At 54.5% G+C, this 230,686-nt stretch carries 182 protein-coding genes, 1 pseudogene, 2 riboswitches and 1 other annotated feature (1 of these 186 only partly in view); of the genes and pseudogenes, 48 read left to right on the plus strand and 135 right to left on the minus strand.

What is annotated here, in order from left to right; genetic code table 11:
* Window positions 1-169: 169 nt before the first annotated feature.
* Window positions 170-844: a TorD/DmsD family molecular chaperone gene (locus FLT43_RS15070; protein ID WP_087444402.1), complete on the minus strand. Its 675-nt coding sequence runs from the start codon at window positions 842-844 to the stop codon at window positions 170-172.
* Window positions 845-1,363: 519 nt separating this feature from the next.
* On the opposite strand from FLT43_RS15070, the gene FLT43_RS15075 reads away from it, so the two are divergent.
* On the plus strand, window positions 1,364-2,455 hold the full coding sequence (locus FLT43_RS15075; RefSeq protein ID WP_087444403.1) for a M24 family metallopeptidase: 1,092 nt from the start codon (window positions 1,364-1,366) through the stop codon (window positions 2,453-2,455).
* A gap of 811 nt (window positions 2,456-3,266) precedes the next feature.
* On the opposite strand, the gene FLT43_RS15080 is transcribed toward FLT43_RS15075, so the two are convergent.
* The 6 genes from FLT43_RS15080 to FLT43_RS15105 all read right to left on the minus strand — a co-directional run bounded on the left by FLT43_RS15080 (window position 3,267) and on the right by FLT43_RS15105 (window position 12,770).
* Window positions 3,267-5,984 (minus strand): alpha-mannosidase, encoded by a 2,718-nt coding sequence (locus FLT43_RS15080; protein WP_087444406.1) that lies wholly within the window; start codon window positions 5,982-5,984, stop codon window positions 3,267-3,269.
* A gap of 25 nt (window positions 5,985-6,009) precedes the next feature.
* Window positions 6,010-7,293 (minus strand): glycoside hydrolase family 125 protein, encoded by a 1,284-nt coding sequence (locus tag FLT43_RS15085; RefSeq protein ID WP_087444407.1) that lies wholly within the window; start codon window positions 7,291-7,293, stop codon window positions 6,010-6,012.
* Window positions 7,294-7,586: 293 nt separating this feature from the next.
* Window positions 7,587-9,068, minus strand: coding sequence for an ABC transporter substrate-binding protein (locus FLT43_RS15090; protein ID WP_087444408.1), 1,482 nt, complete (start codon window positions 9,066-9,068; stop codon window positions 7,587-7,589).
* Window positions 9,069-9,170: 102 nt separating this feature from the next.
* Complete coding sequence (locus FLT43_RS15095; protein WP_087444409.1) at window positions 9,171-10,085, minus strand: carbohydrate ABC transporter permease; 915 nt, start codon at window positions 10,083-10,085, stop codon at window positions 9,171-9,173.
* Between the two features lie 13 nt (window positions 10,086-10,098).
* Entirely contained in the window at window positions 10,099-11,037 is a 939-nt protein-coding gene (locus FLT43_RS15100) for an ABC transporter permease (protein WP_006679055.1), read from the minus strand.
* 161 nt (window positions 11,038-11,198) lie between these two features.
* Entirely contained in the window at window positions 11,199-12,770 is a 1,572-nt protein-coding gene (locus FLT43_RS15105; protein WP_087444410.1) for a response regulator transcription factor, read from the minus strand.
* A gap of 416 nt (window positions 12,771-13,186) precedes the next feature.
* Between FLT43_RS15105 and FLT43_RS15110 the strand changes: the two genes are divergently transcribed.
* Window positions 13,187-14,572: a YjiH family protein gene (locus FLT43_RS15110; RefSeq protein WP_087444411.1), complete on the plus strand. Its 1,386-nt coding sequence runs from the start codon at window positions 13,187-13,189 to the stop codon at window positions 14,570-14,572.
* Between the two features lie 93 nt (window positions 14,573-14,665).
* On the opposite strand, the gene FLT43_RS15115 is transcribed toward FLT43_RS15110, so the two are convergent.
* A complete protein-coding gene (locus FLT43_RS15115) occupies window positions 14,666-16,570 on the minus strand; it encodes a sensor histidine kinase (protein WP_087444412.1) in 1,905 nt (634 codons plus the stop codon).
* 377 nt (window positions 16,571-16,947) lie between these two features.
* Here FLT43_RS15115 and FLT43_RS15120 point away from each other — a divergent pair, with 377 nt between their 5' ends.
* Window positions 16,948-18,270, plus strand: a complete 1,323-nt coding sequence (locus FLT43_RS15120; RefSeq protein ID WP_087444413.1) for a helix-turn-helix domain-containing protein — start codon at window positions 16,948-16,950, stop codon at window positions 18,268-18,270.
* A gap of 279 nt (window positions 18,271-18,549) precedes the next feature.
* On the opposite strand, the gene FLT43_RS15125 is transcribed toward FLT43_RS15120, so the two are convergent.
* The 11 genes from FLT43_RS15125 to FLT43_RS15175 all read right to left on the minus strand — a co-directional run bounded on the left by FLT43_RS15125 (window position 18,550) and on the right by FLT43_RS15175 (window position 33,646).
* On the minus strand, window positions 18,550-18,963 hold the full coding sequence (locus FLT43_RS15125) for a type III toxin-antitoxin system ToxN/AbiQ family toxin (RefSeq protein WP_087444414.1): 414 nt from the start codon (window positions 18,961-18,963) through the stop codon (window positions 18,550-18,552).
* Window positions 18,964-19,219: 256 nt separating this feature from the next.
* Window positions 19,220-20,056 carry a carbohydrate ABC transporter permease gene (locus FLT43_RS15130; protein WP_087444415.1) on the minus strand — a complete coding sequence of 279 codons (837 nt, stop codon included), beginning with the start codon at window positions 20,054-20,056 and terminating at the stop codon, window positions 19,220-19,222.
* The gene (locus FLT43_RS15135; RefSeq protein ID WP_087444416.1) at window positions 20,056-20,931 is read right to left on the minus strand and encodes a carbohydrate ABC transporter permease; all 876 of its coding nucleotides are present in this window, start codon (window positions 20,929-20,931) and stop codon (window positions 20,056-20,058) included. Before FLT43_RS15135 ends, FLT43_RS15130 begins: the two co-directional genes overlap by 1 nt.
* Window positions 20,932-21,078: 147 nt before the next feature.
* The gene (locus tag FLT43_RS15140) at window positions 21,079-22,353 is read right to left on the minus strand and encodes an ABC transporter substrate-binding protein (protein ID WP_087444417.1); all 1,275 of its coding nucleotides are present in this window, start codon (window positions 22,351-22,353) and stop codon (window positions 21,079-21,081) included.
* A gap of 171 nt (window positions 22,354-22,524) precedes the next feature.
* Window positions 22,525-23,487 (minus strand): LacI family DNA-binding transcriptional regulator, encoded by a 963-nt coding sequence (locus tag FLT43_RS15145; protein WP_087444418.1) that lies wholly within the window; start codon window positions 23,485-23,487, stop codon window positions 22,525-22,527.
* 259 nt (window positions 23,488-23,746) lie between these two features.
* Window positions 23,747-25,603, minus strand: a complete 1,857-nt coding sequence (locus FLT43_RS15150) for a hypothetical protein (protein ID WP_087444419.1) — start codon at window positions 25,601-25,603, stop codon at window positions 23,747-23,749.
* A complete protein-coding gene (locus FLT43_RS15155) occupies window positions 25,600-26,901 on the minus strand; it encodes an efflux RND transporter periplasmic adaptor subunit (protein ID WP_087444420.1) in 1,302 nt (433 codons plus the stop codon). Before FLT43_RS15155 ends, FLT43_RS15150 begins: the two co-directional genes overlap by 4 nt.
* A 3-nt stretch (window positions 26,902-26,904) precedes the next feature.
* Window positions 26,905-29,997: an efflux RND transporter permease subunit gene (locus FLT43_RS15160; protein WP_087444421.1), complete on the minus strand. Its 3,093-nt coding sequence runs from the start codon at window positions 29,995-29,997 to the stop codon at window positions 26,905-26,907.
* A 953-nt stretch (window positions 29,998-30,950) separates the two neighbouring features.
* The gene (locus FLT43_RS15165) at window positions 30,951-32,312 is read right to left on the minus strand and encodes a sensor histidine kinase (RefSeq protein WP_244194334.1); all 1,362 of its coding nucleotides are present in this window, start codon (window positions 32,310-32,312) and stop codon (window positions 30,951-30,953) included.
* On the minus strand, window positions 32,309-32,992 hold the full coding sequence (locus FLT43_RS15170; protein ID WP_087444422.1) for a response regulator transcription factor: 684 nt from the start codon (window positions 32,990-32,992) through the stop codon (window positions 32,309-32,311). Before FLT43_RS15170 ends, FLT43_RS15165 begins: the two co-directional genes overlap by 4 nt.
* A gap of 264 nt (window positions 32,993-33,256) precedes the next feature.
* A complete protein-coding gene (locus FLT43_RS15175) occupies window positions 33,257-33,646 on the minus strand; it encodes an OsmC family protein (RefSeq protein WP_087444423.1) in 390 nt (129 codons plus the stop codon).
* A 332-nt stretch (window positions 33,647-33,978) separates the two neighbouring features.
* Here FLT43_RS15175 and FLT43_RS15180 point away from each other — a divergent pair, with 332 nt between their 5' ends.
* The 7 genes from FLT43_RS15180 (at window position 33,979) to FLT43_RS15210 (ending at window position 43,605) form a co-directional block, all read left to right on the plus strand.
* Window positions 33,979-34,866 (plus strand): C40 family peptidase, encoded by an 888-nt coding sequence (locus tag FLT43_RS15180; RefSeq protein ID WP_087444424.1) that lies wholly within the window; start codon window positions 33,979-33,981, stop codon window positions 34,864-34,866.
* 340 nt (window positions 34,867-35,206) lie between these two features.
* The gene (locus tag FLT43_RS15185; RefSeq protein ID WP_087444425.1) at window positions 35,207-36,070 is read left to right on the plus strand and encodes a sugar phosphate isomerase/epimerase family protein; all 864 of its coding nucleotides are present in this window, start codon (window positions 35,207-35,209) and stop codon (window positions 36,068-36,070) included.
* Window positions 36,071-36,158: 88 nt separating this feature from the next.
* Window positions 36,159-37,283: a Gfo/Idh/MocA family protein gene (locus FLT43_RS15190; protein WP_087444426.1), complete on the plus strand. Its 1,125-nt coding sequence runs from the start codon at window positions 36,159-36,161 to the stop codon at window positions 37,281-37,283.
* A 267-nt stretch (window positions 37,284-37,550) separates the two neighbouring features.
* The gene (locus FLT43_RS15195; protein WP_087444427.1) at window positions 37,551-38,609 is read left to right on the plus strand and encodes a tyrosine-protein phosphatase; all 1,059 of its coding nucleotides are present in this window, start codon (window positions 37,551-37,553) and stop codon (window positions 38,607-38,609) included.
* Window positions 38,610-38,826: 217 nt separating this feature from the next.
* On the plus strand, window positions 38,827-41,427 hold the full coding sequence (locus FLT43_RS15200; RefSeq protein WP_087444428.1) for a sensor histidine kinase: 2,601 nt from the start codon (window positions 38,827-38,829) through the stop codon (window positions 41,425-41,427).
* Between the two features lies 1 nt (window position 41,428).
* Window positions 41,429-42,145 (plus strand): response regulator transcription factor, encoded by a 717-nt coding sequence (locus FLT43_RS15205; RefSeq protein WP_087444429.1) that lies wholly within the window; start codon window positions 41,429-41,431, stop codon window positions 42,143-42,145.
* A gap of 221 nt (window positions 42,146-42,366) precedes the next feature.
* Complete coding sequence (locus FLT43_RS15210) at window positions 42,367-43,605, plus strand: MFS transporter (RefSeq protein WP_087444430.1); 1,239 nt, start codon at window positions 42,367-42,369, stop codon at window positions 43,603-43,605.
* Window positions 43,606-43,785: 180 nt separating this feature from the next.
* On the opposite strand, the gene FLT43_RS15215 is transcribed toward FLT43_RS15210, so the two are convergent.
* The 6 genes from FLT43_RS15215 to FLT43_RS15240 form a co-directional block, all read right to left on the minus strand.
* On the minus strand, window positions 43,786-44,154 hold the full coding sequence (locus FLT43_RS15215) for a cytochrome-c oxidase (RefSeq protein ID WP_087444431.1): 369 nt from the start codon (window positions 44,152-44,154) through the stop codon (window positions 43,786-43,788).
* A gap of 485 nt (window positions 44,155-44,639) precedes the next feature.
* Window positions 44,640-44,978, minus strand: coding sequence for a DsrE family protein (locus FLT43_RS15220; RefSeq protein ID WP_087444432.1), 339 nt, complete (start codon window positions 44,976-44,978; stop codon window positions 44,640-44,642).
* 285 nt (window positions 44,979-45,263) lie between these two features.
* On the minus strand, window positions 45,264-46,928 hold the full coding sequence (locus FLT43_RS15225; protein WP_087444433.1) for a glutamine--tRNA ligase/YqeY domain fusion protein: 1,665 nt from the start codon (window positions 46,926-46,928) through the stop codon (window positions 45,264-45,266).
* A gap of 63 nt (window positions 46,929-46,991) precedes the next feature.
* Window positions 46,992-47,960, minus strand: a complete 969-nt coding sequence (locus FLT43_RS15230) for a hypothetical protein (RefSeq protein ID WP_087444434.1) — start codon at window positions 47,958-47,960, stop codon at window positions 46,992-46,994.
* 121 nt (window positions 47,961-48,081) lie between these two features.
* Entirely contained in the window at window positions 48,082-49,347 is a 1,266-nt protein-coding gene (gene ilvA, locus FLT43_RS15235) for a threonine ammonia-lyase IlvA (protein WP_087444435.1), read from the minus strand.
* A 76-nt stretch (window positions 49,348-49,423) separates the two neighbouring features.
* Window positions 49,424-49,695: a binding site (T-box leader), on the minus strand.
* 103 nt (window positions 49,696-49,798) lie between these two features.
* On the minus strand, window positions 49,799-51,073 hold the full coding sequence (locus FLT43_RS15240; protein ID WP_087444436.1) for an MFS transporter: 1,275 nt from the start codon (window positions 51,071-51,073) through the stop codon (window positions 49,799-49,801).
* Window positions 51,074-51,669: 596 nt separating this feature from the next.
* Here FLT43_RS15240 and FLT43_RS15245 point away from each other — a divergent pair.
* On the plus strand, window positions 51,670-53,010 hold the full coding sequence (locus tag FLT43_RS15245) for a Na+/H+ antiporter family protein (protein ID WP_087444437.1): 1,341 nt from the start codon (window positions 51,670-51,672) through the stop codon (window positions 53,008-53,010).
* 141 nt (window positions 53,011-53,151) lie between these two features.
* On the opposite strand, the gene FLT43_RS15250 is transcribed toward FLT43_RS15245, so the two are convergent.
* From FLT43_RS15250 to FLT43_RS15270, 5 genes are all read right to left on the minus strand, one after another.
* The gene (locus FLT43_RS15250) at window positions 53,152-53,982 is read right to left on the minus strand and encodes a TatD family hydrolase (RefSeq protein ID WP_087444438.1); all 831 of its coding nucleotides are present in this window, start codon (window positions 53,980-53,982) and stop codon (window positions 53,152-53,154) included.
* Between the two features lie 769 nt (window positions 53,983-54,751).
* Window positions 54,752-56,284 (minus strand): MDR family MFS transporter, encoded by a 1,533-nt coding sequence (locus FLT43_RS15255; RefSeq protein WP_087444439.1) that lies wholly within the window; start codon window positions 56,282-56,284, stop codon window positions 54,752-54,754.
* Window positions 56,285-56,541: 257 nt separating this feature from the next.
* Window positions 56,542-57,405, minus strand: a complete 864-nt coding sequence (locus FLT43_RS15260) for an ABC transporter ATP-binding protein (RefSeq protein WP_087444476.1) — start codon at window positions 57,403-57,405, stop codon at window positions 56,542-56,544.
* Between the two features lie 14 nt (window positions 57,406-57,419).
* Window positions 57,420-58,184, minus strand: a complete 765-nt coding sequence (locus FLT43_RS15265) for an ABC transporter permease (RefSeq protein WP_087444440.1) — start codon at window positions 58,182-58,184, stop codon at window positions 57,420-57,422.
* Between the two features lie 215 nt (window positions 58,185-58,399).
* Window positions 58,400-59,431 carry an ABC transporter substrate-binding protein gene (locus FLT43_RS15270; RefSeq protein WP_087444477.1) on the minus strand — a complete coding sequence of 344 codons (1,032 nt, stop codon included), beginning with the start codon at window positions 59,429-59,431 and terminating at the stop codon, window positions 58,400-58,402.
* A gap of 343 nt (window positions 59,432-59,774) precedes the next feature.
* Window positions 59,775-59,887: riboswitch (TPP riboswitch) on the minus strand.
* 157 nt (window positions 59,888-60,044) lie between these two features.
* On the opposite strand from FLT43_RS15270, the gene FLT43_RS15275 reads away from it, so the two are divergent.
* Window positions 60,045-60,314 carry an FAD/FMN-containing dehydrogenase gene (locus FLT43_RS15275; protein WP_115057805.1) on the plus strand — a complete coding sequence of 90 codons (270 nt, stop codon included), beginning with the start codon at window positions 60,045-60,047 and terminating at the stop codon, window positions 60,312-60,314.
* Window positions 60,315-60,586: 272 nt separating this feature from the next.
* On the opposite strand, the gene FLT43_RS15280 is transcribed toward FLT43_RS15275, so the two are convergent.
* The 4 genes from FLT43_RS15280 to FLT43_RS15295 all read right to left on the minus strand — a co-directional run bounded on the left by FLT43_RS15280 (window position 60,587) and on the right by FLT43_RS15295 (window position 64,763).
* Window positions 60,587-61,312: a queuosine precursor transporter gene (locus tag FLT43_RS15280; RefSeq protein WP_087444442.1), complete on the minus strand. Its 726-nt coding sequence runs from the start codon at window positions 61,310-61,312 to the stop codon at window positions 60,587-60,589.
* 153 nt (window positions 61,313-61,465) lie between these two features.
* Window positions 61,466-62,839, minus strand: a complete 1,374-nt coding sequence (locus FLT43_RS15285) for an ABC transporter substrate-binding protein (protein WP_087444443.1) — start codon at window positions 62,837-62,839, stop codon at window positions 61,466-61,468.
* Window positions 62,840-62,939: 100 nt separating this feature from the next.
* Window positions 62,940-63,770, minus strand: coding sequence for a carbohydrate ABC transporter permease (locus FLT43_RS15290; protein ID WP_087444444.1), 831 nt, complete (start codon window positions 63,768-63,770; stop codon window positions 62,940-62,942).
* Window positions 63,771-63,794: 24 nt separating this feature from the next.
* Window positions 63,795-64,763, minus strand: a complete 969-nt coding sequence (locus FLT43_RS15295; RefSeq protein ID WP_244194335.1) for a carbohydrate ABC transporter permease — start codon at window positions 64,761-64,763, stop codon at window positions 63,795-63,797.
* A 527-nt stretch (window positions 64,764-65,290) separates the two neighbouring features.
* Here FLT43_RS15295 and FLT43_RS15300 point away from each other — a divergent pair.
* From FLT43_RS15300 to FLT43_RS15320, 5 genes are all read left to right on the plus strand, one after another.
* On the plus strand, window positions 65,291-65,785 hold the full coding sequence (locus FLT43_RS15300) for an FMN-binding protein (protein ID WP_087444445.1): 495 nt from the start codon (window positions 65,291-65,293) through the stop codon (window positions 65,783-65,785).
* Between the two features lie 179 nt (window positions 65,786-65,964).
* Window positions 65,965-67,839 (plus strand): FAD-dependent oxidoreductase, encoded by a 1,875-nt coding sequence (locus FLT43_RS15305; RefSeq protein ID WP_087444446.1) that lies wholly within the window; start codon window positions 65,965-65,967, stop codon window positions 67,837-67,839.
* A gap of 99 nt (window positions 67,840-67,938) precedes the next feature.
* Window positions 67,939-68,388, plus strand: coding sequence for an adenylate kinase and related kinase (locus FLT43_RS15310; RefSeq protein WP_087444447.1), 450 nt, complete (start codon window positions 67,939-67,941; stop codon window positions 68,386-68,388).
* The gene (locus FLT43_RS15315; protein ID WP_087444448.1) at window positions 68,375-69,373 is read left to right on the plus strand and encodes a polyprenyl synthetase family protein; all 999 of its coding nucleotides are present in this window, start codon (window positions 68,375-68,377) and stop codon (window positions 69,371-69,373) included. The genes FLT43_RS15310 and FLT43_RS15315 overlap by 14 nt, the downstream gene beginning before the upstream one ends.
* Before the next feature lie 174 nt (window positions 69,374-69,547).
* Entirely contained in the window at window positions 69,548-70,075 is a 528-nt protein-coding gene (locus FLT43_RS15320; protein WP_244194336.1) for an ADP-heptose synthase, read from the plus strand.
* 53 nt (window positions 70,076-70,128) lie between these two features.
* Here the strand turns inward: FLT43_RS15320 and FLT43_RS15325 are convergent, their stop codons facing one another.
* Complete coding sequence (locus FLT43_RS15325; protein ID WP_087444449.1) at window positions 70,129-70,689, minus strand: hypothetical protein; 561 nt, start codon at window positions 70,687-70,689, stop codon at window positions 70,129-70,131.
* Window positions 70,690-70,859: 170 nt separating this feature from the next.
* Between FLT43_RS15325 and FLT43_RS30515 the strand changes: the two genes are divergently transcribed.
* A complete protein-coding gene (locus FLT43_RS30515; protein WP_255321577.1) occupies window positions 70,860-70,988 on the plus strand; it encodes a hypothetical protein in 129 nt (42 codons plus the stop codon).
* A 52-nt stretch (window positions 70,989-71,040) separates the two neighbouring features.
* On the opposite strand, the gene FLT43_RS15335 is transcribed toward FLT43_RS30515, so the two are convergent.
* Both FLT43_RS15335 and FLT43_RS15340 read right to left on the minus strand, forming a co-directional pair.
* The gene (locus FLT43_RS15335) at window positions 71,041-71,598 is read right to left on the minus strand and encodes a hypothetical protein (RefSeq protein WP_087444450.1); all 558 of its coding nucleotides are present in this window, start codon (window positions 71,596-71,598) and stop codon (window positions 71,041-71,043) included.
* Between the two features lie 49 nt (window positions 71,599-71,647).
* Window positions 71,648-72,595, minus strand: coding sequence for a hypothetical protein (locus FLT43_RS15340; protein ID WP_127510914.1), 948 nt, complete (start codon window positions 72,593-72,595; stop codon window positions 71,648-71,650).
* Window positions 72,596-72,939: 344 nt separating this feature from the next.
* Here FLT43_RS15340 and FLT43_RS29355 point away from each other — a divergent pair, with 344 nt between their 5' ends.
* Together FLT43_RS29355 and FLT43_RS15345 are read left to right on the plus strand one after the other, a co-directional pair.
* Window positions 72,940-73,077, plus strand: coding sequence for a hypothetical protein (locus FLT43_RS29355; RefSeq protein ID WP_164776361.1), 138 nt, complete (start codon window positions 72,940-72,942; stop codon window positions 73,075-73,077).
* Between the two features lie 46 nt (window positions 73,078-73,123).
* Window positions 73,124-73,507 (plus strand): DUF5367 family protein, encoded by a 384-nt coding sequence (locus FLT43_RS15345; protein WP_087444452.1) that lies wholly within the window; start codon window positions 73,124-73,126, stop codon window positions 73,505-73,507.
* Here FLT43_RS15345 and FLT43_RS15350 read toward each other — a convergent pair.
* The 8 genes from FLT43_RS15350 to FLT43_RS15385 all read right to left on the minus strand — a co-directional run bounded on the left by FLT43_RS15350 (window position 73,501) and on the right by FLT43_RS15385 (window position 82,777).
* Entirely contained in the window at window positions 73,501-74,340 is an 840-nt protein-coding gene (locus tag FLT43_RS15350; protein WP_087444453.1) for an arylamine N-acetyltransferase, read from the minus strand. The two genes, FLT43_RS15345 and FLT43_RS15350, sit on opposite strands and share 7 nt — an antisense overlap.
* A 156-nt stretch (window positions 74,341-74,496) precedes the next feature.
* Window positions 74,497-75,369, minus strand: a complete 873-nt coding sequence (locus tag FLT43_RS15355) for a UbiA-like polyprenyltransferase (RefSeq protein ID WP_087444454.1) — start codon at window positions 75,367-75,369, stop codon at window positions 74,497-74,499.
* Window positions 75,370-75,599: 230 nt separating this feature from the next.
* On the minus strand, window positions 75,600-76,940 hold the full coding sequence (locus FLT43_RS15360; RefSeq protein ID WP_244194337.1) for an aspartate aminotransferase family protein: 1,341 nt from the start codon (window positions 76,938-76,940) through the stop codon (window positions 75,600-75,602).
* Window positions 76,937-79,015, minus strand: coding sequence for a peptidase U32 family protein (locus tag FLT43_RS15365; RefSeq protein WP_087444455.1), 2,079 nt, complete (start codon window positions 79,013-79,015; stop codon window positions 76,937-76,939). Before FLT43_RS15365 ends, FLT43_RS15360 begins: the two co-directional genes overlap by 4 nt.
* Before the next feature lie 152 nt (window positions 79,016-79,167).
* Window positions 79,168-79,959: an energy-coupling factor transporter transmembrane component T family protein gene (locus tag FLT43_RS15370; protein WP_087444456.1), complete on the minus strand. Its 792-nt coding sequence runs from the start codon at window positions 79,957-79,959 to the stop codon at window positions 79,168-79,170.
* 4 nt (window positions 79,960-79,963) lie between these two features.
* The gene (locus FLT43_RS15375) at window positions 79,964-80,863 is read right to left on the minus strand and encodes an ATP-binding cassette domain-containing protein (RefSeq protein WP_087444457.1); all 900 of its coding nucleotides are present in this window, start codon (window positions 80,861-80,863) and stop codon (window positions 79,964-79,966) included.
* Entirely contained in the window at window positions 80,836-82,398 is a 1,563-nt protein-coding gene (locus FLT43_RS15380) for a Gx transporter family protein (RefSeq protein ID WP_087444458.1), read from the minus strand. The genes FLT43_RS15375 and FLT43_RS15380 overlap by 28 nt, the downstream gene beginning before the upstream one ends.
* Entirely contained in the window at window positions 82,382-82,777 is a 396-nt protein-coding gene (locus FLT43_RS15385) for a NusG domain II-containing protein (RefSeq protein WP_087444459.1), read from the minus strand. Before FLT43_RS15385 ends, FLT43_RS15380 begins: the two co-directional genes overlap by 17 nt.
* A 282-nt stretch (window positions 82,778-83,059) precedes the next feature.
* Between FLT43_RS15385 and FLT43_RS15390 the strand changes: the two genes are divergently transcribed.
* Window positions 83,060-84,139: an FAD:protein FMN transferase gene (locus FLT43_RS15390; RefSeq protein ID WP_087444460.1), complete on the plus strand. Its 1,080-nt coding sequence runs from the start codon at window positions 83,060-83,062 to the stop codon at window positions 84,137-84,139.
* A 168-nt stretch (window positions 84,140-84,307) separates the two neighbouring features.
* Here FLT43_RS15390 and FLT43_RS15395 read toward each other — a convergent pair whose 3' ends face one another.
* Complete coding sequence (locus FLT43_RS15395) at window positions 84,308-86,236, minus strand: beta-N-acetylhexosaminidase (protein WP_087444461.1); 1,929 nt, start codon at window positions 86,234-86,236, stop codon at window positions 84,308-84,310.
* A gap of 806 nt (window positions 86,237-87,042) precedes the next feature.
* On the opposite strand from FLT43_RS15395, the gene FLT43_RS15400 reads away from it, so the two are divergent.
* Window positions 87,043-87,198, plus strand: a complete 156-nt coding sequence (locus FLT43_RS15400) for a DUF1540 domain-containing protein (RefSeq protein ID WP_087444462.1) — start codon at window positions 87,043-87,045, stop codon at window positions 87,196-87,198.
* Between the two features lie 213 nt (window positions 87,199-87,411).
* Here the strand turns inward: FLT43_RS15400 and FLT43_RS15405 are convergent, their stop codons facing one another.
* Together FLT43_RS15405 and FLT43_RS15410 are read right to left on the minus strand one after the other, a co-directional pair.
* Window positions 87,412-88,329, minus strand: coding sequence for a formate/nitrite transporter family protein (locus FLT43_RS15405; protein ID WP_087444463.1), 918 nt, complete (start codon window positions 88,327-88,329; stop codon window positions 87,412-87,414).
* Window positions 88,330-88,607: 278 nt separating this feature from the next.
* The gene (locus FLT43_RS15410) at window positions 88,608-90,038 is read right to left on the minus strand and encodes an NAD(P)/FAD-dependent oxidoreductase (RefSeq protein ID WP_087444464.1); all 1,431 of its coding nucleotides are present in this window, start codon (window positions 90,036-90,038) and stop codon (window positions 88,608-88,610) included.
* A 108-nt stretch (window positions 90,039-90,146) separates the two neighbouring features.
* Window positions 90,147-90,246: riboswitch (purine riboswitch) on the minus strand.
* A gap of 331 nt (window positions 90,247-90,577) precedes the next feature.
* Between FLT43_RS15410 and FLT43_RS15415 the strand changes: the two genes are divergently transcribed.
* The 5 genes from FLT43_RS15415 (at window position 90,578) to FLT43_RS15435 (ending at window position 96,597) form a co-directional block, all read left to right on the plus strand.
* Window positions 90,578-91,798, plus strand: coding sequence for a LytTR family transcriptional regulator DNA-binding domain-containing protein (locus FLT43_RS15415; protein WP_087444465.1), 1,221 nt, complete (start codon window positions 90,578-90,580; stop codon window positions 91,796-91,798).
* A 191-nt stretch (window positions 91,799-91,989) separates the two neighbouring features.
* Complete coding sequence (locus FLT43_RS15420; protein WP_087444466.1) at window positions 91,990-92,844, plus strand: ABC transporter ATP-binding protein; 855 nt, start codon at window positions 91,990-91,992, stop codon at window positions 92,842-92,844.
* Window positions 92,841-93,551 carry an ABC transporter permease gene (locus FLT43_RS15425; RefSeq protein WP_087444467.1) on the plus strand — a complete coding sequence of 237 codons (711 nt, stop codon included), beginning with the start codon at window positions 92,841-92,843 and terminating at the stop codon, window positions 93,549-93,551. Before FLT43_RS15420 ends, FLT43_RS15425 begins: the two co-directional genes overlap by 4 nt.
* Before the next feature lie 438 nt (window positions 93,552-93,989).
* Window positions 93,990-95,252, plus strand: coding sequence for an MFS transporter (locus FLT43_RS15430; protein WP_115057811.1), 1,263 nt, complete (start codon window positions 93,990-93,992; stop codon window positions 95,250-95,252).
* A gap of 349 nt (window positions 95,253-95,601) precedes the next feature.
* The gene (locus FLT43_RS15435) at window positions 95,602-96,597 is read left to right on the plus strand and encodes a tetratricopeptide repeat protein (protein ID WP_087444469.1); all 996 of its coding nucleotides are present in this window, start codon (window positions 95,602-95,604) and stop codon (window positions 96,595-96,597) included.
* Window positions 96,598-96,654: 57 nt separating this feature from the next.
* On the opposite strand, the gene FLT43_RS15440 is transcribed toward FLT43_RS15435, so the two are convergent.
* Complete coding sequence (locus FLT43_RS15440; protein WP_174818174.1) at window positions 96,655-96,840, minus strand: EamA family transporter; 186 nt, start codon at window positions 96,838-96,840, stop codon at window positions 96,655-96,657.
* A gap of 181 nt (window positions 96,841-97,021) precedes the next feature.
* Between FLT43_RS15440 and FLT43_RS15445 the strand changes: the two genes are divergently transcribed.
* The gene (locus FLT43_RS15445; protein ID WP_087444470.1) at window positions 97,022-98,359 is read left to right on the plus strand and encodes a TrkH family potassium uptake protein; all 1,338 of its coding nucleotides are present in this window, start codon (window positions 97,022-97,024) and stop codon (window positions 98,357-98,359) included.
* Window positions 98,360-98,424: 65 nt separating this feature from the next.
* Here the strand turns inward: FLT43_RS15445 and FLT43_RS15450 are convergent, their stop codons facing one another.
* A complete protein-coding gene (locus tag FLT43_RS15450) occupies window positions 98,425-99,771 on the minus strand; it encodes a solute carrier family 23 protein (protein WP_087444471.1) in 1,347 nt (448 codons plus the stop codon).
* A 264-nt stretch (window positions 99,772-100,035) separates the two neighbouring features.
* Between FLT43_RS15450 and FLT43_RS15455 the strand changes: the two genes are divergently transcribed.
* A complete protein-coding gene (locus tag FLT43_RS15455) occupies window positions 100,036-101,013 on the plus strand; it encodes an aromatic ring-hydroxylating oxygenase subunit alpha (protein ID WP_087444472.1) in 978 nt (325 codons plus the stop codon).
* 369 nt (window positions 101,014-101,382) lie between these two features.
* Here the strand turns inward: FLT43_RS15455 and FLT43_RS15460 are convergent, their stop codons facing one another.
* Complete coding sequence (locus FLT43_RS15460; RefSeq protein WP_174818175.1) at window positions 101,383-101,892, minus strand: CcdC family protein; 510 nt, start codon at window positions 101,890-101,892, stop codon at window positions 101,383-101,385.
* A gap of 1,122 nt (window positions 101,893-103,014) precedes the next feature.
* On the opposite strand from FLT43_RS15460, the pseudogene FLT43_RS15465 reads away from it, so the two are divergent.
* Window positions 103,015-104,220, plus strand: a pseudogene (locus FLT43_RS15465) (IS256 family transposase).
* Between the two features lie 297 nt (window positions 104,221-104,517).
* On the opposite strand, the gene FLT43_RS15470 reads toward FLT43_RS15465, so the two are convergent.
* From FLT43_RS15470 to FLT43_RS15480, 3 genes are all read right to left on the minus strand, one after another.
* Complete coding sequence (locus FLT43_RS15470; RefSeq protein ID WP_087444313.1) at window positions 104,518-105,729, minus strand: macrolide family glycosyltransferase; 1,212 nt, start codon at window positions 105,727-105,729, stop codon at window positions 104,518-104,520.
* 528 nt (window positions 105,730-106,257) lie between these two features.
* On the minus strand, window positions 106,258-108,819 hold the full coding sequence (gene hrpB / locus FLT43_RS15475; RefSeq protein ID WP_087444312.1) for an ATP-dependent helicase HrpB: 2,562 nt from the start codon (window positions 108,817-108,819) through the stop codon (window positions 106,258-106,260).
* A 351-nt stretch (window positions 108,820-109,170) separates the two neighbouring features.
* Window positions 109,171-109,359 carry a hypothetical protein gene (locus tag FLT43_RS15480; protein ID WP_127510952.1) on the minus strand — a complete coding sequence of 63 codons (189 nt, stop codon included), beginning with the start codon at window positions 109,357-109,359 and terminating at the stop codon, window positions 109,171-109,173.
* Window positions 109,360-109,387: 28 nt separating this feature from the next.
* Here FLT43_RS15480 and FLT43_RS15485 point away from each other — a divergent pair, with 28 nt between their 5' ends.
* Entirely contained in the window at window positions 109,388-110,062 is a 675-nt protein-coding gene (locus tag FLT43_RS15485; RefSeq protein WP_087444310.1) for a YidC/Oxa1 family membrane protein insertase, read from the plus strand.
* A 124-nt stretch (window positions 110,063-110,186) separates the two neighbouring features.
* Here FLT43_RS15485 and FLT43_RS15490 read toward each other — a convergent pair whose 3' ends face one another.
* Window positions 110,187-110,696, minus strand: coding sequence for a GNAT family N-acetyltransferase (locus FLT43_RS15490; RefSeq protein WP_087444309.1), 510 nt, complete (start codon window positions 110,694-110,696; stop codon window positions 110,187-110,189).
* Window positions 110,697-110,701: 5 nt separating this feature from the next.
* Window positions 110,702-112,117 carry a MocR-like pyridoxine biosynthesis transcription factor PdxR gene (gene pdxR / locus FLT43_RS15495; protein ID WP_307719716.1) on the minus strand — a complete coding sequence of 472 codons (1,416 nt, stop codon included), beginning with the start codon at window positions 112,115-112,117 and terminating at the stop codon, window positions 110,702-110,704.
* A 130-nt stretch (window positions 112,118-112,247) separates the two neighbouring features.
* Here pdxR and FLT43_RS15500 point away from each other — a divergent pair, with 130 nt between their 5' ends.
* A complete protein-coding gene (locus tag FLT43_RS15500) occupies window positions 112,248-112,892 on the plus strand; it encodes a LysE family translocator (protein WP_087444315.1) in 645 nt (214 codons plus the stop codon).
* A gap of 114 nt (window positions 112,893-113,006) precedes the next feature.
* On the opposite strand, the gene FLT43_RS15505 is transcribed toward FLT43_RS15500, so the two are convergent.
* From FLT43_RS15505 to FLT43_RS15515, 3 genes are all read right to left on the minus strand, one after another.
* Window positions 113,007-114,800 carry a S9 family peptidase gene (locus FLT43_RS15505; protein ID WP_087444308.1) on the minus strand — a complete coding sequence of 598 codons (1,794 nt, stop codon included), beginning with the start codon at window positions 114,798-114,800 and terminating at the stop codon, window positions 113,007-113,009.
* A 352-nt stretch (window positions 114,801-115,152) separates the two neighbouring features.
* On the minus strand, window positions 115,153-116,145 hold the full coding sequence (locus FLT43_RS15510) for a hypothetical protein (protein ID WP_087444307.1): 993 nt from the start codon (window positions 116,143-116,145) through the stop codon (window positions 115,153-115,155).
* Window positions 116,146-116,339: 194 nt separating this feature from the next.
* On the minus strand, window positions 116,340-117,632 hold the full coding sequence (locus tag FLT43_RS15515; protein ID WP_087444306.1) for an NCS2 family permease: 1,293 nt from the start codon (window positions 117,630-117,632) through the stop codon (window positions 116,340-116,342).
* A 535-nt stretch (window positions 117,633-118,167) separates the two neighbouring features.
* Between FLT43_RS15515 and FLT43_RS15520 the strand changes: the two genes are divergently transcribed.
* Together FLT43_RS15520 and FLT43_RS15525 are read left to right on the plus strand one after the other, a co-directional pair.
* Window positions 118,168-119,595: an erythromycin esterase family protein gene (locus FLT43_RS15520; RefSeq protein ID WP_087444305.1), complete on the plus strand. Its 1,428-nt coding sequence runs from the start codon at window positions 118,168-118,170 to the stop codon at window positions 119,593-119,595.
* A 64-nt stretch (window positions 119,596-119,659) separates the two neighbouring features.
* The gene (locus tag FLT43_RS15525; protein WP_244194332.1) at window positions 119,660-121,120 is read left to right on the plus strand and encodes an erythromycin esterase family protein; all 1,461 of its coding nucleotides are present in this window, start codon (window positions 119,660-119,662) and stop codon (window positions 121,118-121,120) included.
* Window positions 121,121-121,193: 73 nt separating this feature from the next.
* On the opposite strand, the gene FLT43_RS15530 is transcribed toward FLT43_RS15525, so the two are convergent.
* The 5 genes from FLT43_RS15530 to FLT43_RS15550 form a co-directional block, all read right to left on the minus strand.
* On the minus strand, window positions 121,194-121,640 hold the full coding sequence (locus FLT43_RS15530; protein WP_127510951.1) for a hypothetical protein: 447 nt from the start codon (window positions 121,638-121,640) through the stop codon (window positions 121,194-121,196).
* Window positions 121,641-122,009: 369 nt separating this feature from the next.
* Window positions 122,010-122,756: a hypothetical protein gene (locus FLT43_RS15535; protein ID WP_087444302.1), complete on the minus strand. Its 747-nt coding sequence runs from the start codon at window positions 122,754-122,756 to the stop codon at window positions 122,010-122,012.
* 12 nt (window positions 122,757-122,768) lie between these two features.
* On the minus strand, window positions 122,769-124,070 hold the full coding sequence (locus FLT43_RS15540; protein WP_087444301.1) for an SPFH domain-containing protein: 1,302 nt from the start codon (window positions 124,068-124,070) through the stop codon (window positions 122,769-122,771).
* A 224-nt stretch (window positions 124,071-124,294) separates the two neighbouring features.
* Window positions 124,295-124,558: a hypothetical protein gene (locus FLT43_RS15545; RefSeq protein WP_087444300.1), complete on the minus strand. Its 264-nt coding sequence runs from the start codon at window positions 124,556-124,558 to the stop codon at window positions 124,295-124,297.
* Window positions 124,559-124,676: 118 nt separating this feature from the next.
* Complete coding sequence (locus FLT43_RS15550; protein WP_115057759.1) at window positions 124,677-125,474, minus strand: hypothetical protein; 798 nt, start codon at window positions 125,472-125,474, stop codon at window positions 124,677-124,679.
* Window positions 125,475-125,910: 436 nt separating this feature from the next.
* Here FLT43_RS15550 and FLT43_RS15555 point away from each other — a divergent pair, with 436 nt between their 5' ends.
* Window positions 125,911-126,894: a S66 family peptidase gene (locus FLT43_RS15555; protein WP_087444297.1), complete on the plus strand. Its 984-nt coding sequence runs from the start codon at window positions 125,911-125,913 to the stop codon at window positions 126,892-126,894.
* A gap of 270 nt (window positions 126,895-127,164) precedes the next feature.
* Here FLT43_RS15555 and FLT43_RS15560 read toward each other — a convergent pair whose 3' ends face one another.
* The 24 genes from FLT43_RS15560 to FLT43_RS15680 all read right to left on the minus strand — a co-directional run bounded on the left by FLT43_RS15560 (window position 127,165) and on the right by FLT43_RS15680 (window position 154,594).
* The gene (locus tag FLT43_RS15560) at window positions 127,165-127,569 is read right to left on the minus strand and encodes an SMI1/KNR4 family protein (protein WP_087444295.1); all 405 of its coding nucleotides are present in this window, start codon (window positions 127,567-127,569) and stop codon (window positions 127,165-127,167) included.
* Entirely contained in the window at window positions 127,536-128,111 is a 576-nt protein-coding gene (locus FLT43_RS15565; protein WP_127510950.1) for a hypothetical protein, read from the minus strand. The genes FLT43_RS15560 and FLT43_RS15565 overlap by 34 nt, the downstream gene beginning before the upstream one ends.
* A gap of 74 nt (window positions 128,112-128,185) precedes the next feature.
* Entirely contained in the window at window positions 128,186-128,692 is a 507-nt protein-coding gene (locus tag FLT43_RS15570) for a hypothetical protein (RefSeq protein ID WP_127510949.1), read from the minus strand.
* Window positions 128,693-128,848: 156 nt separating this feature from the next.
* Complete coding sequence (locus FLT43_RS15575) at window positions 128,849-129,367, minus strand: hypothetical protein (protein ID WP_087444292.1); 519 nt, start codon at window positions 129,365-129,367, stop codon at window positions 128,849-128,851.
* An 11-nt stretch (window positions 129,368-129,378) separates the two neighbouring features.
* The gene (locus FLT43_RS15580; RefSeq protein ID WP_174818207.1) at window positions 129,379-129,729 is read right to left on the minus strand and encodes a hypothetical protein; all 351 of its coding nucleotides are present in this window, start codon (window positions 129,727-129,729) and stop codon (window positions 129,379-129,381) included.
* A gap of 613 nt (window positions 129,730-130,342) precedes the next feature.
* On the minus strand, window positions 130,343-130,720 hold the full coding sequence (locus FLT43_RS15585; RefSeq protein ID WP_087444291.1) for a hypothetical protein: 378 nt from the start codon (window positions 130,718-130,720) through the stop codon (window positions 130,343-130,345).
* A 1,779-nt stretch (window positions 130,721-132,499) separates the two neighbouring features.
* A complete protein-coding gene (locus FLT43_RS15595; protein ID WP_087444289.1) occupies window positions 132,500-132,838 on the minus strand; it encodes an Imm8 family immunity protein in 339 nt (112 codons plus the stop codon).
* Between the two features lie 11 nt (window positions 132,839-132,849).
* Window positions 132,850-135,825: a hypothetical protein gene (locus FLT43_RS15600; protein WP_087444288.1), complete on the minus strand. Its 2,976-nt coding sequence runs from the start codon at window positions 135,823-135,825 to the stop codon at window positions 132,850-132,852.
* Window positions 135,826-135,900: 75 nt separating this feature from the next.
* Window positions 135,901-136,326: a DUF4280 domain-containing protein gene (locus FLT43_RS15605; RefSeq protein WP_087444287.1), complete on the minus strand. Its 426-nt coding sequence runs from the start codon at window positions 136,324-136,326 to the stop codon at window positions 135,901-135,903.
* 25 nt (window positions 136,327-136,351) lie between these two features.
* On the minus strand, window positions 136,352-136,870 hold the full coding sequence (locus tag FLT43_RS15610) for a hypothetical protein (RefSeq protein WP_087444286.1): 519 nt from the start codon (window positions 136,868-136,870) through the stop codon (window positions 136,352-136,354).
* Window positions 136,867-138,075 (minus strand): pentapeptide repeat-containing protein, encoded by a 1,209-nt coding sequence (locus FLT43_RS15615; protein ID WP_087444285.1) that lies wholly within the window; start codon window positions 138,073-138,075, stop codon window positions 136,867-136,869. The genes FLT43_RS15610 and FLT43_RS15615 overlap by 4 nt, the downstream gene beginning before the upstream one ends.
* A gap of 22 nt (window positions 138,076-138,097) precedes the next feature.
* The gene (locus FLT43_RS15620; RefSeq protein WP_087444284.1) at window positions 138,098-139,513 is read right to left on the minus strand and encodes a contractile injection system protein, VgrG/Pvc8 family; all 1,416 of its coding nucleotides are present in this window, start codon (window positions 139,511-139,513) and stop codon (window positions 138,098-138,100) included.
* A 4-nt stretch (window positions 139,514-139,517) separates the two neighbouring features.
* Window positions 139,518-140,177, minus strand: coding sequence for a hypothetical protein (locus FLT43_RS15625; protein WP_087444283.1), 660 nt, complete (start codon window positions 140,175-140,177; stop codon window positions 139,518-139,520).
* Between the two features lie 37 nt (window positions 140,178-140,214).
* Window positions 140,215-140,994: a DNA and RNA helicase gene (locus tag FLT43_RS15630; RefSeq protein ID WP_087444282.1), complete on the minus strand. Its 780-nt coding sequence runs from the start codon at window positions 140,992-140,994 to the stop codon at window positions 140,215-140,217.
* 30 nt (window positions 140,995-141,024) lie between these two features.
* A complete protein-coding gene (locus FLT43_RS15635) occupies window positions 141,025-143,691 on the minus strand; it encodes an Hsp70 family protein (protein WP_087444281.1) in 2,667 nt (888 codons plus the stop codon).
* A 403-nt stretch (window positions 143,692-144,094) separates the two neighbouring features.
* The gene (locus FLT43_RS15640; RefSeq protein ID WP_087444280.1) at window positions 144,095-144,796 is read right to left on the minus strand and encodes an iron-dependent peroxidase; all 702 of its coding nucleotides are present in this window, start codon (window positions 144,794-144,796) and stop codon (window positions 144,095-144,097) included.
* Window positions 144,787-146,073, minus strand: a complete 1,287-nt coding sequence (locus FLT43_RS15645; protein WP_087444279.1) for a normocyte-binding protein — start codon at window positions 146,071-146,073, stop codon at window positions 144,787-144,789. The genes FLT43_RS15640 and FLT43_RS15645 overlap by 10 nt, the downstream gene beginning before the upstream one ends.
* Before the next feature lie 590 nt (window positions 146,074-146,663).
* Window positions 146,664-148,661 carry a serine/threonine protein phosphatase gene (locus FLT43_RS15650; RefSeq protein WP_087444278.1) on the minus strand — a complete coding sequence of 666 codons (1,998 nt, stop codon included), beginning with the start codon at window positions 148,659-148,661 and terminating at the stop codon, window positions 146,664-146,666.
* A 353-nt stretch (window positions 148,662-149,014) separates the two neighbouring features.
* A complete protein-coding gene (locus FLT43_RS15655; RefSeq protein WP_174818245.1) occupies window positions 149,015-149,857 on the minus strand; it encodes a PP2C family protein-serine/threonine phosphatase in 843 nt (280 codons plus the stop codon).
* Window positions 149,858-149,870: 13 nt separating this feature from the next.
* Window positions 149,871-150,398, minus strand: coding sequence for an FHA domain-containing protein (locus FLT43_RS15660; RefSeq protein ID WP_006677005.1), 528 nt, complete (start codon window positions 150,396-150,398; stop codon window positions 149,871-149,873).
* A gap of 68 nt (window positions 150,399-150,466) precedes the next feature.
* Complete coding sequence (locus FLT43_RS15665; protein WP_087444275.1) at window positions 150,467-151,042, minus strand: FHA domain-containing protein; 576 nt, start codon at window positions 151,040-151,042, stop codon at window positions 150,467-150,469.
* A 252-nt stretch (window positions 151,043-151,294) separates the two neighbouring features.
* Complete coding sequence (locus FLT43_RS15670) at window positions 151,295-151,762, minus strand: J domain-containing protein (RefSeq protein WP_087444274.1); 468 nt, start codon at window positions 151,760-151,762, stop codon at window positions 151,295-151,297.
* A gap of 109 nt (window positions 151,763-151,871) precedes the next feature.
* Window positions 151,872-152,297, minus strand: coding sequence for a membrane-associated protease 1 (locus FLT43_RS15675; RefSeq protein WP_087444273.1), 426 nt, complete (start codon window positions 152,295-152,297; stop codon window positions 151,872-151,874).
* A 128-nt stretch (window positions 152,298-152,425) separates the two neighbouring features.
* Entirely contained in the window at window positions 152,426-154,594 is a 2,169-nt protein-coding gene (locus FLT43_RS15680) for a transcriptional regulator (protein ID WP_087444314.1), read from the minus strand.
* A gap of 568 nt (window positions 154,595-155,162) precedes the next feature.
* Here FLT43_RS15680 and FLT43_RS15685 point away from each other — a divergent pair.
* Window positions 155,163-157,238: a vWA domain-containing protein gene (locus tag FLT43_RS15685; protein WP_087444272.1), complete on the plus strand. Its 2,076-nt coding sequence runs from the start codon at window positions 155,163-155,165 to the stop codon at window positions 157,236-157,238.
* A 76-nt stretch (window positions 157,239-157,314) separates the two neighbouring features.
* Here the strand turns inward: FLT43_RS15685 and FLT43_RS15690 are convergent, their stop codons facing one another.
* From FLT43_RS15690 to FLT43_RS15750, 13 genes are all read right to left on the minus strand, one after another.
* A complete protein-coding gene (locus FLT43_RS15690) occupies window positions 157,315-158,376 on the minus strand; it encodes a serine/threonine protein kinase (protein ID WP_087444271.1) in 1,062 nt (353 codons plus the stop codon).
* Window positions 158,377-158,482: 106 nt separating this feature from the next.
* Window positions 158,483-160,285 (minus strand): MASE4 domain-containing protein, encoded by a 1,803-nt coding sequence (locus tag FLT43_RS15695; RefSeq protein WP_087444270.1) that lies wholly within the window; start codon window positions 160,283-160,285, stop codon window positions 158,483-158,485.
* A 178-nt stretch (window positions 160,286-160,463) separates the two neighbouring features.
* A complete protein-coding gene (locus FLT43_RS15700; protein ID WP_087444269.1) occupies window positions 160,464-161,972 on the minus strand; it encodes a DEAD/DEAH box helicase in 1,509 nt (502 codons plus the stop codon).
* A 141-nt stretch (window positions 161,973-162,113) separates the two neighbouring features.
* Window positions 162,114-162,332 carry a YwbE family protein gene (locus FLT43_RS15705; protein ID WP_087444268.1) on the minus strand — a complete coding sequence of 73 codons (219 nt, stop codon included), beginning with the start codon at window positions 162,330-162,332 and terminating at the stop codon, window positions 162,114-162,116.
* A 96-nt stretch (window positions 162,333-162,428) separates the two neighbouring features.
* Window positions 162,429-163,040, minus strand: coding sequence for a class I SAM-dependent methyltransferase (locus tag FLT43_RS15710; protein WP_087444267.1), 612 nt, complete (start codon window positions 163,038-163,040; stop codon window positions 162,429-162,431).
* A 1,215-nt stretch (window positions 163,041-164,255) separates the two neighbouring features.
* Window positions 164,256-164,864 carry a TVP38/TMEM64 family protein gene (locus tag FLT43_RS15715; protein ID WP_087444266.1) on the minus strand — a complete coding sequence of 203 codons (609 nt, stop codon included), beginning with the start codon at window positions 164,862-164,864 and terminating at the stop codon, window positions 164,256-164,258.
* A gap of 20 nt (window positions 164,865-164,884) precedes the next feature.
* Complete coding sequence (locus FLT43_RS15720; RefSeq protein WP_087444265.1) at window positions 164,885-165,445, minus strand: C40 family peptidase; 561 nt, start codon at window positions 165,443-165,445, stop codon at window positions 164,885-164,887.
* A 467-nt stretch (window positions 165,446-165,912) separates the two neighbouring features.
* Complete coding sequence (locus tag FLT43_RS15725) at window positions 165,913-166,938, minus strand: LacI family DNA-binding transcriptional regulator (RefSeq protein WP_087444264.1); 1,026 nt, start codon at window positions 166,936-166,938, stop codon at window positions 165,913-165,915.
* A 153-nt stretch (window positions 166,939-167,091) separates the two neighbouring features.
* On the minus strand, window positions 167,092-170,169 hold the full coding sequence (gene ebgA / locus FLT43_RS15730) for a beta-galactosidase subunit alpha (protein ID WP_087444263.1): 3,078 nt from the start codon (window positions 170,167-170,169) through the stop codon (window positions 167,092-167,094).
* Window positions 170,170-170,567: 398 nt separating this feature from the next.
* A complete protein-coding gene (locus tag FLT43_RS15735; protein WP_087444262.1) occupies window positions 170,568-170,927 on the minus strand; it encodes a DUF1634 domain-containing protein in 360 nt (119 codons plus the stop codon).
* Entirely contained in the window at window positions 170,924-171,760 is an 837-nt protein-coding gene (locus tag FLT43_RS15740) for a sulfite exporter TauE/SafE family protein (RefSeq protein WP_087444261.1), read from the minus strand. Before FLT43_RS15740 ends, FLT43_RS15735 begins: the two co-directional genes overlap by 4 nt.
* A 749-nt stretch (window positions 171,761-172,509) precedes the next feature.
* On the minus strand, window positions 172,510-173,280 hold the full coding sequence (locus FLT43_RS15745; protein WP_087444259.1) for an AAC(3) family N-acetyltransferase: 771 nt from the start codon (window positions 173,278-173,280) through the stop codon (window positions 172,510-172,512).
* 34 nt (window positions 173,281-173,314) lie between these two features.
* Window positions 173,315-174,106, minus strand: coding sequence for an alpha/beta hydrolase (locus tag FLT43_RS15750; RefSeq protein WP_087444258.1), 792 nt, complete (start codon window positions 174,104-174,106; stop codon window positions 173,315-173,317).
* A gap of 582 nt (window positions 174,107-174,688) precedes the next feature.
* Between FLT43_RS15750 and FLT43_RS15755 the strand changes: the two genes are divergently transcribed.
* Entirely contained in the window at window positions 174,689-176,011 is a 1,323-nt protein-coding gene (locus FLT43_RS15755) for an IS4 family transposase (protein ID WP_115057776.1), read from the plus strand.
* Between the two features lie 195 nt (window positions 176,012-176,206).
* On the opposite strand, the gene FLT43_RS15760 is transcribed toward FLT43_RS15755, so the two are convergent.
* From FLT43_RS15760 to FLT43_RS15785, 6 genes are all read right to left on the minus strand, one after another.
* Window positions 176,207-178,057, minus strand: a complete 1,851-nt coding sequence (locus FLT43_RS15760; RefSeq protein ID WP_087440465.1) for an ABC transporter ATP-binding protein — start codon at window positions 178,055-178,057, stop codon at window positions 176,207-176,209.
* A complete protein-coding gene (locus FLT43_RS15765; protein WP_087440464.1) occupies window positions 178,054-179,781 on the minus strand; it encodes an ABC transporter ATP-binding protein in 1,728 nt (575 codons plus the stop codon). Before FLT43_RS15765 ends, FLT43_RS15760 begins: the two co-directional genes overlap by 4 nt.
* Complete coding sequence (locus FLT43_RS15770; protein ID WP_087440463.1) at window positions 179,778-180,272, minus strand: MarR family winged helix-turn-helix transcriptional regulator; 495 nt, start codon at window positions 180,270-180,272, stop codon at window positions 179,778-179,780. The genes FLT43_RS15765 and FLT43_RS15770 overlap by 4 nt, the downstream gene beginning before the upstream one ends.
* A gap of 140 nt (window positions 180,273-180,412) precedes the next feature.
* Window positions 180,413-180,937 carry a hypothetical protein gene (locus tag FLT43_RS15775; RefSeq protein WP_087440462.1) on the minus strand — a complete coding sequence of 175 codons (525 nt, stop codon included), beginning with the start codon at window positions 180,935-180,937 and terminating at the stop codon, window positions 180,413-180,415.
* 99 nt (window positions 180,938-181,036) lie between these two features.
* Complete coding sequence (locus FLT43_RS15780) at window positions 181,037-182,137, minus strand: AI-2E family transporter (RefSeq protein ID WP_087440461.1); 1,101 nt, start codon at window positions 182,135-182,137, stop codon at window positions 181,037-181,039.
* A 71-nt stretch (window positions 182,138-182,208) separates the two neighbouring features.
* Entirely contained in the window at window positions 182,209-182,820 is a 612-nt protein-coding gene (locus tag FLT43_RS15785; protein WP_087440460.1) for a DUF1836 domain-containing protein, read from the minus strand.
* Window positions 182,821-183,089: 269 nt separating this feature from the next.
* Between FLT43_RS15785 and FLT43_RS15790 the strand changes: the two genes are divergently transcribed.
* Window positions 183,090-183,797: an SGNH/GDSL hydrolase family protein gene (locus FLT43_RS15790; protein WP_087440459.1), complete on the plus strand. Its 708-nt coding sequence runs from the start codon at window positions 183,090-183,092 to the stop codon at window positions 183,795-183,797.
* A gap of 70 nt (window positions 183,798-183,867) precedes the next feature.
* Here the strand turns inward: FLT43_RS15790 and FLT43_RS15795 are convergent, their stop codons facing one another.
* From FLT43_RS15795 to FLT43_RS15825, 8 genes are all read right to left on the minus strand, one after another.
* A complete protein-coding gene (locus FLT43_RS15795; RefSeq protein WP_087440458.1) occupies window positions 183,868-186,180 on the minus strand; it encodes an ATP-dependent DNA helicase in 2,313 nt (770 codons plus the stop codon).
* 150 nt (window positions 186,181-186,330) lie between these two features.
* Complete coding sequence (locus FLT43_RS29360; RefSeq protein WP_164776417.1) at window positions 186,331-186,504, minus strand: hypothetical protein; 174 nt, start codon at window positions 186,502-186,504, stop codon at window positions 186,331-186,333.
* Window positions 186,501-187,076 (minus strand): TetR/AcrR family transcriptional regulator, encoded by a 576-nt coding sequence (locus tag FLT43_RS15800; RefSeq protein WP_087440457.1) that lies wholly within the window; start codon window positions 187,074-187,076, stop codon window positions 186,501-186,503. The genes FLT43_RS29360 and FLT43_RS15800 overlap by 4 nt, the downstream gene beginning before the upstream one ends.
* Window positions 187,057-187,791, minus strand: coding sequence for an MBL fold metallo-hydrolase (locus tag FLT43_RS15805; protein ID WP_087440456.1), 735 nt, complete (start codon window positions 187,789-187,791; stop codon window positions 187,057-187,059). Before FLT43_RS15805 ends, FLT43_RS15800 begins: the two co-directional genes overlap by 20 nt.
* A 1,128-nt stretch (window positions 187,792-188,919) precedes the next feature.
* Window positions 188,920-190,602 (minus strand): glycerol-3-phosphate dehydrogenase/oxidase, encoded by a 1,683-nt coding sequence (locus FLT43_RS15810; protein ID WP_087440455.1) that lies wholly within the window; start codon window positions 190,600-190,602, stop codon window positions 188,920-188,922.
* A 272-nt stretch (window positions 190,603-190,874) separates the two neighbouring features.
* Window positions 190,875-192,365, minus strand: a complete 1,491-nt coding sequence (gene glpK, locus FLT43_RS15815; RefSeq protein ID WP_087440454.1) for a glycerol kinase GlpK — start codon at window positions 192,363-192,365, stop codon at window positions 190,875-190,877.
* A gap of 57 nt (window positions 192,366-192,422) precedes the next feature.
* A complete protein-coding gene (locus tag FLT43_RS15820) occupies window positions 192,423-193,238 on the minus strand; it encodes an MIP/aquaporin family protein (RefSeq protein ID WP_087440453.1) in 816 nt (271 codons plus the stop codon).
* Window positions 193,239-193,480: 242 nt separating this feature from the next.
* Entirely contained in the window at window positions 193,481-194,824 is a 1,344-nt protein-coding gene (locus FLT43_RS15825) for an aminotransferase-like domain-containing protein (RefSeq protein WP_087440452.1), read from the minus strand.
* Window positions 194,825-194,925: 101 nt separating this feature from the next.
* On the opposite strand from FLT43_RS15825, the gene FLT43_RS15830 reads away from it, so the two are divergent.
* The gene (locus tag FLT43_RS15830) at window positions 194,926-195,861 is read left to right on the plus strand and encodes a DMT family transporter (protein WP_087440451.1); all 936 of its coding nucleotides are present in this window, start codon (window positions 194,926-194,928) and stop codon (window positions 195,859-195,861) included.
* 112 nt (window positions 195,862-195,973) lie between these two features.
* Here FLT43_RS15830 and FLT43_RS15835 read toward each other — a convergent pair whose 3' ends face one another.
* Window positions 195,974-197,620, minus strand: coding sequence for a helix-turn-helix transcriptional regulator (locus FLT43_RS15835; RefSeq protein WP_244194015.1), 1,647 nt, complete (start codon window positions 197,618-197,620; stop codon window positions 195,974-195,976).
* A gap of 481 nt (window positions 197,621-198,101) precedes the next feature.
* On the opposite strand from FLT43_RS15835, the gene FLT43_RS15840 reads away from it, so the two are divergent.
* The 6 genes from FLT43_RS15840 to FLT43_RS15865 all read left to right on the plus strand — a co-directional run bounded on the left by FLT43_RS15840 (window position 198,102) and on the right by FLT43_RS15865 (window position 206,579).
* Window positions 198,102-199,274 carry an extracellular solute-binding protein gene (locus FLT43_RS15840; protein WP_244951384.1) on the plus strand — a complete coding sequence of 391 codons (1,173 nt, stop codon included), beginning with the start codon at window positions 198,102-198,104 and terminating at the stop codon, window positions 199,272-199,274.
* Window positions 199,275-199,278: 4 nt separating this feature from the next.
* Window positions 199,279-200,682 (plus strand): ABC transporter substrate-binding protein, encoded by a 1,404-nt coding sequence (locus FLT43_RS15845; RefSeq protein ID WP_115057791.1) that lies wholly within the window; start codon window positions 199,279-199,281, stop codon window positions 200,680-200,682.
* Window positions 200,683-200,876: 194 nt separating this feature from the next.
* Window positions 200,877-202,136 (plus strand): ABC transporter substrate-binding protein, encoded by a 1,260-nt coding sequence (locus tag FLT43_RS15850; protein WP_244194013.1) that lies wholly within the window; start codon window positions 200,877-200,879, stop codon window positions 202,134-202,136.
* Between the two features lie 3 nt (window positions 202,137-202,139).
* Window positions 202,140-203,555 carry an ABC transporter substrate-binding protein gene (locus FLT43_RS15855; protein WP_087440449.1) on the plus strand — a complete coding sequence of 472 codons (1,416 nt, stop codon included), beginning with the start codon at window positions 202,140-202,142 and terminating at the stop codon, window positions 203,553-203,555.
* A 329-nt stretch (window positions 203,556-203,884) separates the two neighbouring features.
* Window positions 203,885-205,150: an ABC transporter substrate-binding protein gene (locus FLT43_RS15860; RefSeq protein WP_244194012.1), complete on the plus strand. Its 1,266-nt coding sequence runs from the start codon at window positions 203,885-203,887 to the stop codon at window positions 205,148-205,150.
* Between the two features lie 4 nt (window positions 205,151-205,154).
* Window positions 205,155-206,579 (plus strand): ABC transporter substrate-binding protein, encoded by a 1,425-nt coding sequence (locus tag FLT43_RS15865; protein WP_087440448.1) that lies wholly within the window; start codon window positions 205,155-205,157, stop codon window positions 206,577-206,579.
* Window positions 206,580-206,744: 165 nt separating this feature from the next.
* Here the strand turns inward: FLT43_RS15865 and FLT43_RS15870 are convergent, their stop codons facing one another.
* From FLT43_RS15870 to FLT43_RS29365, 6 genes are all read right to left on the minus strand, one after another.
* Window positions 206,745-207,470, minus strand: a complete 726-nt coding sequence (locus FLT43_RS15870; RefSeq protein ID WP_087440447.1) for a hypothetical protein — start codon at window positions 207,468-207,470, stop codon at window positions 206,745-206,747.
* A 26-nt stretch (window positions 207,471-207,496) separates the two neighbouring features.
* Window positions 207,497-208,462 (minus strand): hypothetical protein, encoded by a 966-nt coding sequence (locus FLT43_RS15875; protein WP_087440446.1) that lies wholly within the window; start codon window positions 208,460-208,462, stop codon window positions 207,497-207,499.
* Window positions 208,463-208,476: 14 nt separating this feature from the next.
* Window positions 208,477-209,019, minus strand: a complete 543-nt coding sequence (locus FLT43_RS15880; RefSeq protein ID WP_087440445.1) for a hypothetical protein — start codon at window positions 209,017-209,019, stop codon at window positions 208,477-208,479.
* A 246-nt stretch (window positions 209,020-209,265) separates the two neighbouring features.
* Window positions 209,266-211,107, minus strand: a complete 1,842-nt coding sequence (locus FLT43_RS15885; RefSeq protein WP_087440444.1) for an ABC transporter ATP-binding protein — start codon at window positions 211,105-211,107, stop codon at window positions 209,266-209,268.
* Window positions 211,101-212,831, minus strand: a complete 1,731-nt coding sequence (locus tag FLT43_RS15890) for an ABC transporter ATP-binding protein (protein ID WP_087440443.1) — start codon at window positions 212,829-212,831, stop codon at window positions 211,101-211,103. Before FLT43_RS15890 ends, FLT43_RS15885 begins: the two co-directional genes overlap by 7 nt.
* 95 nt (window positions 212,832-212,926) lie before the next feature.
* Window positions 212,927-213,088 carry a hypothetical protein gene (locus FLT43_RS29365; RefSeq protein WP_164776415.1) on the minus strand — a complete coding sequence of 54 codons (162 nt, stop codon included), beginning with the start codon at window positions 213,086-213,088 and terminating at the stop codon, window positions 212,927-212,929.
* Between the two features lie 129 nt (window positions 213,089-213,217).
* On the opposite strand from FLT43_RS29365, the gene FLT43_RS29370 reads away from it, so the two are divergent.
* Complete coding sequence (locus FLT43_RS29370; protein ID WP_087440441.1) at window positions 213,218-213,541, plus strand: hypothetical protein; 324 nt, start codon at window positions 213,218-213,220, stop codon at window positions 213,539-213,541.
* 277 nt (window positions 213,542-213,818) lie between these two features.
* Window positions 213,819-215,207, plus strand: coding sequence for an amidase (locus FLT43_RS15895; protein WP_087440440.1), 1,389 nt, complete (start codon window positions 213,819-213,821; stop codon window positions 215,205-215,207).
* 55 nt (window positions 215,208-215,262) lie between these two features.
* Here FLT43_RS15895 and FLT43_RS15900 read toward each other — a convergent pair whose 3' ends face one another.
* Window positions 215,263-216,480, minus strand: a complete 1,218-nt coding sequence (locus FLT43_RS15900) for a multidrug effflux MFS transporter (protein WP_087440439.1) — start codon at window positions 216,478-216,480, stop codon at window positions 215,263-215,265.
* 251 nt (window positions 216,481-216,731) lie between these two features.
* Here FLT43_RS15900 and FLT43_RS15905 point away from each other — a divergent pair, with 251 nt between their 5' ends.
* Entirely contained in the window at window positions 216,732-217,292 is a 561-nt protein-coding gene (locus FLT43_RS15905) for a GNAT family N-acetyltransferase (protein WP_087440438.1), read from the plus strand.
* Between the two features lie 571 nt (window positions 217,293-217,863).
* Here FLT43_RS15905 and FLT43_RS29375 read toward each other — a convergent pair.
* The 12 genes from FLT43_RS29375 to FLT43_RS15960 all read right to left on the minus strand — a co-directional run.
* The gene (locus tag FLT43_RS29375) at window positions 217,864-218,016 is read right to left on the minus strand and encodes a hypothetical protein (RefSeq protein ID WP_164776413.1); all 153 of its coding nucleotides are present in this window, start codon (window positions 218,014-218,016) and stop codon (window positions 217,864-217,866) included.
* 129 nt (window positions 218,017-218,145) lie between these two features.
* Entirely contained in the window at window positions 218,146-219,903 is a 1,758-nt protein-coding gene (gene cydC / locus FLT43_RS15910) for a thiol reductant ABC exporter subunit CydC (protein ID WP_087440437.1), read from the minus strand.
* The gene (gene cydD, locus FLT43_RS15915) at window positions 219,900-221,627 is read right to left on the minus strand and encodes a thiol reductant ABC exporter subunit CydD (protein WP_087440436.1); all 1,728 of its coding nucleotides are present in this window, start codon (window positions 221,625-221,627) and stop codon (window positions 219,900-219,902) included. Before cydD ends, cydC begins: the two co-directional genes overlap by 4 nt.
* Window positions 221,627-222,643: a cytochrome d ubiquinol oxidase subunit II gene (gene cydB, locus FLT43_RS15920; RefSeq protein WP_087440435.1), complete on the minus strand. Its 1,017-nt coding sequence runs from the start codon at window positions 222,641-222,643 to the stop codon at window positions 221,627-221,629. Before cydB ends, cydD begins: the two co-directional genes overlap by 1 nt.
* On the minus strand, window positions 222,627-224,030 hold the full coding sequence (locus FLT43_RS15925; RefSeq protein ID WP_087440434.1) for a cytochrome ubiquinol oxidase subunit I: 1,404 nt from the start codon (window positions 224,028-224,030) through the stop codon (window positions 222,627-222,629). Before FLT43_RS15925 ends, cydB begins: the two co-directional genes overlap by 17 nt.
* Window positions 224,031-224,565: 535 nt before the next feature.
* A complete protein-coding gene (locus tag FLT43_RS15930; RefSeq protein WP_087440433.1) occupies window positions 224,566-224,802 on the minus strand; it encodes a hypothetical protein in 237 nt (78 codons plus the stop codon).
* Between the two features lie 136 nt (window positions 224,803-224,938).
* Entirely contained in the window at window positions 224,939-226,441 is a 1,503-nt protein-coding gene (locus FLT43_RS15935; RefSeq protein WP_087440432.1) for an N-acyl-D-glucosamine 2-epimerase, read from the minus strand.
* Between the two features lie 47 nt (window positions 226,442-226,488).
* Entirely contained in the window at window positions 226,489-227,325 is an 837-nt protein-coding gene (locus FLT43_RS15940; protein ID WP_087440431.1) for a Gfo/Idh/MocA family oxidoreductase, read from the minus strand.
* On the minus strand, window positions 227,322-228,401 hold the full coding sequence (locus FLT43_RS15945) for a Gfo/Idh/MocA family protein (RefSeq protein WP_087440430.1): 1,080 nt from the start codon (window positions 228,399-228,401) through the stop codon (window positions 227,322-227,324). The genes FLT43_RS15940 and FLT43_RS15945 overlap by 4 nt, the downstream gene beginning before the upstream one ends.
* A 16-nt stretch (window positions 228,402-228,417) precedes the next feature.
* Window positions 228,418-229,245, minus strand: a complete 828-nt coding sequence (locus tag FLT43_RS15950; RefSeq protein ID WP_087440429.1) for a carbohydrate ABC transporter permease — start codon at window positions 229,243-229,245, stop codon at window positions 228,418-228,420.
* Window position 229,246: 1 nt separating this feature from the next.
* Window positions 229,247-230,200, minus strand: coding sequence for a carbohydrate ABC transporter permease (locus tag FLT43_RS15955; RefSeq protein WP_087440473.1), 954 nt, complete (start codon window positions 230,198-230,200; stop codon window positions 229,247-229,249).
* Between the two features lie 172 nt (window positions 230,201-230,372).
* On the minus strand, window positions 230,373-230,686 hold the 3' end of the coding sequence (locus FLT43_RS15960) for an ABC transporter substrate-binding protein (protein WP_373994932.1). The gene runs 997 nt beyond the window's last position; only the last 314 of its 1,311 coding nucleotides appear in the window; the start codon falls outside the window, past its right edge; it ends in the stop codon at window positions 230,373-230,375.

Genomic DNA, 230,686 nt, shown 5'->3' on the forward strand with positions numbered 1-230,686 from the left:
TCAGTTTCTTCTTTTTCCTATTATATTCGACAAGCGCTCCCTTGAATATGGGAATGAAATCCCTGAAAAACATATAAAAAAGACCTTTCCGCAGAAAGGTCCTGTATATCTGAATCGATTCCTTGACCGGTGTTCTGTATCTATGGCGGTACTTCCTGCGCGCCGCCGCTTACGCCGCCTGCCCGGCCCGCTCAGCCTCGCTGGCCATGAACTCCACCAGCAGACGCCCGATCGCGCGGTAGAGCGGATGATCCGCATGCCGCGCCAAGTCTTCGCCGAAGCGCGGAGCCCAGCGTGTCAGATGATCCAGCACGAAGCGCCGCTGTCCGTCCATGTAACGGTGGTAACGCTCTTCGGTCATGACATTGCCGAGCATTTTGCCAATCAGGACCGCCATGAACTCCAGCTCGATGGCGATATGATCATCCGGCTCGCCGTTCATCTTCTTGAAGTAGAGGCTGAATTCGGCGTAATGCTGCCGTACAATCTGAGCGTAGCTCTTCGGCAGCTTCTGTTCGTTGGCACGGTACATCGTCTCGCAAGGCGTGACAGGCAGCTGTCCCGAGCTTCCGAATAAGCGGTAATAGTCATCGCGCAAGGAAGAGAATACGGCGTACAATTCGCTTACCGACAAAGTATCCAACAACGAGCACAGGTCGCGGGCAGCCTCGGAATGGCGGCATAACCGCTTCATCCCTTCATGATTCCGCCAAGACATCAAGACATCGAGCGTTGGCATGTGACCCAGGAAATCGGCCAGCAATTGATATGCCGCCATCCGCGTCTCCAGCCGTTCAACAGTCTCTTCATTCCACTGTGCCGGTCGATCTGCCGCTAACAACATTGTCCGTCCCCTCCATATGATGATGAATTCCCTTACTTAACCATATTGTCCCATATCCGGTTGTGGAAAGCTGTGACGAAACACAAACATTCCCGCGCTTGAAAGCGCTGCATGTGAATCTTGTGTGAACAGCAGGGAATCTCAAGATTTTGCGTCACCGATTGGACAAACTTCCGTTCGATCACACGGCTATCTATTTTACCAGATTCAGGACATTGCGCCTACATGTAAAAAGTGGAACAAGGCCTTTCAGATGAAGCAATCAATATAGCCGATATAGCATTTTACCATATGAACGTTCTGATGAACATTCAGCAAGGGCAGTCCGGGATGCACCCGGGCTGTCCTCTTCGTTGCTGCCCTCTTTTTCCCGTCACGTCATGCCCTGTTAGCCAGGCCCCTAATAAACCTGCAATCTTCAGACGCGGATGATGCAAATGTACTCGCACGGGAAGCCATACTTATGATATGGTCAATGAAGAATAATGACTCGCCGCACTACGGAAAGGATGAAAAGCTATGAACGAGTCCTGGAACAGATTACGCACGGCAATGGATCAGGAGGGCCATGACGCCCTGCTCATTACCGATCCGAAGCATGTCTATTACTTGACCGGTTTCGCCTGCGATCCGCATGAGCGCTTCCTCGGCCTCGTCATCCAGCGGGATGCCGAGCCGACGCTGATCGTACCGGCCCTGGATGCGGACAAGGCTGCGTCCGCCTCCTCCGTCAAGAACATCGTTACCCATACGGATACGGACAATCCTTACGATGTGTTGAAGCCTTGCCTACCCGCCGGGCTGATGCAGCTGGCCTTCGAGAAGAATCATATCTCTGTCGCCCGGTTCGAGGCATTGGCCGCAGCGCTGGACGCCAAGCGCTATGCCGATGCGGGACCGATTCTGCAGGAGCTGCGCGTCATCAAATCCCCGGAGGAAGTGGAGCGGCTGCTGGAAGCGATCCGGGTGATTGAAGCGGTGCTGCTGGAAGGCGTAAGCCGCGTGCGTCCCGGCATCACCGAGCTGGATGTCGTCGCGGAGCTGGAATATTTGATGAAGAAAAAGGGCGCGGAACGGCCATCGTTCGACACGATGGTGCTGGCGGGCGAGAGGGCCGCGCTGCCGCATGGCGTTCCGGGCAATCGCGTCATCCGCGAAGGCGAGCTGCTTCTGTTCGATCTGGGCGTCTACGTGAACGGATACGCTTCCGACATTACCCGTACCTTCGCCGTCGGTGAAGTGAACGAAGAGAGCCGCCGCATCTACGATACCGTATTGGCGGCGAATGAAGCGGCCATTGCCGCCGTCAAGCCCGGCGTCACCTTCGGCTCACTGGATCGCACGGCGCGGCAGACAATCGAAGATCGGGGCTATGGCCCTTACTTCACCCACCGGCTCGGACACGGGCTCGGCATGGATGTGCACGAGTATCCATCCGTGCATGGCCGGAACGAGGATGTGCTGAAGACGGGCATGGTCTTCACGATCGAGCCGGGCGTCTATGTGCCGAACGTGGCGGGTGTGCGCATCGAGGATGACGTCATCGTCACGGAGGATGGCGTGCGCGTGCTCACGTCCTATCCGAAGGAACTGACCGTCATCGGGGGATAGCGGCTTCTCTTGCCAATGCTGCAGAAATACAGTTTTTCCACGGGCGCCGGAGTGAGTAAAGGGGATTCCTGCAAATGTACATTAATTTCCGCCGTTACCGCTTCGATAGGAGAGAAAATAGGCGAAAAGATGCAGATTTCAGGCTGTTGGAAAACCCCTGTTTTTTTCGGAGGGGTGATTACCTAATCGAGACTTGGCATTCAGAGCGTCATCGCCTTCTGGAGACATCATTGCCTTCAGGAAGCATCGTTGCCTCGTGGGGCTTGAACGTGTGGAGGGAATTGCTGCTATTTTACAGGAATTTCGGCTCAATGAGTCCACATTTCGAGGAATTGCTGCACAGCTACATCATTTTAGGCCCTTTTGAGCTAAGTCGAAGAGAAACGGGTGAAATTGCTGCAGTTTTACAGGATTCCCTTTCTGGTGAAGTCGTCCCTATCGAATTGCTGTATTTGAGCAGGATTTTGCCTACTGAATCAACGTATCTTGAGAAACCGTGCAGTTTTGAGGACTTCGCCTATCGGATAGACATTTCATTGTGCAGTTTTCAGGCACTTCGATTCAGATAAAATTTTTCTACTGAGAGACAAGTCCTGATGAAGTGCCCAAAAATCCTTGGACTTTCTCAACAGCCTGAGATTTTCAGGATTTTCACAGCATTTCGCTTCGTTAGAGCCAAAATACTGCATAAACGCAGGATTGAGCAATTCAGCCGCTATATTCAGTTAGTTAAAGCCTTCTTCTCCTTTACCGCCGCTATATGGCGCAAACAAGCCCTCCCAAAGCCAATGCTTCGGGAGGGCTTGGTCATTTAATTCTTCATGCCGAGCGTGAAGATTTCCGCTGCGCCGAGCTCAACGCTGACGCTGCGCTTGTCGCCGGAGGCGAGGTCTTCGCCCTTCACTTCCATGATGCTGCTGCGGTAGAAGCCGCTGCCTGCCTGCGGAAGAGAGACATTCAGCGTGTTCGCTTCATGCGCGAAGTTGACCCAGCGGCCAACCATGTCGCCGGTCTGCTCCGCCATCTTAATCGAGGAGAACGCGATGCCTTCGCCGTCCCATGCCAGGAACGCATGGTTCGCTGGCAGCTTGCCGGCATGCACCTCAGCCTGGCGGACAATCCACGGCACCTGGAACGCGTGCGCTTCCTTGTATGCGCCGGAGGCCACGACATCACCCGCATGCGGAATAATCGCATATTCTGCGGTGTACGTGCCCAGGCATTGCGCTTCCGGCGTAGGGAAGACGCCCCAGTCGCCGAGCTCGCCGGAGGAGCGGAGCAAGGTGACCGCCATCGTGTTGCGGCCGTCGCGCAGCACTTCATATTCGTACAGCCCTCGGTTGGCAATGGTCAAGCCGAGTTGGCCGTCGCTTACGCTGGCGAACGTATGCTGATGCTGATCGTTGCTCGGATTCTCCCATTCCGGAGCCGGCTGTGTATTGCGGCGGGCCACCTCGAAGATGGATTCCGCCTGGTGCGTCTCCGTCTGCAAGGCCGTCGGGAACAGCGCGCGCAACCGGTGATCCTTCGCTTCGTTATGAATGGTCACCTGCACTTCGACGCGCTTCGCACCGCGATCGAGCGTGTAGCGGGTCACAAGCCGGAACGGCACCATTGCTGTGGAACGCTGTGCCGTACGTCTTGGGAAGTCTACCAGCTCATTCATCTCTTCCTGCAGCTTCTCGTCGGCGGAAGCCGGAATCTCCCATTGGTGAGCCGCTTCGATGACGGCGCGGTACGGCGCGTCTTCGACGACGCGGATATCGGCCGCCAGACCTGCCGTCGTGAGCGGCACCTCGCCGTTCGGCTTGCGGAACATGTACTCGTTCCCGATGTCTCCGCTATCTTCGTACACATTCAGCCCGCTGAACGTATGTCCCGTCGCTTTGTCAGTCAGCGTCAATGAACCGTCCGCCTCGACGACCGCCTTCAGATGTTCGTTCTCGAGCGTATTCAGCCCGTTCGACAAGCTGGCCGCTTGCGGAGCTTCTCCGCCCGCCACCCAGGCGAAGGTCTGATACGCGAAGGCCGGCATGCCGCTTGCCTGCAGGCGAACCTTCACGCAGCGCGCCACATAAGGCTGGCGGAACTTGTCCTTCGGCAGGTCGTAGCCGAACTGAACGCCGGCGTCTTCCCATTCGCAGACGACCGCATTGCCATTCGCATCGATAACCGTGCCCGGCACAATCGGCTCCTGCTTCAGCTCCCGCGCCAGCTTCGTCGGATGCCCTTCGCGGAAGTAGCGGCGCTTCAGCTCCAGCGTCACTTCGACGACGCCGCTGCGCTCATAGCCGGCCGTGTTGAATACGACGAACGGCACGCCTTCCTTGGCCCCATAGGCCGAGGTATCGATCTGCTTCACGAGGCTGTCAACGGTCTCGTTAATAATCATCTCGGTCATATGCTTCGATTTCTCGAAGCGCGTCACCATCTCGCGGTGGACTTCATCGACGCTGCACCCGCAGATGCTGTCATGCGGATGGTTCTGCATCAATGTCTTCCAGGCATAGACGAACAGGTGATGCGGATATGGCTTGCCCGCCTGGTCAGCGAATGCCGCCAGCGGCTCTGCCACCTTCTCCAGGAGCGTCTGGTTCTCCGCGTTCATCTGCTTGAGGTAGACGCGGGAAGACGCGGTATTGACCAGCGTATACCATCCGTCGGTGCGCTGGCTGCGCAGTTCGCCTTTGACCGTCTGCAGATTCTCAGGCAATTCCTGTCTCAGCACATCCACATAGTAATTGAAGTTGGAGTGTACGAAGTCCACATCCGGGAACAGCTTCTTCGCCACTTCAATCGCTTTGGACAGATCCGTCTGAATCGGCTGATGGTCGCAGCCGTTCATGAACAACAGATGCGGGGTGGAAGCGAATTTCTCCGCATTGTCGATATTCTTCTCCCAATAAGCAATCGCTTGCTGCTCGTCGACCGGCACTTCCATGCCGTTGCAGTACCAGTTCGCGAACAGAATGCCGATGACGCGCGAGCCGTCCGGCGATTCCCAGATCATTTCCGAGAACGGGGACTCGTATGCGGCATCTTCGGATACCTGATTGTTGAAGCCGGTCGGCTTCACGCCGCGTCCGAACACGGCGACATCGATATTGGCCTGCTGGAGCATCTGCGGTGCCTGGCCCATATTGCCGAACGAATCGGGGAAATACCCGATCTTGGAGATGGTGCCGCCGTAATGATTGGCATCGCGATGTCCGATCTGCAGGTTGCGCACGTTCGCCTCGCTGCTCGTCAGGAACTCATCCTGCAGAATGTACCAAGGACCGATATGAATGCGGCCTTCGCGGATATATTTCTCCAGCTTGTCCTTCATTTCCGGACGGACCTGGAGGTAATCTTCCAGCATAATCGTCTGGCCGTCGAGATGGAAGCTCTTGAAGCCCGGATCGTTATCGAGCGTATCCAGCAGCGTGTCCATCAATTCGATCAGCAGCGCATGGTGATACTCGTAAGGCATATACCACTCGCGATCCCAGTGCGTATGAGAGATGATGTGGGCCGTTTTTTTCGTCATGTTCTGTCCCTCTCTTCTTGTCGGATTAGGCTTTCAACCAATATTCACGGTAGATTAGTTCAGAGAACAAGCTGTTCGACCAGGCGAACCATTCACGAGTGAATTGGGCCGGATCGTCCACATGGAAGCCTTCATGCATATAACCGGTTCCGGCATCCGTCGCCGTCAGCAGTTGAATCAAGCTGTCGATCTCTTCCTGCGAGCCGGCGGTCAATCCCTGCATCGACAAGGCGATATGCCAGATGTATTGGTCAGGGGTATGCGGGCTGCCGATGCCCTGAGCGGCCTTGCCGGAATAATAGTAAGGATTGTCCTCGCTCAGAATGAAGCGGCGCGTATTCTGGTAGATCGGATCGTCCTCCGTCGTATAACCGAGATAAGGAATGGCCAGCAAGCTAGGCACGTTCGCATCATCCATCAGATTATAGTTGCCGAAGCCGTCGGTTTCATAGGCATAGATTTTTCCGTATTTCGGGTGATGAAAGATGCCGTAATTGCGAATGCCGTCTTCGATCTCTTCACACAGCGCGCGGGCCTTGGCCGCGAATGGCGCATCCTCGTAGACAACCGTCGCGATCTCCTCCAAATAACGAAGCACGACAACGGCGAACATATTCGAAGGAATCAGGTAACCGAAGGTGCACGCATCGTCGCTTGGCCGGAAGCCGGACCACGTCATGCCCGTGTAGTTGACCGGCATGCCTTGCCCGTTGTTCTTGAGCGTGTCCGTCTTACGGCAGTCCATGCGCGAGAAGCGGTAAGGCGATTGCTCGAAATGACGCTGCTCTGTCGTCCACAGGTTCATGATGATATGCGCTACCGTCTTGTACTCGCCATCGAAGAGCGACGTATCGCCCGTCTCCTTCCAGTACAAATAGCTCAATTGGATGGGGTAGCACAGTGAATCGATCTCATATTTCCGTTCCCAGACCCAGCCGTTCAATTCCGTCTGATCCCGGTGATGAATCTGATCGAGCGGAATTTCTTTTTCATTGAATGCATTGGCGTACGGGTCGATTTGAATATATTTCATCTGCTTGCGCACCAGCCCGGCAATGATGCGGCGAATATCCGCATCCTCCTTGGCAAGCGGCATATATTGGCGCACTTGGGCGCTGGAGTCGCGCAACCACATGGCGGGAATATCTCCGGTGAAGACATAGGACGTGCCGTCTTCATGCAATTTGGTTGTCGTCTGCAGCGTATTCGGGAAACAGTTCAAGAACAGCTGCTGCAATTTCGGGTTGTCCGCTAATCGGGTCTTGGCTTCTTCCATCACGCGAAGCACGGCTTGCGGTAGGCGTTCCATGTCAGTTCTCTCCTTCTCCATCCATCAAATATAAGTAATCGTGTAAGCCTTCAAAGCAGTCGGGTAAGCCGTCTTTTCCGGGTATTACATTATTTATTACATTAGATATGTCCATCATATTGTATATAAGGCTTGTGCAAAATTCAACCAACAATCGTACCTATTCCGAAGTCTTAAGCGCGAATAGCAGACAGTCAGGTGAAGCCTACGCTCCACCTGACTGCACAGTTGCGGCGATTCATTGCTGGCGGCAGCAAGCTGCCTTCATCCAGCGAATGGAACGATGCCGTTATTTATTTTCTGGATGCTTTCCACTCTTCCAGTTGTTTTTCCATTTCGGCTTGCACTTTGTCCAATCCAGCCGCTTTGAACTTCTCGACTGCCTTCGGCACGTATACTTTCGGATCTACCGAGCCGGTGAACAGGGACGCATAGAACTCGTCTTTTACGTTCGTCAGCGCAGTCATTTCCGTTTTTACGCTGTCTGCATTGAAGTGGAAGCCAAGCAGCGGCGCATTTTTCGCATTGTCATTGAATTGAGCGAACTGCTCCCATTTATCTTTCGGGTCGGCAGGAAGCTTATCCAAGATGAAGAAGTTACCCAGTGTAAAGGTTGCCATGTCATACGCTTCCGTTTTTGCTGGCAAATACTCCACCGTTTCGTCATCAATGCGTTTGTAATGAACGTCTTCGATACCGTTGTTCACCAGGTTGCGCAGGTAACGATCCGAGTTCAGCAGGTTCAGGAATTGCATGGCTTTCTCCGGATGCGGGCTGTTCGCGGAGATCGCGTGCATGGAGCCCATTACGGACCAGTTATAGACGTATGGCTCGGTATAAGGAACCGATTCAACCGGATAGCCCAAAGATTGAGACCACAGGTTGTCGGCGAACGGCTGCGTATCCGGCATATCTACGAGCCATTTTCCGGTTTTCATTTCATCCCCGCCGGAAGCGGTCGCGGCATCCTTCTTCAAGTAGCCTTTTTTGTAATAGTCATGCATCGTCTCGAAGCTTTTCATAATGTCCGGCTGTTCGAGAATGTTGACGATTTTGAGATCGTTCGTGTCTGTCAATGCGACGCCCAATGGCAGGTTCTCGTTCACCAGGTCGTAAGGAACGGCAAATTTGAATTGCTTATCCGCCGACAATGGGTACAGTCCTGACTCGCCCTCTTTGACCTTCGCAAGCAGCGGCTCCAGATCTTCCAATGTCTTCACGCTGTTGATGTCCAGATCGTATTTGTCAACCAGCCCTTTGTTGAAGCGGAATACCTTTTGCGCTGGCAATTCTTTGTTAACTGGAATCGCATACGTTTTCCCGTCGATCTTAGCGCCTTCGAGGAACGAAGGGTGAACCAGCTTTTTAATGTCTTGACCATACTGATCCATCAAGTCATCAAGCTCGTAGAATGCGCCTTTCTTCGCATTGGCAACGTATTCAAAAGCCCACGAAGAAGTAAATGCGATATCAAACGGTTCGCCGGAAGCGGCGATAACGCCCATCTTTTGGTTGTAATCGCCCCAGTCGAACATCTTCATTTTGACGGTAACACCGATTTTTTCCTTGGTGTACTCGCTAACCTTTTCCATGACCTTGTCCAAATCTTTTTGCGGCGGTCCGATGGAATACCAGACCAGCTCAACCGGCTTCTCGCTCGTGCCTGCTTCTGCTCCGCCCGCTTCCTCCTTCTTGCTGCCGCAGCCAGCCAGCGCCAGCGAAGCGACCAGGACAAGACAGAAGGTCATGAGCAACAATTTTTTTGCCTTAGCCATGTTTTTCCTCCCCTTTTTGTGACCAAGTTGTTGTGTATATTATTTCCGGAGCGGCGGCCTGCTTATATACCGCCGCCCGGGAATAATCGAAGGTTGACTTGCTTATTCTTTGACAGCACCAATCGTCAAGCCTTGAACGAAGTAGCGCTGGAAGAACGGATACGCACATGCGATCGGCAGCGTGGCCAGGACGACGAGCGCCATCCGTGTCGATTCTTGCGGCAGCGTCCGCATCAATTCAAGCGTCTGACCCGATGCATTGAGCTGCGCATTGTTGAGCAAGAATTGCATACTGTTCTCGATCCGCATCAACATCGATTGCAGCGGAACGAGTGCAGGGTTGTCGATGTACAGCAAGGCGTTGAACCAGTCATTCCAGAAACCAAGCGTGGCGAACAATCCAATCGTGGCAATCCCCGGCAAGGAGATGGGCAGCACAATCGTAATGAATGCCCGCAATTCCCCGGCTCCGTCAATCTTGGCCGATTCGATGATCGCATCCGGTACCGTAGTATTATAGAACGTTCTCATGATAAGGACATAGAACGCATTCATGATAAGCGGCAATATGAGCGCCCAGATCGTGTCCTTCAAATGCAACACTTGCGTTAGAACCATATATGTCGGTACTAATCCGCCATTGAACAGCATCGTAAAGAAGGCGATAAAGGAGAAAAATCCCCGATATTGGAAGTTCTTGCGCGAAATCGCGTAAGCGTATAGACAAATTACCGCCAAGCTGATAAGCGTCCCCACAACCGTAATCAGGATGGTGACTCCATAGGAGCGAAGAAGCTGATCGCCGGCCTTGAAAATGTATTCATAAGCGGAAAAGCTCCATTTCTCCGGGAATATGGAATACCCGTTCTGTGCGAGCGCCTCCTCATTCGTCAATGAAATCACAATGACGAACAAGAACGGGTAGACGCACAGGAAAGCAAACACACCGGCAATCAGGTTGAAAATCAGGTTGGTGCCTCTCGATAAATTGTGGAAATCTCGTGTTTTTTTTCTCAATGTCGTCCCCCCCTTAGAACAGCGCGTTGTCCTTGTCCACTTTACGCACAATCCAGTTCGATGTCATAACGAGAATGAATCCGACCAGCGACTGATACAGGCCTGCGGCCGTACTCATCGAGATTTCTCCTGTTGCCTTCAGTCCCCGGTATACATACGTATCGATAACGTTCGTTACGCTGTATAACGGACCGGAGTCCCGTGGAATCTGATAGAACAACCCGAAATCCGCGTAAAAGATTCTGCCGATGGCCAGCAATGTCAGAATGGTCATCAAAGGCGTAATCGCAGGTATCGTAATATGGCGAATCTGCTGCCACTTGTTGGCCCCGTCAATCATTGCAGCCTCATAATAAGTCTTGTCAATCCCGACAATGGCGGCCAAATAGACGACGCTGGAATATCCGATTCCTTTCCATAGATTGAGGAATACGAGAATATAAGGCCAATACGTGGTATCGGAATACCAGGAGACCGGATCTTTTCCTAACCAAGTCAGGAATTGGTTCAGCACCCCTTTGTCGACGCTCAGGAAGCTGAACGTGAAATAACCGACGATGACCCACGACAAGAAGTGAGGAAGGAACATCCCGGTCTGATATATCTTCGCCAGCCGCTTGTTCACAATCTCGCTCAAAATGATAGCCATCGCCACGGCCCCGACCAGACCCAGCACGATAAACACCATGTTGTACAAAATTGTGTTGCGCGTAATGACATATGCGTCATTGGTACCGAAAAGATATTCGAAATTTTTAAAACCTACCCATTCACTTTGCTGCAAGCTGGCAAGGAAGCCGTCTCTGCTAAAACGATAATCCTTGAAAGCGATAACAGTCCCGAACATCGGCAGGTAGGAGAAGAACAAAAACCACAAGGCTCCCGGAAGAACCATGATGAGAAAAATCCAGTTGCGGTTTAAGCTCCGAAAAACGTTCTTGATGGATTGCATCAGATTCATCCCCCGTTGCTATGTTGTAACTATAGCGTAACCCAATTGATGCGCTTCCAATAGTCAACAAACTTTAGATTTGGTGTACAAAATAAAGGAAGGGCTTTCACAGTTGCCACATTTTCATGTGACACCGTGGAACCCCTTCCCAGTAATGTATTTCATACGATTTCATTTCGGTTTGCATGGAATTCTCTGTATTCTTTGGGGGAGACGCCGACATACTTCCGGAACTGCTTATAGAAATAACTTTTATCCCAGTAACCTACATTAGAAGCAATATCGGTCATGCGCTGATTCGTATTGACGAGCATTTCCTTCGCCATTTTGATGCGGGTCTTGTTCAAATAATCGGAGAAGGTGGACTGAACCTCCTTCTGGAACAATTGTCCTAAATAAACCGGGTTAATATTATACACCTGGCTCAATGTCTTCAGCGACAGTTCCTCCGCATACCGGCCTTGAATATCATGCAGCACCTGCTTGATGACCGGGCTCATATGCTCCGGCTCCGCGAGCTGCCCCATGATTCTATAGCCGACTTGAAGCACATGATCCTTCAGCACTTCCAGCGTCTGAATATGGTAGACCTCGTCGAACCAGTCCCGCTCCTCCTCCAACAAATAGTGGGCAGTATCCTTGACCGACTGCTTCCAGGCGATAAGCAATTCGACGGCGAAGTTGCGAATATCCCGCGGCGTAACGCCTATCGTCGCCGAGAGCTGTTCGAAATCGGCCTCCAGCTGCTTCCGCAGCTGTTCCTTGTCCCGGTCGTACAGCAGCTTCACGTAAGGCTCGGTCTCCGGCTGCACGTCTGCCGGGCGGGACGAGCGATAGTCGGCGATCTCATCGGCGTCGACCCATTCGTCATCTGCACGGACAAGATGGTAGGGCTGGACCCGCTTCGCGTGCAAGTAGCTTGCCGAAGCATGGGCATATCCTTCCTGGACACTCCCCAGCGTAATCTGCAGGGAGGTGCTCAGCATTCCCTCTACCTCCCGCTTCCACTCTCGCAGCCGGCCCATCAGCTCTTCCTTGTCCCCGCTCCGGTACAGACCGAAAATGATCGCGGTCTCTCCATCCCATTCCGGGACGCAAAATCCGCCGTTCGCCTGCTTCAACAGGCGTCTTGCGTGACTAACGACCTCTTCCTGCTTATCATAATCTGCCTCATGATCCATTTGCGGCTCGGGGCGAACCAGGACAACCATATAATAAGGATGGATAAAATGGATATCAAGCAGATCTGCCCGTTGCTGCAATTCTTCCAGATGGATGAGATCACGCAGCCAACGGTACAGCACATTGTCACGCAAAATATCCCGATTGTGCTGCTCCGCCATCCGATGAACCCGGGACTGGTCGATCTTCTGCACGGTCGTCTCCAGCGTGGAGCGGAACTCTTCAATATTGATCGGCTTCAGCAAGTAGTTCTCGACACCCAGCTTGATGCCTTCCTTCACATACATGAACTCGTTATAGCCGCTCAATATAATGAACCGGGTCTGAGGATGAGCCTCCTTTACTTTCTCAATCAGCTGGAGGCCGGTCATGCGCGGCATCATAATGTCGGTAATAATCAAATCAACCGGCTGCTGCTGCAGCTTCTCCCACGCATCCTCCCCATTCTCTGCCGTTCCCGCCACGCTTAGCCCGTAATCGTTCCATTCCAGAATCGTCTGCAAGCCTTCTATAATAAATGGTTCGTCATCTACTAAAAATACTCTGTACATCGTATCCTCCCTTAAGCACTTCCCAGCGTCAATTCAAAGGCACACGAATGGTGACCGTGTTGCCGGCACCGAGAACGCTTTCCAACGTTCGGGTCAGTTCCAGATAACGGGGGCAAGATGGCCTGCGCTATCTCATGCCCCCGGATGTAATCGGTTTACGCATCTATTATCATACCATAACTCGATGGACCCGTTTGATAGCGCCCAAGAGTCCGCATCATATTATAAAATCCAAAAATAACCTTGTAATGAATGATTTGGAGGATATAATGAAGAATATAGGAGCTTTGAAAAGGCTCTCATTACATTCCAATACCACTTTTTGTTACCAATCTGCTCTTGGATTTCGACTCTATTTGTAATAAAGTAAAGAATGTTGCATAATTATACCGTAATCCAAGGAGAATTATTCATATATGGCAGCGAAGAACGATAATACGCAACGAAAACTTGCGCACACACCGCAATTGAATCTCAGAGGGCTGCTGCATTTTTCCATTCCCTCTTTACTTGGGCTGCTTCTCTTCGTCATTCCCGTTCCGAGGAACGGAGAAGTGACCGTGCCCATTGCATTCCTGACCAACGCGCTCACCCAAGGGCTTGCGCCCTGGCTCCCGGCAGCGGTTACGATTATCATCGTGCTCGCCTGGCTGGGAACCGCTTATACCCGCTGGTTCAGACCGGACAAGCTGCTGGATATGCCGCTATGGAATGCGCTGTTCAACATTTCTCCCTTCTGGTTCGCCGCACGGACGTTGGGGGTCATATTTGCGATACTTGCCTTTTTCCGGGCCGGCCCAGAATGGATATGGTCAGAAGACACGGGAGGCATGCTGCTCTCCGGTCTTATCCCAGGCTTGTTCGTTGTCTTCTTGCTGGCGGGACTTCTGCTGCCGCTGTTGGTCGATTTTGGCCTGCTTGAGTTTTTCGGCACACTCATGACCCGGATTATGCGCCCCATCTTTACTTTGCCGGGACGCTCCGCTATCAATTGCATGGCATCCTGGCTTGGAGACGGCACCATTGGCGTCATGATGACGAGCAAGCAATATGAATCCGGATACTACACGAAGCGCGAAGCCGCCGTCATCGGCACGACATTTACGGCAGTATCCATTACGTTCAGTTTCATCGTGCTGAGCAATGTCGGGCTGGGGCATATGTTTCTTCCTTTTTATGCGACGGTAACCTTTGCCGGGATGGCGGCAGCCGTCATCATGCCGCGGATTCCGCCGCTGTCGCGCAAGCCGGACACATATTCACCGGGCGCCACGCCTGCGGAAGAAGAGGTCATCCCAGCCGCATGGAGCCCTTGGCGTTGGGGGCTGCACCAAGCCGTCGGCAAGGCGCGCCAGCACGGGGGAGTAAGCTCCTTCCTTCGGGACGGCTGCAAAAACATTGTCGACCTGTGGATCGGCGTTATTCCTGTTGTTATGGCCATCGGCACACTGGCTGTGGCCATCGCCACATACACGCCAATCTTCAAATGGCTCGGCTTGCCATTCATTCCGCTGCTGCAGCTGCTCGGTATTCCTGAAGCGGAAGCGGCTTCCCAGACCATTCTTGTCGGATTCGCGGACATGTTCCTGCCTACGGTGCTGGCCTCCGGCATTACAAGCGACATGACCCGCTTCGTCATTGCGGCATTGTCCGTCACCCAACTCATCTATATGTCTGAGGTCGGCGGATTGCTGCTAGGCTCGAAGCTGCCTGTAAGCTTCAAGGATCTGGTTGTCATTTTCCTGCTCCGTACCTTGCTTACATTGCCGATTATCGCGATGATCGCGCATCTTCTATTTTAAATCATACTCACATGCGATATGGCCCTATCTTGCGAGATTCCCCCAAGCTTCTCCATGATTAGGGCCTTTGTCTTGGAACCGGGTAACCCTTCGTCAATTCAAAGGCACCCGAATGGTGACCGTCGTGCCGGCACCAAGAATACTTTCCAACGTAATCCCGTACTCGTCTCCATACAATATCCGCAGGCGGTCATGGACATTTTTGAGCCCCAATGAACCGTGCTCCTGAATGGCCGACTGTCTTAGTTCCTTTTGAATCTGCTGCAGCCGCTCAGGCTCGATCCCTTTCCCGTTGTCGGCAATCCGAATCACCAAGTCCTCTTCAACAGACTCTACTTCGATGATGATATGGTTGTCCGTCCGGTCCAGCCCGAGCCCATGCACCAGGTAGTTCTCGATTATAGGCTGTACCGAGAGCTTCATTATATTATACCCGCCCAGACGCTCATCCATATAGATGGAGTACTGCAGCTTGTCCCGGTAACGGATTCGGGTCAGCTCCAAGTAACGGCGGCAATTTTCTATCTCTTCATTTAAGGTAATCGTTGTCTTGTCCTTCACCATATGCCGGAACATGGACGCCAGATTATAGATCATATCGCCGACATCGTTCGCGCCCTGCGAGATGGCCCGCATCCGAATAACCTCCAGCGTATTGTACAGAAAATGAGGCTTAATTTGAGACTGAAGCGCTACCAGCTCCGCATTTTTCTGCTTGAGCTCCGATTTATAGACTTTATTGATATACTGCTGCAAATCTTCGCACATTTGGTTGAAGCTGAGCGCGATAAGCCCAAGCTCGTCTTCCCGATCCACCGGAAGCTTCGTATTGAGGTAACCCTCTCTTACCTTCTTCATCCCTTTGATGACCGTCTGCGTGCGGCGCGATAGATGAAGAACGGAGAAGTAGGTTACCACAAGTACCGTTATAATGCATAGCAAAGTAATAATGCCAATCGTATTGCGAATTCCCGACAGCCGGTCGGTAATCGCTTTCTCCGGAATGGCGTTGACGACCACAAGTCCCAATTTATTCGTCTCCGATACCATGACATATGACTTCTGTCCGTTCAGGTTCACTTGTTCCGACTTGTTGCGCGGCATAGACAGCAATTCACTGTAATATTGCGCGGTGACCGGAAGCGACGAACGTTCCGAATGGTATACCGTGTGGCGGTTGGAATCAAGCACGAGCCATTGCTCACCCGGCATTTGCTCGCCAATCTGCCGTGATATTCCGGCGGCGTTGAAGTCAATTGTAATATCTCCGGCCGTCGCCAGCGTCTCGGGATTACTGATCCGATTAGTTACGCTCAGCAGAGAGAGCGGCTCAGCCGTCTGATCGGGCTCAAAGGGCGGCACATTCACGATCTCCTCAATAGGCTTCGTAGATATGTCGTGATCCGTACCGGCCGACTGATGGGAGTCCCCCATCTCCGGCGAGTATCGCTTGTTCGGAATGGCATAACGGTTATTCAACCATAGCTGCTGCGCCTGGCTGTTCTCGTTCCAGTCATAGTAGCCGCGATAGAATCCGCCTTTATAGTAGATGTAGGCAAATTTCTTCTTCATGCTAATCAGGCTAATATTTTGCAGATCTTGATCCTTGACGAACTGCGTAGAGAAGAAATCGTGCATATTTCGGATATAGAAGCCGTTGCTCGAACTGAAGCTGTCCAGCCGATAGCGGATGAAATTCTCCAGCCCTTCATTGAGTAAATAAACCGTCTCCTTCACGAGAATGGTGTCCTGGTATACTTGCTGAATGATAGCCTGGGCCGTATCATACTTCTGATCAAGAAAGCGGTTGATCGAATCCACATTTCGCTGCTGATCGAACAACGCATTGTTGACGTTGTTATATACAAAAAATTGATACGCCGAGACAGACAACGTAACCAGAGAAGCGACGGCAATAAGCGAGTAGACGACAATCAGCTTAATGAACAGCTTTTTCTTGAAGTGCTTCATATATATCTGTTTGATTGCCTTGAGCATCCTGATGCCTCTCCTTTATTCGACTGCGTGATCCGCAGCCCATCCACCATGTAATCGGTTTACGCATTTCTATCATACCATAATCGATATATCCGGTTGATGAGGCCCATTAATTAGCATAGAAGCGAGTTCCCTAGTTGAGGACTGGCTGCTGTAGGCGTGTAAAGTGAGGGGATATGCCGCTGAAATTTCAACAGTTTTCGCTAAAATATGATATATACTGCATTAAAATTAAACCAAATATCAATTCAATATTCTATACATCTTGGCTTATACTAAAAGAAACCACCTCAAAAAATATCCATTAATTGAAAATTAACCAAACATTATTTCACCTATACATATGATGAACTATAGGAACAAGGGGGATCTATAAAATGGTATTCGATTATCATTTGGCACCAAAGATACTCCGACAATATTTACAAGAGGAACTTATCAAGAAGGGATGGAAGCAAAAAGAGTTGGCGGAAGCCACGGGAATCGATTGTTCTACCATTAGCAACATTTTCAACCACAAGCAATCCCTTATGCTTCCCCAGCTTCACGCTATCAATCAAGCTTTCGGATTGCCGAACGATGCCTTCTATGAACTGTTTATCGGGGAATGCTGCGGTGAGAGCGGACGGTTCAAGCCAGAGAAGACGAGCGATTTCCTCCTTCATTGCATCCCGGTCGAAAAATACGAAATTGTTAAACAGGTTGTTCAGCTTCTTCATGAAGAATCAAGCCGTTCCAAAATGATCGACACTACCTTCAAGATTGCGGAGTATATTTTTCAATCGGGAAAACGCAACTACTCCCTCCCCTTCTACGATATCATCACCCAGAACGGATACAGTCGAAGCGAGAAATTGGCGATCTCTTATTACAGAAGATTTCTTATCCTCAGAGACCTGGATACTTGCGAGGCCGGTAACGAAGCCTTATGCCAGTTGATTGAATATTTGCCATTACTGCCGGATGACATCAGACTTGATGCCTACTACCGTATCCTAACTTTTTATAATGTAGTAGAGAACTGGCCAAAGTTGCACCTGTATGCCCAAGAACTAAGGAGCATTGCGCTGGCCGAAGGACATAATGACTATTTGGCTGAAAGCTGGTTGTATGAATCATTTGCCTTAAAAGGCATGAAAAATTTCGAAAGCGCCTTAAAAGCAACGGTAGCATATAGGGGATATGGGGAGCATTACGCGTGGTTATCCAAATGCAACGAACTTTATATTTCTATTGAAATGAAGCAAATCAAACCAATAGAAGAACTTATGGGCATGCTGAAGGGCCCTCAAGCGCTTCTTGTGCTCCCGGTTGCCTTGGACACTTACCTCGACAACAATGCGCTCATCGAAGCGAGAGGATACCTGGAACAGTATAAAAGCTATGTGGACGACCTGTTATCCCGAGAAGATCCGTTTCATTTGAAGCATAAACTGCGGCTGACGCAAGCTTTGAGTCAGTACTATTTCAGATGCGGACAATATGATACCGGGTTCGATTATAACGCTGATTCTTTGAAAATGGCGTTGAATCTTAAAAATATGCATCGTGTAGGAATGGCCGTCGTTTCATTTCAAGAACATGAAAAGCAGGCTTCAGCAGAACATAAGGAACGTTTCATAAGTATCCTATTGAGTATGAATCACAATATCCATGGCTCTTTTCTTGTTCAGTATTACAGGAGTGTCGTCGCTGGGTGATATTGGAGGTGGTTGGCTCGTCCACGATATTGGAGGTGGTTGGTAAGCAGAGAGCTGCTCCAGTTGCTTAGCATTTCAGTTACACATACTTTATTCGATAGCATAAAGTAATATGAGCCGTGAAACGATTTCGACGGCTCATTTTTATTGTTGGTTACTATTATTTTCGCTGCTGGCAGGTGCTGCTTCTTCGGCAGTGACAGGTGATATGGTGCCGAATTGCAAGGCCATTTGTTCTAATAAGAGAAAATCGCAGCAGCGGGCATTTAATTTGGGTTGTTACCGGCTCTTCACGATTTGATACAATCGTTTTGCTTTTTTCTTGATTGCTTCTTCATTTTTCCGAACATACAACATTTGTTTCATCAATAATTGCCGATACCGATGATCGGGTTCACGCGCAATATGAATCGGAATGATGACAGGCGGAAGGACGGGAATCATATTATTCAAATTAATAATCCCCAATCTTCCACGCTCTATTTTAATGACATCAGGTGCGGTGTCAGCTATAAACTCGTGTTTTGGTTTAGGAGAAGACAAGGGAGCATAATAAGAAAAATTATTTACCTCAAGCAGGATTCCAACAAACTTCCGATTTTGAGCCGGATCCTTACTGACAACTCTATCGAATTCTCGAAGATAATCTAAATACACAGATTGAACTCCACAAATTTTTATTGTTGTCCTCATTTCAATTCTCCTAAAAAAATAAGGGTAGCATAAGCTACCCATTCTACCTTTTTTCGTCCCTCACTTATACGGCAGAGGATCTCCGGCTTCTTTCGTTCCTCACTTATACGGTAGAGGATCTCCGGCTTTTTCAGGAACAATCATGCCCCTTAAGCTTCACTTTAAGGGATACATTGGAAGTTGTCAAGGTGCTGAATTGCAATTGTGTTATTGAAAGGTACCCAAGGCAAGGGAACTATTATCCAAGTCCGTCCTTCTATTTCACCGCACCCGCGGCAATGCCCTTAATAATATACTTCTGCGCGAAAATATAGAAGATGACAATCGGGATGATCGTGAGCGTCAGCCCGGCCATCGCTTGGTTCCATACGATCGTGAACTCGCCGAAGAAGTAGAAGGTGGACAGCGGAATCGTTCTCAGCCCCTTGTCCGCCAAGGTCAGAGATGGAAGCAAGTAATCGTTCCACAGGGCAATTACGTTAAGAATGGCTACGGTAATTGTAATATTTTTGAGCATCGGGAAGACGATTCTCCAAAATACCCCGAACTTGCTGCAGCCATCGATGGTCGCCGCTTCCTCCAGATCGATCGGGATCGACTTGATGAACCCGTGATAGAGAAAGACCGCCATCCCCGAGGCGAAGCCTACGTTCATGTAGATTAAGCCTTCATGGGTATTCAGCATCGGAATATGAAGATGGGTGCGAATCCAGTCCATCACCTGCATCAACGGCATCATCAGCGTCTGGAACGGAATGAGCATGGTGGCGACCAAGGTCATGAAAATGATTTTGCTCAGCTTATTGTCGGTGCGAACCAGCATCCATGCTGTCATCGATGCCAGCACAATGACAAGGATGACGGAGACGAGCGTGACATACAGCGAATTGCCGAAGGCGTTGAAGAAATTCATTTTCTCCATAGCCTCTTTATAGTATTGGAAGCTGAATGAAGTCGGCAAAGCGAGCGCGTTCTCATACAGCTCCGCACGGTTTTTGAATGAATTGACCAGCATCAAATAGATCGGCGACAAAAAGAGGACAGCCAGCAGAAGAAGCAATAGTTCAAGCAGCCATTTGCTCGTTTTCTTCATTAGTACTGCACCTCTCTTTTCTTCGTCAGGAATACCTGAGTCAGGGTAAATACCGCCACGACAAGGAAAAAGAGCACGGCCTTCGCTTGTCCGAGACCGTAATTGCCGTAGGCAAAGATCTCATTGAAAATATTCATCGCGAACATCTCGGTCGCATTGTTCGGACCGCCGCGCGTTAAGCTCAAGTTCACGTCATAAATCTTGAACGCGCCGGACAACGTCAGGAAGAGACAGATGGTGAACGCCGGCATAAGGAGCGGAAGCGTGATTTTGGTGAGACGATGCCACCAATTCGCTCCATCTACCTTCGAGGCTTCAATCAGCTCATCCGGCACGCCTTGAAGTCCGGCCACATAGATAATCATCGTATATCCGGCAAATTGCCACGTGAACACGACAACCAGGGCGAACAAAGCGAATTGAGAGTCGAGGAGCCAGTTAAAGAATACGTTGGCAAGCCCCGTGCTCTCGCCGATATAGCCCATCGCATCGGTAAAGATAAACTGCCAAATATAACCTAGAATAAGGCCGCCGATCAGATTCGGCATAAAGAACATCGTACGGGCGAGATTGCGCACTCGCAGCTTCGTGGTAACAAAGAGAGAGAAAGCAAGGCCGAACACGTTGACGATCAGCACGGCCAGAATCGTGAATTTCAGCGTGTGCCATGCCGATGCCAGGAATCGTTCATCCTGGAACAGTTGAATATAGTTGTCGAGCCCGACGAACACTTTGGGATTGGCCGGAATGCCATCCCATTGCACGAACGAATAAGCAATACCGAACAGGAACGGTATGACGACGACGGTGGTAAAGATAAAAAGCAGGGGAAGCGTAAATAAGGCAAACCATAGCCGGTCTTTCCGCTTCTTCATGGTTTATCCCTTCTTTCCGGTAAAGTTGGAGCCAGCCGCCCTATCACGCTGGAACATGATGACGAGAGTTCGAATAACAAAAAGCCTAACACGGTCATGTATGTGAACCCATGGGTTAGGCTTTTTGTCTTCAAGCTGTGTATCCGGTTATTTGGCCGCCTTGGCCCAGACCTCATCCAGCTTCTTAAGGAACTGCTCTCCTGTCATCTCCTTGCTCAAGAAGAATTCCTGGGCTACCGGCGTGAGGTCATTGGTGATGATGCCTGCCGGGAAGTAGTTGTTCGCCGTCATTAACGTCTCCCCGCTCTGGGTGGCTTCATATACCGCTTGAGACAATGGGTCCATGTCTCCTGCTTCGATATTCGTCATGGCCGGAATGAACTGGAACTCATCTACAATCGTTTTCTTGCCTGTCTCGCTATTGAACAACCAATCCAGGAAAGCGTTTGCAGCTTTGATTTCATCTGCATCGGCTGTCCCGTTGACAACCCAGTAGCTGGCGACGCCTACCGTCAGCTTCTTGTTGCCGTCAATTGGGAGCGGCATCATTCCGATGTTGGAGCCGAAGTCGCCGAAGTCCTTCAGCATCGAGAAGCTCCAGTTGCCTTGGTGCACCATCGCCGTCTTGCCGGTTGCGAAGTCACCCATTTGCGTATCGTATTTGATCTCCATCGGATTTTTCGCATAGGCCTTGATGGCATCCATGAACTTCGCGAATTCCTGGAACTCCTTCGTGTCAGCCATCTTCACTTCGCCCTTGTTCAGCTTATTGATGTAGTCGACAGGATCGGCTTGCAAAGCGAACGGCGTATTGATGATATGGCCAATGAGGAAATACGCCTCTTGAGAAAGAGCAAGACCGTTAATATTTTCGTTTTTGAACTTTTCCAGCGTCTTGGTGAAGGAATCCAGGTCTGTCACCTCGGAAGGATTGACGAGATCCTTGTTGTACACCAGACCGTAGCCTTCGACGCCATACGGAATGCCCGTCACTTTGCCGTCCACTTCCAGCGCCATATTCGGCGCAACATTTTTCGCATACCCTTCATTGCTCATATCATAGAAGTAAGACTTGAACTTCTCTGCTTCCGTACCCGGTCCAATGCTGAAGATGGACGGCCCTTGGTTGCTCGTCAGCTTCGCCTGCAGCTGCGTTGTATAGTTATCGCCGGCAGCGCCCCATACTTCCGCTTCATTCCCGGTTTCCTCTGTATATTTCTGAGCCAATTTCTCTAATTGCTCCGCGATCTCAACCTTGGATTGGAAAATCGTAATCTTCTTCAGCTTCTCCTGCCCCGATGAATCCGTGGAAGGATTCGCATTTTTGCTATCCGTTCCCCCGCCGCAACCTACAAGCGCCGTAATCACGGCCAGCACGGTCAGCAAGCTAAGTGTGCGCGTAATGTATTTTCTCTTACTCATTTTTTACGCCTCCCCGATTAAGATGAATACTTCGTAGTTAAGCGCTTACAAACTCATCTTAACGGATATTTTGTGTGAATGCAATAAAAAATAAGTGAAATAATCTGATGTTTTTATATTCATTAGATAAACTTTAACTACTAATTAGATAAAATAATTATACATTTTTACTTATTTCGTTGTTTTTCTCCATTGAATTGTTGCATTGAGCTTCACCGGCTCCCGATTCGCCTGGCCGCGTATCATCGTAAGCAGCTCCTTCGCCGCCAAGTAACCGCATTCATACCGCGGAATCGCAATTGTCGTCAGCCCCGCCATCATCGCTGCGTCGGTGTTGTCGAAGCCCGTCACCGCAATGTCTTCGGGAACCTTGATCTTATTTTCCTCGAATGCCTTGAACGCGCCGAGCGCCATATGGTCATTCGCGCAGACGAGCACTTCCGGCAGTTCATTGCTGAGAATGATAAGCTTCGCCGCCTGGTACCCGCTCGTCTCGCTGTAATCGCCATGGAAATAATGACGCGAATCGAAGCTCAGGCCATTGTGGTGAAGCGTATCCGTAAAGGCCGCAAAGCGTTCCTTGTGGTCCAGCGTGAAGTCGACCCCGCCGATATAGCCGAACCGCCTGTATCCCTTGTCCACCAGCCCTTGAACCATCTCGCCCATGACGGGATAATTATCGACGACGACACTTTTCGTATTCGCGTAACCGTGGGCAATCATCCGATCCATCAAGACGACCGGGAAATGGGGCTTCGCGTACTCGATCAGGGCTTCATCGCTCATATGGCGATCCAGGCAAATCATCCCGCAGGCGAAGTTATTGCGCATAAATTTTTGACTGGACTTATTCGTGCAAATAACCAAATCATAGCCATTCTCCGTCAGACAATGGTTAATTCCTTTAATAATCTGCAGGTAATATTCCCGATCAAAATCACTGAAAATGAACATTACGGTGCTGCTGCTCACCGCCTTGTTCGAAGAGCTTGAATAGTATCCCTTCTCCATGCATATTTTCAGCACTCGCTCCCGGGTCGCTTGTCCTACATTTTTACGGCCATTCAATACGTTGGACACCGTGGCGACCGATACATCCGCAAGCTCCGCAATCTCCTTCAATCTGCTCTTCAAGCCGCTTTCCCTCCTACAGCACTTGTTTTATCCATGAACCCGATTTTTTGGCGAACCCCTCCCCCTCCTGGCTGCATGGTTAACATTTATGGATTGCATTATTAACTATTTTACTAAACCATTTTACTAGAATACACACTTTTTTTCATGCCGCTAACATGGATAGAGATGATCGCTCCCTCTCTTCATTCAAAAAGGCTGCAAAACCCTCTCAGGTTCTGCAGCCTCGGTGATGCTCTATCGTATTGTGTACTCTTTGTTAACTCCGAATTACCCTGCCCAGGAACCGTTTGACCGGACCGTACGGGGTGTCGAGCGTCTCGTAGAAATTGACCATCACCGGATATCTGACGCTCGCCATGTCGATATTCTCGAAGTAGATATGCTGCTCTCCGTCCGTCAGGCGCGGCTCGTCGACGAGCGAGAACTGCTTCGTTCCCAGCACGCGGCCGCCATGATCCGTCAGCTCCAGCCGGATCTGGGACAAGCTCGCATCGGCCATTACCTGCCGCGCCCGGTCGATATTGAGCTTCAGCTTCAACGCGTAGGAGCTGCTATCCGATTGCGTCATCGGATTGACGTCCCGGATCCATTTGCCATCCCAATTATCGATCTTTAGTCGGAACGGATACATGTCGTACATGAGATCGGATGTGTTATCCAGCGTCGTCGAGAAGCGGAAGGTGTCCATGACGACCGGGTATCCTCTCTCTTCCCGGTTATCGACGAGATGCAGCAGCAGATCCTTGCCCGTCTCGCCTTCCGGCAAAATGAACAGATGCGACTCGACGATGGCGGCATTCGGGATGAGCGCCTTCGGTTCGGCCACCGGCGTGCCGATTCGCTCCCCGCCATACCGCGTCCCGTCTCCGCCCTCCAGTTCAGCATGGAACGGCGGCGGAATGATGGAGGATCCGCTCTTGTTCTCCAGCTTGAACCGGAGAAGCAGCGCAGTGAAGCCGGCCTCCTTGTTCACCAGCATCGTATCTTCCTCGATGGACATCTTCAGCCCTTCCGGGAACAGATCCGAACCGGAAGAGAACTTCATAGCCGTTCGCAGCTTATAGTCGGTCGGCGGCACAGAGGCCTCCGCCTGCCTTGGCACGGCAATCTGAATGCGTCCGACCTGGTACGTGACCGCCTGAGCCGGATCTGACGCATCGGAGAGCAGGAACGTCTCCGGCATCAGCACCCGCAGCATCGTAAGCTGCCGGTTCGCTCCCGTCTCGACGGCATAGCGGAGCTGAACCGCTTCGCCCGGCTTCAGGGCGGGGGGAGCCGGCTGGCCCAGCCGCTTGGCATCATAGATGGCGGTGTCTGACCATGCGGTCAAGGCGAACTCGGGGAGCTTCTCGCTTATATTATTGCGATTCTCCACCCGCAGCGTCACGATGTGCACCGTATCCAGCTTCTCTCGCGCCCGCTCCGTCGTCTGTTCCGGCTTGCCCGAGCTCTTCACGATGCTTAACGGGGTGAAGATGAGCATCGAAGCTCCGGCAGGACCATCCAATTGAAAAGGCTGCCCCCACGGCTTCACCATCTCCGGATCGGTCATCGGGCTGTAATCGTTCTCCCATACGTCCCGGATAGGCATTCCGCCGAGAACGGTCACCTTCGCCGGATAGACCTCCCGGTCCGTCTCCTTCCAGATGAACCGGACCGGAGCGGATTCCTCCGCCAGCGTCCGGCTCATCCAGCGCCACTCCGCGGTCTGGCCCGGCATGAGGAAGCGCGGGCTGCCGGCGCTCGGCTCCATGGCGGCTTCCGCCCCGGACGCCATCCGGACGGCCAGCTCATAGTCGGGGATGCGAACCCGCTTGCCGGAGATATTTTTCAACTGGAATACGGCGGCCACCTGGCGCCCGTTGTCCCGCTGTCCGTAGATGACCCGCTTCACCGTGATCTCGATGCCGTGGACGGACTTCATGAAGGCGGCCCCGTCCGTCTGGATCGGAGCGAACGAGGGGGGGGCGTTCCCGCTCTTCTGCCCCTTCGCTTCCGCCATACCGGACAGCCCCGGCACCGGCACTGCCCCCGTCATCGCCATGGCAAGCAAGCTGACCGCCCATGCTATGACCGTGATTCGCTTCAAGCTCCGCTTCGTCTTCGGCTTCATTGGTTCTCCCCCTTCTCTGGCTGCTGCGGCTTGGCGGATGGCGGCTCCACCGATACCGGCTCATTTTCCTTCAGGCGATGCTGCCCCGTCACGATGACGGTATCTCCTTCCTTCAGCCCGCCCGTCACGGCATAGAGCGTCCCCTGCAGCGGGCCGAGCTCGACTTCCTGCCGGACCGCCTTGCCGTCCTGATAGACAAAGACGAACGTCTTGCTCTCGTCGCGGATGACCGCACTTGCCGGAACGGCCGGCACGAGGCGCTCCGCTTCTGTCTCCAGCCGGATGCGGACCTTCATGCCGGGCTTCAGGGCCCCTGTGCCGTTCGCGGCCCGCAGCTCCACATCATAGGTTCGGGTGCGCGTGTCCATCACCTCGGACAGATAAGCGAGAGAACCTTTATAGGTCTGTTCCGGGCTGCCGGATACATAAAAGGCAAGCGAGCTCTTCCCTTCCGCCAGCGGCAGCAGGTCTTCCGGAAGCTTGGCCCGGACAAGGACCGGATCAAGCTGCACTATCCGGCCAATCGTCCCTCCCTGGCTTAGCATCATGCCAGGCTGCGGCGTCCATTCAGTCAAGATCCCATCTGTCGGCGCTGCAATCCGGGCCTCATCGATAGCCATCCCCGCCTCCAGAAGCTCCAGCCTCGCCGTCTCGAGCTGTTCGCGGGCAGTCGCCTTCGAATCGCTATGCTCCGCCGCTTCCAGCTTCATCTTCCATACAGCGAGATCGATCGACGAATTTTTCAGCTGCAGCTCGGCCTGATCGACGGCTGCCTTCTCTACCGTGCCTTCATCATATCCGTTTTTGAGCCGATTCAATTCCTTCGTCTGCTGCTCAATCTCCCGCTCCAGCTTCGCCATGCTCTGCTTCACCTCTTCTTGGCCTAACCGATCCTTCTCCTCTGTCTGTTCCAATAGACTCTCGGCGCTGCGGATGGCAAGCTCCGCCCGCTTCTTCTTCATGCGGGCGGCGGAGTCATCCAGCCGGGCGATGACCTCTCCGCGCTTCACGCGATCGCCGCGCTTCTTCAGGACGGCGGTAACCTCGCCGCCTCCCTTCGGCATCACATCCATGGAGACGGAAGGCGCGATCTCCGCAATCAGTTCGGCCGGCAAGCCGATCTTCTCGCGCTTCACGACGGCTGTCTTCACGAGCGGAGCCGCTTCCTTCGCATCATCCGCAGGCGCCGCCCCATTCTCCGGCTGGCTGGCGCAGGCCGCCAGCAGCACGGCGCAGGCGGCGATGCCGGCCATCATGCCGAACCAGCGCTTGCGCCGGATCTTCTTACTCTGTCTCATTCGTTACATCCCCTTTCCTTCGGCTTGCTCCGGTGCGGCGGCCGGGAGGACATTAACTTGTCTGCGCTTCCCCCGTCCGATCAGGTCGTACATGACAGGCACGACCAAGAGGGTCAACAGCGTGGATACGGTCAGTCCGCCGATGACGACGACGGCGAGGCCTCTCGAGATCAGCGTGCCATGTCCGAAGCCAAAAGCGAGCGGCAGCAGCGCCACGATGGTGGCTCCGGCCGTCATGATAATCGGCCGCAGGCGCGACACGCCAGCCTCCACCAGCGCCTCCCGCACCGCGAAGCCCGCCTTGCGCAGCTGCTGCGCCTTGTCGATAAAGACAATGGCATTGGTGACGACAATCCCGATCAGCATCATGAACCCGATCAGCGAGGTAATATTCAGCGATTCGTTCGTCACGAACAAGCCGAACACGCCGCCGATTGCGGCGAACGGGAGCGAGAACAGAATCGAGAACGGCGCGCTGGCATTGCCGAATGTCAAGACCATGATGAGATAGACGACGCCGATGGCCGCGCCCATCGCGACGAACAGCTGGCCGAAGCTGTCCCCGATGTTCTCGCTGATGCCGCCCACGGATCGGCTTACGCCTTCCGGCAGTTCCATCCGATCCAGTTCAGCGGCGATATCGGCGCTGATGCCCCCCTTGTTTTTACCGATAATTTTGGCCGTTACCGTCACGACCTGCTCTTCATTCAACCGCTTGATCGACGCCGGAGCCAATTCCCGGCTTACATCCGCGACGTCGGCGACGCGAATCATGCCGCCGTTCCCCGTGTCCATCGGGATATTGCTGACCGCCTCAAGATCCTGCCTGCCGTTCTCTCCCGTCTGGACGGTCAGCGCTCGCAGGCCTTCATCGAATCGATATTCGCCCAGCTTCTGCTCGAACAGCCAGGTGCGAAGCGAATGCTGGACGGCAGCCGGGGATACTCCCGCCTGAAGCGCCTTCTGCGGGTCCAGCCGGATCGTAACCTCGGAGGAAGCTTCGCTTAACGAGTCCTTGACCTCCGTCAAGTCCGGGTAGCGCAGCACGGCTTCCTTGACGATGCCCGCGGCCTGCCGCAGCTTGCCGCTGTCCTCTCCCTTCAGCATGTAGGAGAAATCCTCGCCTCCTCCCGAATCGCCCGACAAGGTTCGCGTGTCAATCTCGCCGCCGGCCGGAACAAGGGACAGAAGCGATTCTTTATAGTCCCGCTTCACCCGCTCGACGTCGGCGTCTTCATTCACTTCGGTATAGATCTGAGCCATATACGGAATCGCATTCGGATCGCCCCCATAGCCGACCAAAGCCTCGACGAAGGTGAACAAGGGACGACCCGCCTTGTCCGATGCGGACCGGAGCTTCGCCTCCATGTCCTTGACGACGGCATCCGTCGTCTTGAGCGATGTCTCGTAAGGCAGCTTCACCGTAAAATAAAACTGGCGCGGCGGATTTCCTTCCGGCATGAATGTGAAGGACAGCTGCGGCACGAGCACGACCATCGTCACGACAAAGAGCAGCGCCGATGCCGCCAGGGTCTTCCAGCGATGCCGCAGCGACCATTCGAGGATACGGCGATACCCCTCTGTAAAGGCGGACGGCCCCGGCTCCACATGGGCCTTGGCATTGGCGCTGCGGAGCACCAGCAATTTGGCCAGCATCGGAATGACGGTCAGCGCGACGACCAGCGAGGCCAGGATGGCGCAGGAAAGTGTCACTGCGAACGGGCGGAACAATTGCCCGGCCGGCCCGCTAATCAGGCCAATTGGGGCGAAGACCCCTACCGTCGTCAGGGTGGACGACGTGATGGCAGTCGCTACTTCCTTCGTCGCGAGCAGGATGACCGACTCGTCCTTGCGGGCCGCCCGCTCCAGCTTGCTGTATATATTTTCGATAACGACGATGCTGTCGTCGACGACGCGGCCGATAGCGATGAACATGCCGCCCAGCGTCATGATGTTCAATGAAATATCGAGCCATTTCATCATCAGCAGCGCGATCAGGACGGATAACGGAATCGACACGAGCACAATCAGCGTCATCCGCATGTTGCGAAGGAACACCAGGATCATAAGCGAAGCCAGTACGGCGCCGACCATGCCTTCGCGCAGCAGCCCTCCGATGGACTGCTTGACTTCATCCGCGTAGTTGTACACCTGCTTGAACGTAATCCCCGGCAATTCGGAGGTCCACCGCTCCATTAACCGTTCGGCCTGGTCCGTGAATTGGACGGCGTTCGCTCCCCCGGACTTATACAGCAATATTCCGATGGCCGGCCGTTCATCCATACGGGCCGCGAACGCGGATTCCCGAATCTCCGCCACGCTTCCCAGTCCGCCGACCGCCAACTGGCTCCCGTCCGGCGCCGTCAGCGGAATCGCCTCCAGCTGCGAGATGCTGCGAAGGCCATTGTCCATCCGGGCGAGCAGCGTGTTCCCGTCCACTTCCACGGTGCCCGCCGGACCAGCAGCCATCGCGCTCTGGACCGCCTCGGACACTTGCGCAGGCGTGAGACCGTTCATGCGCAGCAGCTCCGGGGACAGCCGGATCGCCACCTCCGTCTTGCGCTCGCCGATGACATCCATATGATCGAGTCCCGGCATCGCCTGGAATCCGGGCCGGATCACATGCTCGAAATGATGCTCCAGCTCCGTCTGCTCCATCCCTTCCCCCGCCTGAATGGCGAGGTAGTAGGTAGGAATGGACGCGACGCCGAATGTGGATACTTTGGGGCGTCCCGCCTCCGACGGCAGCTCCGTCTCCTGGAACAGGCTCTCCATGTCCGCCTTTTTCCGATCCGGATCCGCTCCTTCCTCGAACGTCACGACGATCGTCGCCATCTGATCGCTCGAAGTGGAATCAATCGTTTTGACGTGCTCCATCCCGCTAATTTTTTTCTCCAGCGGCTTGGTGACGTCTTCCATGACATCCTGCGGCGATGCCGGATAGTGAACGGTGACCATGACGAGCGGCAGCGAAATATCAGGCATGTTGTCCACCTTGAGGCTGGTCGCGGCATAGATCCCTCCCCCGAACAGCATGCAGCACAGGATGATGACGGCCGCCACCTGTTTCATCGAAAATCGAATAAGCGAATTCATCGTTGTATCTCTCTCCCCTCCTTGTCATTCCCTGCACTACCGCAACGAACGAATTCAAGATAGCAACGAAATATGAACGGAGTATGAACTAGAAAGAAAAAAGGGAGTGGCTCATAGGCATTGCAAAATGAGTGAGGTGAGGAGTCGATAGAGAATGTGGATGCGGGAAAAACGAAAACGCTCGCATAGCTCGCATAGAGGACTGTACAGAGCGAAAAATGGCGGCGCGCAAAACGGTGGCAGCTTGGAGGCTGGGTGAACCAGTGAAATGCTGCATGGATCAGGCTGTGAGAAAGTCCAAAGGATTTTTGGGCACTTCATCAGGACTTGTCTCTCAGTAGAAAAATTTAATCTGATCGAAGTGCCTGAAAACTGCACCATGAAATGTCTATCCGATAGGCGAAGTCCTCAAAACTGCACGGTTTCTCAAGACACGTTGACTCAGTAGGCAAAATCCTGCACCAATACAGCAATTCAGTAGGACGACTTCACTAGAAAGGGAATCCTGTAAAACTGCAGCAATTTCACCCGTTTCTCTTCGACTTAGCTCAAAAGGACCTAAAATGATGTAGCTGTGCAGCAATTCCTGGAAATGTGGACTCATTGAGCCGAAATTCCTGTAAAATAGCAGCAATTCCCTCCACACGTCAAAACCCCAGGAGATGATGATGTCTCCAGAAGGCGATGACGCTCTGAATGCCAAGTTTCGATTAGGTAATCACCCCTCCGAAAAAACAGGGGTTTTCCAACAGCCTGAGTATTGCAGGATTCCCTGTAACGGAGTACACATCATAAAGGAAAGGTGCATTTTAGCAGTTTTTCGGAGTGTCGAGCTTTGAGAATCAAGCTTTGAGAATCAAGCTTTGAGAGTCAAGCTTTGAGTGTCGAGCTTTGAGAATCAGGGGGCCGTCTCACTATAGTTACATACTACTTGTGGGAACCCCCCTGTGGAACTACGAATTACGCCGGATCGGGAGCATCACGCTTACCGTCGTCCCCTGGCCGGGTTCGCTATCCAGCCGGATCGTCCCGTGATGCAAGATCACGATCTTCTTCACGATGGCCAAGCCGAGGCCGCTGCCGCCCGCGTTCCGCCTGCGGGCCTTATCCGCCTTGAAGAAGCGCTCGAATACACGCGCCCGGTCCTCCTCTGCCATGCCAATCCCGGTGTCGGCAATGGTGACGAGGGCTCTGCCGTCCTGACGCGCAAGGCTGACGGTGATCCTGCCGTTCTCCGGCGTGAACTTGATGGCATTGCCGATGAGATTCGTCCAGACGAGGCTCATCAGATCCTCATCGGCTTCGATCGTGACGTCTTCGAGCCGGTCCTCCAAGCGCAGCGCCTTGTCGGCCCTTTGCGGCTCGGCGGCGACGATGACTTGGCGGATCTGTCCATCCAGCCGGTATATGCGCGGCGCGAACGGATGATGCTCCGAATCAAGCGAAGCCAGCTGCAGCAGATTGTCGCTGAGGCGGGACAAGCGTTCGCATTCTGTCATCATAATCTCCAAGTAGCGATCCTGATCCGCTTCGGAGATGACGCGATTGCGGAGCGCCTTGGAGAAGCCGTAAATCGAAGTAAGCGGCGACTGAATCTCATGCGATACGCTGGAGACGAAATCTTGCCGCATCTGCTCCATCTGGCCGAGCTCCTGCGCCATATGGTTGAAGCTGGCTGCGAGGACGCCGATCTCGTCCTTCCGCCGGAAGCTCAGCTTCGTGCTGAAATCCCCCCTCGCCATGCGCTTCGTCGCCTCGGTCATCTTCTTGATCGGCCGCACGACATAGCGGGCGGCGACGAGGAAGCAGAGGCTCCCGGCCGCCAGCACGACGGCAAGGGTGAACAGAATCAGCCGACTGATAAGGTTATCGTCGTTATACTTCATTCGCAAGAAGAGAGCATACGGCTCTCCTTCCTTCAGAAAAGAGATGCCGATGATGGGCTCGGAGTTCTCCGGCTCCGTGCTGTGATACGGCCTCCCGGACAGCACATCCTTCACCACTTGTGCCTCAATCGACTCCGGCGGCCGTCCGGCGAGGACATGCTGCACAGTTGGATCGCCCTTGCTGTCGAATACATGTACCTGCGTCCATTCGAATGATTTCAATGAATCCAGATAATCGCGGAACTCCGCTTCGGGCACCTGCTGATACAGCCGGACCATATCATTGCCGAGCTGGGTCAGGTCTCGAAAGACAATCTCTCTCATCTCTCTCTCGAAAAAAAAGCCGGAAGCGGTAAAAGCAACGATAATGCCTGCGATTACGGCGAATAAAAAAGTGAGCACAACCCGGACGTACAGCGTCCTCATCATGAGAAGACCTCCAGCCGGTACCCGAGACTGCGGGCGGTCTCGATGCGGAACTCATGCGCATGGCCGGCGAAGCGCTCGCGCAGACGCTTAATATGGACATCGACGGTCCGTTCCTCCCCTTCATAATCGATGCCCCAAATGTCGCGTATCAACTGTTCCCGGGTCAAAATCTGTCCGGGATGGCCCGCGAGCTTGAACAGCAGCTCGAACTCCTTGAGCGGCAGCGCCGTCCCCGCGGACTGGTCATCCGCATAGACTTTGTAGCCGTTCCGGTCCAGCTTCAAGCTGCCGAGGCGGATAATCTGCTCGTACACGATCTTGTAGCGGCGCAGCAGCGCCTTTACCCGCATTACGAGTTCCATCGGATCGAACGGCTTCGTTATGTAATCGTCGGTGCCGAGACGGAAGCCCTTTACCTTTTGGCCGGACTCGCCCTTGGCGGTAACCATGAACAACGGAAGATCCGGGTACTGCGACCGCAGCTCGCTGCAGAGCTGCCAGCCGTCCATTACGGGCATCATAATATCTAGGATGACCAGATCGGCCGGATCCGCCTCCATCCGTTGGAGCGCCTGCTCCCCGTCTTCTGCCTCCAGCACCCGGAAGCCTTCATTGCGCAAAAACAAACCTATCATCTCGCGGATATGCTCGTCATCATCAGCGACCAATATCGTTCTCATCGTCGGTTCGACACTCCATTCCCCTCGTTCTCCCTTATATTCCTGTATCTTTTTCTAAATGGATGGCACGATGCCTATATGACAACGAATTTATTGTAATATAACTCACTTGCAGATTCCATGATTTCCCTGACGATTGCGAGTCATCTGGCTCTTCATCGAACCTATCCTTCCTAACCTGAATCATGAATAAGACGATCGCCAACAGGCCGCTCCCGCTCTCGGAAGCAGCCTGCCGATGCCTATCCATGCCAGCCGCATAGTTCAGTCCTGCACCAAGCGGTCCGCGAAATAAATCTCCAGATTCGGATGGACGGCCCGAAGCAGCCTGCAGCGCGGCCGGACCGCGCCGAACATCTCCCCTCGCTGCGGGGCGGTCAGGCCTTCAGCCGTCACATACAGCTTAATGTCCATGACGGTGCCTTCGTCATTCCGTTCATCCTGCGCTTCAATCTGCAGGTCGGATAACGGCCATCCCTGCTCCTCGGCATAGCGCTCCATCTCCGCGCCAACACCGGATGCTAGCGCCATCAACCATAGTTCCTCAGACCTAACGCCCAGCTCTTGCTCGTCCTCCTGCACAATCGAAATGTGTTGGGAACGAACGTTCCCGACCTGACGATGAGGCTCCATTCGTTTGACTACGACTTGCAAATTCAATGCCTCCTTTTCAATACGGCCTGACCTGGCCGCAAGACTTATCCTGTCGAGCCTTCCCTCCGGATTCTCATCATGCCGTACGGAAATTATTCCCTATTATTCGACGTCCCTTTCATTTCCATAGCAACTTCTAATAACACGACTGCAGCGCTGATCTGCTCCAAAATGGCTCTGTACCGCGAAATAAAGCGTCTCTCCGGAAAGGTTACATTTTTGTAATTATGATTCCCGCAGACTATTGTAATCATTTTGTAACCTATGTTAGTCTAGTTTTGTCGAATTTTTAGTAATCCATTTACAGTTTTAACAATGAAGGAGGAGATGCCGTGAAGACCGCCATCCGCTTTGCCCTTGTGGCTGGCGCCGTATTCGGATGCATGCTGTTGGCAGACAGCGCATTAACTCATGCGACTGCCCAAGCCGCCGCAGCTCCGAAGCAGATTACGTTTCAAGTCAACGGTGAAGATTTGCAATTTACGAATAATATTATTCCCATTATAGATGAAGCGCAGAACATGCATGTTCCGCTGCGCCCCGCAGCCGAGCAGTTGGGCTATGAACTGAACTGGCAGGCCGATGGCAAAGGCGTGCAGACCATTGAAATGTCGAATGGCACGAACACGATCCGGATGAAGTCCAACAGCTCCAAGGCCGAGGTGAACGGCAATACGGTGAGCATGGGCAGCGCCCCGATGTCCTATAAGGATAGTACATACGTGCCATTCCGCTTCCTGTTGGATCAGCTTCAATTGAGCTTTACATGGGATGCGGAACAGATGAAGGACATCCCCCGCGTCAATCGGAGCCGGGGAGAGGTACAAACCGCTTCGGCCCGAGCGTCCGAGGATAAGGCCGCCGCGATCTTGAACACGGCCCGCAGCTATCTGGGCGTTCCTTATGTATGGGGCGGAACGTCGCCTAGCGGCTTCGACTGCTCCGGCTATGTGAGCTACGTCTTCCGCAAGCATGGGATTGAGCTTCCTCGCACGTCCCGCGCCATGTACAGCTCCTCAGGCTCGAAGGTGAGCAGCCTGCAGCCTGGCGATCTCGTCTTTTTCGCCAGCAACGGCAAGACGATTTCGCATGTCGGCATTTACATCGGCGACAATAAATATATCAATGCTTCTTCCGGCTCCGCCGGCAGCGTTACGATAACCAGCTTGTCCTCCGCCTGGTCCAGCCGCACTTACGTCGGCGCCAAGCGGGTGCTCTAATTCGATCACGAGACCCTATTCCCTTCTCTGCAACACCTGCCCTGCGATGATGCGTCCGGGCGGGTGTTTTCTTGTTCCCCTCCCCTGAATCGAATCCCGCGTAAATGAACACCGTGCGCCGAATAACCCGGCCAACCGATAGCACCGCTGAATCAGATGTGATTTCCGTCATTGACAAACTCGCCCAGATTTCAAGCAAACCTTCAGAATCGGGCGTTAGCGCGAGCAGGATGGGCAATCCATTCTGTAAACGGTATCAATATGACGGTATAGCCGAATTGTTCCCTTTTTCATAATCTGCTACGCTCGGATTGGAACACCCATTTGAAGGAGGAGAGCAATGAAATTATCCATTGGAGGCTTCTCATTCAACACGATGCGCGTGGAAGGAAAAATGGATATCTTCACTTATATCCGCACGGTGCATGAACGCTTTGGGCTCCACGCTATTGATTTCTGGAATGCTTTCTTTGCCGATACATCCCGGCCAGTCTGGAAGGTGGCGGATGACGGCCATCTGCGCCGTATTCGCCAGGCGCTGGACGAACGGGAGATGACGCTGGTCAACATCGCCGTCGATACGGCGCATCTCTGGGATCCGGACCCGGAGATTCGCGAGGCGCTGCATCAGAATGCGCTCGCCCATCTGCATGCGGCCGAGATTCTGGGCGCGCAGTCGGTCCGGATCGATGCGGTTCTGCATGGCGGCGATCAGGTAAGCGACGAGGCCCTGGAATATATCGCCGGCCGCTACCGTTCGTATGCGGATCGAGCCGCTAAGGGCGGTTATTGGGTCGGCCCGGAGAATCATTCCGGGTTCGCCCTGCACCCAGAAGCGATCGCGCGCATCTCCGAGGCTGTCAATCACCCCCATTACGGCATCCTGCTTCATCTGGGACGCTGGCAGGCGAAAAACAAGCCGATCGTGAACGCCAAGCTGATGGCGGATGAGAATGAGCCCTTCATCTGGGAAGGAGATAGCGAGGTTGCGCGCTGGGTGCGCCATACGCATGTCGATTGGCGGACGCTCCAGGCCCCGAATGCCGCGCTGCGGCTATCGAATCTGATGAAGGCCGGGTACGACGGCTACTGGGCTGTCGAGTACAATGCGCCGCGCGATCAGCTGGCTGCCATAGAAGAGGCGCTGGCACGGCTTCGGGCGCTTCTGGAGGAGACCGGGCCGGACAGCCAGCCGGAAGCATAACGGCCTTGGAAGGCACGCAAGCTCCGCGCCGACAGACAGCACACCCATTCTATTCGCATGAATTCAGGAACGCCAGGAGGCAGATTCGATGGAATCAAGACGTATCGCGATCATTGGAGCAGGCCAGATTGGGAAGCATCACCTGAACGAATATAAGCGAGTGGGCGGCGCCGACATCGTCGCCATTTGCGATATTAATGAAGCCGAGGCGTGCCGGGTCGCAGAGGCGAATCACATTCCCCATGTGTACAGCGATTTCCGCGAGCTGCTGAAGCGCGATGACATCGAAGCGGTCGATGTGTGCCTCCACAACAACTTCCACGCCCCGGTGTCGATCGCGGCCATGGAAGCAGGCAAGCATGTCTATTGCGAGAAGCCGATTGCCGGCTCCTACCGGGATGGCGCCGCGATGCTGGAAGCGGCGCGGGCCACAGGCAAGATGCTTCATATCCAGCTGTCCACCCTGTACACCCAAGAGACGAAGGCCGCCAAAATCCTGATCGACGGAGGCAAGCTCGGCAAGCTGTATCATGCACGCTCGACCGGCTTCCGCCGCCGCGGCCGCCCGTTCGTCGACGGATACGGCACGACGGCGTTCACGCAGAAGGATACCGCCTCGGGAGGCGCTCTCTACGATATGGGAGTCTACCACATCTCGCAGATGCTCTATCTGCTCGGTCTGCCGGCGGTGACCCGCATTAGCGGCCAGACCTATCAGGAGATGGATATGCTGCCGGACCGGAGAGAGATAAGCAAGTTCGATGTGGAAGAGCTAGGCGTTGGCTTGATCAAGTTCGAGGGCGGCCTCACGCTCGATATTATCGAAGCCTGGGCGATCCATCTTGGCGGATTCGAAGGCAGCTGCATCGCCGGCTCCGAAGGCGGCATCCGCATGCCAGCCCGCACGGGGGATCATATTCAACCGTTCACGTACCACAGCACGGCGCTCGACCTGGACCTCGACACGGTGATCGACCTGAATGCGATGGACAGACGCCGCCATCGGCTGAACCCGAACGAGTGGGCGTATGATTCCTCGCAGGGCCACTGGGTTGCCGCGCTGGCCGGTATCGTTCCGCTCCTGCCGACGGCCGAATTGGCCTTGAGCACGATGCTAATCAGCGAGGGCATCTATATGTCCAGCGCACTCGGCCGGGAAGTGACCGCGGAGGAGGTCGCCGCTTCGTCCGTATCGAGCGCGATCCGGTTGTAGAGAGAGGAGCGGTTCATCTGAGGCCGCAGCATACGGCAGGAACAGGCGGATCGGCTTTGCCGGCCAGCTCCTGTTCCTTTTTTTGTTGTACTGCGGGCTTCGGTATCTTGACGCTCATGGCTGCGCGCGGGCGAAGCGAACGGCAGGAGACCGTCTCCATGCAGCCGGGCGCCCTGTCTCGATATGGGCGGTCGCTTGATCCCTGCATATCGTATATGATGGAGTAGTAAGCTTCATCACGAATGGAACGGGAGAGATGACTAGACAATGCCGACATCATTCAACGCCATGAACCATACTCCGCTGGAGACCGCCGCTATCCACCGGTCCAGAGCAGACGACCGGCTCTGCTTCCTGCTTGCCGATGAAGGAGGATGGGGGACGGGCCCCCTGACCTTGTACTCCAGTCCGCGCCCCGAATATGACCCGGAGCAGTCCGCCTTCGCGGCGACGATCGTTCCGGGACAGGAGATTTCATTCCCCGACCCGGCCCCTGGGCGCAGAAGCTACTATCATCTATGCCAAAATGGACAATATCTGCTGACGATCGCCGAGCGCGTGCTTCCGCTCGCGGGCGTCTCCAATTTCCGCGATCTCGGGGGATACCGGACGGCAGAAGGACGTTATGTCCAGTGGGGCAAGCTGTACCGCTCTCCGGAATTATCGGATCTGACTCCGGACGATCTCCACTATCTGGATTCGCTGCACCTGCGCCAGATCTGCGACCTGCGTGACAGCGACGAGGTGACAGCGATGCCGTCGCCGCCGCTTGCGCCTGCCGTCCATTCCCATATCCCGCTCGTCGAGATACTGGGCAAGGACGTCATGCGCCAGCCCGGGGATGTGACGGGCGAGGGCGGCCTGCCGGCAAGCGAGCCGGGGCAGCTGCTCATCGATATGAACCGCTCGCTCGTCCACTCGACGGCGGGAATACGCCGCATCTTCGATCATTTGCTGGCTGAGAATGGCGCTCCTCTGCTGTTCCACTGTACGGCAGGCAAGGATCGGACCGGTCTGGTAGCCGCGCTGCTGCTCCTGACGCTGGGGGTTCCGAAGGACACGGTCATGACCGACTACTTACTGACGAACCGCTATCTCAACACCGGGGTGCTGCGTGCAAAGACGGCTGCCAAGCTGGGCACAGGCAAGATCAGCAATGAAGCGCTCGACGCCGTCTGGGAGGCAAGGTCACAGTATTTGGAAGCCGCCTTCGCGGAGATTGAACGTGAATCCGGCGATGTCAGCCGCTTCGTAACCGAATCGCTCGGCTTGTCCGCAGACGAGATCGCCGGGCTGAAGGATAAGCTGCTGACTGCGCAGCCGTAATCTTGCCGGCCGCCTAATGCCTATCGGCGCTGCATCTCTTCCGCAGGGAGACACAGCGCCGATTTTCCCATTACTTTTTTATTTTTTTGCAATGTAACCCCTTTCAATTTTATACAAATGTAATGCCTCATTACTTATAATTCAAGTCAAGATAAACACATTGGCTTCTCTATTATGATGCCACACACACATCCCATTTTAGACGGGACGGGGGATAATGAAAAAGGCTCGCTCCTTTAAAAAGGAACTCATTTATTCTTTTTTAATCATTACATTTTTTTCGACTGTTCTGCTTGGAAGCTTTCAAATCTACCAATTAATTTCATTGATAAAAGAAAATGAAAAAAGCCAGGCTCAAACGGCGAAGTATCTGTCCGACTATATTAGCAGCTACATTGTAGAGCATAAAAAGGCGATCCAAACACAGGCTGTAAATTTAAAGGAGCTTTTTGCCACTGGGGATGTTCAACGAATTCAAGATCATCTCAAACATATCAAAACGATTTACCCTGGCTTTGTCAATTTCTATGTAGGCGATCAAAATGGCCAATCCATCGTGTTCTATCCCACAGTCAATACCGATGGGACAAAAGGTGACGATCTTAATTTTAGTGATCGTTCTTATTATAAAGAACTGCTTCGAAAGAAAAGCACCGTCATCTCCCCGGTATTTCAAGGCAGAGGCGGAACCGATAATTTATTAGTAACCATTGTGTCTCCCATTATGAACGATGCCGGAGAGATGATAGGATATGTGCTTGGGGCTCTCGATCTGGATGCGTTGAGAGTGCATATACAGAATTGGAGCTTGAGCGAAGAAGGATATGCCGTAGTCCTTGATCATGAAAAAAACGTCATCGTCCATCCTTATGTCGATACGAGGAAAGAACTTGTTAACCTGTCGCACTCTCAGATTGTTCAGCATATTGAAGAACAACATCAGGCTGAAGGAAGCGGTTTTTTCAGTCTGGAAGACCCGCCCGAGGATGTCTATATTACGTATGAAAAAATCAAACCTCTTGATTGGGTGGTATGGGTAGGAAAATCGACGGATGTACTCACGAGTATGTATAGAAATTCGATTTTGACCATCATCATCATTCTTTTTCTTACGACCGTCACCATGGTTGGCGCAAGTCTTTTCTTAACCAACCGGTTGGAAAAAACGATTCGGCAGTTGCTTAACTATATTAAAGAATATACGGTAGATTTTAAAGTAAATCATATTCGAACAAAGAAAATACAAGGTCCAAAAGAACTGGAAGAGCTGTTTTTTTATTTCAATCATATGATTGACGAGGTGGAGAAAAACAGAAAGGAATTAATAGAGTTAAATAAAGAGCTTGAAGGAAGAGTTCAAGAAAGAACCGCGATTTTAAAACATAAAAATTCAGAGCTGAAAGCGGTCAATAAATTAATCACTTCCGTATCTTCCAATAAGGATTTAGCTCAATTTATTCAACACTGTTTGCAAGAAATGACACCGTTTATTAACTATTCGATTCATGTTCTCTTCCATGATCTCGTTGTAACAAATGAGAAGATTCATACGAAGCAAAATTTACTTGACTATCTTAATAATAATATAGCAGGCAAGCTCCAATATATTAAAATCATTCAACTCGAAGAAAAACATAACGGATTTCTCGTCGTTGATCTGGCATCTCAGCAATCCATTTCGGCCAGCGAGCAAGAATTTCTGGATACGTTCTCCAGTTCTATGGCAGTCATGCTGCAAAATAAGTTTTTATTTGAACAAATCCGCAGTAAGAATGCAGTATGGCTAGCTGTTCTGGAAAGTATGTCAGAGGGCTTAATGCTCGTAAACAATCAAAAAGAAGTTGAGTATGTTAATGAATTTTTCCTTAATGTCGTTGCTAACGGAGAAGAGCATAAGGTAAAAAATCTAAATGATGTTTACGAAAGATTTCTAGCCTTATTTGATGTCGACAAAGAGGAGTTAGCCGCCTTCTTCACCGATGAAAATGGAGAACTCAAAATGAAGCATAGGCTTAAATCAGAGTACTACAGGCTTCATAAATTTTTGGTCATGTTAGATGACGATACGATTGGTGAAGGCCTATTGCTGCGTGATATCACGAAGGAAGAGGAAATCGACGCATTAAAAAATAATCTAATCTCGCTTACTTCCCATGAATTCAAAACCCCGATTACAAATATTAAGGGAAGCATTGAAACCTTGCTCCGGCAAGAGGTAGAATGGGGGCCGGAATTCCAGCAAGAGCTTCTGGAGGGGGTCCACGAAGATATTGACAGAATTCTGTGTTTGGTCAACGATTGGATGGATATTTCGAAGATCGAATCCGGAACCATGTACGTGGAAATGAATAAGATCCGTCCCGATCAAGTGATTGCAAAATCGATGGAGCAAATTCCGCTGCCGCTTCGGCGAGATGCGGCCTTCCATTTCCATAATCATCTGGGGAATGACTTTGTATTATATGCGGACAAGCTCCGTGTTCAACAAGTCCTTGTGAATTTATATACAAATGCGCTTCGTTACAACGATGCCGCATTGAAAAAAATCGATGTCTCATTAAATATAGAACAGGATTACATTACAATCTCGGTGTCTGATAATGGAATTGGAATCGCTGAAGATCAACTTGACAAAATTTTCAACCACTTTTACCAAGTAGATGCCACAGCGGCCAGACGTACGGGGGGAACAGGCTTGGGACTTGCGATATGCGTTGGCATTATGGAAGCCCATGGAGGGAAAATCGAGGTAACCAGCAAGCCGGAGGCAGGAAGCACCTTTACACTCTATTTTCCGATCAAGAAAGGGGAAGAATAGGATGAAAAAGCAAAAGATTTGCATTGTTGATGATGAACCGAAAATTCTGCGCTTTGTGTCTGCCAACCTCAAATCAATCGGATATGAAGTAACGACAGCAGGCTCAGGGGAAGAGTTGTTTGCCAATTTCGATCTCATATCGCCTGATTTAATTTTGCTTGATATTATGATGCCGGGACAAGACGGATTCCAAGTGTTAGAAAATATACGCAAATTCTCTAATGTTCCTGTCATTATGCTAACGGCAAGAGGCAATGCCCAAGATAAAGTGCAAGGATTGAATTTTGGTGCAGATGACTATTTAACAAAGCCGTTTTCATTGGATGAACTGTTCGCCAGAGTGAACGCCGTGCTAAGAAGAAGCCAATTTAATGGCGCCAAAGCCTATATGGTGAATACGCCAATCATTCGCACCGGAGAACTTGTCATCGACCTGGGCAGCAGAAGATGCTGGATTCAACAGGAAGAGCTTAACCTGACGCACACGGAATACTCCGTAATGGAAATCTTAGCGCTTAATCTTGATAAAGTCGTTCAGCATGAGACCTTGTTATCAGAGGTATGGGGAGCCCAGTACCGGGATGAGGTGGAATATTTACGTGTTGGAATCGCCAGAATCCGCCGCAAATTAAAAAATCTCTTACACCAGAAAGAAGAATATATTGTCACTTATTCCGGCATTGGCTATATGCTGAAAAGCGTTCCGATTTCGGAATAAACGAATTTTTATCGATTTTCCTGTATTGCACATGTGGCAATACGGGATTTTTTTTGTTATGAACCTCATTTCCCCTCTTCTTATTTATTTTTTCTTTATCATTTTTAATGTTTATGCAATGAAAGTGCTTTCATTTTTATTCGACTGTTATGCCTTTTATCTTATAGTTTTATTGAACGGACACCGAGATAGTACAAATCTACATTCAGGAGGAAATCAAGATGGACAATCATGATGCCGCACCAAAGGGCCTGATTCCATACTGGGTCAAAATCACAATTGTTTTCTTTTTGGGCTGGATTGCCATTTACGCCACCCGCTCCGTGCTTAATCCGGTTATGGACAATATCCAAGCGGAATTTGGCTTATCGGCTTCTCAATTAGGTTTAATTAGCAGTATTTTCTTCATTGGTTACGCAGGACTCAACGTGCCGTCCGGCATATTAGGCGATAAAATCGGCAAGAAAAAAGTGCTTGTTCCCGGTGTTATAATATTCGGAATTTTCGCTGCCATAACAGGCATGATGCCCACATTTGCGCTTTTCATGACAACATGGCTGTTTGTCGGCATATTTCAAGGCTTTTACTACGGGCCTCAGTACGGACTATCCTCAGAAGCGATTCCCAAAAAACATATTACCGTAGGCAGCGCAATTATTAATAGCGGGATGGCATTCGGGCTTTCCCTTGGCTACTTCATTTCCAGCTATACGGTCGGTACGCTAGGGATGAGTTGGAGAGCCCCCTTCTATATTATTGCCGTTCCGGTTGTTCTGATCGGTATCGCAATGTGGATCGTGATTAAAGACAAACCAAAAGCAAAAGGACAAGGAACAGACGAAAAAGCTCCTCAAAAGCTAAAAGTAAAAGAACTATTCAGCAAAAACCTGATTTTTGCGTACATTACGATTTTTTGTGCGATATATGCCTTCTTCGTCGTCGTCACCTGGATCCCGTATTATTTACAGCATGCCCGCGGCATTGAAGGTACCGAAGTCGCCGTTGTCTCTTCACTCGTTCCATGGGCTGCCATTCCCGGTTCCCTCTTGTTCAGTTGGATTGCGGATAAAATGGGTACACGCCGTCCCGTCTTGCTAGTCATGCTGCCTCTGTCCATTATCGCGATTATTTCCATCGTCGCCTTCGATAATATGTGGGTTTTGTATATGGCCTTGATCGGTTACGGCATTTTCGGAAAAATTAGTACAAACCCTGTTCTTGTCGCCGTTGTAGCCGATAATGCACCTAAGCATGCATTAAGCACCGCATTTGGTCTCTACAACTTCATCGGTATGTGCGGCTCGATTTTGGCGCCTTATATTACCGGCTTCCTTACCGACGTAACCGGCTCGCTGAATGCCGGATTCTATTTCGCTGGTTTCCTTCTCGTTATCGGCACCATTTCGGTACTCTTTATCAAGGAAGATAAAAAACGGAATCTGGAAGCTCTCTCGAATTAAGAGAACCGTAATCTTCGTGTGAATGCCGGATCTGGACTGCGTTTCCTCTACGCTGAGATGCAGCCCAGATTCGGTTATGCGGGCAAGCTAAGCGAAAAGGCGAAAAGGTGGCGAGACGGGTACACGTGCCCAATTTCACGCCCACACATCAGCCGTTCCACCCGCTTTGCGCCATGGAGACTACCTGACATTCTTCCAAACATTGATTGCAAACGCCAGGACCGCCAGCACGGAAATGATTCCCCCGCCAATCAGCAGTGCCGTCGCCGCGTCTACGCCATTCGCCGCCATGGCCAGGCCGGCCAGAAAAATCGGCAAGCCGATATTGTGCAGCCAAAAATGCACCGTCCCGAGCGTACTGTCGCCGGCTTGCGGGAAGCGCGCATAGATCAAGCCGCTGATCGCCAACGATACCCAGCCCAGCAGATTCAGATGGGCATGCAGCGACGTATATTGGAACTGGTTGGTCGCTCCGGCGATCAGCCCGGCCACTACCCCCGCCACAAAGTAAAATGCCGCGACCTTAATGAAGCGGACTCCGACCATCATCCTATTCCCCCATCCTGCATCAAATTGGTTATACATATGAACGGCTGGATTTGTTTATTACGAGCGTCGGACCAATCCTGCAAGAGTGCAGGATTGGTCCCGGTTTTCGCTCGTTGGGGAGGGAATTGCTGCATTCATACAGCAATTTCGTCCGTTATGGCTTCGACTAGGGATAATATGAGGAAAATGATGCAGTTGTGCAGGAATGATCTGGAACGGGCCTCTCAAGGAAAGCAAAGCTGCATATTTGCAGGATTTATTGCTGTTAACCATCAACCTTATTAACTAATATACCAAGTAAAGGAATTATAGCCCAGTCTGCCCTATGCGCCACCCACTGCACGGGGCCGCTTCGCGCCAACGGCAAAAAACCGGGTCCCTCAGGAACCCGGTTCATGCAACGGCGCAGCGAACGATACGCTGTATGGTACAGCATCGTCGGCTTATTTTTACGAGTCACAGCATGTCGACGCTCGCGGCAATCATTACCCCAGCGTCAGCACCTCATGCCGGGAGGCCAGCTGGACGAACTCGCCCATGCTTGAAATCTCTCCCGCCTCCAGCTCGTCCGCAATGCCGTAATGATCGACGCATGTTTTGCAGGCGAGCACAGGCACGCCCGCTTTGGCCAGATCAGCCAGCTGCAGCGAGGACATGGACCGGGAAGTCAGAGCTAGCACCCCCCGATTCATGCAGAAAATCGCGGCCGGAAGCTCTTCCTGCTGCTTCAGCAGCGTCAGGAAGGTCTCCAGCACGGACGGGCCAAGCCCGTTCTCTTCGGCGCCGATACGATCCGACGTCAATAGAATGACTTTATTTTTCATGACAGCCACCCTTTCCTCAGCGTGTATCCTTCGACTCTCTTCGACTCTGTTGGCAGGCACCGCCTAGCGCTCCTGCCCTTCCGCATCCGCAGCGGAGTTGCGCGGTTCAGGGGCATGGCTTCAGCAGTCCCCGACCCTGACTTGGCAGTACGGAGTCACTGTACCAGCAACCCGAACAGCCGTAACAGCTCGGGATCACTATCTCAGCAATCCCGAACCACCCCAGCGGCCCGAGTCACTGCATCGACAGTTCCAATGACTCTTCGGAGCATCATCCGTCAGACGTTACTTTTTCGGCAGCTCGAACGAGCTCTTCAACGAGACGATGAGGTTGAATACGATACGTCCATTATTCGTATACTTCGGATCCGCATTGAAATACCCGTGGCGGAAAAATTGATACTTGTCATGGCCGGCGACATCCTTCATATTCGGCTCCACGAAGCCCTGCTCCACGACTAGAGAAGACGGGTTGATCCGATCCAGGAACGTGGTGTCGCCTTCGTCCTCCGTCTCGTCCAGAATGAGCGGCTCATACAGCCGGAATTCAGCCGGAACCGCCTGAGAAGCCTCGACCCAGTGAATCGTTCCCTTCACCTTGCGGCCAGTGAAGCCGCTGCCGCTCTTCGTCTCCGGATCATACGTGCAGCGCACCTCGACGACCTGGCCGTCGCTGTCCTTGATCACTTCGTTGCACTTGATGAAGTACGCGTGCTTCAGGCGGACTTCATTGCCCGGGAACAGGCGGAAATATTTGCTCGGCGGATTCTCCATGAAGTCGTCCTGCTCGATGTAAATCTCGCGCGAGAACGGAATTTGGCGGATCCCCATCTCCGGATTTTCCGGATTCACTTCCGCGTCCAGCCATTCGATCTGGCCTTCCGGATAGTTCGTAATGACGACCTTCAGCGGCTTGAGCACGCCCATCGTGCGCGGCGCCTTCAGCTTCAAGTCTTCACGGATGAAATGATCGAGATACTTCGAATCGACCATGCTGTTCCCCTTCGTCACGCCGATCTCCCGGCAGAACGTCCGAATCGATTCCGGCGTGAAGCCGCGGCGGCGCAGGCCGGAAATCGTCGGCATCCGCGGATCGTCCCAGCCATCCACGACCCCTTCGTCCACGAGCAGCTTCAGCTTCCGCTTGCTCATAACCGTATTTGTTATATTGAGGCGTGCGAATTCATATTGATGCGGCGTCGCCTCCATCTCGCATTCCTGCACGACCCAATCGTACAGCGGACGCTGATCCTCGAATTCCAGCGTACAGATGGAATGGGTAATACCTTCGATCGCATCCTCCAGCGGATGGGCGAATGCGTACATCGGGTAAATGCACCATTTGTCGCCAGTGTTATGATGCGTCGCATGCGCAATGCGGTAAATGACCGGGTCGCGCAAATTGATATTCGGGGAGGCCATGTCGATCTTGGCGCGCAGCACCTTCTCCCCATTTTGGAATTCACCGTTCTTCATGCGTTCGAATAAGTCCAGATTCTCCTCGATCGAGCGGTCGCGGTACGGGCTGTTCTTCCCCGGTTCGGTCAGCGTGCCCCGCATCTCCCGCATCTCGTCAGCGCTTAGATCGCAGACGAAGGCTTTGCCCTTCTTGATCAGCAGCACGGCGCGATCATACATCTCGTCGAAATAATCGGAGGCGAAATAGAGTCCGTCCCAGTCGAAGCCGAGCCAGCGGACATCCTCTTTGATCGATTCGACGAATTCGGTATCCTCCTTGAGCGGATTCGTGTCATCGAAGCGGAGATGCGCGCGGCCCTTGAACTCCTTGGCCAGCTCGAAATTCAGGCAAATCGACTTCGCATGCCCGATATGCAAATATCCGTTCGGCTCGGGCGGGAACCGGGTCACGATCTTCTTCACCCGGCCTTCTTCCAGATCATTCACAATAATATTGCGAATAAAATTCGATGTAGTATTGGGGTTCTCCACCAGCAATCAACCTTTCTATGTCTTCCGCTTTGTCTATTAATATACCCATATCATGGGGGGAGTTCAACTCTGATTGGCCGGGAACCAATTCTCGATAAGCGTGGCATACTCCCGTTCCGAATCGGCCTGCCGCCGCTCCACGCTTACAGCCTCCTGCTCCAGGCGCCGAAGCGTCGCCTGAACATGCCGGATTGCCTCTTCCATCCGTTCCAGCGAACGGTTAATCCGGCCCTGCACCATCCAATCGGTCAGGAATCCGTCGAATACATAGTCGGCGAAGGTAAGACCCGCGCCGATATCAACGGCCTGCGCCGTCTGCCGCAGCTTCTGCACGTCTTCCAGTTCCCGTCCGAAGCGGCGCAATCGGTGATTGGCATTGTGCAGCTCAGCCTTGGCATCGTCATAGCGGTTATGCTTGAGGTAGGTCGCAATCGTGCCGCCGCCGAGCATATCGTACCTTCCCCAATTGCGGGCGGAACGGAACTGTTCCTCGGCCCGCTTCAGGGCGCGCAGCGCGTCGCGGCCCGCCTGGATGGCCTCGTCCAGCTCGCGCTTCTCTGTCTGCAGCCGCGCCCGCCCCGAGATAATCGCGTCCAGCTCACCTGCTACGGCGCGGTCGCAGGCGCGGAGCTGGCGCTCCTTCTCCTCGATGGCCCGCTGCAGCTCCTCATCCGCCCCGCTGACGCCGATCAACTGGCGGCGCCATTCCGCCTCATCGGCCTCGGCCTGGCGGTAAGCATCCTGCGCCAGCTCATATTGCTCCTTGGCACGAACAGCCTCTTCCTCTTCCCGCTCGAGCTTGCGCTCCTTCTGTCCGAATAGCGTGAAGAAAAAATTCGCCATCGACCAGGAGCGCAGCCGTTCGACATCCTGTTCTTCCTCACGCCACCACTTTTCCAGCCGCTCCAGCTCCGCCTTGCACCGCTGACGCTCCCGCTTGGCCTCCTGCAGGCGCGTCTCGTACTTGTCCTGCAGCCTTCCGTTCAGCCGCGCCCGCTCAATGCGGCGCTGCAGTTCATGCCATGTCTGCATGCTGCCATCTCCTCCTCTTCCTGCATTCCTTACCTAATTTATACGAGAGGAACGCCGCACGGGATGCGGCCAAATCGCGCGAGGCAGGAGACAGGGGCAGGAGATAGCGCAGGCGACATGATTAGACGAGCATATTATACAGCGTCGCGTTTTTGTTCACTTCCACGTACTGGATGCCCCGCTTCTTCATCCGTTCGATAAGCGGCTTATAATCTTCGGTATGCTCCAGCTCAATGCCGACCAGGGCGAAGCCGTCATCCTTGTTATGCTTCTTGTTATATTCGAACCGGGTAATGTCATCATTCGGTCCGAGCACATCCTCCAGGAATTCGCGCAAAGCGCCGGCACGCTGCGGGAAGTTCACGATGAAGTAATGCTTCAGGCCTTCATACATGAGCGACCGTTCCTTAATCTCCTGCATCCGGTCAATATCGTTGTTGCCGCCGCTGATGACGCAGACGACATTTTTGCCGCGAATCTGATCCCGGTACAGATCGAGTGCCGCAACAGGCAACGATCCGGCTGGCTCCACGACAATCGCGCTCTCGTTGTAGAGCTGCAGGATGGTCGTGCAGGCTTTGCCTTCCGGCACGAGAATGACATCATCAAGCACCTGCGAGCAGATCTCGTAAGGAAGCTGCCCTACCCGCTTCACGGCGGCGCCGTCGACGAACTTGTCGATCGTCTCCAGCGTGAGCACTTCACGGCGTTCCAGCGCTGCCGTCATCGAGGCCGCCCCTTCCGGCTCCACGCCAATCACCCGGGTAGAGGGACTCACGGTCTTCACATACGTGCCCACGCCGGCCGCCAAGCCGCCGCCGCCAATCGTTACGAAGACATAGTCGGCCGGCACATCAAGCGACTCCATAATCTCCATGCCTACCGTGCCGCTGCCTGCAACGATATACGGATCATCGAAAGGATGAATGAAGGTGCTGCCGCTCTCTTCGCAAATGTTCATGGCCGCTTCATAGGCATCATCGAAAGTGTCCCCCGTCAAGACGACCTTGACGAACGATCCGCCGAAGCGCTTCACCTGGGTCACCTTTTGGCTCGGCGTCGTGGTTGGCATCACAATCGTGCCCTGAATCTGCAGCGCTTGGCACGAATAAGCGACTCCCTGAGCGTGGTTGCCCGCGCTGGCGCAGACGATTCCCTTCTGCAGCTCCTCTGCCGACAGATGGCGGATCATATTATAAGCGCCCCGGATTTTGAATGACCGGACGATCTGCAGATCCTCCCGCTTCAAATAGACATTGCATTGATATCTGGCGGATAAAATCGGGTCGCGCTGTAAAGGCGTCCGCACAATGACTTCCTTCAACACATGGTGGGCACGGACGATATGCTCCATCGTCACGGCCGGTGCAGGATGAGTCGTCTCCATGTCACATTCCTCACTTTCGGTCGGTATACAGTCTAGTGTTGGGCAATTGCCGGAAAAATAAAAAAACTCGCCCCTAAAAAGGGACGAGAGTTACCGTGGTACCACCCTTGTTCCGCCGAAGTCCGGATTCACTCCCGAATCCGCTTCTGCGGCGCTTGGCCGCGGCATTGCCGCGCATCCGGATAACGGCGGATGACCCGTCCGCGCTTACTGTCGGCCGCCAGGCGGCACAAGGTTCAGCACGGCATCTCGGAGAGGATATTCAGCTAGTCCAGACATCGACTCGCACCGGCCGTCGACTCTCTGCGGTCCGTATCCCAGCTTACTTGTTCTCGTCATCGATTCCAATACGGTTCATGAATTATATCCTATTATTATGAACATGCGTCCGGCTTCATGTCAATGGGCACGGTCATAATTTGTTCACCGTCCGTAAGATGCGGACATTCGGTTAGTCCTGGCCGACGGCAGCCTTAGCCGGCTGTGCGGGCTCCGCTGTCTTCCTCATCCGCAGAATCGGCAGCATGACGGCAATCCCGAACAGGAACAGAACGGCAGAGATCTCATACATGGTCGTAATGGAAGTCAAATTTTTGATCCATCCAGAGATCGACATCATGATAACCATCGCCCCCATGAACAGCGGCGTCAATATGCCGTTGACCCGGCCGATGAAGGACCCTTCCGTATTTTGCAGAATCATCGTGTTGATGCCGATCTGAATCGACGGCAGCATCAAGCCGCTGATGAACTGCGCTACGAGCGTAAGCCACAATTGAGTCGACATGCCGGCCATCAGAATGCCGATACTGCTGAACAGCATGCCGATCGCCAGCATATGCTGCGGCAGCAGCCGCTTCGATATGCCCATCGCGATGGCGCCGCCGATCATCATCGCCACGCCGTTCGTCATCATCAGATAACTCAAATTCTCCTTCGGCAGGCCAAGACGCTCCGTCACGAGAAAAGCCCCCATAGGCTGAATCATCCCGATCGCCAGCCCCGCGAAGGCGAAGCAGCCGCCAAGCGACTTCAGCAGCTTGCTTTTCATCACATAGCGCAAGCCGGCTCCAAGCTCATCCCATACCCGGGAATCCTGCTTCTTCGCTCCATCCTCCTGATTATCGCCAGGCAGGAACGTCAAGGCGATCGCCGACAACACGAAGGCCACTCCGGTCAGGACGAGCGATGTCGTAATGCCGTAATGCTGGAAGATCATCGTTCCGATAGCCGGACCGAGCACCATGAACAGCGCCACCATCGTCTGGAAGATGGACATCCCCGCCTGCATCATCTCGGCCGGAACATGCTGCTTGAACAGCTTCATGGATGAAGGCTGCGAGAACTGCGACAGAATGGCCGATACAAAGGTCGTGAAAAAAACGGCCTGCCACGATCCAAGCAGGATGGTCACCAGGACGGCGAATACGGATAAGGCGCTTAATATATCACACCATATCATGGTGCGCTTCGGGCGCCAACGGTCGGCGAAGGTTCCCCCGATGAACGAAAAGACGAAGATCGGAGCGAACTCTGCTACCGATATCATCGAGACCGCAAAGGCATCCCCGTTCGTCATCTCCATGACGAACAACAGCACCGCGAAGTTGCGGATCCAGATGCCGACTTGCATGAACAATCCCGCCATCATGATGGCTTGTACGAATCGGTTCCGGAACAGACTGAATACCGACTCGTTCTTCTTGTCAGTTGGTGCAGAATTCATGTTCATTTCCTCCCACTCTATCCTCAATGTGGATGGCTCCACTTTGGAATTTCTCTGAAAATGCCTGGTTTCTTCTCTCTGAACTCAAATAGTGTACTGTATCATCACCGCTTTTCGCAATCTTTTTGTTTCAAAAATTTTGTGTAGATGTTGGGTGCGGGACCAGCGATGTGATCCACTCCCGTTAAGGCGTTCCGGAGCGAGGAATCCAGCCGCGGCTTCTCGCTGCAGCATCGCTTCCGGACGGCCTTCAGCCATAATTCAGTGTACCGGAAAAGCGGGCATGGCTGCATCCGCAACCAGCAGGAACTTATGCTGCTTCCCTGAAATGAATATAGGCTTGGCCTACAGATGGATAGCCTCTCCGTCTCCGGACTGATCCGTTCGACTCGAGGAACGGCCCTGCCATCGCGATGTCGTTGGTTGCTGTGTGTGAGCATGCCCGCAGAACGCTATATTTAAGGAAGAGAGGCGATCCGAGAACAAGATCAAGACCTGACTGTCATAAAATGGATTACGGGAAACGTTATACATTACTCTGGTAACGTGGTAATGTTTTAATTAATTATTATCATCAAGTGAGGTTGATCTTTTACATGAATGCGGTTCTTCTCTCTCTCGCGGTATTATTCGGATTAAGCCTGCTGCGAGTCCATGTCGTCCTCGCCCTGCTCGTGTCCGCCATCATCGGCGGCTGGTCCGGAGGGATGCCGATCTCGGACACGATCGCTGCCTTCTCCGAAGGGCTGAAGGACAACGCCGGCATTGCGCTAAGCTATGCCTTGCTCGGCGCATTCGCCGCCGGGCTGGCCGAGACGGGGCTGCCTGAACGTCTGGTGCGCCGCGCGGTGCGGCTCGTCCGGGCCCGATCGGACAGCGGCCCGGTTCGCGCCTCCGTCCGGTACGGCGTATTGGCCGCGATCGCAGGCATCGCCTGCCTGTCGCAAAATGCGGTGCCCGTTCATATCGCCTTCATTCCCGTCCTTATCCCGCCGCTCCTCATGCTGTTCAATGCGGCGCGGCTGGACCGGCGGGCCGTCGCGTGCGCGCTCACATTCGGGCTGATCACGCCCTATATGCTTCTGCCGGTCGGCTTCGGTGCCATCTTCCACGATATCGTGGCAAGCAATATGACGCAGAACGGCCTGGCCGTCGATGCTTCCCTGCTGCCGAAGGCGATGCTGCTTCCGGCGCTCGGGATGATTGCGGGCCTGCTGTTCGCTATGATGATCAGCTACCGCAAGCCGCGGGACTATGCCGAGGGGGCTGCGCCCCAGCCCCAGCCGACTGCCGCACCCGATGGGGCCCCCCCTGCCGCCCGCAGCTTCGCTGCCGGAGCCGGCATCGCGGCCATCGCGGCCATGCTCGCCGTGCAATTAAGCACGGGCTCGATGATCTACGGCGCGGCCGCCGGGCTGGCCGTGCTGCTGCTCTCGCGCGTCATGCCGCGCGGCCGGGCCGATCGCGTCCTCTCCGACGGCATGCGGTCGATGGCCTACATCGGCTTCGTCATGATGTCGGCGGCCGGCCTCGGCGCGGTGCTGCGCGAGACCGGCCACATCGAGTCGCTCGTGAAGGAGGCCGTCAGCATGGTCGGCGACAACCGGGCGCTGGCAGCCATCCTGATGCTTGCCATCGGGCTGCTCGTCACGCTCGGCATCGGCTCGTCGTTCTCGACGATTCCGCTGATCGCGACCGTCTTCGTGCCGCTGTGCGTCGAGCTCGGCTTCAGCCCGCTGGCGACGATATCGCTCATCGGCACGGCTGCCGCACTGGGCGATGCCGGGTCTCCGGCTTCGGACAGCACCCTGGGCCCGACCGCCGGCCTGAACGCCGACGGACAGCATGATCATATATGGGACACTTGCGTGCCGACCTTCCTGCACTACAACGTGCCCCTCCTGCTGTTCGGCTTCCTCGCAGCCATGATGCTGTAGGCTGGATGGAGCCCCCGGGTCGCACGGAAGAGCCTGCTGCGCAAGGTCCTGGCTCGCAGCGCAGGCGCCTGGCAAGGCAGGCTCCTAGCTCCCGGGGCAGCTCCTCGCTGGCAAGCTCTCGCTTAGCTTGCGCAGCCAGGGCTATACGCCGTAGCAGCGCTTCGCGTTGGCTCGCAGCAGCGCCGCGGCCTCGCCGAACTCCAGGCGCTGGAGCGCGGCCCATGACGCGGCGACGTCGCGTACCATCAGCGGGAGCGTGATCTGCCCCGCAAATGGCCCTTCGAACGGCCAGGGGCCGTCCGTCTCCGTCATGACGCGGTCGGCCGGGTAGCGAAGCGCCAGCTCCCGGATCTCGGCCTCATAGGCAAGGTCCGGCGTGAACGAGATATAGTAACCGTTCCCGGCCATCCGCTCCGTCGTCTTCACGTCTCCCTTGAACCAATGGAAGTGGGCCATGCGCACACTGTACCGTTCCAGCAGATCGATGACGAGCGGCGCGTCGTCGTAGACCGCGTGCAGCACGAGCGGCTTATCCCACGCGGCAGCCCGCTGCACGAAGGCCTCCAGCAGCTCCAGATAAGCGCCGCCGGGGAAGGCTGCCTCGCTGTCCCCGGCGCGTAGGGCTTCCTGCCGCATATAATAGGGCAGGCCGACCTCGCCGATGGCGATCATCGCATCGCGGCGCTCGTCCATCCATTGCAGGAGCGCGCTCCGCTCCTGTTCCGAAGGCAGCGGCTGCTCCGGGTGGAAGCCGTACGCGGGGTGAACCCGCCCCGGATACCGCTCCGCCCAGCGCTGCACCTCGCGGCACGAGGCCGCATCCATCGACACGGCGATGACGCCGTCCAGTTCTTTCGCCTCCAGCGATTGCTCCAGCAGCGGCCGCTGCTCAGGGCCATATCCGTCGAGATGGATATGGGCATCCATGAAGCGGAGCCGCTCCGTGTTCATGGCAGTGTATCTTCCTTCCATTGTCCGCACATCTCCTCTTCCTAGTATGCATAGATGCCGGAAAACGGGGTTATCGTACGGGGAGGCAGTACGTGATTACCGTGCGTGAATGCCGTGCGCAGCTGCCAAAAGCAGCCGCCGAACGTACCTGCCGTACGTGATTACCGTCCGAGCAGCGAACCCCGCCCCCTTATGTTCCGGCTGATTCTAACTGAGTAGATTCATTTTAAACAGTTCGACTTATCTAATACTGCAAGAACGCAGTATTTTACACCGAAAACACTTCTAAATAAAGAAACTCCTGCAAAACTACATCAATTCCGTCGAATATAGGTCATTTGGGGCTGCACCTGGGAAAAATCATGTAATTTTGCAGGAATGCCATTGCAGCGATATTACCTCAAAAATAATGCTGCAATATTGCAGGATTGCTGCGGGTTGGCACGTTATGGGGGCGGATGAGACAGTATACGATCCAGACAGGCCAGCATGCGGTAGGTACATGACAGTAACTGATGCAGACAACGCAGCACGCCGCACAGGCAAAACAGTCACGCTCCAGACAGCGCAGCATACCGCACAGGTAAAACAGTCACGCTCCAGACAGCGCAGCACGCCGCACTGGCAAAACAGTCATGATCCAGACAGCGCAGCAGGCCGCATAGGCAAGACACAGTATGCGGTACTAGCCAACCTTCATCACCCGATACTCCCGATACTAAAAAAAACGCTGCGCTCCCATTCAGGCAGCGCAGCGATCAACGGCTGCAGCGATAAGCACCGGTCCTGCTCAGGACACCGCTTCTTCCGATTTGGCGCCGGAGCCCTTGCCGGCGGCATCGTCCATCATGCGCGCCTTGCCCATCAAGGCGATGCAGATGAGCGCCAGGCCGACCGGAATCAAGGCCCAGGTGAAGATGCCGCCGATCGAGTCGGCCAACGCCGCTGCCATGCTCTCCTTGACCTCCGGAGGCAGGTTGGCGCTGCCTCCGCCGCGCAGCAGCTCCTCCGGCATGATGTCGGCTGGCATCGCTCCGCCCGGCATCATGTCCTTCAGCCGTCCGCTGAACAAGGAAGATTGCAGCGAGCCGAAGACCGTAATCCCGATCGTCATGCCGAGCGAACGGCAGAAGGACGAAGTCGAGTTCGCCGTTCCGCGCTGGTGGTAGCTCATCCCATGCATGGAAGCCATCCCGAGCAAGGAAAAGGAGAAGCCGACCCCGAGTCCGGTCAGCACCATGTACAAGGTGATCAATGCGCGCGGCGTATCCGCAGACAATGTGCTAAGCGACACGATGCCTGCCGTGAACAGAATGCCCGAGACGATCATCAGCTTGCGGAAGCTCGTCTTCGCGGCCAGAATTCCGCCGATCGAGCTCGTCACGACGGAACCGATCATCATCGGCGTCAGCACGAGACCGCTATTCGTGGCCGACCCGCCGTACACGCCCTGCACGAACATCGGAATATAGACCGTCGCGATGACGAACGTGACGCCGTAGAAAAAAGCGACCCCTTGGCTGGAGGCGAACAGCCGACGCCGGAAGAGAGCGAAGGAGATAATCGGCTCCTTCGCATTCAGTTCGAACAAAATGAACGCGATCAGGAAGATGGCGAAGGAGGCAAATAACCCGATGATGAATAAAGAGTTCCATTCATATCCCTCCTTGCCGCCCAACTCCAGCGCGAACATCAGGCTGACGACGGCGACCACCAACGTAACCGCGCCGCCCCAGTCAATGCGCTGCTTCGACTTCGCCGCACTCTCCCGATAGAACTGGGCAATCAGCCACAAAGATACAATGCCGAGAGGCAGGTTGATGTAGAACACCCACTCCCAGCCGATATATTCGGTAATATAAGCGCCGAGCAGCGGCCCCGCCACACTGGAAATGCCGAACACCGCTCCGAACATGCCGGTCATTTTGCCGCGTTGCTCTAACGGAAAGACATCATAAATAATCGTAAAAGCGATAGGCATCAGGGCGCCGCCGCCAATTCCCTGGATGGCGCGGTAGATCGCCAGCATCATGATGCTGTCTGCCGTCCCGCACAGCATGCTGCCGGCCAGGAAGACGATCAGGCCGAAAATGTAAAACCGCTTGCGGCCGTACATATCGGACAGCTTCCCGAAGATCGGCATACCCGCCATGGTCGCGACCATATACGCCGAGGTGACCCAGACATACAGCTCGAAGCCTCCCAACTGGCCGACGATCGTCGGCATCGCTGTCGCGACGATCGTATTGTCCATCGCTGCCATCAGAATCCCGAGCAGGAGTGCTGCCACCACCAAGCTCAAGTTGCTCTTGTGAGCCACTATATCTCATTTCCCTCCTTGTATGTACCGCACCGGCTTCGGAAGCCGGTCCTGATTCACCCGCTATCACTTCGCTGCCGAAGCCGGGATAACTTATTATATAGCGTCAACTTTCCATTTACCAGTAAAAGTTATTCGCCTGAATTTGCCACAAAAGATGGAAATTCCTTAACGAGAGAATCTGAGAAAATCTGCGAGAATCAGGTTTATGTTCCCCCTTCCCAAGCCAAAGAGGGACGGCTCTCGCCGTCCCTCTGCCCTTATTGAAGATTCCCTCCGCCTGTCCCCTGCCGCTGCGCCTCCTGGAGCAGCCCGGCAAGCTCCCGCTTCAAGCGGAGAAAAGAATCCTCCCCCGTAAGCGCCTCGCGCCGCGGACGCGGGAACGGTACAGCCACCTCCCGCAGCACGCGCGCGGGCCGGCTTGAGAATACAAAGATCGTATCGGAGAGCAGCAGCGCTTCCTCGATACTGTGCGTAATGAACAGCACGGAGCGCCGGTGCTGCTCCCACAGGCCGATGAGCCAGCGCTGCATCTCGCTGCGGGTTAAGGCGTCGAGCGCGCTGAACGGCTCGTCGAGCAGCATCAGCTCATGCGGGCTCATCAGAGCGCGCAGGAACGCGACGCGCTGCTGCATGCCGCCGGACAGCTCGTGCGGATACGCCCGCTCATAGCCGGACAAGCCGATATTCGCCAGCCATTGCCGCGCCTCCGCGCGGGCCTCCTTCTTCGGCCGGCCGCCAATTTCCTGGGCCAGCATGACGTTCTGCTCCACTGTCCGCCATGGGAAGAGCGCCGGCTGCTGAGGCATGTAGCCGACATGTCCCGTCCGGCCCGCTACCTCTTGCCCGTTCATCCGGATATGGCCGCCATCCGGTCGCAGCAACCCTCCGATCAGATGGAACAAGGTGCTTTTGCCGGAGCCGGAGGGGCCGATGATGGAGACGAATTGGCCCTGCTTCACCTGCAGCGACACGTGGTCCAGCACCTGCAGCCGTCCTTCGCCGCGGCCGTTCGTCCCCGGATAGGACATGTCGACCTCGTCCAGCTCCAGAGCAGGCGGCGGCGCGGAAGCCAGCCCGGCAGCTTCTCCGAGTGGTTCGGCCAAGTTGGCCATTGCCTTCATAGCGCTTCCCTCCCTCATTTCTCGTACTCCTCGGGCCGCCAGCGGATGACCATCCGCTCCAGCAGGCGAATCGCTCCGAACATCGCCAGACTGAGCAGAATGATGACGACGATGCCGAGGAACATCCGGTCGACGCGGTAGGCCGCTTTTTGCAGCATCATATAATAGCCGATGCCCCGATCCGTTCCGAGCCATTCCGCGATCACCGCTCCCATCACGCTGTAGGTGGCGGCGATCTTCAAGCCCGAGAAGACGGAGGGCAGCGCGTGCGGCAGCTCCAGCTTCCAGAACAGCTGCGCCCGGGTCGCCCCCGTCATGCGCATATAATGAAGCATCGTCCGATCCGTCTGGGTCAGGCCGTCCAGGGCGGCGACACAGACCGGGAAGAAGCAGACGAGCGCGATGACGACTACCTTCGGCAGCAGGCCAAAGCCGAACCACAGCATCAGCAAGGGCAGCAGCGCAATCGTCGGCACGTTCTGGCTCAATATAATGAGCGGATAGATCGCGCGCTTCAGCCAAGGAAGGGGATGGAGCAGGCAAGCGAGCGCCAGGCCGATCCCCGCTCCGGTTCCGAAGCCGATCAGCATCAGCTTCAGGGTAGCCAGCGCGTGCAGCAGAATGCCGCTGCCGTTGGCCGCCGCTTCCCGCGCAATATCAAGCGGGCTCGGAAGCATCCATTTCTCCACATCGAACAGCATGACGCCAATCTGCCACGCCAAGATGAACAGCAGCAGGGCCGCCACGGGCGGTCCCGCCGTTGCAAGCCGTCTTTTCATCCCGCCGCCACCTTCCTGCACGTTCCTGCCGCACCTATGCCGTTCTTCCTCCTCATGCCAACTCCTCCTCTCGCTGCTGATCCCGCTCTTTATGCCGATCCCGGCTCGAATCATTCGTCCCGGAGAGGGCACACCCTTGCACGGATTATCCGCCCTCAATTATCTAACGCCATCATCGCCCGCTGTCATCGCCCGTTCCCTGAGCAGCGTCTGCCTCAGGCTTCAGGCAGGAACTCATTCGTGAACGCCTTGTCGATATCGATTGGCTTCTCCATCAGCTTGTTCTGCAGGAGCCAGTTCGTATAGTTATCCCACACTTCCCGCTTCTGCTCTCCCCAACGCGGGGCATCGTCGCGGTATTTCGGGCTGAGCCAGCGCTGGCTGGCCATAACCAGCTCCTTGTCCAGGTCAGGCACCTGCTTCAATAAAATCTCTGCCGCCTGCTCCGGATTGTCAATCGCATACTGATATCCCCGGGAGACCGCCCGCATGAATGCCTTGACCAGCTCGGGATCGGACTCGATCAGCTTCTCGCTTGTGGCGATGACCGGGGTGTAGTAGTCGAGCGCATCCGAATATTGATTGACATACATCATATCGATCGGCTCGTTGCGCAGCTCGGCCTCAATGCCCGTCCACCCGTAGAAGATCCAGGCGAAATCAATATCTTTTTTGACCGCCGTAAAAAAGTCGGCAGAGCCCATATTGATATTCTTGATCTTGTCGTAGTCGGCGCCCTCCTGCTGCATGAGCGTCCGCAGCACCATTTCTTCCACGGGCGAGCCCCAGCCCCCGTACGTCTTGCCTTCGAAATCTTGTGGCGACGTAATATGCTTGTCCTTCGGGGCAGCGAACCCGGACGTATTATGTTGAATAATGGCCGCCAGAGATACGATCGGCACATTCTGCGTGCGCGCCAGCGTAATGCTTTCTTGCACGCTGACCCCGAATTGCGCGGCGCCGGACGCGATCATCGCATCGGCTCCGCCCGTGCCGGGCTGGATAATGTTCACTTTTAGCCCTTCCGCTTCGAAGTACCCCTCTTGCTGGGCGACATACACCCCGGTATGGTTCGTGTTCGGCGTCCATTCCAGCACGAACGTAATCTCGCGCAGTTCCTTCGGCGCTTCGGCGCCTTGCCCCCCGTCTCCTTGCGGCGTCGGGGCAGCGCCTCCTCCCCCGCAGGCTGTCAACATGAACATGAGCGCCAAGGCAAGTCCAAGCGCTCCTCTTTTTACTGCACGCATGCTTCTCATCCTTCTTCCTCTTCCCCTTTCCGATTCGCCCGTCAGACGGGCGGTACAGATGGCCATGCTCTCTATCTGGCAAAAGATCGGTTGACCCGGCAAGAATACGCCCTGCCAAGGCCCCTCCCTCTTGAGCGGCCGCGTAAGACATTGCGCGGATCCAAAAAAGCGCCCCTCATCGGGGCGCTTACGCTATCCATTACCTATGCGCATGCATGGCGGCAGATCGAACTGAACGGCGCGTTCCATGCAAGAGCAATCCGTCTGCACGACCGCGTCTTGAACACGAATGCGGTGCATCGGAATCTCCGACCACAAAGGAACACACCCACCGTTCGGCGTGGTGCGACGCCATTCTCATTCCTACGCTGGCATTACCCAGATCAGGTGTAAGGGTCAGTATCTTCACGGGATACGATCTCAGCCGGCCTTATTCCAGCCCCCCCTAGTATGCATATTCAGTTGCCGTGTCACCTGCAATTATATCCCTGCTTCGCTCCCTTGTCCAGTCGTTAGGCAGCACCAGAAGCGCATGTTCCATGCCTGCCCTGTGACGAAGCACATAGCGAGCCGCCTTCAGCTCGGTTACCATATCCCCGGGAGGGATGTCTTTATGAAAAAACGACTTGTATGGGTTGGAGCAACCGCGATCGCCCTCATCTTCGGAACTGCGGTATATGCTTCCGGTTCCGGCAGCGACGGCAGCGGCTACGACCAAATGCTCCCCCATATGAAGCAGATGCACCCGGACATGACCGATACCCAGCTGGAGCAAATGGTTCAACACTGCCACGGCGCGGATCGCGAAGCTGTCCGCAGCCAAGGCATGATGCGCAGGGGCATGATGCATGATCAGATGATGCAGAACCGACACTGGTATTGATTGGTTCATCAATCATCAAATGAAGCAAGGGGTTCCAGCCGGGAATAGACGGAGGAACCCCTTTTTGGTGCGGTGAACAGGGACATGGACTGCGCTAACGGGGTTTTGACGTTCTGCTATGAACGGACTTTCTCCAGAAAACGTTCCATGTGAAACATGGCGCAATTTGTCAAAAATGCTCGCCGGCCAGCCTGTCTTTTTCCATTCACAAAAAAGCCGCCCGACTCCGCATCTTGTGTGCGAAGCCAGGCGGGTATCTCTCCTGCAACTAATCATCTGTCCATGCTGCGTTCCGCGCCAGCGGACGATTCCATTCCCGGCACGCGGAAGCTTCTCGCCCAATACAAAAACGGCGTTGACGCTACCGACAGCAGCAGCTTGACGACATAGGTCGTCAACAAAATTTGAATCCACACATCCCATTCGTAATAGCCGGCAAACGCGATCGTGCAGAAGACGAGCGAGTCCGCCAATTGGCTGATTCCCGTGCTCCAGTTGCTGCGAATCCATAGCTGGCCCGACTTGGGAAACCGTTCCCGCAGCATGCTGAACAGCTTGACGTCGAGAAATTGACTGACGAGATAGGCAGTCAGGCTTCCTGCGGCGACCCGCGGCATCAAGTCGAAAATATGCGCCAGCGACGCCTGCGCCGTCTGGGCAATCTCATCTCCTTGCGGAATGAAGGCCAGGGCCATCTGCATGATAATCGTCGTCATGATGAGCATGAAAAATCCAAACCAAACCGCGCGGCGCGCTTCCTTCGGTCCATATTTCTCGTTCAGCAGATCCGAGGTCATGAACAGGCTGGCATTGGCCGCGTTCCCCAGCGTCATCACGATGCCGAACATCTCGATCGTCTTGCCGACCTGAATATTGGCGACGATGGTCATGACGCCGACCCAGGCGAACAAGCCATTCTTGCCGAACAAACGGTAGCACAGCAGAAAAAAGCCGAAATTGGCAAGGACAAACAATATCCCCCATATAAAATTGAACATTCGGTATTCCCCCTAGTTTTGATTACGCGGGATGGTTGCGAACCGCGGTGTGATGGCACACAGGGGTATACTTTACCATAGACCAGGTCAATTGCCAATGCCCACAACTCCCTGCTTTCCTTCCCTCACTCTCCTCGTCCGGCCTGCCGCCCGTCATTTGCGCAGCAGTTTATTCGCCTTGTCCGTCGCCGCCTGCAGCGCTTCGTCGGGTGTCGCCTGGCCGAGGATGACCCGTTGAATCTCGGTCATGATGACCTCCTGCAATTCCTTATAACCGGGGACCATCGGACGCGCCTTGCCATATTGGAGCTGATCGATCGCGACCTTGAAGTTCGGATCTTTGACAAAGGCCTCTTTCAAGGTGTCCGACTCCAGCGCGGCCTTGCTGACCGGCATATACCCCGAGCCTTGGGACCAGCGAATCGTCTGCTCCGGAGCGGTCATCCACTGAATGAACTTCCACGCCGCCTGCTTCTTCTCCGGGGACGATGCCGCCAGCACGGCCAGGTTCGCGCCGCCCGTCGGAGCGCCATAGTCCTTGTTAGCCGGCAGGAAGGCGGTCCCGACCTCGAATCCGGCCGTCTCCTTCAAGCCCTTCAGATCGCCCGTCGACGTGAAGATCATGGCTACCTGCCTGTTGACGAAGTCCTGCTTAGCCACGTCCCAGGCGTTGTATTTCTCGCCCGGCGGATTCTTCATGATGCCTTCCTTAATCATGCGCGACCAGAATTCGAGCGGCGCCTTCCCCGCTTCGTTCAAAAGCGCAAGCTGCTTATTGTCCTCCGTCAATATGCTGCCGCCGCTCTGAAATACAAGCGCTTCATAGAACCAGATGTCGATCGGCGTGGAGAAGCCGTAGCGAACCGTCTTCCCCCCTTCCTGCTTCGTCAGCTTGCGGGCGAATTCCTCCAGCTCCGCCCATGTCTTCGGGCCCTCCGGGTTGAGCCCCGCCTCCTTCAGAAGCGTCTTGTTCACGTAGAGCAAAGGCGTCGAACGGTTGAAGGGGATGGCGTACAGCTCATCCTTCCAGTAGGAGTTGCCCATCAGCCCGTCGATATAGTCTGTCTCCGCGCCTTGCGTATACGGCGACAACGGCTCGATAACGCCCGCGTCCGCGAACGCCCCGACCGAAGCGACCTCGATCATCGTGACATCAGGTTGATTGCCTGCCGCGACGGCGGCCAGCACCTTGGAATGGTTCGTATAATAATCGCCCTGATAGGCCGGTCGGACGAACACTTGATCCTGAGACGCATTGTAGTCAGCCGTCATCGCTTCAATCAGTTCGCCATTCGCCCCGCCCAGGGAGTACCAGAAGTCAATCTCTACAGACGTGCCAGCAGCCGGTTCGGAAGCGGTCTGCGCCGCCGGCGCCGGGGCAAGGCCCCCTTTCTGAGAATCCGCTCCGCTTCCCGAGGACGTGCCTGCTGCCGTCCCGCCGCAGCCGGACAACAATGCCGCCGTCCCCATCATCATCGCCAGCACGGCTGACAGCATTCGCTTCCCACGATAGACCTTCGAATTCATCCTTCTTCATCTCCTTCACGATTGATTGATGCGCGATTGATTGATGCACGATTGTTAGATGTGTGAATGTTTGATGTGTGATTGATTCCTGCAAGAAGCTTTATTTGGTGGTATACACGAAAGCCTTCATTATATGCCGCTGTGCCAGCACGAATAGCAGCAGCGCCGGAACGACAAGCATCAGATTGCCCGCCATCAACACATTCCACGCACTGATGCCTTCCGTCTCCTTCAGCATCGCAATGCCGACCGGAAGCGTCCGCATCGCGGCTTGATTCGTCATAATAAGCGGCCAGAAATAATCATTCCAGTGGTAAATGAGGCTGAACAGCGCAAACGTCGTCACGGCAGGCTTCGCCATCGGCAGCGCGATGCGCCACATTATCGTCCATTCGGTGGCATGATCGAGCCGGGCCGCCTCCATCATATCTTCCGGTATCTGCATGAATGCTTGCCGGATGAGGAAGATGCCGAAGGCGCTCGCGCCGAAAGGAAGAATTAACGCCCACAGCGTGTTGATCAGATTCCACCCGCTCATCTGCACATAAATAGGAAGGAACACGACCTGCGACGGGATCATGAGCGCCAGCAGCACGAGGCTGAAGAGCACTCCCCTTCCCTTGAAGCGGAAGCGGGCGAAGGCATAAGCCGCCGGAATGCCGGTAAACAGCTGCAGTGCCAAAATGCTGACGGCAACAATCACATTGTTCAGCACATAGCGGCCGAACGGACCCGAGTTCCATGCCGCCGCGAAATTGTCCCATCTCCATTCCTGCGGGATCCACGCCGGCGGGAATTGCAGCACCTCCGGCTTCGATTTGAAGGCGGTCACGAGCATCCACAGGAACGGAAAGAGAAACATGCCTGCTATCAATGCGAGCATGAGGCCTTCCAGCAAGCGGAACGGCCATCGGCGGACCAGATTGTGCATATTGGCTGCCTCCTTTTCTTGCTTTTAGTGGTAATGGACCCGGCGCCCGAGCAGAGCGAAATGCGCGAGCGTCACCAGTCCGACGGCGGCCAGCAGCAAGACCGATCCGGCAGCGGCATAGCCGCCGTTGAAGAACTCCATCCCTTGCTCGTAAATGTAGTAGACAAGCATGTTGGTGCTGTTCACGGGGCCGCCTTGAGTCATGATGCTGATCGTGTCGAAGACCTGAAAGGAGCTGATCGTATTCATAATGAGAAGGAAGAACAGACTTGGCGACAAAAGCGGAATCGTAACCTGGCACACGACGCGCCAGCGTGAAACGTTATCCAGCAGGGCGGCTTCATGAATCTCGCGCGGGATGCTCTGCAAGCCGGCAATCAGCACGATCATGTTGTAACCCACTCCCTTCCAGAGCGCGACGAGAATGAGCGAAGGCAGAGCAGTGCCCGGATCCGCGAGCCAAGGCAAGCCGGGAAGGCCGAATGCTTCCAGCACGCTGTTCAGCAGGCCGTACTGGGGATCCATCATCCACAGCCACAAGATCGATATGGACACGAGGGAGATGATATGCGGGCTGAACAGCATGCCCTGAATGAGCCCGAATCTCCGCGCCGGACGGTTCAGCCACAAGGCCAGAAGCAGCGCCAGAAGCAGTCCAAGGCCGACGGTAGCCGCCGTGTATATCGCCGTATTGGCGATTACATGGGCGAAGTCGGGATCCGCGAACAGATCGCGGTAATTGGTCCAGCCGTACCAGGAGCGGCTCGACAGATTGAGCAGGGACCAGTCGAAGAAGCTGAGAACAAAGACGGACAGCATCGGATAGAAAAAGAACAACGCGAGGAACAGAAAAGCCGGGCCGATATAAGCGTAGGGCCGGATTCGCTCCCAGAGGCGGCGGCGCCGGACGGCAGCATCTTGCTCCTGCACAGCCTTCCGTGTCCGCTCCGCGGACAGCAGCGCTCCCCGACCGGGCATTACAGTCGATTTCACGATAGGCACCCCCCAATCATTAGCTTCGCAGCGGCATGCTGCCAGTCCATGGACGCTTACCGCATGGAATAAGAACAGCCTGCCATCTTCCCCAGCATAGCGAAGAAATGTAAAGCCAGTATTAGAGGCTTGTAAAGGGATCCTGCATTTCATGCAAAGAAATGATGAAGCCGCAGGGCAGCGAAACGCTCCAGCCCCGAGACGAGGAGTTCGGCATCGGCGAGCGTGCAAATTCCGTAAACCGTGGTTGCCCTGCCCGAATCTGGTGTAAATATGGTGAATAAGCTGGAGCGAATAAGCATTGCGGTTTCGTTCCCGATTGTATAAGATGGGAGAAAGTTCGAAACAATAAGAAAAAAACATAAGAAAAAACACAATTTTAATATTTTTAAATTTTAGGGTTGACTGTGACATATATCACATCTAATATTTGGTCTTGATGTTACAATCATGGTGTAAAACGGTTAGTTAAATTTTTCACAAAGTATTTTTGAACAATGAAAAGAATGAAAAGGTGGGGACGGGTTATGAAAAAGAAACTTGCATTGCTTTTGTCTGCTGTCTTGGTAGTAGGTATGCTGGCAGGCTGTGGAGATAAGAAAGAGGAAACGGCACCGCCAACCGAGACGGAGACAACGGCTCCGGGGGCAGAGCAAGGCCAATTTAAGGATGGCACATACCATGCCGAAGCTGGCGACTTCGATGAGAAATCCGGTTGGAAAGATACATTGGATATCACTGTTAAAGACGGTAAAATTGCAGAAGTGAACTGGGACGCCGTGAACAAAGAAGGCGGAAAAACGAAAAAAGAACTGGGCGAAGAGTACGGCATGAAGAAAGCCGGTTCCGAACTGGAATGGAACGAGCAAGCGAAGAAGATGGAGGATGAGCTGATTGCGAAGCAAGATCCTGCCGCTATCGCAGTGAAAGACGATGGCACCCAGGATGCAATCTCCGGCGTATCCATCCATGTCAACGGCTTCGTGAAGCTGGCTGAGGAAGCTCTCGCTTCGGCTAAGTAATCTAGCTTCGATTCAGGATTGAATATAGAGCTCCGCAGTAAGAGAGTACGGTGGCCTACGGGCACAGATGACGCTGATGGCCTTCATCCTTGCTCTCCTGCTGTCGGGGCTCCCTTCATGATATGGTTTAATTTTGAACCAACGCAATTCATACTACATCGTTACGCAGGGGTGAAACCATGAAAGAGATCGTTGTGTTGGGCGCAGGCTACGGCGGCGTCCTGACGGCGAAGAAGCTGGCCAAACGCTTCAAGAAGGATCAAGATATCCGAATTAGGCTGATTGACCGCAAGCCGTTCCATACGATGATGACCGAGCTGCACGAGGTCGCTGCAGGACGGGTTGACGAAGATGCCATCAAGATGGACCTGAAGAAAATTTTCGCAGGCCTCAAGGTGGAGATCGTCCTCGACGAAATCACGAACATTGATTTCAAGAGCAACAAGCTTCAGGGAAAACGTGACACGTATAAGTACGACCATCTTGTTATCGGTACCGGTTGTAAGCCGTCATTCTTCGGCATTCCGGGCGCAGAAGAGCATTCCTTCTCGCTGTGGTCGTTCGAGGATGCGGTGAAGCTGAAGCAGCAGATCCGCCAAATGTTCATGGACGCTACGAAGTTAAGCGATCCGGACAAGCGCAAGCAAATGCTGACCTTCGTCGTCGTCGGCGCCGGCTTCACCGGCGTGGAAATGATCGGGGAACTGGCGGAATACCGCGAGCAGCTGTGCAAGGAATTCTATGTCGATGAATCCGAAGTTCGTCTCGTCGTGGCCGATATGGCACCGAAGATTTTGCCGATTCTGCCGCAGAATCTTATCGACAAAGCGGATAAGTATCTCCGCAAGATGAAGGTCGAGATCATTACCGGAACGAAAATCTCCGGCGTGACCCCGAACTCGGTTATTCTTGGCGAGGACAACGAGATTAAATCGAGCACGGTCATCTGGACGGCCGGGGTCGAAGGCTCCGATCTGGTTGGCAATCTCGACGTGCAGCAGCAGGGCCGCAAGCGCATTTTGACCAATGACAAGCTGCAGTCCGTTGATTATGACAATGTGTATGTTGTCGGCGACAACATCTTCTATATTCCGGAAGGCGAAGAGCGGCCAGTTCCGCAAATGGTCGAGAACGCCGAGCACTCCGCCGGCCTCATCGCCCACAATCTCGTATGCGACATCAAGGGCGGCACGCAAAAATCGTATAAGCCTGCCTTCCACGGCACAATGGTCTCCATTGGCGGACGCTATGGGGTTGCCGCCGTCGGAACGCCGAAGAAGCTGTTCCATTTCTCCGGCTTCCTGGCCATGTTCTTCAAGCATATGATCAATATCGTGTACTTCTTGCAAGTACTCGGCTTTAACAAGATCTGGACTTATCTCATGCACGAGGTCTTCCATATCGAGAACCGCAGAAGCCTCGTTGGCGGCCACTTCTCCAAGCGTTCGCCGAACTTCTGGCTCGTGCCGCTTCGCATCTATATCGGTGTCATGTGGTTAATGCAAGGTTGGGAAAAGGCGGCGAAGCTGCTGAAGGATCCTTCCCAAATGTTCTTGATTCCGCCAAAAGCAATGGATGGCGTCACGGCGGCTACGGAAGCGGTCGATGCAGTCCATTCGACCGTAGACGCCCAGACGGCCGCATCGGCCGTAGAGGGAGCAAGTACGGCTATCAAGGCCATTCCGGTGCCGGATTTCCTCAAAAGCATCGTCGATTGGTCGATGGATCTGATGTTCTATACGAGTGACGGCGGCTACACGACGATGGCTTATCTTTTCCAAGGCTGCATGGTAGCGGCTGAGGTTATCTTCGGCATTATGCTGATTCTGGGCTTGTTCACGGCGATCTCCGCGATCGCAACATGCGCGATGAGCGTCATGATCTACACGTCCGGAATGGCTCCTTACGAGATGTTCTGGTACTTCTTCGGCGGCATCGCGCTGATTGGCGGTTCCGGCAGCACCTTCGGCTTGGATTACTACCTGTACCCTCGCCTGAAGCGAATCTGGAAGAAGATTCCGATCGTGCGCCGCTGGTACCTGTATACCGATTAATCGGGACCCGGGCAATATAACATTCATTGACAACGGCAAAGTAATGTGTCCCTGTGTCACATTACTTTGCTTATTTCTACAGGGAAGCGGGGGGTTCCCATGAACCGGCAACTTATGAAGGATACGATGCAGATGCTTGAGCAAGAGCTTCCGCCGCTGGCTGGCATCCACATAACGGCAGGCTCGGACGAGCGCTACCTGTCCGATATGGCCCGGACGCTGGACGCTTACGATATGAAGGCGCAGGAACGGCGCGTCCTGTTAGGCTGCTACTGGCTGCTGCGTCAAGCGATGCGAACGCATCACCATGTACCCCAAGATGAGCGTCTGGCGGGAAAGGCGGTGCTGGACGGCGACTTCTTGCTCAGTCTGTACTACCAGTTCGCCGCGCGTCACGGGTTAACCGAGCTGATAGCCGATATGGCTACAGTCAACAAGCGGATTCAGATACGGCGGGCAGAGGGAAAAGGAACGGAATCGGAGCTGCACCGGCAGATGTCCCGGTTCCTGATGAAGCGTTACAAGCAGGTCGCGTATGAAGTCATTTGACGGCACGCTGCATGAACGCCTGCATATCCCGCTCGCCCGCATCAACCGCGACCTGGAACGCATTGTGCTGCATGACCCGGATGTATCCTCCCGATCCATTGTCGCGCTCAGCGTCATGGATCTCATCCGCGCTGGAGGCAAGCGTCTGCGGCCGATCATGACGATCGTCGGCAGCCGGTTCGGCTCCCGTCCGGAGGCGGACAGCGTCTATCAATTGGCCGCGATGATCGAAATGGTTCACGCCGCCTCTCTCGTTCACGATGATATTCTGGATCAGGCGGAGACGCGGCGCGGACAGCCTGCCCTGCATCACAAGACCGGCATCTATTCCGCGGTCCATATCGGGAATTATATTATGTGCCGCGTCATGGAGCTCGCCGCCGCTAACGGGCAGGAGGCAGAGAAATATATTCACGAGCTGGCCTCGGTCACGACGACCCAGCTCTGTCTCGGAGAATACCAGCAGATGGAGCAGCGCTTCAATCTCGATATCCCGCTCGAGGCCTATTGGGAGAAGACCCGGAACAAGACCGCCCTGCTGATGGCCACCTGCCTGGAGCTGGGCGCCAAGGCCGCCGACGCCGGCCCGGATGTCGTGGAGAGCCTATACCGGTTCGGCGAGCTGCTCGGCATGGCCTTCCAGATTCGGGACGACATCATGGACTTCACGGCGACCGCCGAGGAGCTGGGCAAGCCGGCAGGCACTGACCTGCGGAACGGTCATGTCACCCTGCCCGTCATGATGGCGATGAAGGACGAGGCCACAGCAAGCAAGCTGCGCCAGCTGCTGCGCCCGGACGCCTCCGAAGCGGCGCTGGACGAGGCAATCGAGCTCGTCCGGCAGAGCGGCGGCCTGGAGGAAGCGCTGGCGGTGAGCCATCGATTCATGAAGCAGGCCTGGGACGTGACGGAGCAGCTGTCCGCATTCCCGGCGCATGCCGACCTGCGCACGCTGTGGTCCTATTTCGAGGCGCGGACATATTGACACATACCCGGCAGAAGCCGAATCTCTTGGTTACAGGAGGTTCGGCTTTGTTGGTTTCCCGAATAATTCAACTGTTTACTCTTTTGTCCATTGGGGCAAGGTGGTATTATTATGTTATTGCGCGCAGCCTGTCTGCCAATCGCAATCTGCATCTTAGATGAAGGAGGATCGACAGTGAAACCTCGGCGATTTGTATTAGAAGCCGTTATGCTAGCGGTATACGGCCATTTATTCGAGCCCCGGCGGCCCGTTGAATATGTAATCCCTTATACGACGATCATGGAATTGTACGAGATGCGTCAGGAGGGCGAGCAGGTAATGCCCGACCCCGAAGAAGACGTATTGGCCAAGCAGCAGATCGAACAGCTGATCACCTATTTCGAGAGCGAATTGAACAAAAAGAAGATCGAACGGGCCTTAACCGCCCCTTGGCGGACCAGCCCTCCCCTTCTCTTACGCGACAACGTCTCTTGCGTCATCATCAACGCGATGGACAACGCGCGCTACGGAGAACTGTTCGATCCGGTGGAGACCGAGCTCATTCTGACCTCCATGCGCGAGCAGGCTCCTTTGTTGACGGATCAGTTCGAATTTGTCAGCCGGCTCATCGCGAATGAAGTTCCCATTCCGATCTATGACATCGATGATTTCGAATATGCCGTCGAACAGGAAGACTTCCCTGACGACACCGGCATCCATTAGCACCAGCCCGCCCCTTAAGCTAGCAAGAGGCGGGTTTTTGCATGGGAAGGGCGTTAACGCTTGAATAGCTCTTTGTTGTATTCCTCCTTGATATTGCGGTATACCACCTCATTCTGCTTGGAGTACCCCGTAATATCGACAGGGTTTCTTTCAATCCGATCGCTAACTGCAATCACGAAGCGAGTATCGTTGTAACGAATAGGTTTGAGCTCCTCCCGCATTTCTTGTCCATCCACCGCTTTCACGGTAATATGGTCCAGCGCCTTGTCATACAGGATGGAGGTAAACATAACGCTCCCATTCTTTGAACTCGTATGCCAATACACTCGTTTTCTCTCTGGCGTCCCTCTCGGAATATAAAGATGATTAATAATGGAATCCCCTGGTTCGGAATAGAAAATATGCGTATAATAATGATTATCCGTGATAAACGTGACATGATGTGAGTTGATGTCATACGTTACGAGGGAATCCCGATTGAGCTGATACTTGGAGCCGACATACGATTGGTACGGCGCTATCGGATCTCGCTTCATCAGCATGATGGCTGCGACGATGAGGATAGCCACGAGAATAATGCAAGCGGTGAACAGGATGATTCTTCTCTTGTTCATCACGACCACCTTTCTTCCCAGAGGAAAAAAGAGGAGTTTCCTCCTCTTTAAAAACTCATGTAAGTACTTTTCTCACGTAACCAATAATTATGATCTTTACTAAAGCTAATACCTACAGACCAAGGCCCAACGCTTATAGTACCACATTAATGCGCGAGCAGGCTCCGTTGTTGACAGATCAGTTCGAATTTATCAGCCGGCTCATCGCCAATGAAGTGTCGATTCCGATCTGCAACATCGATGATTTCAAATATGTCGTCGAACAGGAAGACTTCCCTGACGACTTCGGCGCCCGCTAACTCCAGCCCGTCCCTCATGTCAGAATTTCCAGTTTTTTGTATACACCCGACCTTACTTGAACAAACTTTTGTTGTATTTTTGATTTACGTTCTTGTACACGACCTTATTCTCCTTGGAGTATCCTGTAATATCGACAGGGGATTGCTGGATTCGATTGTCAACTGCAATCACGAAGCGGTAGTTATTGTACGGAATCGGGTGCAGTTCCTTGCTCATCTCCCGCCCGTCCTCTGACTTCACGGTAATGCGGTCAATCGCCTCGTCCAGCAGGACAGAGGTAAATATGACGCTGTCTTGAAGTGCGCTAAGGTGCCAATGTACTCTCGCATCCTCTGGTGTCCATTTCGGAAAATATAGATATTTAATAATATCATGGTTGGCATCCGAATAGAACACAAGCGTTTTCCCGTTGCTATCCGTGAAAAAATCGACATGATACGAGTTGATCGTATACGTCACGCGGGAGTCCCGGTCTAGCTGGTGCATGGAACCAGCACTCGACTGAAACGGCGCTATCGGATCGCGGTTTATTATCTTGGTGATAACGACGGTGAGAATAACAGCAAAAATTAAAAAAACCGCGATCAGGGCTCTTTTTCGCTTGTTCATTTGGACCACCTTTCTTTAGTAAGCAGAAAAAAGAGGAGTTTCCTCCTCTTTAAAAACTCATGTAAGTAGGTTCGTCAAACTTCCAACTATCGGATTCATTTGCAATGCCAATACCTATTGAGAATGGTCCAGCACTTATACTGTTAACATATGCTCTGCCCCATGTGTGTGCTACAGTCACTTTAAACGAAATTGTTGTTCCAGGTCGCGGATAACCATCCGTAAAATTAAAATGGTACCAGATCAAATGTCTATATCCGTTATATTGCCCAAACTTTGGAGGATTGACTCTTTCAACTTGGACAGTATCTTGGAAAGAATATGCTGCACCTCTCCTTTCTATTTCCTTATCTGCTCTATATGACCAATCCGTTTCAGCCAGGGTACCGTGCGTTATTGTGTAAAACTTTGGAGAGATAACATTTATATCGCGATGCAATGAGAATAATCCTATTCCGTCTTTCCCTCCAACATCTATCGTTCCGCGGCAGGAAAGCGGACACTGTACATCATTGTAGAAGTTGGTGTTTTTCCACATTCCTGCCATTTCAATAACATGCAATCCCACTTTGGAATCATAATAGATTGTAAGCTTATCCAGTGCATAATCTCCTTTTGTAGATAAAGGAGTAACGGATTGCTCCTCCTCTTGACTAACCTTGATAAGACCCAATTTTTGATAGCCCTTCTCCAGCTCTTCAAGTTCCGCTTGTGCAGATAAAACTTGTTTCGATTGCATTGTAAAGTGCTCTGACATTTCATCCAGTTTTGCTTTCGCCTTTGCAACCGCCAAGAAATGCCTTCCAACCTCTTCACTTCTCTTCTCAACTATTAATTCTTCTTCTTTTGAAAGCTTCCCTTTGTTTACTCGTGAACCATCTTCAGTAATGTTACCTTGTGCAAAGACAGTGCTGGAGACACATAGCATGGCAACTAAGAAAACCATAATGATTTTTCTTAATTTCCTACCTCCTAATACAAATATTTTCAATAACATTATATTGAATTACCTAGGTAATATATATAGGACTTTGTTACCAATATTTGGTTAACATGGTTAACATTTTGCTATTTCCATAAATGGCGATACTACAAACTGTTTCTAAACAGTCATCACGCGCCGTCGGGGAGAAAGCGGACGCGACGCAGGACACGGTGTTTCATCATTTCCGGACGAAGGAGCGAGTTGCTGATGGAAGTACTCCGGAATTGGGGCGAATTATCTTGGGCCGGTATACAAGCCGAATCGGCATCGCATGACTCGGCCGACGCATTGGCAGCCGCTGCGGCTTCGATTCCCCGTACCACCGCCGCCTCTTCGCATGTCTGCATAAGCCTGCGATGCAGGGTCCGCTTCTGAACGCGCTCATCGGCGGAATCGCGCTGCAGGCACTGCTGGACCCCGATTACCCGGTCGATGAAGTCTATCGCGATGCGGAGGTATGGATACGGGCCATGCTGGATAAGGATAGGCCCTGATAATTCGAGTTCAGCAGCATTTCATTGCATTAAGGAGGATCGAGCTATGCGCTTGTATATCTTATGGGGATGCCTAGTCTGGATCGGGGCTACCGCCTCGTTCCGCTGGTTCGGCGGCTGGCTGATTCAACCGGCAAATCCGGGGTGGATGATACTGTTCTACTTACTCACGATACCGATTGTCACGGCCATCACGCTCCCGCTGTACCGCAGCAAGCATGCTGCCGGATTGAATCTTCCTGCCGTAGCCGCGGCCATTGCGGTGCCGGGGATGCTGCTCGATATTATCAGTCTCAATTGGTATTCGTCGCTCTTTCCTTCGATGCCCCTTACCTATGCCCCCGCCTTCGCCGGCTGGCTCATGTGGGCTTACGGACTCATTCTGTTAAGCGGCTGGGCGGGTATCCGGCGGCGTCAGAGAAGTCAATAGATTTTTTTCGAGCTAAAAATATCGATGCCAAGCTCAGCTAGCACGTCTATAGCCTCTCCTACGGGGAGCTTGGGCAAAGCGAATTCGTTAGCGATGACCTCTTCGATCTCGGCAACAGAATGCAAGGTGTACTTGTCCGTCCTGCCATCGGAATGACGAATGCCGAATTGATTATTGACTAAGGAGACGCTTCTGCCCTGATTCAACTGCCATAGCTGGCATCTGAGAAGGGTCATGAATGTCGTGCCCGCCATCGTAGATTTTAAGATAATTTCATGGAAATCTTCGAACTCGCGTTTTTGGTTGCTATTAAAATGCCACTCTTTCCCATTTTGCTTCCCTTGCGTATACCTGACATATTTATAGCGGCCTGTGTCCGGATGGACGGGTTGGATATAAACTTGATCATCACCGAATTGGGAGACATTCAGGGGGTTGCTCTCGAACCTGACAGGTTGAAAAATAGGGGCGGCAGCCCCGCAGTCCACATAAACTCGTTCTCCGGGGAGCTCGACAAGGATGCCCATATGTTCGTCGCCCAGCATGACATAATCGCTTGCAAAGTTTAACTGCATTAATAATTCACGCAGATGATAGTTTAACGTATAACATGTACCTCCGAAATGGGAATCGAAATGGTGTTGAACCCACGTTTCAACCGGAGGAATGATAAAGCCATTTTTGTGCTGATCCCGAAAATAGAGTAATTTGCTTATATTCTCAAACGGCAACGCGGATAAATGAGAGCGGCATATTTTTGCCAAGTAATCATACGAAGGGGGCTCCCTCCTTAATCCGAGAATCGAAAGATAATTTTCTACCCAAGCCGCCATATCATCCTGTCTCCCTTCGCCTATGATTTGGAATTGGCTTCATTATAGAGAAGATATCCAGAAACTTCAAATTAGTAGTATTCGCGACAGCAGGCCTTGAGCTCAGCACAAAAGAAAAACACCCTTCTCGGGTGTTGGTTTTTAAATGCCAATATATCAGAGCAGAAAGAAGTCAGCCATCGTACAAAACAGGATCAGCATGCTGATGACCTGATTCAAGTTGTAGGAGGCCACGTTCATCCGCTTCCGGTTGCTCGGCCGGACGATGCGGTGCTCGACCGCCAGCAGCACGGCGGAGATCGCGATGCCCGTCAAGTAGAGCCAGCCCAGCCCCCGGATGAAGAAGAGGGCGAACAGCACCGCCAGCATGATCGTATGGAGCGAGCGGGCGATGAACAGCGCATCCTCATAGCCGAACAGACTCGGCACGGACCACAGTCCCGTCTTCCGGTCGAACTCGATATCCTGCGTCGCATAAATAATATCGAAGCCCGCAATCCAGAGCATCACCACCAGGCCGAGCAGGAACGGCGTCAAGGCCAGCTTGCCCGTGACGGCGAACCAGGCGCCCACCGGTGCGGACGCAATCGTGAAGCCGAGATACAGATGGCAGAGCCATGTGAACCGCTTCGTATACGAATACGAGCAGATGAGCGCGATCGCGATCGGCGACAGCCAGAGGCAGAGCGGATTCAGCATGCCTGCCGCGAAGATGAAGACGGCGAAGTTCAGCAGGATGAACGCCGTCACTTCCCGCTCCTGAAGCAGCCGCTGCGGGAGATGGCGGTGGGCCGTCCGCGGGTTCGCCTCGTCGTATTCCCGGTCGGCCAGCCGATTGAAGGCGTTCGCGCCGTTCCGCGCCCCTACCAGCGCGATGAGCGACCACAGCACAACATGCGCGGACGGCAGACCGCCGGCGGCCCATACCATGGAGATAAGCGCGAACGGCAGCGAGAACAGCGTATGCGAGAACATGACAAGCTCGCCGAACAGCCGTGTCTTGCGGTACAGCTTCTGAATCCAGATCATTTCTGACTCCCCCAATATCAATCATCCTAACTTCGGTGCCAGGCCAATTCCCGAAGCCATGGCAGCCCGCACGGATGAACCGGTGCAGGCTGCGGCTCCGTGCTGGAACATGCCTATGCATATATTGTCGCCCCGACAAAACTTATACATACTCTCCGTCCTGGCAACCTCCATGCCTCTATGCACACGGCGCCTGGCACAGGTCAATGCGGCCGATGCAATGCCTGAGTCTACGCTTCGATGCCGCCCAGGACATCATCCAGCGCTGCCAGCATCGCATCGATATCGCCCGCTTCAATGACAAGTGGCGGCTGGAACGCCAAGACGTTGCGGCCGATGCCGTTCTTCCCGATGATGAAGCCGCGCTCCTTCATCGCTTCCAGCACGGCGTCGGTCAGCGCGGCGCTGTCCGTTCCCGCCGCGCCCTGCAGCTCCGCGCCGAGCATCAGGCCGCGGCCGCGCACGTCCGCGATGGCCCCATGCTTCCGCTGCAGATCTTCCAATCCTTGCTTCAGCCGTTCGCCCAACCGGGACGCCCGCTCGACGAGGCGTTCTTCCTCGATGTAATCCAATACGGCCAACGCCGTCGCGGACGAGACCGGATTGCCTCCGAAGGTCGAGGCGGACGGCCGGTTGAAGCTCGCCGCAATCTCGTCAGTCGTCGCGAAGGCGCCGATCGGCACCCCGTTCCCAAGCGCCTTGGCCATCGAGATGATATCCGGAGCGACGCCGTCATAGTCGAGCGCGAACATGCTGCCGGTGCGGCCGAAGCCGGTCTGAATCTCATCCGCGATGAGCAGCACGCCATAGGCTTCAAGCAGCGCCTTCACTTCGCGGAAGTAGCCTTCCGGCGGCACGATCATGCCGCCATTGCCCTGGATCGGCTCGACAATCATCGCCGCATACCGCTCAGGAGCCGCCTCGAGCGCCTGCTTCAGCGCCTCCAGGGAGCGCCGCATCGCCGTCTCCGCATCTAGACCGGCCTCGTACGGCCGCGGAATGAACGTCACGCCGCCTTCATCGAGATGGTCGTCGGCCCGCCACATCGGCAGTCCGGTCACGCCCATCGTCAGCCAGGTCCGGCCGTGCAGCCCGTACTCCAGCGCCAGGAAATCGCGGCGCTTCGTATGCAGCCGGGCGAGCAGCAGCGCGCCCTCATTGGCCTCCGAGCCGCTGTTGCAGAAGAACGTCCGAGACAGCCGGCCCGGCAGGATGCCGTTCGCCAGCCGCTCGGCCAGGTCGGCCATCGGCTGCGTCAAATAAATCGTCGTGGTATGCTGCAGCGTCTGCAGCTGCTTCACCGAAGCCTCTGCGATGCGGGGGTTGCAGTGGCCGCAAGCAACGACAGACACGCCGGCGAAGAAGTCCGTATACCGGCGGCCTTCATGGTCGTACAAGTATTGCATGGAGCCGCGTACAATCTGCGGCGGCTGGCGGTAGAAATGCTGCGTGCACGGGTAGAAATAAGCCCGGCGCTTCGCCAGCACGCCCTCCGGCCCGATAAAAGCGGCGCTCCCCTCCGCGCCGCTTGCCGGGTTAACTTCCTTCCGCTCGTTCCCGATGCTTGTCATCGCGTACCCGCTCCTTCCTTCATCCCGGTTGCTTGCTTCTGATCCCCCACTGCCTTCGATTCCATTGCTGTGTTCGATTCTGCGCCAGACTCCGCTTCCGTCTTCCCTTCAGCCGGCCCCTTCGGCTCGCCCATCGGGCGGTCGAATTGCAGCGCGCCCAGCGTATAGCCGGCATAGATCGGCTGCATGCCGCGATAAATATCTTCGCACCGTTCCAGCCCCTGCAGCGCCGTCCGGTAGGCCTGTACGATGTCACGGAGTTGCTCGGCCGTATAGGACTGTCCTTCAATCCGGAAGTGGTTCACTCCCGCGGAGTGGAGCTCGGCGAGGAACGGCATGTAGCACAGCTCCTTGCACAAGGCCAAATGATTGCGGCCGCGGGCATCCCGGTAGACCGGGTTCTCTCCTTTGTCCGTCATCAGGACGAGATAACGGTTGTCGACGTAACGGTTATCCTCCTGGCTGATTGGCTCCAGCACCTCCGCATTCTCATACAGATCAAGCTCCAAATACATAACGACCGGAGACCCGTGCACGATCACCTCAACCGGAACCGGGCTCTGCTCCAGCAGCAAGCCGAGATCATGCAGCGGCAGCTCCAGCGACGCCGTGACCCGCTCCAGACCGAAGCGCTCGTGATAGAACTCGGCCGAACGGGCGTTGTACACGTTCAGATTGACGTCCCCGATCAGCGGCAGACCCGCCTCTCGGAAGCGGCGCATCGCGCCTAGATTCGTGACGAGCAGCCCGTCCAGGCCGCTGCGGTTCTGCGTCAGAGCATGGCTGTACTGCTCCATATGCAGCCCATCCATCATGCGCGGCAGGCCGAGGATCACCTTCGACTCGCCAGCGGCGCCTGCAATCCGTTCGATATCGCTGCGAGTGAATGGCCGGGCCGGCTGGAACACGTCTCCCGCGAGGTAGACGATATCGGCGCCCGCTTCCAGCGCAGCCTGTGCCTGTTCGGCATCATTCACACGAACGGAGAGCTGCGGGCGTTCCGTCCGGCGGGATGGGGTACGCACCTCCCCTAGGGCAGCCTTCACTTGCTCGATGCGCTCCTCCTTCATCTCGCGTTCGGCGGTCGGAGTGCTGAATACTTTGCCCGTGCTGTAGAACTTGCCGGTTCCCTCATAACGGGTATTCAGATAATCCAGTCCCGGCTTGCCGAACGCATAGGCGGTCGAGAAATCCCGCTTCCGGTTCTCGAACAGCTTGCGGCTGTCCTGCGAGCGCTCGAATCCGACTGGATCGGCGATATAGCGGTCGATCGCGTCCCCGTAGCTGTTCACCAGCAAGCGGAGGAACTCGGCATCGCGCATCCGGCCTTCGATCTTGAAGGAGGTGATTCCCGCCTCGATCAGCTCCGGGATATGCTCATACAGGTTCATATCTTTGGCGGCCAGCAGATATTCGGTCGGGTACACGTTGCCGTCCTTCTTCACGCGGTACTCCCAGCGGCACGGCTTCATACAGCGGCCCCGGTTCGCACTGTTGCCGAACAGCAGAGAACTGTAGTAGCAGTTGGCGCCGTGCACCGTGCACATATCGCCATGGACGAAGTATTCGAACTCCATGCCGGTCTTCGCCTGCAGCAGCTGTGCCGTCCGGAGATCCATCTCCCGGGAAGCGACGATGCGCGTCACGCCAAGCTCCTGCAGCGCACGGATCATTTCCTCGTTATGCACGTTCATCATCACCGAGGCATGCACGGGAAGCCGGTTCAGGTTCATCTCCTTGATCAGCGGAAAAACAGCCATATCCTGAGAGATAATCCCGTCTGGACCGACCTCGTTCAGAAATGACAAATACCGCTTCGCTTCCTCGATGTCTTCGCCGTTCATCAGATTGTTGACGGTAACATAGATACGCTTGCCCCGTTCACGCGCCATCTCTGCGGCCAACCGAATCTCGTCGCAGGACAGATTGTAGCCCTTGCGCATCATCCGCATGTTCAGCGACGGCCCCCCGAAATAGACGGCATCGCAATTCGCCTCGATCACTTCTTTGAAAATTTCAAACGTGCCTGCCGGTGCCAGCAGCTCGACCTCTTTGCCGTGAAAATATCTAGCCATGCCCGTTCCTCCTATCCCACATTTCCATACTATCTTACTGTCAATTTTATTTTTCCTAATTTTAAATATATCAGGCTTTGAAATATTTTATGTGATATTTTTCACTCAACAGGCTGTAAATATAAACGTGGTGGTGATCAATAACCGATCGATCACCACCACGATATGAGGAGCAGCAAGACGAGGAACGACGCGATGAACAGCATGTCCGGCGTCCGCCATATGAGCGTGCGCAGCGACGTGCGCGGCGCATGCAGCACATATCCCCGAGCCTCCATCGCCTGGACCAGCTCCTCAGCCCGCCGGAACGCGCTGACGATGACAGGCACCATCAGCGTCATGACCATCTTGCCCTTCTGGACGAAGGAGATCTCGTGGAAGTCTGCGCCGCGAGAAGCCTGCGCCTTCATCACTTTGTCCGCCTCCTCGAATATCGTCGGAATGAAGCGCAGCGAGATGCCGATCATCATCGACCACTGCTGCGGCGATCCGCCGACGAAGCGCAGCGGCTTCAGCACGCGCTCCAGGCCGAGATTGAGCTCGACCGGCGTCGTCGTGAACGTCAGAATCGCGGTGAAGGTGACGAGCAGCGCCATGCGCCATACCGCGTACGCCCCGTAGGTCACGCCTCCGGTCGTAATATTGAGCTTACCCACATTCACCAGCGAGTTGCCGGTCTTGTCGAATAAGATATAGAACAGGAACATGAAGGCCATGATGAACCAGAGCGGCCGTGACGCCTGAAAATAACGGGTTAAGGAAATGCGCGAGCTCATCATCACCAGCAGGGCGAATCCGCTCAGCACCGCGAGTTCTGCGAACGCGTCAGCCATAATGACCGTAATCAGAAACAGAACCATCGCCACCAGCTTCCCCCGCGGATCGAGGCGGTGAATCCAGGAATCGGCGGGGACATACCGGCCGAGCATCATTTTGGCTTCCATCTGGCTAGTCCCCCTCCCTGCTGTCTAATGGGCGGTCCGCCCTTCCGGCCTTGCCGAGCCGCTCCGCGATCGAGTCGGCCCAGCCCGCCGGATCGGCGGGCAGATCGTCAAGCGCCGCGCCCGTCTTCTCCGCCACCAGCGCCGCGAGGCGCAGCGTGGCGGGAATCTCGATGCCGGCCGCTTCCAGTTCCTCGGGCCGGCGCATTAGCTCCTGCCGGCCGCCCTGGAAGACGATGCGGCCTTCCTTCATCAGGATGAAGCGGTCGGCATGCGCGAACACTTCATCCAGGCGGTGCGTCACCATGACGACCGCCTTACCCTGCTGCGCGCACAATCCGTGCAGCAGCCGGATCAGCTCCGCCCGGCTGATCGGGTCCAGCGTCGCCGTCGGCTCGTCCAGCACGAGCAGCTCCGGATCAGAGGCGAGCACCGTCGCAATCGCGACCTTGCGAATCTGGCCTCCGCTCAGTTCGAACGGGCTGGCCTCCAGCACCGATGGCGGCAAGCCCACCATCGCGAGGGCCTCCCGCGCCGCTTCGGCAGCCGCCTCGGGCTTCGCCCCGAACTGAATCGGCCCGAACATCAAGTCCCGTTCGACTGTCTCCTCGAACAGTTGATGCTCGGGGAATTGGAAGACGAGGCCGACCCGGCGGCGCAGCGGCTTCAGGCCGGATTGCTTCGCTCCGCCCTCAAAAGTATATTCCAGCACCTGCAGCTTCCCGGAGGTCGGCTGGAGGATGCCGTTGAAATGCTGCAGCAGCGTCGATTTGCCGGAGCCGGTCGAACCGAGCACGACCGTGAAGCCGGAACCGACGGCAAAATCCAAATCCTGCAGCGCATGGACTGGCGGCTGTCCCTGCGCAATATAATCGTAGGTTAATCGTTCAGCGTGCACGATGGCCATAAAGCGTTCACCAACTCTCTCTCGTCATTCGTCGAGGCCACCGCTACGCCGCGCTCCCGAAGCGCTTGCGCCACCGACCAGACGAACGGGGCTTGCAGCCGGCAGTCCCGCATCAGCGCCTCATCCGCGAACAAAGCCTCGGGGGTGACATCTGCCGCAATCTTCCCGTCCTTCAGCACGATCGCGCGATCGGATGCCATAATCTCTTCCGCGTCATGCGTAATCGATACGATCGTATATTTCCCGGTCGCATGAAGCTCGGACCAATAGGCCGTCATCTCCCGCTTGGAGCGCTCGTCGAGCATCGAGGTCGCCTCATCGAAGATAAGCACCTCCGGCTCCAGCACCATCATGCCGGCGATGGCGGCCCGCTGCTTCTGTCCGCCAGACAGCTGCGCGGGGTGGCGGTCCAGCAGCGGCTCGACGCTGAACCGCCGTGCCGCCTCCGCCAGCCTGCGCTCCATCTCTGCATGCGGGAGGCAGCGGTTCTCCATGCCGAAGGCGATGTCGTCCCGGACCGTCGTCGCGAAAAATTGATTGTCCGGATTCTGGAACAAGAAGCCAACGCGGCGGCGAATCTCCTCCAGGCTGGCTTCGGACAGCGTCAGGCCGGCCACCTCGATGCGGCCAGCCTGGGGCAGATGCAGCCCGTTCAGCAGCTTCACCAGCGTCGACTTGCCAGAGCCGTTCGGGCCGACAATGGACACCCACTGCCCCTGCGGAATGCGGAGGGACAGATCGTCGAAGAGCAAGCGGTCCGTCCGGTACTGGTACCGAACGCCGGACAAGACAACGGCGTTATGCGCCCCGTGGCCGTCCGGGCCGCTGTCCTGGACAGCACCCGCCGAAGGCGGCGCCTGTTCCGGGGCCCCCGGCATTCCGTTCGCCGGGATATCCGAAGCGAGCGCCTGATTCCGATCAAGCGCCGCCTGCCGGTTCGCATCCGCCGCCGAGCTGTCGATCCGCGGCGTCAGCTTGTCGAAAAGCGGCAGCTTCGCCAGCGCCGCCACAATGTATTTCACGGCAATGCCGATGAAGACGCCGGTGACAACGCCGGTAATAAGCAGCACCGGCAAGTAATAAAATATATTCGCAGTGCGAAATACAATATACGCGGCCGTCAACTGGCCCGCATTATGCGCCGCGCCGCCCACCACGGAGATGCCGATGAGGCTGACGTGATCTTTTCCGACTTTCAAGATGGCATACATGACGATGAAGCTGAACAGCGATCCGAGGAAGCTGAACAGGAATGCGGAGAAGGTCCCCAGCATCAATGTCATGAGCAGCGTCTTCAGGACGACCAGCATCAACGCATCGCGCCCGCGCAGGAAGTAGAGGCAGGCGAGAATCATCACGTTCGCGAGCCCCAGCTTCGCTCCCGGAATCGGCAAAATCGTCTGCACAGGCAGCATCGCTTCCAGGAAGCCGAGCACGACGGCGACCGCGCTGAAAATCGCGATAATAACCGCCCTCTTCAAGGCGTCCGAAGACGATTCGCCCTTCCGCAAGGCGGGGCTATTGTACGACCGCATCAAGCTCATCCTCCCCTGCGCCGTCCTCGCTTACCAGCTCGACGAGCACACGATGAGGAATGCAGACGATCGTGCTGTTCGGACGGGTCACGAAGCCAAAGGACAGGCATACTTTATCCGGGCAATCGGCATCGAACATTTCGATTCCATAGTCATGCACCTTCAATATATTTATTCCTTTACTTGTTTCCACTTTTATAATCTGCTCTTCTTCCGTCAGTTCTACTTTTTGATACAATTCTCCGTCCACCGTAATATTGGCAAACACCTTTGAATTGTGCAAATTTTCACTTTCTTGTTGGAACAGCCATTTCGGCACAAGAAACGCCAGCGCCGCGATGACAATGACTCCGATGAGAATCAGGTCTCCACGTTTCATTGTAATGACTCCTTGGATTAAATTTGAATAGTTTATCTTTTGCCATTATACATCTCCCATCCTTCATCATCAATGAACTTCCATGTCCATCCGATGACATCTGCCCATCCCAAGATGACATCCGCTAAGCAATCCCTGCCCTGAGCGGATCGTAACACGCTTCCTTGCAACTCCATCCGTAACTGTTATAATAAGCGTGTTCCGCAAGCGAGCTTCACCGCCATGGGAAGCCGGCGCGAACCGATATCTAGTCAGTCTATCCGAACGGGGGAATTGAGAATCATGACACAACATCGACGGCTGCCGCTCCGAAGCTGTCTCCTTCTGCTCGCGGCCTTCGTCCTCGCGCTTGGCGGATGCGCCAAGGGGAATGCGACGAACGCCGGATCCGCCTCCGGGGCGTCTTCGATCAAGCAGCAAACGTATTTTATTTTCGATACGATCGTGACGGTCAAAATATATGATGAACGGGCGGGAGACGCCCAATTCAAAGACATTGAAGCGGTCCTGAAGGAGATCGACCATAAAATGAACCGTCAGGACAAGGAGAGCGAAATCTCGAAAGTCCAAGCCGCTTCCGGCAAGGAAGCCGTGGCAGTCTCTCAGGATACGTTCGATATTATCGCCACCTCGCTGGACTATGCCAAGCGCACCGGAGGCATGTTCGATCCGACAGTCGGCCCGATCGTCGATCTGTGGGGCATCGGCTCGGAGAATGCCAAGGTTCCCGATCCTGCCGAATTGAAGCAGAAGCTGGAACTGGTCGACTACCGGGATGTCACCCTCAATCCGGACAAGCGGGAAGTGAAGCTCGAGAAGGAAGGCATGGAGCTTGACCTCGGCAGCATCGGCAAAGGCTATGCCGCTGACCGCATCGCGGATTATTTGCGCGAGTCAGGATTCGAGAGCGCGATCGTCGATCTCGGCGGTAACATTTTCGCCGTCGGGCCGAAGCCGGGCGGCAAGGATTGGATCATCGGGGTCCAGGATCCGGATGAGACACGCGGCAATCAGATCGGCAAAATGACGGTGCAGAACAAGACGATTGTCACCTCCGGCGTGTATGAACGGTATTTCGTCGAGAACGGCAAGCACTATCACCATATTCTGGACCCGATGACCGGGTATCCGGTCGAGAATACTCTGAGCAGCGTCACGATCGTGACAAGCAGCTCGACTCATGCCGATGCGCTGTCCACCTCGACATTCGCACTCGGACTGGACGAAGGGATGAAGTTCATCGAATCCAATCCGGAAGCCGAGGCCATTTTCATCACGACCGATCATAAAGTATACTGCACACCGGGCATTAAGGATATCTTCGAGTTGACGAATAGCAATTACACAATCGTCAAGCAGTAGTCGTTTCCTGCCTGTGGCGAGATGAAGGGGTGCCCCTGGCCTTATCCGGCCGGACGGCACCCCTGCTGCATTTGCAGCATTTGTAACATTTACAGCATTTGCAGCGTCCGCACCGTACACGGTACCCGTCCATCGACGTTCCAAGTCCTTGCCTGCGCTCCTATTTACCTAAATCGCGGACAGCACAGCGCCGGTCGCGATGCGATGGAAGAACGGAGAATGCGAGACGCGATGCTCTCCGACCGGATCATTCGCATTGAACGGCAGCCGCCCCGCCTCTAGCTCCTCGAGTCTGTCCACCCGGCCCTCCACATAATCGAGCAGCCGATCCTCGGCCGATTGCAGCCGGGCCATCACCCCGCCGTAGCGGATGTCAAGCACTTCCCAGCCGAACGGCTTGCTCGTCGCCATCCACAGCGCGCGATGCGCCTTGCGCGTCAGATCCACCTGCGCGCGGACGCGCGGAATGACGCGCTCCGCCAGGCTGCGGAGCTTGTCATGTTCCCGCGTCCGGTAGGCGGCGGTCACCTGCAGACCGAGCGTACCCTTCATGGCCAGCGTCTCCGCCAGCTTCGCATAGAACCCGAACACCCGCTTATGCGTGCCCGCAGCTTGCGCTTCGGCCGCGGCCAACCGTTCGGCCAGCTTCGCATAATGCGCCGGCAGCGCCGTCTCCAGTTCGCCTTCCAGATCTTTGTCGAACAGACCGATTAACGTATCCTGCCAGAGCAGGAACTTGGACGCGTTCGAGCTATGCATATTGTTCTTCGTCACACCCGGCGTTTCGTCCAGATAGGTCAGCTGCCAATAATCGGCCAGACGCTGGCCGGTGCAGAGACGGAAGCGATCCGCCAGTGCAGCCTCGTCCACTTCGCCTTCCGTGTACCCGTGCTCGGCGAACAACTGCAGGCCCGGAAGAATCGTCAAATGGTTCGTCTCCTGCCCATTGTCCCCCCACGCCGTCGCGAATAGTTCACGAATGCCCTTCGCCTTGCAGGCCAGAAGCGCCGGATTCGTGTTCTGCCATGTCTTGCCATAGTTCGGGCTCATGCTGCCCCACAGCCAGACGCCGCCAGCGAACACCGGATCCGAACCGAGCGCGCGGTGCTTGTCGAGGAAGTTCTCATAGAACTTCTGATCGTCATGGTAATAGTCCCAATAGACGAACTGGACGCCTTTCGGAATCCGAGCCACTGCATCGCTGGAAAACTCCAGATCCAAATCGTAATAATGGCCCCCGTTATTCATCAGCAGATGGAAATACATATCGCTCCACATCATCGGCTTCAAGCCATGTTTTTCAGTAATCTCCAGCACGCGCCGCAAATGATCGTTCATAATGTCGAACCGTTCCCGGAAGCCGTGCTTGAACAAGTATCGCCCAAGCCCGAGTCCGAACGCCTCGTCCATGCCGATATGGATCCGGTTCGAACGGAGCGGCTTCGAGGCGGCCGCGATCATATCCTCAATGAAGCGGTAGGTAGCCTCGGACCCGGCCAGCAGCACATCCTCCGTATCGCGCAGCTCTTCGGCCTCATCCCATTTCAGCGCCTGGGCCAGATGCCCCAGCGTCTGAATGCACGGCACCACCTCGATGCCGAACTGGGCCGCATAATCGTCAATGGCCCGCAGCTCGTCTGCGGTATACCGTCCGCGCATATAACCGAAATAGGGCCGCTCCGGCACCTCGTACGTATCTTCCGTATAGAGCATGATGCCGTTCAGGCCCATCAGCGCCATCGATCGCAGCAATTCCTTCAGCATAGCCAGATGGGGAACAGCGTTCCGCGAAGCATCGATCATCGCACCGTTGTACGTGAATTGCGGCTGCTCGACAATATGGAACGCCCTACCCTGGCGATAAGCTTCCACGAACCGGCCCAGCCCCCGGAAAAAATGGATCGGCTCCGCATAGCGGATCAATCCGGCGCCTCCGTCCCAGGACACCGTTAACTCCCCGGTGGCCTGCTCAACCTGTATAGCTACTGCATCGGGAGCGGGATTCCCTCCCTCACTTATTTCCACATTAAGCAGCTCCCGCAGTTCCAGGATACCGGGCATGAAGCGGTCAACATCGCCACTGAAAAGAATCTGCATCGTCGTGTTCCTCCTCTAGTTGTATAAATCTGCACCGTTCGGGTCAGTGTAAGCGGCAGGATGTGATTAGGATAGCGCTATCGATCCCGTTATGCAACCGCAGGCGTCACCCATTGTTCAAAATACACGCCAGATATGCCCGCTGAGTCGTGGGGAGGACGGTTTTAGAAACTGCGGGGGCTAAGGAACGCGAGAGCTCTACCGCCTCCTTTGTTCCACTATCCCCAGCACTCAGCTTGACGCCTGAGCTGTTGGGATAATGACAATAAGGAACGCGAGGGCTCTACCGCCCCTTTGTTCCACTATCCCCAGCACTCAGTTTGACGCCTGAGCTGTTGGGATAATGACAATAAGGAGCGCTAGGCCTCTACCCGCCCCTTTGTTCCACTATCCCCAGCACTCAGTTTGCACCCCTGAGCCGGTGGGATAATGGCAATAAAGAGCGCTAGGCCTCTACCCGCCCCTTTGTTCCACTATCCCCAGCACTCAGCTTGACGCCTGAGCTGTTGGGATAATGACCATAAGACTGCAAGTGGTGGCTTACGCCCCTGAGCCATCGGCATAGTGGAGCAAAGTCGGAATCAGGGCTTCCCCAGCCCACAATGCCTAAGTCGATCAAAAAAACGGACCGTTAAAGATTCCAGCCTGTGCAAGGGCTGCTCATCAACGCTCCCTCGCCGTTTTTTCAGGGACATGCCAAAAAAGACATGGCTTGCCGATCCATGTCTTGAGGCAGTCATTGCAGCGGCCGGACGTATAGAACCGCCCGGATCCCGTCAATCCTATTGCAAAGGGGGTGACACACAATGGCTAAAGACGTGCTGTGCGAAGTGAACAGCTGCAAATATTGGGCTGCCGGAAACAAATGCAACGCTTCTTCTATTTATGTCGTGAATCGTCAAGGCAGACAAGCAAGCAACTCCGAAGAAACTGACTGTAAAACGTTCGAGCCCAAACTTTAAGGTATGTCCAAGCAGCCTTGCCGGGCTGCTTTTTTCTATGTGATAATGATAATTATTATCATGATATCCGGATTTTATGCAATTTCCTATCCTACCCAAGAAAAATAAAGCGGGGCAACTCCCCCGAACCGGCCATCTCCTTAACGGCGCAAGGATCAAGAAACCAGGCCCGACCCGGACGGACCTGGTTCGATATATGCCGCGAGCGGAAGCTTATCCCGTGACAGAGTGGTCAAGGCTGCCCGAGGGGGAAGCCGACGTAGCTGGAGCCGCTGATGAAGCAGAAGCAGCAGAAGCCGTTACAACAGCAGAAGCGGATGCGCGCGTTCCGGAAGTCTGCGCCGGCAAGGCCGGATCCGGATTCGGCCGCAAATAGGCCAGGCAGTAAGCGCCGGCCACGAAGACGGCACCGCCGGTGAGATTGCCGAGCCAGACGGGGATGAAGTTCATCATATATTCTCCCCAGCTGTAATAGCCTTCGAAGATGGCTGCCGGAATGACGAACATGTTGGCCACCACGTGCTGGAAGCCGATGGCCACGAACGTCATCGTCGGGAACCAGATGCCCAATACTTTGCCGCTGAAGCTCTTGGAGCCATAAGACAGCCACACTGCCAGCGCGACGAGCCAGTTGCAGCCGATACCGGAGACGAACGCTTGCAGGAAGCCTTCTTCCAGCTTGTGCCCGGCGACGGACACCGTCTTCTCGAGATAGACGCCATCGGCGGTCAGACCGACGATATGCCCGAAGAAGTAAGCGACGAAGATCGCGCCCAAGAAGTTGCTTAACGTAATGACGATCAGATTGCGAACGACCTCGGCGGTCGTAATCCGGCCCTTCATCCGGGCCAATGGGACCGCCATCATATTGCCGGTCAGCAGCTCTCCGCCTCCCAGCAGGACGAGGATGAGCCCGATCGGGAAGAGGGAAGCGCCGATAAGCCCCGTGATTGTTCCCCACTCCGGCGGCGCGCCAGCCGTCACCCGTATATACAGTAAGTATCCCAGCGCGATGAACGCGCCTGCCAGAAATCCCAATATCACCATGACCGACAGCGGATTGCGGGCCTTGGACGCCCCTGTCTCCACTGTCGCTGCCGCAATCTCCTGCGGCTTCAAGTATCCTGCCATACTGCATTACCTCCTGCACTGCAAGTACCTTGCTGGCATATTATCGCATCCTCCCGGATGGACGGAAGCGTCACACCCTATGGAATGAGGCGCCGTATTCCAGGCAGATGCCAAAGATGCAAGTTCATTGTATCGAAGCTTCCGCACCGAGGTTGTGCATTTTGTCACAAGGTAATGTTCAAAATTAACAATCTAACAACATATCGTGGAACAAGTCAGGACGCCGCAAGAACGGAAAAAGCCCGCGCACCTTGCGGCCGCGGACTTCTATATATCCATTATGCTGTGCCGATAATGCTGCGGGCAATATGAACTCCGGCTGCCCCGGCTTGCGCCAGCCCGCGGGTGACGCCGGCTCCGTCGCCGCCGCAGTACAGTCCGGCAATCTCGGATTCGAGCGACGCATCCAGCTTCGGGCGGGCGGAGTAGAACTTCGCCTCGACGCCATAAAACAGCGTATGCTCGGAAGCGATTCCCGGCGTTACCTTGTCCAGCGCCTCCATCATTTCGATGAGGCTCTTCATTGTGTTGTATGGCAGCACGAGGCCCAGATCGCCTGGGACCCCCTCGCGCAGCGTCGGCTCCAGGAAGCCTTCCCGGATGCGCTTCTCGGTAGAACGGCGCCCGCGTAGAATATCGCCGTACTTCTGCACAATGACGCCGCCGCCGGACAGATCGTTGGCGCGCTTGCAGATTTCGCGGGCATATTCGTTCGGCTTGTCGAACGGCTCCGTGAACGTGTGCGATACGAGCAGAGCGAAGTTCGTATTTTTCGAGCCGAGCTTCGGATCCTTGTAGGAATGACCGTTCGCGCACATAATGCCGCTGTGGTTCTCCACCACGACATGTCCGGACGGATTGCTGCAGAATGTGCGCACCCGTGTGCCTACAGACGTGTTGAAAATGAATTTTCCTTCATACAGATGCTCGTTAATCTCGCGCATGACAACGTCCGGTGTCTCGACGCGCACGCCAACGTCGACCTGATTGTTGTACATTTTCAGGCGGCGCTTCTTCAGAATCTCCGTCAGCCAGGCGGAGCCGTCCCGTCCCGGCACGACAACGACGCGATCGGCTTCAATCGTCTCGCCGCCCTTCAGCTCGATGCCCTTCACGACATGGCGGCCGTCTTCCTTCACGGTTACGAGATCCGCCACTTCGGTCTTATGCATCATTTCGATCCGCGTCTTCAAGTATTCAAAAATCGATTGTAAAATCTCCAGGTTCTGCTCCGTCCCCAAGTGGCGGACTTCCGCACGCAGCAGCTTCAGCCCTGCCGCATATCCCTGCTGTTCAATCCGGCGCACGGTATCCGTCGTCGGGTCCGTTATATTCGTCGTAGCGCCGTGGTCCAAATTGATCCGGTCCACGTATTGAATGAGGTCGAGCACCTGCGACGGCGGCAAATAATCGGTCAGCCAGCCGCCGAATTCGGTCGTAATGTTGAATTTGCCGTCACTGTAGGCGCCGGCTCCGCCGAAGCCGTTCGTGATGGAACAGGCGGGCAAGCATCCGGCGAATTCTTTGCGGCCGATAGCCGGAGGGCATAATTGAATTTTCTCCTCCAGAATCGGACAGCTCCGCCGGTATATATCATGGCCTTTGTCCACTAACAAAACGTTAAGGCCGGGGGCTTTCAACGTCAACTCATAGCATGTAAAAATTCCCGCAGGCCCTGCACCAACGACAATGACATCATACTTGCTCATAAGATCAAGATCCTCCTCGTTCATAACACGTTGTATGAATCTGAATGGGGCGAATGACGAAATTTCCGTTCCTTTTCTGGACGACAAAAATCCTGACTTCACCCGGGTATGCGGAAGCACACCGCTCGTAGTCAGGAATTTACGGCTCCTGGTAGAGACCCCCGGACCTTATCTCCGGGAATATACGAACAGGAATAATAATGCCAACATTGTGATCAACTTTATTGCCGCTCCCCCAAGGGGACGACATGGATATTGTAACGAATTTAGCCGAACGTGTCAACGAAGTTTTGTTTTATCGTTCGTTATTTTTTCGTAAAAAGGGAAGAAATCCATAGGGTTCAGAAAGAAAAGTAAGCCCAAATCCGAATATTTACGAAAATCGCATACTTTTTTTCCATCGGCTTCAGCCCCAAGATCCTTTACTCCCGTTCACGAAAAATACGCTATGATGGAGAATGTGTGTCCTGGCCCGAAGCTGCTAAGCTTGCCATTGGATATGACGATTGAAGAAGATTCAATGAAAAGGCGTGAAATTAATGAAACCTGACTCCCCTGCCCGATCGGGCGGACTCGTTCTCGACCATCTCTATGTCGCCCAAGGCAATTCGACGCTCCTGGATACGCTCCATGTCACGGTACAGCCGGGCCAATGCCTGGCCGTGCAATGCAACCATGTCACAGGCCAGCTCATCATGAATGTGCTGGCCGGCACCGCTGCCACGTCTACCGGAACCGTAAGCTGGAACGGCCTTCCCCTCCACTCTCCCGCAGCGAGGGCCCACATCAGCTGGATCCGTCAGGAGGATACAGTGCATGAACGGTTGACCGTGCGGGAGGCTGTCGGATTGTATATGAAATTATATAATGCATTCGACAAATTCAGACTGGAATCCGTATTGAAGCTGACCGGACTATGGAGCAAGCAGAACGTCCGGCTGGGCAAGTGCACGGAAGCCGAGCAGCGGCGCTTCCAGCTTGCCCGGGCCGCCGCGGTGAAGCCTGAGCTGATTATCGTGGAGGATCCGGAATTCCATCTCGACCTGGAGAGCTGCTTCCTGCTGCGCCTATGGATTCGCGAGCTCTGCCAGGAAGGGGCCGCCTTCTTCATGACCGTGCCTTCGCTGGAGAGCGCGCTGACGCTGACGGACACCGTCCTGCGCTGGACGCCGGCCGGCTTCAAGGAGGTCATCCTCGACGAAGACGGCTCCAGCCAAGCGGCGGAAGGAACGGCCGCCTTGCCCCAGGAAGCGGCGGACGACCGCTCCTCCCCCGAAGCCGCGCCAAGCACGGCCAAGAAGCAAGCGGACGGCCCCCCAGCTTCCGAAGCGGACAGCGCTGCCGGCGGATCGCCTTCACCGGCAGATGCTGCGGACGGGGCCGGGACGCCGCCTGTCAGCCAGCGGCACTATCCGCAGATTGTCTTCGACAAAGTGCCGGCACGCGTGGAGGACAAAATTGTGCTCATCGATCCGTTGGAGATGATCTATATCGAGAGCCAGGACGGAGCGGCTCATCTCCATGTCCAATCCGGCGAATATCCGTGCTCCATGACACTGCAGGAATTGGAGCAGAAATTAAAGCCGTTCGGCTTTTTCCGCTGCCATCGCTCGTATCTGGTCAATCTGCAGCGCGTGCGCGAAGTCATCATCTGGTCACGCAACAGCTACAGCCTTGTGCTGGACGATGAGAAGAAAAGCACGGTGCCGCTCTCGAAGAGCAAATACGAGGAAATGAAGGCGATTATGGGCATTTCGTAACGGGCACACGGCGCATTTCCGCCGCAAGCACCGGTTCATTCAGCACTCGTTCCGTTGCGTTCATCGCCTGAGGTGCGCTTCTCGCCGATCATTTGCGGCAGCCTGTTCCCTCCCGGGATATGATGAGGTCAACCAATTGAACTCGTTCAGCTCAAGTGAATCCATCAACTACCCCATGGGAGGAAACCAATATGGAACCTATTATTGAAGCCCGCGCCCTGACCAAAATGTTCGGCAATAAATCCGCGCTCCGGTCGCTCGACTTCGCCGTTCACAAAGGAGAAACGTTCGGCTTCCTCGGGCCAAGCGGATCTGGTAAGACGACCACGATTAAAGTATTGACCGCTCAGTTGCTGCCTACATCCGGGACAGCGCGCGTATTCGGGCAGGATGTCGCCCGTATGACGGAAGCGGAGCGCTACCAGCATTTGTCCCGCATCGGCATCCTGACCGACAACAGCACGTTATACGATCGGCTGTCTGTGCAGGACAATCTGGAAATGTTCTGCAAGCTGTACCAGGTGCCTGCCAACAGAGTGACGGAAGCACTGGAACAGGTCAATCTGGCGCACGAACGGCAAACCGTCGTCAAAAACCTGTCCAAAGGAATGAAGCAGCGTGTCACGCTGGCCCGGGCCCTGCTTCACGGACCGGAGATTCTGTTCCTGGATGAGCCGACGTCGGCGCTCGATCCGGGGAACACCCGCCGCATTCATGAATCGTTGAAAGAATTGAATCGCGCCGGGACGACCATCTTTCTCTCCACGCACGACATGGAAGAAGCGGAGACGCTCTGCGATCGAATCGCCTTTCTGCATCAAGGGCTCATCAGCGCCATGGATACGCCGCAGTTGCTTCGCCGCCGCTTTGCCGATGCGACGATTACACTCACGACAACGGACGGATCGTATCAGGTGGACTGTGACGAGGAAGGCGCGCGCCGCGTCTCCGAGGCGATGACCTCCGGGAAGCTGGTGTCCATCCATTCGAATGAACCGACGTTAAGCGATATTTTTATTAGAATTACGGGGGGAGCCGTATTATGACTTACGCATGGAAACGAATCTCGGCGATTGTCGAGAAAGAATGGAAGGATTGCTTCCGCAATCCCGTTCTGCTGAGCACGGCCGTTCTGCCGATTATCTTCGCCTTTCTGTTCCGCGGCATGGAGGAAGCAGGGACCAGTGTGCCGTCGATGCCAATCAATATGGCGCTGACGATGACAGGGGCCTTCGTGCTCGCGATGATGGTCGCCGAGGAGAAGGAGAAGCATACACTGCGAGTGCTCATGCTCTCGCCGGCCAGACCGTTTGAGGTGTTGATTGGCAAGAGCGTCATCGCTGCTCTAATGACAGTGGCAGCCATTATTTTGACCCTGTTGATCGCGGATACTCCCGCCCTGTCTCCGCTTGCCCTTGTCATTCTGCTTGTTCCAAGCATCTTGATGTATTTGGCGATCGGCACCCTGATCGGCTTGCTATCCCGAACGTCGATGGAGACTTCCTTCCTCGGCATGCCGCTGCTCCTTCTCTTCCTGATGGGGCCCATGTTCGGCTCGCTTCTGAACCATCCGGCGGTCGACTTGATTATCAGTTATCTGCCGACGGAGCAGCTGTCCCTGGCTTGCTTCAAGCTGTGGAATGGCGGGACGCTGGCCGACGCACTGCCGCATGCCGGCATCATCGTCGTCTGGTTGGCCGCCTGCCTGCTCCTGTGCTACACGACGTACCGCACGAAGCGGTATGACGTGTAGGCGAGCGAGAGCACGCACCGCAGCCGTCGACAGCTGGGACTATTTCCCGAGAAATAAAGACAGCATTCGACGCCGGGCCGACCGGCGCCCCCAAAGAGGCAACAAAAAGGATATATGCCGCCCTGTTCCGGCCTGCCGGTTTGCTTCCGCAGGCCGGCTTCGCGTTATCCGGCCAAGCGGCTGCTGGATTGCGATATCCAGCGCAAGACCGCTTCCGGCGGCGGGAATGCCCGGTTTGCGCTCCGATCTGCGGAATAATTTGGATTGCCTCCCGTCCCAAAAACTTGTATCGTAGCATCATCCCGATGAACGTTGCGGGACATGGCCTTATCTTCCGAAGGTTTATTGAACGGCCCCTTCCCGTCTGTCCATCCGTTGTCCGGTTGAGAAGGACGCAAGGCCGCCATTATGATACATCCGTCAAGAAAGGAGCTGCATATGAACAGCAAACCAATAGCCGCCTCGCGCCCTGCGCCCGATCTGCTCAAGCAGGCAAGCCCGCAGCAGGATACGGTCTTCCGCATTCTGCTGGCCATCAGCTTCGTCCATCTGTTCAATGATTCGATTCAAGCCGTCATTCCCGCGATTTTTCCGATATTAAAAGATACGATGCGGCTCTCGTACGGACAGATCGGCTGGATCGCCTTCGCCATCAACTTCACCGCTTCGATTATGCAGCCAGTTGTCGGCTATGCGGCCGATCGGCGGCCGACGCCGGCGCTGCTGCCCATCGGCATGACGTTCACGTTTTTCGGCGTGCTCCTCTTGGCGCTGGCGCCGAATTACGGGCTGGTGCTGCTGGCCGTCATCCTCGTCGGACTCGGCTCGGCCGCCTTCCATCCGGAAGGGATGCGCGTCGCCCATATGGCCGCCGGACTTCGCAAAGGACTTGCCCAATCCATCTTCCAGGTCGGCGGCAACACCGGGCAGTCCCTTGCCCCGATGCTGACCAAGTGGGTTTTTATCCCCTTCGGTCAGATGGGAGCGCTCGGCTTCACCTTCATCGCAGGGGCCGGCATCGCCGTGCAGACGTATATCGCACGCTGGTACCGCGGCATGCTCGACGCCGGGTACACATTCGCGAAGCGCCATAATCAGCGCAAGATGGACCCGGCAAGGCGCAAAAGCATCACCTGGGCGACCCTGATTCTCGTCGTGGTCGTCTTCGTCCGCTCCTGGTACGGAGCCGCTATCGGCAGCTATTATGCTTTTTATTTAATGGAAGACTACAAGCTTACGCTGGACCAGGCCCAATTGTATATCTTTCTGTTCCTGGGAGCAGGTGCGGTCGGCACCTTCTTCGGCGGGCCGCTGGCGGATCGGTTCGGCCGCCGCAATCTCATCCTGGCCTCGATGCTCGGCACCGCGCCCTTGGCGCTGCTGCTGCCGTTCGTCAATCTGTTCTGGGCTGGGGTGCTGTTGGCGCTTACCGGCTTCATCCTGCTCTCCAGCTTCTCGGTGACCGTTATCTACGCCCAGCAGCTCCATCCGGGCAATATCGGGACGGTCTCCGGCCTCATCACCGGCTTCGCCTTCGGCATGGGCGGAGTCGGCGCCTTGGCGCTCGGCTACTTCATCGACGGCTTCGGCATTAGCCAGATTATGATCATCTGCGGCTTCCTGCCGCTCCTGGGCGTTCTCGCTCTGCTGCTGCCGAAGGATCGCACGTTGAATGAATGGGCGCAAGATGCCGAAGCATAATGTACCGACAGCACCGTAATTCGCCGTGGCCACCGCCGCTTCGGATTGCGGTGCTTCACCGTTTGGACACATTTGTCCGAGCTTCCCCTCTTTACACTTGCTCCCCGCGCTCACTAGATCTACAATATGATGAGCTTGCAATCGTTGCTTGCATACGCCGATCGCGGCAGCATCTCGCATCAGACCCGTGAACGAACCCGCTATCCCGGCAAGTCCGCAGTTGGATGAGGAGCTTGTGGAATCCGCCCCGATTCGCCAGCCAGTAAGACTATCACATGTTACCGTGGAGATACGGATCACATATCCATCGTTCTAGACAGCATAAGAAAATACTTGGAGGTGATGGAGGATGACGCAGAATGCGCATCAAGAGCCGGTTCAGGACCCGACAGACACCGAACCATGTCCTCCGGCAGCGCAGGAGCAGACCCCGGCGGCAGACGAAGCGAATTCGGACTGCGGCAGGGAAGAGTACGATCAACATACGATTCGATATTTGCAGCAGGCCATCCAGCGCATCAACCAGCTCTATCAGAGACAGGAATATCAGGAAGCGCTGCGTGAAGCCATGCAGCTGCAGTTGGAATATCCGGAGCACCCGACCATTATGTCGCTGGCTGCCGTCGTTCACAAGCCGGTCGATCCGGACAAAGCTCTCGATTGGGCGGGTGAAGCGCTGCGGCGGGATATTTATCAGCCAGACGCCTGGCGGGTGCGGATGGGTATCTACTATGACCGGGGAGAATGGGTTGCCTTCGAGACGGCGGCGAGGCAACTGATCGCGATGGCGCCGGATGATCCGACGCCGCATCTGCTGCTCGCGCAGCATCAGATGCGCAAGGGCGCGCTGGAGCAGGCCGTCCTCTCGCTGGAGCGGTGCATCGATATCGAGCCGGCCGGACTCGCTTACGCCACGTACAGCTATGTATTGGCGCAGTTGGATCGGACGGTGGAGTCGAAGGAAGCCGAACGTCAGGCATTGGCGATGGAAGAGGAGCATGCCTACACGCTGATGCAGCTCGCATGGGCAGCCGACCAGCGCGGGGAGAAGAACCATTCGCTTCGTCTGATGGAGAAGGCGGTCCGTCTGGATCCCGACGATTCCCAGGTCCGGGAGGAGTATATGGAGACGCTGCAGAAGGCCAACCTCGCCTTCCGCCTCGTCTGGCTGCCGGCTCAGTGGTTCCAGAAGCTGAATCCGTGGATATTGTTTGTCTTTTGGGTCTTATTCGCTTATCTTAAACCGGTACTGCTCGTTGCCTTTGTCCTGCTTCATGTGTCGACACATTGGATTAGCCGGTGGTATGTCAATTGGAAAGTATACGGGCGGCCTTGGGCGTCATAATGACACCTTAGGCCGCTTCGCGTATGTACGGCTTCCTATCCCTTCTCCTTGCTCCGATCAGCCGATCGCCGTCATGATCACTCCGACGGTAATCAGCAGCGTGCCCAGGCTAACGATAAGCGACAACCGTTCCCGCAGGAACAGAAAAGCAAGCCCCGCGGCCAACACGACGCTGAGCTTGTCGACCGGGCTACCTTCGAGACCTCGCCCTTCTGAATCGCAATGAAATAGAACCGCCCGCAAAAGCTTGCATTCCATTCCACAGAAGAGGAAAATGTTCAGTAAATCAGGGAACCCTTGTTTACAACGGAAGCGGAGAACGATATACTAGTCTTCGTTTTAATTTCCAATCCGTCTCGGCGCCGAACTGGCGTCATTGCGCTTATTATTTTTTTCGTTATGGACCTAAAGGAGACCTTCTGTTATGACGCTGTTGAAAAAAAGGACGCTGCACTGGACGCCCGCCCGCGTGCTGGTGACCGGTTTTCTCTTTATAATTTCAATCGGAACCCTGCTGCTGAAGCTGCCCATCTCACTAATGGAGGGTCATTCCATCTCCTTCGTGGACGCGTTATTTACGGCGACCTCCGCCGTCTGCGTAACGGGGCTGGTCGTCGTCGATGTCGGCACGACCTTTTCTCCCTTCGGGCAGGGAGTCATTATTTCCCTCGTCCAGATCGGGGGCATCGGCTTCATGTCGGTGGCATTACTGTTCTATCTGATGCTGGGCAAAAAGATATCGCTCCGCGAGCGTCTTATCCTGCAGGAGTCGATCAATGCCAACAGCATGGAAGGGATTGTGCGCACGATTCGGCGGGTCATCATCTTCGTCGTCATCATCCAATCGTCGGCCACCGTCGTGCTGACACTGCACTGGGGCCGGACGATGCCGCTCGGGCAATCGTTCACGTATAGTCTGTTCCATTCGATATCCCTGTTCAACAATGCTGGCTTCGACCTGTTCGGCGACAGCTTCCAGCAGTTCGCAGAGGATGGGCTGACCAATCTCGTCGCCTTCTTCTTGGTCATCGCCGGCGGTCTCGGCTTCATCGTGCTCGCGGAGCTGTATGATTACCCGAAAAAACGGCGGCTCTCGCTGCACTCAAAGGTCGTCCTGTCGATGACGGCGCTTCTCGTCGTGGGTGGCGCGCTGCTGCTCTTCATCTTCGAGTTCTCGAACAGCTATACGCTCGGATCGATGAGCTGGGAAGGCAAGATCTACGCTTCCTTCTTCCAGTCGGTCTCGACCCGTTCCTCGGGCACCGTAACGCTGGATGTGGCGGATATGCGCCAGGTGACGCAGTTTTTCCTGATTATGCTCATGTTCGTCGGCGCTTCGCCCGGGTCTGCGGGCGGCGGGATTAAGACGACGACGTTCGCGATTCTGATGGCAGCCGTCTATGCGATGCTGAAGGGGCGCGAGGATGCCGTGCTGTTCCGTCACCGTCTGCCGAAAGATCTGATCATCAAGGCGTTGACCGTGATTTTCCTGGCGCTGTTCATGGTGCTGTCGGTCTCGATGCTGCTGGCGGTCACCGAGGATGTGCCGTTCATCAGCATTCTGTTCGATACCGTATCGGCTGTAGCAACAGTGGGCATGTCGATGGGGCTGACCCCCGATCTGTCCCCCTTCGGGAAGCTCGTCATCGCCATGACGATGTTCATCGGCAGAATCGGGCCGATGACGCTCGCCTACGCGCTCGGCAATCGCCGGGAGCAATCGCTCTATCGTTACCCGGAAGGGAAAATCATGATCGGATAACAATAACCCCCGCTGCCATGAGGGCGCAGCGGGGGTTATGTGTGTTCGGAATCCACTATCACTGGCTATGCTGCCGTATCCGTTGGGGCTTCCTTGGCCGAAGCGGCGCGCCCGCTCGGAATAATCAGATTCAATACAAGCGCAGCGATCGCGCCGACGGTAATGCCGGAGGATAAAATATAGGCGGCGAAGTCAGGCAGGCCGACCAGCGCGTCCTTCGGCAGCACCGTCACGGCCATCGTCAGCAGGACCGGTACCCCGATAATCATCATCGCGCGCTCATCAAGGTCAATCAGTTGAATGACCTTGAGACCGTTCACGACAATCGCGACGCAGACGACGCCGAAGATGCCGTTGATGACCGGCTCCGGAATGCATGTGATCGCCGTAGACAGCTTCGGCACGAGACCGAGCAGGAGCAGGATGATGCCGCCCGCCATAATCGCCATGCGGCTGCCTACTCCCGTCACCGCGATCAGGCCGGCGTTCGAAGAATAACCGGTCATCGGCGTGCCCCCGAAGAGGGCGCCGGCGAAGCAGCCGAGTCCCTCGCCGGCGGCGGCGCGGTTCAAGCGCTCGTCCGTCAAGTCTTGGCCGGTAACTTGGGAGATGACGAACCAGGTTCCGGTCGTCTCGATCAAGATAATGAAATAAACGAAGACCATCGTCAAAATAGCGCTTATGTCGAAGACCGGAGCTCCGAACGGGAAGAAGCTCGGAATCGCGAGCAAGTCCGCCTCAGCGACCGGCGTAAAGTCCACCGTGCCGAAGAACGAAGCGGTAATCGTGCCGACGACGATCGCGACAATGACGGAGATCAGGCGCGACACCGTGCCCAGACCCTTCGAACGGCGGCCGAGCAGCATGCAAATAATCAGCGCGCCTGCGGAGACGGCGGCAATCAGGACATTCGTCCACAGATCGCCTTCCGCCCCATAAATATTGCTCATGCCGACAGGCATAAGCGAAATACCGACAATGAGAATAACCGTACCGCCGACGAGCGGAGGAATGACGCGGCGAACCGCCTTGGCGAACCATTTCATCGGCAGGCCCAACAGGGCTATAAGCAGCGCCCCGGGAATCAGGCTTCCGGTCATCGCGCCGAGCCCCAGCTTGCTGCCGATGGCGCCCATGGCCCCGATAGGCACATAAGACGGTCCCTGAACGACAGGCAGACGGAGTCCGAAGCCGGTCTGGATCAAGGTCGCGATGCCCGTTCCCAGAAAGCACATTTGAATAAAAAAGGAAGTGTCCGACGCGCTGAGACTGAGCAGACCGGCGATAACGATTGGAGCAATGTACAGATCCATCGCCAATACATGCTGCAAGCCCAAAATAAATGCCTTCCCGACGCCGATCTTATCATCCACACCAACGATAAGATTGTTCGACTTGGTTGACGGTTCCATAAGTGTACTGTTCCTCCCATTGCGGTTCGAATGTAGTCCTTGATGTGATGTAGCTCACAACTCCAGATTATAAATTCTATCCCCCGATTTGTATAGATAATTTACGAATATTTTTTTATTTTATAGAATTATTGTTCGTGTTTTAAGTTGACCTCCTCGTATTTATCTCCTAAAATAAGAAATGAATTGATTGATTATCGAACTTTCGAACCAAAACTCTCATTCATTAATAACACTTCCATGCAAAGGGGATATACCAAGATCATGATCATCCAGGATGAAGTACTGCGCAAGGAATGGATTGTCGCCTGCCGGGCGGATGAGGTGAAGGAGAAGCCGATTCAAGTCCACATCATGGGAGAGCGTGTCGTCGTATTCCGCACGGGGAACGGCGTGTATGCGTTCAAGGATCTGTGCATCCATCGCGGGGCGGCGTTATCGTTGGGCTGCGTCAAGAACGGGAATCTGGTCTGCCCGTATCATGCGTGGGAATTCGACCCTTCCGGCGCCTGCGTGCACATTCCGCAGCTGCCGGCGGAGCAGGCTATTCCGAAGAAAGCGCAAGTAACGGCATACGGATGTGAAGAGCGTTACGGCTTCATCTGGGTCAATCTAAGCGGCAAGGACACGCCGTGGTTCCCGTTCCCGGAATATGAAGCGGAGGGCTGGCGCCATGTCGTCTGGGGGCCGCAGACCGTCGAAGCGAAGCCGCCGCGCATCGTGGAGAACTTCCTCGATGTCGGCCATCTGGCCGTCGTGCATGAAGGCTACCTTGGGGTCGAGACGCATACCGAGATCGGAGATTACCGGGTGCATCGGGTGCTGGAGGGCATCCGTTCGGAGGAGATCGAGATTTTTCAGCCGGATCCGGATGGAAGCGGACAAGCGAAGCATGTGTACTACACGTATGAGATTGCGCGCCCGCTCACGGTCAAGTTCGTCAAGCGGGACAAGGAGACCGGGCAGCGGATGTCGCTTCTGCTGACGGTTCGCCCGCAGGACACGGCGGCGTCCGTTGCTTACGGCGTCATCTCGTTCAGCTACGATCCAGGGCTGAGCGACAACGAGATTACCAGCTTCCAGGATATGATTTTCGCCCAGGACAAGCCGGTCGTCGAGAATCAGAAGCCGGAGGATCTGCCGCTTGATCTGCAGGTGGAGCTGTCGCTCAAATGCGACCGGGTCAGCATCGCCTATCGTCAATATTTGAAGGAGCTCGGTGTCGAATGGGGAACCGCTTGAGCCATGGAAGTCACAAGTCTGGGGGCCGGTACAGGCTCCCAGACTTGTGGGTGTGTGGCATCGATGACGAATGACTATAACGATATCGAGCACCATATACCAAAAGAGCCCGCCCCTTCCCGTGTTCGGGAAGAAGCGGACTCCGTATAGCCATAACCTTCGCGCCTAGCGCTGCTTGCCGATAGATGAGCTGCGAGGACGCGCTACCGCATCCGGCTGCTCCGTTCCGGCAGTTCCGTCTGCCAGATCCGTTTCGGCAGTTCCGTTACGTCAACTCCGTCTGCCGGTTCGGTTCCGGCACCTCCGTTAACTCCGTCTGCCGGTTCAGTTCCGGCATCTCCGTTACGTCAACCCCGTCTGCCGCCATATCTACGTGGAGCGGTTCTCTTCCGCCCCTGCATCCGCAGAACCTGTCAGCTTCCGGTATTGCCTCAGCATGGCCACACGCCAAGGAAGCAGCATCCCGAACGCCAGGATGAAGAAGATGGACGCGCTCTGCGTCATCGATACATATTGCTCCACGACATCATGCAGAATGAGCCGCAAAATCAACAGCGCAACGATGACCACGATGAACATATTCGAACGCTTCAGGTATACTTGCCCATCGTTCACCTCGAACCGAGATGTGCGGATAAGCGGGTACGAGAAGCATAGCGCGCCCGCCACAAAAGCGGCAATCCCCCATGTCCACGGGATCCGCATCGCCGGCACGACAAACATGAGAAAGCCGGAAGCCATACCGACAGGCGGCATAATAATCTTTGGGGCGGATGTCGGCTTGTGGGATGCGCGCAAGCGCAGCACAATGACCGCTGTCCCGGCCGCGAGCGATACAAGCAGTGACATCCATTGCGTCGATACCAGGGCATGTGACATGGTCATTCACCTCGATAGTCTAAAATAGAACCGCAGGGCAACCCCATCGCCCTCGGTCGTCTATGACTTATTTTACATGAGTATGCCCTCGCTTACAAAAGGTACCCTCTTGCTTCCCCCAAACGCAGCACATCCATCCAGTTTCCGCCAATAGGCAGCTCCCGGGAACAAACGGTTCTGCCCGTTTCTTCCGCTTACCGTCCTCTGTGGCGGACTTGCCTCATACATCGGCGCAAGGGAGAGTCTCATAGGTTTTGCAAATAGGATTGGGGTGATATGGGTCAACAGAGAATGCGGAGGCGGGACAAACGGCGGCGGGCAAGGCGGTAGAAGATGGGTGAGGTTGTGAAATCCTGCATTAGTCAGGCTGGTGGAAAACCCCTGTTTTTTACGAAGGGGTCGAGATATCCATTTACCTAATTAAAACTTGGCGCTCAGAGCGTTTTAAGTCGATTTTTCCTACTGAGAGACGAGATCACCATAAAAAATGAAGTAGCGAAAATTCTCATGGAGTTCTCAAAACGGCTTGATTTTACGGGATCCAAGAGACGTGCGTCGGATCCTGGGGGTCATCATTGCCTTCAGGAGGCATCCTTGCTTTCAGGAGGCATCATTGCCTCTGGGGCTTGAACATGTGGAGGGAATTGCTGCTATTTTACAGGAAATTCGGCTCAATGAGTCCACATCCCGAGGAATTGCTGCGAATCTACATCATTTTAGGCCCTTTTGCTTCAAGCCGAAGCGAAACGGGTGAAATTCCTGCAGTTTTGCAGGATTCCCTTTCTGGTCAAGTCGTCCATATCGAATTGCTGTATTTGCGCAGGATTTCGCTTACCGAATAGACGTAGAAATCTGCAGTTTTGCAGATTTGGCTTACCGAATAGGCGTGTCTGGAGAAATCGTGCAGATTTGCGGGGTGGTACAGTTGTGCAGCAATTTACGTTATTTGAGGCGCTTTTGATGAAGTTCCTGCAAAACTGCATTATTTTCGTCGATTTTTTCCTTTTTTTAGCTAAGTCCATATAATTGTGTAAAAAGAAAATGGCAAAAAAGAAGAGCCATAGCAAGGATCCTCGTATAGAATGAGGTTGTCGAGACAACATTCCGATGGAGGATCTAGCTATGACTCAATACCAGATTACCCTAGATTCACAACTTTTGCATCAACTGTTTTTATCCGAATCAAGAGATGCGGGGATTGCGGCCCTATTAGAGTCCATCTTGAATCAAGTGTTGCAGGCACAAGCAACGGAACAGCTGAAGGCGGGGCACTATGAGCGCTCAGAAGAACGTGCAGGTTACCGTAATGGATCATATCCGCATCGGCTGACAACACGGGTGGGGCAATTAACCCTGCAAGTACCACGTTTCCGCAACGGTCAGTTCTCTACGGAACTTTTTTTCTCGGTACCAACGCAGTGAGCAAGCTCTTGTCTTAGCCATGATGGAGATGGTGCTCAATGGGGTATCAACGCGAAAAGTAAGCAATATCACCGAAGAACTGTGCGGGACGGAGTTCTCCAAATCGACCGTTAGTGAGCTATGCAAGCAACTGGATCCCCCCTCGTAGAGGAGTGGAATAACCGAAAACTGGACAAGGCCTATCCCTTTCTTATTGTCGACGCCCTGTACGTCAAAGTCCGGGAAGACGGTCGTGTACGCTCACGTGGCGTGATGATTGCAACAGGGATTAATGCGGAGGGCTACCGGGAAGTGCTTGGACTTACCGTAGATGATACCGAGTCAGCCGCAACGTGGGGAGCTTTCTTTACGCACCTCAAAAGTCGCGGGTTGCACGGTGTTGATGTCATTACCAGCGACCATCACGGTGGTTTGGTAAGTGCGATTCGGCAACATTTCCAAGGCGTAACCTGGCAACGGTGTCAAACCCACTTTATGCGTAATATTCTGGACGCTGCTCCTAAAGCATGCCGTGATGAATTGAAGGCCCATGTGAGGGCCATCTACGAAGCCGCGGACGAGACCAGTGCCCGTACACTGCTGAAGCGGACACAAGAAGCATTTGAAGACAAAGCTCCAAAGGCCATGAGGGTCTTGGAAGAGGGTTTTGACGATGCGACAGCGATCTTGGCACTTCCGGCTGCCTGTCGGATACGTACGCGCACCACAAATGCTGTAGAACGTCTAAATGGCGAGTTGCGGCGTCGAGAACGCGTCATTCGCATTTTTCCCAACCGAGCCTCTGTCCTTCGTCTTTTTGGAGCCTTGTTAATGGAGCAGGACGAAAAGTGGTCCGCCGGGAAAAAGTATATCGAGATGAAAGAGTACCATGAGTGGCGGAAGAAGCTCAACAGGCCTGCAGCTTAGGCATCTTTTTGCTCTGGCAATCTCATCGAGGATTTTACACATAAATTTGGACTTGACCCTTTTTTCTATTGGATAGCCTGAAATTGATGCAGCTTTGCAGGAATCCCTGTAACGGAGTACACGTCATAAAAGAAAACTGCATATTCACAGTTTTTTCGGCCACTTAGCTGTGAGAAAAAGGGGGAGCTGTCTCGGTGCCGCTACAAAACGATTGATGGGACAGCCCAGCCCTTATGTGACGCGAGTTGAGTCCGCAGCCAAGCTCATCAAATTAACGGTGTATCTCTATATTGCATTTTAGACTTTAGAAAATAAAGACATGATGCGCTTGGCGGCTTCTCTGTACCCGCCAGCGTTGCGCAAGGAATCCCCTACCTGCTTGGCATGCTCTTTATAAGAAGAATCATTCAACACTTGCAGCAAAGCCGACTTCAAAGCTTCAGGCGTAAGCCGGCTCCTATCTAACGTAATACCGGCTCCTAGCTCCTCCACCCGCTTCGCAACAATAGGTTGATCCGAGCTTAATGGAATCATGACAAGGGGGACGTCATAATATAGAGCCTCACTTGTACTGTTCATGCCGGCATGTGTAATAAAAGCATCGGCTTGCTGGAGCACTTCCAACTGGGGAACATACGGCTCGATAATGAAATGATGCGGAATAAGGTCACCCAGCGAATCGAGATCCGTGTCTTTGCCGCAGGATAACACAAATTGAGCCGGAATATCCTGGCACGCTTCAAAGAAAAGCTTGTAAAGCTCCACATCCTTGGTCAAAATGCTCCCCATTGATATGTAGACCACTTTATCATATCGGGATCGAAGCTGTTCGAACGGAAAGGAAGGCACATCTGGACGTGACGTAATGGAAGGTCCGGTAAAGATATAGCTATCGTCAAGCTTATCTGCGTCCGGTTGGAAATCGCGGCTTGTAAATACAATTTTAAATTGCCCATACTGGCGGGTAATATCTTCAATGGCGGGCACGGCTACGTTGCAGGCCTGAGCAACGCTCTGCGCCGTCTTCTCCACTCTGGCATAAAGAGCTTCCACATCTACATCATCGGCCTCGAACACTTCTATAATACTGCTCAGAGGCTCGGTGAAAGCCAGGTTGGTAATCGAGCAGATCGTCGGGATGCCTAACTTTTCCCCTAAAATCGCCCCTCCCCACCCGAACAAGGAGTCAAAAATAAGGTAATCAAAGGATTCACCCTCTGTCTGCCTTAAAATTTCAGGAATATGAGGTTCAATAATGCCTCGCACAATAAAATCGGTGAAGTGAAGCGGGTGAGTATATTCCGTTGGATTAAAACCAAGCTCTCGAAAGACGGTTTCATCAATTTGATAGGCTCGGAATTGCGCTCCGGTCCGGGCAAGCCTGGACCGATATTGTTCCGAGCACATATAGACGACTTCTTCTCCGTTGTCGACCAGTTGTTTCACTAATCCTATCGTAGCATTAACGTGACCTTCTGCTGGAATTGTTACGTACAATACGCGTGCCACTTACTCCACCTCCAAAATTATACTAAAATAGAATATGACTCCATTTCCATTATAGATGAGAGCATACGGAGGTTCAAGCAATGTTTAAACCCAACCATGCACTCCCCAATAGAACGGCCGGGCCTATAGATGATCCATACACTCTCTCTACTTGTTCAAAGCGAAGACAAAGACTTGCTAGCGCGCCTTCGCCTTCCGTCTGTCCGTCTTCGGCTTGAATCTGCTACGGATCGGTTGGATTGTTCATAGACACCCTTCAGGCTTAGCAGAGAGAAGAAGTCTATTGTTAACAAGGACTCTATGTCGCCGTCTGAGCGAAGGGGATTATTGTTGATAAGAACTCTATGTCACCGTCTGAGCGAAGGGGATATTGGTCAAAGGGAGGCTGCGAGGTACCCGCCCCGCCAAGTAAAAAAGGAACAGAACCTCTCAGGAATTCGTTCCTGTGACGATTCTATTCCTTCTCGCTTCTTCCTGGTCCCTTCTATGAGCTGCCTCTCCGGAAAGTCCATGCTGAGTCTGCTCTGCCTATCCGCGCGGCGGCTGCGGCCTCGTCCGGCGTGTCGCGATTGCTTCGTGCGGATCATCCGGCCAATAATGCTTCGGGTAGCGGCCTTTCAGATCCTTTTTGACTTCGAAGTAGGTGTTCTGCCAGAAGCTCGCCAAGTCCTGCGTGACTTGCACCGGGCGCTGGGCCGGCGAGAGCAGGTGCAGGGTCAGCGGCACCGCGCCATTGGCGATGCGCGGCGTCTCCTGCCAGCCGAACACTTCCTGCAGCCGAACGGCGAGCACCGGCCGATCGGGATCGGTGTAATCGATTGCGATCCGCGATCCGCTTGGCACCGTCATATGGGTCGGCGCTTCCCGATCGATCTGCTGCCGCTTCTCCCACGGGAGCAGCGCTTCGAGCGCCGCCGCGAGGTTGAGGCTCTGCAGGTCCGCACGGCTTCGCATTCCATAGACGTGCGGACCGAGCCACTCCTCCAGCGTGGCGAGGAGGGCTTCCTCTCCGGCATCGGGCCAATCCGGCTGATGCCGGTGCATGAACTGCAGGCGCGTCTGCCATTGGCGCGCCTGCTTGGTCCACGGCAGCAGGGCCAGCCCTTCCCGGGCGATGCCCTGCAGAAGCGCGCGCTGCACCGCCTCCGCATCGGGGGCGGGGTGCGGCGCGTCTGCCAGCGTGAGCGCGCCCAGCCGGACGCGCTCGCGCGCACGGACGGCTTGGGCCGCCGCATCCCAGCCGACCTGCGTCTCCCGCACGAGCTGCTCGGCGAAGTGCCGCTCCAGCAGGGCGCGGTCCAAGGCAGCCGCCAGCAGGATGCGGCTGTCCGCGCCGGTGTCGTCGAGCTGAAGGGCGACGAGGTAGGGCTCGCGCGCGAGCGGGGCGCTGCGGGCCACGGCGGGGGCGAAGGCCGCCCCGCGCCCGTTCGCGAGCAGGTAGCGGCCGTCCGCCCGGCGCTCCGCGATGCGGTCCGGGTACGCGAATGCGGCCAGCAGGCCCGCCTCGGCGGCAGATGGCGGCGTCGCGTCCGCGGAGGCGCCGAACGCCTGGCGGTAGCGCTGCGCCTGCTCGCGCACCTGGCGGACGGCGCCTTCGTCCAGCAGGCCGCCGGCCGCAGACGCCGCCTGCGGAGCGCGGCGGGCCGCGAGCGCCGCCAGGCGCAAGGACAGATCCGGGCTAAGCGGCGACTCCGCCGCGCCCGGGTCCTTGCGGAAGAGGTCGCGCTCGCCAAGCAGCGCCGCCAGATCGCAGGCGGCGGCGCGGAGGCCGAGCGGCTCGGCCCGCACGATCATGTGCGCGAGCCGCGGGTGCAGGCCGCTCCCGGCCAGCTCACGCCCATGCGCCGTCAAGGTCCCGGCCGGCGTCAAGGCGCCGAGCCGTTGGAGCAGATCGGCGCCTTGGGCCAGGGCGGCCGCGGGCGGCGGGGTCAGCCACCGCAGGTCGGCGGCGGCGGTGCCCCAGGCGGCCAGCTCCAGCACGAGCGGGGCCAGGTCCGCGTCCATGATTTCCGGCGTGGTCTGCGCCGGGAGCTGGGCGTGCCGCGCTTCCGGCCAGAGCCGGTAGCAGACGCCGGGGCCCAGCCGGCCTGCCCGGCCGCGCCGCTGGTCGGCGGACGCGCGGGAGACGGGCAACGTCTCCAGACGCGTCATCCCGGTGCGCGGCGAGAAGCGCGGCACGCGCATAAGGCCGCTGTCGACGACGATGCGGACGCCTTCTACCGTCAAGCTCGTCTCGGCCAGCGCCGTGGCGAGCACGACCTTGCGCCGGCCGTCCGTTCCGGGCGCAATCGCGGCGTCCTGCGCTTCGGCCGAGAGCTGGCCGAACAACGGGGCGATACGCACCCGCCCGTCCATGCCGTGCGAGCGCAGCTCGGCATAGAGCGCCTCCTCCGTGCGGCGAATCTCGCCCGCGCCGGGCAGGAACGCCATGAGGTCGCCGTCATGGCGCTGCAGCGCCGCGGCGATCGTCCGGGCGACCGCCCGTTCGAGCGGCACGCTCTCCGGCTGCGGGGCATAATGCGTATCCACCGGATACGTCCGGCCCGGGCTATGGATGACGGGCACGCCGCCCAGCAGGGCGGCGACCGGCTCGGCCTCCAGCGTGGCGGACATGACGAGGATACGCAGATCGCCGCGCAGCAGCGCTTGCGATTCGAGCGCCAGCGCCAGGCCGAGATCGGCGTGCAGATGCCGCTCATGGAACTCATCGAAGATGAGCAGCCCCACGCCTTCCAGCGCCGGGTCCTCCTGCAGCATCCGGGTCAGGACGCCCTCCGTGATGACCTCCACCCGCGTCGCGGCGCTCACCTTCGTATCGAGACGGACCCGGTAGCCCACGGTCTCGCCGGGCTTCTCTCCCATCGCCCGCGCCATATAGCGGGCGGCCGAACGGGCCGCCAGCCGCCGCGGCTCCAGCATCACGATGCGCTGGCCCCGAAGCCAGGGCTCGTCCAGCAGCGCCAACGGCACGCGCGTCGTCTTGCCCGCCCCCGGCTCGGCGACGAGCACCGCCCCGGAGCCAGCCTGCAGAGCCTCCTTCAGCGCGGGCAGGGCATCTTCTATCGGCAATCGGTTCTGTTGCTCCACCATTCTTTCACTCCAACTCCATGTCTGATTCCGTTCACAGCCGCAGCACACGGCGACGTAAGGGACGGCAGCTGATGCCGTTCTCCTGCGACGGGCTTTTACATTGCTTTCATATGGATAGCCTCGTGTTCCTGTCCCGTCTTCCCTTCGTCCATCATAGATGAGAGGAGGCGCCGTTGGCAATGCGGCAGGGCAGCAGCCTATTATTGGACGAAACGCATTTTCCGCTTGTTCGTATGTAACGATATAGTTAAGCGGAAGGGGGGGAGCGGAATGAATATCGAGTTGTCCATCGATTGGTCGCTGCTGTTCCTTTTGATCGGGATGTGCGGATTATTGGCCGGATACTTCTTGTCAGCCCAGTTGGAAGCTCCGTGCCTGCAAGCGTACCGCTCGGCGCGGATCTCGGTCCCCGCTCCTCCCGAAGGCGAGACGGCGGTTCATCCCCTTCTGGCCGGTCTGCGGCGCATTCGGAGCAAAATCCCGCGCCGCAGCGGGAAGCGGACCCTGGATGAACCGCAGCCTCTCTCTGTGAATCATCAACAACGTACATTCACAGGGAGGGATCTCGATGGCTCTTTTACAAGGGATAGCAGATTTATTGTATATGGTATTGACGGGACTGTACGGCCTAATCGGGGATTGGGGCATCGCCGTAATCATATTGACTCTGGCCGTGCGCGGCCTGCTCTTCGTTGCGAGTCTGCACACGTCCAGGCAGCAGCTGCGGCAAGCGAGAATGCAGAAGGAGCTGCAGGCGGTTCGCACGCAATGCGGCGAAGACAATGATCGGCTGCTTCAGGAGACGGGCAAGCTGTATGCGAAATACGGCATTCGCCCTCTCTCTCAACTGGCCTCGCTGCTCGTGCAAATGCCGATTATTTATGCGCTGTATCAATTGTTCTCTGCTCACGGAAGCGCGATGAGCTCCATGCTCGTCCCATGGGTCGCCTCCTTCGCGCAGTCCGATCCGTGGCATATCGTTCCGATCGCCTATGCGGCGGTATCGTTCATCAGCATGCTGATCCCGTTGACGGCCGAGCTGGCCGGAACCGGCAGCGGGCTGAGCCGCAGCCTGCTGCCACTGGTGGCGACCGGACTGTCCTTGCTTTTTCTGTGGCGGATGCCGGTGGCGCTCGGCCTGTATTGGACAGCGAACAAGCTCTATTTTATTCTGGAGCGGCTGTTCTTCCGGACGGACTGGGGCCGTCGCCTGCTGTACAAAAATATGCCGGAGGCGTCCTAACCAGGAGACTCGGGAGACATAGACGTTCGCGCAAATGGGAGCTCTGGGCTACAACACACTAGAGCGGCTGCAATGAACACAGGCAGGATGCAACGGCATCCTGCCTGTTATGTCGTGCGGGCGGCTATCCCTTATATTCCGATCTCAGAATCGACATGATCGAGAGCGATTCGAATTGTTCTCCGTTGAAAAGGCAGTCCCGCAATGTCCCTTCATGGATGAACCCGGCCGCTTCATAGACGCGGCGCGCGCGGCGGTTCCCTGTCTTGACATCCAGCCATATGCGGTGCGCTTCCGTCTCCTCCCAAATCCATCGCACGATCAGCCGCATCGCCTCGGTCCCGTAACCCCGGCCCTTCTGCTTCAGCGCGATGCGTTGGATGCATACCGACCTGTTCGCATCCGTCAAGCCGGTTACAATGATGTATCCCGCCGGCTCGCCCTGCCCGCCGCTAAGCACGGCATGGAGCACATCCTCCTCCGTCAGGGCCGTCCGATGCCGCTCTACGGTCCATTGCCCGATGAACGGACGATTGTCCGGATCATTTTCGGTCTCGATGACGAAGGCCAGATCCCGTTCTTCCGTTCTCCGCAGCTCCAGCTTGGAGGATTGAATGATGATCCCCTTATTCATGTTCCTCATCCTTTCGCGAACCAGGCCTCGTACAGCCGGCTGATTCCATCTTCAATCTCCTGCTCGCTGACGCCTCCGAAGCCGAGCAGCAGGGTGGGGTCTTCCGTATCCGCCCCTTCCCCCCAGTAATTCGAAGTCGGGTACACCTTCACCCCGGCGCGGGCCGCGGCCTGCAGCAGCTCGTCCTCCGTCATGCCGTTGCCGATGCGAAGCAGCACATGAAGTCCGGAATCTTGGCCGATGACCCGTACTTGTCCGCTCATCATACGCTTGACGGCAGCCAGCAGGGCTGCATGCTTCTTGCGGTAAATCTTGCGGATTTTCCGCACATGCCGATCCCAATGCCCTTCCTCCATGAACCGCTCCAGCGTCAATTGATGCAGCTTGGATGCCGTCTGCTCGTACACCGCAAAGTCGGCCCGGTACCGCTCCAACAGCGTCTGCGGCAGCACCATATAGCTGACGCGGATGGACGGCAGCAGCGACTTGGAGAAGGTGCCCATATAGATCACCCTTCCCCCTGTATCCAGACCTTGCAGCGCCGGAATCGGCTTCGCGTGATAGCGGAATTCGCCATCATAGTCATCTTCGATAATGAGGCCATCCCGCTCCTCCGCCCACTGGAGCAGCCGCAGCCGCTTCGCCACCGGCATGACCATGCCGCATGGAAACTGATGGGACGGCGTAATATAGACCGCTTCCGCCCCGCTCGCCTTCAACAGACCGACGTTCAAGCCGTCCCGCTCCATCGGGACGGAGACGAGGCGCAGTCCGTGGTTGCGGAATATCGCCCAGGCGCCGTCATACCCGGGATTCTCGATCGCGACCGTCCGGCGTTCGCTGGCGATCATCTGGCTGATGAGCATCAGCAGCTGCTGAATGCCCGCGCCGATGACGATCTGCTCCGGCTTGCAGTCGACTCCCCGCGATCGGCGCACATAAGCGGCAATCTGCGTTCGCAGCCCGGGCTCGCCCTGCCGATCCCCGTATTGCAAGGCTTCGACGGGCATCAGCCGCCAGACATCGTTCGACAGCTTGCGCCAGAGCGGGAGCGGAAAGCCGCCGACATCGATGTTGCCATGCCGGAAATCAATCTCATAATCCACGGCAACCGCCGGATCGGCTGGCGGAGACGCATCCTTAAGGCGGCTTGGCCGAGGCAGCTCCGCGTCGCCCTCCAGCTCACAGACGAACAAGCCCGCACGAGGGCGGCTGTCGGCATAGCCTTCCGCCTGCAGCTGCTGGTAGGCGGCCTCCACAGTGTTGCGGCTAAGATGCAGGCTGTCCGCGAGCTGCCGAATCGAAGGCAATCTTGTTCCGGCAGGTATCGCGCCGCTCAGAATTTGCCGCTTCATATACCGGTAAATCTGCTCGTATTTCGGTTCCCCCGCCTGCTCGTCAATGTATGGGATCAGATCCACCTGCAGCACCTTCCTTCTGTCCCTATCAAGAACTATGAATCTGTCACTTATCATCAGGACAGTATTTGCCTATGATTATAGCAGACTTTGCAAGCTTGATTACCTGGAGAAAGGAACATCGTGGATGAGCATGTGGTTCAGTTATATGCTGCTTGGCATTTCGCTGTCGGCCCCGGTCGGTCCCGTGAATGTGGCGCAGATCAAAGCCGGTCTGAGAGGAGGGTTCTGGAACGCCTGGTTTGTCGGCATCGGCGCAATGTGCGCCGACGCCGTGTTCATGCTGCTGATTTATTTTGGGGCTGCCGCCTATGTCACGACGCCGCTGGCGAAGCTGAGCATCTGGGTCCTCGGATGCGGCGTGCTGCTGAAGCTCGGGTATGACAGCATCCGCGACGCCCGTACCGTCATCGATACGGGGGACACCGGCAGTCCTGCCCGGAAGGTATCCGTCGGATCGTCGTTCCTGTCCGGCTTCCTCATCGCGATTGCCAATCCGATGAACATCGTATTCTGGATCGGCATCTATGGATCGGTCATGACCAAAACGCTGGAATCGTCGGGGAATGGCCAAGCGTTATGGTTAAGCTGCGCGATTTTTGCCGGAGTATGTCTGTGGGACTTCACGGTCTCGCTCCTCGTCCACCTGAGCCGAAGAGCGGTCTCCCCGCGCCTGATGCAATGGATCTCGATCGTGGCCGGGTGGTCGCTTATCGGGTTCGGCGTCTACTTCGGTTATTCCGCGATTCAACACACGGTCCTGCTGCTGCGCGGGTAACAGGAGCATGCCTCATACTTCACCCCCTCCGGTAGAAGCGTCAAGATCTCATCATCCGATCAAAAAACTGTCCCCGGGCCTCTCGGCCTCTTGGGGACAGTCTGCTGCTTGCGCTTACCCTTGCTGGCGATGCAAGAAATCGACGATAGCGCGGTACACCCGCATCTCGTTCTCTTTCTTCGAAAATCCATGCCCTTCATCATCCAGCACGATATACTCGACATCTCGGCCCTGCTGGCGGAGCTGCTCGACGATCTGGTCGGATTCCGCCTTGACGACCCGCGGATCGTTCGCCCCCTGGATGACCAGCATCGGGTTCGTCATGCCGTCCAGATAGGTAATCGGGGAATCCTTGATGAAGCGCTCCTTATCGCGCTCCGGAGTGCCGACCCAAAGTTCCATCATCGGCTTCCAGTGGTCCGGAACCGAATGGTAGAAGGTGAACAGATTGCTGACGCCGAAGATATCGACCGCCGCCCGGAAATAATCCGCATGGCGTCCGGCCAGCAGCAGCGTCATATAGCCGCCGTAGCTGCCGCCTACGATGAACAGGCGCTCCTTCGACGAGATGCCCTGCTCGAACAGCCAATCCATCGCGGCCACGCAGTCGAGACGCGGGCCTTCGCCCCAGTCGCACTCGACCAGCTTCACGAACGAGCTGCCGTACCCGGTGCTGCCCCGGAAGTTCGGGGCGAAGATATGGTAGCCCTGCGCGAGGAAGTACTGGAACATGCTGCGGAATTGCTTGCGTTCCGCCGCCTGCGGCCCGCCATGCGGCCAGAATATCGTATAGCCATTGGCCGCTTCTTCCTTCGCCCGGAACAGCAGCGCCTCGATCTCCATCCCGTCGAAGGAGGAATAGGTAACGACTTCTGGCTCCACCATCTGCTCGGCCGTCAGTCCGGTCGGCATATTCCGGGTCAACTGCTTCCAGCCGCCGTCCGCTTGCTTGTAAATATTCGTCGGAGATGCGGCTCCGCGGGCGAGCAGGTAGACGGTTCCCGACTTGGCGACATGAATCTGGTCGACAAGCGCGTTCGGAAGCTCCATCGGCTCCAGCTCCCGACCATCCAGCGAGAACCGGTACAGGCGATCCTCAACGCCTTTTTCCGTGACGAAGTAGAGCGTCCGGCTGTCCTTGTGCCACTTAATCTCGATGATGCCTTCCTGAGGAATCCGGCACAGCTCGGAAAATTGGCGGCTCGGGATATGGTAGGAGGCCGCGTAGGCATAATCCGCCTTGTAATCCGTGGTGAAGACAATCGTGTCTTCATCCACAAAGATGGCGCGGCCGCTCCGATGAACTTCGCCCTCTTCGGCGGGTACCAGCGGACTATCGCCTTCTTCGGTGCGGACATAGAGCACCCGATAGGTATTGCTGTAGGAATGGCCGTAGACGAAGCGGCCCTCGCCCGGGCTGACCGCCTCCAGATCCGTTGCCGCACCCTGTCCCTCAATCAGCAGCTCATCCTGCTTTGTCCGCAAATGATATACGCGGCTGTTCAAAAAATTCGGATTATTCCGGCTTGTGCAATAATATAATCTCTCCCCGTCATCGGACAGGTGGGCGAAATACATCTTGTCCTTCTCATCCGCCTCGAACAGCGGTAGCGGCTTGCCTCCGGCTGGCGGGAGCGCATAGATGTGATAGTTCTCGTCTCCGTCGCGATCGAAGCCGCACAGAATATGACGCTGCTCCGGGTCGATGGCAATGAAGCTGCTGACCTGATTGATATACGTCAGCGGATAAGGGAAAGCGGTCCCCTCCATCTCAATCGCCCACAGATTGTAATGGCCGTTCAGATTGCTGCTGAACACGATTCGGCTCTCATCCCGGCTGACCGCGAACTGGCGAATGACCGTCGTCTGGAAATACTGCTCTACATCAGGCTTCGGAAACTGTAGCATTATATACCCTCCTCCTTGGTGCCAAACCGGGGGTTGGAGCCGCATAGCGTTCCAAAGTTTGGCATATGAATACGTCCATCATATCTCGACTTCCGTCCCCGTGTAAAGTGAGCCTTCTTATGGCGCAGGCCGCGCCAGGTCTTACAAATTCAAGCCGAATTTCCTGCTGCTGTTATGGGAGATGCGCCATGCTGCAGCGCTGCTCGTTCCGTTCGCGGGAACTCCGTTTATTTAACCGCTGTTCTACGAGGGGAATCAGGGCAGGGACAGCTTGAGCGCCGATGGAAGACGCAAAAAAGGCCGCTCCGCCAGCTCATGCCGAGCCGGGCGGGCAGCCCATTCCATGGTTGCTTTATTCTGCTATGCCTTTTGCCGGCTGGATTGAAATCGCGGTGAACTTCCCTGAGGAAGATATGATTCCGTATATCGACGGCTGGCCTTTCTTCGTGTATTCGAACATCATCGGGTAGTCCGGACTCCAGGACACGGAATATCCTTTCATATCGATTCCGAAAATTTTCTTGACGACGGGCGAAATGGCCGCAATCTTCTTCTCGTTGCTCATCTTCTTCGCCATTTTTTCCATTTGATCATAATCAATGGGCTTGTTGTCTAATACGGAGACGCTCCATATTTTCCCCGTCTTTGTCCCTACGACTACGGAAGCCTTCCCGTCACTGTCGTTGAACATCCAGACATCTGCATCCACAGCTTTGGTGCGGATGGCCTCCGTCAGCTTCGGAGCGGATACGCCCGCCGCTTTGGACATCTCTTTGAGCGCTTCCTGCGCCCGGGACAACGCCTTTTTATCCGCTTGGGCCGCCGGGTAGTCAATCCCCGCGAAGGCAACGGCGCCATTGCTGACCACTACGCTTGCATCATCGCTATGGATATAATAAGTGATGCTCTTTTCTGCTGCCCCTTTCGCTTTGTAGACATCGGTAAATTTGAATTTTTTCTTCCCGTCCAGCGCCGTGAGCGCCTTCTCCGCAGCTTGTCTCTCCTTGTTCGGCACTTCCTTATAGGACATTGCCGCGCTTACATACAGGGAATTATCGATATCTTCGATAAGGAAGCTGGCAAAGTCGTATTCGTTCGCGCCTGTAAGATAAATCATTTCATCCGTTTGATAAGCTTGGGTCAGTTCAATCTCTTTCCCTGCGAGCTTCTTCATTTCCTGCTGCACCCGCTGAAGGAGAGCAGCATCGATATCCTCCATATTCAGTTCGACGCTCTCTTCTTCCCAATCCCATTCCTCGGCCTGCGCATGCGCCGGAACAGCGCTTAAGAGCAATGCGGCCATCCACAGCGGCGCGATCCATTTGACCCATTTGGTCCATCTCATCGTCATGTCTCCCCCTATGTATTATTAGACAAGGAACAGGGACGCCGTACGCCCCTGACCGCCCTCCTAATTATACGAAGGAAATACAGGATCAGACAATGAAGAATTATCCATATAAATAAAAGGGCCCGACGTAGTCAGTCAACGCCAGGCTCGGGCGAGTTCCCCTAGTAAGTCCGTGCGCACAGGCTTCCTCAATGCGCCGGGAAAAATACCATCTGCAGCGCGAAAATGACGCCGAAGACATAAAGGATCGGGTGCACTTGCCGTCCTTTGCCGCTGAACAGCTTGATGAGCGGATAAGTAATAAACCCAATCGCGATTCCTGTCGCGATACTGGATGTCAGCGGCATGCTGATCATAATGGCGAATGCCGGGAATGCATCATCGAACTGCTTCCACTGGATGCGGGCCAACCCCTCCATCATGAAGCATCCGACAATGATCAGTACCGGAGCGGTAATGGCCGGCAGCGAGGAGATAGCCTCGATAACCGGCGAGAAGAAGAGCGACAGGAAGAACAGCCCGGCGACGACGGCCGAGGTCAAGCCGGTTCGACCCCCTGCGGCCACGCCTGCCGACGATTCCACATAGGCGCTGGACGGGGTCGTCCCCATCAGCGATCCTGCCGTCGTCGCCAAGGCATCGGCCAGCAAGGCCTGCTTCGCCCGCGGAAAAGAGTTGCCCTTCATCAGACCCGCCTGTTCCGCGACGCCGATCATCGTGCCGGTCGTATCGAAGATCGTCACCAGCAGGAAGGCGAAGACGACCGTGTACAGCCCATGCGTGAAGACGCCTGAAATATCGATGTCGAACAAGACAGGGGCCGGCGGAAGCGCCACGACGCCCGTGAACTTCATCAAGCCCATGAAGTAACCGATGACGGCGGTTAGTGCCATGCCGATAAATAAGGCGCCGTTCACCTTGCGGGCCATCAGAACCAGTGTGATGAACAGGCCTGCCAGCGTCAAAATCGTGACAGGCTGATGCAGGTCGCCAAAAGCGACCATCGTCGATTCGCTGGCCACCACAATGCCGGATGATTTCAAGCCGATAAAGGCGATGAATAACCCGATGCCTGCCGTGATGCCGAACTTGAGCGGCGCCGGGATCGATTCAATCAACGTCTCGCGCAGCTTCGTAAAGGTCAGCAGCAGGAATAGAATTCCCGCCAGGAAGACCGTGCCGAAGACAGTCTGGTAGGTGACGCCCTGCGAAGCCACCACGGAGGTGAAGTACGCATTCATTCCCATGCCCGGCGCGACGGCGATCGGATGGTTCGCCGCCAATGCCATGGTCAATGTTCCGATAATGGCGGAGATGACTGTCGCCGTGAACACCTGTTGGAACGGCACCCCTGCTCCTGACAAGATAGCCGGGTTGACCACGACAATATATACCATAGTCAAGAACGTGGTAAGGCCCGCTGTCATCTCGGTGCGGGCATTTGTGCCATGTTCTTTTAATTTGAACCACTTTTCTATCATGAACTCTGCTCCTTCCTTGCCTTGCGCATCGCGCGCACTTTCGTATCCTAGTCCAAAGCCGATATTTTGTCAATGACATTGTCGATTCATTCGCCTTTTCGTCGAAAATTGCCCGGGAAATGCTATTTCGACTCTTTCCCCGGCCCCGAAAGCGAACAATGTGTCGATAGGTACGATTTTTTACACTTGCCAGCTAGACTCGTCCTCTGTTGAAAGTGGTTAGTCTAGTATTCCAAAACGAAACGGAAACCCATTCATTCCGTACTGTATACTATTGTGTTCTTTTGTCCCTATGGCCTCGTTCCCATCCTGGTCATTCGACCTCCAAGGTGCGCCGCTCACCCTCACAATCGCTCCGTTCATTACATAAATAAGGCGGCAGCATTCCTTCCGTTATAAGATGAATGCATCACATCGGAAGCAAATATGGTTCATTAGCAAATCATCGCAAACATGATTCAATAGCAACGCATCGGTCCCTGTGACCATGATTCATATGTATAAGTAAATATACTTTATAGGGAGAGATGATACTTTGAAGCCTCACATGACAAAATGGACCCGACGGTCCGTACAGCTTTTCGCAGCATCCCTCATTTCTGTAAGCGCCCTGTTCTCATGGGCACCTGCCGCACATGGAGAAGCCAACCCGGCTGCGGCCGCATCGGCGGCCACCGTCAGCGGCACGGCATCGACGGAATTCAGACAGCAGTGGGAAGAGTGGCTCCGTACGAACGCGTATGCGCTCGACACGATTCAACCTGCTCCGACGAAGGACGGTCAGGCTGCCGAGGGCAGCTTCGCCGACCTGGATATGCTGAAGCCGCTGCTGCTCGACAAGCGCATCGTCTATCTCGGCGAGAGCTCGCACGGAGTCGCTGAGTTCAACTCGGTCAAGACGCGGTTGATTCAATTTCTCCATCAGGAATTGGGCTTCAACGTCGTGGCCTTCGAATCACCGCTGGGCAATGCGGCAACCGCCTTCGGCAGCGTGAAGACGAAGACGCCGGAAGAGACTCTGAAGACCTCCATTTTCCCGCAATGGCGTTCGAAGGAGACGCTCCCGCTGTTCCAATACATGAAGGAAACTCAAGCTGCGGAGCAGCCGCTGCAATTGGCAGGCTTCGATATGCAGCCGATGGGGCCGATTCTGGCCGGGGATTGGATGAAGGATGAGGACCTTAATACCCGGTATGTGGAAGCCGAACGTTCGATGTGGAAGTGGATGAGCTCGGAAGATCTGGCAGCCTTTGCGAAAGAAAAGTCCAATTTGTTGAACTTATACCGGGATATGAAAGCGAAGGTGGCCGAGCACGAGAAGGACTTGGTGAAGCTGTACCCGGACAACCCGCATCTGATTGCGATGATGAACCGCATGCTCGACGATCGCATCCGCCTCGTCGACGAGTACATTGAGCTTAGTATCAAGGCGAATGTGACGGCGCAGGAAGGCGATTATTCCGGCATGATGAAGATGATGGAATGGCGCGACCAAGCGATGGCAGACAATCTGCTCTGGATGGCGACCGAAATCTATCCGACGGAGAAGATTATCGTGTGGGGCCACAATACGCATATTAGCAAGGCGACTTCGCGGATGGAACAATCATTCATGCCAGAGGCGAGCTTCATGGGCGAATTGATGCAGAACACGATGTTCGGGCCGTACAGCTATGCGATCGGCCTGTATATGGGAAGCGGAACGAGCGCGGATAATCTGGGAGAGACCTTCGAGGTGCAGCCGGTTCCGGCCAATTCGATCGAGTCATTGATGAAGACCGCGAACCGTCCTTATACCTTTGTCGATCTGCGCTATGCGGAGAAGAGCCCAGGCAGCTCCTGGATGAGCGAGCCGCGCTCCGCCCTCTACTTCGGTATGGTGCCGGAAGTATTCGTGCCGCGGGAGCAGTATGACGGCATCTTGTACATTGATCAGGTAAAAGCACCGGCAGTTCTGCAATAATGGCCTTATCTATGAAATAGAGAGACAGATTACTTACGAAACCTAGGAGGATATGACCTTGAATATGACGTTATCGGATTGGACGCGCCGGGGAGCCGCAGTGCTCCTCGCCTCCGTTATGGCCTGCGGCACGCTGCTCTCCTTCGGAGCGACAGCGCACGGGGAAGCCGCAGCGAATGACAAGCAAGGAGCGGGCAAGGCGGCAGTTCAGTCGTCTGCCGGGACGACGGCGGCCCTGGACCGGGCGCGCACGAGCACCGAAGCCCGGCAGGAGTGGAAGCAGTGGATGAAGGACAACGCCATCGCGCTCGATTCCATCCAGCCGGAGGCAGCCACGGATGCGCTAATTCCTGCCGAACGCTTCGCCGATCTGGACGGGCTGAAGCCGTTGCTGCAGGACAAGCGCATTGTCTACCTGGGCGAGAGCTCCCATGGCGCGGCGGAATACAATTCGGCCAAGACGCGGCTGATTCAATATTTGCACCAGGAGCTGGGCTTCAACGTCGTCGCGTTCGAGACGAATCTCGGCAATGCCGCTTCCGCGTACGGCCATATTCGTACCCGAGAGCCGGTCGCCACGATGAAGGATTCGATCTTCGGCATCTGGCATGCGCAGGAGACGGTGCCGCTTTTCCAATATATCAAGGATACGCACAACACGAAGACGCCGCTCGCGCTGGCCGGCTTCGACATGCAGCCGCAGGGTCCTCTGTTCACGGATGAGTGGATGGGCGATGCCAAGCTGGCCAAGCAATTCCAGGATGCGGAGCAAGAGCTGGATGAGTGGGAACTGACCGAAGATGTAGAAGGTTACCGCAAGGCGAAGCCGAAGCTGCTGAAGGTGTACCAGCAAGTGCGGGCGCTGGTGCCGAAGCGCGCCGAGAAGCTGCAGCGGCAGTATCCGGACAATCCGCATATCGTCAAGCTGATGGAACGGGCCTTGGACAACCGGATTCAAGTCGTCGAGGAATATATGGAGATTTCGATTAACTCCACCGCATTCCTGAACGGGAAATCGATGGACTACATGTCGATCATCCAATCCTCGGAGTACCGCGATCGGATGATGGCCGACAACCTGAGCTGGCTTGCGGCCCATGTCTATCCGAACGAGAAGATTATCGTCTGGGCCCATAACGGCCATATCGCCAAAGCGTACTCGCAAGAGATGAATTCGCTGCCGCGCGTCCATATGGGCGAATTGATGCAGAAGACCGAATTCAAGGATCAGAGCTACGCAATCGGCCTGTTTATGGGCGGCGGGCGCAATGCGCATGTCATCGGAGGTTCTTCCGACGTGCTTCCTCCGATGCCGCATTCGGTCGAGGAAGTGATGAAGAGAGCAGGGCATCCTTTCTCCTTTGTGGATATGCGCTATGCGAAGCACGTGCCGGGCAATTCGTGGATGACGCAGCCGAACATCTCCTACTATGATGGCGTCATGCCAGTCAGCAGCATTCCGGCGGAGCAGTTCGACGGCATCCTGTTCATCGATCAAGTAAGCGAGCCGGATTATTTGAAGTAATCCGCGATCAGCACAAGGCTGCGCCGCTCAAGCAGGCATTCTGCTTGGGCGCGCAGCCTTGTTCCCTTTCTATTTACAGGTTGGTCAGGGTAGAGCCGCAGTATTCACAAGCTACGCTTGCTTGGGCCGGGACGGTGTTCTGGGCGCCGCAGCCCGGGCAGATCATCCTCCGCGGAGGCGAAGGCGTAGACTTGGCGCTCGCCGTCTCCTTGGCGGCAGCGGCGGTATAGGTATAGGCCGACCGCTTCGGGATAGGCTCCCGGCTGTACTTTTTCCATTCTTGATCGGTAGTCCGGCCCGGTTGCGCTGAGCCTGCCTTCCCTTCCCCGCTGAACCCGTTCGGTACCGGTGGAGCTTGATCCTCCTTACGGTTCAGCCTCGTGCCCGCCCAATACATGAGACCGCCTGGGAGGCAAAACAGAATGAAAAAGATGGTCAGAATCTCCAGTTTATCTTTCTGTGTCGACCAGGATACGGCAAGGATCAGCCCAACCAACCCGAAAAAGATAAGAAATACCATGCCGATCACCCGTAATACATTGCCAAGTCGGAACCAGCGATTCAGGGATACCCCTTGACGATAGACTGATTGTGTGGGTCCTCCCTTTTTTCTTCTTCTCTCCCCCAGTTTGTATAGCAGTATGCCGGGAACGGTAAAGACAAAAAAGGAAAGGAGGAAAGTCTCCCACTTATATTTTCCGTCAAATGAGGACCAGTTCACGAGGAGAGACAAAATAGCCAATGCTTGTAAAAAAAACAGAACACCACCAACTCCCCGCAAAATGGCGCCTGGACGTGACCACATTAAGGTTCCTCCCCTCTATCTATAGGAAATCGTCGAGCCGCAATGCGCAAGCCTCTGCATTTCCTCTGTCCGGTCTTATAATCACTACTTCATCACCGTCATCCGCTCATTGCGGAGACGAAGGATCTTCGCAATATCCAGCATCAGCTGACGCAGCTCGTCCGAGGAATGCAGCGCCGGCCGTTCGCGAACGAATGAACGCACTCCACTGTCCAGCTGCCGCACCTTCTCCATCAGCTCGGCCTCTTCCAATACCAGGGCCGGATGCGATATCGGATCGCTGTACTTCAGCTGCTCCTCCAGGCTGTACAGCAATTCCCGCAATGTGTCGCGGTCCGCATGCTGGCAGCTGTCCAGCTCCATTCGCGCTCCGTGCAGGATGATATAGAGCTGCTTCATCGATTGGATTCGGATCTGCTCGTCCGCTTCCTGCCTGCGAATAAATATTTTGGCCATGCCGAGAAGCAAGCCGACGATCAGCATCGCTGCCAAGGTCAAGATATGAATGAATAAATAGATTTTGAACGGGATCTCGAAAATAAGCCAGAATAGCACGATATGCAGCAGTACAGCAGCATCATAAATGGTGATGACCGCGGCCAGCGACATATAGGCCGGGACAGACGCCTTGAATTCGTGGCCGCTCTCTATCATTTGGAGCACGAATCCAAAGCTGATGACCTCCGCCAGCACGAGTACGCCTAACGACAGCCACCAGGAGGCGTCACGAGTATCGGTCTCACTGAACGAGAAGAACAGCGAGAGCGTCACGATAAGGATAATAGCGAAAATCGTCGTCGTAATCCCTTTGTATGAAGTAAGCTGTCTCATCCGTCATCCCCCCTATGTCAGCTTATTGCCGCATTCAACGCAAAATTTCTGTCCCTGCTGCACTTCGTGGCCGCATTGGCCGCAGGCGAGCGCGAGCTCCTGACCGCAATGCGGGCAGAACTTGACTCCGGGTTCCACATTCTCCCCGCAATGTCGGCACGGAACCGGCATATCTTGCCCGCACTTCACGCACTGGGCTTGGCCTGGTTGATTGTCTGCCCCGCAGTGGGGGCACGGATTATACGGGTCGCCGCAATGCGGACAGAACTTGGAATGCCGGGACATCGAACGGTTGCAGGCGCCGCACCGGACTTCTTCCGGGGGGCCGGCCTCTCCGGAGGCGGCAAATGCCGTGCCGCATCCCGTACAGAAGACGGCGTCTTCCGGATTGTGGCGATCGCATTTCGGACAAGCTTTCTGCCGGGCCGGCACTGTCTGCAGGTCATCGGCCAGCCGCGTCATCGTGCCGCCGATGGCGCCGCCGACGCCATAGCCCATACTGAGGCCAATCCCCGCGCCCATCAGATCCGAATGGGTGCCGCCCTCGTTCTTCGCGGCATGCCCAAGCGTATCGAAGGTGCGCTCCTGCTGATACGTGAACCCGATAATATCCATCTCCGCCCGCTTCGTGAGCGCTTCCCGCAGTCGCTGCGTGGCCGGATCATCCTCCGGCGTATTGACGGAATCGACGGTGAAGTTCAACAACCGGATGCCATATTCCTCGAAGACGGGCGCCACGCGCTCCTGGATATGCTTGGAGATATCTGATATGTATGCGTTAATTTCCAGAATGCTAATTTTCCGGTGAACGAAATAAGACGAAATCAGCTCATGAATGTTCATCATCAGCACGCCGCGGAAATATTCGCTTAGCGCGTCCTGATTGAAGACAGGCATCGTGCCGACGAGCTTCCCCAGGAACTTGCGGGCGTCATCGATCTGAATGCCGAATTGTCCGTAGGAGCGCACCAGCACGAACATCTGATATTTCGGATCCTGGAGCTGCAGCGGCGCTCGCGTCCCCCATTTGATATTGAGAGAATGAAGCTTGTTGACGAACCATACCTCCGCCGTGAACGGCGACTTGCCGCCGAACGGCAAATTCACGATATTGCTGATTATCGGTATATTGGCGGTACTTAACGTATGCCGGCCGGCGGTGAACCGATCCATCGCCTGTCCGCCTTTATAGAGAATCGCTTCCTGCGATTCATTGACGATAAGCTGCGTCCACGTCCCCATTTCCTGATTCGGATGCTTCCACGCGAATACATCCGGCGGACCGTCGTATTTGATCACATCAATGATTGCCATCTTCCTTCTCCCTCCGCTGAATATATCTGTCCATTCTATTGGTTCTATGTATAGAGGCTTGCAAGGAAACCTCCCAAATACAATAAATACAGTCGCATCTCTATTATAGGAAAGATTAACTAGGAAATATATCATAAATATCGTGTCCGAATGATCATTTTGGAATCTAGCCTATGAAGCCGCAGCGCAAAAAAACACCCTCATCGGAATGAGGGCGGACTCTGTTAGAAACGTCTTCTTCTCGGAATGCGGGGCCTTGTCTCCAGCAGCACGATGGCCAGCAGATCGAACAGGACGAGCGGCAAGATGAACGGGGCAAATGAGGTGTGCATTTTCTTCGCATGCTTCACAGAACTCACCTTGAGGTGGACCCTTTTTTTATCCACCTTCACGATTTTCCCGACATAGACATTGCCATTCTTCGCTCTAATGCTCACCTGCTTGTTCAGGCATTGAACGCATTTTCTGTACATGGATACAGCAGGCATAGTTGACCTCCCTTACGCTTTTGTCGAGGCCAGTGTATGCCGGCTGCCTGGGAAGCGTGTGGGCTGGGCGATTACCGTGCTCCGGCTTCGAATGGCTCCATCCATGAATTTTTAAGAACTAGAACACTTTATCCAAATCATATACTTCATCCGGTTCGAAATAATTTCTCGCTATTTTCAGCGTAAACCAATTTTGGCGCATAATCCAGGACGGGGTAACGTAGTAATTCTTCACTCGAATCACTTCGTCGCTCATCTCTTGATTAATGCTGAGGATTGCCTCATCGGCATTGCCGAATGTGCGAAGCTTCTTGTAAATGGGGTGTCGCTCCCTGTCCATCATTCTGTACAGCGCCCTTATCATGTTGAACGCGGCAAACAGGAAAACAGGAATCACGGTATAGAAAATCTGCTTCGCCCTTTCCTGCAAAGCGCCTGTCATATCCAGCATAAAGGGCAGTACCTGCCGCTCTCCGTCTACCAACTCATTGGCGATTCCATAGACATCTGCCGGAACGCGGAATAACGCTCCCTCTAGCATGCCATCGAATGGCTCATCAACATTGTGTCTGATTATGACAAAACGATCTCTCATCTGGGCCAAAGAATACTCGTATATTGCCTTCTCATCGCTTCGCACCATCCCCTGAAAAGCGGTCATCCATTCCACTTGCTCCGCAATCGGCTCAACTATCGTGCCGGCCTGGAAACGAACATGGAATTGATATACCTCCTCCGGATCAACGATGGACAGCAGTTGTTCTCCTTCCACCTCGAACGGACCGTTCATATAATTATGGATGGTTCGGAAGGAACCGCCGCACATGAGGATAACGACAACCATCAGGATTAGATTGCTTACTAGAAAATTTCGATTGCACCGTTTTATCTGATATTGTAGAAAAGAATCCGCCATGTTATCATCCCCTAGAAGTATCCGTACCGGTCTTCCCTTTTTCACTAAGATCAGTCAAGGAGTAAGTTTCATTGCACGTGCTGCATCTGTAATAGATGCCAAGCTTGTTGGCTGACCCGACATCCCCCTTGCCAAGCTCCGCACGCTGCAGCAATTCCTCACAGCTCGGACATCTTTTTTCCCTGAAAAGAAAGTAAGACAGCTCTTTGGCCGAAAATTCTATCTCATAGGAAGTCATTGTTGCGTTCTCCTTTAATTTTGGATGCATCCGTTTTTTCATATATCGGCATATCCCCCGCAGTATTTCATAAAAAAAGGAAAAATATTAATTTCTACGTGAGAAAGGAAGTCCCTTACTTCCGTTAGGAGCGTTCAGATCGATCACCAATTCGTTACGTTTTATGATACAATGCCTGGAAAGGGGGGGGGTTCAACAATGCATGCACCTAAACTGAAGCAAGGAGACGAAATTCGAGTTATCGCGCCTTCCAGAAGCTTATCTCTCATTTCCATGCCGCAGCGAGAGCTGGCGCAGCGCCGCCTGGAGCAAATGGGGTTTACCGTGACCTTTGCCACCCATGCGGAAGAAATGGATGACTTCAACTCGTCCTCAATCGAAGCCAGAGTGAATGATCTGCATGACGCGTTCCGAGATCCGGGGGTAAAAGCGATCTTGACCGTCATCGGCGGATTTAACAGCAACCAATTGCTACGCTATTTGGATTATGAACTGATCCGGCGCAATCCGAAATTATTCTGCGGATATTCCGACATCACCGCGTTGAGCAACGCGATATATGCCAAGACCGGGCTGATCACCTATTCCGGGCCTCATTTCTCGACCTTCGGCATGGAACGGGGCATCGAGTATACGGCTGAACATTTTCTCGCTGCGATGACGACGAATGAAGTGATGACGGCGAAGCCTGCGGAGCAATGGAGCGACGATGCATGGTATCTCGACCAGGAACGGCGGGATTTCATCCCGAACGAAGGGTGGGCTATCCTTCAGACCGGTGCTTGCGAAGGAACGATCATCGGGGGCAATGTATGCACGTTGAATCTGCTGCACGGCACGGAGTACATGCCCGATCTGCAGGGGGCCGTGTTGTTTGTGGAGGATGACGAGGAAACCGATCCGGCGACGTTCGATCGCGACTTGCAATCGCTCCTCCACCAGCCTGGCGCCGATGCGGTGCGCGGCTTAGTCATCGGCCGCTTCCAGAAAGCATCGCGCATGACGCTGGATTTGCTGAAGCAAATTATCGCCAGCAAGCAAGAATTGCGGGGCATCCCGGTCATCGCCAACGTTGATTTCGGCCATACCACGCCGCAGCTTACGTTCCCGATCGGCGGCCACGCCAAGCTGGACGCCAACCCCGAGGCGCCGCTTCTGCAGTTCGGGGAAGAGGCTTTTTAAAGGGTAAGGGGTGTACGAAAGAGAAATGCGGATGGATAGAAGAACGTGCTGCAAGCTTGTGAAGGGGTTTGCGGCATGTTTTTTCAAACTTAACTCCCGGACTGAAGCTGCCCCGATTTTTGGCATTATAAAAGGCTCATTCCTACTCATCGTTCAAGTTAGAAATAAGCCGCTAAAGAATGAAAAAGTATATATTGATTTGGTATTGTGAATTGTGTTCTATTTTTTTAAAGACGAAGATTAAAAAAATGGATTTACATACCGATAACTTTATTTGAAAATCAACATTTTAGTAAACTCAAGAAAATCATTTGCTATGTGAATTAAGCCTTCTTCCAACTCTTCGAGTGCCAGTTCATAATCCCACAAAATTATACTTGGCTCTTGGTGTCTCCCATTACTATAAAATAGGCAGATATAATCATCAATATCAGTGAAAGCAATGGGTACAATGCCCTCTAACAATTGATCTCTACTTTCCGTGTAGATTTCTCCAATGCTATTTAAGCCTTCATATTTGATATCTAACCATTGCTTAACTATAAATTCTCCATGCTCGCTTCTTAGTATAATACTATTATATCTTCTATAATCTTTTGTATCAGAAAACCATTTAATATACGATTCAGGAATTTTTATGTTCAAGTATTTTTCCAGTTCTTCAGTGCCATGCATACATTATTCTCCTTTATAAAATGGAAACTGTTCCTATTCGTTTTGTTAGGTTTAGGATCCAGATTAATGTAAACTCTATGGCTTCCTGTTGGTGTATCTGGCGTACTTATATTAAAATTATATTCTTTTTTATACAAAATTGTATTTTGTTCATCATTGTATTTTATACTATCGGGGTTCATCATAATATCTTCTCTTAACTTGCGGACATCTATATCTTTTCCATACTGTGTTTTTTTCTTTGTCGATTTCTCAGCAGAATTATATAAATGCTTTTCTGAGTGAACTGTAAAATCATCTTTTTCCAGTCCCCCATTTAATTTATAGAAGTTATCGCCTTCACCCGTTCCCCAGTGCTCTCCTTTCCCCTTTGGGGCGTTCTCTAGTCTTTGAAGGCTGTTTGACTTCAGCTTTTTTTCAAGAGACTTTCTTATCCCTTGATACCCATTCTTAAAGCTTTCTTTATCAGTTTTTTGCCCAACCTTATACTCCAAGAACTTATCGCCTGTCCACACTCTTAGCTTCCCATTGACTATTTTCAATGGGCTGTTTATCCAGTGATTAATGGAGCTGTAAATTTATATTTTTCAGCTCGATTTAGATTCAAAAATCATGATTACTCTTCGCTATCCTTAAAAGTGAAAAGGATGTTACTAAAGCGAACACTTCCTTTATCAATAAGATCAGATATTAGATTCACTTTATACTCACATTTCGGATATTGAATTCCAATCTGCGAAACCTTTCTTTCTTCAATCTCTAGCTCTTTGACATTTTCAAGCATGCTTGCGATTTGATACATCAACTCTAATATTTCCTTATGGGATTTGTCTCTTAAACTTCCTTCAAAAACAACATTCCCATAAGTGTGGCTTGAAGTAATATTTTCTTTCGCATCGTCATCGATAAACATAAATTCTTCCTCTAATAGGAATAATGAAGTCTGGAATCCTAAAAAAGAGAAATAGAAATCTTTGTCCTCGTTAATGCTTACATATCTTATTTGTTCATTGATATCTTGTACTTCTTTTTCATCTAGAGTAAGAGCTTTAACACACATGTTTGTGTGCTTTTTAAGAGGCTCCACCAAATGATTCATAATCTCTTCATTCGTAAATTCCATGCAAAATTGCCCTTTCCGGTATATATCCGTCATCGTTTCCACACTCTTAATTTTTTAAAATTCTCTAAACAAATTTCGTTCCTGGTGCAAACATATCCTTTGAATACAAAAAGAAACCCTGAAAGGCAAAACCAATCAAGGTCGAAAGGTCTCAAATTAACAGATGTTTATTTCTTCTCTATTTAGAGTGTTTAAATGGTCTGTTTTCATCGACCAGTAATCTTCTAGGAAATCATCAACTGATCCTACATTCTTAATAATATGCAATTTTAGTAATCCCGCTAATGAATCATGAGCAACTAATAATAGCTCCTCATCTTCGCATATTATTTTAATGCCAATATCAACTTCAACAAACCAATCAGTACTATTATTCTCCCAAGTTACTCTATCTCTAAGAACAGTAATCGCCACTATGTTCTTACCTATATATGATTTACAATAATCCGGCTTTGGCATTGTATCTAGTTCAATATCTAACATAGGATACTCATCCCCGTCAGATGCTTCTGTTGGGATGTTTTTGATAATTACATCTTTATTATGACCTTTAATGAAAATACTTAGAGCAAATTCTCCAACTTCATCAATTAATAGATTGAAAGATGCCCCCTTCAAATTTTTAAGCATATTTTTTTGTTCTTGACTTATCAGATTTTTTACAATATGCTGCATCCTAGTCCTCCTTAGTCTACAAAATGAACTTTTTGCTGCTTGTACGTACTACCACCGTTAATATCAACCGCGGGCGTGCCGTCAGAATGTGAAACAGGTCTATAAGTAATTGCTGTACCATCTTCCAAAATTCTAAGTTTTTTTCCATTACCAATGTCTCTCTCAGTTTTAAATCCTTGTGTTTTCTCGTCAAAGAATTCTCGTGCGACCTTATCTCCTCCTGAAAGATTCCTCACCTTACTGTTTCCACTCTGACCAACTTCACCAAAGTATCCAGAATCATTGGCTTTGAACTTGATAGGATTTCCTGTTGCTCCAGCGCCACCCTTACCCTGTGGCGTCTTTCCTGAATTACTCTCCATAACATTCCAGTAATTCTTCTGGTTCTTCGTCAGCTCAGATGGTTTTTTCCCGTGCTCTTATTTGAATATATATAACCACCAGCAGGGGCCACCTTCAAACCAAACTTATTATTATCTGCCATGTTTTCAAGAGACTCTCTTAGCCCTTGAATCCCATTCTTGAAGCTTTCTATACAGTTTTTTTGCCAACTTTATACTCAAAAAACTTATGTCCTGTCCACACTCTTAGCTTCCCATTGACTATTTCTAATGGGCTTTTTGTACTTTTATTAAATTTGGGCATTCCTATTTTGAATTCCCGGAATATCGTACGTCGTACGCTCTCGGACAAAGAAGAAGTTCAATCGTCTGACATTCGGTTCATCATGGAATTGTTCCTCAAGGCCATTCAAGCCCCGACATAGTTTCTGCCGCGGCAATGACACAAAAAAGGCTCATTCCTCCTCATGCTCCAAGTTGGAATAAGCCTTTTAAAGTTTATTAAGTGCTTATCAAGTTATTTAGTGTTTGGTTTGTTGGTTGTATTGTACGATCTTGTTTTGAGGGTTGTAAACTCCAAATTATGGTCTTCATGTTTATCCTTTGTGCGATTAACCTTTGCTTCCAGTATTCTCTATTTATTTATACGCATTGAAATTGATTTTGATGCTACATAACAACCAAAATCTGAAGGGTAATCTTCAGGAATGAATTTAAAAATATAGTTCCCCTGTTCTATCTTAAATCTTCTATTTATTTCTTTTGCCTCCGTATCAGATAACAACATAAATGCAACTTGTGAAGTATCTGTCTGCCAAGAAAAGGGAAGTGATACTAAAAAAACTTCTTGAAAACTGATTTCAATGTCTGAAATTGTGGTAGTTGAATCAAGGCTACCAGTAATAAGTAACTCATAGTCCTTATATTGAGTCACTTCAAAATCCATCCACATCTGTTTAATTAAAAACTCATTGATTTTTCCAACTACACTTTCAACTTCATTTTTTTGCATAACAATCGCTCCTATCTAGGTACTTGTATGTGTGTTTCTCTTGCAGCAGTATCGTTATACTTCGGATTTATATTGCCGTTTTTACCTGGCTTCAAGGTACTTTGATGATGCCATATACCATTAGAGTCCATATACTCAACCCCTGTTCCTTGTTGACCATCCGGGATGTTTACCCTTTGCCTACTTACTCTATATATGCTATCGGTTTTCCATACTCGGGGTTCGCTTCATGAATTCTGACTTCATATTTGTAGTCGCCCTCAGTCCAAGATTCCTTTAATCTACTAGGGGTATTCTCTAATCCTTGTCGCTTTAGCGCTGCATCAAGAAAAACTTTAGGATTATTGGACTCAGCCAATTTAGGAGCTTTTGGCGTCCCCCCAGATTTACCCTTACCCTGTGGTGCCTTTCCTGAATTGCTCTCCATAACATTCAGGTAGTTCTCTTGGGTTCCTGTCTTCTTTCATAGGTTTTGTAACCCTAGTCTCTATATATCCATGTCAGCGCCTGCAGCTGCAAGCTCAGGGCCAACCTTCATCTTCTTACCTATACTTTGAAGTGCCTCTTTTAGTCCCTAAATCCCGTTTTTGAAGCTTTCTTTAGATAAGTGTTGACGTAGGTTGGTAACCTTTTTTCCAAGCCCTGTTCTCAGTTCAACTTTAAGCTTATCGATCGTCCTGTTAACACCTTTCGGCAATTTGATTTGAGGAATGGTTCCTATCAATGCCGGTCCATAATCAATATTTTCCCTGATATAAAATAATGCAGAACCTCAGCTTCGGTTACGGACTTGAACTGTTCCTCAAGGCCATTCGCTATCATTATTTTATCTTCTAAAGACAACCTATCGTCTTCCCATGCATTATAATGTTCAGGGTTGTAAATCTTCCCCGCTCCCAAGATGGCCCACATTTCGTTTTTCCGAAGCTGGTTCGGGAGGTGCAGAGTAAAAATGCCGCTGGCCTGCACGAGCAGAGAAGCTGCCGTCGCGGATGGCAATGCTTCCCGAACTATGGATCTTCACTCCGCTCTGTTCATCGAGCCGAATGACGCTTCCCGCATGCAGACGCAGTTCGTTGGGCGCCAGATCAAACCCGTTGCCTTGTTTGTTATGCCAAGCTTTCGCTTCCGGCCTGGTGGCGATCTTTCAGAAGAAGTTTTCGGCAGGCACGGTGAGCCGATTTCGGGAGAAACTGAGAAAGGTAGACCTTCTCATCCTGGATAAAGTGGGATATATGCCCTTTCGCCCAACAGGGGGCTCAGCGTATGACACTTCCTTTGTAAAAATTAGCTCCTTGTAATCTAGCTCTGAATGGTGGAGAACATATCAAAATACAATGGGTTCTAAAATGTTAACACTCAGAACTCCGTCATCCTTTCCAAGTATTCTTTTACTTTTGGATCGTTTGGTTCAAGCAAGTTCAGAACGTTCTTTTATAAGTGTCTTTAGTAGAGCTGAGTCTAGCAAGAAATCACTCCCTAAGTACCATTGGATTTCTCTAACTGATATTTATAAAAGTTTCGTATTCTTATTCTCCTTGGTGTCATATAGTCACCGCTATTGATTGACATTCTAACCGCCCATGAGTCGCATTATATTCTGTTTTTGCCATCAACTCCTTTAATTTCGGGTACGCAAAAAAAGCTCATTCCATACTTATGGTTTAAGTTTGGAATAAGCGTTTTGATAGGTTCAAGTGATTTTCATGTTTATAGTCGTACAAATTGATATTGGTAAGATGTATATAAAATTTATAAAAACTGTTTATAGAGTCAACATTACTCGTAATCGTACTCCCATTGGGCAAAACGACTTAATAACAGGCTAGTCTTTTCCCAAGAATCGCTAGAGCAAGCTTTAATTATTTTTTCAATTTCATGTTCTGCTTTATTAATATTAAAATCATTTGTAATAAGGAGGCCTCTTCCAACTTTTATCTCATTTCCTGTTAACAATTTACCTAAGTACTTGGGACTTATAATGGTAAATTTATATATTTCAGAACCGTTTATACCCTCAATACCTATATCAGCCTCTAACTTCACACAAAAATCTTCTGGTTCGTCTCCCCAATCCTCAGAAAAAATATGGATGGCTTTTATTTCAGCATTTATCATCGTTTTCACCCCTATTTATTATAAGACCATTTTGATGATGGATCTTTTAAATCTGTAATCCATATGTGAGCATTCCTTATTTCGAGAGTTTCTATTTTACCGTTTCTTAGCGAGTTAGTCACTCTTGTATTTTCTTGATAGTTTGCTTTCCAGACCCCATCTCTAGGTTTATATTGTAACCTAAAAGCTCTTAATCCATCTTCACTAGAAAAACCAAGTAAATCGCCTGTTTTTTTATCTCTAATTTCCTTAAAGCCATTACCAACCCATGCTTTCCCTGCTTCAATTGCTGTTTTAGAATCTCCATACCCGATATTAGTCATCCCTTTTCCTTCTTTGGCCCCTAGTAATATTTGCGATGGTGTCTTTTGATGACCATTAATTGCGATTTCATCAGCATATTTACTATTTTGGAATGGATGAGAACCCGCACCCTCAGTTTGTCCCTTTCCTTGTGACCCCTTCCCTGAAGTACTCTCCATAACATTCCAGTAATTCTTCTGGTTCTTCGTCAGCCCAGATGGTTGTTTAACTGTACCCTGACGTGAATATATATAACCACCAGCAGGGGCCACCTTCAAACCAAACTTATTATTATCTGCCATGTTTTCAAGAGACTCTCTTAGCCCTTGAATCCCATTCTTGAAGCTTTCTTTGACCATTTTTTGGCCAACTTTATACTCAAAAAACTTATCTCCTGTCCACACTTTTAGCTTCCCATTGACTACTTTCAATGGACTTATTGCACTTTTGATAAATTTGGGCATTCCTATTTTGAATCCCGGCGGAATATCGTACGTCGTGCGCTCTCGGACAAAGAAGAAGTTCAATCGTCTGACATTCGGTTCATCATGGAACTGTTCCTCAAGGCCATTCGCTATCATTATTTTATCTTCTAAAGACAACCTATTGTCTTCCCAGGCATTATAATGCTCAGGGTCGGTGATTCTGCCAAATAGGATGTCCCTCATCCCCTGCTTCCGAAGCTGGTTCGGGAGGTGCAGAGTATCAATGGCTTGAAACCGCTCGATCAACCGATTCAATCTGTTATTCGTTTCCCATACCTCGTCGGGGATTCGGCTTGCGCCAATTTCCACGGACCGGCTGAAATGAATGAGAAAATTCACGAGCTTCTCTTTCGTTTGCGGTTCTCTTAGACCTTTGGCGCCAGTAAAAACTTTCCCCAGCAAGTACGATAATTCCCCGTACATTTGACGCCTCAATTCCTTCTCTTCATCCGTCCAATGCGTCGAATCATACAAGGCCTTGATGATTCCATTCATAATACCAGGGCCTGTGTGGGCGGAAGCAACGGGCATCATTGCAAGCGTGCCTAGAGCGCTCTGCGCCAAGCGGCCGATGGTACCCACAATCGGGATCATTCCCAGAACACTCAGCGCAGCGGACATCATTTGTCCTATCTGGGCCCGGTTGTCAGAAGATGCACTAGACGCCTGAGACTTCGCTTCCTGTGCAGCCGTATAAGCCTCTACCGTCATCAACGGGGGTTCAGGCACCGGTTCCAGATCGGTGACATGCACTGGCGCTTTGACGCTTCCTTCTTGGGTAAGAAGGCCGGAGCGCAGATCCGACTCCCCATCCAGAACCAGACTGCTCTCCCCGCCTCGTAAATAGATCGCTTCGCCAGCTTCCATGTTCCACCGCTCGCCTGCTTGAGCGGAGAAGCTGCCGCCGCGGATGGCAATGCTTCCCGAACTACGGATCTTCACTCCGCTCTGTTCATCGAGCTGAATGACCATGCCTCTTCCCGCATGCAGACGAAGTTCGTTGGCCACCAGATCGAACCCGTTGCCTTGTTTGTTATGCCAAGCTTTCGCTTCCGGCTTCCGACCCGGATCCCGACTGCGCAGTGCTCCGCGAACGACCGCTTCCGCTTCTCTCGCGGAAGGCAGGTACAACTGAACGTGCTCCCCTAGATCAGGCATGCTGTACCACCCTGTGTGTCCTTCTGCAACGTAGGTTGTCATATAAGGGAACCAGCAGCCATCTGTTGTAGTATCATGCTTTTCGTCGAGATCAAGCTTAAGTTGGACGCGATCTCGCTCTACCCCGCATACGGCAGCTCCCATGACAGCGCCTGCGGCAAGCGAATTCTCTTGGCGAGACCAGACGGCGTTCTCCTCCAAGCATAATTGATATGTATGAAGAAGCAACCCTTGTTTCATTTCACTTACCGCCTCGATCACTACCGTTAGCGCGCCGTCTGGGAGGCGTAGACGGTCACCCAATGAACAATAATATTCCAGTTCAATCGAATATATTGTTACCGGAGTGATCATGTTCTCCCCGATACCAGGGCTCCCGTTCAACCCTTCCTGCCCATGCAAAATCTTTTTTCTCCGATAAGGAATATGGCGATCCAGCTCCCGTAGCCTTCCCTCAGGGAGTCCAAAAAAGAACTTTGGAGCGTTTGCCGTAACTTCAGGTACTAAGACCGTCCCGAACCGGGAAGCCATTCGCTTAAGAAAAGCCCAGTCTGTCTCCTTGAATTGCAATGTGAAGGCTTCTAACGGTGTGGCTTCACTTGAAGTGTCAATCACATCTGCTCCCTTGTAATTCTCGATTACACGCTCGATCAGTTCCTCGTAAGATACATCGGCTGGATGAAAGGAACGCCTCTTGATTTGCACATCCAGTTCATACGTCCACGAGACCGCTTCCAAGGTTACATAAAATATGCCACGGACTATACGGACTGTTCGAGTGAGCAGTTGTCCCTGGAACAATGTCCGCAGGACACTGCCGTCATCCGTGATCTGATGCACCGTGACGGATTCGCCCGCATCCGATGAATCAATCACCCGCTCTCCTTGTTCCTCACTCAGGATGCCGCTTAGCACCATTCGGGCATGATGATTAACCCGCTGCTCGATTCGCAGGTCCGTAATTTGCTGTACTCCGTATTTCCATAAGAGGCGCACATTATGATACCCTGCTAAGTCTATAAACTCCCCCGTCTGATTCATCTTCTCCTCCTCCCCGGATAGTAGCAGACGCGCTACGGCAGCGCATTGAGCTCCTGCCGCTTGCCCGCTTATCCATCAATCCAGGTCCTGCCCATCGTTCTCGATCCGAATCGTTCCGCAATACAGGCATTGATGGGTGCAACGGCTTAGCAGGGCCGGTTTCCCATCTACCAACACATCTCCTTTTCCATTAGCCCAGGGAATCGTCACTACAGGAACACAAGGCGCTTTCTTAACGCCATAGATATCCACCATATTGCTGGCCTGTACGGCTGGATTGAGCGGACTGAAGCAGTTGCCGAAGGAAGGTATGTTAATCCCGGGCACGAAGTCTCCCGTATTCAACTGAGCCTTGCCTTTGAGATAGGTGCCATGGCTTTGCAGCATCTTAAGCCGTCCCGGCTGAGTCCCGTAACTGCAGCTAATAATCGCTCCTGCCACGACATAGCTTTCTTTGGCGCCTTTGCCCGGTTCGATGCGAATTTCCTGTGGTTTGCTCATTTATCGCACACCCCTTTCTCATGGCTTAATCCCTTTCCACTTCTTCAAGGCGAATTCCGTAAAAGTCCCTTCTCAGCATGCTCTCGGCCACAGCCAAGTTCACAATCCATATCGTTTCGCGCACGCCATCCACCTGGAAAAACGGTTCGTATGTTTTGTTGCCTTCTAGCACGAGCCGTTTCAATGCCCCGTCCTTGAAATATTCGCTTCGGGTAGAGAGACAGCGAGTTCGGGGCGGACAGGCGTTCCAGTACACTTCTTGATGCACCCGTCTGACATCAGTCAGCATGACTAGATTCCAGTGCATATCAGGCATATACTTCTCAAGCAATTGCTTGAATGTATCCGAAACTAACGGCAATGGCCGTTCTAAAAAATCCACGTATTCCACATGTTCCTGCTCTCGAATCGGAAAGGACAGAGAGGATGAATCCCCCTCAGTCTTTCCATTCTCCGGCAACTGGAAGAGGGAATTTGACAAACCGACCGGAACAGCACGTCCCTCAATCCGACCGTCCTCAGCAAGCTTGAAGTACCGGTTCATGATGGACTCCCCTTTCCTTGAGACAGTGACAGACAAGCCTCTCGTTCCGGAAATATTGCACCGTCAAGACATGAATCGGAGAAATCCGTATCTGTCAAATTGGCCTCACGGAAATCCGCATTTGTCAGATCCGACTTCTGGAACCGGACACCTTGAAGACTGGCTCCACGGAAGTTGGCTCCCCGCAAACAGGTCCTCACAAAGACGGCGCCATCCAATTTAGCCCTTGTAAAATCGGCTTCCGCCAAGTCACAGTCCGTAAAACGGACGCCTTCCACACAGGGAGGCGCCCAATCCGGTACCGGCATGCCCGCTTTCCCCTGCACATTGCGAAAGATTGAGGCCTTCATGGAGCTTCCGCTATATTTGGCCCCTTGGACGAGACTGTATGAAAAATCGGCGCTGTCCAATTGGCAGTCATTCCAAACCGTACCCAGCAGAAACCCTTCACCCAATCGGCTTCTCTTCAGATCGCAGTTCCGGAACGAGCTATAGCGAAAATCAAGCGCATGATAGTCACCGCTTGATAAATCAAATCCATAAAAATCCTCATATGTATACGCAGCCGAATCATTCTTCTCCTGAAGCCAAGCTCTCACTTCCTCCGAGTCCCGCTCCCGCTCATCCAATCGGAATACACATTCGCTATGGGAGAGATATTCTCCGACGCGCACCTCAAACACCGCTTCCTTCTTCAGCTCCTTGAACTCAAGCAGAGCAGCCGCCTCCATCATAGAGAGACGGATCAGATTCACAACAAAGCGATGGAAATGCTCCGCTTCCAGAAGCCGTATCCGATCAAGCTGCGGCAAGGTGACCGCTCCGGAATAGCCGGTAGCCGCCCGTGTCAGTTCATCCATGAGGCGGTCCAAATAACAAAAAACCCAGGAGGCATCATAGGTGTCCTCAACCGGGCGGGAATCGAACAACCACGAGGCGTCAGACGCTTGGACAAGATAACTGGCACGGTCATGCGCAATATCGGTCCTTAGCATGGAGTACGTAATAAATCCAATACGTCCTTTCTCTCCTGCAAGCTGCTTCATGCGGATAGACATACACAGTTCCTGAAAAGAATGGACGAATTCTCTCATCCATGCCGTCTTCTCTTCCTTCCAGCAATCCATGAACTCACGAAGCACTTTCTGCCGTGCCAAGGGTACTGCCTGCTCTCTGAAATGCGCCAATGCTTCCTCTCTGCTCACAACGCTCCCTCCCCTCAGCCGCTCAGTTGGAGTTGACAGTGGCGCCTGTCAGGCTTGCATGTCCGCCCAGATGGAGCTGGCTTCCCTTGCAGCTAAGGTTCATCTCGCTTCCGGCAGATAGTACCACTTTCTTCGCAGCGTTCATCGTAATATCTCCGTCCGCTGTAATGCTGATATTTTTACTGCTGGCAATGTGAATGCCCTCTTGCTCATTCAGCCGAATGTAAATGGCTCCCTCTTTACCTGTAATGACCACCTCGTCAGGAGCCAGCATAATTTCCTTCCCATAGGGAGTCCGAAATATTTTGACTTCCGGGTTATTTAGTTTATCGTTTTCCCCGGTTCGGGTCTGTTGCCTCGCGGCACCGCCCGCAATGCCTTCTTCCTCCTTGCTGCCAGGAAAATATACCGTTACCGGGTCTCCCATCTCGGGCATGACATACCAACCGGTGCTTCCTTCAGCCGTATACATGGAGGAATAACGGAACCAGCGCGCCTCCTCTATGTTCTGTTCCGGATCGAATTCGAAATGAACTTTTACCTTGTCCCCAGCTACACCGATAACCCGCCCATGAATCGAGGCGCCAATCATATTTTCGTTATCATATGCCTTCTGCCGCAGCCCTTTATGAGGACAGAGCACATAATGATGCTGGACAATGCCATCCGTCATTGCCGTGTACGCTTCGCATACGAATAAACTTTTGCCCTTGAAAAAAACATGGCTTCCCAATTCAAGCACCCTGTCGGTCTCAATCTCATAAGTGATAAAGTCATCTTCGTTCACCTTCGCCATCTCATTCTCCGTAAAATAACGGAAAGGCTCTACACGCTTCCTGACCGTATAATTGCCCTGATCCATGCGGACGGCAGCGTCGCCCTCAAAGATGCCAAAATAAAATTTGGGCTTATCAAATTGTGAAGCCGGCATAAGGCTCGTATGATACCGGGAGGCCATTCTCCTCAAAAACTCCCAATCGGTCTCATTGTACTGGAGGGCGAACCGGCTCAGCTTGGCTCCTCCTGTCGCTTCATCTATCACATCAAGGCCGGGATAGTCCTCGCCGATCGCATTCAGCATCTCTGGAATCGTAATGTGCACATTTTGAAAGGATCGAGTTTTCCGCTTGACATCCATCAAATAAGTATGGGAGACGGCTTCCACTTCCACATAATAGACGCCCCGTATCACATTTATCTCAATAGAGAGGGCCATCCCGCGGAACAACGGCTTGCTTCCGCCGTCCTCATCCACTTGATACAGCTCGACGGGAGTATTCGCCTCTGTCATCTCCACATAGCTGCCCTTCTTCTCCTCAGAGACAATTCCAGTGAAGCGTAACCGGGTATGCTCATTGATCTGCTTCTTCATGGACAGATCGCTTAGGCGAACTAACTCATATGGATAAATTTTTAGGTTGTCATAAGTTAAGCTCATTCCTCTAGCCCCCCCTTTTTTGTTCCTCTTCCACTTGAATGGCCTTCAATATGCTCTTCCCTGCCGGCTTCCATATCTTCGACTCGGCCTCTGAGCAGTTGAAGGAACATAATAATGCTCTCCCGTTCAGTTCGGTGAATAGCATGTAATGATACAAGTTGCCATCCAATGAACCTGTAATGAACTCGCAATACCCCGCAGGCTTGCCTTGATTGGTTGCCGTCATGCCTTGTCCTATCCAGGAGCGAACTGGCTGTACAGATCGCAGGACATGCATCATTGTGTCTGTGAAAAATTCAATATCCCGATTGGGAACAGGGTCGGAGGTGTACTGAAATGCCAGGCAGACCGTTCCGGTATCGGTCGAATAAATCAGGGAAGGCCGATGTTCAGAAGGATATTTGATACTGGCCTCCTGCTTCGTCAGCATGCGGAAGGTTCTTGGCAAAGGCGCATAAAGCGTACCCTTGATCAATTCGATAAGGAAAAAAGGCACAAGTTCATCACCAATTCGCACGAGCGGCTGACTCACGTCAATCAAGGCCTCCTCGCTGATCTCTGCTGTATCCACCGGAGGTTTTTCCTCTTCTTCAGCGGTCAAATCGCCCCTCTCTGCTTCGAGTTCTTTCATCATCGTGATGATCTTCTCATCGATATGCTCCACGATGCACCCCTCCTGGCTGTATAATTCAAAACATGGTTCAATCCACAATCACCCGCTGCCGCCCGCCGGGGCGCATGTCCGGCGCCATCGCCCGGCCGCTGCCGGCTTCGCTCAGCACCCGGCGCAGGCCGGCGTAGAGCCGCTCGTTGGTCAGCTCGCGGTAACCGGTGCCGAGCCGCTGGCCCAGGTAGTACTGGATAACGTCCCGCTCCACCGCGCCGCCATTCAGGCACAGCATGGCGAAGGCAGCGTCATGCGCATGCTCGATGCGGGTCTTCAGCAGCTCCTGCGCGAAGTACCGCAGGATGAAGGGCGACAAGGTGCTCTGCCCGATGCCCGCATGTGGCACATGGATGACATTCAGCGTGTTGAACTCGGTAGACAGGTCGGTGAAGCTCTGGTAATCGTCCCGCAGCCGCGCGCCTTCCTTCAGCTTGAAGCGGCCGAGCTCCAGCTCGTTCGCCTTCACCTCGGCCGTATCCTCATCCAGCACAATCTCCCCCGGGAGCGTCGTGAAGTCGCTCGACGGCTGCTCCGCATGGAACCGGATCTTGAGCACGGTCTCCCTCCCGGTCGAGCGATAGGGCAGCTCCTGCTCCTGCTCCAGCATATAGATGAGGCCTCCGTGCTTGACGATGCCTTTGCCGACCGTCAGGCTGCGGGGGCCAACCTGAACCTCGGTCCCGGCCAGCACCCCGGTCGAATAGGACTGATAGGCGATGTCGACGAATTGCCGCGGGAAGTCCCGCAGATTCTCCAGCATGTCCGTCTTCAGAATCCGGCCCCGATGGAAATGCGGCACCTGATGTTTGAACAAGGCGCAGCCCTCCTTTCCGTTCTGTCTCGATTATTTCAAGCCGTCGAAGAAATCCAGCTCCGACAGATCATTCTCGAAGGCATAGAATTGCTTCGTGCCGATATAGAGCTGCTCGTTCAGCCGCGCGACCGGCACGGTGTCGAAGCCCCAGCTGCCGTCGCCGGCGAAGACGAACCATTTGGCCTCGCCGTTGGCGATCGAGTCCGTGTCATCCTGCGGAATCCGATCGCCGTATTCCGCGGCGATCTCCTCGTACCGCACCGGGCGGTACGCCGTGAAATCATTGGCGTACACCGCGAGATAGCGCAGCTGGCCGTCCGCGTTGCGGATGTTGAACTCGATCTCATGCGCGCCCAGCGGCCGCGAGATCGAGCCGCGCGCCTGATCCAGCCGTTCGTAGCTCGCGATCAGCACCTTCTCCTGCCCCGTATGGGTCAGGGCGCTGACCGAGTACGGCACGATCGGGGCCTGATTCGTAAGCCGCGCTTCGATCAGCCCCGCCTTCCGGGCGCTCAGGTAGCGCAGCGCGCCGCGCAGGCAGGCCAGCTTCAGCTCCGGCACCCTGCCGGAATCATCCGCCTTCTGCCGGAACTCGATCGCCCGCCCGGGCACGAACTCCTTCAGCGCTTCACGGAACACGTCGATCCGGCACGATTGTCCGGTCAGCTTGATGATGGAATAATCCTGCAGCCGGCCGTCGCGGAAAAACTCGTCCAGGAACTTATGCACGATCGCATAGATGTCGGCCCGAATGAGATGGTTGATCTCCTGAATATTGAATACGACATCCGGCGGCTCATGCATGTCCCGGAATTGCCCGTTCTCCCACAGCGACAGGCACCACCGATCCAGGACCGTCAGATGCAGATCATCCTCCGCCCGGCCGCCGCGGCCGGAATCGAAGCGGCTCCGCAGAATCCCTGTCCGGCGGAAAAATTCCTTCTTCATCCCGTCCGCCATCTCCCACAGGACGTAGAAATTGTTCCGCACGCGCTGATACTCATCCCGAGAGCGGTGCTCATATTCCTTGAACCGGGTCGGAATGACGGCCTCCGTCTCGCGGTAAGCGGCATCGAACGCCGCATAGACCGCTGCCGCCCCGAATTCATCCACATGGCGGTACAGGTCGGCCGCCGGGATGTCGATCAGCGAATCAATGTCCGGCACCGTTCCGGCCAAGGCTCCGCCGCTGCGGTAATACCCGGCGAAGACGATTTTCATGAATTGCATGATCCGGTACGTAATGTTGTTGCCGCCGAAGTTCGTATCCCCATTTTCATAGGACGTATGGATGTCCAGCTTGTAGGCGATGTGGCTGTCCTCGATGCGGAAACGGCAGGAAGACAGATCGGTGGTCCCTCCGCCGCAGTCGATGACCAAGGCCTTGTATTCCTCTCCGTCGAGGAAACGCTGCTGCTCCATCTGATTGGCAATCGTGTTGTACAGCACCGCCAGCCCTTCGTCGAGGGCATCGTCAGACTCGATCCGGTATTCCGGCAAAATGTCGGCGAACATCTCGATGAACTGCTTCTTCAGCTTCACCGGGCCCGACAGATGGAGATGCCGAAAGCGGCATTTGAACTGATGCTCCGCCATGCGGATGACATGGAGCGTATAAGCCCGGATCAGCTCCTGCCGGGACACGGATGCCGCGTTCCCCTGCGCATCCATCACATCTTCCCGCTTCTTGTAGTTGTTCACCCACCGCTTCATGCCGTGGAAGACGGTGGCGTTGCCGCTGTAGCCGTTCCTTTTCCGGTCCCGCAGCGCATCGTATCCGAAATGATAACGGATGCGCTCCGGATCGGAGCAATCGGCGACGCCGATGACGGTCGGAAGCACCTCGATCCAATCCGCATCTGCAGACGTCGTCTCGGGGAACGCGACATAGTTGATACGATCGAGGCGAATGCGCCCGCTCAGCACATCGTTCGTGTTGGGCGAAGTGATGTAGCCGCTGTCCAAATACGCTCCGGCCGTCGTATTCGAGGTGCCGAAATCGATCGCCAGGACGGCATCGGTCTCCTCCAGCTCGCGGATGTCCAGATCGGTGACCGGAATTTTGTAATAATACAAATGAGCCGGCGGGAGCGGCGTATCGCGGTAATACGTGCGGTACACGTACTCGGACACCGTCCGCGGGAAGAAGAGCAGGCTGTACTGACGGTTCGCCGTCTTCTTCACCTCGGCCTCCTCGGCCATCGCCAAATAAAAGCTTCCCCGCGCCGAACCGTCCTTCACCAGATTGAGAATGGCGCACAGCTCCAGATTTTCATTGACGAGCAGCACATTCGATTCGGCGATCTCCTCCCCCGCCTCGACATGGTAGCCGTCGAACTGATCCAGCTTCAAGCCGGAGTACAGCGTAATCTTCGCCGGAATCCGGATGCCTCCGGTATCGGTCAGCGGCGTGCCCAGGTACTTTTTCATGACCGCCTCGACCCGATCGAATCCGCCCGGCCGGACGCCAGTGATGAGCAGACTCTCGTCTGCGCCCCGGTATTTCATGATGGTCGCGATCAATTCATCCCGATCCAGCGTGTGGATCAGCCCCTCGATCAGCTTCTCCCGCTGGCATATGTTCCGGAGCTGGAACGTCGTCATCTCCAACAGTTCCTCCCGGTGATATTGCGCCCGCTTCCGGGCATCCTCCCGGCGTCCCGGCTGCGTATACAGCTTGTACGAGTATCCGGCCATAAGTTACCTCTCCCTCCGGCTGTCAACTTCGTGACCTGCCCTATCGTGAACGGCCCATCCTTGCTTGTAACCATGGCGATGAACCGATAGCTTAACGTACTTAACTTGCCTAACGAACATAAATAACGTAAACCCGTGCATAACGTAACAATGCCATTTCATTTTTTTGAAAAAACCACGCTAACCCTGGGCAGTCTGCTACTCCTGCTACTACAGGAAAATCTGCCGCTACAGGACAGTCTGCTCCTGCAATCCGCCACTGCAGGGCAGCGGGCAATCTGCCACTACAGGGCACCGGGCACTTGCCACTTACAGGGCAATCCGCCCCTGCTGGACAATCTGCTACTACAGGATCAAGCATCCGCCACTCCCGAGCAGTCCGCTTAGAGAGCAGCCTCCCGGGCTAATACAGAGCAATCCGCCCCAACTGCATCGTGTCGTCCACCTCGATAATGCCGAAGTGATCGCGCCAATACACTTCCGTATGGAAGCGCGCCGGCAGGAACAGATCCGTAATCAGCTCCACCTTCGCCCGGACCGCCTCCGACTTTTCATGCCCCACATAGATGAGCAGCTCGTCCTTATCCTCGCAATTCACGTAAATGGTCGAACGGCGGAAAATGCGCCGCATCGTATCCCGCAGCAAATAGACGGCTTCGCCCGTCTCATACAGACGCAGCACATTGCACGCGACCGCTTCCTGCTCATCGCGGGTGAACAGCGGGATCGCTTCGCTCACGCGGGGGCCGAACCGTCCCTCCGCCATATCGCGCAGCACGAACCGGATGTAGTACTCGCGCCGGTTCATCCCCTGGTAGCGGTCAATTCCAGTCAGGAAGTGCAGGATGATATCGAACAGCGCATGACGCAGCTCGGTATCCTCTTCGTTGTTAATATCGAACAGGTCCTTGAACAGGTCGTAGAAGCGGTAGTACGGATTGACCTCGACCTTCTCCAGATGCTGCAGCGCGCTCGTGTTGAGATCCTGGAGGCTGAGCTCCATATAGGGCGAGTAGACGCGGGCGGGAGCGAACCGGATATCCTTCGCCTCAATGCCGGCTTGTTCCGCCTGGATGACCAGATCCCATATATAATTCACGCCCATTCCCCTTCACACTTGTATTCCGGAAAAAACATCTGCACTTCCGACACGAGGAAGCTCATCTGATCCTGTAAAAGGAAGCGCTCGTTCTCTTCCGCCTGGCGAGCCCGGAAGGCGAGCCGCATCACCTTTTTGTCCCGTTCCGTGCGGACATTGTCGCTGACGAACGGATTCATCTCGTACGTCTGCAGCAAGCCATCGCTCCGATCGCGGATATCGACCCGCTCCAGCTCAAGCAGGCCAGCCGCATCGAACGCATGCACGATGCGAATGATCTCCCCCGTCGCCCGCACAATCTGCCCCTGCCGGCGCGCGTATTTCCCGATAAAGCCGTCCGTTCTCCGGTTGGAGACGAGCGGATAGCTCAGGCTGCCGAGGCGGGCGGCAACGGGCTGGGCGATTTTCAGGACGCTCCAGATGCCTGCTTTCTCCTGCGGCGACACGATGGTCAGTTCATCCCGCGAGCGCTTGATGTAGCGAATGTTCTCCTCGTCGCCCTCCACCAGATAGCCGTGCTCGCTGCCCGTCTTATGCAGCGAGAGGACATGCTCGTAGTTGATCCGATCCGAGGCGGGAACCGGGAAGCCGCTGTTCTTGATGGCCAGCCGCTCGATATTCCAGATCGGAACGACATCGACCCGCTTATACGGCTCGTATTCCTCGAGATCGACCGAAATCTCGCTGATCTCCTCATCCTCCTGCGGCGCGGCGTCGCAATGCGTCAGCAGCACGTCGACGAACTTGTAGGCGTACGGATGATTGACCGTCTTCCACGGCACATTATTTTGCTGGAACACGTGGTACAGCTTCTCGATCTCTTCAATATAGCGCCGGCTCTGCACGAGCCGGGCCGAGATCGGGTAACGTCCGCCGGACGTGATCATCTCCCCGCGGAACGTTCGCTCCCCTTCCAGCAACCCCCGCAGCGCTGCATAATCGCATTCCAGGAAGAGCGTGAACAGCAGCGCCTCTTCCTTCCGCTGCATATGATCCAGCAGCTGGCTCATGTCGATCAGCTTCGGCGCCGCGTCCTCCGGCAGCATCGGATGCAGGAAGTCGTGAATCGGGTCCAGCTCATCGCGGCGGCACAGCGAGACGAAGACATCATGCTTCTCTTCGCCGTCCTCCACCTCGTCGAACACTTTGCGCTCCATCTTCCGGTTCATCTCTTCCTGATACTCCACCAGATTGAGGAACAACCCGGTCATCAGCTGCTTCAGCTGCTTGCGCTGCTCCAGATCCTCCATTTTGCTTAACCGATCGGAAATGATATCCTTCATGGCGATGATTGGCTCCTCCTTCTCCTCAGCTTGCCCGGCCCGCGGGCATGATCCCCTTCGTCTGCCGCTACTGTAGTGCCCGCCCGGTGCGGTCTGGCATGGCTACCTGCCGGAGCGCCCGTGACCCGGCTTGGCAGTGCCCCCCGGCGGGGAATGCCTGCCGCGGAAGTGTCCGTCCATGGAGCCCGCCGATGGTGAGGCCTGCTGCGGAAGTCCGCAGAAAGCCCCCGATGGCGAGGACTGCGACGGAGGTATCCGCAGGAACACCTGCATGCGAATCCCGCAGTGCCGCTGCCCGCCCCGACCCGATGTGCCGTGGACAGGTATGCTTCGGACGCGGACGCAATGCGTTACTTCGCATCTCCGGCACACATCCCGGCAGAAAATCCTGCAAAATTACAGTTTTGTTTACTGAACACTGTGCGCTCCGCATCAATCCTGCAAATATGCAGCTTTTTGGCCGCCTTAGCCTCAGATTTCGCCCGCTATGGGCAAAATTGATGTAGTTTTGCAGCAATTTCCGCTTTTCGGCACATGTTGCGGCGGAATTCCTGCACGTATGCAGGAATTCTTAGCCCTGGCATACCTCATTACTGCGTTGGGGCAGATTCCCCTTCTCCCGAGTTCGTACCCGAGTTCTCACCAGAGCCCGTCCCAGATCCCGCACCGGAGCTCGTGCCAGATCCCGCACCGGAGTTGGCGCCAGATCCAGTGCCGGGGTTCGTGCCGGAACCAGAATCCGAGTTCGCACCCGAGTTCGTCCCTGAACCAGCACCCGAGCTCGCGCTCGAGTTCGCGCCGGAACTCGTGCTGGAGCCCGTCCCCGTGCCCGAACCGTTACCGGTAGCGGCACCATCAGCCGCGCCCCCAGTCGAGGCGCCGCCTGCGCTTCCCTCCGCGGGGCTCCCTGCCCCGGATGCGGCAGCGCTGCCGCCGCCGGAGGCGCTGCCCTGGCCGGCGGCATTGCCCCCCGCCGCAGGCGGGGCTTGCCCGGCACCGGCCGCTGCCGTGCCCGCCGCGGCTCCGTCCGCCCCGGCGGCAGGCTGCGGCGGTGGATTGAGCTTGTCGACCGCCTTGTCGATCTTCCGCTCCATGCCCAGCACCCGCTCCAGCATGTCAATCTCCTGATAGATCTGCTGCGCTGCCGAATAAGCGTCAATCGCCCCGACATAGTCCTGGGCGGCGAACTGCTGATCGCCCTTTTTCTCGAGCTTATCGCCCTCGAGCAGCCGCTTCTCCTTCTTCAGCCCGGTTACCTTCTCCTCCGCATCCTCCAGCTTCTTGCGAATATCCTTCTCGCCGTCGACGAAGCCCTCCTCGATTGCCGCCCGGCGCGCCCGCTGATACGAGCTGCGCGCACCGACGAAGTCCTGCGTCTCGAACTTCATGTCCCCTTCCTGCACCCAGCTCATAATTTGCATATACAGGTTGGTACGTTCAATTTTGTCCTCAAGCTCCTTATGGTTGAACTCCTTGTACGGCTTCGCTTCCTCCTGAGCCTTGACGTATTTGTCCAGCGCCTTCGCATAATCCCGTTCCTTGAAAAAGCCATCTCCGTCCACCATCAGCTGCATCAAGCGCTGCTTCTTGTCGAACAGATCGCGGTGATAGCGGTCCTTCAAGCGCTTGGCCATATTTCTCGCCTCGCTGTATTCGTTCACGGCCTTCGCATAATCGCCTTCCTTCATGTACGTGTCGGCGTTCTGCTGGAACTCGATCATATTCGTGGCCGCCTCCGCCTTGCGCGAGACCTCCTTCGCGTACAGGTAAATGGCGCCGCCTCCCGCCACAGCGAGGATGACCAGCGCGATCAGCCACTTTTTCAGCTGCCGCCACTTCTTCTTCGGATCCTCCTTGAACGCCTTGTTCACATAGACGGCCACGGCGGTATAATTATTCACCGTCCCGCGCTGCTTGCTGAGCAGCACGTCCTCGAGCGTATCCGTGAAGTCCTCCGGCTCCTTCGCTTCCTCGAGCGCATCCAGCATTTCCAGGCGGTGCACCTCTTCCCACAGGCCCGGCGTGCACAGCAGCAGCACATCGCTATCGGAGAGCGGCACCTTCTTCGAGACGAACGGCTCGAAGCCATCGGGACGGCCCATATAATTGAGCAGGTTATGGCGCTCCGCGTGATAGTCGATCGCCGCGTCCGAGATCTCCCCGGCATTCGCCATCGCCTGCGCCAGACTCTGATCCTGGCTGCGCCCGAACAGGCGCCCGCCGCGGAAATGGTACAGGCGCGCATGCCCTGCCACCGCCCAGACGATCTTCGCGTAGTCGGTGACGACCAGGATCAGGCTCGCCTTGAGCCGCACCCGGCGGCTCTCTTCCCTGAGCCATTCATGCGCTTCCTGCATGTACCGTTTCAATCTCAGCGGAGACATCGTCGGCTTCTCGGTGAACCGCCCCAGGATGCTCTTCACGACCATCTCGGCGCTGTCCGCCTCCCGGTCCGCATCCAGGCCGTCGGCGATGACCCAGCAAGCCATATCATCGAGCTCGACATAAGCGAAATAATCCTTGTTATGTAGAAAAGAACCGGCCTCCGACACGAAGCTGGTCTTGAAATCGCTGTTCTCCTTCCTCATCCGTACCCCCGCTTTTCCCCTATTCCGCACATAGCTCTGCAGGCTCTCCTTCCTGTGAAGGGAATGATGCCCCCGACGCGCCGATCGAACCGCTTCTTCGGCCCCTTATATTCCGGCGCAGCGAATGTCTCGATACTGCAGCCTCTTACCTTCCGACACACCGAATTCCACAGCCTATCCAGACACTGAGCTTCCGACGCCCGCCTCTTAACTTCCGACACATCGAATGCCACAGCTTAGCCAGCCCCTCAGCTTCCAATGCAGCGAATGTCCGCCTCCCGGCGTGCCGCAGGCCCTAGCCGCTTCGACCCCGCTGGCTCCGGCTGCGTCGCTCTAGCCAGCCCGTCTGGCACTCAGTCATGATCGACGATGACGATCGTCGCGTTGTCCTGATTCGCCAATCCCTTGGCTTCGATTGCCTCGATAATCTCTTCCGCAGCATCATTCGGCGATATCGGCTGGGACAGAATCGCCTCCAGCTCCACCTCGGGCATCGTGTTGTAGACGCCGTCGCTGCACAGGATGACCCGATCCCCGGGCCGGAGCGCGAACGGATCGCTGCCCATCTCCATCCGGGCGAAATGCTCATAGCCCAAATAATTGATCAGCCGCTTCCGCAGAGGATGATCGATCGCTTCCTCCTTCGTCAGCTCCCCTGCTAGACAGCGTTCCTGCAGCACGGATTCCAGCGTATGCTTCTCATTCATCCGGATGAACTCCCCGTCCCGGAACACCATGATGACACTGTCCCCGACGGCGGCCCAATACAGCCAGTCCCCGGCGATGACGCCGGCGACGAGGGTCGTTCCCCCGGGCGCGCCCTGCAGGCTCTGCAATATTTCCGAATTGCTGACCTTCCCGGCCTTCGCGAAATAATCATGAACGTCCCGGATATCGGACAGCTTCAGAAATTCCCGGATGAACACGGTCACGGCAATCGTGCTCGCCAGACGCCCATGGGCGAGGCCGCTAATGCCGTCGGCCAGCACGGCGGCGGTGCCGTGCGGGGTGGTTACGCTGGAGAAATAATCATCCTGCTCGTCCCGCGCGCCGATCGTCTGTCCGTTCCCGATCGGAACGCCCGGCTTGTCGGGAGCGGCGTTCGCCAGCAAGCGGCGCCGCGCCCAGAGCAGCAGCAGAATCGCCGCCGCCGCACCCAGCACGATGATATACGGCACCCATTCCTGTAATTCCATCGGGATGCCCATATTAACCTTCGTTATGGTCCCACTCGAAATGGACCCCACAGAGCGGAATAAAGATGAACTTGCTCCGGCCGAGCTGAAGGACGTCGTAAGCGGCCAGCTCTACCGGCGTATATACCGCTTCGTTATTGTGATAGGCCAGGCCGGAAGCGTCGCCCGGCAGGAGATAGAAGTTGCGCTTCTTCGGGTCGTACACGATGACGGCGTGGTTCCGCCGCGAGATCGCATTGTCGCCCAGAATGCGGATATGCATGTCCTCGGAGCGTCCGATGAAGTTCTTCTCGGCGCGAATCCGGTAATCTTGGCCGAGCTGAGGCCCTTCGATGCAGACGAGCCACCCCGTTACCGGGTCAATGCCCGTCGTCTCGCCCAGATAAGGCATCGTCTTCTCGTCCTCTTCCGGCCGCACCGGCTTCTTCGCCGCCGCGTCGCCGCTCGGCGCCGCCTCCACCGAGATACTGCAATATGGGCAAATATTGCCGTGCTTGCGCGTGCTGAACATGTGTCCGTTGGCGCATCTTGTCAGACTCATCCTGTTCATTCCTCCGTTACTCGATTCTTTATAGAGGTATTGCTTCTATCGATGTAGCGCTCATGGCGCTATTTCACCACGATTCGCGTATTGGCAATGCAAATAATATCGCCGGATTCAATCCGGTACGGCCCGTCTTCCTCCAGCTGCTCCGCCGTCCTGCGTCCGGCCGGCTGAATGCCGACACCGTTGCGGGAATCGAGGTCCTCCACGTACCAGCTTCCCGAAGCATAATTCAGCACCGCGTGATGCTTGCTGATCAGCGACGCGTATTCCGAATCTGACAGATCTATGTCAACCTCGCTTTGTGCAGAGCTCTTGCCGATAAGCAAGGAAGTTTCCCCATGGATGTACCATTCCTTCACGCTCTCCCCCTCTTCGTCCAGGAGAACGAGCTTGGCAATGGCTGCGCCGTCCTGCCGGCGCTTCTTGCGGCGTCGAGCCCTCCAAGCGGCATAGACGGCTGTCCCTGCGGCAAGCAGGACGCCGACCGCCACCTTCAATACCAGATCCGCATTCCATATGTACACGTAGAACAGTGCTGCCGCCGCAATGCCGGCAATCAGCATATCAATGACCATAATCCAGCCGGCATGATGCTCCCAGCCGGGATGGGCTTCTTCATAATCCGCTTCATACCTCACATTCGATTCCTCCAACAGTACAAGGATCCCGTGCCAAGACGGAGCCCGTCCAGAATCAATATGCCAATATACTCTCTGTCTAACTTCAATGAAAATTCAATGAATCATAACTCTGACTGAGCCGCATCTGGGCGCCGCTGCAGCGGCCCGCCCGGTTACCGGGCGGCCGGATGCGCTTCCGAATGCGCTCAGGCACAAGCCTTGCCTGTGATAAGGCGAACCGCTTCCATTCGGATCGTCGCTTTCGCCCCTTCACTTCTTCCGCGTGCCAAAATACCGCTGGAACATCGCCGCCGCGTCAATCGGCTCCGATGCTTCCTTGCCCGCGCCCTTCATGCCGGTCGGCTTCTTCGTCTTCGGATCGAAGCCGAAGAACCGGGCGAAGTTCGCCTCCACGTTCCGCGGATCGAACGGTTCCTGCGCGGATGCCCCCGTGGCCTCGCGCGGGCGTTCCGGCCCCGCTCCCCGCTTCCCGCCTTGACCGAAAGCCTTATCGGCCTTTCCTTTCCCGTCCAGTTCATCATCATACGCAGAGCGCGCGGCTTCATCCTGGAGCACCGCATACGCTTCATGAATCTCCTTGAACCGCTGCTCGGCCTCAGCGCTGCCGCCGTTCACATCGGGATGATGCTGCTTGGCGAGCCGCCGGTAGGCCTTCTTGATCTCGTCCGGCGCCGCATCGCGCCGCACACCCAGCACGTCATAGTAATTTGCAGCCATCCGCATCCTCCCCGCCACTCGCTAAGTAAATAAAATTTAAGAGGCACGAAGCCTCTTAAACTTGGAATGCATGTTCCGATACGCCGCGTGTGCGTGTGCGGGAACCCGATTACATCGGGTAACCGCCGTCGATCGTCGCGAGCTCAGTTTTGTCTTTCTTCTGCTTGATGTAGAGGCTGAATGATCCAACGCCTTCCGTGTCGCCGTACGTCTCGGTGTAATCGACGACGAACGCGTTAGGGAAGTACACCTTGCGCACGACTTGATCCGCGGCGATGACTTCCAGTGTCACTTTGCGGTAGCAGTCCGCCTTCTCTGCTGGAACGAGCGACCACAACGCCAGCTTCTTCGTGTCGTCGGCGTTGTCGCCGTCGGTCGCCGTGATGATTTTGCCGGAGATGCGCATAGTCGCGCCAACGTCCGTCGATCTTGCGTTGGAGTCGTCCGGCGTGTCGGTGTCATAGACGACCTTTTGGATGTTGTCCATGCCGAGCTCGATTGTTTCTGCACCTTCTACTCTGAGAATGAATCCCATGAATACTACCTCCTTGAATGTGGTTGAGATTGATGCCGGAGGCGATGAACGCTTCCGGGATTTATGTAGAGAGGCGAGCTTGGTTAAGCACACCTCCAACATACGTTTCCAAAATCCGGCCATACGGGTCACGCCTTGACCGGCGTTGTGCCTTTCGTGATCATGACTTCAAGATTTTTCACATTGCCATTGAACACGAGATCGATGTGGCACAGATTGCTCTTGTCATCGATGATATAGGACATGTCATCGCCGTCTTGAATGATGGAGTTGACATACCCGCGCGTACCGAGCCATTTGCTCTTTTGGCTGCTCGGGTTGTTGCTGAAGAACTTGACGATGTTCTCATGCTTGAAGTCGCCCGTCTGGAAGCGGAGAATCCGCTCGATGTACGTGCTGACCAGTGTCTTGTAGAGCGGATCGAAGCCGCCCTCCGTCATCGCCATGCTTCTCGCCTTGTACACCGTGATGCGCTTGATATCCTTATCCTGCAGCTGCGCATTCTCGGAAGAGAAGACGAAGCCGAAGTTTTTCCGGTTAATCGCATCCTTGATGTTGTTCGTGAAGCCGGTAATCTCCTTCGCCATCGTCGTGACGGCGCGGAGTGCATGGTCGCTTGCCTCGATATCGAATCTAACACCCGGATATTCCCGACTCACGGTTTTGAACGATTCACGCAAATATTCCGGACACTGATACGCAGCCACGATGCCGGCGGCAACATAAGCGGATCCGATATAGACGCCCTCGATCCACAGCTTGAGAATGTCTTCCTTCTCCTTGGACAGTTGAACGCCATGCTCCGTCTGCAGCATGCGGCTGTCGATGACGACACCGGACTTATCCTTCGGAATGACCGTAAAGTTCGGAACGCACGGAATGGCGAATTCACTGTATTCTTTGCGCACCATGGTGCTGCACTTGTCGATATATTTGTCGAGGCCGGAGGTCGCCATGCTGCTGAAGGTCGTCTCTTCCCCTGATTCGAAGCTGAAGAAGACCTGAACCTTGTAGTCCTTAACGACTTGAAGCAGCATCGTCAGCGACTCCATCGTGTTCCCTTCCTGCTTCACGGCCTTCCCGTTGCCCCGGAAGCGCTCGCGGGTCACCTTCACCTTGCCTGCCGATTCCAGCTCCACCGAAGGCACGATGCCGAACCAGATTGTGTCGGCGAATTCGTTTTTGGAGTTCACCGTGTTCAGGTACGTCTCCAGGCGCGGAATATTATTGCTCTTCACCGTCATGTCGAGCGTCGCGTTCGTGATGAGCATCGACGGCAGCATCCCTTTATTCTTGGTCGCATACTGGTCGAAGAACATGCGGACGCCCAATAATTTCTCCACAAGCGGTTTAACCGTTTTCACGAAATCGTCCTTCGCATTCTTGTAAAACTCGAGATAGGTGTTGTAGTTCTGTACTTCCGTCTCGACATCCACCTCGGTCTGCACGACAGGCAGCGGGCAGAACGTGCGGACAACCAGGTCCTTCACATAGGAGGACGGCGTCTCGGAGATCGACTCGTAATCTTCCTCGAATACGGTAGCCAGCCCGGTGCTGCTATTGTCATCCATCAGCATCAGCTCGGTGCTCTCGCTCTTCGGCGCCTCGATAATTTTCAGTTCGCCCGCGTCTCCAATCGTCAGCATCCCGATCTGAATCGCTTCCGCCTGATTCTCTTCCCGCGAGCCGCCGAGCAGGAGGCGCGTCTTGATATCCTCGATCGCGAGCGGAAGCATCGCCATTACGTTGTTGTAATTTTTGCTCGCATCCTCGAACATCGTGTTCAGCTTGTCGCCGAGATCGAGCTTCTTCGGATCGCCCTCATCCAGCTTGTCATACTGGGTGTACATGTAATGAATCTCTTTCCGCACCTGGCGGATGTCGTCCATTACCTTCTTCGGTGAGATCATGTCCAGCAGATTCTCGAATTTGAAGTCGACGTTCGTGATTCCTTGGCTGCGCTTCGTGTCAATGAGGGTGAACAGCATTTTCAGAAAATCGTTGCTCTGGTCGATCTTGATCTCCGAAATGCAATCGTCCGCGATCCCCTCCGGTTTCTTCAGCGTGTACATTACCTTCTGGTTCGCAGCGTTGAAAAATGAGTAGACGCTTGGGGAGAACTTGTCCAGGAACTCGTCGAAGCTGCGGACAAGCAGATGTTCGTTGACTTCCTTGATTTTGTCGTCGCTCAGACTGTCAATCCCTCTGACATCGCCTACGATGGTCAGAAGATCCAGCTTCTCCGGGTTAATCTCCTCGAAGAGCATGGCACGGTTCGTTTGGTTAATGATGTCCATGTCGTTCAGCAACATGATGTCAAGCGGTTACGGCATGGCCGCAGCCGGCTTGCCAATCATATGCTCCTCCTTTCTATCGCTTGATGCATGTATTGCCTCGGGTCAAGCGGACCATCCGCCCTTGCGGGGCGTACGTCCTGTCCCGTAAGAGGGAGCGCCAGCCTAAGGCAGGAGGCGCAATTCCTCTCGGATTCCAATTGAGTATAAAGGCTCTTTCCGCGAACAAACAGGATTCACGCCCCATGACGTTTTGGACAATAGCAACTAATTTCACGTAATCGCATGGAACTATATTTTCGAACGGCAATCTTTCGCACGAACGAAAAAAAATGGAAATCGAGCTTATTCGACTTTATCTTAAAAATATTTATCCCAACGTGTCAATGAGTCTTCGAATCGGGACTTTTGGACCAAAAATATAGTCTTTCTTTGACAACAAATGTCGAACCGTGGAAAAGCTATTTAGAATTGCCTTCGAGAATCCGATTCTATTATTTGGATATTGTACGGATTGCCGCGAGGTTCCTAGATGACCATAAATCTAACACTTACAGGAAAAGGTGATAGGATGAAAAGAACTCTGCCCAAGCGCGGCGGCCTGTTCAAGGGGCTGGCGGCTGCCATCGCATTGATCGTGCTGTGGAGCAGCGGAGGCGGCGCAGCACCCGCATTCGCCGCAGACAAAGCCGCAAATGCGGCCTCGCAAGGGATCGACGCCGTATTCGTTCTGGACGTCAGCTATTCGATGAATGAGACCGACAAGGACGGCATCGCTGCCGAGGTCATTAACATGTTCATGGATATGAGCGATCCCGCCAAGACCCGGATCGGCTTCGTCGCCTACAACGACCGGATCGTCGAGACGCAGCCGCTGACGTCCATCGCTTCGTCTGGGCATCAGGCGAAGCTGAAGCAGAAGCTGCAGCATATGCCGCGCTACGGCTACACCGATCTGGGGCTCGGCCTGCGCACGGGCGCGGAGATGCTCGCCTCCGACAAGGAGAAGAGCGGCGTTCCGTTCCTCATTCTGCTGTCCGATGGCGGCACCGACTTCGGCTATGCTTCCCGGGGAAGAACGGTGGAGGATTCCAACCGGGACGTGAAGCACGTCATCAAGCAAGCCCAATCGCAAGGCTATCCCATCTACACGATCGGCCTGAACCACGACGGCTCGGTCAACAAGGAAGAACTGGAGCGGATCGCCAAGCAGACGGGCGGAACATCGTTCATTACCGACAGCGCGGATGATTTGCCCGATATTTTCAACCAAATCTTCGCCCGCCAGATTCAGTCCGTCCTCGTAACGGTCGCCGCCGTAACGGCCACCGGCGAGCTTCAGGAGGTGAAGGTGCCGATTCCGAATTCCAGCATGAGCGAAGCGAATATTATATTGCTGTCTTCGCACCCGCTGCGGGAATCCCAGCTGTATTACAGCTCCAAAAACGTGCGCCTGTACGAGTCGAATAAATACCGTCTGATGAAAATCATTCGTCCCGAACAGGGTGAACTGGTCATAAAGCTGCGAGGCAAACCGGGAGATTTCGTCAAAGTGAATCTGCTCGGGAACTATAGTTTGGGACCTGAGCTGGTTCTTGAGTCCCAGGAAGTTATAAAAGGGCAAAATACGAAATTTTTATCATACTTGCAGCATCCCGACGGTTCCCGGCTGGAAGATTCGCATGTATTCGACACGATGCAGGCGGATCTTGTCGTAACCTATCTTGACTCTGGCGAGGAAGAGCGGACTCCGCTGGCAAGGAAGGGGAACGGGTTCGAAGGGGATTATGTGTTCCGCCAATCCGGCTCGTACCGCTGGCATGTCCATATGCATGGCCCTGACTTCTACCGCATGAGCCCGGAGATAGAACGGAAGGTGGAGAACCTGCCGCCGGAAGCGGTCGAAGCCTCGGCCATCTCCCTGACCAAGGAAGACGGGGAAGTGCGCATCGATCTGAGAGAATGGTTCCGCGATCCGAACGGAGATGCGATGGCCTTCCAGCTTCAGCCGCCAACGGACAATAGGCTGGAAGGCGCTTATATCGAGGATAATTGGCTTGTTGTGACGCCGCGGAAGACAGGCGAGGCCTCGCTCGCCGTGCAAGCCTCTGATCCGGAAGGGGGCACGGCCGTCTCGTCGCTCGCCTTCACGGTCCGATCCTATTGGGAGCGGCCGCTTCAGATCGGGGCCGGCATCTTGATCGCGGCGCTGATCGGCGGCGCGGCCTACCTGTGGCTGCGGCCGCGGCCCAAGTTCGCCGGGCGGCTGGAGGGCTACTTCCTGAATACCGCCAGCGGCAACGACATCCCGGTCGCCTTCTGGCCGCTGTCATCATTCGACAACCGCCGGGTCAGCCTGGCCGATCTGTTCCGCAGCCTCGACATTCATGAGCCGCTGCCGGAAGCGGAGCGCATCTTGCTGGAGCCGAGGAAGGAGGGCGTGCTGCTGGTCGTCCACCATACGTCCTGCGCCGTCGACAAGGGGCGGACGCCGATTCCGAAGGGCAAGAAGGAAGTTGTGCAATACAATGAGAAAATCTATGTGACGTTCGAGGACTGCATTACCGAGATCGAGCTTCGGTATAAGCCGCTCAAGTCAGGTACCGTCTCCACAGGACGTTCGCATTCACTGCCGGAATCGGGCTGATAGGCTGATAGGGGAAGAGCCGGGGCTTACGCCCCGGCTCTTCCTGTTATCGTCGCTTCATAGTATCCGCTGCACGCTAGCTTCCGCCTCGGGACATCGATTCTTGGTCTGCCGCCTGTTCCGGAAGGCGCTGACCTTGCAGCCTCTCCTTCAGCGCCCAAGTGAGATGCTCCGCATAGAGCGCGATCCGGAACGGATTCAGCGAGGCCGGGCGCTTGCGGGCGTTGATGGCCAATCCCTTCGTAATGACCCGGGCCAGCAGAGGGCTCGTGCCCCGGCTCCGCTGCCGGATCGGCTCAACCTGATCCCGGAACAGCCGCTGAGTCACATCCAGCGGCGGCTGGCCGCACAAGCAGAAGTACAGCGTCGCCGCCAGGCTGTATATATCGGCAGCCGGATCCTGCTGCGATGTCTCGGAATACAGCTCCAGCGCCGAATAGCCCGCCGTCGTGAAGATCGGCTGTCTCCCGCCCGCTTCATAATCCACCGCCGATCCGAAATCAATCAGCTTCGGCATTCCTTCCCGATCGATAATGATATTGCCCGGCTTGATATCCCGGTGAATCAGGCCCTGTCTATGTATATATTCCAGCGCATCAATGATCTGCAGCATCGTCTCCTTGTAGAATCGGGCCCGGGACGGCGCCTGCCCTTCCCGAATATATTGCGCCATCGTCATGCCCGGGCAGTAGGCCGTCACGAGGTAGACTGTTCCGCCCTCTTCGAATTGATCGACATAATCGACGATGCAAGGATGACTCAACCGCTGCAGCAGCGGCCCCTCCTTCGCGAAAATATCCCGCTGCTCCTCGAATTGCGCCCTCGCCCCCGGCATACGGCAGCGCACGGAGCGCCGATCCCGATCCCGCCGTGCCAAGGCCTGCGGGAAAAATTCCTTGATCACGCACCATGACCCGCTCTCGATATGTCTCGCTTTATAGACGATGGACAACTCGCCGCTCGACACCACTTTTCCAATCCGATACTTATTCTGCAACCTCGTATTCCGCTTCAAGGCCGACTCGTTGACCGTCTGTGCCACCTGATTCCTCCGCTCCGCCGTCAGCGCCCGCCTGCCCCTGCCTGCCTCCGGCGCTGTGCCTGTACTTTCATCTATTGTAGCAAGATCCCCCAGCATTTTCTATTTCCTTGTCAACATTCCGCCGATTACTCCCTATTCCGACAAAAAACACCCTACCCTGCCGAGCAAGGTGCCTGTCTATGGCAGATCCGCTACCGCCTGTTCATCCTGGCGGGCCGTCCCCCTGCATCCTCACGCGGTTGCGCCCGTCCCGCTTCGCCGCATACAATCCCTGATCCGCCATCTGCACAAGGGCTTGCGGATCAGGACCACGCTCTTGCTGTCCCGGGATCCAAGTGGCCGCTCCGAGGCTGCATGTCACATAATGGCTCACCTTGGATGCCTCATGGCAGATAGTCAACGATTCCACCTGCAGCCGGATCGACTCGGCGGCAATGGCCGCATTCGTAGCCGGAGTATGCGGCAGGAGGACGGCGAATTCTTCCCCGCCGTAGCGGGCCGCGACGGACAGCGGCTGAGTAACCGCGGCCCTGACCGCCTGGGCCACCTGCCGAAGACATTCATCCCCCGCCAGATGCCCGTACGTGTCGTTATATCGCTTGAAATCATCGATATCGAGCAGGATAAGCGACAGCGGGCAGTTCTCCTGCTTCATCCGCTCCCATTCCTGCTGCAGCATCAAGTCGAAATAGCGGCGGTTGTACACGCCCGTCAAGCCATCGGTATAGGAGAAATCAGTGAGCAGCCGATTCGCCATTTGAAGCTTTTTGTTCGCTTCCTTCAATTTTCCCTCGGCGGCGATGCGATCGGTCACATCCCGGAAATAGACGGATACGCCCTGCCCCGTCGGGAAAATCCGAAACTCCAGCCAGCGCTCCTGCAGCTTGTCATACTCCGTAAGCTCCGCCGGATCGCCCCGCTCCATCACCTGATGCGACATCGCATACATCTTGCCTCTCAGCAAGTGAGGGCTGGCGGTCCAAATCGAGCGGCCCTTGACCACCTCGAAATCGAGACCGGTATATTTCTCCGCTTCCTTGTTCATATACGTAAATTCCCAATCCTGATTCACGGCCAAAAAGGCATCCGTAATGCTGTCCAATATCGTCGCCACCCGCTCCTGCGACTGCTTCAGCGCCGTCTGCGAATGCATCAGCCGGACATAGAGCTGGTTCAGCTCGTGGAAGAACACGGTCAGCAGCGCCGTTGACGAGATGAAGGAATTGATCCGGGAGGCATACCAGCCGACAGTGTACCGCACTCCGGCGAACAGCGACAGATTGATATCCATCCAGAACATAAAGGCGGACATCGTCAGCCACAGATGCAGCAGGCTCTGCGCTCGCGTGGCGGTAAACAGATAGACCAGAGCGAGAAGGTTGAGAAGCCACAGCGCGGGCCCGATTCCCATATTCAACATCAGGCCGTAATGATTCCGTTCGAGAAGAACCGGCAGCTCGTCCCGGAACTGCCCAAGCAGGTATATCAGAATCGCAACGAACAGCACCACCGCACTGAATATAACGGCGGCCGTCGCCCTCTCCCTCCGCTCGTTCAAGGGCGCTTTCCATCTCTGGAGACTATAAGTGTACAGAATAATGCCGAGCGGAAAGCCGGAATGCCAGATTACCCAGAACCAGACCGATGTCTGGGTTCCGGCATGCAGCAGCCCCGTAGCGGAAAAAATGCCCGGAAAGGTCAGCAGATACAGAATCGTAATCAAGCCGGCGAACAGAAAGGCGGCTGCGAGCAGAAGAATCGGCTTATACCCCGTCGCCCGGAACTGGACATACAGCAAGTAAGCCGTCATCAAATTCCCGAACACAATCCAGGCAATAAAAATGGGCAGGAACGGCCGGACCTCGGGCAGCGGCATGTCGACATAGGGACTGATCAGAAGCGAGACGGCCAACACCCCGATACTGATAGCCAGGGCGGTCTTTCTCTGCATCGCTGTTGCCGGAATGTTAATCAGACTCGTTAGCGGGTCATGCATGCGCAGCATGGAGTGGAATCAACCTTTCGTCAGTCAATGGCTCATTTCGTCGAATCTTGTCACATCTTACTCTCATAGTAACATACTATCCGTCTGTGAAAAGATAAAACCGGGCCCCCAATCTCTGGGGTGCCCGGTCCGGCATCCATCATATACAGTTCGGCCAGGGAGGCGACACCGTAGCGCATTACTTCCGTCCGCGCGGCGCCTTCCCCTTCTTGCCCGGCCCTGGCGCGGCGTTCCGTCCGGATCGCTGTCCAGCCGCGGACGAGCCCCGCTTCCCGCCGCCTGCGGTAACTGCCGCATGGCCGCGGCGTCCCCGGGCAGCCTGGGCCGCCCCACGGCCGCCCTTGCCCCGCTCGGCTTGCGCCCGGCCGTCGGCTGCCTTCCGCCGGCGGTCTGCCGGACGCTCCGTCCCGGCTCCCGCGCGGGCCGGGTTCGGCCGCTGCGTTCGTTCGCCGCGGCCTTCTTCTTGCCCGCGGCGCGCCCCCTGGCGGCCACCCGCATGGCCGCCGGCTCTGCGGCGTTCCGGTCCCGCATCTGCCGCTCTGCGCGCACCGGCACCCCGATCGCTCCGCCCGCCGGACGGGCCTCCCCGGCTCTGCCGGCGCAGCTTCATGCGGATGCCCTGCTCGATGAGAGCGAGATAGCTCGCATCCCGGGGCGCGGCCAGCGTGATGGCCCACCCGGCTCCGCCCGCACGGCCCGTCCGCCCGATCCGGTGAATATAGCTCTCGGCATCATGCGGAATATCATAGTTGAATACATGCGTAATTCCTTCCACGTCCAATCCGCGTGCCGCCAGATCGGTCGCCACCAGCAGCTGCACATTCGCCTGCCGGAACCGCTTCATCACCTGCTCCCGCACCGCCTGGGTCAGATCCCCGTGCAGCTCGTCCGCATCGTATCCCTTCGCCTTCAATGCCTCATATAGCGTCTGGGCCCGCCGCTTCGTGCGGCAGAAGATAACGGCCTGATAAGGGCGATGCTCATCGAGGAGACGGAACAGCGTCTCTTGCTTCGCCCGATCCGTCGTCTCCACCACGAGCTGGCTAATATCCTTCACCGTCACCTGCTCCGCCTCCACCCGGAGATCAAGCGGCGAGCGCATGAAGCGCGCGGCAAGCGCACGAACCGGCTCCGGCATCGTCGCCGAGCAGAGCAGCGTCTGCCGGCTGGTCGGCGTGTGCGCGATAACATCTTCCACCTCAGGAAGAAAGCCCATATGCAGCATCTGATCGGCCTCGTCCAGCACGAGCATGCGGATGCCGGATCCGTCGAAGGTGCCCCGGCGCAGATGATCGGTCAAGCGGCCCGGTGTGCCGATGACCAACTGGCATGCTCCCTGGAGCTTGCGAATCTGCTTCTCCACATCCTGGCCTCCGTAAGCGGCCAGCACATGAATGCCTCCGCTTCCATCCGGGGCGGAGTTCGTCAGCTTCTTGGCCTCTGCCGTAATCTGCAGAGCCAGTTCCCGCGTCGGCGCGACGATAAGCGCCTGCGCCCGAGGCTGCTCCGGATCGATCCGCTGCAGGATCGGGAGCAGGAACGCCAGTGTTTTCCCCGTTCCGGTCTGCGCTTGCAGCACGGCATCCCGGCCAGCCAGCGCGGCAGGGATCGCTTGAATCTGAATCGGCGTCGGCGCCGTAATCCCTTGCTTCGTTAATCGATTCGCCCACTCTTGGCGAATGCCCAATGATATAAAGCCTGACAGACAGGCCACCTCATTTCTTCGCTATGCGTATGCATCGGTTTCTCTTTTGCTAGTCATGGATTCTTTGATTCATTGATTCTTCTTGGATTCATTGATTCTTCTTACTTTATTGATTCATCGATTTCACGGCGACGAATCGCCGGACCCGATAATCTGCTTCACCCGGCCGACCTGCCCGTCCTGCAGGCGAACCTTGATGCCATGCGGATGATAGGGCGAATTCGTCAGAATATCTTTGACGACCCCCCGGGTCGTCTTGCCAGTACGCTGATCCTGCTTCAGGACAATATCCACCTCGAGACCGGGGCGGATGCTCGCCCGCTGCTGACCGCTCTGTTCCATATGCTTCCCTCCTTCGGACCTTCGTCCTCCTTGACCCGCATCCTTGCGTACGGATCCTCCCGATCACAGCTCGAGATGCTATTGGGATACAGTCCTCTATTTGCGGCACACGGCGACGCCGATGAAATACCGCACCCCTTCCCGCGGCTTCTCGAACGTGACCCCGCGCTGATAGTAAATATCCGTCTCCGCGAACCGGGTGAACAGCTCTGCGAATTGCTCCGGTGTCAGCTGATGCACATGGAACGGCTCGTTCGTCGGCATGCCTCTCCCCCTGCCGAACGGACTCGACAACACCAGGACGCCGCCCGGATTGAGCATCTGGTACAGGTTGTCCATCAATTGCCGATCGTCGGCCACATGCTCCACCGTCTCGAAGCTCAATATCGTATCGAAGATGCCAAGCTTGCCTGGCAGCTCCGGGTCTGTCGCATCCCCCTCCACGTACGTCACCTTCTGATGATGGTACTCCCGCCGTGCATATTCCAGGGTCGGAAGGTCATTGTCGACGGCAACAATCTCCGTCACCTCCCGCTTGCGCTCCTTGGCGACCAGATGAGAGCCGTAGCCGGTCCCGCAAGCGATATCGAGCACCCTGCCCCGAGCATAGGGCGTCGCGAAATAATAGCGGGCGATGTGCTCCAGCAGCATCCCGTTCATCGGCTTCATCAGCTTGGGAATAATTCGTTCCCCCGTCCATTCCAGCATCCATTCACGCTCGATTCCGTTTTATTTTCCCCATGTTACAGGAAAGCAGCGAAAAATGCCACTATTCAAAGCCGATGAGCAAGAACGAACGATATCATCCATAACATCCACACCATCGCCGTCCTTGAACCCGCCTTTACGTTCAGCTTCCCCAAAAAGCTGCTAATTTCAGGCTGTTGAGAAAGTCCTAGCGATTTTGCGGCATTTCATTTATTATGTGGTGGATCTCGTCTCTCAGTAAAAAAAATCAATTTAAAACGCTATGGGTGCCGAGTTTTGAGTAGGAAAATGGACAATCTCCACCCCTTCGTATAAGACAGGGGTTTCCAATGGCCTGAAAACTACACCAATCCGCAAAACTGCACGATTTCTCCAGACACGCCTATTCAGTAAGCGAAATCCTGCGTAAATACAGCAATTCGATATGGACGACTTTACCAGAAAGGGAATCCTGCAGAACTGCAGGAATTTCACCCGTTTGGCATCGGCTTGAAGCAAAAGGGCCTAAAATGATGTAGATTTGCAGCAATTCCTCGGGATGTGGACTCATTGAGCCGAATTTCCTGTAAAATAGCAGCAATTCCCTCCACATGTTCAAGCCCCAGGAGGCAACGCTGCCTCCTAAAGGCAATGATGCCTCCTGAAAGCAATGATGCCTCTTGAAGGCGATGATGCCCCCAGGATCCGACGCGGTCTCTTGGATCCCGTAAAATCAGGCCGTTGAGAAGTTCGTGGGAATTTTCGCCACTTCATTTTTTATATAGTGGAATCTCGTCTCACAGTAGGAAAAATCGACTTAAAACGCTCTAAGCGCCAAGTTTTGGTTGGCAAAGGGACAATCTCCACCCCTTCGTAAAAACAGGGGTTTTCCAACAGCTGCAAATTTGCCGTTTTTTGACCGGGTCCGTTTTTTGAGGAGAGCAATCCTGCAAATCTACAGGGATTATTTCCATTTAATCCAGGATTTTAAATTAAACAAGCGAAATGCTGTAGTTTTGCAGAAATTTCACCAGATTTAGCTGCCAAAGGGAGAAAAAGATGTAAAATTGCAGGATTCCACATCCCCCTAACCTTCTGCTCATTGGGACTCCAGCGCAACCACACCCCAGCGCAAAACCAAAAGGACCCGCCGCTATGACAGGTCCTTCGCCTGCGCCCTCGAGAGGCAGGCCTGCGGATGTTGAACGTGATTGAGATCGGACGATGGCCGCCCGCTTACTGGATTTGATAGCGCTTCTCGACCCTTTTACCAAGATACCATAGCAGGAACAATCCCGCCGCCGCCACGAGCAGACGCCACGGATGAGAGATGAAGCCCTGCCAATCATGACCGACGAAGGACATCATGAATACCATAACCCCTTTGCCCAGCACGACGGCAGCGACAAATATCCGCTTCGGCACATTACTTACGCCCGAAGCGATATTGACGAAGAAGGAAGGCGTGAACGGAAAGCAGTACAACAGGAACAGCGGCGTAAAGCCTTTGCGTTCAATCCATGAGAAGAAATGCTCCGCCTTCGGATATTTCGCTGACAAATAGGTGCTGAATCTCCCCCCGAACCGGCGCGCGATCAGGAAGACGATCAGGGCTCCCGCGACCGTGCCGAGCCACGAATAGATGAAGCCGAGCCACAAGCCGTAGGCGGAAGCATTGCCCGCGACGATGATGAACAGCGGCAAGAAGGGCAGCAGCGCCTCTACCATCGGCAGGGCGATGCCCGGAATGGGGCCGAGCGAAGAATATTTCTCCAGCAAGGCTTGAATCTGCTCCATGTCAAGCTGCGACAAATAGTGATAGGTACGTTCCAACCAATCCAGCATGATGACTCCTTTGTCTTCTTCTATGAGTACTTCCGCCTTTTGTGACGCACTTTAGTTCGAAGATCACCCCGATAGACGAGCTGCAGGGAAGGAGAATGGCGGAAATCCTCCGGCGTCACCCATACCCAGTTCTTGTCCACCACGTACATTCCATGCTCCTGCAGCATGGAGGCAACGAATTGGGAGCAGAAATAAGCGTTCTCCCGACGGATATGTATATTAAAAATGATGCCGAACAAGCCCAGCAGATTATATTTGTACTGCTCCGGATTCTGCTCCATCTGCTTCAGGCGCAGCCGGATCCGTTCATATGTGTCCGTGCTTACGGTGCAAGAGTACAGCGCACATTGCGTAGGACGAGCCTCGGTCCGAACGAGGTAGCCCTGCACCCGTTCCTTGACGAAGCCGCCATAGAACGGATTGAGCGGATGCTTCCTGCCGAAGCTGTACACCTCCCGCAGCTCGGAATCGAGCGCGATCGACGCGTGATTAAGCGGTGCCTTCGTATAGAGCCGGATAAGTTTGGAAAAAACCGTGCCCGTGTCGGTAAGAAGGATATAAATCTTCCTTTCGTCCACCATGCTCACCAACCTGTGATTAATTTCTGCAAAAGAATGAAAGAAGAGCTCCTGCCGGCGTCTGCTCACGAGGAGCAGCCGTGCGAATAGGACGTGTTGCCATATCCGGAATATGCTGAGAGATACCGCTCGTGAACGTGCTTCCTGACAGCGAGACGCCCATCCGGCGGCCCGGCCCAGTGAATCATCCTCTTCTATTGTATTGGAGTGGCGGATGCAATAACACAATCCCACGACCGGATTCGCCCTAGACCATTGTCGGGGACGAGTCGGAAGATAGTATGACAATCATGCATTCACAGTTCCCTTTGCATGCTTGCCGCGAGCTCTCATCGGCCGGCCAACACCCGGCCCTGAGCCCGCCTGCAGCGGTGCATTCACGCCCCTGCATCCATTGGTTACTGTTGAGATTATATCATTAATCACAGGCACCTTGCTATATATGTCAACTCTGCCATCCAGACAAGATGCTAGCTTTGCCGGGCGTTCGAGCAGCTCTCCCGTATCATCAGCTCCGTCGGAATGATGACCTTCTTGCTGATGGCTCGCTTCGTCCGGATGCGCTCGAGCAGCAGCTCCAGCGCCGTGCGGCCCATGAATTCGCTGTGGAGCTTCACGGTCGTCAAGGAAGGCGTGATGAACTGAGCGACAGTAATATCATTGAAGCCGGCGACGCTGACATCAGCGGGCACCTTCAGCCCCGCTTCCCGAAGCGCCCGCACCGCGCCGATCGCCATCGAATCATTCGCCGCCAGCACCGCCGTGAAGCGAACGCCCGCTTCGATCAGCCCGCGGGTCAACCGGTAACCGTCCTCTGCCGTGAAGCGCCCGATGCGAACCCGCTGCGGGTCATACCATCCCCGCTTCTGCATCCACCGCTCATACGCTTCCTCCCTTCGATCCGCGCCGTCATATCCGTCATCGTCCCGCCCGCCGATGTAGGCGATGTCCTGATGACCGAGGCTGTGCACATACGCCAGCATCTGCTCCATCGCATCGTGGAGATCGGCGATGACGATATCGAAGCGATTGTCCCACGGCACCGGCTCGACGAAGACGAGATTCGGCGTGACGGCCGCAAGCCGGCTCACCTGCTCCCGCTGCACCGGCCCAATGACGATATAGCCGTCCGCCGTGCCGCTGTCCAGGTCCAGATCGTCCTGGAAGCCGGCGAACCATTGCACCTGATACTCCCGGGCCGCCGCCTCGATCGCCAGACGCATCGTCAAATAATAAGGATCGTTCAATTCCTCGCTGCGCGGATACGTCATCAGCAGCCCGACGGTCGCAGCCGCGGAAGATTCCCCGGACGAAGCGGCGGATTCCTCCGTCCGCGCCCCCCGCTTGTGCTTCGTATATTCCAGCTCTTCCGCCACTTCGAAGATGCGGCGCCGCGTCTCCTCCGACACGGAGAGCGTCTCATCGTAATTCAATACTCTGGATACCGTCGAGACGGATACCATCGCCTTCTCCGCGATATCCTTCAATGTTGCCATCTCGTTCACTCCTTAATCTATTAAGCCTAGTTATCCCTCATTGTACTTCGTGCTTTTAGTAAATAAACAATCGTTTTAGTAAATAATTAATGACGGTTGCTGGCATCCAAGCAGATAACCCGCTATCTAGAGGATAGCGGGTTGAACGGCTGCTTACAATATAATTTCCTTCCCTTTGCGGGTATCGGAGATGAGTTTATTGGAATAGACGGACAGCTTCAGCTTCATATGGAACGGTTCGAAGCCGCAGCGGTAGCGGGCCAGTTGGTTCTGTCCGCATGAATGGGAGCCGAGCCCGTTCTGCTTGTAGTCCAGGTTCAAGACGATGTAATCGCGCTTCCGCAGATCGATGGTATGCTTCGCCGCGTCCAGATCGCCGGCTTCATAATAGGAAGCGCTGAAATCCACGCCCGGATAACCTGCCGCCATCAAGCCGATGCCATACCGATCCGCCAGCCGGACCCAGCGGGTCTCTGTATGATTGCCGTTCTCCTGCGGCATCACGTATGGCGTGAACAGGCCGTCCACCGTCTGTTCGAACACGCCGAGCCGGTTCGCTTCCTTCGAGTCGGCGTACGATTCGCCGGGGCCGCGCCCATACCATTTGGCGAATTCGCATTGCTTGTTGATCTGGAGCTTCACGCCGATGCGGGGCAGCATCTCCGGCGCATTGTGGAGATGGCCGCCGGGAACGCCCCGCACCTCGAACAGGACGTCGCCGTTCCCATAGATGCGGTACTCGTACACCGACCGGTAATGCCATGAAGCGTTGGTCGGAGCATTCATCGTATGCACCCGGACATGAACGCATTCTTCCCCGCACATCTCGTAGGCGACTTCCTCCACGACTTCGTGCATTAAATGCAGGAAGGTTTTCTGCTTATAGTCGGGCACCAGGTACATGTCATTATCGATCGCGGCCCGCCAGAACTGCAGCCGGGGACCGGCTTCGACCACGCGGCAGCCGTTGTACGTCCAGGAGACGATCTGCCCCTTGACGGTATCGAACGTAACGGCGAAGTCCTCGCCCCGCACGATCAGCTCGCAATGACGCTCCTCCAGCTCCAGCGCGCCCGCCGGCCGCACCGTGACCGCCTCGGCTGTCACCGGCAGGAGGAACTGGGCATTGGCCACCTCATGCCCCCGGGAAGCCCAGGCCGTGTCCCGATTCAAGACATAGGACAGGTTAAGATAGTAATCAGCGCCTGCCTCCGGCTCGAAGTCAAGCGAGTAATCAAGCGTGAGCTCACGCGCCGTCCGGGCGGGAATGCCGGCCGCCGAGGCGCGGCCCGTCCGGATCGCTTCTCCGTCCTTCACGATGCTGTAGAACAGATCGAGGTGGTCGAGGGAGGCGAAGTCGTATTTATTCTCGCAGCGGATGATGCCCCGCGCCAGATCGACCTCGGTTGTTCGCACCGGCTCGATCACCTTCTTATATTCCAGCAGGCCGGGGGACGGCGTCCGATCCGGCATGACCAGGCCGTCGATGCAGAAGTTGCCGTTCGTCGGATCGTCGCCGAAGTCGCCGCCGTAGCGATAATAGACCTGGCCGTCCTCCGTTGCGGCATAAATTCCGTGGTCGATCCACTCCCACACGAAGCCGCCCTGCAGCTTGTCATGCGCATCGAACAGATCCTGATACTCGCGGAGATTGCCCGGACCGTTCCCCATCGCATGCGCGTATTCGCACAAAATATGCGGCTTGTCCGAGTTCTCGATAATATGCTGCATCGTCTTCCGCTCCGGATGCTCCAGCCAGGTGTACATTGTCGAGTACACATCCGTCACTTCCGCCTCGCGATCCCCCTCGTAGTGAATGAGACGCGTCGGATCAAGCTCGCGCGCCCGGGCCGCCATTGCACGGAAGTTGGAGCCGAAGCCGGACTCATTGCCGAGCGACCACATGATGATGCTCGGATGGTTCTTGTCCCGCTGCACCATCCGCTCCAGCCGATCGACGTAAGACCGTTCCCACGCCGGATCGTCGGAAATCCAATTGTAGTCCCCCGTCAGCTCGAAGCCGTGGCATTCCAGATCCGTCTCATCGATGACGTACAAGCCGTATTCGTCACATAAATCGTACAAATACGGGGAATTCGGATAATGCGCCGTCCGCACCGCATTAATATTATGCTGCTTCATCAGCTTGATATCCTGCTCGATGTCGGCTCGCGAGACAACGCGTCCGGTCAACGGATGGGCGTCATGGCGATTGACGCCCCTGAACTTGATCGCGACGCCGTTGACGGTGAAGGTGGAGCCGCGCCGCTCAATCTGGCGGAAGCCGACCCGCTGCGGAACGACCTCGATGATGTCATTCCCCCGCTTGACGGTCAAGAGCAGCGTATACAGCTCCGGTGTCTCGGCGCTCCACAGCTTCGGCTGCGTCACCTCCGCTTCGAACCGCACCTCCTCCGCGTCCGCCGGCACGGCGCCCTCCGTCACCTTCCGCCGCCCTTCATCCAACAGCTCATAGCCGAGCGTGAGATCGGTGCCGGGATGACGAAGCTTGGCCGTCACCTGCAAGACGCCTTGCGTATAGGCGCCGTCCAGAGCCGTGACGACGGCCGCATCCTGGATGCCGCTCCGTGGCTGGGCGTACAGATCGACATCGCGGAAGATGCCGCTCAGCCACCACATATCCTGATCCTCCAGATACGTTCCATCCGACCATTGGTACACTCGGACCGTTAGCTGGTTCTCCCCCGCCCGCACGAAGCCGGTCACGTCGAACTCGGACTGCAAGCGCGCCCCCTTGCTGTACCCGGCCTCCGCTCCGTTCACCCAAAGGTGAAAGGCCGAATCGACGCCATGGAAGCGCAGGATAATCTGCTGCCCGTCCTCCAGCCACTCCTTGCCAATCCGGAAGGAGCGCTTATAAATGCCTGTCGGATTATCGGTCGGCACATACGGCGGATGGATCGGAAAGTTGTACCACAGATCCGAGTAATGCATGCGCCCATAGCCTTGCATCTGCCAGTTGCCCGGCACGCGGATATCGTCCCAGCCGGCCGTGTCATACTCAGCGGCCTCGAAGCCGGGCGGCGAATATTCCGGCGCGGGCAGGAAGAGGAACTGCCAGATGCCGTTCAAGCTTTTGAAATGATGCGTATACGCCGGCTCGCCCGTCAAGGCCCGATCCCGGCTTGGATAGGAGTGGAAATGGGCTCTCGCCTCCATCCTGTTCCGGTGGGCGATATCGATGTCTTCCCATACTTTTCTGCGACGCATAAATGAAGCCTCCCCCTGTAAAATCGATCAGGCTGCGATCGTGAAACTGCAGATTCCCGTAATAATCCACCATCAGCAACGTAACACATGAAATAAGTTCGCTCTTGCCATCGGATACACTGATAATGTATCACCGAAGTAAAACAAAAACAATATATTTTACTAAAATATTTACCTGTAAATTCGACGAACTCCGCCATGATGCATCATTTTCTTTTACTAAAATTATGCGGATAGGAAGAGGATTTTCACTTAAAGTGAGGAGTATTGCCGGAAAAAGACAAGGAAAAGAGGAAGAGAAGGCGAAAAAGAGGGAGAAGAAGCAGAAACGCCGAATTACAAAATTCCGCAAAAAAGAGGAAGAAGCGAGAAGCGGCTTCTTCCGAATGGCGTCCCGATTAGTGTCCGGCCCGCCCGAGCACGAAGCTGATGAGCAGAATCGCGAGTACGAGTGCCGTAATGCCCGCATACACCCTGTCGCCCTCCTTCAGGAAGACCAGAATGGACACGGCGACGCGGAAGACCGGAGTGAGAATAAGCAGAAGCAGCCCGAGCGATATAAAAGCATACGGCTTGAAGCCGGCCACTCCTGCGGCGACTCCGGCCACGGTCGTCGGGAAGCTGGCGCCCGGGTACCCGCTCTCGCCCGTAGCGAGGAGGAGAATCAGCCCGAAGGCAATGAACAGCGCCGCCCCCACGACGCCGATCCGCAGCAGCCGGCTGACCGTCAGCTCGACCTCTTCCGCCTTCGAATTCATATCCAGCCCACCCCCTGCAAAATCATTTCAATGGCGACATAGCCCAGAATCGGTATGAACAGCATCCGGATCGTACGGCTCTTGAGCTTCTGCATCAGACGCGCTCCAAGCATCGAGCCGGTCAGGACACCAATCGCGACGGGAGCGGCAATGCCCGGGTCGATATCCCCGCGGAAAAAATAGATTCCGGCGCTCGCCGCCGCAGTCACCCCCATCATGAAGTTGCTGGTGGCGCTGGAGACCTTGAGCGGAAGCTTCATAAATACGTCCATCGCCATGACCTTGAAGCTGCCGCTCCCGATGCCGAGCAGGCCGGAGATCACGCCGGCCACGTACATGACGCCGAATCCGCCGTATACATTGGCCACCTGATAGTCGACCTGCCTCCCCAGCGCTTTATCGTAATACGAGCCGTTCATTCCTAGCTTTGCTGCGAGCGGATGCGTCCTTGTATGCTCTGGAAGCTCAGTGTTCACCTTCTTCACCATGCCAACAGCCGAATTCAACAGTAGCAGACCGAACAAAATGAACAGCAACTTCGGCGCGATCAGACTCGCGACGAAGGCCCCCGTCACCGCCCCTATCGTCGTCGCCACCTCCAGGAACATGCCGACCCGCAAATTCGTAAGCCGATCGCGCAAATACGCGATCGCCGACCCGCTCGATGTCGCGATGACCGAAATGATGCTGGCTCCGATAGCATACCGGATATCGACATCGAACAGCAGCGTGAGCGCGGGCGTAATAATAATGCCGCCTCCCAGGCCAAGTATGGCCCCTACGGTGCCCCCGACCAAGGAAATGAGCAGCAGTTGGATTGTCGTCATGATCATTTCATCCGATGCCCCTTTCCGCTCCCCTGTCTCCTTAAGATGTCCCATAAGATGCCAGGGAATGCGGACTTACCGCTCTTGTCCATGCCAAAAAAGCCCCCATCCGCCGGCGCAGCACGGAGCGACAGCCGCGTGGCCCTGCGCGTAGAGGGGGGCTGTCCAAAAGCGAAAATGAGATGACACCGATCAATCGAAGAGGCTATCCCATACATTGTGCACAAAAATGCGGGGCAAGACGGGACAACAGAGAAGATAGAGGCGGGAAGTGAGCCGGGAAAGACGCTAGGAAAAGCGGCGGGAAAAATGGCAGAAAAAATGCCAGGAAAAACGACGAGTAAGCGGCGAAAGATGGATGATGCAGCGAAATCAGATGGATACGGTGAAATCAGATCGATAATGCAGTGACAACAGATCGATAATGCAGTGAAATCCTGCGTCAATGCAGGAATTTACGCTCATTGAGCCAACATTTTATTAAATTCCTGCAAAAGTACATTATTTCTGCCAATTTCTTCTTCCGACCTCTTTCATATGCTGAAATTGATGCGGTTTTGCAGGAATTCCTGTAACGAAGCAAACGTCATAAAGGAAAACTGTAGTTTTGCAGTTTTCGGCAACTTCGAGCGTTGGGAATCAGGGGGGAGGGGCTGTCTCACTGTACGAAAACCTACTTATGGGACAACCCCCTGAACGTGCCAGCTTAAACGTGCCGGCTTGCCGTATTATGATTTACTTTGCGTTTCCGGCGTTCAACGGTTCAGCGCGTTCAACGATTCATTATCGGAGAACATCTCTGGATTGGCCTGGAGCATCCGCGTCAGCACTTCCGTCATCCGTACGGTATCGCAGATCCGCACCTCCGCATCGCCGAACCGTCCGATCCTCATCGCGCCTTCCTCCTGCAGTACGTCATCCACCTTCCAGAAATGCTCCGACCAGTTCAGTCCGCAATGTCTGCGCGACGGCACGGAGATGACGGTTCCATCCGGAAGCACTGTGTAGAGCTGCTCGCGCTCCGCGGTCATTCTTCCCGGAATATCCACCCATTCCTCAATGCCATGGATGAACGTATTGCGGCGCAAATCGACACCGACCAGCATAATCGTGGCCTGGCGATCAAGCAGCTTCCCCCAGGCAGATCCGCGGGCGCACGGCGTATCGAACCGTTCGTCGCCGGCCGTGAATGCTTCGGCATCGCGTCCAAGAGCCGCGACCGAATGGGTCGGGTGCCAGGAGCGAATGACGCCGGGGCGCTTGCGGAAGCGTTCCGGCAGCATGCCAATGCATACCGGAGTATTCTCGACTTCGAACCGGGGATTATCGGCATTGATGTTGGCCCAGGTATGCGTAGGCAACACCAGCAGGCCTTCCCTCATATAATCCGACAGCGCATCCAGCACGGTATCCGGGCCGCCCTCTACGCCGCCAATACTTTTGTAAGAAGAATGCACCAGCAGCGTGCCCTTCCGGTCAATCCCGATCCGTTCCAGATCGCCCATCAGGCTTTGTATCGTATGCATACTCTCTCCGTCTCCTTCTCTGTTGTTATGCCTTCTATGCCTCCGGCTGCTCCCGCGGCCCAAGGGGAAGCCAATCCAGCACATCCTGGATACGGGCGTCCCAATACTCCCACGTATGATCGCCCGGGCCTTCCGCATAGGTATGCTCGAAGCCGGTGTGCCGCACCGCCTCCCGGAAGCGGAGATTATCTTGATAGAGGAAATCCTCCGTCCCGCAGCATTGGAACAGCTTCGGCTTCGGTCCCGGATGCCGGTCAGCTTGCTCCAGCAAGCAGAACAAATCATTCGGCGTTCCGTTAATGTCGCCTTCGCCGTAGATCAATCGGGCATCCTCCCGAATGCGCTCCCGCAGCGCGGGGTCGGCAACATCCAGACTGCCCGACAGGCTGGCCGCGGCCGCGAACCGTTCCGGATAGGACAGCGCCCATTTCATGGCGCCGTATCCTCCCATCGACAGGCCGGCGACGTAATTGTCCTCCCGCTTCGCGGACAGCGGGAAGAAGCTGCGGGCCTTGGCCGGCAGCTCCTCCGTCAGGAAGGTCCAATAGCGCAGCCCGTGCGTCATATCGGTATAGAAGCTGCGATGGACCTGCGGCATGACGACCGCGATGCCCTTCAAGGCGGCATAGCGCTCGATCGACGTGCGGCGAACCCAGATCGTGTGGTCGTCCGACAAGCCGTGCAGCAGGAACAATGTCTTATGAATCTCCGTCGATTTGAGGTTGTCCATCCCATATTGACCCGCCGTCGTCTCCGGCAGGATAACCGTCATTGCCGTGCTCAAACCCAGCACTTCCGAGAAATAATTGCAGGTAAGCAGTGCCATTCGTTCCCCTCCCTAATCCAGACCTACATCATCTGTTATGTACAGTCCTTTGCGTTATCCTCATTATAGGCCCTTCCCAGGCAAAAGGTAAGCAAGCGTTTTCCAGCCGGAATTGAGATGCAATTGGGTTGGAGGGCAGCAGCATTCGGTAATTCCGTAACCTGGTGCGGGAACCCGCATGCGTTCATCTGTCTATGGAAAACTGCAAACGTGCAGGTTTCTCAACGGAATCCATTATCGAAAAAGGCAAGCCTGACAATATGCATCAATTTCATCCCCTTTCAGCCTGTAGCATCGATTTGAGGGGATAAAGGCTGCAGATTTGCAGGAATTTCACCAAATCCCACTTCTAAGGGGACGAAATACTGCACCAGAGCAGCATTTTAACTATGACACGTCGAAAACATTAAAAAAGACGCACCCGAAGGTCAATGTCATTAAGATAAGGCGTGGAAACCATAATCAAGCACAAGAGCAGGTTATCGAAAAGATAGCCCGCTCTTTTTTTGAAAGAAAATCAAGACTTAACAGGTAGATGGATATGTGTGGCGAAGACCCTTGAAACACGAGGAGGCCACGTCCATGAATGAGTATGCGAATTCGCTAAAAAAAACGCTGACATCCCTCATACGAGAAATGGCAGCCGCACCAGCTCCTTATGTCAAAAACCCTGAAAAAGATTTTACCCGAAAGAAAAAGCTGCCCTTTGAAACGGTGATGCAACTCCTGATCTCCATGGGGGGCAACAGCATATATAAGGAACTTTTGGAATCACAAGGCTATGACGTAAACACCGCAACCACTTCCGCTTTTGTCCAACAGAGGAATAAAGTGCTGCCGTCTGCTGTGGAATTCTTGTTTCACGCATTTACGCAATCGGTTACGGATATCAAGGACTACCGAGGGTATCGGCTACTTGCCGTTGACGGTTCGGATTTGCATATCGCAACTGACTCTGCGGACACGGACACCTATTTTCAAAGTCAACCGAACACGAAAGGCTATAACCTTCTGCATTTGAACGCTGCCTATGACTTGTGCAACAGACTGTACGTGGATGCCATTGTTCAGCCACGAAGGTTGTGCAACGAGGGAAGGGCGCTGGCTGCTATGGTTCACCGTTCTCCAATCAAGGGCAAAACCATTGTGATTGCCGATAGAGGTTATGAAAGTTACAACAATTTCGCGCATCTTGAACGCAAAGGGTGGAACTATGTCATACGGGTAAAGGATTTGGATTCCAATGGTATTCTTTCGGGCTTGCGTTTGCCCTCTAGCGGAGAGTTTGATAGGAACGTTCATCTGACACTCACCAAAAAACAAACCAAAGAGGTCAAGGCTAATCCCGAGATTTACAAGTTCGTTCCTTCCACGTCTACCTTTGATTTTTTGGATTTGCATGAGAACTTGTTTTATCCGATTTCCTTTCGGGTGGTTCGTTTCGTCCTGCCGAGTGGCGCTTTTGAGACCGTCATTACGAATCTTACCGCCACGGATTTCCCACCGGGTGAAATCATGTCAATGTATAACATGCGATGGGGCATTGAAACCTCATTCCGGGCATTAAAGTACACTGTCGGTCTGACGAATTTTCATGCAAAGAAACGAGAGTCCATCACCCAGGAGATATTCGCAAGAATGATCCTGTACAATTTCGCTGAAATGATGACCTCGCACGTCGTCATTTCCCAAATGGAGAAACGGCACCCCTATCAAGTTAACTTCACGGTTGCCGTTCACGTGTGTAGACACTTCCTGCGCTCAAGGGACGATGAACCCCCGCCTGATGTTGAAGCGCTGATTCGCAAAAACATTTTGCCGATTCGACCCATTCGCCCAGGGCAGCAGAATACGCGCAAAATACGCTACAAATCAGTGGTTAGCTTCGTCTATAGAGTAGCATAATTTGTTTCATATGAACATTTTTTTAAGCGGATCTTCCCTCCGCTTTGTTTGCCGTGCACTTTTTTCCTTGCTTGTATAAAAAAAGAAACGGCACAGGGTCTTTCCCATGCCGTTTTAGATTCCTATGTTTTCGGCTCTTGTCTTTGAGCTAAACTTAATGACATTGACCCGAAGGTGCGCCTTTGGTGGGCCGCGTTACCCGGCGTCGACCAGACGGCCAGTAAATTGGCTGTTGTACAGATCCGCATAGAAGCCGCCTTGCTGCAGCAGTTCCTCATGCGTCCCCTGCTCGATCACAGAGCCCTGATTCATGACGAGAATCAGATCGGCATCCCGGATCGTTGATAGACGGTGGGCAATAACGAAGCTGGTGCGGTTCTTCATCAGTTCCTGCATGGCCTTCTGGATATACAGCTCCGTACGCGTATCGACGCTGCTCGTCGCCTCGTCCAGAATAAGAATCGCCGGATCGGCCAGAATGGCGCGGGCAATCGTCAGCAGCTGCTTCTGGCCTTGCGAAATATTCGATGCTTCCTCGTTCAGCACCGTATCGTATCCATCCGGCAGCGTACGGATGAAGTGATCCGCATGCGCGGCCTGGGCCGCATGCACGATCTCTTCTTCCGTCGCGCCCAGGCGTCCGTAAGCGATATTGTCGCGGATCGTGCCGTTGAACAGCCACGTATCCTGCAGCACCATACCGAACAGGCTGCGCAGCTTGCCGCGCTCCAAGGCGGTGATGTTGACGCCATCGACCGTGATCGCTCCATCGTTAATCTCATAGAAGCGCATCAGCAGATTGATCAGCGTCGTCTTCCCTGCCCCAGTCGGACCGACGATGGCAACCATCTGTCCCGGCTTGACGTCGATGTTCATATCCTCGATCAGCACCGCATCTTCCTTGTAGCCGAAGCGGACATGATCGAAGCGGACTTGGCCCGCCGGATGAGCAATCGTCTTCGCCGCAGACGCCTCCGGCACTTCCTCGGCTTCATCCAGTACTTCAAAGACCCGTTCTGCCGATGCGACAGTGGACTGAATGATATTGGCAATATTGGCGGTCTGCGCAATCGGTTGGGTGAACTGCCGCGCATATTGAATGAACGCCTGAATATCCCCAATCTGGAGAGAGCGCTGGGTAACCAACACGCCCCCGACCACGCAAATGAGCACATAGCCGATGTTGCCGATGAAGGTCATAAGCGGCATGATCATCCCGGAGATGAATTGTGCCCGGAAGCCGGATTCATACAGCTTTTCATTGATCCCGTCGAACGCGGCTACCGATTTTTCCTCATGCCCGAAGGCTTTAATGATTTTATGGCCGGTATACATTTCCTCGACATGGCCGTTCAATTCCCCAAGCGACGTCTGCTGACCCTTGAAATGCTTCTGCGACCGCTTCGCGATCACGATCGTGACGACGAAGCTGAGCGGCAGTGTCAGCAGGCAGATCAGCGTCATAAGCGGGCTGATTGTCAGCATCATCACCACGACACCGACCAAGGTCACGATCGAGGTGATCAATTGCGTCAAGCTCTGCTGCAAGGTGCTGCTGATATTATCGACATCATTGGTCACCCGGCTTAGTATCTCACCGTGCGTCCGCGCGTCAAAATATTTCAGCGGCAGACGGTTCAGCTTGTCATTGACCTGCTTGCGCATCTCGTACACAATATTTTGCGCCACGCCAGCCATCAAATATTGCTGAAAATAGCTAAACAGTGCACTTACCACATACAATGCCATTAATTTAAGCACAATATCCCAAATGAAGGCAAAATCTATGGCGGTTCTTCCCATCAAGCTCTCGAACAGCGAGGTGGTTGCCTGCCCCATAATTTTCGGGCCCAGAATCGTGAACACGGTACTGAGTATGGCCATCACCAGGACCGCAATCAGCTGATATTTCCGCGGCTTCAAATAGCCGACAAGCCGCTTGAGCGTGCCCTTGAAATCCTTCGCCTTTTCCACAGGCATCCCCATCGGCGGCCCGCCCATCGGGCCGCGGTGTCCGCCGGCTTTTGGTCTCTTATCTCTACTCATGCGATCTCCTCCTCTGACAACTGGGAGGATACAATCTCGCGGTACACCGGACACGTCTCCATCAATTCATGATGCGTGCCTATTCCCGCGATCTGTCCTTCATCCAGCACAATGATTCGATCGGCATCCATTACCGTGCTGACCCGCTGGGCGACCAGCAGAACGGCCGCATCCCGGGTCTCCGGCCGAAGCGCCGCGCGCAGCTTCGCATCGGTCTTGAAATCAAGCGCCGAGAAGCTGTCGTCGAATATATACACTTCCGGACGCCGCACCAAGGCCCGCGCAATCGACAGGCGCTGCTTCTGCCCGCCGGATACGTTCGAACCGCCCTGTGCGATCGGAGAATCGAAGCCTTCCGGCATATGGGAGATGAAGTCCGTCGCCTGGGCGATATCGGCTGCATGCTTCACCTCTTCGACGGTCGCGTCCTCCTTGCCATAGCGGATATTGTCCGTCACGGTTCCGGTGAACAGCACGGCCTTCTGCGGCACGAGACCGATCTTCTCCCGCAGCTCCTCCTGCTTCCACTCCCGGACGTCAACGCCATTCACCCGGATACTGCCGCTCTCGATATCATAGAAGCGCGGTATCAAGCTGATTAGCGTCGACTTGCCAGCCCCGGTTCCGCCAATGATCGCGGTCATCTCTCCCGGACCGGTCTCGAACGAGATATTCGAGAGGGCCGGCATCTCTGCCCCCGGGTAACTGAAGGTGACATTGTCGAATTGGATATGGGCCCGTCTGCCGGCCGCCCGCTTCGCTTCGGCTGGATCGTGAATTTCCGGCTCCATGCTGAGTACTTCGTTAATCCGGGCCGCAGACGCGGATGCTCTTGGAATCATCACAAAAATAATGGAAACCATAATAACAGAGAACATAATTTGCATCGCGTATTGAATAAAGGCCATCAAGGCACCGACCTGCATGTTCCCATTGTCGATCCGAATGCTTCCGAACCAAATGATCGCAATCGTCGAGAAATTCAGCGTAATCATCATGATCGGCATCATCGACGCCATGATGCGGTTCACCTTCAAGGCCGTGCTGGTCAAGTCGGCATTCGCTTCGTTGAACCGTTGTTGCTCATGGTTAATCCGGTTGAAGGAACGGATGACCCGGATTCCGGTTAGATTTTCGCGCAGGACAAGGTTCAGCTTATCCAGCTTTTTCTGCATTGCCTTGAAGAGCGGAATCCCTTTGCTGGCCACGGCAAAAATGGCCAAAGCCAGCACTGGAATGACGACCGCCAGCACCAGCGTCAGCTTCGCATCCTTCGAGACCGCCATAATAATGCCGCCGATACACATCATCGGCGCGCTGATCATCATCCGGAGGATCATGACCAGCACCTGCTGAACCTGGGTAATATCATTGGTCGTCCGTGTAATCAGGGATGCCGTCCCAATCTTGTCGAATTCCTGCAGCGAGAAGTTCTCCACATGGGTGAACAAGCGCCGCCGCAGATTGCGCCCGAAGCCGGACGCCACCTTCGCAGACAAGTAGCTGCCCCCGATGGCGCATAACGTTCCGCCTGCTGCGACCAGGAGCATCCACCCGCCCATTTTCCAAATATAAGCCGTATCTCCGCTAACAATGCCGATATCGACGATGTCCGACATCAGCGTAGGCAGATACAGCTCGGCCAGCGACTGGAAGAAAACCAGCCCCAGCACAAAGGCCACCGGAAGCCGGAATGGCTTCAGGAAGCGGAATAATTTCATCATTCATGATCATCTCCACTCGTGCGCTTTTCTATCTCCCTCCATGGGATTGGAGGATTGTCGTGAAAATACGTATGCACTTTGGTGAGCAGCTCAGCCAGCTTCTCGCTATCCTCCTCACCCAAGTACTCAATCAGCCCGTTGAAATATTCCGTCATGACGGCTTTCGCTTTTTTCGTTACCGCGATTCCTTTGTCGGTCAGCGCAATCCGTATGACCCGCCGATCCTCGGGATCGGCGTTCCGGGTGACGAGCCCTTTGCTCTCCATGCCCTTGATTAATTGCGTAATCGTCGGTGAAGTGACATGAAGCATGTTGCTAATCTCTGACACCATCAGCCCGTGCTTCTCCCGCTTCATCGAACGAATGAGAACCATCATGACATGCAGCTCGCTCGGCTTATGTCCTTCAATCGAACGGCGATGCCATTCCGCCTTGTTGAACAGCTTGAAGGCCCTCATCAGCCGCTCGGTTGTCGTTCCCTCCTCATGCATCTCGTTTACCCCCTCGTTACCTAAAAATTAAATTAGTTAGGTAACCTATTTATTTGGTAAACTAATTATATTTTCGCAGCTTACCGATGTCAAACTCCAAAAAAAGGAGCTGCCCCTCTTTACAGGAAAAGAGGAACAGCCTACTTTTTGAGTCCATGCAGTTGTATCTTGACTGATTGTGCGCCGGTGAGCTCTTCTTCCAGCACGGTGTACCAGACTGCCCCATATGACGATCGAATGACCGGCGCAATCTTGATATCCATGACCTCTTCTTGTTCGTCGCGCGGAATGCGAACCTCCACCTGAGAGACATTCGGATCGGTGACGAGGCCGTAGAGTACGGCTAGGCCAGTGCTGCCGAGTGGAACGAGAGAATATTTATAGCTTATCGACTCGGGAGGATAGGTATGGGGGAAGTCACTGCGCACCACCCCGCTTCTTTTCAACCCGCTTGATTGTAAAAAGGCGATGTTCATCTCTTTCAGATTCAAGTCATGAAAAACGATAATGTCGATGCCTCCTGGTATGGTGTCCTGATGCAGCAGCCTGGCATCAAACCCCTGATGCTTCAACCACCCCTCGGCCGACTCAGCTTGAGGACGGAACAATAAGGCCGCTGTCAACCCGATAAGGAAGAGTCCAGCCAGAATAGCCCATTTTTTCATTGGAATCCGCTCCTGTTCATGAGGCAGGCCGCCGAACCTGCCTAGAAGCCCACCTCATCCTGCTTGCGAAACCGCAGCCCATCTGCAAGAACAGCCGGATTACTTCGACGACAAGCGGCGCTCGATATAGGAGTCGAACGCGGTCTTGATGACCGCCACCACAGGAACCGCGATGAACATCCCGATGAGCCCGAAGAAGCCGCCCCCGATAATAATCGCGAAAATAATCCACAGCGGGCCGATACCCACCTTGTTCCCGATGACCTTCGGGCCGATATAATAGCCGTCCAGCTGCTGGATAATGAATATAAACAGCACATTCCACAGCGCCTGCATCGGGGAAACGAACAAGGTGATCAGACCGACAAACAGCATGCCGATGAACGGTCCGAAATAAGGAATGACATTCGTGACGCCCACGACGAGCGCGGCTAGCAGCGCAAACGGCGATTGTAGAATCAGCAGCCCCACAAATACGATAGAACCGATAATCATCGCATCCAAAATGACGCCCACAAAGTATTGCGAAAAGGTCGTATCAATTCGTTTGACGAAGTCGACTATCGATGCCGCCCGGCTCTGTCCCAACAGGGCGACTAGAATCTTCTGTGTGCCACGGCTGATCGCTTCCTTGTCCTTCAGGAGATAGATAGATACGATGAAGCCGATGACGAGATTCAGGAGCGTCGTCGTGATCGACAGCAATCCGGACAGCAAATTGTTGAGGATGAGCCGGACGAACTCGCTGATCTGGCTGGAAGCGGAAGAGAGGAACTCCCCGACTCTGGCATCGATTCCGGATTGGGCGAACCATTCCTGCTCCAGCACGTGGCCGCGTATCCACTGCTCCGTCCCCGCGATATATTGGGGCAAGCCCGCGAGCAGCGTGCTTACGCTCTCAATAATTCTCGGGGTGATGACCGTAATAACGATGAAGATCAGTCCGAGAAATAGCGTATAGACAATCAGAATGCTGTACAGCCTGCGCAGCCGCTGCCGGGAGAACAGCTTCTCCTCCAGCGCGTTGACCAGCGGACGGAGCAAATAAGCGATAAAAAACGCAATGAAAAAAGGCGTCATCAGAGACATCAGCGTAGAGAAAAATTGCAGGACGCCCCCAATATTGTCCACCAGCTTATACAGCAGCAGACCCGCGGTGAACAGGCCCAAATAGTACAATGTTTTGCGATCCTTGAACATCGTTCCCTCCTGAACTTCTTCGTGGTGTAGGTGGCCGTATGTTCCGGACGGCAGGCCGGTATAGCAGCGAATCAGGAGGACTTTTTGCTCTTCTCTTTGTCTTTATCCTTGTCCTTGTCCTTCGCCATACGCTTCTCCAGATCGTCAATCAGCTTCTCAGCCAGACGCTTATACGTATTCGCCTGATGAATGAAGGTTAATACGGCCAGTAGCGTCAAGGCCTGGTTCTCCCCGGCCGAAGCCACCGCTTCGGTCTGAGCCGATACGGCACTCTCCAACTGAGGAGCCTGCTCCTCCTTCAACCGCAGGAACTGCTCGTACACCTTCCATCCGTCCACGTCCTCCCGGTGAAGCGTGCCCTGGAACAACGTTTTGATGTCACCGATGGACAGCGTCTGCTTCAAATGATAAATCAATGCCATTTGAATGATATGCTCGGGAGAATACTTCTTATTCTTCGCCGGAAGCAGCAGTTTGTCCTTGGTGTAATTGTTGATCATCGTCTTGGTCAGCAGCTTGTCCTCGGGATGCCGCTTCGTCGGCTCCAGCACGCTTTCGAACAACGTGATGACCTGGTCCATATACAGATCGAGCTTCGGGATTTCCGCCGGCTCGATGTCCGGCATGCCCGCGATGCCCCGGTACAGAGCTTCGATATGCTCCTTCGCGGTTGCGTCTTCCATGTCTTCCTCTCCTTCATGCCTGGGGGCCCAGCAGAAATGATGCTGTCCCGTTCATTTCTCCATACTACCATATGAAAAAGACAAGAGGCTACAATGCAAAAAACTCTTCTATTTACTTCTATAAATCACATGTTATAATTCATATATAACATGATGTAGTTTTTATTACTACATAGTAAGTTTCGTTAACACATACGATGCGCGGGCACGCGACACTCATAAATAAAGCGAGATATCCGGATACTATTTCATGGGAGGTTCGATTAGATATGGAAAAGCCATGCAATATCGTCTTGTACGGCGATTCGATTGCGAAGGGGATCGTGTACGATGAAGAGAAGGGCAGATACGCGAAGCTGACCGATAGCTTCGGGCAGCTCGTTCAGCGCCGCCTGAACGGGATCGTGACGAACGCGGGGCGATTCGGCTGCGTCATTACGAAGGGAGCCGAGAAGCTGAAGCAGGATGTCCTGAGCCGGCGCCCGGATATCGTGCTGCTTGAATTCGGGGGCAATGATTGCGACTTCGATTGGGAAAAGATCGCCCGGCAGCCTGGGGATCTACATGAGCCGAACACGGATCTGGAGCGTTACACGCAGACGTTGAAGGACATGATCCGCACTTTGAAGGACAACGGGATTGTTCCAGTGCTGATGTCCTTGCCGCCGCTGGACGCGGAGCGGTATTTCCGGTGGGTCAGCAAGAACGACGACTCCGCCGCCGCGAACATCCTGTCCTGGCTGGGCAGCGTCAGCCGGATATATTGGTGGCATGAACGCTACAATGCCGCCATCATCCGCGTCGCAGAGGAGATGAATACGCGCTGGATCGACGTGAGAGGCGCGTTCCTGCGAGCCTTCGATTACCGGACCTACCTTTGCGCCGACGGAATTCACCCGAACGAGCAAGGACACCAGGTGATTGCCCAGGAGCTGATGAGCTATTTGGAGAGCCGTTACTGCCATTTGTTGAAATGAAATGTATCGCTTACCACGGGAAATAAGCCGGATGACCGTCTATGCAAGGCGATCACCCGGCTTGCTTGATTTACTCGATATTAGGCTCATCCGTGCCGGGAAGCCGGTAATTCAACCACTCCCGCGGCAGCAGCTGCCGGTAAGGCGGCTGAAGGAACCGGTCGTCGATCAGCACCAGCGTCCCGGTATCCTGCTCCGAACGGATCAGCCTTCCTCCGGCCTGCAGCACCTTGTTCATCCCGGGATAGACATAGGCATAGTTGTACCCGTTTTTCCCCGTACGATTGACGTAGTCCCGAATAATGTTCCGCTCCAGGCCGAGCTGAGGGAGGCCGACGCCAACGATGATGACTCCTGTCAGCCGGTCTCCCTGCAAGTCGACCCCCTCCGAGAATACGCCGCCGAGCACCGCGAACCCGACCAGCGTGCCTGCCCGATCTGGCTGGAATGCATCCAGGTACCGCTCCCGTTCCTCCTCTGTCATTCGTGCCTCCTGCACCAGCGTATCAACCGGGCTTCCTTCCGCCAGGAAGGCTTCGTATACCTCCTGCAAGTACGGATACGAAGGGAAGAACACCAAATAATTGCCGCTCCGCTCCTCTACCAAGCGGCAAATCGTCTGCACGAGCGGCAGCTTCGTCCGTTCCCGATCCCGGTACCGGGTTGAGAGCGGATGCAGCCGCACATCCCACTGCTCCTGGGCGAACGGGGAAGGAAGAGAGAGCGTGTAGTCCTCTTCCCGATTGCCGCCCAACAGGTCCATATAATACGACATCGGCGTCAAGGTCGCGGAGAAGCGGACAATCGATCGGTACCGCTTGCCCGACTGAGCGAGCAGAAAGGACGGATCGAGACAGAATAGCTTGATCCGGACCTCATTGCGTTCGACTTCGGCATACGTCGTGAATCGCTCATCGTAGAGCTTCGCGATACGGATGAAGGTTGATGCGGCGAAATAGGCGTCGAGAAGCATCGTGTGGGACGGGGAGCTGCCGCCGCCCAGCAGCACCGGTTCGGCTTGGGCGATGAATCCGTCCAGCAGCGCCAGCAGCTCTTCGGGCCGCTCCATGTCCGTCAGGCCGCCCTGATCCGCACACCGCTTCCGCAAGGCGACGAAATAGGCATTCACCGCATCGGCTGCGTCGTGGATCGCTCGATTCACTCGCTTGAACTCGCGCTTCAGCTGCAGGAACGCGGACTTGACCAGCTCGGCCGAATACATGTCCCGCGCCCGGTCGACGAGATTATGCGCCTCATCGATCAGGAGCGCCGTCTCCTTCTTCTGCTCTTCCGCCCAACGTTTCATCGAGACGCGCGGATCGAACACATAATTATAATCGCAAATGACCGCATCGGCCGCATACGCGAGATCGAGCGAAAATTCAAACGGGCATACCCGGTGCTTGCGGGCGTACTGTTCAATGACCGGACGGGTCATCTGCGTCTCATGAGTCAAAATATCCATGATTGCCCCGTTAATCCGGTCATAATAGCCGTCGGCATATTCGCAATAATCCGGCTGACAGCGGGTCTCATCCTGGAAGCAGATCTTGTCCTTGGCCGTCAACGTCACCGATTGCATGCAGAGTCCCTTCGCCGCCATCCGCACGCAGGCATCCTCGGCGGCCGTGCGCGTCGTCGTCTTGGCCGTAATATAGAGAATCCGCCGGATCAGCCCTTCTCCCATCGCCTTGACCGCAGGGTACAAGGTCGACATCGTCTTGCCGATGCCGGTCGGGGCCATGGCGAACAGGCCGCTTTCCTGCGCGATCGACGTATATACGGCGCCGGCCAGCTTCCGCTGCCCTGCCCGGTACGCGTCGAACGGGAACGGCAGCTCCCGGATGCTCTCCTGCCGCCGCTGTTCATGATCCCGCCGCATCGCCGCGTACGGAGCATACCGTCCGATAACGTCCAGCACGAAGGCCTCCAGCTCGGCGAAGGTCAGCTCCCGCTTGAATCGCTTCGCCTCTTCCGTGCGGACATGGACATAGGTCAACTGCACCGCCATCCGATCGCGGCCACGCTCCTTCGCATACATATAGGCGTAACAGCAAGCCTGCGCCCAGTGCACGGGATACGCATCCTCCGTAATCAAGCTGACATCCCCCGATGTCGACTTGATCTCGTCTATCGTCTCCTCGCCGGACAGAAGCAGGCCGTCACAGCGGCCGTCGATCTTGAAGCACAGATCGCCGTACCGGATGCCGGCCTGCAAATACACTTCCTTTTGGTCCGTATCTCCGTATCTTTCCTGCACCCGCTGATGGGCCTTCGTCCCGTCCGTCATCGAGCTGGCGGCCCGGAAGCCGCTGTCGATGCTGCCGCTCAGGAACACATGCTCCACCAGCGAACGTACGGATAATTGTATCGTATACGTCATCGCATTCTCCCGATTCCTGTTTTTGCCTGAATCTGTAACTCATTATCCCGATTATACCGCAATTCAGGCCGCAGTGCCGGATGCGCAGCGTTCTCGATCGCGCCACAGATGCCGCGCGTCCCCCGCAGCCACCTACAGCCGCCCGCGCAGCTAGTCCGCCTGTATCCAGCGCTTGCAGCCCTTGCAGCAAGCCGTCTGCGGCAAGCCTGCAGCAGGCCCTTCTGCAGCGAGATCTTCTGCAGGCAGCCCTTCTTCAGACAGCTTTTCTGCAGGCAGCCCTTCTTCAGACAGCTCATCTTCAGCGAGCAGAACGGAGCAGCTCACTTCACTCCCGGACCTGTTGCTTCCAGCCCGCGCACATACGTATGAAGCATCCGCTTCAAGCTCTCATCCCGCTCCAGCTCCATGCGGAAGCCCTGCTTCATCTCCAGCGTAGCGAAGCCATGCAGCAAGCTGCGCAGACCGCGCACGACATGGAAGGCATCGGCCTGCTCGTACTTATATTCGCCAAGCACATCGAGCAGCAGCTCTAATATCGAGGCGGATGCGGCTTGAATATCCGGGTCATTGAAATCAGGCGGCGACATCGTCGCTTCGTATACTCCCGGATGTTGACGGACGAAGTTGACGTATGCGAACCCGATGGCGTCGATGGCTGCCTCGCCCGATTTCCCAACCGCTGCGCGCGCCAGCGACTCTCTCAATTGCATCAGGCCGTAATGCGCCAGCCCGGTGCGCAGCCCCGTTAGTCCCTGAACATGATTGTACAGCGAAGGCGACTTGATGCCGAGCCGCCCCGCAATCGCGGCCAGCGTCACTTGGCTGAGGCCGTCCGCATCCGCTATCTCTGCGGCGGTGTGCACAATTAATGATCGATCAATGGATTTCCTTGGCATGATGCTGATTCCTCCATACATGTTCTGCTTCTTGAATCGCCTTGTCGATTGCTGCCGCCGGACGCGGCAGCATCGGCCCATGGCCGGCCGCCAGCAAGGTCGGCTCCAACGCGCGCAGCTTGCGCGCGCTGGCGATCGATTCCCCCAAGTTCCAGGTGGCGAACGCCGGGAACGGGAACCGCAGCTTCAACTTGCCGGATACGGCCACGCCGCCCTGCGTCTGGAAGGCATCACCGGCAATAAGCGCTCGAGTGCGCGTGTCGAGGAAGGCCATCAGCCCCGGCGTATGTCCCGGCGCGGCGACGGTAAGCAAGGAGCCGATGCGATCGCCATCGCGCAGCAGCCGATCCGGCACCGTCTTGACCGTGGTCGGCACCCCGCCGCGAATCGGCGTCTCGGGCTCCCCCGGCTCCAGCGAGCGGTCGCCGCGCAGCAGCTTGGCATCCCGCTGCGAGATAGATACCTCCGCTTGCGGCAAGACCTCCTTCAACGCATCCAGTGAACCGACATGGTCGTCATGAGCATGTGTCAAGACGATGCGGGTAATCGGCTTGCCTAGCTTCGCGGCCATTCGTAGGATGCCCTTCAGACTCAGGAACAGCCCGGCATCGATCAAGGTAAGCTCCTCCTCTTCTTCGACCAGATAAACATTTACAGGGAACAGTCCCGGGAACCACGTTAATTGATAGACATGCTCATGGCGGGTTACGCGCATGGCAATCACCTCCGATTGCTTAACTAATTATATTAGCATAATAACTAATATTATTAGTTAATGCAATCATTTATTTTACTTCGTCACATATTTTGAGCAAAATGTCTTCCCCGGGGAGTGACAGTAATGCGGCATTGCAGGCTTTGAACAGCGGGATTCATGCAGGCAGGACAAGAAAAAAACACCCTTCACGGGTGTTTCTTGACGCTGCGCACCGGCATGGCTTCCATTTGTTCGACTTGGCGAGGTTGCTCTAATCTATCCGGCTGGATAGGTTCGCCCGAAGGTTCAATTAGTCCAGGGGGTCAGTTGGTTTAGTTGGTTTAGTTGGTTTAGTTAGTCTAGATAGTATAGTTAGTTCAGTTAGTTTAGTTATCTTAGTTTGTTTAGTTTGGTTGGTTCAATTAAGTCGATAATTTCTGTTAGTTCAGTTTGTTTAGCTAGTTTAGTTTCTTTAGCTAGTTTAATTTCTTTGTTTGGTTGGTTCAATTAAGTCGGTAATTTCGGTTAGTTTAGTTAGTAAGTTACACGGTTAGTCCATCTTTTCAGCTAGTTTAGTTCGTCAGGTAGTATAGTCAATTTAGTTATTTATCTAGTTTGGTTAGTGTAAAGTTCGGCTAGTCCGGTTAATTCAGATGTTTCAGCTAGTCCGATTGCCCCGGTTAAGTAAAAATCCTGCATAACAGCATCAATTTACGCCGTATAAGCACAGTTTCGATGGAATTCCTGCAAAACTACATCTTTTCGCTATATTTTGTCTACTCTTCAGTCGATAAGGTCGAAATTCCTGCACTTTTGCAGTATTCTGATCAAGACCTGGACGCCGACTTACAAATACTGCACTTTTGCAGCATTCCGATCACGGCATAGACGCCGACATGCAAATACTGCACTTTTACGGCTTTGCCTCGGCGGTTCCCGGCCGCCCGATGCGCTTTGGGGAATTGGGGGATCTCGCGGCCCCCGGACGTCCGCCGCTCCCCCCTATCCCCTTGGTTTCCCTAGGCTATCCCGAGTTCCCCTTGATTCCATTTATCCCCCGGTTTCCCTAGGTCATCCCAGGTTTCCCCCGAGTTTCCCCCAAGTTCCCCCTGAGTCCCTGCCTCCTGCCTGTCCCCATCCGGTCCCTTATGGCTCCACGGCCGCTTCCGCTTGCGGAACGACCGCTTCATGCAGATAGCGGTCCAGCTCTGCGGCACCGCTCGCCTGTTGCTCCGGCGTCCAGCCGAGGTGAGCGGCCATCCACTTGATGGCCGGCTCCTTCCATTGCCGGACCCAATCGATGTCGAAGAACAGGGCGCCGGTTCTTCGAATGAAGAAGTCTGCCGGCTTGAGCGCCATCTCTTCCTCCACCGCGTATACGAGCGGAACGAGGACCTCGAGCGGTAGGCCGCCGGATGCGGCTTCGTCGCGATACCGTTCCGCCAGTGCGAACAGACGGTCCGCATTCGAGCCGTACATGCGAGCCCACCGCTGGGCTAGCGCGGCATCCAGACCGCGGCGGACGCCCTCCTCCATCTTCGCCTCCACGAAGCTCGGGAAGGAGGAAGACCCGCCGACATCGCCGCCAGAGATCGGCATCCGCTTCGTCTTGACCGGCACGAACGTGCGGCCGTCTTCCTTCACCAGCCGCTGCATGACAAGATCGACGACCGTCTCCGCCATCTTGCGGTATCCGGTCAGCTTGCCGCCGGCGATCGTGATCAGACCGGAAGGAGACTGCCAGATTTCATCCCGGCGCGAGATCTCGGAGGCATTCTTGCCTTCTTCAAAGATGAGCGGTCTGACCCCGGCCCAGCTCGATTCGATATCGTCGGCGGTTAGCCGTACTGAGGGAAACATGAACGCGATAGCGCCCATAATATAATCGCGGTCTTCCTTGGTCATGACGGGATGGGCGGGATCGCCCTTGTAGAACGTGTCGGTGGTGCCGACATACGTCTTGCCGTCACGCGGAATCGCGAAGACCATCCGCCCGTCGGGCGTATCGAAATAGATCGCCTGCTTGAGCGGGAACTTCGTCTGGTCGATGACGAGATGCACCCCTTTGGACAATTGAAGATGCTTGCCCGTCTTGGAATGATCCCGGTCGCGAAGCTCATCCACCCATGGACCCGCCGCATTAATGATCGTCTTGGCATAGAACTCATACTCCTTGCCGTCCGCTTGATCCACGACGCGCACCCCGTGCAGCTTCCCATTCTGATAGAGGAAGGAGTCGGCCTTCATATAGTTGAGCGCCATCGCGCCGTGACGCACGGCTTCCTTCATGACTTCGATCGTCAAGCGCGCATCATCCGTCCGGTACTCTACATAATAACCGCCGCCCAGCAAGCCTTCCCGCTTCAGCAGCGGTTCGCGCTCTATCGTCTGCTGCCCGGACAGCATGCGCCGGCGCTCGCTATGCTTGACACCGGCGAGGAAGTCATAGACGCGCAAGCCAATGCTTGTGCTGAACTTGCCGAAGGTACCGCCGCGGTGAATCGGCAGCAGCATCCATTCCGGAGTCGTCACATGAGGGCCGTTCTCATAGACAATGGCCCGTTCCTTACCGACCTCGGCTACCGTGCTTATATCGAACTGCTTCAAGTACCGGAGCCCGCCATGCACCAACTTCGTCGAACGGCTGGATGTTCCGGCCGCGAAATCCTGCATCTCGAACAAGGCCGTCGTCAAACCGCGGGTCGCCGCATCGAGCGCGATGCCTGCTCCGGTAATGCCGCCGCCGATTACAATGACGTCCAGCGTCTCCATGCCTATAGCCTGTGCGATCCGCTCGCGATGTGCAGAAGAGAATGTTGTCGTTGTCATAGGTGAACCTCCTCGTTGCAGTAACTGTAAAATATAGGTTGTCTCTCCGACAGAAAAAACTGCAACAACATCACAGCCATAGACTGTAATGTGATTGCAGTTCTTCACGTTCTCCAACTGAATAATTTTATTAACTTGTGTACCATGATACCCTTGAATCCTGCCTGCATGCGATAGCTCAGTTCCCGGCCGATATCCATCATTCCACGACTTCGCTATCATCTCAGGAATCCCGGTGTCCCTAGCATATCCATTGTCCCTGGTAGTCCGGCTTATTTGAATGCTTTGGTAGCCGCAATGGCGGTCTTCCATCCTTCGTACAAGGCTTCCCGCCGCTCCTTCGGCAGCGCCGGCTGGAAGTCGCGTTCGATGCTCCAGAGCGAGGAAATCTCCTCCCGGCTCTCCCAGTAGCCGACCGCGAGACCGGCCAGATAGGCTGCTCCCAGCGCGGTCGTCTCGCTGACTTGCGGTCGTTCCACCGGGACGCCCAGCATATCGCTCTGGAACTGCATTAGGAAATTATTGTGCACCGCTCCCCCGTCCACGCGCAGCGTCGTCAATTCAATCGAAGAATCCGCCTCCATCGCCTGAAGCACATCCAGCGTCTGATACGCGAGAGACTCCAGCGTCGCCCGAATCAGATGTTCCTTCGACGTGCCGCGCGTCAAGCCGAAGACGGCGCCCTTCACTTCGCTGTCCCAATATGGCGTCCCCAGCCCGACGAAGGCCGGCACGACGTATACGCCATCGGTCGAATCGACGCGGCTCGCATATTGCTCGCTGTCGGCCGCATCTTTGAACATGCGCAGGCCATCGCGCAGCCACTGTATCGCCGAACCGGCCACGAACACGCTGCCTTCGAGCGCATATTCTACCTTGCCATCGATTCCCCACGCAATCGTCGTCAGCAATCCATGAGAGGATTGAACGGCCTGCTCGCCCGTATTCATAAGCATGAAGCACCCGGTTCCGTACGTGTTTTTGGCCATTCCCGGTGTGAAGCAGGCTTGCCCAAACAGGGCGGCCTGCTGGTCTCCGGCGATGCCGGCAATCGGAACCCGCTCGCCGAAGAAATGATAGTCGGCCGTCTGGCCGTAGATCTCGGAGGATGAACGCACCTCAGGCAGCATCTGCTTCGGAATGTCCAGAATCTCCAGCAGCTCATCGTCCCATTTCAGTTCATGGATGTTGTACATCAGCGTACGGGACGCGTTACTGTAATCCGTCACATGCGCTTCCCCGTCGGTCAGCTTCCAGATCAGCCACGTATCGATCGTGCCGAACAGCAGCTCCCCGCGTTCCGCTCTCTGCCGGGCGCCCGGGACATGATCAAGTATCCACTTCACCTTCGTGCCGGAAAAATAAGAATCGATCAGCAGCCCGGTCTTGTCGCGGAACCGTTCGCTATGTCCCGCCGCTTGGAGTTCGTCGCAGATCGCCTTCGTCTGCCGCGATTGCCATACAATCGCGTTATAGATCGGGCGGCCTGACTCCTTATCCCAGACGACGGCCGTCTCGCGCTGATTCGTAATGCCGATGCCGGCGATCTGGATCGGCTTCACGCCCGATTCAATCAGACAAGTCGCAATGACGGCGAGCACGGTTCCCCAGATCTCCTGCGCATTATGCTCGACCCACCCCGGTTCAGGGAAAATTTGCGTAAACTCTTTTTTGGCCATATGAATTATTTCACCGGATCTGTTGAACAAAATCGCCCGGGAACTGGTCGTCCCCTGATCAATCGATAAAATATACTTCTCCATTACCGATTCCTCCCATTCATATCATTAACTGCGCCATGGACTGCGCTTAAGCACCTATCATTTTGCCTGTTCGGATACTTTGCCGCCTCGCCGGGAAGTGAGCAATGCGATGACCAAGATGACGAGAACGATCCCGGATACGACCCAGACGAGGGTGTCCGCTTGCCCGAGGAACACCGTCTTGTAGAATAGTCCGCCCAATGCGCCCCCAATCATCGGGCCTGCGACAGGAACCCAGGCATATCCCCAATTGGAACCGCCCTTGCCTGGAATGGGGAGCAGCATATGCATAATTCTGGGGCCGAGGTCGCGCGCGGGATTGATTGCGTACCCGGTCGTTCCGCCCAGCGACAAGCCGATGCTGACAATAAGAAAGCCGACAATGAACGGGCCGATCCCGGCGGTAAGCTCATTAGCGCCAATCGCCAAAATACCGAGCACGAGAATGAATGTCCCAATAATCTCACTCATCAGATTACCAAAAAGATGCGGCACTGCCGGCCCGGTCGCGAATACGCCCAGCTTGGCGCCCGCGTCCTCGGTCACCTTCCAATGCGGCAAATAATGCATATACACAAGGACGGCTCCCGCCATGGCGCCGAGGAGCTGCGCCGCGATATAAGCGGGCACATCCGCCCAAGGAAAGGCGCCAAGCAGAGCCATCCCTACCGTCAGCGCCGGATTCAGATGCGCCCCGCTGATCGGACCGACCGCATAGGCCGCCATGGCGACGGCCAGCCCCCAGCCCATCGCGATGACGATCCAGCCTGAATTCGCCGCGTAGGACCGCTTCAAGGATACGCCCGCGCATACACCTCCTCCAAGTGCTATCAAAATCATCGTCCCAATCAGTTCCCCCAAAAATGCCGACATCTCAAGTCCCCCTTGATTTCGAGTCACGAGTCAATAAATAGCATTATTCGACGGGAACGCAAAAAAGACCTACCTGTCCATCCACGCGATAGCTCTCCAAAATTAGGGGGCGATCAGCGCGTCCGCAAGTAGATCTCCATGTCTCCGCAACATCATTAACTTAGTTCACAGTTTATTCTATTTTGGAAGCGGTGTCAAATGGTTTTTCACATTTTGGGCACATTTTTCGTTCCGGGACCATGCTAGGCCCGGCTCAATTCGTCGGCAATCAGAGCCACGCCCTCCTCGATTCGTTCCTCCGCCACTTTGGAGACATTCAATTTCATGATTTTCTCGGGGTAGCAGCTCTCCAGATAATGCTCCTTCATGTCCCCCACATAGACATGCCGCTGCCGCAGCCTGCGCAGCAGCGCCCCCATATCGATCCGGTTCGGCAGCACGATATGCGCCTTCATGCAGACGGATGCGGGATGCGCGAACGTCCCCGGCTTCAGGAACGGCTCGGCATGCTTGCTTAAGGAAGCATACAGCCGTCTCGATTTGCTGATATACGATTCCCTCACCTCGTCGCGATGCCGCTGGAACATGCCGCTCGTAATATAGAGCTCCAGGGCGGCTTGAGAAATCATTGAGCTGTCGATATCGGTCGTCAGCTTATGCTGCTGGAAGGCGCCGACAAGCGCATCCGGCAGCACGGCGGCGCCGACGCGAAGCCCGGGGAACATGATTTTGGAGTAGCTTTTCAAGTAGATGACCCGTTGATTCGTATCGTAGTAGTACATCGGCATCTGACCCGCATCCTGCTCGAAATCAGCCAAGTAATCGTCCTCGATAATATAGACATCGTACCGGTCGGCAAGCTCGACAATCCGCTGCTTGTCGGCATTGCTCAATGAGGTCCCCAACGGATTGTGGAAGCGGGGCATCGTGTAAAAATAGCGGATATCCCCGCGCTTGAATAACGCCTCCAGACGGACAAGGTTGACTCCCCGTGCGGTCCGCTCCACGCCGAGGGCCGGCGTGTTGTGAAGCTTCAGATGCGCCAGGAACAAATGATATCCAGGCTGCTCGACGACGATCTTCGTCTTCCCGTTGGGCAAAGGCATCGCATTCAGCAGCGCCAGCGCCTGCTGCACTCCGGACGTAATGGCGATGTTGCCCTCGTTCGCAAACACCTGATACGACTCCAGTTGGGCGCGCACCGCCCGAATTAGAGACGGCAGCCCGTTCGGTGTGCCGTAGACGAACAATTCCTCCTGATACAAATTGATCGCCTGATTGATGCAATGCTGAAAATGAACATACGGAAACTGCCGCACATTGGGCGCGGAGGCGGCAAAGTCATAGCCTTCCGCATACTCGGCCATCTGCGGCTGCGCCTTATTCACGACATAATGGCCGCTGCGCGGAATGGAGTAGATGACATGCTCCTTCTCCAGCTCCTGCAGCGCCTGAATCACCGTGCTGTTGCTGCACTGGAAGGCCTGGGCCAAGGCACGTATTGATGGCAGCTTTGCCCCCTGTCCCAACGTTCGGGCCTCAATCCGCCGCTTGATGTCCCGCATGATGGCTTCATATTTCTTCACGGTTCCACTCCTATCTGTACCGGTACAGAATGCGAATACGGTCGTTGTTGCCTCATGTCCCGCTCCGTACAATAAAGGAACAAGACAGGAGGGGAACAAGTATGAAGCAACACTTGATCAAAGCTTACGCCGCCGCGCTTATCTATGCTTGTATTATCGGCTTTTCATTCCTATTTGTCACGATAGCGCTGGAGAGTGCCGATCCGCTTGACGTGCTGGCCCACCGGTTTACGATCGCGTTTGCCGCCGCCACGCTGATTCTCGCCGTGAAGCGGCCGTCCTTCTCCATACGTTGGTCCGATCTGCTTAACATCATGCCGCTGGCGCTGCTCTACCCGACCGGGTTCTTTGTCTTTCAGACCTTCGGTCTCGTCTACACCACCTCATCCGAAGCTGGCATCATCCAGGCGACCGTGCCGATCCTGACCGTATTTCTGGCGTCTGGCCTGCTGCGGGAGCGCTCTACCTTCATGCAAAAGATCGCTCTGACCGTATCGTCCGCCGGCGTCATCTTCATGCTGCTCATGGGAGGAATGAGCGGAGCCAGCTTCAGCCTGATCGGAATCGCGCTGATTCTGCTGTCGGCCCTGTGCGCCGCGCTGTACAATATTTTCGCGCGCTCCTTGACCAAGGCGTATTCGCTGCCGCTGCTGACCTACGTTATGACTGGCTTCGGCTTCATCGCGTTCAATGGGCTGTCCATTGGCAGCCATCTTATCGAGGGCACCCTGTCATCCTGGTGGGCGCCGATGGGAGATCCGCGGTATTTGCTGCCGGTCTTATATCTGGGCATTCTTTCTTCCTTGGTTACGTCCTTCATGTCGAACTATGCCTTGTCCGTCCTCGAGGCGGCCAAAATGAGTGTATTCAGCCATGTCGCCACTCTGATTACGATTGTCGCCGGCGTCTTGTTCCTGCATGAGAGCTTAGGCTACTATCATGTGATCGGCGGCATCGCCATCCTCGGCGGCGTCATCGTCACGAACCTGCCGTCGGCCCGCAAGGCGAAGAAGCGTCCTTCCCGCTCGGCCTCATGACAAGTCGATGGCATTCTAATGACCAAGAGAGCCAGCCTGAAAATGGCTTCGAAGATCGGTTCCAGTCACTGTAAATTGAGCAGGGCCTATGCATTTGCGCATAGGCCTGCCTTCAAGATATCAACGATTCCTTCCTCGCCTTCTCCACCGCCTCATCGCGGTTGCTTACGTTCAGCTTCGCATAAATAGACGGCATGTAATTCCGCACCGTGCGTTCCGACAGATGCAGCCGGGACGCAATGGCTTTATAACGAAGCCCTTGCATTAATCCCTTCATAATATCCATCTCCCGGCTTGTCAACGAGAACGGATTCTCGCCTGATACGCGAACGGATGGGGCGAGTGAGCCTCCGCTGTGCCGGCCTGCCGGTTCATGCCCTCCTTCCGGGATCATCCTGCCGCCGCAATGCACGAATCGAATGGTAGCGGCGAGTTCCTTCGCGCCAGCCTCTTGCGATGCATATCCGTCAACCGCGCAGCGCAGCGCCTGAGCCGCCTTTATACGTTCCTCCCCTTCGTTAACGATAACGATAACGCGGGTGTCTGTTCCCTTCCCTTTTTCCCGGATGCGTCCTATCCAATCTCTCCTGTCTGTTCCATCCCAATGTACGGACAGCAGTATAATATCCGGTTGTGCATGCTTCACGACTTCTCCGGCCTGAGCCTCATGATCTGCCGCGATCGCCCGGAAATCCCGTTCTTCGTTCAAAAGGTTCACGACATGCTCGCGCCATGCAGGAGAATCCCCCATGACTACAATCTCAATCCGTTCGACGGGAGCTGCCGCTTCGCTCGGTACCGTTACGGTCATCATCATTCCTCCGTCCACACCGGCATAAAGATGGATATCGCCTCCCAGCATGGTCAGACGCTCTTTCACAGGAGACAGATCCGAGCCGAACGGCAGCCAATCAGGCCGCTTTCCATTATCCTCTATCTGCAGCGTGATGTGCGTTGGGGCATATTGCAGGGTCATGTGAATAGAACCCGCTTGGCCGTGCCAACAAGCATTGGCCATCGCCTCCCATGCACAGCGGTACAATAACTGCTGCGTGTCCTGATCAACCGGATATGCATTCCCAAGCTTCCGGAAGGATACGGGAACGCCTTCTTGCCTGCTCCAATCGTCTGCGACCGCTTCAATAAAAGCCTCTAGCGGCAGGTCATATCCCGGCTGCTCCAGACTCCGCAGCTGATCATGAAGCTGATCCCGCTCTGCCTCGATGGATGCTCTCAGCGATTCTAAGCGCTTCATGCCATCTACTGAAGTGACATGCTGGCGAAGCGCATCCAACTCAGACCCTGCTATCGTAAGAAGGTGATAGACCGTCTTCGTGGTCTCACGTGCGGCCAGGCAGCGCTCCTCCAAGCGCAGCGTCCGTTCCGTCTGGAACGGGTGCTGTTCAATAATCTCGTATTGCTCCTTAATGACGGCAAGCTTGCGCTTGGCCGTGCGTATAACATCTCCGAGCTTGCGCAGACCGAATCCAATGAAATAAAAACATGCCGCCAAAAACAAAGTGCCAAACACCGATGCTCCCCAAGACGCATCCGGCGAGAAGCATGCTGCCACAGGAGGAGTCGCAATGGCAAGCATAGGCACAACCCAGTTCTTCGTATTTCTATGAAAATACCCCATCGTGAACGCCGCCGGAAAGAACATGAAGTAAAAACCGAGATCTATAGCGGTGTAGATGGAAAATCCGCCGGTAATCAATACATCGGCAATGATATACGCCTGATAACGAAATGCTAGCAAGATAATAGGAACTTGAAGATATAACACAATGAATAGGATGGCATCGATGGTAAGAAAAGATCCCAAATATTCATTTTTTAAAAGAAGAAGAGTCCACACAAAAAATAAGATGCGTGCCAGGAGCACTAGCCCGTCCAGCTTGGAAACACGTTTGTTGCTCAAATTCATAAAAAACAACCCCAATAGAATAGATAGAATATTGTGTTGGAATAGATTTCTAAATTCATATGTACCATGAAAAGACGGAAAAAGAAAGCTCTGGGAGACACGACTCTTTTCCAACTTTCAACTTCAGGACATTTTGACCCTACCGGGCAGGACAATCCGTATGCTACCTTAACCTGGTCGTGCTTTTTTATACAAGAAGAAGGAGGAGTTGGAATTGAAAACAAAGCTGATGGCATGGACGCTCATCTGCAGCTTTTTTTTGCTCATGCTCCCGGGTCAGGCGGATGCTTCCAGCGAGAAAGTGACCTTGAAGGTGTTGGCCTATTCCGAAAAAGGTTTTAACGAGAGCTTCGGGGATGCATTTACGGCCAAGTACCCAAATATTGAAATCAAGGTCATCCCGACACTAAACGAGAAAAAGAGAGCGGTGCTTCGGGGTGATGAACTGCGTAAGCTGGAGGATAAGGAAAGGCCGGATCTGCTGCTGCCCGATCAGGATAGCTTGGAGAAATATGTGGCTGAGGGCAGACTGGTCGATTTAGAGCCCTATATTGCCCAATCCAAATCCATCAAGCTGGCCAATATGAATCAAAATATTGTGAATTCCATGAAAGTAAAAGGCAAACTCTACACGCTCTCGCCGACATTTATGACCAAAGGCCTGTTTTATAACAAAACCCTATTCGATAAATACAAGATCAAGTACCCAAAAAACAAAATGAGCTGGGCGGAAGTGATGGATCTAGCCGCTGAATTCAAGAACAAAGCGGGCTCGGATAAGGTTGAAGGGTTTGATTATGACCATCATTTATTCTCTTTGGCCGACACAATCTCACGCTCCTATAATCTGACATATCGGGATGTCAGCAAGGGCGGCAAGAACATTACGATCAACACCAAAGAATGGAAACCGATCTTCGAGATGGTGCTCAAGGCTGCCAAAAAAAATGCAATTACGACGAATAAAGAAGCCTTTCTCAAAGGCAACGCGGCAATGACGGTAGATGATTCTTTCTTTCTTCGCTCGATTAAGCTGCAAAACATCAAGTTCGAGTGGGGCGTTGTATCCGAGCCGGTGAATCCCGCCCGTCCGATAAGTTCGGCAGCTGGAGCCAATCATATGTTCGGCATTAGCGCCGAGTCGAAACATGCGGATGCGGCTTGGAAGTTCATTGAGTTCGTCAACAGCGAGGAGTTTGCCAAAGGGTACCTAAAAGATGGCGAATTTATGACAGGGGTACCGACTAACGAATGCTGCAAGAAGTGGAACAATAAAGTCGACCTTAGCGGCCTCTACCAGCTGGCTCCGATCAAAACGACGTATGATCCGAACCAACCGGATATCTGGCAAGCTTTTCTTAAAGAAGGGAGCGCGGCATTCAAATCTGCCTTGAATGGCACACTGAGCCTTGACTCCATGTTAGCCGGACTTCACACGAAATTGCAGTCTGAACTAGATCAAGCATGGGCCAAGAAGGGGAAATAAGGCTATGATGAATCGGCTTCGCGCACCGAACATCGCATGGCTGCTCCTCGGCTTGATCCTGCTGCTGCAAGGCTGTGCCGACAAGCATACCGAGACCTTCGACCCGAACAAGCCCGTTACCTTAAAAATCATGTACCCTTGGGAAGGGGAGGAGTTCTATAATCGGTTCGGTGAGCAGTTTCAACTCAAATATCCGAATGTCGATTTTCACATCATCAAGGAGCCGGAGTATAACCCCGAGTTAACGGCAAAAGAGAATGAGCAGGCATTGCTTGCCTATATCTCGAAGGAACAGCCTGATGTTCTGAAACTTGGTCCCGTCAGATTCGAAACGGTATCGGCTGCGGGTAAGCTCATTGATTTGGCGCCATGGATTCAACGGGACAAGTTCTCGCTGGACGGGATTTATCCCCCAGTTATCGACGCGATTAAAATGAAGGGCCGCGGAACACTGTACGGACTGTCCCCAACATTTATGAGTTGGGCCCTATACTATAACAAGGACTTATTTGAGCGGTACGGGGTGACGCCGCCCCAGGATAAGATGACCTGGGAACAAGTGCTTGATTTGGCTGCACGCTTTCCGGTTGAAGGTTCCCCAGAAGAACGGATATACGGGTTTACTCAGCCATTCTCTAGCGATAGTTCTATATTTGCGCTCATGGAGAGCATCGCCAAGACCGAGCAGATCGCATTGATCGATGCTTCGGGGACACGATTGCTGTTCGACTCGGACGGCTGGAAGCGAATAACGAAGCTAGCGGTCCGGAGCATGACCTCCAATTCTGTCTATTTTCCCGTGGAGGTTGATCCAAGCAGGATGCTGGTCGATGATCCATTCCTAGCGGGCAGAGTCGCCATGCTCGTCATGGGTGATTCTACAGCGCAGGACTTGCAAGATATAAACCAAATCAGGGAAAATTCCATTCCCCCGGAAGAGCCGCTGCGTTGGGGAGTTGTACCGGTTCCTATCGATCCCGTAAATCCGCAATCCGCAAACGAGATCTCTGTGTATGAAATATATGGCATTGGGGCCGACTCTACCGCCAAAGCAGCAGCCTGGGAGCTTGTGAAGTTCATCAACGGCGATGAATGGGCAAAAGCTAAATCTCGTACCAAAGACGGGGGTAATCTGCTGGCGCGTTACGCATACAATAAGGACCGCTACGACCATTTCGACCCTGAAGAGATTGAGGTATTCTATAAAATCAGACCGCAGAGCGGAGAAGAACTGCGGCAAATCCGCCAAGTCCCGCCTGCATTCCGGACATCGTTCGCAGAGATCGTAAGGGAAGAACTCGAATCGATTATCGCGGACAAGCAAAGTGTTGATCAGGCCGTACAGAAGATTCAGACACGAGGCCAGGCGGAGCTTGATTCGTTCAATGCCCGGACGGAAGAGAAATAACGGGGTTCATTCATCTCTATTGGAACAAGCCCGGTGCTGGATTCGCATCGGGCTTGTTCACGTGCCCGTCTCCTCCTTGCCCTGACCTTCAACCTTCCAACTTCAGGACATTTTGACCCTACCGGGCAGGACAATGTGTATGCTACCTTAACGTGGTTGCTTGCTTTTTTACAATGAGAAGGAGGAGTTTGGAATTGAAAAGAAAGCTGATGACATGGACGCTAATTTGCAGCGTTCTTCTGCTCATGCTCCCTGTCCATGCGGAAGCGGCCAGCGAGAAAGTGACCTTGAAGGTGTTGGCCTATACCCAGGAGGATTTTAACAAAAATTTCGGGGATGCATTTACGGCCAAATACCCGAATATTCAATTCAAGGTCATCCCGACACAGAAACATAAGAATCTTGATGAAATACGTAAGCTGGAGGATAAGGAAAAGCCGGATCTGCTGTCGTCGGAAAGCCTATCTGCATATAACTTGGACAAATATGTGGCCGAAGGCAAGCTCGTCGATTTAGATCCGTATATTGCCCAATCCAAATCCATTAAGCTGGCCAATTTGAATCAAAATATTGTGAATTCCATGAAAGTAAATGGAAAACTCTACACGCTTTCGCCGACATTTATGGTGAAGGGCCTATTTTATAACAAAACCCTATTCGATAAATATAAGATCAAGTACCCGAAGAACGAAATGAGTTGGGCGGAAGTGATGAAGTTAGCCGCGGAATTCAAGCAGAAAGCCGGCTCTCCCGGATTTCAATATAACAATGACTTATTCTCTTTGGCAGCCTCTGATATCGCAGGCTCGTATAACCTGAGATTTCAGGATAAGAACAAGGGCGGCAAGAACATTACGATAAATACCAAGGAATGGAAATCGATCTTCGACATGGTGGTCAAAGCTGCCAAGAAAGAGGCAATTACCACGAAAAATAAGGCTTTTCTAGCAGGCGACGCTGCCATGACGGTAGGGGGCCCACTTTTTTTTGTCGGGTTTAAGATGGAAAAGATCAAATTCGAATGGGGAGTTGTGTCGGAGCCGGTGAATCCCGCTCATCCGATAAGTTCGGCATACGGAGCAAATAATATGTTCGGCATTAGCACCGAGTCGAAACATGCGGATGCGGCTTGGAAGTTCATTGAGTTCGTCAACAGTGATGATTTTGCCAAAGGGTACATGAAGGATGGCGAATTGGGGAGTGGATTGCCGACCAACGAATGCTGCAAGAAGTGGGACAATAAAGTCGATCTTAGCGGCCTCTACCGGTTGGCACCGGTCAAAGAGAAATATGATCCGAACATTCCCGATATTAGCGAATTTGTCTCTAAAGAAGGGAGCGCAGCATTCACATCCGTCTTGAAGGGCACACAGAGCCTTGATTCCATGTTAGACAGTCTTCAAAAGAAAGCACAGTCAGAACTAGATAAAGCATGGGCCAAGAAAGGAAAATAAACCATGAAAGATCTGCTTCGCAGACCGAACATCGCATGGCTGCTCCTCGGCTTGATCCTGCTGCTGCAAGGCTGTGCCAACAAGGAAACCGAGCCCTTCGATCCGAAACAGCCCGTTACCTTAAAAGTCATGTACGCTTGGGGAGAGGAGGACTTCTATAATCGGTTCGGCAAGGAGTTTCAACTGAAGTATCCGAATGTGGACTTTCGCTTCGTCGAGAATCCGGAGTATCACACCGATTTAACAGCCGAAGAGAATAAACAGGCATTGCTTGCCCATATCGCGAAGGAACGGCCTGATGTTCTCAGAATCGGTGGCGGCGGAGATTTAGAAGCGGTGGCGGCTGCGGGTAAGCTCATTGATTTGGGACCATGGATGAAACGGGACAATTTTTCGCTGGACGGGATTTATCCCCCAGTTCTCCATGCGATTCAAATGCAGGGCCATGGAACGATGTACGGACTGTCCCCCACATTCGTAAGCTCGGCCGTATACTACAACAAGGACTTATTTGAGCAGTACGGGGTTACGCCTCCCCAGGATAAGATGACCTGGGAACAACTGCTTGATTTAGCTGCACGCTTCCCGGTTGAAGGTTCCCCGGAAGAACGGATATACGGGTTCACTGAGGAATTCGCTAACGAAGATTCTATATTTGGCCTCATGAATCGCATTGCCCAGACCGAGCAGATCGCATTGATCGATGCTTCAGGGACACGATTGCTGTTCGACTCGGACAGCTGGCGGCGGATAACGAAGCTAACGGTGCGGAGCATGACCTCCAATGCTGTTTATTTTCCTGAAAGGCTGACGGTTGGTCAAAGCATGACGCCGGACGATGATCTGTTCGTATCGGGCAGAGCCGCCATGATCGTCTCGGGCGATTATAGAATGGGTTCCTTGGAATCCAAGAACCACATCATGCAAGCTTCACCTTCCCCGCAGGAGCCACTGCGTTGGGGAATGGTGCCGGTTCCGATCGATCCCGTAAACCCGCAATCCGCGAACGAGATCTATGTGTTTGAAACGTACGGCATTGGGGCCGACTCTACCGCCAAGGCAGCAGCCTGGGAACTTGTGAAGTTCATCAACGGCGACGAATGGGCAAAAGCTCAATCTCGTACCAGAGGCGGGGGGAATCTGCTGGCGCGTACCGCATATAATAAAGACCGCTTCAATCATGAAGATATTGAGGTATTCTATTCAGTCAAACCGCAGAGCGGAGAAGAACTGCGTCAAATCCGCCAAGTTCCGCCTGAATTCCAGACATCGTTCGCAGATATCGTAAGGGAAGAACTCGAATCGATCGCAACGGACAAGCAGGATGTTGATCAGGCCGTACAGAAGATTCAGCAACGAGGCCAGGCGGAGCTTGATTCCTTCAATGCCCGGACGGAAGAGAATAACGGGGTTCATTAATCTCTATTGGAACAAGCCCGGTGCGGATTCGCATCGGGCTTGTTCGCGTGTACGTCTTCTCTGTTCCTCTTGCGAGGCTACGATTTTGTTCATGCTTTCCCGTACCAGGCATGATTTTCTAAAAACTCCCAACCTTCAGGACATTTTGACCCTACCGGGCAGGACAATGTGTATGCTACCTTAACGTGGTTGCTTGCTTTTATACAATGAGAGGGAGGAGTTGGAATTGAAAACAAAGCTGATGGCATGGACGCTAATTTGCAGCGTCCTTCTGCTGATGTATGCTACCTTATCGTGGTTGCTTGCTTTTATACAATGAGAAGGAGGAAATGGAATTGAAAAGAAAGCTGATGACATGGACGCTAATTTGCAGCGTTCTTCTGCTCATGCTCCCTGTCCATGCGGAAGCGGCCAGCGAGAAAGTGACCTTGAAGGTGTTGGACTTATCCCAAGATTTTTTTGACAAGAGGTTCGGAAATGCATTTACAGCCAAATATCCGAATATTCAAATTAAGGTCATCCCGACACAAAAGGGGAAATCACTGCTTTGGGGTGATGATCTACGTAAGCTGGAGGATAAAGAAAAGCCGGATCTGCTGGTATCTGATCAGTTTAGCTTGGAGAAAAATGTGGCTGAAGGCAGACTCGTCGATTTGGAACCGTATATTGCCCAATCCAAATCCATCAAGCTGGCCAATCTGAATCAAAATATTGTGAATTCCATGAAAGTAAATGGAAAACTCTACACGCTTTCGCCGACATTTATGGCGAAGGGCCTATTTTACAACAAAACCCTATTCGATAAATACAAGATCAAGTACCCGAAGAACGAAATGAGTTGGGCGGAAGTGATGAAGTTAGCCGCGGAATTCAAGGAGAAAGCCGGCTCTCCAGGATTTCAATATAACAATGACTTATTCTCTTTGGCAGCCTATGCTATCGCAGGCTCCTATAACCTGACATATCAGGATAAGAGCAAGGGCGGGAAGAACATAACGTTCAACACCAAAGAATGGAAATCGATCTTCGACATGGTGCTCAAAGCTGCCAAAAAAGAAGCAATTACGACGGAACAAGATGCCTTTCTAGCAGGCGACGCTGCCATGACGGTACAGGATACATTCCTTATTCGCAGGATTAAGCTGGATAACATTAAATTCGAATGGGGAGTTATGTCGGAGCCGGTGAATCCTGCTCGTCCGATAAGTTCGGCAGTCGGAGCATTTGAAATGTTCGGCATTAGCACCGAATCGAAACATGCGGATGCGGCTTGGAAGTTCATTGAATTCATCCACAGTGAGGATTTTACCAAAGGGTATGTAAAGGATGGCGAATTTTTGTCGGGATTGCCGACCAACGAATGCTGCAAGAAGTGGGGCAATAAAGTCGATCTTAGCGGCCTCTACAAGTTAGCTCCGGTCAAAGAGAAATATGATTCGAACAGTCCCGATATTAGCGAATTTGTCTCTAAAGAAGGGAGCGCAGCATTCACATCCGTCTTGAAGGGCACACAGAGCCTTGATTCCATGTTAGCCAGTCTTCAAAAGAAAGCACAATCAGAACTAGATAAAGCATGGGCCAAGAAGGGAAAATAAGTCCATGAAAGATCGGCTTCGCGCACCGAACATCGCATGGCTGCTCCTTGGCTTGATCCTGCTGCTGCAAGGCTGTGCCGACAAGGAAACCGAGCCCTTCGATCCGAACCAGCCCGTTAGCTTAAAAATTATGTACGAGTGGGGAGAGGAAAACTTCTATAATCGGTTCGGCAAGGAGTTTCAACTCAAATATCCGAATGTGGACTTTCGCTTCGTCGAGAATCCGCAGTATCTCCCCGATTTAACAGCAGAAGAATATGAAGAGACATTGCTTGCCTATATCGAGAAAGAACGGCCTGATGTTCTAAGAATTGGTGGCGGCTTCAGACTCGAAGCGGTATCGGCTGCGGGTCAGCTCATTGATTTGGCGCCATGGATGAAACGGGACAGTTTTTCGCTGGACGGGATTTATCCCCCAGTTATCGACGCGATTAAAATGAAGGGCCACGGAACGCTATACGGACTGTCCCCAACATTCACAAGTTCTGCCTTATACTACAACAAAGACTTATTTGAGCAGTATGGGGTTACGCCGCCCCAGGAGAAGATGACCTGGGAACAAGTGCTTGATCTAGCTGCGCGCTTTCCGGTCGATGGTTCCCCAGAAGAGCGGATATACGGGTTTGATCAGGGATTGAGTAGCTATGATTCCATCTATTCGTTCATGGAGCGCATCGCCAAGACCGAGCAGATCGCATTGATCGATGCTTCAGGGAAACGGTTGCTGTTCGACTCGGACGGTTGGCGGCGGATAACGAAGCTAACGGTGTGGAGCATGACCTCCAATTCTGTTTATTTTCCTGAAAAGCTGACGGCTGGTCAAGGCATAACCCTGGACGATGATCTGTTCGTATCGGGCAGAGCCGCCATGGTCGTCTCGGGCGATTCTACAGCGAAGGACTTGCAAAATATGAACAAATTCAGGAGAATGTCAATTCCCCCGCAAGAGCTGCTGCGTTGGGGAATGGTGCCGGTTCCGATCGATCCCGTAAATCCGCAATCCGCGAACGAGATCTCTGTGTTTGAAACGTACGGCATTGGGGCCGACTCTACCGCCAAGGCAGCAGCCTGGGAACTTGTGAAGTTCATCAACAGCGACGAATGGGCAAAGGGGCGATCTCGTACCAGAGGAGAGGGTAATCTGCTGGCGCGTATCGCATATAATAAGGAGCGCTTCGACCTTTTCGACCCTGAAGAGATTGAAGCATTCTATAAAGTCAAACCGCAGAGCGGAGAAGAACTGCGGCAAATCCGCCAAGTCCCCTATGAATTCCGGGAATCGTTCGGGGAGATCGTAAGGGAAGAACTCGAATCGATCGCAGCGGACAAGCAGAGTGTCGATCAGGCCGTACAGAAGATTCAGACACGAGGCCAGGCGGAGCTTGATTCCTTCAATGCCCGGACGAAAGAGATCAACGGGGTTCATTAGTCTCTATTGGAACAAGCCCGGTGCTGGATCGCATCGGGCTTGTTCGCGGCTGCGGCACGATTCACTTGGAGCAACCTCGGACAGCATTAAATTATGTTGGTTCAATTGCTGGTTCCTTAACTAAGGAGAATTATTGCGAGAAATCAATTATAAGTGAGAAAAAAATTACCGTTCCGTCCAGGAGATATATTCACTAACGCGCGGCCGATAAATATACGAACCTTTATAGACATCAGAAGAGGTCTCTATTTCTACACCGTCCATATGAACTCTTGAACCGGCTTCAGCCCTCAGTGAATCTGTTGCAACGTACCATTCATTTAATACGGGGCGAGATGTCCAACTAATTTTTGTTTCTTCCTTGGTGAGCTCAGGCGGATACGAAAGTGAAATCCCCAGACCTTTAAATGTATAGCTATACGATACAACTATTTGATCAGGATTACCAGGACCCGTATAATGAGTACTTATTAATCCAGCTTGTACTACCATTGTATTTTCTGTTATAGGGTAGAAATACGCCACCTCGTTATATCCACTTATTTTCCAGTTTATCCGAGAATCTGTGGATGACCCGGATATATTCCTAGTCCACGGATATGTGACCCCGAGCGGGAGTATTTTTTCCTTATTATTCTCTTTTTCTATAATATTATTAACATACTCTGCTACAGCCAATTTATTCTTAACTTTTGTAGGGACTGTATAAACTTTGCTTCCATGTTCGTCTTTCCAGGTTATTAGTTCAAAAACATCATCATTTACTTTGTACTCTGTTGTGTTAATTTTTTGAAGTGGTTTTTTTTCGGTGGCCTCATCTGCTGCAAAACCTACATTCGAGCTTCCTAGAAACAGAAGACAAGCCAAAACAACTACAAATACCTTTTTCACCTTTAAAACAACCTCCCTAGATTATTTTATATATCAATTTTTAAATTGATACCATAAATACTATTTTTTTGAGTATTTTCAAGGTAGTTTTTTAGGGAATCTTTTTTAGGAAAGGTAATGTCAAGTTCTTTTAACAAATTAACTACTAGGAAGGTTGTGAGTGTATCAGGCACAGGTGTGACACCATAAAGAGGAAAGGAGCCGTTCTCTAGTTGGATGGATTTTATATATCTAGAAACTTTATTTTTTTCGATAATAAAAGGGTTGTTTTCAAATAGATTATTTAATTTTAAAGCAGTGTCGTACTTTTCAGTGCTTTCTTGTTCCTCATTGTATAAAGCTAGTAGGTGATTTATAAATCGAGCATAATTTGAATAATTTTCTGGTTTATAATCATCTATGTATATATTATGTTCAATTTCTTTAGCCAAATATATTATACTTCCCAATGAAATAAAATCTTCATTCTCTTCTTTTTTTATATTTTGAAGTAAACTATTTAACCATTGCTCTATTTTATTTTTATTTGGAATGCTATGACCAAATTGTCGGTAAATATCCGTCGCCATTTTTGTACTTAATAAATAATTTGTCTCCTTCATATTTTTATCTTGAGTATTATATAATAGAAAGTAACCGTCATTAGATTGCAAAGAATTAACAAACCTAATGATATTCGATGCCTTCTTGCTAGCTAATTTATTGGCTTCAACTGAATGAGTATATAACCATAAATCATATAGAGCTCCGTTATTTCCATCGTAAAAAAATTGCTCGACATCATAATTTTTTAATAAATCAGCATATGATTTGTCAAGTTCTTGATTACCAATTTTACTAATCGCCTGAGTAGTATAAAAAAAATCATATAAATCGATTTTGATTAAATCTGAATTTGCGTTACCGTTATTTACTTGTTTATAGTTTGAAAAGAAGATGATAATTCCCAACGAAAAAAATATAACCATAAGAAATGTTATCTTTCTTTTCATAATCGAACAACCTCTTAATCCCAATTATATAGTATTTCATCTTTTTCTCCATATATAGTAATGTTTGTTTGTAAGCTAATGCCATGAGTATCCTCATCGTGTACAATAATGTAACTGAATTGATTTGGACTTGTGTCTTTAATGACCTCTTTATTGCCAAATGTAACTACTATTCTTTTCATTTTTTCTTGGATACTTTTATCATTTACTCTGAGCATAACATAGGAGTATCCCCCGTCTGCGCCAAGCACCTCTACCGGCTTTTCCCTTCTTTTATGTGTGGTCAACGTCTTCGCATACTCGATTTTTCCGTTTCTGTTGAAAACACTATAGGAACCGATATAGATTTCCTTCTCATAAAAGATAAGAGCGGCAGGTTTATTCCGCTCATTTAACCGTTCCTCCGCCAATACGGTGATTCCCTCTGTAGCTACAATATGTTCTATCTGTGATTTTGTTATCACTTCATATTTATCTCTTCCAAAATAATCAACAAGCGTAATAATAAGAAGGATTAACAAAATCAAAGCCAGACAGATCACTAACTTACGATTCATTTATTTAAATGACCTCCATTTCTCTATCCGCCTTTACCTTACCATCATCATGGAAAGTTTTCAACAACTTTTCCCATTTTTTTAATTCATTATAATATTTATCATTATTATTACAGTATGAAAAAAAGAACGAATTGGCGATCACTTCAAAGAAAAAAGAATAACAAAAATTCACCCGATTTGGATCAATCCATTTCAGGAAATGCCTGCACCGGATGTGAATCCTGTCACCCGGCGCAGCGTCTACTATCCCGATTGCCGCCGGAACTGGCTCTGCACCAAGCCGTGATAGAAGCCCTGCTGCCGCAGCAGCGACTCGTGGCTTCCCTGCTCGATGATGCGCCCGTCCTCCAGCACGAGGATGCAGTCTGCCTGCTGAATCGTATTGAGGCGGTGCGCGATGATGATGCTCGTTCGACCCTCCATCAGCCGGTACAGCGCTTCCTGTATCTTCATCTCCGTAATCGTGTCGATGCTGCTGGTCGCTTCGTCCAGGATGAGAATCGCCGGATCCCCCAGCACCGCCCGCGCGATTGACAGCAGCTGCTTCTGGCCCTGGCTGATGCCGCTGCCGTCCTGGCTCAGCTCCGTCTCGTACCCCTGCGGCAGCTTCATAATGAATGAATGGGCATTCGCCAGCCGCGCGGCCTGCTCAACCTCCTCATCGGTGGCATTCAGCCGCCCATAACGGATATTGTCGCGAATGGTGCCCTGGAACAGGAAGGAATCCTGCAGTACGAAGCCCATATGGCTGCGCAGATTTTTGCGGTCTATGGCGGATAGCTCAACGCCGTCGAGATAGATCTGACCGCTGTCATAGTCATAGAAACGGCTGAGCAGTTGGGTAACCGTCGTCTTGCCCGCTCCGGTCGGCCCGACCAGGGCAATCGCCTGGCCGGGCTCCGCCCGGAAGGAGACGTCCCTTAAGGTGCGCCCGTCCTTCTCGTAGGCGAACGAGACATCCACGAACTCGATCTCCCCGCGCACCCGCTCCAGCCGGATCGCATCCCGCTCATCCTGCCCCTCCTCGCGCTCCTCCAGCACTTCAAATACCCGCTCGGCCCCGGCAATGGCGGACAGGAACGTATTGAACTGGTTCGCCAGATCATTCAACGGCCGGGTGAATTGCCGCGAGTACTCGGAGAAGATCACGATGACCCCGATCGAGACGAGCCCATGGAGCGCCAGCACGCCGCCCGCTCCCGCGATGATGGCGAAGCTCATATTGTTCAGCACGTTCATCAGCTTCGGAATGAAGCCCGAATACGTCTGAGCCCAATACCCGGAAGCCTTCAACCGTTCGCTCTTCTCGGCGAACTCCTGAATGACCTTCTGCTCCTGCGAGAAGCTCTTCACGATCTTCTGCCCCGAGAACGTCTCCTCGATGAACCCGTTTATATCCCCGAGGTTGCGCTGCTGCTCCTTGAAGAACCGTCCGGTCCGCCGCGTAATCCATCTCATGCCGAGGAACATAAGCGGCACGATCGTCAACGTGATCAGCGTCAGCAGCGGACTCAGCCACAGCATTATCGTCAGCATGCCGACGAAGGTCAAAATGCTGGAGGACAGCTGAATGAACGAACTGTTCAGCGTCTGGCTCACATTGTCGATATCGTTCGTAATCCGGCTCATCAGCTCGCCATGCTGCCGCTTCGTATAGAACTGCACCGGCAGCGTATGGAGCTTCCCGAACAGATCGGAGCGCATGGCGTAGACCGCCTTCTGCGCTACGCCGATCATCCAGTAGTTCTGCAGGAAGAGAGCGGCCGAATACAGCAAGTACACGACGCCGAGCAGGACGAGGATCAGCAAGAAGTTGCCGCCTTCCTGCGTCTTGATATAATGGTCGATCGCATACCCGACCAGGAAGGGACCGATCAAGCCAAGCCCGGACGTCAGCACTACCATAAGGAAAATAAGGGCCAGCATTCCTGTGTGGCCGGACATGTAACGCCATATGCGGATCAGCGTGCCTGACCAGTCCTTGGCCCGCGGCTTCTTCTTCGAAGGGCCGCCGGCCGCCGCTCCGACTCCGGCCCGGTCGGCAGCAGCTATGCCGGGCTTCTCCGGCAGCTTCAGCCTCAGCATGGAATCCCCTCCCCTCGCTCGAACTGGGACTGCACGATGCGCCTGTACAGTTCGCTGCGGCGCATTAGCTCGTCATGGCTTCCCTGATCCAATATGCGTCCGTCATCGATGAGAATAACGGCATCCGCCTGGAGGGCGGTGCTGATTTTCTGCGTAATAATCAATGTCGTGCAAGGATTGGCCCCCAATGCCTCCAGCAGCCGGGCCTCGGTCTTCACATCCAGCGCGCTCGTGCTGTCATCCAGCAGGAGCAGCTTCGGCTTCCGGATCAGCGCCCGGGCAATCGACAGCCGCTGCTTCTGTCCGCCGGACAGATTGATCCCCTTCTGCCCGAGCATCGTGTCATATTGGCGGGGAAGCTTCATAATCGTCTCATGAATCTGGGCGCGCTGCGCCGCCTCCATGACCTCCTCATCGGCGGCATCCTGCTTGCCCCAGCGGATATTGTCCCGCACCGTGCCGCTGAACAGCATGACCTCCTGCGGCACATAACCGATGTGGCGGCGGAGCGGCTCCATCGTCATGGAGCGAACATCCATCCCGTCTAGCAGGACGCGTCCCCCACTGACATCGTACAGCCGGGGAATCAGCTGGAACAGGGATGATTTCCCGGAGCCGGTCGCTCCCATGATCGCTACCGTCTCGTCCGGCCGCACCGTGAACGATACGTCCTGCAGCACCGGGGCCTCGGTATCCGGATAGCGGAAGGTGACGCGCTGGAATTCCACGCGGCCTTCGCTTATCGCCGCATCCGGATCGGCATCGGCCGCATCCGTCACGTCCACCTCGCTCTGCAGCACCTCGGCTATCCGCTGGGCGGACGCCTTGGCGCGCGACAGATTCATCATAATCATGGAGACCATCGACAGTGCTCCCGTAATCCGTGTCGTATAATTGACGATCGCCACGACTTCGCCGAGGTCGGTGCTGCCGATCTGTACGCCCAGCCCGCCATACCACAGGACAAAAAGAATACTGCCGTTCATCAGCAGCAGAAGGAGCGGGACCGTGAACTCAATCAGGCGCAGCGCAGCGACCGTCCGATCCATCAACTGCCCGTTCGCCTCCTCGAACCGTTCGACTTCATGCTGGTCGCGCACGAACGCCTTGATGAGCCGCATGCCGAACAGGTTCTCCCGCAACACCCCATTTACCCGGTCCAGACGGTCCTGCACCGAACGGAACAGCAGGAACGCCTTGTTCATCAGCCAGACGAGCAAGATGAACAGCACCGGCGTGATGACGGCCAGAATCAGCGCCAGCCTGAAGTTGACCAGCAGCGCCATCACGAGGCCGCCAATCATCATCAGCGGCGCCCTCATCATGATACGCAAGCTCATGAACACGACGTTCTGCATCGTATTCACGTCCGACGTCACCCGCGTAATCAGCGTCGCCGTCGGGAAGCGGCTGAAATTGGCAAACGAGAAGGACTGAATCTTCTTGAACAGGTACTTCCGGATGTCATGGCCGAAGTTCTGGCTGACATGCGCCGCATAGTACGAGTTGACGATGCCGCATACGAAGCCGAACAACGCCAAGCCGACCATCAGTCCTCCCCACTGCATAACCGCGGGAAGATGTTGAGCGACAATCCCTTCATTAATAATTCGAGCCATGAGCAGCGGGAGCCATAGATCCACGATCAGCTCTACCAGCATGAGCGCCAGCGCGAAGCTCAACGGGCCCCTGTAGGGCCGCAGAAATGATAGTATTTTCCTCATTCACACTCTCCTTCCCGAAGCCGGGGCGGAACCGTCATGTGCTGCGCAGTGCGCAAGGCAGTCCTGAACCGGTCCCTCGCCCGGAGATAAATCGATTATCGGTATCCCGTCTGCCGGCGAAGCGCTTCCATCGCAGCAGCTGACAGGCCTTCTCCGAGGGCTTGCCATCGCCTTCCGATCCCGATGAAGCCGCTATCCCGGCGCGCAGGATGATGCCCGCATGCCGCACAGCCGTGTCCGGGCACATTGTTGTACACTAAGGTTTAACTCATTCTAGCATAGATTGGGAATCTAGCTCGACCATATGTGAAGGATTTCATATGATTGGGTAGATTTTCACTTGAGGCTGTATCAAAAGTAGTTTTTACTGCCCGCTTGAGCAAATTATGGGCAAGAGAAAGCCGCCTGACCTCGAGGCTGACTTTGGACAGGCCTCGAAGCAGGAAGCGTCAGAAACTAAAAAGGGGCCGATGATTCCTGCACAGATGCAGGAATTTTCACTAGTTCAGCTGGTATCTGATGCCAATCCTGTAAAAGTGCATCATTTTCGCCGATTTTTGCTCTCTATCCGCTGCCATGGCTTCAATTCCTGCAGTTTTGCAGGAACTCCTGTGATGGAGGGAACGCCCCAAGGGAATGCTGTATGTTTACAGTTTTTTCGGCAAGCCCCGCGGCAAGAAGCAGAGTGGGCTGTCTCACTGCAGAAGTGAACGGCTTTTGGGACAGCCCCTTTGCCTTGCCCGGGGCTGCCGTTCCGTGTCTCGACATCGCTTTTTATCTTCGCCTAATGCCTAATAGAGATCGATGAAGCCGCCAACTTTTCCAAGCCGCCATCCCGGTTCCGTCCACTCCCCCACACTCTTCTCTCTTCTCTAGCATATTACTGTGACAGGATACAAGAAGACAGGCTCTCACTCACTCTATCAGAGCATGTGAGATCCGCAGCCTCGTTATCCCGCAAGCATCTCCAGAAGAGGAGGATGAGATTTGAAGCGAAAATCGATTCGGCAGCTATTGGATGGCTACAAGAAGAAGCAATTTTCTCCTGTAGAAATTACCCGTGAATATGTAAGGGAAATCAAAAATCGCGACCCGGTATATAACGCCTATATTACGGTCACGAAGGAACACGCGCTGCGGAAGGCGAAGCGTCTGGAGAAGAAATGGAACCGCGGCAAGAACGCCGGGATGCTGTTCGGGATACCGCTGTCTTATAAAGACAATCTGGCAACCAAGGACGTCCGTACGACGAACGGTTCCGGGATTTACCGCAGCTTCATTCCCGTTCGAACCGCTGCCGTTATCCGCAGGGCGAACAAGGAGAATGCGATCATGCTGGGCAAAAATAATATGCATGAATTCGCGCTTGGGATCACATCCAACAATCCGCACTATGGACCGGTCCGCAACCCGTGGAACATCGAATATTCTCCCGGAGGGTCCAGCGGCGGTTCGGCAGCGGCGGTGGCCGGCAATATGTCCGTCGCCTCCATCGGTACGGATACCGGCGGTTCCGTGCGCATTCCGGCCGCTTCCTGCGGCATAGCCGGACTGAAGCCAACCTACGGAACCCTTCCGACGTCCGGCGTTGATTTCGTCTCGTGGACAATGGATCATGCCGGTCCGCTTGCTGCCAACATGGACGATCTGGCGATAATTATGGACGCGCTCACCCGCAAGGACTACTCCCGCTATCTGATTGCGAATATTCGGGGCATGCGCATTGGCGTCCCGATCAATTTTTTCAATGAGCATATCGAGGAAGAGACACTGCGGCTGTATCAGGCAGCCCTGGCGGCTCTCGGGATGCTCGGCGCCGTGCTGGTCGATGTCGATACTTCGTTCCTATATGGGTACCAGGAATGTGGGCTGACCATTGCCGCAGCCGAAGCCGGATATGTCCACCGCGACGATATCGCCTGCTGTCTGATGGAGATGGGGGCCGACGTGCGCGCGATACTGGAATCGTCGCTCGAGATTACGTCCCTCCAGTACATTACCGCGCTGCACAAGAAGGAAGAGTATACGAAGGCGTTCAAACGAATTTTCAAGCAGGTCGACGTACTGGCCACGCCGACGCTCCCAATCCCGCCGCGCCGCATCGGGGTCGAATCCGTCACGTTCGGCTCCTATACCGAGAACATCTTCGATGCGATGACCCGTTATACGGAGATTTTCAATATGACCGGGATGCCGGCTCTTACTCTGCCTTGCGGCATTACAGAGCAGGAGCAGCTTCCGGTCGGATTGCAGCTCATCGCCGATCATCACCGGGAGGATCACCTGATCCGGACCGGTTATTCGTATGAACAGAGCGAACTGGGCGGCTATTATGTCAAGCGGGACCAGATCATCTCCGGAACTTGTGGCTTCTGAGCATGATCTCCCGTATGCGACAAATCCCCGGCCCAATGATGGACCGGGGATGCAATTAATGGCGGCGGATTAGCAGCCGGTAGCAGCCGGCCGCCCCAAGCCCGCAGCAGGCGATGACGATGCCCATCGGCACGGCCGTGTCGCTTCCTGCGATACCGACGAGCGGCGCAGCCGCCGAGCCAGCGATGAAGGGCAGCAAGCCGAGCATGGCCGAGGCGCTGCCGGCCGTCTTGCCCTGGTTCTCCATCGCGAGGGAGAAGCCGGCGGTATTGACGACCCCTGTGCTGGATACCGACACGAAAAGCGGAAGCAGAACCGACCAGAGCGGCCCGTGCAGCAGAATCGCGGCAAGAAGCGCGAGGCCCCCGCCGCAGGACAGGAACAGCCCAGCGATGAACAGCCGCATCTCGCCATAGCGCGCAGCGAGCCGCCCCGTAATCTGAGTGGCCACGATAAGGCCGAACCCGTTGAGCGCAAAGAACAGACTGAACGCTTGGGGCGATGCGCCATAAATATTTTGCAGCACGAACGGCGAACCGGAGATATAGCTGAACATGGCGGCAGAGACCAGTCCCTGCGTGCAGGCATATCCCATAAATTCCTTATCCTTGACAAGTCCCCCGAAGGTGGACAAGGTCGTCCGGACGCCGCCGGACGAGCGCCGATCCTGCGGATGGGTCTCCGCCAGCCCGAAGTAAGCCGCAGCGATCATAAGCAGGCCCAGTGCGCCAAGCACCGTGAACACGCCGTGCCATGACGTATATTTGAGCAGCTGGCTGCCGATGATTGGGGCGGCGATCGGCGCCAGCCCGTTAATGAGCATGAGCAGCGAGAAAAACTTCGTCAGCTCCGATCCGGAATACAGATCGCGCACCATCGCCCGCGCGATGACGATCCCGCCCGCGCCGGCCATACCCTGCAGGAAGCGCAGGGCGATCAAGCCCCACATCGAAGGAACGATGGCGCACAAAAAAGAGACGATGGCGTACACCGCCAAGGACGCCAACAGAGGAACGCGGCGGCCCCGCGCATCACTGAGCGGCCCCATGACCAATTGGCCGAGCGCCAGGCCAAGCAGGCACGCGGTCAGGCTGAGCTGGGTCAAGGAGGTACTTGCCTGCAGATCAGCGGCGAGCATCGGCAGCGACGGCAAATACATATCAATCGATAGCGGTCCGATCGCCGTCATCGAGCCGAGCACGATCGCGATCGCGAGTCTCCGCTTGTGCGGAGCGGCCGCCACGGAAGCATTCAGATTTGTTCCAGGATTCATGTATGACAACCTTTCTCAGTAAAATTGCAATTGTAACAATTATAGTTACAACTTGTAAGGGAATCAAGACTTGAATATTTCATATTTTGCATATAGAATCCATTGTATTCTTGAGCCCCGTCTGGCAATGGAACGGTTATCGGCCGCTCTGGCGGGCGCTGCAGCCGATCGTGAACAGCAGCAGGAACCCGGGAGCTGCATGGCGAAAAAAATAAAAATATCGAATAGAACGATTGGAGGGAGAGCCATACATGAAAACATTCCGAATCACCGAGGAACGGGTTCAGGACGATATCTACGCAGCGCAAGCCGAGACGGCGGATACCGAAGCAATTATGTCCTTGCTGCACCGCACTGCCGCCTGGCTGAACAGCAAAGGCTCGACGCAATGGAATGAACTGCTGCAGGGCGTTGATGTTCACGGAATGGCGGACTCCATCGCCAAGGGAGACGTATTTGTCTTCAAGCGCGGCAGTGATCCGGCCGCCGTCGTCATCCTGCTTCAGCAGCCGAGCGCCTGGGACAGGGAGCTATGGAGCAGCCTGGGCGAACAGGGCGAAGCGGGCCATGGCGAATCCATTTATTTGCATCGCCTGGCGATCGACCGCATCTTCGCCGGCAGCCAGCTGGGACATGCGGTGCTCCGCTGGGTCGAGACCGGCATCCGCTTCCCGGGCAAGCGGCGGCTCCGCCTGGACTGCAGGGCGGATGTTCCTGCCTTGAACGCCTTCTACCGCGCGGCGGGCTACACTTTTCAAGGCGAGATCCCGAAGGGCTATCTGTTGTTCGAGAAGGAGCTTCCCCCGCAATAACCTGCAGAACACCCGCTAAGGGTGTTTTTCTTTGCCCTGTCCGCCAGTAGAGTGCGTATTGGTTGGATTTGCTCCGTTGTTCGATCCGCCTCATTGTACGGTTATTCGCTGTAACTTGTTGGTTCGGATCGCTCATCTGATGCTTGGTCGGTTGTTAGATCTAACTGGTTGGTTCGGATCCCTCATCTGCCGATTTGTTCGGTAGTTCAATCTAACTTGTTGATTCGGGTGCTCATCCTATGCTTGTCCGGTTATTCGATGTAACTTGTTGATTCGGGTGCTCATCTGCTGCCTGGACGAATGTTTGATGTAACTTGTTGACTTGACTGCCCTTCTGCTGCTTGGTCCATTGTTCGATCTAACTTGTTGGTTCCATTGTTCGATGTACCTCATTGTTCGTTGGTCTAAATGTAACTAATCAGTTTGCTCGTTCTGCTTGTCCAACCTTCTGCTTTCATCCCGCTCCTCACCGCTCACCTTCCCCAAAGCTGCAAAAATACAGGATTTTCGTTTCCCGTCTCGTCCTCTAAAAAGAGTCCTGCAAAACTGCAGGAATTTCGGCCGTATCGCTTCAATAAAAGCAATAATCAGCCAAAATAATGGACTTTTGCAGCAATTTCAGCCAATATCGGCTCATAGCGCGTAAATTGCTGTACCAATGCAGGATTTCCCCGCCCTGACCTGCCCGCCCCGCCGTCATAGTCATCACCATCGCCATCGTCATCCATCACCCTCCACTTACTCCACCGCTCCCTTCCTCCCCGCTTCCACACTCAGCCCGATAAGAACAAAGCCCCCGAGACAACAAGTCTCGAGGGCTTTCCGTACGGGGGAACCACAATAACGCAGCCCCCTATATCCGCGACAGCAGCGCGGGCCGATCCAGTTGGTACAGGTTGCGGTAGCGCGGATACCGCTCCAGCAGTTCCGCATGCGGACCTCTCATCTCGATGCGGCCGTTCTCGATGAAGATGACTTCATCCATCTGCTCCACGCCGACGAGATGATGCGTAATCCACAGCAGCGACTTGCCCTGCAGCGCGGTGAACATCGTGGCCAGCAGAGCGCGCTCGGTCTGCGGGTCGAGCCCGACGGTCGGCTCGTCGAGAATGACGACCGGCGTATCCTGCAGCAGGATGCGGGCCAAGGCGATCCGCTGCCGCTCCCCGCCCGAGAAGCGCCCGCCCGTCTCCAGCATCCGCGTGTCATAGCCGTCCGGCAGCGAGTCGACGAGCGTCTCCAGGCCGACCTGACGGACGACCCGGCGGATGTCCTCGTCGGAGGCATCCGGGCGGCCCAGCCGGATATTGTTCGCCACCGTCGTGTCGAACAGATGCGGGCTCTGGTTCAAGACCGCAATCATCGCGGGGATATGCTCCCCATACGACGCCGCCGGAATACCGTTCAGCAACACTTGGCCTTCATCCGGCGCCAAGGCTCCCTGCACCAGCTTGAGCAGCGTCGATTTCCCCGCTCCGCTGCGGCCGATGACCGCAATTCGCCGTCCTTGCGGGATATCGAGCGACAAGCCATCCAGCGTCCAGGCGGCCGTCTTGTCATAGCGGTAGCGGACCTGCTCCAGCCGGATATGCGCCTCTCCGGACGCCAGGGCCGGCCGCAGCTCCGCCTCCGCCGCAGGACGAACGGGCTGGTCGCCCGCCGGAGCGTCCAGCTTCGCGAGCCGATCCAGCGAATCCTGGTACTGCGGCAGCTTCTCCACCGCATCCGATACCGGGAGGAAGCCGTCCATCAGCGGGAATACGACCAGGGTGAACGCCGCGATTAAGGTGGCGGCGATGCGCCCGTCCGCATATTGGCCCCCTGCCCAGCAGAGCATGAGCACCAGCACGGCCGCGACGACGCACTGCCCCAGCAGCATGCGAAGCCGGGCCCAGCCGTTCAGGCGGCGCTCCATGCGGGCGACGGATTGCTCGCCCTCTTCATATTCCGCCGTGAAGCGGGAGGTGCGCCCGCTAATGACCCAATCGCTCATCCCCATCACTGCATCGGTCAACCGCTGGTACAGCACGTTCCGCTCCTGCTTGATGCGGGTCTGCCAGGTGCGGGTAATCAGCAGAGACACCCAGGGCAGCACCGCGATCAGCAGGAGCAGCAGCAGTCCGATGAAGAGGGCGAACGGCAGATCGAACCAGCCGAGCGCCGCGATGCAGGCAGCATAGGCGACAAGCGCCACCGCGCCCGGGAACACCGTGCGCAGGTACACATTTTGCAGCTGCTCGATATCGTCCGCCAGCGTGCTGAGCAGATCTCCCGTCCGGAAGCGGGAGCGGAGGAACAGCGCCTGCGGCTCCAGGATGCGGTACATCCGCTCGCGCATCTGGGATAAGATGCGCAGCACCGCATCATGACCGACCAGACGCTCGACATAATGGACGACAGCCCGCCCGATGCCGAACGTCCGGACAAGCACGATAGGCACGTAGACGAGCAAAATATTTTCCGGACGCAAAGCCGACTTCGAAATGAGATAGCCTGACGTGAAGGTCAAGGAGGAGGCGCACAGCACCGTCAACACGCCCAGGGCGATAATGACAGCGAAGCGTCCGGCATAGCGCCGCATATACGGCATAATCCAGCCTTCGCGATTCATAGCGTATCCTCCCCTTCCATGCGGATCATGTCGTAGTAGGCCCCCCGCTTCGCCAGCAGCTCTTCATGAGTCCCCGTCTCCGCCACCTTGCCGTCCTGCAGGACAATAATCCAGTCCATATCCGGCATCCAGTGCAGGCGGTGCGTGGCCAAGAAGACGAGCCGATCACGGAATAGCTCCAGCATTGTCGACTTCAACTCATATTCGGTCTCGATGTCCAGATGCGCCGTCGGTTCATCGAGCAGCATAATCGGCCGGCTGCTCAGAAATGCCCGCGCCAGCGCAACCCGCTGCTCCTGTCCGCCGCTCAGCGAGCGCCCGCCATTGCCGATGCGTTCATCCAGCCCGTTCGGCAGCTGATCTGCCAACGCGCCCAGCCCCGCGGCAGTCATCGCCCGCCCGACCTCGTCATCGTTCGCGTCCGGCGAATAGAAGCGGACGTTATCCGCCAGCGAGGAGCTGAAAATATACGGATGCTGCGGGATGTACGTCGTCTGCTTCCGCCAGTCCTCGCCGGTCAGCGACGTCCGCTCCTGTCCGTCCACCCGGATCGTCCCGGCGGTCGGATGCAGGAAGCCGCCGATAATATCGATTAGCGTCGACTTGCCGGCGCCGCTTGCGCCGATGATCCCGACCTTGCGGAAGCCTTGAATCTCCAGATCAATCTCCTGCAGTGAGGACGGGCCCTCCTCCTCATGCCGCATCCCGATGCCGGTCATTCGCAGCAAGCTGTCCTGCGTCCAGGCCGGCAGCGCCTGCGAGGCAGGGGCCTCCTCGGACTTCGCTCCCGCGCGGATAATGGACTCCATCGCTTCGCCCGCTTCCTTACCGTCCAGCGTCGCGTGATAATCGGCCCCTACCATGCGGACCGGAAGGAAATATTCCGGCGCCAAGATAAGGATGGTTAGCGCGGTAACGAGCATCATCTCCCCGTTCACGAGGCGCAGCCCAAGGCTGACCGCCACGGATGCGACGGACAGCATCGTGAAGAAGTCCAGGGAGAAGGAGGACAAGAAGGCGACACGCAGAGTCCGCATCGTGGCCGAACGATATCTGTCGCTGACCTTGGAGACGGTGGCCCCGTGCGAGCGGCTGCGTCCAAGGAACTTGAGCGTCTCCAGACCTCGCAGCGAATCGACGAAATGATTCGACAGCTGCCGGTAAGACGCCCACTGCTTCTCGGTCTGCTTACGCGCGGCCAGACCGACAAGAATAAGGAACGCGATGAGAATCGGCATCGTCACCGCCAGAATCAGGGCGGCGACGATATCCTGGGTCGCAATGTACGCGAGGATAAGCACCGGCGTCACTGCGGTCCCGATCATGCGGGGTAGGAACAGCTCCATATATTTGCGGAACTTCCCGACCCCTTCGAGCACAAGCGTCACTGTCGTGCCCGTTCCCTCTGTCCGGGTATGCCGCGGCCCGAGGCGGAACAGCGCCTCCAGCAGCTGGCTCCGCAGGCTGGCGCCGGTCTTCTCGGCGAATCGGTAAGCCACTTGCTGCTGCAGCAGTGCCGTCATCTGGCGCACGAGAAAAGCAAGCAGGAACAGCCCGATCTTGCCGGCTTGTTCCTGCCATGCCGCCCCGGCGAACAGGGCGGATATTGCTTCTGCCAGCCAGATGGCCAGCATAATAATAGATAGTGTGTGCACCAGGGCAATGGCGGTCAGACTGGCAAGAACCGGCTTGATCCCTTGGTAGCCGAACAGATTCTTGCCCATTAGTATTCGAGATGCTGCTTCTCGTTCACGCGCTTATGGAAGACGAAGTAGCTCCAAATCTGGTAGCCAAGCACGAATGGCAGCAAGGTTACCGCTACGATCGTCATCACTTTGAGCGAATAAGCGCCCGATGCCGCATTATGAATCGTCAAGTCGAATGCACTGTTGATGGAGCTGATCATCACCCGCGGGAACAAGCCGATAAAGACGGATGCGATCGACAGCAATATAATGCCTCCGGTCATACCGAACGCCCAGCCGTCCTTCTTCTGCTTCATGAAGTAGCCTGCGAGCAGGAAGACGATCAGGCCGAGGACGGCAACGACAGCCAGGATGGCGCCGCGAACCTCGAACACATCGGTCATGAAATAGGTCATGACCGCGAACAAGACGAGCAGAGCGGCGAGCGGAATCATCAGCTTCCGGGCAAGACGGCGTGCGCGCGCCTGCAGATCGCCCTCCGTCCGCAGCGTTGTGAACATGAGGCCGTGCACGAGGCAGAGCACCGTGACAGTAATGCCGCCTACTAATGTATAGAGATTCACCATGTCGAACAGACCCGCGTTCATCTCCATCTGCTGATCGATGGGAAGACCCTTAATCAGCCCGGCGAACACGACGCCGAACAGGAACGGAGGCAGCAGGCTGCCTACGAAGATAGCCAGATCCCATGTTTTCTTCCAACGCTCGCTGTCCACCTTGCCCCGGAATTCGAAGGCGACGCCGCGCACGATAAGCGCGAGCAGCAACGCGACGAGCGGCACATAATAGCCGCTGAACAAAGTCGCGTACCAGTTCGGGAAGGCGGCGAACATCGCCCCGCCGGCGGTCAGAAGCCAGACCTCATTGGCATCCCAGAATGGGCCGATGGAATTGATTAGCACCCGGCGCTCTCCGTCGGTTCGCGCCAGGAATTGAGTCGACATGCCAACCCCGAAGTCGAAGCCTTCGAGGAAGAAAAAGCCGACGAACAACACAGCGACAAGAACGAACCATAATTCATTGAGTGAGAGCATGACGTTCCTCCTTATCGAATGGATCGTGAGACACGTGGACAGTAACATCCTCGTTAGGTCCTTTTTTGATAACGCGTACGAACAGGTAGACCAGCACGATAGCCAACACCGTGTAAATGGTGGAGAAGGCAATCAGGGAGAACAGCACCGAGCCTCCCGATACGCTAGGCGAGATACTGTCTTCCGTCGTCATCAATCCGAATACGGTCCATGGCTGACGGCCGATCTCGGTCATAATCCAGCCCGACGTATTGGCAATGAACGGCAGCGAGATGGCATACAGCATGAAGCGCATGAACCAGGTGTTCTTCTGATCCAGCTTCTTGCGCGCCATCAGATATACGCCGTACAGGCCGAGCAGAATCATCAGCGAGCCGGCAGCAACCATGATGCGGAAGCTCCAGAAGGTCGTGCGCACCGGCGGAATATAATCGCCAGGTCCGTATGTTTGCTCGTATTCAGCCTGCAGCTCCTTCATCCCGCGGACTTCCCCGGAGAATTTGCTGTAGGACAGGAAGCTAAGTAAGTATGGAATCTTCACTTCCATCTGGTTCTCTTGCTTAGCCGGATCGATAGCCGCGATAACCGTCCACGGCGCAGGATCCGGACTTGTCTCCCACAAGCTCTCGGCTGCCGCCATCTTCATCGGCTGCGTATGCACCAGATACTGTGCTTGCTGGTGGCCGAAGATCGCGACCAGGAACGACGAGATCAAGGCAACAACGATACCCAGCTTGAAGGATTTTTTGAAAAACTCAAAGTCTTGGCGGCGCAGCATCTTGTATGCACTGACACCCGTAATAAGGAAGGCGCCTGTCGCAAATGCGCCCAGCACCGTATGCGGGAATTCCACCAGCAGCTGGCCGTTCGTAATCAGCGCGAGGAAATCATTCATCTCGGCCCGGCCATTGTTAATTTCGAAGCCGACTGGACGCTGCATGAACGAGTTGGCAGCGAGAATCCAGAAGGCGGACATCGTCGTTCCGATAGCCACTAGCCAGATGCACAGCAAGTGCACCTTCTTGCTCAGCCGCTCCCAACCGAAGATCCAGAGCCCGATGAACGTAGACTCCATGAAAAAGGCTAGCAGCGCTTCGATGGCAAGCGGTGCGCCGAACACGTCCCCGACGAAGCGGGAGTAATTCGACCAGTTCATGCCGAACTGGAATTCCTGAATGATACCGGTCACTACGCCGACGGCGAAGTTGATGAGGAACAATTTGCCCCAGAACTTGGCCATTTTCTTATACTCTTCATTGCCCTTGACGACGTACATCGTCTCCATAATGGCGATAAGCAGCGCCAGCCCGATGGATACCGGGACGAAGAAGAAGTGAAAAATCGTCGTCGACGCAAACTGGATGCGTGATAAGATTAGCGTATCCATTTTTTCGTTCCACCTTTCTTTATTATGCGGGAGTTCAAAAAGGTCCGTTCGGTTTTCAGCCTTTCAGTACCTTTGTGAACATCCTCTTTTGAGGCCCTGCCGTACGCTTCGGGCAGCCGTCTTCGCCCTACGCGCATGGCATAAGCCGTTGACTGCGATACGAGGAACAGCTCGATCAATGACAAACGTTACAGGACTCAGTGTTATTTTGTCAGATGGACACGCGGGCTAATGTGATTTTTATCACATCTTATCAGAATAGAGTGAGCAAATTGCGAACTTTGTGCCATTGTTCACAAAAGCTTAAAAATTAAACTTGAGCTGGAAGAGAAAAGGCATAGCATTACCGCAAAAGGAAGCGGTTGATATCTACTTTTTCTTTATCTTTTTCCATAAAATACTATTAAGAAATGTGCAAAAAGAGGCCTTGAGAGCTACATCAATGAATTAAGTTGATCAGTAATAAGAACACAAAATAGCCGCGAGGGATCGCGGCCAAGTCACGTCAAAAATATAAAATTTTTATTCCAACGACCTAACTTACTTTAGAAATTTCCACGGTCAAAATAAACACCAACGCAAAAAGGATTAACATCCAAATCCCCACATTCAAATTTTTTCTAATCTCGAACATACCAATAATCCAAAGCATGGCGGTGATCGAAACCATAACCCGGAAGTGCGAACTAGGCGTATTTGTGATAATCCCTTCTATGGCAGGCAAAAGAACGATTGCTAGTGCTACATGATACCAAAGCGGCTTTTTGTTCATAATCCCTTCCCTTGGCTAATTGTTGGTCTATATCCATTGTAGCAAAACTCCAGGAAAATTCCAGAGTCTGTAAATAAACCGACCACCCCAAAGACGACCATGCATCCCGGGAGTGGACGGTTATCAGCCGGTTCAGTTAGGGATTTTTCTTGCCGATCTCCACAACCGTGCCGCTCTTGATTGCATTGGCCGGCCGATCCTTGTGATACAGCCAATAGGGCGGCGTATCCGTCACTTGTTCAATCCGCAGGCGGAATTCCTTCTTCGGCAGTTGATCCCACTCGATGATCAGCATATTGCCATCGACGGCAATACGCTCCGGAGGAACGAATGTCCCCCCCTCTTCGGTAATAAGTTGCAGGCTGCCGGGAAGCTTGGCGGAGGACTCGTCGATTCGCTTCTGGAACGAAATGAGCGTCTTATCATGCCGCGGACGGGCAACGGTGACCGGAACGGGCGCTTCCTCATACATGTACTTGCCGATATGATATTCATAGGCCGTCCACGTAAGGAATCCCATCTTCGCGGCCTCTTGGCCGAACGAGTCGTACCAAGCCCGGTCCTTCACCATGGCCAGCGACGATCCGATGTCGGCCTGTACGCCAAGCGGAATGTTCGGATGAACGGCGCGAATCTGATCGGCGAAGCGCTGATAGCTGCGGATATACTGCGGCGGAAGGGCGTCCTGAGGCTTAATCCAGTCGGGCCAATGCGTCTGCAGGATATGCAGATCGGGCCGGACCGCCGCTATCATCTCTGCGGCATCGAGGCCCTGCATCTCGCGCAGCGTATCCACGGAATCCGGGCCGGCGTCAATCGCGAGCGACCAGGTCGCGACGAGAATATCCTTTCTCGCGTCCCGCACCCCGCCTGTCCCGTTCATCAGTTCATCGAGGAAGCGGTTGACAGCCTCGACCCGGAACTCGATCCAATCCTCGTACAGCTCGACATTCGTCAGATAGAAGTCCGGATCGTCCGGATCGGTGAAATTCGGAATACGGTCATGCCCATACTGTTCACGGAAGGCCGCTTGGGCCAGCGGACCGACATCGCCGTACACGCCGCGATCGATGCCGTCCCATTCCGGAAAGTATGGCTCTGCAACTTCAATGCCGTCGAACGGGATATCCCGGACCAGGCCGGCCAGCTTCTCCTTCTTCCACTGCGCATAAGCTTCGCTATGCGGGGAGAAGCGGTAATACCCGTCATTGACCGGGGTCAACAGCTCCATCTGCCAGCTCGGCCAATCGGCGGGAAAGCCTTCGACAGAGTACGATCCGTTGCCGAGGACGAGCGCCCAGACGAACAGCCCTCTCTCCTGAAAAGCCTCGACAAGCTCGCGGTTAACTTGGTTCTCATTAACGACGAAATAGCGGACGGACTTGTACCCGTTCTGCACAATCTCATCGGCGATGCTCGCTGCCGAGCGATTTTGATAATAACGGAACCCCGGATCGACCTGAATGGTCGGGCCCGATAAGGCCGAAGCCTTGCCTGTGCCGAGAGCTGCTCCTGCTCCCTGTTCCCCTTGCTCGGCGGCCTGCCCGCTGCCGGAAGGGAGCACATAAAAGAGAACGGTTAGAGCGGCCAAGCAAATGCCCGCTTGGCGGTACCATCCCCGCTGGCGAAATCGGAACATATTGAACACCTCCTCTAACGGATCTCCGGCTGCTCCCTGTTCTGCAACTACGGCAGTTCGACCCACTCATTGGGCCGCTTGGCCGCCAGCAAGCCATACTCGATGATGGTGATGACGGCGACGGTCTGGGCAGAAGGAACCGTGACCTGCCCCGACTCGAAGAAGGCAACCAGATCTTGAATGAACAATTGAAAAAAATCCGATTCCGGCTTTAGGATTCGGCAGTTCCCCGAATCGTATGCAACCGCGGTCGTGAACGGACAATCGCCGCCCAGGTGATGCATCGTCGCCTGCCGGCCATCCTTGAATTCGATCAGGAGCGCGGGGGCATTCCTGGTCCCGATGAACATGACGCGCTTCGCTTCCGTTCCCATCAGCGAGACGATCGGTTCGATCTGATGGATCGAGTAGTTCTCGAACGCGCCGGGTCCCCAACTGGATACGGCCTCGATTCCCGCGCGCTCTGCCCCAACATATTCGGCAGCGAACCGCAAGGCCGACGAGGAGTACATCGGCGTCCCGTGCCGGGCCGCGCGCTCGAACAGGCGCAGCGCCGTCGCCCGATCCGGGGCGAAGGTCTTGTCGATGTACGTCGGCTTTCCCGAGGCCAGCGGCAGCTGGGCGAGCGCTTCGTGATGCTCCGGATTGTCAGGCGACAGCACGATGAGATAATCGCTCTCCGCCACGACCTCCTCCACCGTATGGCGCAAGGCGATGCCATGCTTCCCGCACCATGCCGCGTTGCTCAACCCGCGTTCGGCGTCCTTCATGCCGTAGGCATAAGCAACCTCCATCGTTCCGCCGGAAGCGGCTCGAATCCAGTCCGGGTATTTGTTCGCATGCCATTCGTCCAAATAATAATCGATGAACCCGATCTTCTTCATGCCCGTGCTCCCTCTTTCACGAATGAGATCTCCCGCCCTTGCTCCGAAGAATCATAGATGGCCTGAATCATTTTGGCCGTCAGGATGACCGTATTAATATGGGACGGCAGTCGCTCGCCAGACTTGACGCAGGCGAGGAAGCTGTTGATCTCGTTCCGGAAATGATCGGTCTTCGCGAACTTCGGGGTGCTCTCCAGCAGAGCGCCATGCTTGGCGCTGTAGATCGTGAACTCGGCGCCATACTGCAGCCGGATTCCCGCCTTGTCCCCCAGGAAGTCGATATACATCTCGTCGACCCCGATATTTTGCGCCCAGGCGCCATTGACCGTAATCGAAGGCCCCGCTGTCCGGATCATCGCCGTGACGAAATCATCGACGTCGTATGTCCCCTCATAATTGGGCGGCCCTGCCCACATGTTGAGGTAGGCGTAATTTTTCATATCCTTGCCCAACTTGCAATAGGTCTGCCCCGTTACCGTCTGCGGCTCCGGATCGCCTGCGCAATACATGACGATGTCGAGAAAGTGCACGCCCCAGTCAATCAGCGCGCCCCCGCCAGCCACAGCCTTGTTCGTGAAGTCGCCCCCCAGTCCGGGAATCGAGCGGTGCGCACGGAAGCTGACGTACACATGGTACAGTTCGCCAAGTTCTCCGTCCTCGATCATCTGCTTCATCATATTTACTCCCGTGTTGAACCGATTCACGACGCCGATATTCAGCGTCATCCCGGTCTCATGCTGCACCTTCTGCATCTCCAGCGCTTCCTCGTACGTGCGGGCGGCCGGCTTCTCGCAGAGCACATGCTTCCCTGCACGCATGCAGTCGATCGCAATCGGGGCGTGCCAATGGTTCGGGGTACATATGGAGACGGCTTCGACGTCCGGATCGTCCAGGATAACGCGGTAATCTTCAATCGCGATGCCGCAGCCATATTTCTCGACCGCTTGCTCCGCCCGTTCTTTGCGAATATCGCAAAAATATTTGATCTCAGCATCCGAGTTGGCAAGATACGCCGGAATGTGGGCGCTGTTGGCAATTGTTCCGCAGCCGATGATCGCGACGATGGTTTTACTCATTTCGACATCCCTCCTATTATTTGAAGCCGGTTAAGGCTGAACCGGATTGCATGAAGTATTTCTGGCCGAAGAAATAGAGAAGAATCATCGGTACCGCCATAATCGTGGAAGCCGCCATCAGCTTCTCCCACTGGGCCCCGTGATCCTGCTGGAAGCTCTGCAATCCAACGGTAATCGTCCATTTGGCAGAGTCATTCAGATAGATGAGCGGCCCCATAAAATCAACATAGGACCAGACAAAGGAAAACAAGGCCACGGTGACCAGGGCAGGCTTCAGGATCGGCAGGATAATCCTCGCGTAAATGCGAAGCTCGGAAGCCCCGTCAATCTTCGCCGCCTCGGACAGCTCCGCCGGCACCCCCATCAGGAACTGGCGCAGCAGGAAGATGAAGAACGGCGCCCCGAAGAACGCTCCGATCGTAAGCGGGAGAATCGTATTCACCCAGCCCAGCTTCGTAAAAATGATATACTGCGGAATCATCTGCACCTGTGCCGGCAGAATCATCGTGGCGACCACGATCGAGAAAATGATGTTCCGCCCGCGCCACGGAATTCGGGATATCGAATACGCCACCAGCGGGGCCGAGAACAATTGCCCGATAATATTCAGGGCGCAGATGAGGAAGGTGTTCATCATATAGCGGGTGAACGGAATCGCCTCGAAGGCCGCTTTATAATTAGACCATTGAAAGGTCTCCGGCCAAATGCGCGGAGGAAGTTGAAAGATCTCGTCCGGCGTCTTCAACGAGGTCATCACCAGCCACAAAAACGGAAACAGAAAGAGGATGGAGAACAGAATCAGCACGGCATGAGGCAAAATATGCTTCCGCAGCCGGATCGCCATCTTAATCACCTCCGTAATAGACCCAGCGGCCCGATGTCTTCAAGAGCACGAATGTAATCAGCAATACGATCAGGAATAAAATCCAGGCAAGCGCCGAAGCGTAGCCCATCTTGAGATAAACGAACGCTTCCTGATAGAGATTGACCGCGTAGAACAGCAAGGACTGGTCCGGTCCGCCCAGCGATTTGCCTCCGTCCACCTTGCCCCCGGCCAAAATGTATGACTCCGTAAAGATCTGGAATGCGCCAATCAAGCCCATAATGAGCTGGAACAGAATAATCGGTGACAGGGCGGGAACGGTGATTCTCCAAAACCGGTGCCACCAGTTGGCGCCGTCCACTTGCGCCGCTTCATAATATTGCTTCGGAACCCCCTGCAGGGCCGCCAGGAAAATCAAGGCGCCTGCCCCGGAGCCCCATAAGCTCATCAGAATCAGTGACGGCTTCGTATACCGCGGATCGAGCAGCCAAGCGGGATCGGGGAGACCGAGCGAGCGCAGCACCATATTGATCAGGCCGAAGTCCGGATTGAGCATCCACGTCCACAGCAGCGCGCTGGCGACGATTGGAATGACCGACGGCAAATAAAAAATCGTCCGGTAATAGTTGATACCCTTCACCTTCGTATTCAGGAGCAGGGCGATTAGCAGTGAGCACGTTAACGTAATCGGCACGGAAACAAACGCCATGAACAATGTGTTGCCGAGCGACTTGTAGAAGCCGCTGTCAGCAATGATGTGCTTATAATTGTCCAGACCAACCCATCTCGGCGAGCTGAACAGATCGTAATCGGTTAGACTGAAATAAAGAGATCCGAAGAACGGGTAGACGGTAAATACGAGAAATCCGATAATCCAGGGGGAAGCGAATGCCAGGCCAAGATAGACATAATGACGCTCCTTCTTCGACCAACCAGTTCTCTTCCCTTGTCGTATCACGGGCGTGGAGACTCTCATCATCGCGGCTCTCCTTTCGTCAAGCATGTCTTCTCATGAGCAAGGTCTCATCAGCATGTCTCGCAACATGTCTCGCCAGCATGTCTCGCCAGGCTTAGGCAGCCTGGGCAGACTCCGATCCGATACGATCCCGACGGATTGCTGCAGCGGATCGGAGCCATGCAAGCGCAAGCTATTTCACGAGCGGCTGAATCTTGTCCTTGACCTTCTTCAAGCCTTCCTCCAGGCCGATGCTCCCTCGCAGAATGGCGTCATATTGGACGCCGAACTCGGTCATATATTCATTCGCGAAGGAAGTGGCAGGGAAGGACTTCAGATTGCTGCTGGACGAGTAATCGAGGAACTCCTTGAAGCCCGGCACTTCGGCGTAGACCGGATTCGTGAACGCGGATGTTCTCGTCGGGAGATTCCCGAGCGCCGCCGTAAATTCAGCCATTTGCTCCGGCTCGGTCATCCACTTCAGGAACTTCCAGGAGGCATCCGGAT

Source organism: Paenibacillus thiaminolyticus, from assembly GCF_007066085.1.
GTDB lineage: Bacteria > Bacillota > Bacilli > Paenibacillales > Paenibacillaceae > Paenibacillus_B > Paenibacillus_B thiaminolyticus.

Coding starts and splice junctions, on each gene's coding strand:
- FLT43_RS15405 (WP_087444463.1), bottom strand. CDS start 88,329: ATGGCAGGATACTTGAAGCCGCAGGAGATTGCGGCAGCGACAGTGGAG.
- FLT43_RS15355 (WP_087444454.1), bottom strand. CDS start 75,369: ATGATCTGGATTCAGAAGCTGTACCGCAAGACACGGCTGTTCGGCGAG.
- FLT43_RS15770 (WP_087440463.1), bottom strand. CDS start 180,272: ATGCATGAGGAGGGAACGACAACCGAGCGGCTGATGAGGGCCTTCAAG.
- FLT43_RS15075 (WP_087444403.1), top strand. CDS start 1,364: ATGAACGAGTCCTGGAACAGATTACGCACGGCAATGGATCAGGAGGGC.
- FLT43_RS15570 (WP_127510949.1), bottom strand. CDS start 128,692: ATGGAATTTACGAATGAAGAGATTATGAATCATTTGGTGGAGCCTCTT.
- FLT43_RS15675 (WP_087444273.1), bottom strand. CDS start 152,297: ATGGGATTCATTCTCAGAGTAGAAGGTGCAGAAACAATCGAGCTCGGC.
- FLT43_RS15410 (WP_087444464.1), bottom strand. CDS start 90,038: ATGAGCAAGTATGATGTCATTGTCGTTGGTGCAGGGCCTGCGGGAATT.
- FLT43_RS15860 (WP_244194012.1), top strand. CDS start 203,885: ATGGAATTGAAAAGAAAGCTGATGACATGGACGCTAATTTGCAGCGTT.
- FLT43_RS15160 (WP_087444421.1), bottom strand. CDS start 29,997: ATGAATTCGCTTATTCGATTTTCGATGAAACAGGTGGCGGCCGTCATC.
- FLT43_RS15925 (WP_087440434.1), bottom strand. CDS start 224,030: ATGGATACGCTAATCTTATCACGCATCCAGTTTGCGTCGACGACGATT.
- FLT43_RS15165 (WP_244194334.1), bottom strand. CDS start 32,312: ATGATGAGGACGCTGTACGTCCGGGTTGTGCTCACTTTTTTATTCGCC.
- FLT43_RS15845 (WP_115057791.1), top strand. CDS start 199,279: ATGATGAATCGGCTTCGCGCACCGAACATCGCATGGCTGCTCCTCGGC.
- FLT43_RS15710 (WP_087444267.1), bottom strand. CDS start 163,040: ATGCTGGAATGGACGGGGGAACGAATTATTCCCAAGCTGATGAAGCCG.
- FLT43_RS15640 (WP_087444280.1), bottom strand. CDS start 144,796: ATGGGCGTGAATTATATATGGGATCTGGTCATCCAGGCGGAACAAGCC.
- FLT43_RS15260 (WP_087444476.1), bottom strand. CDS start 57,405: ATGAAGGCAATGGCCAACTTGGCCGAACCACTCGGAGAAGCTGCCGGG.
- FLT43_RS15555 (WP_087444297.1), top strand. CDS start 125,911: ATGCATGCACCTAAACTGAAGCAAGGAGACGAAATTCGAGTTATCGCG.
- FLT43_RS15125 (WP_087444414.1), bottom strand. CDS start 18,963: ATGAGGACAACAATAAAAATTTGTGGAGTTCAATCTGTGTATTTAGAT.
- ilvA (WP_087444435.1), bottom strand. CDS start 49,347: ATGGAGACGACTCATCCTGCACCGGCCGTGACGATGGAGCATATCGTC.
- cydB (WP_087440435.1), bottom strand. CDS start 222,643: ATGCTCTCACTCAATGAATTATGGTTCGTTCTTGTCGCTGTGTTGTTC.
- FLT43_RS15645 (WP_087444279.1), bottom strand. CDS start 146,073: ATGAAGGATATCATTTCCGATCGGTTAAGCAAAATGGAGGATCTGGAG.
- FLT43_RS15820 (WP_087440453.1), bottom strand. CDS start 193,238: ATGTCGGCATTTTTGGGGGAACTGATTGGGACGATGATTTTGATAGCA.
- FLT43_RS15370 (WP_087444456.1), bottom strand. CDS start 79,959: ATGGAAGCCAAAATGATGCTCGGCCGGTATGTCCCCGCCGATTCCTGG.
- FLT43_RS15450 (WP_087444471.1), bottom strand. CDS start 99,771: ATGGAACCGTCAACCAAGTCGAACAATCTTATCGTTGGTGTGGATGAT.
- FLT43_RS29370 (WP_087440441.1), top strand. CDS start 213,218: ATGGGCAAGAGAAAGCCGCCTGACCTCGAGGCTGACTTTGGACAGGCC.
- FLT43_RS15210 (WP_087444430.1), top strand. CDS start 42,367: ATGGACAATCATGATGCCGCACCAAAGGGCCTGATTCCATACTGGGTC.
- FLT43_RS15335 (WP_087444450.1), bottom strand. CDS start 71,598: ATGAACAAGCGAAAAAGAGCCCTGATCGCGGTTTTTTTAATTTTTGCT.
- FLT43_RS15490 (WP_087444309.1), bottom strand. CDS start 110,696: ATGAATAAGGGGATCATCATTCAATCCTCCAAGCTGGAGCTGCGGAGA.
- FLT43_RS15400 (WP_087444462.1), top strand. CDS start 87,043: ATGGCTAAAGACGTGCTGTGCGAAGTGAACAGCTGCAAATATTGGGCT.
- FLT43_RS15280 (WP_087444442.1), bottom strand. CDS start 61,312: ATGTTCAATTTTATATGGGGGATATTGTTTGTCCTTGCCAATTTCGGC.
- FLT43_RS15240 (WP_087444436.1), bottom strand. CDS start 51,073: ATGAATTCTGCACCAACTGACAAGAAGAACGAGTCGGTATTCAGTCTG.
- FLT43_RS15420 (WP_087444466.1), top strand. CDS start 91,990: ATGGAACCTATTATTGAAGCCCGCGCCCTGACCAAAATGTTCGGCAAT.
- FLT43_RS15670 (WP_087444274.1), bottom strand. CDS start 151,762: ATGGCTGCAAATTACTATGACGTGCTGGGTGTGCGGCGCGATGCGGCG.
- FLT43_RS15195 (WP_087444427.1), top strand. CDS start 37,551: ATGCCGACATCATTCAACGCCATGAACCATACTCCGCTGGAGACCGCC.
- cydD (WP_087440436.1), bottom strand. CDS start 221,627: ATGGGCAAGAATCTGTTCGGCTACCAAGGGATCAAGCCGGTTCTTGCC.
- FLT43_RS15080 (WP_087444406.1), bottom strand. CDS start 5,984: ATGACGAAAAAAACGGCCCACATCATCTCTCATACGCACTGGGATCGC.
- FLT43_RS15725 (WP_087444264.1), bottom strand. CDS start 166,938: ATGGCAACATTGAAGGATATCGCGGAGAAGGCGATGGTATCCGTCTCG.
- FLT43_RS15350 (WP_087444453.1), bottom strand. CDS start 74,340: ATGGCGGCTTGGGTAGAAAATTATCTTTCGATTCTCGGATTAAGGAGG.
- FLT43_RS15500 (WP_087444315.1), top strand. CDS start 112,248: ATGTGGTTCAGTTATATGCTGCTTGGCATTTCGCTGTCGGCCCCGGTC.
- FLT43_RS15720 (WP_087444265.1), bottom strand. CDS start 165,445: ATGGTGGACGAAAGGAAGATTTATATCCTTCTTACCGACACGGGCACG.
- FLT43_RS15345 (WP_087444452.1), top strand. CDS start 73,124: ATGCGCTTGTATATCTTATGGGGATGCCTAGTCTGGATCGGGGCTACC.
- FLT43_RS15455 (WP_087444472.1), top strand. CDS start 100,036: ATGATCATCCAGGATGAAGTACTGCGCAAGGAATGGATTGTCGCCTGC.
- FLT43_RS15620 (WP_087444284.1), bottom strand. CDS start 139,513: ATGAGCTTAACTTATGACAACCTAAAAATTTATCCATATGAGTTAGTT.
- FLT43_RS15805 (WP_087440456.1), bottom strand. CDS start 187,791: ATGCGCGTAACCCGCCATGAGCATGTCTATCAATTAACGTGGTTCCCG.
- FLT43_RS15795 (WP_087440458.1), bottom strand. CDS start 186,180: ATGACGTATACGATACAATTATCCGTACGTTCGCTGGTGGAGCATGTG.
- FLT43_RS15855 (WP_087440449.1), top strand. CDS start 202,140: ATGAAAGATCTGCTTCGCAGACCGAACATCGCATGGCTGCTCCTCGGC.
- FLT43_RS15930 (WP_087440433.1), bottom strand. CDS start 224,802: ATGAACAAAAAGCCGCTTTGGTATCATGTAGCACTAGCAATCGTTCTT.
- cydC (WP_087440437.1), bottom strand. CDS start 219,903: ATGAATCGCGAAGGCTGGATTATGCCGTATATGCGGCGCTATGCCGGA.
- FLT43_RS15150 (WP_087444419.1), bottom strand. CDS start 25,603: ATGAAGCCGAAGACGAAGCGGAGCTTGAAGCGAATCACGGTCATAGCA.
- FLT43_RS15655 (WP_174818245.1), bottom strand. CDS start 149,857: ATGGAATTACAGGAATGGGTGCCGTATATCATCGTGCTGGGTGCGGCG.
- FLT43_RS15790 (WP_087440459.1), top strand. CDS start 183,090: ATGGAAAAGCCATGCAATATCGTCTTGTACGGCGATTCGATTGCGAAG.
- FLT43_RS15775 (WP_087440462.1), bottom strand. CDS start 180,937: ATGAAAAAATGGGCTATTCTGGCTGGACTCTTCCTTATCGGGTTGACA.
- FLT43_RS15300 (WP_087444445.1), top strand. CDS start 65,291: ATGAAAAAGAAACTTGCATTGCTTTTGTCTGCTGTCTTGGTAGTAGGT.
- FLT43_RS15170 (WP_087444422.1), bottom strand. CDS start 32,992: ATGAGAACGATATTGGTCGCTGATGATGACGAGCATATCCGCGAGATG.
- FLT43_RS29355 (WP_164776361.1), top strand. CDS start 72,940: ATGCAGGGTCCGCTTCTGAACGCGCTCATCGGCGGAATCGCGCTGCAG.
- FLT43_RS15375 (WP_087444457.1), bottom strand. CDS start 80,863: ATGGCCATCGTGCACGCTGAACGATTAACCTACGATTATATTGCGCAG.
- FLT43_RS15660 (WP_006677005.1), bottom strand. CDS start 150,398: ATGAGTCTGACAAGATGCGCCAACGGACACATGTTCAGCACGCGCAAG.
- FLT43_RS15735 (WP_087444262.1), bottom strand. CDS start 170,927: ATGAATTCGAAGGCGGAAGAGGTCGAGCTGACGGTCAGCCGGCTGCTG.
- FLT43_RS15200 (WP_087444428.1), top strand. CDS start 38,827: ATGAAAAAGGCTCGCTCCTTTAAAAAGGAACTCATTTATTCTTTTTTA.
- FLT43_RS15940 (WP_087440431.1), bottom strand. CDS start 227,325: ATGAAGAAGATCGGGTTCATCGATTATTATTTGGACGAATGGCATGCG.
- FLT43_RS15090 (WP_087444408.1), bottom strand. CDS start 9,068: ATGGCTAAGGCAAAAAAATTGTTGCTCATGACCTTCTGTCTTGTCCTG.
- FLT43_RS15785 (WP_087440460.1), bottom strand. CDS start 182,820: ATGGAAGACGCAACCGCGAAGGAGCATATCGAAGCTCTGTACCGGGGC.
- FLT43_RS15140 (WP_087444417.1), bottom strand. CDS start 22,353: ATGAGTAAGAGAAAATACATTACGCGCACACTTAGCTTGCTGACCGTG.
- FLT43_RS15690 (WP_087444271.1), bottom strand. CDS start 158,376: ATGCTGGGGGATCTTGCTACAATAGATGAAAGTACAGGCACAGCGCCG.
- FLT43_RS15510 (WP_087444307.1), bottom strand. CDS start 116,145: ATGAGATGGACCAAATGGGTCAAATGGATCGCGCCGCTGTGGATGGCC.
- FLT43_RS15955 (WP_087440473.1), bottom strand. CDS start 230,200: ATGAGAGTCTCCACGCCCGTGATACGACAAGGGAAGAGAACTGGTTGG.
- FLT43_RS15545 (WP_087444300.1), bottom strand. CDS start 124,558: ATGCCTGCTGTATCCATGTACAGAAAATGCGTTCAATGCCTGAACAAG.
- FLT43_RS15740 (WP_087444261.1), bottom strand. CDS start 171,760: ATGATCATGACGACAATCCAACTGCTGCTCATTTCCTTGGTCGGGGGC.
- FLT43_RS15685 (WP_087444272.1), top strand. CDS start 155,163: ATGAAAAGAACTCTGCCCAAGCGCGGCGGCCTGTTCAAGGGGCTGGCG.
- FLT43_RS15365 (WP_087444455.1), bottom strand. CDS start 79,015: ATGGCTAGATATTTTCACGGCAAAGAGGTCGAGCTGCTGGCACCGGCA.
- FLT43_RS15270 (WP_087444477.1), bottom strand. CDS start 59,431: ATGCGTGCAGTAAAAAGAGGAGCGCTTGGACTTGCCTTGGCGCTCATG.
- FLT43_RS15650 (WP_087444278.1), bottom strand. CDS start 148,661: ATGAGGAAGGAGAACAGCGATTTCAAGACCAGCTTCGTGTCGGAGGCC.
- FLT43_RS15460 (WP_174818175.1), bottom strand. CDS start 101,892: ATGTCACATGCCCTGGTATCGACGCAATGGATGTCACTGCTTGTATCG.
- FLT43_RS15695 (WP_087444270.1), bottom strand. CDS start 160,285: ATGCTGCGCATGCATGACCCGCTAACGAGTCTGATTAACATTCCGGCA.
- FLT43_RS15245 (WP_087444437.1), top strand. CDS start 51,670: ATGAATGCGGTTCTTCTCTCTCTCGCGGTATTATTCGGATTAAGCCTG.
- hrpB (WP_087444312.1), bottom strand. CDS start 108,819: ATGGTGGAGCAACAGAACCGATTGCCGATAGAAGATGCCCTGCCCGCG.
- FLT43_RS15515 (WP_087444306.1), bottom strand. CDS start 117,632: ATGATAGAAAAGTGGTTCAAATTAAAAGAACATGGCACAAATGCCCGC.
- FLT43_RS15885 (WP_087440444.1), bottom strand. CDS start 211,107: ATGCTGAGGCTGAAGCTGCCGGAGAAGCCCGGCATAGCTGCTGCCGAC.
- FLT43_RS15525 (WP_244194332.1), top strand. CDS start 119,660: ATGACGTTATCGGATTGGACGCGCCGGGGAGCCGCAGTGCTCCTCGCC.
- FLT43_RS15415 (WP_087444465.1), top strand. CDS start 90,578: ATGAAACCTGACTCCCCTGCCCGATCGGGCGGACTCGTTCTCGACCAT.
- FLT43_RS15810 (WP_087440455.1), bottom strand. CDS start 190,602: ATGACAACGACAACATTCTCTTCTGCACATCGCGAGCGGATCGCACAG.
- FLT43_RS15230 (WP_087444434.1), bottom strand. CDS start 47,960: ATGCAGACATGGCATGAACTGCAGCGCCGCATTGAGCGGGCGCGGCTG.
- FLT43_RS15110 (WP_087444411.1), top strand. CDS start 13,187: ATGGCAGCGAAGAACGATAATACGCAACGAAAACTTGCGCACACACCG.
- FLT43_RS15600 (WP_087444288.1), bottom strand. CDS start 135,825: ATGAATCAGACGGGGGAGTTTATAGACTTAGCAGGGTATCATAATGTG.
- FLT43_RS15745 (WP_087444259.1), bottom strand. CDS start 173,280: ATGCATACGATACAAAGCCTGATGGGCGATCTGGAACGGATCGGGATT.
- FLT43_RS15750 (WP_087444258.1), bottom strand. CDS start 174,106: ATGGCACTGCTTACCTGCAATTATTTCTCGGAAGTGCTGGGTTTGAGC.
- FLT43_RS15890 (WP_087440443.1), bottom strand. CDS start 212,831: ATGAGGAAAATACTATCATTTCTGCGGCCCTACAGGGGCCCGTTGAGC.
- FLT43_RS15205 (WP_087444429.1), top strand. CDS start 41,429: ATGAAAAAGCAAAAGATTTGCATTGTTGATGATGAACCGAAAATTCTG.
- FLT43_RS15290 (WP_087444444.1), bottom strand. CDS start 63,770: ATGCACAATCTGGTCCGCCGATGGCCGTTCCGCTTGCTGGAAGGCCTC.
- FLT43_RS15535 (WP_087444302.1), bottom strand. CDS start 122,756: ATGAGACAGCTTACTTCATACAAAGGGATTACGACGACGATTTTCGCT.
- FLT43_RS15285 (WP_087444443.1), bottom strand. CDS start 62,839: ATGAATTCGAAGGTCTATCGTGGGAAGCGAATGCTGTCAGCCGTGCTG.
- FLT43_RS15130 (WP_087444415.1), bottom strand. CDS start 20,056: ATGAAGAAAACGAGCAAATGGCTGCTTGAACTATTGCTTCTTCTGCTG.
- FLT43_RS29375 (WP_164776413.1), bottom strand. CDS start 218,016: ATGACGATGGCGATGGTGATGACTATGACGGCGGGGCGGGCAGGTCAG.
- FLT43_RS15765 (WP_087440464.1), bottom strand. CDS start 179,781: ATGATGAAATTATTCCGCTTCCTGAAGCCATTCCGGCTTCCGGTGGCC.
- FLT43_RS15425 (WP_087444467.1), top strand. CDS start 92,841: ATGACTTACGCATGGAAACGAATCTCGGCGATTGTCGAGAAAGAATGG.
- FLT43_RS15605 (WP_087444287.1), bottom strand. CDS start 136,326: ATGAGCAAACCACAGGAAATTCGCATCGAACCGGGCAAAGGCGCCAAA.
- FLT43_RS15550 (WP_115057759.1), bottom strand. CDS start 125,474: ATGGCGGATTCTTTTCTACAATATCAGATAAAACGGTGCAATCGAAAT.
- FLT43_RS15830 (WP_087440451.1), top strand. CDS start 194,926: ATGAAGCAACACTTGATCAAAGCTTACGCCGCCGCGCTTATCTATGCT.
- FLT43_RS15105 (WP_087444410.1), bottom strand. CDS start 12,770: ATGTACAGAGTATTTTTAGTAGATGACGAACCATTTATTATAGAAGGC.
- FLT43_RS15220 (WP_087444432.1), bottom strand. CDS start 44,978: ATGAAAAATAAAGTCATTCTATTGACGTCGGATCGTATCGGCGCCGAA.
- glpK (WP_087440454.1), bottom strand. CDS start 192,365: ATGGAGAAGTATATTTTATCGATTGATCAGGGGACGACCAGTTCCCGG.
- FLT43_RS15310 (WP_087444447.1), top strand. CDS start 67,939: ATGAACCGGCAACTTATGAAGGATACGATGCAGATGCTTGAGCAAGAG.
- FLT43_RS15935 (WP_087440432.1), bottom strand. CDS start 226,441: ATGTTCCGATTTCGCCAGCGGGGATGGTACCGCCAAGCGGGCATTTGC.
- FLT43_RS15780 (WP_087440461.1), bottom strand. CDS start 182,137: ATGTTCAAGGATCGCAAAACATTGTACTATTTGGGCCTGTTCACCGCG.
- FLT43_RS15485 (WP_087444310.1), top strand. CDS start 109,388: ATGGCTCTTTTACAAGGGATAGCAGATTTATTGTATATGGTATTGACG.
- FLT43_RS15755 (WP_115057776.1), top strand. CDS start 174,689: ATGAATGAGTATGCGAATTCGCTAAAAAAAACGCTGACATCCCTCATA.
- FLT43_RS15385 (WP_087444459.1), bottom strand. CDS start 82,777: ATGAAACGTGGAGACCTGATTCTCATCGGAGTCATTGTCATCGCGGCG.
- FLT43_RS15430 (WP_115057811.1), top strand. CDS start 93,990: ATGAACAGCAAACCAATAGCCGCCTCGCGCCCTGCGCCCGATCTGCTC.
- FLT43_RS15275 (WP_115057805.1), top strand. CDS start 60,045: ATGAAAAAACGACTTGTATGGGTTGGAGCAACCGCGATCGCCCTCATC.
- FLT43_RS15705 (WP_087444268.1), bottom strand. CDS start 162,332: ATGGAACAGAGCGGTCAGCAGCGGGCGAGCATCCGCCCCGGTCTCGAG.
- FLT43_RS15595 (WP_087444289.1), bottom strand. CDS start 132,838: ATGATAAATGCTGAAATAAAAGCCATCCATATTTTTTCTGAGGATTGG.
- FLT43_RS15905 (WP_087440438.1), top strand. CDS start 216,732: ATGAAAACATTCCGAATCACCGAGGAACGGGTTCAGGACGATATCTAC.
- FLT43_RS15250 (WP_087444438.1), bottom strand. CDS start 53,982: ATGGAAGGAAGATACACTGCCATGAACACGGAGCGGCTCCGCTTCATG.
- FLT43_RS15900 (WP_087440439.1), bottom strand. CDS start 216,480: ATGAATCCTGGAACAAATCTGAATGCTTCCGTGGCGGCCGCTCCGCAC.
- FLT43_RS15530 (WP_127510951.1), bottom strand. CDS start 121,640: ATGGTATTTCTTATCTTTTTCGGGTTGGTTGGGCTGATCCTTGCCGTA.
- FLT43_RS15085 (WP_087444407.1), bottom strand. CDS start 7,293: ATGGAACGCCTACCGCAAGCCGTGCTTCGCGTGATGGAAGAAGCCAAG.
- FLT43_RS15185 (WP_087444425.1), top strand. CDS start 35,207: ATGAAATTATCCATTGGAGGCTTCTCATTCAACACGATGCGCGTGGAA.
- FLT43_RS15585 (WP_087444291.1), bottom strand. CDS start 130,720: ATGCAAAAAAATGAAGTTGAAAGTGTAGTTGGAAAAATCAATGAGTTT.
- FLT43_RS15325 (WP_087444449.1), bottom strand. CDS start 70,689: ATGAACAAGAGAAGAATCATCCTGTTCACCGCTTGCATTATTCTCGTG.
- FLT43_RS15315 (WP_087444448.1), top strand. CDS start 68,375: ATGAAGTCATTTGACGGCACGCTGCATGAACGCCTGCATATCCCGCTC.
- FLT43_RS15395 (WP_087444461.1), bottom strand. CDS start 86,236: ATGCAGATTCTTTTCAGTGGCGATGTTGACCGCTTCATGCCCGGTATC.
- FLT43_RS15950 (WP_087440429.1), bottom strand. CDS start 229,245: ATGGCGATCCGGCTGCGGAAGCATATTTTGCCTCATGCCGTGCTGATT.
- FLT43_RS15865 (WP_087440448.1), top strand. CDS start 205,155: ATGAAAGATCGGCTTCGCGCACCGAACATCGCATGGCTGCTCCTTGGC.
- FLT43_RS15610 (WP_087444286.1), bottom strand. CDS start 136,870: ATGAACCGGTACTTCAAGCTTGCTGAGGACGGTCGGATTGAGGGACGT.
- FLT43_RS15135 (WP_087444416.1), bottom strand. CDS start 20,931: ATGAAGAAGCGGAAAGACCGGCTATGGTTTGCCTTATTTACGCTTCCC.
- FLT43_RS15505 (WP_087444308.1), bottom strand. CDS start 114,800: ATGCTACAGTTTCCGAAGCCTGATGTAGAGCAGTATTTCCAGACGACG.
- FLT43_RS15215 (WP_087444431.1), bottom strand. CDS start 44,154: ATGATGGTCGGAGTCCGCTTCATTAAGGTCGCGGCATTTTACTTTGTG.
- FLT43_RS15875 (WP_087440446.1), bottom strand. CDS start 208,462: ATGAAAAGAAAGATAACATTTCTTATGGTTATATTTTTTTCGTTGGGA.
- FLT43_RS15305 (WP_087444446.1), top strand. CDS start 65,965: ATGAAAGAGATCGTTGTGTTGGGCGCAGGCTACGGCGGCGTCCTGACG.
- FLT43_RS15155 (WP_087444420.1), bottom strand. CDS start 26,901: ATGAGACAGAGTAAGAAGATCCGGCGCAAGCGCTGGTTCGGCATGATG.
- FLT43_RS15265 (WP_087444440.1), bottom strand. CDS start 58,184: ATGAAAAGACGGCTTGCAACGGCGGGACCGCCCGTGGCGGCCCTGCTG.
- FLT43_RS15635 (WP_087444281.1), bottom strand. CDS start 143,691: ATGGCCGGATACTCGTACAAGCTGTATACGCAGCCGGGACGCCGGGAG.
- FLT43_RS15800 (WP_087440457.1), bottom strand. CDS start 187,076: ATGCCAAGGAAATCCATTGATCGATCATTAATTGTGCACACCGCCGCA.
- FLT43_RS15360 (WP_244194337.1), bottom strand. CDS start 76,940: ATGACAAGCATCGGGAACGAGCGGAAGGAAGTTAACCCGGCAAGCGGC.
- FLT43_RS15340 (WP_127510914.1), bottom strand. CDS start 72,595: ATGTTATTGAAAATATTTGTATTAGGAGGTAGGAAATTAAGAAAAATC.
- FLT43_RS15115 (WP_087444412.1), bottom strand. CDS start 16,570: ATGCTCAAGGCAATCAAACAGATATATATGAAGCACTTCAAGAAAAAG.
- FLT43_RS15540 (WP_087444301.1), bottom strand. CDS start 124,070: ATGGCAATCATTGATGTGATCAAATACGACGGTCCGCCGGATGTATTC.
- FLT43_RS15390 (WP_087444460.1), top strand. CDS start 83,060: ATGACACAACATCGACGGCTGCCGCTCCGAAGCTGTCTCCTTCTGCTC.
- FLT43_RS15680 (WP_087444314.1), bottom strand. CDS start 154,594: ATGGACATCATTAACCAAACGAACCGTGCCATGCTCTTCGAGGAGATT.
- FLT43_RS15945 (WP_087440430.1), bottom strand. CDS start 228,401: ATGAGTAAAACCATCGTCGCGATCATCGGCTGCGGAACAATTGCCAAC.
- FLT43_RS15760 (WP_087440465.1), bottom strand. CDS start 178,057: ATGAGTAGAGATAAGAGACCAAAAGCCGGCGGACACCGCGGCCCGATG.
- FLT43_RS15575 (WP_087444292.1), bottom strand. CDS start 129,367: ATGCAGCATATTGTAAAAAATCTGATAAGTCAAGAACAAAAAAATATG.
- FLT43_RS15445 (WP_087444470.1), top strand. CDS start 97,022: ATGACGCTGTTGAAAAAAAGGACGCTGCACTGGACGCCCGCCCGCGTG.
- FLT43_RS15560 (WP_087444295.1), bottom strand. CDS start 127,569: ATGCATGGCACTGAAGAACTGGAAAAATACTTGAACATAAAAATTCCT.
- ebgA (WP_087444263.1), bottom strand. CDS start 170,169: ATGCGTCGCAGAAAAGTATGGGAAGACATCGATATCGCCCACCGGAAC.
- FLT43_RS15190 (WP_087444426.1), top strand. CDS start 36,159: ATGGAATCAAGACGTATCGCGATCATTGGAGCAGGCCAGATTGGGAAG.
- FLT43_RS15380 (WP_087444458.1), bottom strand. CDS start 82,398: ATGCGGTCGTACAATAGCCCCGCCTTGCGGAAGGGCGAATCGTCTTCG.
- FLT43_RS15070 (WP_087444402.1), bottom strand. CDS start 844: ATGTTGTTAGCGGCAGATCGACCGGCACAGTGGAATGAAGAGACTGTT.
- FLT43_RS15435 (WP_087444469.1), top strand. CDS start 95,602: ATGACGCAGAATGCGCATCAAGAGCCGGTTCAGGACCCGACAGACACC.
- FLT43_RS15715 (WP_087444266.1), bottom strand. CDS start 164,864: ATGCTGGATTGGTTGGAACGTACCTATCACTATTTGTCGCAGCTTGAC.
- FLT43_RS15120 (WP_087444413.1), top strand. CDS start 16,948: ATGGTATTCGATTATCATTTGGCACCAAAGATACTCCGACAATATTTA.
- FLT43_RS15100 (WP_006679055.1), bottom strand. CDS start 11,037: ATGCAATCCATCAAGAACGTTTTTCGGAGCTTAAACCGCAACTGGATT.
- FLT43_RS15880 (WP_087440445.1), bottom strand. CDS start 209,019: ATGAATCGTAAGTTAGTGATCTGTCTGGCTTTGATTTTGTTAATCCTT.
- FLT43_RS15580 (WP_174818207.1), bottom strand. CDS start 129,729: ATGGAGAGTAATTCAGGAAAGACGCCACAGGGTAAGGGTGGCGCTGGA.